Source organism: Pseudomonas putida, from assembly GCF_028682455.1.
Taxonomy (GTDB): Bacteria; Pseudomonadota; Gammaproteobacteria; order Pseudomonadales; family Pseudomonadaceae; genus Aquipseudomonas; species Aquipseudomonas putida_AA.
On the sequence record NZ_JANHLD010000003.1, the window covers coordinates 976,420 to 1,206,399 of the forward strand.

The window sequence follows — 229,980 nt, forward strand, 5'->3', positions numbered from 1 at the left end:
ACGCCCCACCCGGCACGTTTCCTGGACCTTCAGCGCCGACGCCGAAGCGCCCAGCCCAACGCCAACCCAGCCCCCAGCCCTGATGTATTTACTGGCCCTGGCCACGCCGTCGATATGGGTCGCACAGCCCGGGATACGTCCAGGCCCTCCCGCTTTACTCCAGCGATGAACCAGGCTGCGACTGGAGATGCCCAGGGCACTTTTCAGTTTTGGGTGATCGGGGATGCCCACGCCCTTGCGCAGTAGCGGCCCCAGGCTGTCGTCAAGCTGCGACCACAAGCGTGCGCGCTGGGCAAAAAACTCGGGCGTTCGCAAATGGCCGTGTTGTTGGAAGGTGCGCTGGTGCAGCGTCTCGATCTGCGCCAGGGTGCTTTTCAAGTTATCCAGATGATTGGCGAACACCACTTCACCGATGCCAATGGCTCCGGCACCTTGGGTCAGAAACGATTGGATTTCGTCATGATGACGGGCCATGAAGTCGGCATCATCTGGCGTCAGATCCTCAAGCGCAGCATTCACTTGTTGCGCGGCCGCCATCAGGATGGCTTCTTCACGGGTGCATTGCCGGTTGTCGGGATCACTGAGCACGATCATCTGGCCGGCTTTGATCTGGTCCAGATTGGGATTGAGCGCACGGAACTTGGCGATAACGGCGCGGCTGGGGGAAGTAAACAACGCAGCCTCCAGCTTGTCTGCCGTTGTGCTTTTGAGCACCACATAAAACCCTGGTTCGTGTAGTTGAATGGGCTTCGGCAATCGCTCACTGGAGGAAAATCCCAAGCGGTCAACGGCTGGCTGCGCAGGCTCAGCCACTGTCGTGAGCTGCACACTGGGGGGCGACTTGGGGTTCAGGGAACGGACGAAGCGCACCAAGCGCTCAGGGTCTGGCTCGGATTCCGAACGCGGCAGCGATACTTGCGGACCATAAGGGGAGGGTGCGTTTCTGCGGTCCTGGAGCGAAAGGTCGAACGACTGCTTCACCAGGTAGTGCGCTTCGCGCGAAAAAAATTCTATGCCTTGTTCAGGCGATTTAATGCCGAGTGCTACCTGATCGACAATACGCTTCACGAAATAGGCCACCTGCCGATGGAACTCCATACGCTGCATGCCGTCATGAATGTGCCGGGCGCTGACCGTGCACCCTTGCCCAATCAGCCTGTTACCGGCGCTTTGGACATACCAGATGTCGTAATGGCTTGTTGCTGAAGCCGTGAAGGTGCTGCGTGTGCCAGGTGGGTTCGCCATACGAGTATCTCCCTGAATAGACCAGGCGGTATGGCGGACTATGCATACTTCTGTCCTGCATGACTGTAGGGGGTTTCCGAAAGTTGCCCGGTAGAAGCGGGCTTGCCCCGCGATAGCGATCTGTCAGCGCAGGGCAAGTCCGGTATCAGTTGCTCGACAGGCGGTCGCCGCGGGCGAAGCGCCAGGTGCGGATGATTTCCAGGCGGTCGATATCGGCCAGGTCACCCGTGAACGGTGCAAAGGGGGCCGCCAGCCGCACGATGCGCTGGGCGGCCTGGTCCAGCAGGGGCTGGCCGGATGACTCCAGCACCAACACTTCATACAGCGAGCCGTCGCGGTTGATCGAGACCATCAGCCGCAGGCTGCCGTAGATCTGCTGCCGACGGGCCTCGTCGGGGTAGTTCAGGTTGCCGATGCGCTCGACCTTCTTGCGCCATTCGTCCTTGTACCAGGCCCCCTTGTCGCGCATGGTCGAGGCGGCATTGAGGCGGTGGATGCGCGGGCGCTTGGCGTACAGCTGCTGTTCCTGGGAAAGCTCGGCTTCAAGGCTGGCGATCTGGCTGGAGAGCTGCGAGCTGTCGAAATCAGGAGTGACGGCCTTGGGTTTGGGCTGCGGCTTGACCTCTTTGGGCCGGGTTTCGACTTTTTGCGGTTTGGGTGCCTGGGTCGTAACCACAGCCTTGGGTGGGGCAGGTTGCGGTTGCACTTCAGGCTTGGCCGCCGGGGGTGGCGTCACCTTATTGATCTTGCTGTCCTGGAAGGGCGCAATCTCGGTGGTTTTGGGCACCGCTTTCTTCTCGAGGGTGCCGCTGCCTTGCTGGTTGTCCTGGGCCAGATAGTCAGCCTTCTCGGGCGCTTTTTCGCTTTTGAAGGTGGCCAGGGTTATTTCCATGGTCCGGCGGATTTCTTCAGGCTTGGCAAAGGAAAAGCCCAGGCCAAGGATCAGCGCCAGGTGCACCAGCGCGGCCAGGAACAGGGTAAAACCGAGCCGGTCCGCCGGGCGAACGCGGGGCGGGGTGAATTCGGCAGGGATGTCAGCAGGCAGCGTCATCGGGTATCCAGCAGCCGCAAGGCCGGGGGAGAACCGGCAGAGCGAGGCGCTTCAGGTCAAAATCGACCGGCATGATACCCCACTCTGCGCGGTTGCTTCGCGTCGGCGGTCAGCGCGCCTTGAGCTTGCGATCAATGGCGTCCATCAGTTGCACGCCGATGCGGGTGCCAAAGGCATTGTCGATTTCGCGAATGCAGGTCGGGCTGGTGACGTTGATTTCGGTCAGGTGCTCGCCGATCACGTCGAGGCCGACGAACAGCAGGCCTTTCTCGCGCAGGGTCGGGCCGATCTGTTCGGCGATCCAGCGGTCCCGGTCGGTCAGCGGACGGGCTTCGCCACGGCCGCCGGCGGCCAGGTTGCCACGGGTCTCGCCACTGGCCGGGATGCGCGCCAGGCAGTAGGGCACAGGCTCGCCGTCGATCATCAGGATGCGCTTGTCGCCGTCCTTGATGGCCGGCAAGTAGGCTTGCGCCATGATCTGCTGGGTGCCGTGGAGGGTGAGGGTTTCGAGGATCACCGACAGGTTCGGGTCGCCTGGGCGATGACGGAAGATCGAGGCGCCGCCCATGCCGTCCAGCGGCTTGAGGATGACGTCGCCGTGCTGGGCGGCAAACTCGCGCAGGATATCGGCGCGGCGGCTGACCAGGGTGGGCGGTGTGCATTGCGGGAACAGGGTGGCAAACAGCTTCTCGTTGCAGTCGCGCAGGCTCTGCGGGCGGTTCACCACCAGCACCCCGGCGGCCTCGGCCTGCTCCAGCAGGTAGGTGCTGTAGACAAACTCCATGTCGAAGGGGGGATCCTTGCGCATCAGGATCACGTCCAGCTCGCTCAGGGCGCTGTCCTGTTCGTCCGCAAGCTCGAACCAGTGCTCGGGATCGGCGAATACCTTCAGTGGACGCATCCGCGCGCGGGCAGCGCCTTCGCCCTGGTAGAGGTCTTTCTGCTCCATGTAGAACAGTGACCAGCCGCGCTCCTGGGCGGCAAGCAGCATGGCCAGCGAGCTGTCCTTCTTATAGGAAATGCGCGCAATGGGGTCCATGACAATCCCGAGGCGAACGCTCATGGGCTATATCCTCTAAAGCGGCGGAGGTGCCGCGTTGGCTCAAATGAAAAGTGGCGTCAGGGTGGCGCTCGCCGGCCTGGCGGTCAAGGGAAAAACGCATCCCGGGCGGCGCTGCGGCAGGCCGCGGTGCGGGCCGATGGAATGCACCCACAGAGTGTGCTAAAAATGCCTGGCACGTGGCCTGCACGGCCGTCTACGGCTGCAAGCCACAAGCCATGGGCCACAAGTAAAAGCACGCCACGTACGCCAGCTTTTCTTGCCGCTAGAAACTTGAAGCTTGCCGCTTACAGCGAGCAGCGATGGTAGAGCAATTATGGAACAGCCCGGCGCGGCACTGAAGGTGATGGTGATCGATGATTCGAAGACGATTCGCCGCACCGCCCAAATGTTGCTCAGCGAAGCAGGGTGCGAGGTCATCACGGCCACCGACGGGTTCGACGCCCTGGCCAAGATAGTCGACCAGCATCCGCAGATCATTTTCGTCGACGTGCTGATGCCACGCCTGGACGGCTACCAGACCTGCGCCCTGATCAAACACAACAGCGTCTTCAAGGACACGCCGGTGATTCTGCTGTCGTCCCGCGATGGCCTGTTCGACAAGGCCAGGGGCCGCGTGGTCGGGTCCGATCAATTTTTGACCAAGCCTTTCAGCAAGGAAGAACTGCTGGATGCAATCCGCGCGCATGTGCCCGGGTTCGCCGCAGAAGAACAACACGCACCCTGACGTCGCGCCCCGGCAGCGGCGTCCATTCCTTTGATGGGGAACAGCATGGCTCGAGTTCTGATCGTCGACGATTCGCCGACTGAAATGTACAAGCTCACCGGAATGCTTGAAAAACACGGGCATCAGGTGCTCAAGGCCGAAAACGGCGCCGACGGCGTGGCCCTTGCCCGGCAGGAAAAGCCCGATGCGGTGCTGATGGATATCGTCATGCCCGGCATGAACGGGTTCCAGGCCACCCGGCAGTTGAGCAAGGATGCGCAGACCGCGCACATCCCGGTGATCATCGTCACCACCAAGGATCAGGAAACCGACAAGGTCTGGGGCACGCGCCAGGGCGCCAAGGACTACCTGACCAAGCCTGTGGATGAGGACACCCTGATCCAGAAGCTCAACGACGTACTCAAAGGTTGACCACGCAGCCCATGGGCGAGTCGCTGACGGCCTTCGAGCTGCTGCTGGATATCGACCGGCGTTGCCGGCTGCTGGCGGCCGACCTGCCGTTGCAGGAAACCCGTCTGCAAAGCTGGAGCGGTATCGGCTTTCGTATTGCCGAGCAATGGTTCGTCGCGCCGATGGGCGAGGTGGCCGAGGTGCTGCACGAGCCCCATGTGAGCCGCATCCCCGGGGTCAAGCCCTGGGTGAGTGGGGTGGCCAACCTGCGTGGTCGCCTGCTGCCGGTGATGGACCTGTGCGGCTTTTTTGGCCTGGGCCTGTCGGCACCGCGCAAGCAGCGCCGGGTGCTGGTGCTCGATCATGAAGAGCTGTTTGCAGGGCTGCTGGTCGATGAAGTGCTGGGGCTGCAGCACTTTCCCCTGCACAGCCTGGAGCTGTCGCCACCGTCCCCGTTGCTCAGTGGCGCGGCGCCGTTCGTGCAAGGTCATTTCCAGCGCCAGCGGTGCTGGGCCATTTTCAGTCCGTTGGCCTTGGCCCAGGCGCCGGGTTTTCTCGACGTGGCGTTGTAAAGGAATGCCAGATTCGTGACCACTACCAAGTCGGCTACTTCGACCCAAGGCTCGCGCAGCAGCGCCCGGATCGCGGCGCTGTTCGTCGTTTTGATCCTGTCGATCGTCCTGTTGTTCGCCAACTTTGCCTACCTCAACACCCAGGCCAACTACGACAAGCAGTACATCGGCCATGCCGGTGAGCTGCGGGTGCTGTCCCAGCGTATCGCCAAGAACGCCACCGAGGCCGCGGCCGGCAAGTCCCGAGCGTTCCGGCTGCTGAGCGAGGCGCGCAACGATTTCGAGCAGCGCTGGGGCTACTTGAAAAAAGGCGATGCTGCCACCGGGCTGCCGGCCGCGCCGCCTGCGGTGCGCAACGAAATGGACGCGGTGCTGCGCGACTGGGAAGGCCTGCGCAAGAACACCGATACCATCCTGGCCAGCGAGCAGACCGTGCTGTCGTTGCACCAGGTTGCCGCGACCCTGGCCGAGACCGTGCCGCAACTGCAGGTCGAGTACGAAAAGGTGGTGGAGATCCTGCTGCAGAGCGGGGCGCCCGCCAGCCAGGTGGCGGTGGCCCAGCGCCAGTCGCTGCTTGCCGAGCGTATTCTGGGCTCGGTCAACACGGTACTGGCCGGGGATGACACCGCCGTGCAGGCGGCCGACGCCTTCGGTCGCGATGCCAGTCGTTTCGGCCAGGTGCTCGACGGCATGCTCGGCGGCAACCCGACGCTGCAGATCACCCGTGTCCAGGACCCTGACGCCCGGGCGCGGCTGGCTGAAATTGCCGAGCTGTTCCAGTTCGTCGCCGGCTCCGTGGACGAAATCCTGGAAACCTCGCCGGAGTTGTTCCGGGTCCGCGAGGCGGCCGGTAGTATCTTCAACCAGTCGCAGACCCTGCTCGATGAAGCGTCGCGCCTGGCCAACGGTTTCGAGAATCTTGCCAGCGGGCGCACCCTCGATACGGTCGGCGGCTATGTGCTGGGCTTGCTGGCGCTGGCCTCGATCATCCTGATCGGCCTGGTGATGGTTCGCGAAACCCACCGGCAATTGCGCGAAACGGCGGAAAAGAACGAACGCAACCAGCAGGCCATCATGCGCCTGCTCGATGAAATCGAAGACTTGGCCGATGGCGACCTGACCGTGACGGTGTCGGTGACCGAAGACTTCACCGGGGCCATCGCCGACTCGATCAACTATTCCATCGACCAACTGCGCGACCTGGTCGCGACCATCAACCTCAGCGCCGAGGAAGTGGCCGCTGCCGTGCAGGACACCCAGAACACCGCGCACCAACTGGCCAAGGCCTCGGAGCACCAGGCCGAGCAGATCAGCGAGGCATCGGTGGCGGTGGGCGACATGGCCGAGTCCATCGACCGGGTATCTACCCATGCCTATGAGTCGGCCAAGGTGGCCGAGCGTTCGGTGGCCATCGCCAACAAGGGCAACGAGGTGGTGCACAACACCATCCACGGCATGGACAATATTCGCGAGCAGATCCAGGACACGGCCAAGCGGATCAAGCGCCTGGGCGAGTCGTCGCAGGAGATCGGCGATATCGTCAGCCTGATCGACGACATTGCCGACCAGACTAACATCCTGGCCCTCAACGCGGCGATCCAGGCTTCCTTGGCCGGCGAGGCAGGCCGCGGCTTTGCCGTGGTCGCCGACGAAGTGCAGCGCCTGGCCGAACGTTCATCGTCGGCTACCCGCCAGATCGAGGCGCTGGTGCGCACCATCCAGGCCGACACCAACGAGGCGGTGATCTCCATGGAGCAAACCACGGCCGAAGTGGTGCGGGGTGCGCGCCTGGCACAGGATGCCGGCGTGGCCCTGGCGGAGATCGAAGGGGTTTCGCAGACCCTGGCCGAGCTGATCCACAGCATCTCCGATGCCGCCCAGCTGCAGACCTCATCGGCCGGGCAGATCTCGCATACGATGGCAGTCATCCAGCAGATCACCTCACAGACGTCGGCAGGCTCCAGCGCGACCGCCGAAAGCATTGGCGACCTGGCTCGCATGGCCAGCGAAATGCGCCGCTCGGTGTCCGGCTTCACGCTGCCACCGACGCCGCCACGTTGAGCGCGCGCCAGTGAGCATGGCAACGGGAGCAGATATGGCTGAGCTGCACGACACGGTAGCCCTCGTCTGGGTCAAGGGCGCCATCGGTGACTGCCTGGCCCAGGCGCGCCTGGCACTGGAGCAGTTTTCCGCCGAGGCTGGCGACGCAGACGCCCTGGCCGGTTTTATCGACAATCTGCACCAGGTGCGTGGTTGCCTGGTGATGCTCGAACTCAGTGGCGCCGCCCTGCTGGCCGAAGAGCTGGAGCACCTCGGGCGGGCGCTGCAGGATAAGCACGTCAGCCAGCGTGGCGAGGCCCTGGGTGCGCTGTTTCGCGGCCTGGAACAATTGCCGCTGTACCTGGATCGGCTGCGCAGTGCCCGTCGCGACCTGCCGTTGGTGGTGCTGCCGGTGCTCAACCAGTTGCGTGCCGAGCGTGGGGTCGAGCCCCTGGGACAGGGCAGCCTGCTGTCGACGGCGCCGGCGCCGGCCGAAGAGCTGGCCAACCTCGATTCGTCCCTGAGCGCATTGCGCGAGCGTCTGCACGCAGGCTCCGACCGCGATGCCTTGCGCTCGGTGGTGGCTGCGCTGTGTGAAGACCTTATGCGGGTCAAGGAGCGCCTGGACTTGTTCGTGCGCAGCGATCGCCAACGTCTGGATGACCTTCAGCCCTTGCTGTCTCCGTTGCGACAGATCGCCGACACATTGGCTGTGCTGGGGTTTGGCCAGCCTCGGCGGGTAATTATTGATCAGGTGCTGGCACTGCAGAGCCTGGCCCAGGGCCAGCGCGCCCCGGACGACGCCGTGTTGATGGACGTCGCCGGGGCGCTGCTGTATGTCGAGGCGACGCTGGCCGGCATGGTCGGCCCGTTGGAACATCATCCCAGCCAGAGTTCGCTGCCGGGCACGGACCTCGCCGAAATTCGTCAGTTGGTGCTGGAAGAGGCCAACGCAGTGCTGCAACAGGTCAAGGACCAGATCGGCGATTCGCTGGAGGCCGGCTGGCAACCCCATCGCATGCCGCCGTTGCCCGGCTTGCTGCAGCAAGTGCGGGGCGCCCTGGCCATGCTGATGCTGCCGCGACCGGCGGCCTTGATAGGACGCTGTGGTGACTACGCCCAGGCCAACCTGCTGGGCGCCACACCACCGGACGCCACGGCCCTGGCGCATCTGGCCGACGCCCTGAGTGCCTGTGAGTGTTATCTGCAATGGCTGATTGCCGATCCGCAGGCCAACCCCTGGAATTTCCTCGAGGCCGCCCAGGCGAGCCTCGCAGCGTTGGGCTATGCACCCGAGCCTGTGCCGGCAGTTGAAGTCTACGTGCCGGATGTCGAAGAGCCGGTGGTCGATGATGAATTGCGCGAGGTGTTCCTGGAGGAAGCCGCCGAGCTTCTACCGCAACTCAATGTGCAATGGGCCCGTTGGCAGGCCAACCCGACGGACCGCGATGCACTGGTAGAGCTGCGCCGCGGCCTGCACACTCTCAAGGGCAGTGGCCGCATGGTACGGGCGCAGGGGCTGGCCGAGCTGGCCTGGGCCGCCGAGCATTTTCTCAATCGGGTGCTGGAAGGCCGCGTGGAGATTGGCGCGGCGCCCCTGGCCGGCTTGCAACAAGCACTGGATCTGATTCCCGGCCTGATGGCGGCCTTTGCCAATGGCCAGTCGCAGGCCGGCAAAGACATCGAGCAACTGGCGTTGCGCCTGCATGCGCTGGCGATGAATGACGCTCCACCCCAGGCAGATACCGACGAGTCCATCGACCCTCAGTTGCTGGAGATCTTCCGCAACGAGGCCGAGGGGCACCTGGCGAGCCTCGACAGTTTTCTCGAGCGTGCCGAACAGCAGTTGCCGCAGCCGGTCAGCGACGCATTGCAACGCGCCCTGCATACCCTCAAAGGCAGCGCCGCGATGGCCGGTGTCGCGCCTATCGCGGAACTGGCCGGTGCCCTCGATCTGCTGGCGCGGGAGTTCAAGGCTCATCAGCTGGCGTTCGATCTCGAGGAAATCTACCTGCTGGAAAGCGCCGAGCCGCTGTTGCGACGCGGGCTCGAGCAACTGAACCGCGCACCGCTGGCGCCGATTGCCGGCGCATCGACGTTGATCGAGGAAATTCACCAGGTGGTCGAGGCACGCTTGCAGGCACTGCTGCAGGCGCCGAGCCATAGTGTGCGGATCAAGCGCGACCCGCAGCTGATCGCCAGCTTCCTGGCCCAGGGCATGGACATCCTGCTCGATGCCGAGTCGTTGCTGCTGCGTTGGCAGGAGCACCCTGGCGAACGGCAGGAGCTCACCGCACTGCTCGAAGAACTGACCACCCTGGGCCAGAGTGCCCACCTCGCCGACCTGTGGCCGGTGGATGACCTGTGCGAAGCGTTGCTTGACCTGTACGGCGCGGTCGAGGAAAGCAGCCTGGTGGTCAGTGAGCGTTTCTTCGAAGAGGCGCAGCACGCCCACGAGGCGCTGATCGACATGCTCGACCAGATCGCCGCAGGTCAGGAGGTGGACCCGAGGCCGGAGCGCCTGAAGGCCCTGCGGGAGCTGCTTGACGACGCGTTGGCACCCGATGCCACGGGACTGATCAGCACCCGCAATGGCCAGGCGCAAATCGCCGAGCTTGGCGCTGCCACGGCAGCCCTGGACGCGGAGCCTGCCATGGTCGAGCTGTTTCTCGAGGAAGCCTGCGATGTGCTGGAAAGCGCTGACCAGGCGTTGGCCCGTGGCCTTGCCGAGCCGGACCATGCATCGGCCCTGTCGACATTGCAGCGCGATCTGCAGACTCTCAAGGTCGGCGCACAGATGGCCGCCATCGGCAGCGTCGAAGTCCTGGCCCGGGAGCTGGAGCTGCTTTACGAGGGCCTGGTCGATCGTCGTTTCAGCCTGACTCCCGAGCTTGGCGATTTACTCAAGCGCAGCCACGCGCAACTGGCCCAGGTGCTTGCCTCGCTGCAGCAAGGGCAGGCGCCGGCATCGGCTGTGGAGTTGCTGGCGGCGCTCCGTGAGTTTCGTCACGAGGCGCCACCGGCGGTGATTGCGGACAAACCTGCCGACCCGGCCCAGGAGGCGGGCGACAAGGAATTGTTGGAGATCTTCCTCGAAGAGAGTTTCGATATCGTCGAGAGCTCTGGCGCAGCCTTGCTGCGCTGGCAGGCCGAACCGCGCAATGGCGTCGAGGTGGAGAACCTGTTGCGTGACCTGCATACCCTCAAGGGCGGTGCGCGCATGGTCGAGATTGCACCTATAGGCGACCTGGCCCATGAGCTGGAGTTTCTCTATGAACTGCTGGCCGCCGGCCAGTTGCAGCCCAGTGCAGCGCTGTTCAGCCTGCTGCAGAACTGCCATGACCGCCTGGCCCACATGCTCGATGCCGTACGCCTGCACCAGCCGCTGCATGCCGCCACGGCCCTGATCGACTACATCCGCAATTTCAGCAGCGCCGCCCTGGCCGATACCGCCGCCCAGCATTCCAACCCGGATGCGGCACCCGCGGAGTTACCGGTGGCTGCACCTGAGCGCGGGCCGGTGGACATGGTCAAGGTAGCCTCGGAGCTGCTCGATGACCTGGGCAACCTTGCCGGTGAGCATTCGATCATCCGTGGGCGCATCGAGCAGCAGGTCAATGATGCCCAGGTGGCATTGAGCGAGATGGAAACCACCCTGGAGCGCATGCGCGACCAGTTGCGGCGTCTGGACACCGAAACCCAGGGGCGGATTCTCAGCCGCCAGCAGGCGGACGGCGACAGCCATGCCTACGACGATTTCGACCCGCTGGAAATGGACCGCCACTCGCAGTTGCAGCAACTGTCCCGGGCGTTGTTCGAGTCGGCCTCCGACCTGCTCGACCTCAAGGAAACCCTGTCCATACGGGCCCAGGATGCCCACAGCCTGTTGCAGCAACAGGCGCGGGTGAACAGCGAGTTGCAAGAGGGCTTGATGCGTACGCGCATGGTGCCGTTCGAGCGCTTGGTGCCTCGCTTGCAGCGAGTGGTACGGCAGGTGGCCAGCGAACTGGGCAAGCAGGTTGAGCTGGTAGTGGGCAATGCCGAGGGCGAGATGGATCGTAGCGTGCTGGAACGCATGGTGGCGCCGCTCGAGCACATGTTGCGCAACGCCGTCGACCATGGCCTGGAGGCGCGCGATGTACGCCTGGCGGCCGGCAAGCCGGAGCAGGGGTTGATTTCGCTCAACCTGCTGCACGAGGGTGCCGACATCGTCATCGAAATGACCGACGACGGCGCCGGGGTGCCGCTGGACGCGGTGCGACGCAAGGCGATCAAGCGCGGCCTGCTCGACCCTGACGCCGTGCTCAGCGATCACGAGATCATGCAGTTCATTCTTCAGCCGGGTTTCTCCACGGCCGAGAAAATCACCCAGATTTCCGGACGCGGGCTGGGCATGGACGTGGTCCATGAAGAGGTCAAGCAACTGGGCGGTTCGATGGTGATCGAATCCAATCCGGGCAAGGGTGCGCGCTTTTTGATTCGCCTGCCGTTTACCGTCTCGGTCAACCGGGCATTGATGGTGCAGTTTGGTGACGAACAATACGCCGTGCCGCTCAACACCATCGAAGGCATCGTACGGGTGCCGCCTGCGGAGCTCGAAACCTGCTACCGGCTCGAATCACCCCATTACGAATACGCCGGGCATCGCTACGCGCTGCATTACCTGGGTGAGCTGCTGCAAGGGGCGGGGCAACCGCGCCTGCTCGGGCAAAGCCTGCCGCTGCCGGTGTTGCTGGTGCATTCCCATGATCAGCAGTTCGCGATCCAGGTCGATAGCCTGGCCGCCAGTCGCGAGATCGTGGTCAAGAGCCTGGGGCGGCAGTTTGCCGGTGTCCAGGGCTTGTCCGGGGCGACCTTGCTGGGGGATGGCCGGGTGGTGCTGATTCTGGACTTGCTCGGTCAGTTGCGTGGCCTGCAGCTACGCCAGGCGCAAACGGCGGGAAGCAACGCCAGCTTGCGCCGCCAGCAGATCGAGCGGGCGCCGAAGCGGCCGTTGCTGGTGATGGTGGTCGATGACTCGGTGACGGTACGCAAGGTCACCGGGCGTCTGCTGGAGCGCCACGGCATGAACGTGCTGACGGCCAAGGACGGGGTCGATGCCATGGCGCTGCTCCAGGAGCATCGTCCCGACATTCTTCTGCTGGATATCGAGATGCCGCGCATGGACGGCTTCGAGGTCGCCACCCAGATTCGCCATGACCCGGAGCTCAAGGACCTGCCGATCATCATGATCACCTCGCGGACCGGGCAGAAACACCGCGACCGGGCCATGTCCATCGGCGTCAACGACTACCTGGGCAAGCCTTATCAAGAATCGGTGCTGCTGCAGAGTATCGCCCTGTGGAGTCGCCGCCATGCTTGAACAATCGATACGCAACGGTCGCCGCACCAGCCTGACCGGCCTGCTGCTGGCGCTGGGTGATCGCTGCCTGGTGCTGCCCAACGTGGCGGTGGCCGAGTTGATCGGCTACCAGGTTGGCACCCCGGCCGAGCAACAACCGGCGTGGATGCTCGGCTGGATCGACTGGCGCAACCAGCGCTTGCCGCTGCTCAGTTTCGAGGCCGCGTGTGGCGGCTCGGTGAAGGTCGGCGAGCGGGCGCGAATCGTCGTGCTCAATGCCCTGGGCAGCAGCCGGCAACGCTTTATCGCCCTGCTGGTGCAGGGCATTCCTCGCTCCTGCAAGCTGGACAGCCAGCTCAACTATGTCGATGTACCATTGGCGCCGCTGGAGCTGGCGGCGGTGCAGGTCGGCGAGCAGGTTGCCAGGGTGCCGGACTTGCCGGCGCTTGAGCGCTTGCTGGAGGACGCAGGGCTGGTTTGAAACATTTGCCTGTGTAGGATGGGAAGTCAGTCCGTTGTCTGGAGGACCCTGTTGCATGTATCACGGTGAACGTTTCAACGCCTGGACGCATCTGGTCGGCGCGGTGCTGGCCGGTATCGGTGCCATCTGGCTGCTGGTGGTGGCGAGCCTGCAGGGTGACCCCTGGAAAATCGCCAGCCTGGCGGTCTATGGCTTCACGCTGATGCTGCTCTACAGCATCTCCACGGTCTATCACAGCGTGCGCGGCCGGGCCAAAGTGGTGATGCGCAAGCTCGACCATCTATCGATTTATTTGTTGATTGCCGGCAGCTATACGCCGTTCTGCCTGGTCAGCCTGCGCGGCCCCTGGGGCTGGAGCCTGTTCGGCGTGGTCTGGGGGCTGGCGCTGATCGGCATGCTGCAGGAAATCAAGCCGCGCTCCGAAGCCCGGGTGCTGTCGATCATCATCTACGCGGTGATGGGCTGGATCGTGCTGGTGGCGGTCAAGCCACTGCTGGCGAGCCTGGGGGCGGCGGGGTTTGCCTGGCTGGCCGCCGGTGGTGCGTGCTACACCATCGGCATCATCTTCTTCGCCTATGACAGTCGCTTTCGCCACTGGCATGGCATCTGGCACCTGTTCGTGATCGCCGGCAGCCTGCTGCACTTCATTGCCGTGTTCTTCTACGTGCTCTAGAAGTCGCCCCACAGCTGTTGGGCGACCGTCAGGGCCACCACCGGTGCGGTTTCGGTGCGCAGCACTCGCGGGCCGAGGCGGGCGGCATGGAAGCCTGCGGCCTTGGCCTGCTCGACTTCGGCTTCGCTCAGGCCGCCTTCCGGGCCGATCAGGAACGCCAGGCTGTCAGGTTTCTGGTGGCTGACCAGCGGCTCGGCCACGGGGTGCAGCACCAGCTTGAGCTGCTCGTCGCAGGCCTTGAGCCAGTCGGCCAGCAATACCGGCGGGTTGATCTGCGGCACGCTGGAACGGCCGCATTGCTCGCAGGCACTGATTGCCACCTGGCGCCAATGGGCCAGGCGCTTGTCGGCCCGCTCGTCCTTGAGCCGCACTTCGCAGCGCTCGCTGACAATCGGGGTAATGACGTTGGCGCCCAGCTCCGTGGCTTTCTGGATCGCCCAGTCCATGCGCTCGCCCCGGGAAAGGCCCTGGCCCAGGTGAACCTTGAGGGCAGAGTCGGCTTGCCCGGCAAACGCTTCGTGCAGGCTCACCCGTACGGTTTTCTTGCCGACCTCGAGCAGTTGGCCGCGGTATTCCTGGCCGCTGCCGTCGAACAGCTGCACGGCATCGCCTGCGGCCATGCGCAGTACACGGCCGATATAGTGGGCCTGGGCTTCCGGCAGGTCGTGCTCGCCGAGGCTCAGGGGGGCATCAATGAAAAAACGGGACAGTCTCATCTGCAAACTCTGTGTAGGAGCGGGCTTGCCCCGCGTTTACGTCTATTGGTCGTAAGGGTGGGAATCAGCCCGGATCGCGGAAGTCCGGGTGGAAGTCAGCCGGTACTGCCACGCTGACACTGCTGCGGGTGGCGATGTCGATGCCTTCACTGGCCACCTCGGCGAGGAAGTCGATCTGCTCGGGGGTGATCACGTAGGGCGGCAGGAAGTACACCACGCTGCCCAGCGGGCGCAGCAAGGCGCCGCGGGTCAGGGCGTGTTCGAAGACCTTCAGGCCGCGCCGCTCCTGCCAGGGGTAGGCGGTCTTGCTGGCCTTGTCCTGGACCATTTCGATGGCCAGGGCCATGCCGGTCTGGCGCACTTCGGCGACATGGGGGTGATCGACCAGGTGCGCAGTTGCGGTGGCCATGCGTGCCGACAACGCCTTGTTCTGCTCGATGACGTTGTCTTGCTCGAAGATGTCCAGGGTCGCCAGGGCGGCGGCACACGCCAGCGGGTTGCCGGTGTAGCTGTGCGAGTGGAGGAAGGCCCGCAGGGTCGGGTAGTCGTCGTAGAACGCGCTGTACACCTCGTTGGTGGTCAGGCAGGCAGCCAGCGGCAGGTAGCCACCGGTCAGGGCCTTGGACAGGCAGAGAAAGTCGGGGCGGATGCCGGCCTGCTCACAGGCGAACATCGTCCCGGTGCGGCCGAAGCCCACGGCGATTTCGTCATGGATCAGGTGCACGCCGTAACGATCACAGGCCTCGCGCAGCAACTTGAGGTACACCGGGTGGTACATGCGCATGCCGCCGGCGCCCTGGATCAGCGGCTCGACGATCACCGCGGCCACCGTGGCATGGTGTTCGGCCAGGGTCTGCTCCATGACGGCGAACATGTTGCGCGAGTGTTCTTCCCAGCCCATGCCTTCCGGGCGCAGGTAGCAGTCCGGGCTTGGCACCTTGAGAGTGTCGAGCAGCAAGGCCTTGTAGGTTTCGGTGAACAGCGGCACATCGCCGACCGACATCGCGGCGATGGTTTCACCGTGGTAGCTGTTGCTCAGGGTGACGAAGCGCTTTTTCTCTGGCTGGCCTTTGTTCAGCCAGTAGTGAAAACTCATTTTCAGCGCCACTTCGATGCAAGACGAGCCGTTATCGGCGTAGAAACACCGGTCCAGCCCGTCGGGCGTCATCTTCACCAGGCGCTCGGACAGCTCGATCACCGGCTGGTGGCTGAAGCCTGCGAGGATAACGTGCTCAAGCTGATCGACCTGATCCTTGATGCGCTGGTTGATGCGTGGATTGGCGTGGCCGAATACATTGACCCACCAGGAGCTGACCGCGTCCAGGTAACGCTTGCCTTCGAAGTCTTCCAGCCACACGCCTTCGCCGCGCTTGATCGGGATCAGGGGCAGCTGTTCGTGGTCTTTCATCTGGGTGCAGGGGTGCCACAGGACCTTCAGGTCACGTTCCATCCACTGTTGGTTGAGGCCCATTTCGATTCTCCTGGCGACGACGGCGCGAACATGCGGCGCAAGCCTATGCAATGCGCCAGCCGAGAACAACCCGTGGCATGCAATCAGGCTGCTGGCATTGCTGACGGGGACCCTTGGCGTGGCGTATCCTTCGGCTACTCTTTCAGGGGGATTCCCCCCAAATTTCTGCTTTGATCCGGAGTTCGCCAAAATGTCTGCTGGTTGGCTGCGCGCGTGTGCGCTGGTAATGATAGGACTGTTCAGCGGCGCCGCGCTGGCCAAGGACAAAACCCCGACGGCCATCGTCGTCGGTGGTGGTCTGGCCGGCCTGACGGCGGCTTATGAATTGCAGGGTAAGGGCTGGCAGGTGACCCTGCTTGAAGCCAAGTCGGGCATGGGCGGGCGCTCGGGCCTGGCCACCAGCGAATGGATCGGCAATAGCAAGGCCCAGCCGATCCTCAATCAGTACCTGGACAGCTTCAAGATCACCACGCTGCCGGCGCCGGAGTTCGTGCGTACGCCGGGTTACCTGATCGACGGCGAGTATTTCACCGCCACGGATCTTGCCACCAAGCAACCGGCCACGGCCGAAGCGCTCAAGCGCTACGAAAAGACCCTGGATGACCTGGCGCGCTCGATCGACGATCCGCAGAACCCGGCGGCCAACAGCACGCTGTTTGCCCTCGATCAGCTGAACGTGTCGACCTGGCTGGACAAGCTGCAACTGCCGACCACTGCACGCCAGCTGATCAACCAGCAGATCCGCACCCGCTACGACGAGCCTTCGCGCCTTTCGCTGCTGTACTTTGCCCAGCAGACCCGCGTCTACCGCGGCGTCAGCGACCGTGACCTGCGCGCCGCGCGCCTGCCTGGCGGCAGCCCGGTGCTGGCCCAGGCCTTCGTCAAGCAGCTCAAGACCATCAAGACCAGCTCGCCGGTCAGTGCCATCATCCAGGACAAGGACGGCGTCACCGTCAAGGTCGGCAGTGTCGGTTACCAGGCCGACTACGTCGTGCTGGCAGTACCGCTGCGTGCCCTGTCGAAGATCCAGATGACCCCTGGCCTGGACAACCAGCACCTGGCGGCCCTCAAGGGTACCAACTACGGCTGGCGCGACCAGTTGCTGCTCAAGTTCAAGACCCCGGTCTGGGAAAGCCGTGCCCGCATGTCCGGCGAGATCTTCAGTAACGCCGGCCTTGGCATGCTGTGGATCGAGCCTGCACTCAAGGGCGGTGCAAACGTTGTGATCAACCTGTCGGGCGACAATGCCCGCTTGTTGCAAGCCTTTGGCGACAAGCAGATGGTCGATCAGGTGTTGATCCGCCTGCATGCGTTCTACCCACAGGCCCGTGGCTCCTTCAGCGGCTACGAAGTGCGCCGCTACAGCACCGATGCCGGCATGGGGGGCGCTTACCTGGCGTACGGTCCGGGCCAGATCAGCAAGTACTGGCGCTTGTGGGAGCGCCCCGTGCAGCGTGTCGCCTTTGCCGGCGAGCACACCGACGCCCTTTACCCAGGCACCCTGGAAGGTGCTCTGCGCAGCGGCCAACGCGCTGCCAGCCAGGTCCAGGACCTGGCAGCGGGCAAATCCTTCGACCCGGTCAAGGCGGCAACGGTGGCTGGCGCAGCCGGTGCTGGCGCTGCGGCCGCGGCGAGCAAGGGCAACTTCTTTACCAATATGTTTGGCGGCTCGTCGGACAAGCCAGCCAAGGCTGCCGAACCTGCAAAGCAGGAAGAGACCAAGCCAGGGTTGTTCAAGCGTATGTTCGGCGGTGACGAGAAGCCGGTGGAAAAACCTGCTGCAAAGCCGATTGAGCCTGCTGCCGCACCCGCTGTGGCACCGGCCGCGCCGGCCGCGCCTGTAGCCAAGCAGGAGCCGGTCAAGGCGGCTCCGGCCAAGGCCGCTGCAGCCAAGCCTGCTCCGGTGAAAAAACCGGTCGCCAAGGCTGAGCAAGCGAAAAAGACTGCGGCCAAGCCGGTCCCGGTCAAGAAGCCGGTGGCCAATACCCAGGCCAAGGCACAGTAAGGCGTCCATCGCTATCGCGGGGCAAGTTCGCTCCTACAGGTTACGTAGGAGTGGGCTTGCCCCGCGAAATCTTTCTACCTTCCCCCCGCAGTTAATGTTTCCTTAATAGCGTTGTTACACAGTACCAATCGTTTTTCTCGATATTTCGAAGCAAAATTTTCCGCTTTAATTCGATATTTAACGCGTTAGTCTGTGCACAGTTCTTACAGGGAAACACGGCAATGCAACTGCGTAATTCACCTTCTCGTTACGGCTTTGTCAGCATCTTCATGCACTGGGGTGTGGCACTGGCAGTCTTCGGACTGTTCGGGCTGGGCTTGTGGATGATGGGGCTGGACTACTACAGCCCGTGGCGCAAGGACGCCCCCGACCTGCACAAGAGCATCGGCCTGGTGCTGTTGGCCGTGATGCTGCTTCGCGTGCTGTGGCGTTTCATCAGCCCGCCGCCGCCAGCCCTGCCCAATCACGGCAAGCTGACCCGCCTCGCTTCGAAGCTCGGGCATGGTCTGCTCTACCTTGGCCTGTTCGCGGTGATGATCGCCGGCTACATGATCTCGACTGCCGATGGCGTAGGCATACCGGTGTTCGGCCTGTTCGACGTTCCCGCCTTGGTGAGCAACCTGCCTGACCAGGCCGATATCGCCGGTGAGATCCATTTCTACCTGGCCTGGGGACTGGTGATTTTCGCCGGCCTGCATGGCCTGGCAGCCCTCAAACATCACTTTATCGACCGTGACGCGACCCTCAAGCGCATGCTGGGCCGCAAAGCTTGATGTTCAACCTCAACTCCAAAAGGATATAGACGCATGTTGAAAAAGACTTTTGCCGCTCTGGCGCTCGGTACCGCACTGCTCTCGGCTGGCCAGGCCATGGCGGCAGACTACAAGATCGACAAGGAAGGCCAGCATGCCTTCGTTGACTGGAAAATCAGCCACCTGGGCTACAGTTTCATCCATGGTACGTTCCGTGATTTTGACGGTACCTTCAGCTGGGATTCGGCCAAGCCTGCCGACAGCAAGATCGCTGTCGACCTGAAGACCGCCAGCCTGTGGTCCAACCACGCCGAGCGTGACAAGCACATCGCCAGCGCCGACTTCCTCGACGTGAAGAAATACCCGGAAGCCAAGTTCGTTTCCACCAGCGTCAAGCCGACTGGCGACAAGACCGCTGACGTGACCGGCGACCTGACCATGCACGGCGTGACCAAGCCGGTGACCTTCAAGGCTGTGTTCAACGGCGAAGGCAAGGATCCATGGGGCGGCGAGCGCGCTGGTTTCAACGCCAAGACCACCCTCAACCTGAACGATTTCGGCATCAAGGGCCCAGGTGCTACTTCGCAGACCCTGGACCTGGATATCTCGATCGAAGGCGTGAAGCAGAAGTAATCTCGCGCTGCGCACCAACAAAAACGCCGCCCCTAGGGGCGGCGTTCTTGTTTCTGCGTTTGCTGGATCAGCGATTGCGGGTCAGCAGTGCAGGTTTCTCGCCACGTGGGCGGCTTGGCAATTGCTCAAGCTGCTCGGCAGTCGGGAAACGGTCGATCTTCGACTCTTTGTGCATGATCTTCGGCTGCGGCTGGCCTTCACGCGGGTTGCGTACGGCTGGCTCGCCCGAGGAATTGTCGTTGTTCGGACGACGGTTGCGGCCAGCGCCACCGTCACGGCGTTGTTGACCGCCGGTACCGCTGCGTGCGCCACCGCGTTTTTCGCCATTGGCCGAGCCGCCTGTGCCGGCGCCGCTGCGTGGGCCGTTGTTGCGGCCCTGGCCGCCACCGTTGCTGCGCGGCTGACCGGTGCCGGTACCAGCCTGGGCAGGTGCGCCCGGACGACGGTTGCGACCCTGGTTGCCCTTGTTCTGGTAAGGGCTGACGTAGTCGGCGCGGTTACCGAAATTGTCCACTTCATCATCCAGGAACTCTTCCGGATCACGATTGGCCGGCACTGGCGGTACACCAGGCTGTGCCGACTGGGACTGGCGAGGCTTCTTGTCGCGCGGCTTGCGGTCTTGGCGGCCACCGGCGGATTTCTCCGCGGTTTTTTCCTTGTCCTTCTCGCGACCTTTTTCCTTGCCTTGGTCCTTGCCCTTGTCCTTGCGACCGCCGTTGTTGGCATTGCTGCCATCGGCACGCTGGCCACGGCCGCCGCGCGGATTGTTCTGTGGGCGCTCACGCACTTCAGGTTTTTCGGCTTCGACCTTGGAGGCATCGAAGCCCATCAGGTCGCCGTCCTGGATCTTCTGGCGCGTCACGCGCTCGATGCTCTTGAGCAGCTTTTCTTCGTCCGGGGCCACCAGCGAGATCGCCTCGCCGGAGCGACCGGCACGGCCGGTACGGCCGATGCGGTGTACGTAGTCTTCTTCGACGTTGGGCAGCTCGAAGTTGACCACGTGCGGCAGCTGGTCGATGTCCAGGCCACGGGCGGCGATATCAGTGGCGACCATGATGCGCACGGTGCCGGCCTTGAAGTCGGCCAGGGCCTTGGTGCGAGCGTTCTGGCTCTTGTTGCCGTGGATGGCGGCGGCGGTCAGGCCGTGCTTTTCCAGGTACTCGGCCAGGCGGTTGGCGCCATGCTTGGTACGGGTGAACACCAGCACCTGTTCCCAGGCACCCATGGTGATCAAGTGGGCCAGCAAGGCGCGCTTGTGGCTGGCCGGAAGGCGGTACACGCGCTGCTCGATACGCTCGACCGTGGTGTTCGGTGGCGTGACTTCGATGCGCTCGGGGTTGTGCAGCAGCTTGTCGGCGAGGTCGGTGATGTCTTTGGAGAAAGTCGCCGAGAACAGCAGGTTCTGGCGCTTGGCCGGCAACCGTGCGAGGACTTTCTTCACATCGTGGATGAAGCCCATGTCGAGCATGCGGTCGGCTTCGTCCAGGACCAGGATCTCGACGTGGGACAGGTCGACACTACCTTGGCCGGCGAGGTCCAGCAGGCGGCCCGGGCAGGCTACCAGTACGTCGACACCGCGGGCCATGGCCTGAACCTGTGGGTTCATGCCGACACCGCCGAAGATGCAGGCGCTGACGAAGTTCAGGTCGCGGGCATAGACCTTGAAGCTGTCATGCACCTGGGCGGCCAGTTCGCGCGTAGGGGTCAGCACCAGGACTCGCGGCTGGCGCGGACCATGACGCTGGGATTTGTCTGGGTGACCACCTGGAAACAGGCGCTCGAGAATCGGCAAGGCGAAACCACCGGTTTTACCAGTACCTGTCTGGGCGGCGACCATCAGGTCGCGACCTTGCAACACGGCGGGAATGGCCCGCTGTTGCACCGGAGTGGGCTGGGTATAGCCCGCTGCCTCGATGGCGCGGACTAGAGCCTCGGAGAGACCGAGGGAAGCAAAGGACATGAGTAATCCTGTTCTTAGTGGGGGCTAAGCCCGATGGGATAATCTTGCCTGGCGCGACGGGCATCGGGTGATGCTATCGCGTCCGGTCCAGCAGGGTCTTCAATGCGCATCCGGAGTGTGGCGGGCGGGCTCTTGGCCGCGCTGTCCTGCCGGTCGGGATGCCTTTTGCAAGGCCGAGCGTCCGGGCGTAAGCCTGGCGGGAAGGCCCGAGTATAACAGAGCAATCAGGGCGTGCTGTGTTCCTGCTGCTCAACGGCCGTCCGAAAAACGTCTCCGGCTTCGGCGTAGCGGGCATGCAGGGCTGCATAGGCAGGTTCGCGCTTGAAGCGGCGCAGCTCGGCGGCAAAGCGTTGGACCAGAAGATCCATGCCGACATTGCGGCGCACGGCCAGGTACTGACTCTGGCGGCTGATCACCAGTGGCAGCTCGCTGATCTCCTGCTTGAGCCCCATGCTGTTGATCATGTAGCGCCCGACGCGGCGGTCGGTAATCAACAGATCAATGCGCCCACGCTGCAGTTTGCCGAAGTTGGCTTCATGGGTGGGAGCAGGTTCGCGGATGAACAGCGGTGACTCGCTGAAAGCCGAGGCATAGGTGTAGCCAGGGGAGGTGCCCACCGTCAGGCCGCGCAGGTCTTCGAGGTTGTTGATCGAGTGGGGACGGGCGTTGGCGTAGAACAGCACAAACTCGACATCCGACAGGGGCTCGCTGGGGTAAAACAACTGGCTGTCGCGCTGTTCGGTCTGGAAGATATCCAGGACACCGTCGGCCAGGCCTTGCTCGACCATGGCCAGGCAGCGCTTCCAGGGCAGGAACTGCCACTCCACCTCCACTCCAAGGCGCTTGAATACCTCGGCAGTGACCTCGTAGTCGATGCCTTTGGCGTGACCGTTCTCCAGGTACACATAGGGCGCCCAGGGTTCGGTAACGATACGCAGCTTCTCGCCGTGGGCCAGGGCACTCAGGCAAGAGAGGAGCAACGCAGTCAGGAGGCGGGCGAAATCAGGCATGGCTGGAGATTACGACGTGCGCACGTCTATGGCTAGTAGACATGCGTGTTGCTCCCGCCGGTGCGTCAGTGTTGTGATCGCTTTAACAGCGAGTCGCGGACTGTGCCGTGCTTGTGGCCCAGACTCAGGCGCATGCCGGGGCGCTCGAACCACTGGTGTAGCTTGTCGCGGCACAGCGGGTCGGGATGGCGGGCATTGGCGTTTTCCAGGGCCTTGTCCCACCAGGCCGCTGCACAGGCGCGGTCGAACTCATTGGGGTAGTTGTAGCAGCCGTACATCAATTCGCGCAGGAACTGGCGCTGCTCGGACGGCAGGGTCAGGCTCAGGGCCTTGTAGCCCAGGCGCTGCAGGGCGGGCGGCTTGGGCAGCTGGGCGTTGACCTGCGCCACGTCCTGCAAGGCCTGGCAACTGAAGGGTGCATGCTGGTGCTTGGCCAGCCAGGCCTGGACTTTGGCCCGGAACAACTGCTTGCGGCTCCAGTAGTGGTGGATCAGGTCGGTGCACTGGTTGACGTGCATCCGGCGGTAGGCGGCCACCCCCAGGCAGAACTCCTCCAGGGTGTAGGCGCCGTTGGCGTGGGGGTAGTACTCGTCCATCAGGGCGATGGACTGGTCAAGCAGGGCGGCATCTTCTTGCATCAGGCCGATCACGCCGGAATTGAGCAGCGGCATGTTCCGATCGGCCAGCCCGCGTGCTTCAAGCATCGGCGCCAGGCTTTGAAACAACGGGCATTGCGGGTCGTCACCATAGTTGGCGCCAATCGCGTTGCACAGCAGGGTGCCTGGCTGTATGCGGCGAAACAGCTCCATCGGGGACTGATGGAAGAAGGTGTCGGTGTCGATCAGTACGGCCTTGGGATAGCTGGCCAGTACCTGGCGCAGGACTACATGCTTGCTGCGAAAGTGATAGCCGTAGGGTTGGTTCCAGGCTTGGCGGGTAGCCTCATCCAGGATGTGGACGGTGACCGGCAGGTGCTGGTAAAGCTCGGGGTTGTCGCTGTAGACCTGGATGTCGAGGGCTTCATCCGGCGTTTTGCGCAGGTTGGCGAGGGCGCTGACGATGCTGAATTGTGCTTCTTGATGATAGGTTTTCTGCCCGAAGACCAGGTAGACAAGTTGCGGGCGGGCTGTGGCGTGGCCATGAGTCATGAATGCACGTAAATCCGTAGGTCAATAATGCAAGAAAGGCCTTAGCGTAAGCCAAGACCTTTTCAGCAATCTGCAGCAATTGTTACCAACGGTTTACGGCCTGATCAACGGGGCAACTTGAGGTTGTTCCAGATCGCCAGGCTAGGCTCGGCCTGGTTCAGCGTATAGAAGTGCAGGCCCGGTGCGCCGCCTTGCAGCAGTTGCTCGCACATGCGGGTGATCACGTCTTCGCCGAAGGCCTGGATGCTCTTGACGTCATCGCCGTAGGCTTCCAGCTGCTTGCGGATCCAGCGCGGGATCTCGGCGCCACAGGCGTCGGAAAAACGGGCCAGCTTGCTGTAGTTGGTGATCGGCATGATCCCCGGTACCACAGGAATGTTCACGCCCAGTTGCTGCACGCGCTCGACGAAGTAGAAGTAGCTGTCGGCGTTGAAGAAGTACTGGGTGATGGCACTGTCGGCACCGGCATTGGCCTTGCGCACGAAGTTTTTCAGGTCATCTTCGAAATTGCGTGCCTGGGGGTGCATCTCGGGGTAGGCGGCGATTTCGATGTGGAAGTGGTCAGCGCTTTCCTGGCGAATGAACTCGACCAGTTCGTTGGCGTAGCGCAGTTCGCCACTGGCCATGCCCATGCCCGAAGGCAGGTCGCCGCGCAGGGCGACGATGCGCTGGATGCCGGCAGCCTTGTACTGGGTCAGCAGGCTGCGCAGGTCGTCCTTGCTGTCGCCGACGCACGACAGGTGCGGTGCGGCAGGGACTTTCACTTCGCTTTCCAGCTGCAGCACGGTGTTGAGCGTGCGGTCGCGGGTGGAGCCGCCTGCGCCGTAGGTGCAGGAGAAGAAATCGGGGTTGTAGCTGGCCAACTGGCGGGCAGTGGCGAGCAGCTTTTCATGGCCAGCATCGGTCTTGGTCGGGAAGAACTCGAAGCTGTAGCGACGCTCTTGAGACATGGCGAAATCCTGGTAAACCGATCAAGCAGGCCAGCGACGGCTGGCATACAGAAAAAAGCCGGTGACGCTTTGCAGCGACACCGGCTTTGGCCCATCAGTAGCGGTAGGCGTGAGGCTTGAACGGCCCTTCAACGGCAACGCCGATGTACTCGGCTTGTTGAGGCGTCAATTGAGTGACTACGCCACCGAAGCCGCGGACCATTTCCAGGGCCACTTCTTCGTCGAGTTTCTTGGGCAGTACTTCAACGGTCAGGCGCTCGGCTTTCTGAGCGGCCGGCAGGTCGGCGTACTTCTGGCCGAACAGGAAGATCTGCGCCAGGACCTGGTTGGCGAACGAACCATCCATGATGCGGCTTGGGTGGCCAGTGGCGTTGCCCAGGTTCACCAGGCGGCCTTCGGCCAGCAGGATCAGGTAGTCGTCGTTTTGCGGGTCGAAGGTGCCAGCGCCGGTACGGTGGATCTTGTGTACCTGTGGCTTGACCTCTTCCCAGGCCCAGTTCTTGCGCATGAAAGCGGTGTCGATTTCATTGTCGAAGTGGCCGATGTTGCAGACCACGGCGCGCTTTTTCAGGGCCTTGAGCATGTTGGCGTCGCAGACGTTGACGTTACCGGTGGTGGTGACGATCAGGTCGATCTTGCCCAGCAGTGCCTTGTCGATGCTCGCTTCGGTACCGGTGTTGATACCGTCGATGAACGGCGAGACCAGCTCGAAGCCATCCATGCAGGCTTGCATGGCGCAGATCGGATCGACTTCGGAAACCTTGACGATCATGCCTTCCTGACGCAGCGACTGGGCCGAACCCTTGCCCACGTCACCGTAGCCGATGACCAGTGCTTGCTTGCCCGACAGCAGGTGGTCGGTACCACGCTTGATGGCATCGTTCAGGCTGTGACGGCAGCCGTACTTGTTGTCGTTCTTGCTCTTGGTGACCGAGTCGTTGACGTTGATGGCCGGGATTTTCAGCTCGCCCTTGGCCAGCATGTCCAACAGGCGGTGTACGCCGGTGGTGGTTTCTTCGGTAACGCCGTGGACGCGGTCCAGCACGGCCGGGTACTTCTTGTGCAGCAGCTCGGTGAGGTCACCGCCGTCGTCCAGGATCATGTTGGCATCCCATGGCTGGCCATCCTTGAGGATGGTCTGCTCGAGGCACCACTCGTACTCTTCTTCGGTCTCGCCTTTCCAGGCGAATACCGGAATGCCGGCAGCCGCGATGGAGGCAGCGGCCTGGTCCTGGGTGGAGAAGATGTTGCAGGACGACCAGCGAACTTCGGCACCCAGGGCAACCAGGGTCTCGATCAGCACGGCGGTCTGAATGGTCATGTGGATGCAGCCGAGGATCTTGGCGCCCTTGAGCGGTTGCTCTTGCAGGTACTTGCGGCGCAGGCCCATCAGTGCAGGCATTTCCGATTCAGCGATGATGGTTTCGCGACGGCCCCAGGCAGCCAGGGAGATGTCGGCGACTTTGAAATCGGTAAAACCTGCAGGCGTGATTACAGCGCTCATTGAGAGCCTCCATTCGTAGTGTGCGAATGGGCGCCGTTGTGCGTTTAGTGTCGCCAGGCAAGGCCTGGCCAGACAACGCCCCATCCGAGCCTGACAGGGTGAACCTGCTGCAGCGCCCCTCGGACAGGTGGCGGGAACGGTATCAAGTGCAGATGACCGTTTTTGAAGCGAGGGCGATTATAGCTGCGCCAACGAAACTGCCCAAGGTTTTCTGTCGATTAATCGAGACCATAGTCGATGTTAAATGGAGGCATGCGGCCGGCTCTGCCATCATTACCCCCAACGATTGGCAAGACGGTCAGGAGTAGATATGAATTTTCACACCCGTAAATGGGTCAAGCCCGAAGACCTCAACCCCAACGGCACCCTGTTCGGCGGCAGCCTGCTGCGCTGGATCGACGAAGAGGCGGCGATCTACGCGATCGTCCAGCTGGGCAACCAGCGTGTGGTGACCAAGTACATCTCGGAGATCAACTTCGTCAGCGCCTCGCGCCAGGGCGACATCATCGAGCTGGGTATCACTGCCACCGAGTTCGGTCGTACTTCCATCACCCTCAAGTGCGAAGTGCGCAACAAGATCACCCGCAAGAGCATCCTGACGGTTGATCGCATGGTGTTCGTGAACCTGGGTGAGGATGGCTTGCCAGCGGCCCATGGGCGGACCGAGATCAAGTACATCAAGGATCAGTTCGATACGACGGTGGAATGAGATAAACATCGCCGGGCAAGCCCGCTCCTGCTTGTAGGAGCGGGCTTGCCCCGCGAAAAATTCCTCAAGGCTGCTCAGTAACCCCGCGCACCACACGCCCGATCGTCAGGCCCTGCAACAGGATCGACGACAGCACCACGATATAGGTGATGCTCAGCAGCAGGTCCCGCTCGGTACCGCTGGGCAGTGACAGCGCCAACGCCACCGACACCCCGCCACGCAATCCACCCCAGGTCAGTACCCGTACGGTGCCACGCGGTACGGTGCGCCAGCGGCGCAGCATGACTATGGCCGGCGCCACGGTCAGCAACCGGGACAGCAGGATCGCCACGGCCAGCACACCGGCGGCGGCCAGGTGCATCCAGGAAAATGGCAACAGCAACAGCTCAAGGCCGATCAAGGCGAACAGCAGGGCGTTGAGCATGTCGTCGATCAGTTCCCAGAAGCCGTCCATGTAGCGACGGGTCATTTCATTCATCGCCAGGTTGCGTCCCATGTTGCCGATGATCAGGCCCGCCACCACCATCGCGATGGGCGCCGACACATGCAGCTCGTAGGCCATGGCCGAGCCACCGATGACCAGGGCCAGGGTCAGCATCACCTCGACCTGGTACTGCTCGATGCTCTTGATCATGCGGTAGGTGATGTAGCCGACCAGGCCGCCGAACAGCGCTCCGCCGATGGCTTCGCGGGCGAACAGGAGGGCCGTTTCGCTGACGCTTGGCGTCTCACCCAGCTGGGCAATGCCCAGCAGCACGGTGAACACCACCACCGCGGTGCCGTCATTGAACAGCGACTCGCCGACGATAGTGGTTTTCAGCGGCTTGGAGGCGTTGGCGGTACGCAAGGCACCGAGTACCGCGATGGGATCGGTGGGCGAGATCAAGGCACCGAACAGCAGGCAGTAGAGCAGGCTGACGTGCCAGCCGAACAGGGCGAAGATCCAGTGCGCCAGGTAGCCGATCACGACGGTGGCGATCAGCACGCCTACCGTGGCCAGCAAGCCGATCGGCCAGCGGTAGCTGCGCAGGTCGGCGAGATTGACGTGCAGCGCCCCGGCAAACAGCAGGAACGATAGCATCCAGTGCATCAGCAGGTCATTGAAGTCGATCTGGCTCATCAGGCCTTGCACGCGCTCTTCCAGCCCCGGGTATCCAATGACACTCAAGCCTTGCAGGAGCAGGGAAAACAGCAGTGCGGTGACCATGACGCCGATGGTGGGCGGCAGGCCGATGAAGCGGTAGTTCAGGTAGGTGAGGAGGGTGGTCAAGCAGATAAACGCGGCAACGAGCTCAAGCATTCGGGGTCCTGTAGTGGCTTCCAATTCGGCACCCGAGTCCATCGGGCAGTGCTTGGATGGCTTGCCAGAGGCTTGGGGACACAGTTTTTGACTGCATGCGTTGACCGCGCTCGGTGGGTTTCGTTTCCCTGGCAAGCAAATGTGCGCGACGCCAGGCCGGACGAAATGCTTAGATAGCGCCTGGCCATTGATGACCCGACCTGCTCTGCCAAGGACCTACGCGTGTTAGCCACTTCTCTGGTATTGGTTGCCGCCTTGCTGCATGCAACCTGGAACACCCTGATCAAATTCAGCGGCGAACGCCTGCTGGTCATTGCCAGCATGGACGTAGTGGCGTTGCTGTTCGCTGTGGTGATGGTCGGCTTCGTGCAGTTTCCACCGGCTGAGGTGTGGCCCTGGCTATTGGCCTCGGCGTTGTTCGAGCAGCTCTATCGTTTCCTGCTGATCCAGGCCTATCGGGTCGGCGACCTGGGGCTGGTCTATCCGCTGATGCGTGGCCTGTCGCCGCTGGTGGTGCTGGCTCTGACCTTGACCTTCGCCGGTGAAGCGCTGAGCAACCAGCAGATCCTCGGTATCCTGCTGATCCCTTGTGGCATGGCCTGCCTGCTCTGGCAGGGCGGCGGGGGCGATCGCCTGCCCTGGTCGATGCTGCCGGTGGTGGCCCTGATCGGGCTGTGCATTGGCTGCTACACCTGGTTCGACGGCCAGGCGATCCGCCTCTGGTCGCAGCCGCTGGACTATCTTGTGTGGTTGACGCTGCTCAGCGCCTGGCCCTTCCCGCTGCTGGCCGGTGTCGCCCGGCGGGCGCCCTTCGTGCTGTTCTGGCGATTGCAGTGGCGGCTGGGCCTGGCCGTGGGGATCTGTGTACTGCTCAGCTATGCCCTGGTGCTATGGGCCATGCAACTGGGCTCGGTCGCCGAGGCGGCGGCGTTGCGCGAGGTCAGTGTGATACTGGTGGTGCTGTTCGGGATGCGCTACCTCAAAGAACCTTTTGGCGGTCCCAGGCTCTTAGCCTGTGCCCTGGTGCTGATGGGCATGCTGATCATGAAACTCTGATGTTCCAACCGACAAGGATTTAGCCATGACCGTTGCTTTCTGGTGTGTATTGATTGCGTTGTTCCTGCCGATCCTGTGTACCAGCATCGCCAAGCTCGGCAGCGGGCGTTTCAACCTGCGCCAGAACCATGACCCGCGGGCCTTCCAGGAGACGCTCGAAGGCTTGCCGCGTCGCGCTCATGCTGCGCAACTGAACAGTTTCGAAGCATTCCCGGCCTTCGCCGCGGCAGTGATCATCGCCGACATCGTCGGCAATGCCGAGCAGGTGACTCAGGACGTGCTGGCGGTGGTGTATATCACCAGCCGCCTGCTCTACATCATCTGCTACCTGGCCGACTGGGCCGCATTGCGTTCGCTGGTGTGGTTCGCTGGGTTGGCGTTGATCGTGTCGTTTTTCGTAGTCTCGGTTTGAGTTCGCAGGGCAAGCCCGCTCCCGTAGAAGCGGGCTTGCCCTGCGATTGAGTGCTCAAGGTACCTTGGGCACTTCAGGCAACGCTGCTCCCTTGGGCCAGAGCAGCCAGATCTGCCCTTGCTGCTTCATGTTGCCCGCCAACTCACCCGCTTCGGCGCCGGTGCCCCAGAACAGGTCTGCCCGCACTTCACCGGTGATTGCGCCGCCGGTGTCCTGGGCGGCGACCGGGCGAACCACCGGGGCGCCGTCTGGGCGAGTGGTGGAGAGCCACAGCAGGCTGCCCAGTGGGATGATCTTGCGGTCGATGGCCACGCTGTAGCCCGCCGTCAATGGCACGTTGAGCGAACCGCGCGGGCCTTCGTTGCTGTCGGGGCGGGTACTGAAGAACACATAGCTGGGGTTGCTCGCCAGCAGTTCCGGGACACGCGTCGGGTTGGCCTGGGCCCAGTCATGAATGGCGCCCATGCTCACGTCTTCTTTTTTCAATTGGCCCTGTTCGATCAGCCAGCGGCCGATCGGGCGATAGGGGTGGCCATTCTGGTCGGCATAACCGACGCGCAGCTGGCGACCGTTTTCCAGTTGGATTCGTCCGGAGCCCTGGATCTGCAGGAACTGCAGGTCCATGGGGTCGGTCAGCCAGGCCAGTACCGGTGCCGGCACACCTTGCTGGTTGATCACCTCGGCGGTGTCGTAGGGCTTGAGGGTGCGCTCCTCGATGCGGCCTCGCAGGCGCTTGCCCTTGAGCTCGGGATAGACGCTGTCCAGGGCCACCACGATCATGTCGTCGGGCACACCGTAGACCGGCACGTGGGCAGTGTCGGTCTGGGTCAGGCTGCCGGGGTAGACCGGCTCGTAGTAGCCGGTGATCAGGCCATTGGCGCTGTTTTCGCCCGAGCGCATGCTGTAGACATCCAATTGGCCCTGCAGGAAGGTGCGCACCTGGGCGCTGTCGGCGGGCACGGCGGCAGCGGCGGCACAGGTGTTGGCCCAGATGGCATCGCGCTTGAGGCGCTCGCAGGCGCTGCGCCAGGCCTCGAAGCCGGCCAGCAGGTCGCTGTCGCTGACTTGGGGCAGGTCTTTCCAGGTCTGGCTCACATACGTGGCAACGGCGTGAGGCTTGGGTTTTTCCGGGCCGCCGCCGTTGCAGCCGGCGAGCAGGGCCAGTGCCGAAAGCGTCAAGCCCAGATGGCGCAGGTGAAATTTCATGTACAGCGTTCCTTGGCGGATTACCTGGGCTTCAGCGGCCCTGGCAACCCGTAGAGTTAATAAGGGTATTGGTCTTTGCGGGCGAGACGAGGATACTGGCCGCCTTTTTTCCGTGAGCCGAAATTACCATGATGCTCAAGCGACTCTCTGTTGTGCTGCTGGCCTGCCTCACTCTGACCGCGTGTGGCGGTGTCGATCCCAACTCGCCACTGGGTCAGCGCAAGACCATCTTCAAACAAATGCTCAAGACCAGTGAAGACCTGGGCGGCATGCTGCGTGGGCGCCTGGCGTTCGACGGGCAGAAGTTCGCCGACGGCGCGGTCAAGCTCGACGCCCTGAGCCGTGAGCCGTGGAAGCATTTTCCACAGGTTCGCGAAGAAGACGAAACCAGTGCCCGGCCTGAGGTCTGGCAGCAGCAGGCGCGTTTCCAGGACCTGGCCCAGCAGATGGAAGCGAGCACTGCCGAGCTTGTGGCGGTGACCCGTACCCAACCCTTGCAGGCGGCGGAGCTTGCCGCGCCCATGAACAAGGTCGAGGCAGCCTGCAAAGCCTGTCATACCGAGTTTCGCAATCACTGAAAACAGCATCGCGGGGCACGCCCGCTCCTGCCATGGGAGCGGGAGTGCCCCGCGATGACGGCCTTCTTACTTCTCGAGTTCATCCAGCGCTTGCTGCAACTCTTTCTTGGACTCGGCCAGCTTGTCCTTGCGTTTGTTGATCTTCTCGGCGTCACCCTTTTTCATGGCCTTGTCCAGGTCCTTGGTGCGCTGAGTCACTTCATGGCGGGCGTCGAGCACTTTTTGCTCGCGCTCCTTGCGAAGGCCGGCGTCGGTGCAGTGTTCGGTCACTTCGCTCAGGGCTTTCTCCAGGCCGGCCTGCTGGTCTGCGTTGCCATGGGCGCGAGCCTGTTCGATCTGTTCGCTGATGGCCTGACGCTTGGCTGCGCAACCGGTCAACCCTGGTTGTTCTTCGGCAGCCAGCAGCGGTGAGGCGAGCAGACCACAGACAGTGAACAGGGCGAGAGGCGATAGCAGTTTCATAGGGGCTCCGTGTGAGGCGGGACAGCAGAATTCATGATGCTGCCCTGAACTGGAAAATTTAGAAACCCTCGATTGCATGTTGGTGCAATTGTTCGGCCATCATTTGTACGTCGGGTGAGCGAAAAAACGCCAGCAATTGCGCGCTACGACCTTGCCCTACACCGGGCTCCACCAGCCACTGGGCGGCGTCGCGCTGGGCAAGCCCTGCCCAGGGCGCCTCGAGTTCAAGAGCACTGGGGGCCGGAACGCCCAGCGCTCGCAGCCAGCGACCGAAGGGTTGTTGGCGGGCCTGTTGAAATGTAAAAAGAAGTTGCTGGCGACTGCGCTCGGCCAGGCCGGGAACCTGCAGCAGGTCCTCATCCGTGATGTGCAGCCAGTCCGCCAGATTCTCGACCAGGCCGCTGTCGACCAATCGGGCCCAGGTGCCGGGCCCCACGCCTTTCATTGCCAGTCCCTGTTTGCCGCTCAGCCAATCCAGTCGTGCGATGAACTGCCCGCGGCAGGTATCGCTGGGCTGCCAGCAACTGAGTGAGTGGTGCTGGGCGGGGTCCGGCACGTCGATGGCCGGGCGCAGCATGCTGCGGTGTACCACCTGGTCGAGGCGCGGGATGGTCAGCCCGGCCAGGCTGATCGCCACCTGGTCGCCCGGGCGGATGTCCAGGTGCTGCCATTGCTGGAAGGAACCAGCGCTCACCTGGCGGATCCGCCGGTCATCAAGTTGCACCGGCTCGATCTGCAGGACCGGTGTTATGCGGCCGGTCCGGCCGATATTGAACTGCACCGCACGCACCTGGGCCAGGGCCTGGGCAAAGGGATATTTCCAGGCCGCAATCCAATACGGCTCGCGCGCTTGCCATCGCGCGCCATCGGGGCGCTGGCCCTGGCGCAGCACCACGCCATCGCTGGCGAACGGGAGCGGGGTGCGGTACCAGTGCTCCCGCCACTTCGCCGCCTCTTCCACATGCTGGATCGGTTCGCTGTACTGTTCGGTATCGGTGAATCCCAGGGCGCTCAACCCGGCAAGTCGCTCTTGCTGGGTCGCCGGGCCTTGGGGCCAGGCCCAGACGAACAGGCCGATGACAGCGCCTTGCTGCGGGTCGAGCTGTTTGCGTGCGAGTAGCCCGGCGACATTGCCGCGGGCATTGCGGCTACCGGCGTCGGCCTGGACATGGGCGTCCAGGCGCCAATAGAGTTCGCCTTGAAGGACCAGGTCCAGGGGGCGCGGCAGTTGGCGATTGACGCCGCTGAGCATAGGGATATGGCGGCTCCAGTCGTGCCCGTCGCGACCATCGCCGCGGCTGATCAAACCCACCAGTTGGCCTGCCTGATACACCAGGGTGACCGCGACACCGTCGACCTTGGGTTGAATCCACAAGTCGTGCTTGCCCTGCATCCAGGATGCGACGGCCTGCTGGTCAGCCAGCTTGGCCAGGCCTGTGTGGGCAATGGGGTGGGGGAGCGGGCCGTTGGCCGTCTGCAGAGGGTTGTCGGCGGCTGTCCTGGTCGCCGGGAAGCACGAGCGCCAGTGTGCAAGCCGGGCGCGACTCTGGTCGTAGAGCTCGTCGGCGATCGGTGAGACGCCTTGGCGGTGGTAGTGGTCGTCCCAGTCTGTGAGGGTTTGCTGGAGATTGCGGATTTCGGCCTGGGCCTGGGCGACTGGCCATTGAGGGCACGTCTGGGCGTGAGCGCAGGCGAGCCAGGGCAGGAGCAGCAGTGTGCATAGCAGTTTGTGGCGCATGGCGAGCATCCTTGCTCTGAGGGGGAACTCAAAGACTAGGATGGCTTCTGGGGGCTCATGGCCGGATCATTGTCAGGTGATGTGTAGGGGGATTGTTCGCGGGGCAAACCCGCTCCCACAAAAAAGCCCCAGCCGGTTACCCGGCTGGGGCTTTTGGGTAGCGGCTGGTTACAGGCCGGCGGCAGCGCGCAGGGCGTCGACGCGGTCGGTAAGTTCCCAGGTGAAAGTGGTGAAGGTGTCGTCGCCGACAGTCTTCTGCTGTGGGATACGGCCGAAGTGACCGTAGGCAGCGGTTTCCTGGTACATCGGGTGCAGCAGGTCGAGCATGGTGGTGATCGCGTATGGACGCAGGTCGAAGCACTCGCGTACCAGCTGGATGATCTTGTCGTCGGCGATCTTGCCGGTGCCGAAGGTGTTCAGCGAGATGGAGGTAGGCTGAGCCACGCCAATGGCGTAGGACACCTGGATCTCGCAACGCTCGGCAAGGCCGGCTGCAACGATGTTCTTGGCGACATAGCGACCGGCGTAGGCCGCCGAACGGTCGACCTTGGATGGGTCCTTGCCGGAGAACGCGCCACCGCCGTGACGGGCCATGCCACCGTAGCTGTCGACGATGATCTTGCGACCGGTCAGGCCACAGTCGCCCACCGGGCCGCCAATGATGAACTGGCCGGTCGGGTTGATGTGGAACTGGGTGTCCTTGTGCAGCAGTTCGGCCGGCAGGGTGTGCTTGACGATCAGCTCCATGACCGCTTCCTGAAGGTCTTTCTGCGAAACTTCAGGGTTGTGCTGGGTCGACAGGACCACGGCGTCGATGCCGACGACCTTGCCGCCTTCATAGCGGCAGGTAACCTGGGACTTGGCATCCGGGCGCAGCCACGGCAGCAGGCCGGACTTGCGGGCTTCGGCCTGGCGCTCGACCAGGCGATGCGAGAAGCAGATCGGCGCAGGCATCAGCACGTCGGTTTCGTTGCTGGCATAGCCGAACATCAGGCCCTGGTCGCCAGCGCCCTGGTCTTCCGGCTTGCTGCGGTCAACGCCCTGGGCAATGTCTACCGACTGCTTGCCGATGATGTTCATCACGGCGCAGGTGGCGCCGTCAAAGCCGACGTCGGAGCTGTTGTAGCCGATGTCGACGATGACTTTACGTACGATCTCTTCCAGGTCTACCCAGGCCGAGGTGGTCACTTCGCCAGCGATGATCGCCACACCGGTTTTCACCAGGGTTTCGCAGGCCACGCGGGCGAATTTGTCCTGGGTGATGATGGCGTCCAGCACTGCATCCGAAATCTGGTCGGCGATTTTGTCCGGATGCCCTTCAGATACGGACTCGGAGGTGAAAAGGGAGTATTCGCTCATCTCGACGGGTTCCTAAAATTTACCGATGGTGAGTGTTGCCAGCCGGTCGCTGAAAATGGCGGACCTGGATCTGGAAACCATTACGTAAGCCCACATAGAGGCTGTCCCCGGGAGCCAGTCCCGCAGCGCTGGCCCAACGGACCAGGTCGTCCTGCTCGAAGCCCAGCCAGATATCGCCGCAGGCCTCTCTGGCCCAACTCTGGTCGTGGCTGCACAACTCTGTTACCAACAGGCTACCGCCTGGCTTCACACGGTTGGCCAACTGCCGCAGGGCTTCGGCCGGGGCGCTGAAATGGTGCAGGACCATGTTCAGCACTACGCAGTCGGCGTCCACATCCGTTGCACTGAGTGCATCGGCCAACTGCAGGTTCACATTGGCCAGACCTTCTCGTTCACAGACCTGGCGGGCCAGTTCGAGCATGGTCGGGCTGTTGTCCAGGGCGGTGACCCGGGCAAAGCGCCGGGCCAGTTCTGGAAGAAATTCACCATCGCCGGGGCCCACTTCAAGGGCGCCGGCGTCGGCTTCGAAGCTCAAGTTATCGAGCAGCGCCAGCAGGCTTTCGCGGTACTGGGGCAGCCCGGCGATCAGGTCCTGCTGGGCACGGAATTTTTCTTCGACGCGCTGGAAAAAATCCTGGCTGGTGGCCGCGCGCCGTTGCTGAACCTGGCCGATCCGTTCCTGGACATCGTCGGGCAGGGCCAGGCCATCGACTTCTTCAAGCAGGGCCGCATGCAGCTTGCCGCCCAGGCGCAGGGCATCGGGCAGGGCGCGGCGATAGAATATCGCGTTGCCTTCGCGGCGCGTCGCCACCAGTGCAGCCTGGGATAGCACTTTGAGGTGGTGGCTCATCCCCGACTGGCCGATGGCGAAGATCTGCGCCAGTTCCAGTACCCCGAACGAATCGCTGGCCAGCGCGCGCAATACATTCAGGCGCAGCGGGTCGCCACTGGCCTTGCACAGGGCGGCCAGCTCGTCGCTTTGCTCAGGGCGGATTGACGGCAAACGAAGATTCATGGGGCGGCAGTCTAGTCAGGGTGCCCCTACGTCGCAAGCTCAATATCAAAAAGTTTTGATATTGAGCGATGGGCGGGGCAAATCGCCGCAGCAGTCTCGACCGAATCCGCTGTTTGGGCGGGCTATCGCCTGAATCTGTCTTCAATCACAGGAAAATCATGCCGCATCGACCATCCGTCATTGCCCCCGGACACATGCCTGGGCGAAAATAGCCGCCTTTTTTCGTTCCGTAATTTTCAAACCCCCCAGGAGATAAGCGATGCCCAGCCGTCGTGAACGTGCCAACGCCATTCGAGCACTCAGCATGGATGCCGTGCAGAAGGCCAACAGCGGTCACCCAGGTGCCCCCATGGGCATGGCGGATATCGCCGAAGTTCTTTGGCGCGACTACTTGAAGCACAGCCCGAGCAACCCTGACTTTGCCGACCGCGACCGCTTCGTGCTGTCCAACGGCCACGGCTCGATGCTGATCTACTCGCTGCTGCACCTGACCGGCTACGACCTGTCGATCGATGACCTGAAGGCCTTCCGCCAACTGCACAGCCGCACCCCGGGCCACCCGGAGTTCGGTTACACCGCAGGCGTCGAGACCACCACCGGTCCGCTCGGCCAGGGCCTGGCCAACGCCGTGGGCTTCGCCATCGCTGAAAAAGTCCTGGGCGCCCAGTTCAACCGCGAAGGTCACAACGTCGTCGATCACCACACCTATGTGTTCCTGGGTGATGGCTGCATGATGGAAGGTATCTCCCACGAAGTCGCTTCCCTGGCCGGTACCCTGGGCCTGGGCAAGCTGATCGCCTTCTACGATGACAACGGCATTTCCATCGACGGCGAAGTCGAAGGCTGGTTCACCGACGACACGCCAAAGCGTTTCGAAGCCTACAACTGGCAGGTGATCCGCAATGTCGACGGCCACGACGCCGACGAGATCAAGACCGCCATCGAGACCGCTCGCAAGAGCGAGCAGCCGACCCTGATCTGCTGCAAGACCATCATCGGTTTCGGCTCGCCGAACAAGCAGGGCAAGGAAGACTGCCACGGCGCGCCACTGGGCAACGACGAAATCGCCCTGGCCCGCAAAGAGCTGAACTGGAACCACGGTCCGTTCGAAATCCCGGCCGACATCTACGCCGAGTGGGACGCCAAGGAAGCCGGCAAGGCCGTTGAAGCCGAGTGGGAACAGCGCTTCGCTGCCTATGCTGCTGCCTTCCCAGAGCTGGCCAGCGAGCTCAAGCGTCGCCTTAGCGGCGACCTGCCAGCCGACTTCTCCGAGAAGGCTGCTGCCTACATCGCCGAAGTCGCGGCCAAGGGCGAAACCATCGCCAGCCGCAAGGCCAGCCAGAACACCCTGAACGCCTTCGGTCCTCTGCTGCCAGAATTCCTGGGCGGCTCGGCTGACCTGGCCGGTTCCAACCTGACCCTGTGGAAAGGCTGCAAGGGCGTCAGCGCTGAAGACGCCAGCGGCAACTACATGTTCTACGGTGTACGCGAGTTCGGCATGACCGCGATCATGAACGGTATCGCCCTGCACGGCGGCCTGGTGCCTTACGGCGCGACCTTCCTGATGTTCATGGAATACGCTCGCAACGCGGTGCGCATGTCGGCCCTGATGAAGCAGCGCGTGATCCACGTCTACACCCACGACTCCATCGGTCTGGGCGAAGACGGCCCGACTCACCAGCCGATCGAACAACTGACCAGCCTGCGCAGTACTCCGAACCTGGACACCTGGCGTCCAGCCGACGCCGTCGAATCGGCGGTGTCCTGGAAGCACGCACTGGAGCGCAAGGACGGCCCGTCGGCGCTGATCTTCTCGCGTCAGAACCTGCAGCACCAAACCCGTGACGCTGGCCAGATCGCCGATATCAGCCGTGGCGGCTACGTGTTGAAAGACTGCGCAGGCGAGCCTGAGCTGATCCTGATCGCCACCGGTTCCGAAGTGGGCCTGGCTGTACAGGCCTTCGACAAGCTGACCGAGCAGGGCCGCAAGGTTCGCGTGGTCTCGATGCCATGCACCAGCGTCTTCGATGCCCAGGACGCTGCCTACAAGCAGTCGGTCCTGCCGCTGCAGGTCGGTGCGCGTATCGCTATCGAAGCGGCCCATGCCGACTTCTGGTACAAGTACGTCGGCCTCGAAGGCCGCGTGATCGGCATGACCACCTACGGCGAGTCGGCCCCTGCGGCCGCCTTGCTCGAAGAGTTCGGTTTCACCCTGGAAAACATCCTGGGTACTGCTGAAGAGCTGCTGGAAGACTGATCGATAGAGTCGGATTCATCGCGGGGCAAGCCCGCTCCTACAGTCCTGTAGGAGCGGGCTTGCCCCGCGATTGCAGATAACGCTTCTGTTCCGTGAGCATCCCATGCCCCAATCGCGTCCTTACAAAGTTGCACTCAACGGCTACGGCCGTATCGGTCGTTGCGTCTTGCGCGCACTCTTTGAACGGGGGGCGAAGGCGGGCTTCGAGATCGTCGCGCTGAACGACCTGGCCGATCAGGCCAGTATCGAATACCTGACACGCTTCGACTCCACCCACGGGCGATTTCCCGGCGAGGTGAAAGTTGATGGCGATTGTCTGCATATCAATGGCGACTGCGTGAAGGTTCTACGCAGTGCCACCCCGGAAGGGATCGACTGGGCGGCGCTGGATGTCGACCTGGTGCTGGAATGCTCCGGTGCCTACAACACCCGTGCCGATGGCCAGCGTTTCCTTGAAGCCGGCGCGCCGCGGGTACTGTTCTCCCAGCCCATGGCCAGCGAGACGGATGTCGATGCGACGGTCGTCTACGGCATCAACCAGGACTGCCTCGATGGCAGCGAACTGCTGGTGTCCAACGCCTCCTGCACCACCAACTGCGGCGTGCCGCTGCTGCGAGTGCTGGACCAGGCGTTTGGCCTTGAGTACGTGTCGATTACCACGATCCATTCGGCCATGAACGACCAGCCCGTCATTGACGCCTACCACCATGAAGACCTGCGCCGCACCCGTTCGGCGTTCCAGTCGGTGATTCCGGTGTCTACCGGGCTGGCCCGCGGCATCGAACGGCTGCTGCCGGAACTTGCCGGGCGAATTCAGGCCAAAGCCGTACGCGTGCCGACCGTCAACGTGTCGTGCCTGGACATCACCCTGCAGACCGCCCGCGATACCACCGCGGCCGAGGTCAACCGGGTGTTGCGCGATGCTGCCCTGAGCGGCCCGCTCAAGGGACTGCTGGCCTACACCGAGCTGCCGCACGCCAGTTGTGATTTCAACCATGACCCACATTCGGCCATCGTCGATGCCAGCCAGACCCGCGTTTCCGGCCCCCGGCTGGTCAACCTGCTGGCCTGGTTCGACAACGAATGGGGTTTTGCCAACCGTATGCTCGACGTCGCCGAACATTATCTGCACGTCGTCAATCAAACCCGCTCCACTAGCAAACAGCCCTGAAGGACCGCATTCATGACCGTGTTGAAGATGACCGACCTCGATCTGCAAGGTAAGCGCGTACTGATCCGCGAAGACCTCAACGTGCCTGTGAAGGACGGTGTGGTTGCCAGCGATGCGCGCATCCTCGCTTCGCTGCCGACCATCAAGCTGGCCCTGGAGAAGGGCGCGGCCGTGATGGTCTGCTCGCACCTGGGCCGCCCGACCGAAGGCGAGTTCTCGGCCGAGAACAGCCTCAAGCCGGTAGCCGACTACCTGAGCAAGGCCCTGGGCCGTGAAGTACCCCTGGTTGCCGACTATCTGGACGGTGTCCAGGTCAAGGCCGGCGACATCGTGTTGTTCGAGAACGTGCGCTTCAACAAGGGCGAGAAAAAGAACGCCGACGAGCTGGCGCAGAAGTATGCGGCCCTGTGCGACGTGTTCGTGATGGACGCGTTCGGCACTGCTCACCGTGCCGAGGGTTCGACCCACGGCGTGGCCAAGTTCGCCAAGGTTGCCGCTGCTGGCCCGCTGCTGGCTGCCGAGCTGGACGCCCTGGGCAAGGCCCTCAAGGCCCCGGCCAAGCCAATGGCTGCCATCGTTGCCGGCTCCAAGGTGTCGACCAAGCTCGACGTCCTCAACAGCCTGAGCCAGGTCTGCGACCTGCTGATCGTCGGTGGCGGCATCGCCAACACCTTCCTGGCCGCTGCTGGCCACCCGGTAGGCAAGTCGCTGTACGAACCTGACCTGATCGACACCGCCAAGGCCATCGCCGCCAAGGTCAACGTACCGCTGCCGGTGGACGTGGTGGTCGCCAAGGAGTTCGCCGAAAGCGCCGCTGCCACCGTCAAGCTGGTCGCCGACGTTGCCGAAGACGACATGATCCTGGACATCGGCCCGCAGACCGCGGCCAACTTCGCCGAGCTGTTGAAGTCGTCCAGGACCATCCTGTGGAACGGCCCGGTGGGTGTGTTCGAGTTCGACCAGTTCGGTAACGGCACCAAGGTACTGGCCCAGGCCATCGCCGAAAGCGCTGCGTTCTCCATCGCCGGTGGTGGCGATACCCTGGCCGCCATCGACAAATATGGCGTTGCCGAGCAAATCTCCTACATTTCTACCGGTGGCGGCGCATTCCTCGAGTTCGTCGAGGGCAAGGTCCTGCCTGCGGTGGAAGTATTGGAACAACGGGCCAAGGCCTGATTCGCTCAGCGCCTGGCAAAGGGAGCGACCTGATGGTCAAGCGATTGCCTGTGTTTGTCCTGCTCGGATTGCTGGGCGCTTGCTCCAGCACGCCGGAGCCTGGGGCCGATAAGCCCGGTGCGCCGAAAGGTGGCTGCTATCAGTCTGAATGGCAGGCTGAAACCGCTCCTGTGATCAACAAGCGACTCGGCCCGGATGGCCTGGAAAAGTACGACGACGAACACCAGCGCCGAGCCCAGGGTTGCCCTTGATCGGTTGATGGCAACCTACCGGCCTGTTTGTGGTCTGCTAGAGGATATTGGATGAAAGGTGTCTTGGCCCTGATGGCCCTGGCAGTACTCGGTGGATGCGCAAGCTTCACGCCGAAGGAGGCACCCACTGGCAGCTGGACCCGCTGGGTGTGCGACAGCAAGGCCGAAGTGCTCTGGCGCTTTGCCGACAGCAGTCAGCAGAACCTGGACGTGCGTCTGGGTGGTGGTGACCAGGTCTACCGGCTCAAGGCCGAGCCAGGCGCTTCCGGTACGCTGTACAGCGATGGCGTGCTGGCGTTTCACAGCAAGGGTGACGAAGGCCTGGTCTACTGGGCTGCCACCAACGATTTGATAGGGCGGGGCTGCAAGGCGCCGTGACTGGCCGGGCTGCCTGGAGGCAGCCCACACTACTTGAATAGCAACCGCCACTGCGGCAGGCTTGCACGAAAAACGACGCTTGTCGGGAGAGAGATACACAATGGCACTCATTAGCATGCGCCAGATGCTGGACCACGCCGCCGAATTCGGCTACGGCGTTCCGGCTTTCAACGTCAACAACCTCGAGCAGATGCGCGCCATCATGGAAGCTGCCGACAAGACCGACTCTCCGGTGATTGTCCAGGCCTCGGCCGGTGCCCGCAAATACGCCGGTGCCCCGTTCCTGCGCCACCTGATCCTGGCTGCCATCGAAGAGTTCCCGCACATCCCGGTGTGCATGCACCAGGACCACGGTACCAGCCCTGACGTTTGCCAGCGCTCGATCCAGCTGGGCTTCAGCTCGGTCATGATGGATGGTTCGCTCGGCGAAGACGGCAAGACCCCGACCGACTACGAGTACAACGTCCGTGTCACCCAGCAGACCGTTGCCATGGCGCACGCCTGCGGCGTATCGGTTGAAGGCGAGCTGGGCTGCCTGGGTTCGCTGGAAACCGGCATGGCCGGTGAAGAAGACGGCATCGGTGCCGAAGGTGTCCTGGACCACAGCCAGATGCTGACCGACCCTGAAGAAGCCGCCGACTTCGTCAAGAAGACCCAGGTCGATGCCCTGGCTATCGCCATCGGTACCAGCCACGGCGCCTACAAGTTCACCAAGCCACCGACCGGTGACGTCCTGGCGATCGACCGTATCAAGGAAATCCACAAGCGCATCCCTAACACCCACCTGGTGATGCACGGTTCTTCCTCGGTTCCTCAAGAGTGGCTGGCGATCATCAACCAGTATGGCGGCGACATCAAAGAAACCTACGGCGTGCCGGTCGAAGAAATTGTCGAAGGCATCAAGTACGGCGTGCGCAAGGTCAACATCGACACCGACCTGCGTCTGGCTTCCACCGGTGCCATGCGTCGCCTGATGGCGCAGAACCCGAGCGAGTTCGACCCGCGCAAATTCTTCGGTGCCACCGTAACGGCCATGCGCGATGTCTGCATCGCCCGTTACGAAGCCTTCGGCACTGCCGGCAATGCTTCCAAGATCAAGCCGATCTCCCTGGAAGGCATGTTCCAGCGCTACCTCAAGGGCGAGCTGGCGGCCAAGGTCAACTAAGACCCGAGCCCGTGAAAAAACCCGCAGCGATGCGGGTTTTTTTATGCCCGGCGCCAATGCAGAGGCTGGTCTGGCCTGATCGGACAGACCGTTAGTCGGCTAACGAGGGTTTCCGCGGGCAGTGGCAAGGTGATACCTTCAGATTTAAGGCATCGAGGTCTAGAGTTAGGCTCGGATTTCAACCGAAATTCGACCTGTGCCACAAGAGAAGCAGCATGGATTGCGCGCAACCTCCGTCACATGAAAACGGCTCAGTCCTGCTGGTCGTTGACGACTACCCGGAAAACCTGGTCAGCATGCGCGCCTTGCTGTCACGTCAGGACTGGCAGGTACTGACCGCAAGCTCGGGGACCGAAGCCCTGAGTGCGCTGCTCGAGCACGAGGTCGACCTGGTGCTGCTGGATGTGCAGATGCCAGGCATGGATGGATTCGAAGTCGCCCGCCTGATGCGCGGCAGCCAGCGTACGCGACTGACACCGATCATTTTCCTCACCGCCAATGAACAGTCCCAGGCCGCCGTGCTCAAGGGCTATGCCAGTGGTGCGGTGGATTACCTGTTCAAGCCCTTCGACCCGCAGATTCTCAAGCCCAAGGTCCAGGCGTTGCTTGAGCAGCAGCGCAACCGGCGTTCGCTGCAGCGCTTGAGCCGCGACCTGGAAACCGAACGCGCCTTCAATGCCTCGGTGCTGGAGAATGCCGCCGAGGGCATCCTGGTAGTGGCCGATGACGGTCTGATCTGCTACGCCAACCCAGCGATTTCCCGGCTGCTCGATGCGCCGGTTGAACGTCTGCAGGGCACTGGCCTGCTCGATCATGTGCAATCGCCTGGCGCCACCGTGTGGCCCGAATCACCCTTCTATGAAGCCTACCTCGAGCGCCGGATTTTCCGCCTTCACGATGCATTGCTGCGCACCGCTGGCGGGCACCCGCTGCCGGTGGCCTTGTCGTGTGCGCCGCTGCCGGTGGAGCGACGGGCAATGGTGGTGACGGTGCTGGATATGTCGGTGGTGCGCAGCCTGCATCAGCAGCTCGAGTATCAGGCGGTGACCGATCCGTTGACCGGGCTGCTAAATCGGCGCGGCTTCTACCAGGCCGCCGAAAGCGCATTGGTGCGCAACGAACGTTCGGACAAGTCCCAGGCCTTGTTGTACCTCGACCTGGACGGTTTCAAGCGCATCAACGATTCCCTTGGCCACGAAGCCGGTGACCGGGTCTTGCACTGGGTGGCCGAGCAGCTCAAGGACTGCCTGGGCTCCTGCGCCATTCTCGCGCGCATGGGCGGTGACGAGTTCACCGCGTTGCTCGATGCACTGGACTACCCCGAGCAGGCTGCGCGTTTCGCCGAGAGACTGATCGAGCGAATGTCCATCTGCCAGGAGATCGACGGCCTTGAGGTCACGCTGGGGGTCAGCATCGGCATTGCCACTTACCCCGATTGCGGCATCGGCCTGGATGGCTTGTTGCGTGCCGCGGATGCCGCGATGTATGCGGCCAAGCAGTCCGGGCGCCAGCAGTATCGCTACTACGATCACGACCTGAACGGTCGCGCGCGTTCCCGCCTGATGCTCGAAGACAGCGTGCGCGGCGCGATAGAGCATAAGGACTTCAGCCTGGTCTACCAGCCCCAGGTGGCGTTTGACGATGGTCGTTTGCGCGGTTTCGAGGCCTTGCTGCGCTGGCGTCATCCCAGTGTCGGGGATGTACCGCCGGGCTTGTTCATTCCGTTGCTCGAGGAGGCCCGGTTGATCAATCGCCTGGCCAGCTGGATCTACCAGCAGGGCGCGGCGCAACGCCGGTCCTGGAACGAGTGCTACGGGCCGGGAGTGGTGCTGAGCATGAGCCTGAGCAGGGTGCAGTTCGCCATGCCCAATCTGGTCGAGGAGCTGGCGCGGGTGATTGCCAGTCACTCTCTTGCGCCCGCGCAGCTGGAAGTCGAAGTTGCCGAGACATCGCTGATGCACAACAGCGAGGATGCCTGCAAACAGCTGCACAAGTTGCGCGAGTTGGGCGTACGCATCGCGCTGGACGACTTCGGCGCAGGCGACTGCTCGTTGCGGCTGTTGCGCGACCTGCCCATTGATACGCTCAAGTTTGACCGCCACCTGGTGGCGAAACTGCCAGGCTCCACGGCCGACGGCGCCTTGGTCCGCTGCGTGATCGAGCTCTGCCAGCAGTTCGGGATCAACACCGTCGCCGAAGGGGTCGAGACCTACGAGCAGGCGCGCTGGCTACGGGCCAACGGTTGCGGGTTCGCCCAGGGCTTCCTGGTCGCCCACCCCATGACGGCTGCGGATGCGAGCGAGTTCCCGGGCTTTTTTGACTGGCGCCTGCTGTAGTTGGGTACACTGTTTTTTTTTCGCCTGCTTTCGCCTCATGACTGCGCTCAAATACCTGCAAGCCTATCCTCCCGCCCTGCAAGACCAGGTCCGTCAGTTGATCGCCAGCAATAGCCTGGGGGACTACCTGCAGCAGCGTTACCCGCAACGCCACGCCGTGCAGAGCGACAAGGCGCTGTACAGCTACGCCCAGGGCCTCAAGCAGGAATACCTGCGCAATGCCCCCAACCTGGACAAGGTCCTGTTCGACAACCGTCTGGACCTGACCCATCGGGCGTTGGGGCTGCATACGGCGGTGTCCCGGGTGCAAGGTGGCAAGCTAAAGGCAAAGAAGGAAATTCGCATCGCATCGTTGTTCAAGGATGCGGCGCCGCAGTTCCTGAAGATGATCGTCGTGCATGAGCTGGCCCACTTGAAGGAAAGCGACCACAACAAGGCGTTTTACCAGCTCTGTGAACACATGCTGCCGGGCTACCATCAATTGGAGTTCGACCTGCGTGTCTACCTGACCTACCGCGCGCTGCCTGGCAACGGGTAAGCCGTGAGGACCTGCCAATGGAAGTGAGCAAGACCAAGACCAGTTTCTACCGCCGCCTGTACGTCGCCTGGCTGATTGACAGCCAGACGGCCAGCAGCGTGCCTGCCTTGATGGAGGCAACCGGCATGCCCCGGCGCACCGCCCAGGACACCATTGCCGCGCTGGCGGACCTGGATATCGTCTGTGAGTTCGAGCAGCAGGAAGGGGCGCGCAATCATGCCGGGCATTACCGGATTCGTGATTGGGGGGCGATCGACAAGCAGTGGATCATTCAGCACTTGCGGGGGATTCGTGAGGTGTTGGGGTATCCGTGAGCAAATCGCGGGGCAAGCCCGCTCCTACAAATCCTGTAGGAGCGGGCTTGCACCGCGATGCGTTTATCCCCGACGCATGCCGATATGCGGTATGTCGTCTTCCAGAAACGCCTCACCCACCGCCACGAAGCCATAGCGGCCATAGTAGCCCTGCAGGTGCGCCTGGGCCGACAGGTACACCGGCACGCCAGGCCAGAGCTTCTCGGCCTGTTCAAGGGCCTCTTCCATCAGTTCATGCCCCAGCCCCTGGCCGCGCGCCGCGGGCGCGGTGAGCACGCGACCGATCACTACGTCACCACCCTGGGATTGCGGGTCTAGCAGACGCGCGTAGCACTGCAGGCTGTCATTCGCCCAGCCCATGAGGTGACAGGTGTCGCCGTCCAGATCCTGGCCATCGACTTCCTGGTAGGCACATTTCTGCTCTACGACGAAGACCTGGGTGCGTAGCTGCAGAATGGCATAGAGTTGTTCCTTGCCAAGGTCGCTGTGATGTTTGCAGATCCAGTCGATGGACATAGGTAGCTCTCAAGCAGTTGATTGCCTCGATCATGGCAGATGAAAGGCGCAAGGACGAGGCTCAAAGTGCCCACCGCCGTCGCGGTGTGTGACGCAGCTCAAAATAGAGGCATTTTGATATCATTGTCGCTGCGCAGGGTTTCATCTTTGTGTAACCTGCGCACACTTACGGGTACCGGAACCGCTCAAGCAGTTGCTATCAACGGCATTCAACCACATGCCTGCTAAAGGATTTGAGCATGTCTACACTGCTTCGAGCCTTGGGTTTTATTGGATTGTTGCTGGCGCTCAACGCCGCGCAGGCGGAAAAGCTGCGCCTGGTCGCAGACAGTTGGCCACCCTTCACCGATGCCAGCAAACCCGGCGGGGGCCTGGCTACCTTGATCGTCACCACGGCCTTGCAGCGTGCAGGTTACGACAGTGAGTTCGAGCAGGTGCCCTGGGCCCGGGCGCTGCTGGGAATTGGCGACGGGCGTTATGACGTATTGATCAACGCCTGGTTCAATGAAAGCCGCACCTACATCGGGCAGTTCTCCACCAGCTACCTGACCAACCGTATTCGCTTGCTCAAGCAGAAGGGCGATGCGTTCAGCTTCAACGCCTTGAGCGACCTCTACCCTTATCCCATCGCCATTGTCCGCGACTATGCCTACTCGCCCGAGTTCGACGCCGACAGCCAGTTGCAAAAGGTATCGGTACGCAGTTTTACGGTAGCAGTGCGCATGCTGGCCGCGGGCAGGGTGGGATTGACCCTGGAGGACGAGTACGTCGCCCGCTACTTCCTACAGCGCGAATCTCGCTGGGTCCGCGATAGTGTCGAGCTCGTCGACAAGCCGCTCGCCGAGAACAGCCTGCACATCCTGGTAAGCCTCAAGACCCCGGGTCATGACAAGATCGTCGCCGACTTCAACCGTGCCCTCGCCCAGATGAAGGCCGATGGCAGCTATGCACGATTGCTTGAGTATCACGGTTTCTGATCAGGCAGCGGTGTCCTTGATCAGGTGCGCGGCCAAAGTGCGCAAGGGGCCGAGCTGACGACAGATCAGCGCCAGCTGCGTCTGTACCAGGCGCTGGTTTTCTTCCATGTCCTCGGGCATCTGCTCCAGCGCATTGGCCAGGGCTTCCTCGCTATCGCTGTGGATCGCCACCGGCAGCTTGCTGGCCAAACCCTCGGCAATTTCGTCCAGGCTTTTCGCCAGGCTGGCTCCTGCGCCGTCGATCAACTGCTCGTGCACATCGGCCGGCAACGTGGTCTCGCGGTGTGCGCCCAGGCCCGAGAGGTAGCTGAGCAAGGTGTGGGAGAGCACCAGGAAGCGAAAGCCGACATCCGCCTCCTTACGAAAATGTCCCGGCTCCATGAGCATATTGGCGAGGGTGGTCGACAGCGCGGCGTCGGCGTTGTGGGCGTTGCGACGGGCCAGGCGGTAGGCCAGGTCATCGCGCTTGCCCTGGGCGTATTGCTGCATGATCTGGCGCAGGTAGGTGCTGTTGCAGGTCAGGGTGTTGGCCAGCACCTTGTTCAGGCGCCGACCCTGCCAGTCGGGCAGGAACAGGAACACCGCCAGGATCGCGATCAGGCTGCCCACCAGGGTATCGAACAGGCGCGGCAGGAACAGGCCGTAACCGTCACCGATCTGGTTGAAGCAGAACAGCACCATCAGGGTAATTGCCGCAGTGGCCAAGGTATAGCGGGTGGTGCGGTTGACGAAGAACACCACCCCGGCCGCCACGGCGAACAGGGACTGGACGATCGGGCTCGGGAACAGGTCGAACAGCGCCCAGCCGACGGTCAGGCCGATGCCGGTCCCGATGATCCGCTGCACCAGCTTGCGCCGGGTCGCACCGTAGTTGGGCTGGCAGACGAACAGCGTCGTGAGGATGATCCAGTAGCCCTGGGTGGGGTGGATCAAATGCACCATGCCATAGCCGATCGACAACGCCAGGGGCAGGCGCAGGGCATGGCGGAACAGCAAGGAGGTGGGTGTCATCTGTTGGCGCAGGCGATTCCAGACATCGGCCAGACTGTGTGGCGATCGGTCGAGCAGGCTGCTGTCGCTGGCGTCGGCCAGGTTGTCCGGGTTGCTCGCATCGCTGAGCAAGCGATCGAGCGTCGTCAGGTTGGCGGCCAGGGCGCGTAGCGACCGCAGCAGCCCGCGCCAGGCCGGGTTGCTCTGGATACGCAGGTGTTCGAGGGAGGCATTGAGGTCTTCCAGCGCCTGGGCAAAGCCGGTGTCATAGATGAACGGCTGGCGTAGCTGGATCGATTCGGACAACTGCTGACAGGCCACCCCTTGCTGACGCAGCAGGCGCTGGCAGCGGAACAGCACGTCGCTGTGGAAGAAGGCCTCGGTCAGGGCGTTGTAGGGGTAGTGCGAGGAACTGGCGCGTTCGTGGATGTCCTGGGCCAGGAAGTACAGCTTCAGGTAGCGGCTGACCTTGGAACCCGGGCGACCGTTGCCGACCCGATGCAGAATGATCTCCTTGGCGGCGTTGAGTGCTGCCACGACCCGCCCGTTCTGCTGTGCCAGTTCCAGGCGCCGGGCCTCGACGTCCAGTTGGCGGATCGGTTCGAACAGGGTGGCCTTGAGCTTCAGGTAGCGCCCCAGCTCGCGAAACAATCGCGCCAGGCTCTGCTGCACCGGCTGGTTGGAGAACAGCGCCTGCCACAGAACCGACAGCAGTCCGTACCAGGCGGCGCCCGCCACCAGCAGCAGTGGCTCGTGCCAGAAGTCGGTGACTTCGCCACCGCGCTGGTCCACGCCGATCATGGTGTACACCGAAAGAATCAGCGTGGCGGAAGCGATGGCGCCATAACGCTCGCCCAGCGCGCCGAGCATGGTCAGGGCAAAACTGGCCAGGGCCAGGGCACAGACGAAAATGACCGGGTAGGGGAACAGCAGTTCCACCGACAGCGCCGCAATGGTGAAACACACCAGGGTCACGGCCAGGGCATTGAGGCGGCCTTGCCAGCTGTCGTCGGTCTCGGCCAGGGCGCTGGCGATAATGCCCAGGAACAGCGGAATGAGCAGGCTCATCTCGTCCTGGTACCAGCACAGCGCCATGCTGCCGGTCAGGGCGATGAGTACACGGATGGCATAGCTGAATTTGTCCAGGGCCCAGAGGCGGCGCAACGATTGGCTGAGCGAGGAAGATGACATGACGGGTCGGCAGGCCTTGGGCGATGATCGAAATTGAGCCAGTCAGATGGCAGTGGTGTTACCACGGTCACTGACCAGCAAAATTTGTTCCTTGATGCGCTGATTCTACCGCGAAGGTTAGACGAACTGCGCGGCTGCGTACGCCGAGGCCCAGGCCCACTGGAAGTTGAAGCCGCCGAGGTGGCCGCTGACGTCGAGCACTTCGCCGATAAAGTACAGGCCCGGGCTTTTCAGCGATTCCATGGTCTTGGACGACACTTCGCGGGTATCGACGCCGCCCAGGGTCACTTCGGCGGTACGGTAACCCTCGGTGCCGGCCGGTACTACCTGCCAGGCCGCCAGCTTGTCGCTGATCTGCACAAGCTCCGCCGGGGTGTACTGCTTCATCGGCTTGGAGACAAACCAATGCTCGGCCAGGAGGTTGGCCATCTTCTTGGTGAAGAGTTCGCCGAGCAGGGTCTTGAGCTCACTATTGGGGCGCTCGGCTTGTTGTTGCTGCAGCCAGCCCAGGGCGTCGTGCTCGGGCAGCAGGTTGATCTCGACACTGTCCCCGGCTTCCCAGAACGACGATATCTGCAGGATCGCCGGACCGCTCAAGCCGCGGTGCGTGAACAGCAGGTTTTCGCGGAAGTGGGTGCCATTGCAGCTGGCCACGCAATCGACCGAGGTGCCGGACAACTCGGTGCAGATCGCCTTGAGCTGGGGGTCGGTAATTGTGAAGGGCACCAGGCCTGCGCGGGTTGGCAACAGGGTGTGGCCGAACTGGCGAGCCACCTGATAGCCAAAGCCGGTAGCGCCCAGGGTCGGAATCGACAACCCGCCGGTGGCGATCACCAGCGATTGGCACTGGAACTGGCCGGCGCTGGTTTCGAGCAGGTAGCCGCCGTCGACCTTCTCGATCTGGTCGATGCGGGTCTCCATGCGCAGCTCGGCGCCGGCATTGCTGCATTCGGCCAGGAGCATGTCGAGGATGTCGCTGGATTTGTTATCGCAGAACAGTTGGCCGAGCTTTTTCTCGTGATAGGGCACGGCGTGCTTGCCGACCATCTCGATGAAGTCCCACTGGGTGTAGCGGGCCAGGGCCGACTTGCAAAAGTGCGGGTTCTGCGACAGGAAGTTGGCAGGCTCGGTGTACATGTTGGTGAAGTTGCAGCGGCCACCGCCGGACATCAGGATTTTCTTGCCTGGCTTGTTGGCGTGGTCGAGCAGCAGCACCTTGCGGCCGCGTCCGGCTGCGGTCAGGGCACACATCAGGCCGGCGGCGCCGGCGCCAATGATGATCACTTCGGTGGAACGCACTGCAAAATCCTCGAGATTCGGTATGAAGCTTGCGCGGGGTGATGTGGGAGCGGGCTTGCCCCGCGAAGGGTATTAAACGATCCGCACCCGCAACGACCGCCCCTTGATCTTGCCACTGTTGAGTCGCGCCAGCGCCTGCTTGGCCACCGCACGCTCCACCGCCACAAAGGCCTGGAAGTCGAAAATGGCGATCTTGCCGACCTGGGTGCCCGGCAAGCCGGCGTCACCGGTCAGGGCACCGAGGATGTCGCCTGGGCGTAGTTTGTCCTTGCGACCGGCGGCGATGCACAGAGTGCTCATGGTCGGCAGCAGCGGGGCGCCGCCCTGGGCCTTGAGGCTGTCCAGCTGTTCCCAGCGCAGCGGCGCTTTCTGCATTGCTTCGATAGCCTGGGCGCGATGGCCTTCGGCCGGGGCGACCAGGCTCACGGCCAGGCCTTTTTCGCCTGCACGGCCGGTACGGCCGACACGGTGTACGTGGATTTCCGCGTCGCGGGCCAGCTCGACGTTGATGACCATGTCCAGGGCATCGATGTCCAGGCCACGGGCGGCGACGTCAGTGGCTACCAGTACCGACAGGCTGCGGTTGGCGAACAGGGTCAGCACCTGGTCACGGTCGCGTTGTTCCAGGTCGCCATGCAGTGCCTGGGCCGAAATGCCCTTGGCCTGCAGGTGTTCGACCAGCTCCTGGCACTGCTGCTTGGTGAAGCAGAAGGCCACGCAGGATTGGGGACGGAAATGGGCCAGAACTTTGCTGACCGCTTCCATGCGCTGCTCGGGGGCGATTTCGTAGAAACGCTGTTCGATCTGGCTGTCGGCGTGCAGGGCTTCGACCTTCACGGTCTGCGGGTCACGCATGAAGCTCGAGGCCAGCTGCTTGATACCGGATGGGTAGGTTGCCGAGAACAGCAGGGTCTGACGGCGCTTGGGCGTCTGGCCGATGATGTCGGCGATGGCGTCGTAGAAGCCCATGTCGAGCATGCGGTCGGCTTCGTCGAGAATCAGGGTGTTGAGGCCGTCGAGCACCAGGGTGCCCTTGCTCAGGTGCTGCTGTACGCGGCCCGGGGTGCCGACGATGATGTGCGCGCCATGCTCGAGCGAGGCAATCTGCGGGCCAAGGGATACGCCGCCGCACAGGGTCAGGATCTTGATGTTGTCTTCGGCGCGGGCCAGGCGGCGCAGCTCTTTGGCGACCTGGTCGGCCAGCTCGCGCGTGGGGCACAGCACCAGGGCCTGGCAGCCGAAGTAGCGCGGGTTGATCGGGTTGAGCAGGCCGATGCCGAACGCGGCGGTCTTGCCGCTGCCGGTCTTGGCCTGGGCGATCAGGTCCATGCCCTTGAGGATTACCGGCAGGCTCTGGGCCTGGATCGGGGTCATCTGGGCGTAGCCGAGGGCTTCCAGGTTGGCCAGCATGGCGGCGGACAGCGGCAAAGTGGCGAAGGCGGTGGCAATGGTGGTCACGAGGCGGGCCTGCAAAACAAAATGTCGCGCAGTGTACCAGCCTCGTGGCCATTAGCCCTAAGGCTCGATCTCCGGTTCCGGACGAGGGGCACGCCTTCCGTCCGCCTTGGACAGCTGCATGAAGATCGCCGCCGCCAGCATGGCCATCAGGCCAATGGTCAGGAAGGTCAGCTGGAAGGCCCCCAGCGTGCTGTCCACCCCTTCGGCGCTGCCCGCGGCGCTGAAACCGCCCAGCAGGGCCCCGGCACAAGCCACCCCCAGGCTCAGCGACAGCTGCGCCACCACCGACAGCAGGCTGTTGCCGCTGCTGGCGCTGGCATCGTCCAGGTCGATCAGGGTTACGGTGTTCATGGCCGTGAACTGCATGGAGTTCACGGCGCCGAGCAGGCCCAGCTGGAACAGCAGCAATGCGTAGGGCGTCTGCTCGTCCACCAGGCCCAGGCTTGCCAGTAACAGGCCGAGCAGCAGGGTATTGGCGGTGAGGATGTTGCGGTAGCCGAACCGCTCGATCAGCGGGCGGGCGATCGACTTGGCCAGCATCGCCGCCGCTGCCAGGGGGATCATGCTCATGCCGGCCTGGGACGGCGAGTAGCCCAGGGCCACCTGCAGCAGCAACGGCACCAGGAACGGCAGGGCGCCACTGCCCAGGCGGGCAAACAGGTTGCCTAGAATACCCACGGAGAAGGTCCGGGTACGGAACAGCCGGGGTGAGAACAGCGGGCTGTCGATGCTGCCGGCGCGCAGCCAGTAGGCTGCCAGGCACGCCATGCCGGCGAACAGCAGCAGCATCACCCGCAGGTGCGGCAAATGCAGCTCGCCCAGGCCTTCCATAGCGATGGTGATCAGCACCATCGCCGCGCCGAACAGCATGAAGCCCACGCCATCGAAGCGCGTGCGTTCACTGCCGCGCAGGTCGGGGATGAAGCGCCATACCGCATAGCAGCCAACGGCACCCACCGGCAGGTTGAGCAGGAAGATCCAGTGCCAGCTGAGGATTTCCACCAGCCAGCCACCCATGGTCGGGCCCAGCAGCGGGCCGAGCAGGCCGGGAATGGTGATGAAGCTCATGATCCGCACCAGCTCCGAGCGGGGGTAGGCGCGTAACACCACCAGGCGTCCGACCGGCAGCATCAAGGCACCGCCCAGGCCTTGGACCACCCGCGCCGCCACCAGCATGCTCAGTGTTTCGGAGAGGGCGCACAGCAGCGAGCCAAGGCTGAACAGCAGGATCGCACCGAAAAAGATCCGCTTGGTGCCAAAGCGGTCGGCAATCCAGCCCGAGGCCGGGATCAACAGAGCCACGGTGAGCATGTACGCGATGATCACCGACTGCATGCGCAGCGGGTCTTCGGCCAGGTCCCGGGCCATGGCCGGCAGGGCGGTGTTGAGGATCGTGCCGTCCAGCGACTGCATGAAGAAGGCGATGGCCACCACCCAGGGGATCCAGCGAGCGGTGACGGGGTCGAGCGGGGCGCGGTTGGGCATGTCTAATCCTTGAGGGCCATAGCGCGGGGCAAACCCGCTCCTACCGTGGGCGATCAATCACAATGTCAACGTCAGGCGCTTGACCAGAGCTCCCGGCAAATGGCTCGAACTGGTCTGGCGCTGACCATAGGTGCTGGTCGATAGGATCAACTCCCGCTCCCGGGTCAACGCCTCAAGCTGCGAGCCCAGCAAACTGTAGACGCTGTCATCGAAGCGCATGGTGTTCACCGGTGCCTGGATCTGGCCATTCTCGACCCAGAAGGTGGCAAACCGGGTCAGCCCGGTCATGCGTGCGGCCGGCAGGTCGGAGAAGTTCAGGTACCAGAGGTTGCTGATGTACAGCCCGGTGCCCAGGCGTGCGAGGATATCGCGCTGCTCCAGTTCGCCAGGCGCCAGGCTCAGGGCACAAGGCGACTCGTGGCTGTCGGCGCCATTGGCCGCCAGTTCGAATTCGGCGGCGCTGCGGGCGCAGATCAAGCGGTCAAGGCCGCGGCCCTGCTCGATCAGGCGCAGGTCGCTGCGGGGCGTACCTTCATCGGAAAAGCTCGGGCTGAGCGAGCCGCTGACCTGTTCGGCGATGCTGACGATCGGGCTCAGGCGTGCATCGCCATCGTACAAGCGCTGCAGCGGACTGTTCTTGGTGGCCAGTGAATGGGCGGAGAAGCCACCCCAGCACAACATGGCCATGATCTCGTCCATGGCCGCGGGGGCCAGGTAGGCGCGGTATTCGCCGGGTGCCAGGGTTTTCAGCGGGCGCCCCAGGTATTCCAATTGCTCGCGTGCCTGGCGTAGGCGCTCTGCGAAGGCCTCGCCATCCCACTGCTGGCCGGCGTAGTTGGCCTTGACCGCCTGGCCGTTGCGGTGGAACAGGCTCCAGTCGAAGTTGAAGCTGTTGGCCTGGTGCCAGCCAAGGGCTCCGAACGAGCTGGCAAAGCCCCGGCAGATCGGCCCGGCGGCATAGATACCGACCAGGTCCAGCTCCCCGGCCCCCCGTTCGATCTGCGCCAGCACCTGGGCAATATCGGGCAGTGGTTGGTCCTGCACGCTATGGCTCTGCCAGGCGCTGTCGTTGAGTTGCAGGTAGGGGTCGGCGTCGAGCAAGGGCAGGGTCTGGCGCAATTGCTCGATTGCCTGGGCCAGGCGTTGCTGGTCCACGTCGGGGTCGTTGCCCAGGGTGAACTGCAGCTCGCCCTGGCGGCCATCCTTGACCAGCTTCAGTACGCAGCTGGCTTGCTGGACTTCGCCAGCCTGGCGCACCTTGGCATGGTTGAAACGAATGAACCGGGACTGCTCGGCGCTGTAGCTGAGGGTGAAGTGTTCCGGCGCGCGAACCTGTTCTTGCAGGCTCGCCAACAGGCGCTGGAAACTGTGCAGTGGGGTGGCAGCCATCAGGCGTCTCCTCCGAATACGTCGATCTGGCTGAACACGCAGGCGGGAGAGGCATGTCCCACCCGCACGACCTGGTTGGGCTCGCCCTTGCCGCAGTTGGGTGTCCCCAGGACCTGGAAGGTACTGGCGTCGCCCACGGCGCTGAGGTTGCCCCAGAACTGTGCGGAAATGCCCCGGTAGTTCGGGTTCTTGACCACGCCCTTGAGTTCACCGTCCTCGATCAACTGGCCCCATTCGCAGCCGAACTGGAACTTGTTGCGGGCATCATCGATGGACCAGGAGCGGTTGGTGCGCATCAGGATGCCGCGCTCGATGCCGCCGACCAATTGCGCCAGGCTCTTGTCGCCCGGCTCGATGTTGAGGTTGGCCATGCGGTCGATCGGCGCGCGGTTCCAGCCGCAGGCGCGGCTGTTGGCGACACCGTCCAGGCCCGAGCGGAATTGCGAAAGCGCCCCACCCAATGGGCGCAGCAGCAGGCCGTCGCGGATCAGGAATTGTTTATCGGCTGCGCTGCCGTCGTCGTCATGGCTGTAGCTGGCCAGCTCTTCGCCGATGGTCGGGTCAAAGGTCACGTTGAGCAGGCTGGAGCCGTACTGCAGGGTGCCGAAGTCGCTGGCCTTGACGAAGCTGGTACCGGCGTAATTGCGCTCGTCACCGAGGATGCGGTCCATTTCCAGCGGGTGACCGATTGACTCGTGGATCTGCAGCATCATCTGGTCGGGCATCAGCAGCAGGTCGCGTACGCCGTTCGGCGTGTTGGGCGCGAGCAGCAGTTGCAGGGCCTGGTCGGCGACCTTGGCCCCGGCGTTCACCAGGCCGCAGCGCTCGATGACATCCATGCCGCCTTGCTGGCCGAAATTCTCCCGACCCAGGCTGCGGCTCTGGCTGTCCTGGCCGTCGAATGCAGTGGCACTGAAACCCGGGTAGAGGAAGCGCTGGGCCTGACGCTGTTCGGCACCGGCGGTATTGAGGTAGATCTGCTCGACGGTGCTGATGCCCAGGCTTGCCTGCCAGTTCACCAGGCGGCTATCGGCAGGCACGCTGGCCGACTCGCGCGACAGCAGGGCATAGCAGTCCGCCACGCAAGCCACGGGTTGTTCAAGGTTGGGGGAGCAGTAATCGGTGCGCCCGGTGGCGACCGGTTGCTCGCGCAGGTCGAGCAGGGCGCGGCTGGCGATCTGCCGGGCCAGCGCCTCGGCCTGTTCCAGGGCCCGCTGCAGGCCTGATTGCGACAGGTCGGCGGTGGCCGCGTAGGCTTCGACGCCGTTGACCCGGACCGTCAGCATTGCCCCTTCGTCACGGCTGAAGAACGGCGGCTCGGCGACGTTCTTGCGCACCGACAAGTGTTGCTGGGACTGCTGCACGTGCCGCAAGGAAAAGAATTCGGCCGTGCTGCGCAGGGCGGTGAAGCGCTGGCGCAGCAAAGCGGTCAACTCGAACATGAAGAACCTCCGTGGGTACGGTGGCTCCCCCTCAGAACCACTCGTCGTGCATGCCCAGGCACGTATCGTCGCGAGCCTCGAGCAATGCCAGCTCATTATGGCAGCCCGGTACCTCCCAGGTCAGGAAATAACGAGCCGCCTGCAATTTGCCCTTGTAGAAGTCGCGGTCGGCCGCCTCGCCCCGTTCCAGGCCCTGCTCGGCGCGGATCGCCTGCTCCAGCCAGCGCCAACCGATCACACAGTGCCCGAAGGCCTTCAGGTACAGCGCCGAGTTGGCCAGGGCGCTGCTCACCTGGCCTTGGGCCAGATCGCCAAGCAGGCTCAGGGTTACGCTTTGCAGGCGAACCTGCAGTTGTTCGAGGGGCGTGCGCAGGTGATCGAGGCGGGTATACCCCCGCGCCCGCTCGCAGGTGCCGGCAATCAAGCGCACCAACTGCTTGAGACCGGCACCACCGTTCTGCGCCAGCTTGCGCCCGAGCAGGTCCAAGGACTGGATGCCGTGGGTGCCTTCATGGATGGGGTTCAGGCGGTTGTCGCGGTAGTACTGCTCGACCGGGTATTCGCGGGTATAGCCGTGGCCGCCGAGAATCTGGATCGCCAGCTCGTTGGCCCTGAGGCAGAACTCCGATGGCCAGGATTTGACGATCGGGGTCAGCAGGTCGAGCAGTTCGTGGGCCTGCTGGCGCTGGGTTTCGGTCTCGCCGCTCTGGGTGTCATCGAACAGCCGTGCCGCATACAGGCCCAGGTCGAAAGCACCCTCGACGTAGGCCTTCTGGGTCAGCAGCATGCGTTTCACGTCACTGTGGCTGATGATCGGTACGGCGGCGGTGGCCGGGTCCTTGTTGTCCAGTGGCCTGCCCTGTGGGCGTTGGCGGGCGTAGTCAAGCGAGTACAGGTAACCGGCATAGCCGAGCATCACCGCACCCATGCCCACGCCGATACGGGCTTCATTCATCATCTGGAACATGCAGGCCAGGCCCTGATGCGGCTTGCCTACCAGATAGCCTACGCATTCACCGTTGTCGCCAAAATTCAGCGCCGTGGAGGTGGTGCCGCGCCAGCCCATCTTGTGGAACAGCCCGGCCAGCAGTACATCGTTGCGTGGGCCAAGGCTGCCATCTTCGTTGACCAGATACTTGGGCACGATGAACAACGAAATGCCCTTCACCCCGGGCGGAGCGTCCGGCAGCTTGGCCAGCACCATGTGCACGATATTCTCCGACAGTGGGTGGTCGCCACCGGAGATGAAGATCTTGTTGCCGCGCAGCTGGTAGCTGCCGTCGGCGGCGGGTTCAGCGCGGGTGCGGATATCGGCCAGGGAAGAGCCTGCATGAGGCTCGGTCAGGGCCATGGTGCCGAAGTAGCGCCCCTCGATCATCGGTTGCAAAAACAGTCGCTTTTGCTCGTCGCTGCCAAAGCTCTCGATCAGGTTGGCCGCACCCATGGTCAGGAACGGGTAGGCCGTCGTCCCGGCGTTGGCGGCCTGGAAGTGGGCAAAGCAGGCTTGTGAAAGCAGGGTTGGCAGCTGCATGCCACCGGCTTCGAAATCGCGCGTGGCATTGAGAAAACCCGCTTCGAGGAAGGCATCCACGGCTGGCTTGACCTCGGGGATCAGCACCGCTTCGCCATTTTCATAGCGAGGTTCGTTTTCGTCGCCTTTGCGGTTGTGCGGGGCGAAGTACTTCTCGGCAATGGTTCGCGCGGTGCCCAGGGCGGCATCGAAGGTTTCGCGATTGTGCTCGGCAAAGCGCGGGCGTTGGGTGAGGGCCTCGGCATCCAGCACTTCGTAGAGTTCGAAGGCCAGGTTGCGGGCGCTGAGCAGGGTCTCGGACATGGCGGCATTCCTGATCGGGGATGGCCGAGTCTAGGCAGCTGTGCAGGCGCTGCACAGGGAAATAGGTGTGGGTGATGGTGGGCTAGAAGGTGTAGGGGGTGAAGCATCGCGGGGCAAGCCCGCTCCTACAGATTGCCTGTAGGAGTGGGCTTGCCCCGCGAAAACCATCAGCCGATGGTCATCAGGCTCGCGTTACCACCAGCAGCAGCGGTGTTGACGCTCAACGCGCGCTCGATCACCAGGCGCTCCAGGGCAATCGAGGTTTCACCCGACGACAGGCCATGTACGCCAACGATCGCACCGGCACGCTTGGCCACCTGCTCGCACACGGCGCGCAGCTGGTCGGAGTGACCGTGGTGCAGGACGGCGTCGAACACTACATCGTCCTTGGTCCAGTCACCCACCAGTTTGATGCGTGCCTGAACATCCTTCGGCAGGCGGTTGCGCAGGGTCTTGGTCAGCTCACCTTCCGGCCATACCGCCGAGCTGCCCACGGCCAGCACCGCAGCCAGTTGGGTCAGCAGGTCGGCTTCGACCTCGGCCAGGCACAGTACGTGTTCGCGCGGCAGGATGGTGTAGCTGTTGCGCTCGCCGGTCGGGCCGGCCAGCAAGCGGCTGATACCGCTCTGCGACTGCTGGGCGAACTGGTCGCACAGGCTGCCGAGGTCGTTCAACTGGTTGCTGGTCGCCCAGGTCTTGAGCGCTTGCAGCGGTTTGGTCATGGTCTCGCGCAGGCGTGTATCCGGGGTGTTCTCGCCGTCGGTGCGCTTGAACGATTGCTCGATGGCATCGGCTGGGCGGGTCGACAACAGGCGGTACAGGTACAACGGGCCGCCGGCTTTCGGACCGGTGCCGGAGAGGCCTTCACCACCGAACGGCTGTACACCGACCACGGCACCGACGATGTTGCGGTTGACGTAGACGTTACCGGCGTTGACGTTGTCGATGACCTTGGCAATGGTTTCGTCGATCCGGGTGTGTACACCCAGGGTCAGGCCGTAACCGGAAGCGTTGATCTGCTCGATCAGTTGGTCGAGGTTCTTGCGGTTGTAGCGCACCACGTGCAGGACCGGGCCGAAGATCTCGCGCTGTAGCTCATCGAAGCTTTCCAGTTCGATCAGGGTTGGCATCACGAACGTACCGCGCTTGATTTCCTCGCCATCGGCAATGGCGACCTGGTACACGGTGCGACCTTTGTCGCGCATGCCCTGTATGTGCTTCTCGATGCCGGCCTTGGCCTCGGCGTCGATCACCGGGCCAATGTCGACGGCCAGGCGCTCAGGATTGCCCAGGCGACTTTCGGCCATGGCGCCCTTGAGCATTTCGATCACGCGGTCGGCGGAGTCTTCCTGCAGGCACAGCACGCGCAGTGCCGAGCAACGCTGGCCGGCGCTGTCGAAGGCCGAGGACACCACGTCGATGACTACTTGCTCGGTGAGTGCCGAGGAGTCGACGATCATGGCGTTCTGGCCGCCGGTTTCGGCGATCAGCGGAATCGGGCGACCCTGGGCATCCAGGCGACCGGCGATGTTGCGTTGCAGCAGACGGGCCACTTCGGTGGAGCCGGTGAACATCACGCCCTTGACCCGGTCGTCGCCGACCAGGCGGGCACCGACGGTTTCACCGCGCCCTGGCAGCAGTTGCACCACGCCTTCGGGGATGCCGGCTTCGAGCAGCAGGCGCACGGCCTGGGCCGCTACCAGCGGGGTCTGCTCGGCAGGCTTGGCCAGTACCGGGTTGCCTGCGGCCAGCGCAGCAGCCACCTGGCCGCTGAAGATGGCCAGCGGGAAGTTCCACGGGCTGATGCACACCACAGGGCCCAGAGGGCGGTGGGCGTCGTTGCTGAAGTCGTTGCGCGCCTGCACGGCGTAGTAGCGCAGGAAGTCGACAGCCTCGCGGACTTCGGCGATGGCGTTGGCGAAGGTCTTGCCGGCTTCGCGGGCCAGCAGGCCCATCAGCGGCTGGATCTCGGCTTCCATCAGGTCGGCGGCGCGCTCGAGGATGGCGGCGCGCTCGGCGGGTGGGGTGGCCTGCCAGATCGGCGCCGCATTGAGTGCGCACTGGATGGCGTTGTCGACGTCGGCAACCGTGGCTTCCTGTACGTGACCGACCACATCGCGATGGTCGGACGGGTTCAGTACTGCTGCCGCCGGTTCGTCACTGGCGTCGCAGCCGAGCATCGGCGCTGCTTTCCAGTTGTTGTGCGCGGTGGCCAGCAAGGCGCAGGACAGCGACGCCAGGCGGTGTTCGTTGGCCATGTCGATGCCCGCGGAGTTGGCGCGCTCGGCACCATACAGGTCACGCGGCAGCGGAATGCGCGGGTGCGGCAGGCCGAAGCTGCCTTCCTGGGTGGCCATGCGCTCGATGGTCGCGACCGGGTCGGCCACCAGTTCCTGGATCGAGATCGACTGGTCGGCGATGCGGTTGACGAACGAGGTGTTGGCGCCGTTTTCCAGCAGGCGGCGAACCAGGTAGGCCAGCAGGGTTTCGTGGGTGCCGACCGGTGCGTACACACGGCACGGACGGTTCAGCTTGCCGTCGGCTACCTTGCCTACAACCTGCTCGTAAAGCGGCTCGCCCATGCCGTGCAGGCACTGGAACTCGTACTGGCCCGGGTAGTAGTTCTGCCCGGCGATATGGTAGATGGCCGACAAGGTGTGGGCGTTGTGGGTGGCGAACTGAGGGTAGATGACTTCGGGTACCGACAGCAGCTTGCGGGCGCAGGCGATGTAGGACACGTCGGTGTACACCTTGCGGGTGTACACCGGGTAGCCTTCCAGGCCTTCGACCTGGGCACGCTTGATCTCGCTGTCCCAGTAGGCGCCTTTTACCAGGCGGATCATCAGGCGATGACGGCTGCGGCGCGCCAGGTCGATCACGTAGTCGATCACGTACGGGCAACGCTTCTGGTAGGCCTGGATCACAAAGCCGATGCCGTTCCAGCCAGTCAGCTGGGGTTCGAAGCACAGGCGCTCGAGCAGGTCCAGCGACAACTCCAGGCGGTCGGCCTCTTCGGCGTCGATGTTCAGGCCGATGTCGTACTGCTTGGCCAGCAGGGTCAGTGACAGCAGGCGCGGGTACAGCTCGTCCATCACGCGCTCGTACTGGGCGCGACTGTAGCGTGGGTGCAGGGCCGAGAGCTTGATCGAGATGCCCGGGCCTTCATAGATGCCACGGCCGTGGGAGGCCTTGCCGATCGAGTGGATGGCTTGCTCGTAGGAGGCAAGGTACTTCTGTGCGTCGTGCTCGGTCAGTGCCGCCTCGCCGAGCATGTCGTAGGAGTAGCGGAAACCCTTGGCTTCGAACTTGCTGGCGTTGGCCAGGGCTTCGGCGATGGTTTCGCCGGTGACAAACTGCTCGCCCATCAGGCGCATGGCCATGTCGACGCCCTTGCGGATCATCGGCTCGCCGCTCTTGCCGATGATGCGGCTGAGCGAGGAGGTGAGACCGGATTCGTTGTGGGTCGAGACCAGCTTGCCGGTCAGCAACAGGCCCCAGGTCGTGGCGTTGACGAACAGCGACGGGCTGTTGCCCAGGTGCGGCTGCCAGTTTCCGGTGCTGATCTTGTCGCGGATCAGGGCGTCACGGGTGCCTTTGTCGGGGATACGCAGCAGGGCTTCGGCCAGGCACATCAGTGCCACGCCTTCCTGGGACGACAGGGAGAATTCCTGCAGCAGGCCCTGGACGATACCGGCGCGGCCGCCGGCGCTCTTCTGATTGCGCAACTTTTCAGCAATGCCGGCAGCCAGCTTGTTGGTGGCCTCGGCCATGTCTGCCGGCAGGCGTGCCTGCTCCAGGAGCATGGGCACCACTTCCGGTTCCGGGCGGCGATAGGCTGCGGTAATGGCAGAACGCAGGACCGACTGCGGCAAGATGCTTTCGGCGAATTCGAGGAAGCACTGGTGGGCGTGATCGCCCGGGACTTCGCCGGCTTCGTCGCCGCTGCTGCTGGCCTGACCGTTGAGTTCGGTCAGTGTGGCGCCACCCTCGAGCTTTTCCAGGTAGTTGAAGATTGCCTGTTTAATCAACCAATGCGGTGTGCGGTCGATGGACTGCGCAGCTGCTTTGAGTCGCTCGCGGGTCGGGTCGTCGAGTTTGACCCCAAGGGTGGTCGTCGCCATTTCTTATCCTCATTATTGCCACGATGCTGTGGCTTAAGCTGGCGCCAAGATTAGCTGTGCGCGATTTTGGGTGCAACCTAGTGCAACCCAAAATCCGCAGGAAAAAAGTGCAACTCGTCAGGTGGGTAAAACCACACAGCCAAAATGGCTGTTTATGGTGCGTTCTACTTATGAAAAAGAGGTTTTTTGCTTCAAAAAGGAGCAAAAAGGCGCTGTAGCTGAAAATTTCCGACGAGGTGCAACTTGAATTGAAAAATTGGTTGCACCTACTTTGCGTTGTTGCATAGCATTCGCGGCCTGGGTGCAACCTCTTCGAGGCTGTCGCTACATAAAAACAAACGCCAGGGCGCAACAATGAGTGTAAGCAATCCAACCTTGATCACTTTCGTGATCTACATCGCGGCAATGGTGTTGATCGGCTTCATGGCCTATCGCTCCACCAACAACCTTTCCGACTACATCCTCGGTGGCCGCAGCCTCGGTAGCGTCGTGACCGCATTGTCGGCCGGTGCCTCGGACATGAGCGGCTGGCTGCTGATGGGCCTGCCGGGCGCCATCTACATGTCGGGCCTGTCGGAAAGCTGGATCGCCATCGGCCTGATCGTCGGTGCCTACCTTAACTGGCTGTTCGTTGCCGGCCGTCTGCGGGTGCAGACTGAGCACAACGGCGATGCCCTGACACTGCCGGACTACTTCTCCAGCCGCTTCGAAGACCAGAGTGGGATGCTGCGAATCATCTCTGCCGTAGTCATCCTGGTGTTCTTCACCATCTACTGCGCTTCCGGCATCGTTGCCGGTGCCCGCCTGTTCGAAAGCACCTTCGGCATGTCGTACGAGACCGCCTTGTGGGCGGGTGCCGCGGCGACCATTGCCTACACCTTCGTCGGTGGTTTCCTGGCGGTGAGCTGGACCGATACCGTCCAGGCCACGCTGATGATCTTCGCTCTGATCCTGACGCCGGTGATCGTGCTGATCGCCACCGGTGGTTTCGATACCACCTTCGCCGCCATCGAGCTCAAGGATGCGTCGAACTTCGACATGCTCAAGGGTACTACCTTCATCGGCATCATCTCGCTGATGGGCTGGGGCTTGGGTTACTTCGGCCAGCCACACATCCTGGCGCGCTTCATGGCTGCTGACTCGGTCAAATCGATCGCTAAGGCCCGTCGCATCTCTATGACCTGGATGATCCTCTGCCTGGTCGGTACCTGTGCTGTCGGCTTCTTCGGCATCGCTTACTTCTCGGCGCACCCTGACGTTGCAGGTCCTGTGGCCGAGAACCCGGAGCGCGTGTTCATTGAGTTGGCCAAGCTGCTGTTCAACCCATGGATCGCCGGTGTACTGCTGTCTGCCATCCTGGCGGCGGTGATGAGCACCCTGAGCTGCCAGTTGCTGGTGTGCTCCAGCGCCCTGACTGAAGACTTCTACAAGGCGTTCCTGCGCAAGGGCGCTTCGCAGATGGAGCTGGTCTGGGTCGGCCGCGCCATGGTGCTGCTGGTTGCCGTGGTCGCTATCCTGATCGCTTCCAACCCGGAGAACCGTGTACTGGGCCTGGTCAGCTATGCCTGGGCTGGCTTCGGTGCTGCCTTCGGTCCGGTAGTGCTGATATCGGTACTGTGGAAAGGCATGACCCGTAACGGTGCGCTGGCCGGTATCCTGGTGGGTGCCATCACCGTAGTGGTGTGGAAGCACTTCTCCATCTGGGGGCTGTACGAAATCATCCCGGGCTTCATCCTCGGCGCCCTGGCGATCTACTTTGTCAGCAAGGCCGGTAGCCCTTCGGCTTCGATGGTTTCGCGCTTTGAAGCTGCAGACGAGGCGTTCAAGGTCGGTCATTGATCGACGGTTGAATCCCTGCTGGCAACGGCCCGGCCTCCCCAAGAGGCCGGGCCGTTGTCGTTTCGGCCGGGCGCTCCTGACGCCGGCTGAATCACAAGGTAAACTGCGCGGTCTTGCAGGAGTTGCCATGAACTATCGTCACGCCTTCCACGCCGGCAACCACGCCGACGTCTTCAAACACCTCGTATTGACCCGTCTTATTGCGCTGATGGAGCGCAAGGAGCAGCCGTTCGCCTACCTCGATACGCACGCAGGCCTCGGTCTCTACGACCTGCAGGGCGACCAGGCGACGCGTACCGGTGAGTGGATCGAAGGTGTCGGCCGGCTTTGGGGGCGGGACGACCTGCCGGAAGTGACCGCCGATTACCTGCGCATCCTGCGCAAGATGAACCCCGATGGCGAGCTGCGCTACTACCCGGGCTCGCCCGAACTGGCTCGCCGGCTGGCCCGCCAGCAGGATCGCGTGTTGCTCAACGAGAAGCACCCCGAAGATGGGCGCATGCTCAAGGACAACATGAAGAAGGATCCGCGCGTTGCCGTGCACCTGGGCGAGGGTTGGCATGTGCCGCGTGCGCTGTTGCCTGTGCAGGAAAAACGCGCGGTGATGCTTATCGACCCGCCGTTCGAGCAGGCTGACGAGCTCAAGCGTTGCACCCAGGCGATGAAAGAGACCATCGGTCGCATGCGCCAGACTGTCGCGGCGATTTGGTACCCGATCAAGGATCAGCGCCAGTTGGTGCGTTTCTACCAGGACCTGACCAGCACTGGCGCGCCCAAGCTGCTGCGGGTGGAGCTTTATGTGCATCCACAAGACAGCCCTCAGGGCCTGAACGGCTCGGGCCTCGCTATCGCCAACCCGCCATGGGGCCTGGAAGAAGAACTGCGCGAGTTGTTGCCGTGGCTGTCCCAGGTGCTGGCGCAGACCCAGGGCAGTTGGCGGATGGACTGGCTGATCGCCGAATAGCAGCTGTAGGAGCGGGCTTGCCCCGCGATGCGGTGTGACTGACTGTATGCATTCGCGGGGCAAGCCCGCTTCTACGCTTTGCGTTATAATCCCGCTCTTTCGTTGCCGCTCGCCCCACGGGGCCAGGGCGCATTTTTACAGATTGAAGAGGCTAGACCCTTGGCATTGACGATTCTTGGCCTGTCCGGCGCCCTTAGCCATGATCCTTCCGCGGCCCTGTACATCGACGGCAAGCTGATTGCCGCCGCTGAAGAAGAGCGCTTCGTGCGCGACAAACATGCAAAGAACCGCATGCCCTACGAATCGGCGAAGTTCTGCCTGGAACAGGCCGGCATCAAACCTTCCGACGTTGACGTGGTGGCCATCCCGTTCGCCCCGATCAGCCTGTTCGGCGAGGCCCGCTGGCACTATGCCAAGCGTTACTGGTACGCCCCGGATCGCGCCCTCGATGCGATCCTGATGGGCAACCGTCGCTACAAGCGCTACCGCAAGAAGATCGTCTGGTGCCTGGAGCAACTGGGCTTCGACCCCAAGAAGGTCAAGATCGAGCCGGTCGAGCACCACTTGGCCCATGCCTCCAGTGCCTACCACTGCTCGGGCTTCAAGGAAAAAACCGCGATCCTCGGCATCGACGGTAAAGGCGAATACGCCACGACTTTCTTCGGCTACGGCGAAAACGGCAAGATCCACAAGATCAAGGAATTCTTCGATCCCGACTCCCTCGGTGGCCTGTACGGCGCGATCACCGAATTCCTCGGTTTCGAGATGCTCGACGGCGAGTTCAAGGTCATGGGCATGGCGCCGTATGGCGATGCCAGCAAGTACGACTTCTCGCGCCTGGCCTCGTTCGAGAACGGCGAGCTGGTGATCAACACCGACTACGCCAACGTCATCGGCCTGCGTCGCTATAAAGAAAAGGGCAAGGGTTTCTACTTCTCGCCAAAACTCATCGAGTGGCTGGGTCCCAAGCGCGAAGGCGATATCGCCGACGAGCCTTACATCCACTACGCGGCCAGCATGCAGGCACTGTTCGAGAAAATTGCCCTGCAGATGATCGACCACTACCTGGGTGACATCCTCAAGGAAACCGGCAAGCTGGCCTTCGCTGGCGGTTGCGCGCTGAACGTCAAACTCAACCAGAAGATCATTGCCCGTCCCGACCTCAAGGAACTGTTCGTGCAGCCGGCCTCCGGCGACGCCGGTACCGCCGTCGGTGCCGCGGCCTATGTGTCCCACGCCCGTGGTGTACCGGTCGAGAAGATGGAACACGTCTACCTCGGCCCTGCGTATTCCAACGAGGATGTAATCGCTGCCTGTGCCCGTCACCCGAGCCAGCCGAAATGGCGCAAGCTCGAGAACATGCCGGAGCAGATCGCCAAGATCATGGTCGATGGCAATCCGGTGGCCTGGTTCCAGGGTCGCATGGAGTTCGGTCCGCGCGCCCTCGGTGGTCGTTCGATCATCGGTTGCCCAAGCGTTGCCGGCGTTGCCGACCGCATCAACCACCAGATCAAGTTCCGCGAGCGCTGGAGGCCTTTCTGCCCGTCGATGCTCGACACCGTCGCCCCGCAGATGATCAAGATCGATCACCCGGCACCGTTCATGACCTTCACCTTCGAAGTGGCGGAAGAGTGGAAGACCCGCGTGCCGGAAGTCGTCCATGAAGACGGCACTTCGCGGGCCCAGGTGCTCAAGCGCGAGTACAACCCGCGCTACTACGACATGATGAAGGCGCTGGAAGACCTGACCGGTAACGGCGTTTCGCTCAACACGTCGCTCAACCGTCGTGGCGAGCCGATGATCTGCTCGCCGACCGACGCCTTGAACATGTTCTTCGGCTCGGACCTGCAGTACCTGATCATGGAAGACATCCTGGTAGTCAAGGACGGCGCGAACTCTTATGACGTCCAGGGCTGAAAAGCGCGTCCTGCAGTTCTGTCACGGCTATGACGGTCCGTTCCTGGACTGCGCGCGTCAGTACGCCAGCCTGTTCAGCGGCAGCGGCTACAAGGTCACCACGGTGTTCCTGACCGGTGCCGCCGACCCCGAGGTAGCGGCTGGTTGCGCGTCTGACGAAGTGCTGTTCCTGGAGTTCAGTTCCAAGGCCATTCGTGGCCTCAAGCTGGGAGCGATCCGTGCAATGCGCCGGATCGTTGCCTCGCGCAACTTCAGTTTCTGCATCGCCCATCGCTTCAAGCCCATCTACATTGCCCTGCTTGGCAGTCGTCTGCCGGTAATCGGTGTGCATCATGCATTCGGTGATTATCAGCGCAGCAGCCGCCAGCTGTTTGCCAATCTGTTTCGCCAGCGCCTGAGCCTGCTCGGGGTGTCCGATGCGGTACGCGACGATATGCGCAAGTGCCTGGTCAAGTGGCCGGCCGAGCGCATTCAGACGCTCTACAACCGTATCGATATCCAGGCGCTGCAGGCAATCCAGGTGCCAGCCGGCGAGGCGCGCCAGGCCCTGGGCCTGGATCCGCAGGCGTGGATCGTCGGTAACGTCGGCCGCCTGCACCCCGACAAGGACCAGGCGACCCTGCTGCGTGGATTCGCCCAGGCATTGCCTGGCTTGCCGGGCGGTGCGCGCCTGGCGATTCTGGGCAAGGGGCGCCTGGAGCAGTCGCTCAAGGCGCTGGCGGCTGAGCTGGGCATCGCTGCACAGGTGGATTTTCTCGGTCAGGTGCCTGACGCTCGCCGCTACTTCAAGGCGTTCGATGCGTTTGCCCTGAGCTCCGACCACGAGCCGTTCGGCATGGTGCTGCTCGAAGCCATGGTCGCTGGCGTGCCAGTGCTGGCCACCGCGTGTGGCGGTGCCCTGGAAGTGGTCGAGGGGGTCGGTATTCTGTTCCCGCTGGGAGATGCCGAGCGCCTTGGGCAGGGTCTGCAGCACCTGGCCGTGCTCGACCAAGGCCAGCGCCAGGAGTGTGCCGAGCGCATGCTTGGGCGATTGCATGAGCGTTTTTCCGATAGCGCCGTGCGCGATGCGTTCTGGCAACTGCCGCACGTACGCGCGCTGACCGCGGAGGCTTGATGCTTAACCATATTCAAGGCTGGCGCGAACGCGGCTGGTCGGTGATCGATGCGCCTACTTACGCCCAGGCCTGGCAGCGATTCGGTGGCAGCGTCGCCACGCATCCCCTGGTGATTGGACAACTGGCGGACCTGGCGCAGATTCCGGTGCGCTATCTGGGTTGGGAGCATAACGGTGAGCTCAAGGCAGCGATCCCGACCTGGGGTCGCCACCTGGCTCTGTCCAAGGACGTGCTCAAGCGTCACGGCAAGAAAGGCCTGTACGACCTGGGGAATGCCGAGCTGATCCTGCCGGCGGCTGTCGATGCACAGGCGCCGCTGCGCCATGCCGGGCGTTATCTGTCCGAGCTCAATCAGGGGCGCTTTGCCAATCTGAAGCTGCAGGCCGAATCCCTGGCCATGGCACGTACGCCTGAAGACCTGTCGAAGAAGTTCCGCTACAACCAGCGCCGCGAACTGAGGTTGCTGGAAGAGGCGGGCGGCCAGGTACGGCCAGTCACTGACTTCAGTAGCGCTGAACTGGCGGCAATCTACTGTGATCTGTTCCAGCGTCGCTGGGCGTTCCCGGCGACGGGCGCCGAGCGCATGGCCGATGTCATCGAGCGCTTGCGCGAGTTGTTGATCGGCTCGGTGCTGTTTCTCGACGACGCGCCAATTGCCATTCAACTGGTATACCGCGTCGAGGCACCGGAGTGGATCAGCGTCGAATACATCAATGGTGGCGTTGACCCGCAAACCAAGGCCTTCAGCCCTGGCAGCGTATTGAGTTTCCTCAATACCCAGGCGGCCTGGGAAGATGCCCGGGCGCGCAACAAGCCGCTGCGTTTCTCGTTCGGTCGCGCCGATCGTGAGTACAAGGATCGTTGGTGCAATCCCGTGCCGGTATTTCAGGTGTGAGCCGCAAGCAGCAGTTGCTCAAGCAGCACCGGCGCAACAAGCGGCTGGGGCTGCTGGTCGGCCTGGTTCTGCTGATTGCGCTGGGGATCCTTGTACAGTGGTGGTTGCCGCTGTTGCTCCTGCCGTTGCTGTGGATTGCCCACGAAGCCTGGTTCGCCGACCATTTGTTCTACTCGCCTGCCGAAGACTATCACTACGACTTCCCGCCCGAGTGCGTCGCTCATCCGGTCAAGCTGGCCGACGGGACTGTGCAGTTGCCATCGCCCTTGCACCTCGCCGGGGATGAAACCCTGGTGTTGCAGCTGCGCCTGAAAAGCCGTTGGCTGGGACGTTTCCTGGATCCGGCCGTGGTGCTCGGTGCCGACGACCGTCAGGGTTTCGAGCGCGGGGTCATGGGCATGCGCTACCTGAACCTGACCGGCATGGCCGAGTCGCTGGCAAGCGGGGTGTTGCGTCTGCGCGGCCAGCATTGCCGCCTGCCGACTGAGGCGACGCTGTGGGTGGTTCCCGCTCAAGACCTGCGTCAGCAGCGAGTCATGGTTATCGCGCCGCATGCCGATGATGCCGAACTTGCGGCCTACGGCCTGTACAGCCAGGCGCAGGAAGCCTGGGTGGTGACCCTGACCGCCGGTGAAATCGAAGCCGAGCACTACCAGCAGATGGGCCTGCCCAAGGCCGAAGCTGCCAGGCTCAAGGGGCGGCTGCGAGCCTGGGACAGTATTGCCGTTCCGCGCTGGGCCGGTATCCCCGAGGCGCATTGCGTACAGCTGGGGTATTTCTGTCTGCAGTTGCCCGCCATGCAGGCCAACCCTGACCAACCGGTTGCCTCGCGTGAAGCCGAGCTTGCCGATATCCGCCTGTTCCGTCAGTTCAATCCGATGCTGCTGCCAGGCGACCGGGATGGTGCGCCCACCTGGAACAATCTGCTGGCAGACTTGCGCGAGGTGTTGCTCAAGGCGCGTCCGCAGGTGCTGGTAATGCCGCACCCGACGCTCGATCCGCACCCCGACCATATCTGCGCCCAGGCGGCTGTGCTGCAAGCCCTGCAAGGCCTGGAGTGGCAACCTGAAGTGATATTAGGTTATGCCAACCACCTGCATGACAACGATCGCTGGCCCATGGGTGAAAGCGGTGCCGGTATTGCCTTGCCGCCGCACCTTGAAGGCGCGGATGCCGGGGCGCCCTACAGCCTGGTGCTGGACCTGGCGACTCAGCGAGACAAGGCCATGGCCCTGGGGATGATGCATGACCTGCAACCCCCAGCGCCGTTCAAGCGTCGAATCCGGCGCCTGCTTCAACGTTGGCTGGCGGGTCGGCGCGGATCGCCCTATGGCGATAACGAGTTTTTCCGCAAGGCTGTACGTCGACATGAATTGTTCTGGCGACGCGATCTCTGATCGTGGCGCATGACTGTTAGCGGCCGAGCAAAGGCCGCAAGGAAGACAATGAAAGTTCTATTTCTGGTGCAGAAAGAACAACGGGCAATCCTCGATCGTCTCTACGACGGTGTGGCTGCCCATTGCGATTGCGATCTGCGCTGGCTCAGCAGTGCCGATCAGCGCAACCTGCGCAGCTATTTCCGTCGCGAAGTCGACGTCGAAAAGTATGATCGGATCGTGTTTTTTCTGCGTTTCAAGCAAGAAATCCGTCAGGTCGGCTTCATTCGTACGGTGCCCAATCTGGTCATCCTCGAGCACGATGCCTATCAGAACTACATCCCCTGCAAGTACACCGGCAAGTTCAGTGCGCACTATCGCCAATTGCCGTGGGCGCGGGTGATCAGCTCCGGCTACATGGTCAGCGAGCGCTTGCGTCAGGAGGGCTTCGACGCCGAGTTCGTGCCCAAGGGCTACGACCAGCAGTTGCTCGCCGACCAGGGCCGTGAGCGGGATATCGAGCTGGCCTTTGTCGGCAGCACCAACAGCGTGGCCTACAGCGGGCGCAAGGCGCTGCTTGACGAGCTGGCGCAGGTGGAAAACCTGCTGGTGACCCGGACCAAGTCCGGCGAAGAGTATTGCGATACGCTCAACCGCATTCGCTACTTCGTCAGTGCCGATGTGGGCATGGGCGAATACATGATCAAGAATTTCGAGGCAATGGCCTGCGGCTGTGTGCTGCTGGCCTTTGACCAGGGCGAGGCAGAAAATCGCGCCCTGGGTCTGAAAGACATGCACAACGTGGTGCTGTATGGCAGCATCGCGCAGTTGCAAGAGAAGCTCAAAGTGCTACGCGCCGACCCTGCCCTGGCCGAGGAAATCGGTCGCAACGGTCGTGATCTTGCGGTCGCGCAATTCAGCTTCGCTCAAGTGGGTCGTAGCATCGTTGAAAAAATGCAGCCACCTCTGCGTCCCCGTCCAGCCCTGACCGGCTGGCAGCGTTTGCGTTTGAGACTGGGCCTATGAGCCGGCTGTCCTGCGTCAAGGTCTCGAGCAACCAAATACAGTACATGGGGAGGGAATCCGGTGCGATTCAGTGAAGAGAGTGATGTAACCCTGGTGGTTACCAGTTGCGGGCGATTCGACCTGCTCAAGCTTACGCTGGAGAGTTTCGACCGTTTCAATACGGCACCGATACGCGAGGTGTTCATTACCGAAGACTCCGGCGATGACGCGGTGCATGGCGCGGTTCCGGAGCACTGGAAACCCCATACCACGGTGTTCGTCAACCGCCCCAAACTGGGTCAGCTGGCATCGATCGACCTGGCTTACGAGCGAGTCAAGACGCCCTATGTCTTCCACTGCGAAGATGACTGGGAGTTCTACCGGCCGGGGTTCGTCGAGGACTCGCGCAGCATTCTCGAAGTCAGCCCGCAGTTGTTGCAGGTGTGGTTGCGCAGCTATGCCCATGACCTGAAATTGCACAGCCCCTACATCCACTTGGGTGAGCGTCAGATCATCAACGGCGTGCCTTGCTACCCGTTGTTGTCGAGCAAGCCGGAGTGGCAAAGTTTCTCGCTGAACCCGGGTTTGCGTCGACTGAGCGATTATCAACGCTGCGCTCCATTTGCCGCCTATGCTGGTGAAAAGGCACTGTCAAAGCGCTATGCCGAATTGAACCTGACAGGGGTTACCCTGGAAGGCGACGCGGTGTTGCATACCGGGTTCGGCTCCCATGTGAGCCTTCCCGAAGAGCGTCGGCGCAAGGATCGACGCCGTCAGCGCGATCGGTTCAAGCTGGCGGTGATGCTGGTAGTCGGGATTGCACTCGGATTGGGGGTTGGCTTTTTTGCGCATTGATTCGGCCTATATGTTTGTTGTCTATACCGAAGCAGGGGGATTGACCCCGTGAATATCGTCAACATCATGTGGGCTGGCGGCGCGCCGTACGTCTCGGTGCACAAGGTGCACCAGCAAATTCTTTCCCAGGCAGGGCCTGGTGCTGCCATCAGCAGTTGGCTGCTGCAAGGTCACGGCCCGTGCTGCAGTGTCGGCGAGACGCGTGAATGGCAGCTGTCCCAGCGCCTGCTCAAGGGCCGACATTTCTGGAAGCTGCTGCAACCCTGGATGCGTGGGCGCTTTCACGACGCGCTGAAGCAGGCCGGTACCGAGGTGGTGTTGCTCGACGGCCTCGGGGTCTCCCGGTTGGTACTTCCGGTGCTGCGCCAACTGCCTCATGTGCGGGCGGCCGTCGTGTTTCATGGCAAGACGCGGTTGCACCGCGGTGATATCAGCTTGCTGCGCAGCTTCCAGTCTTCCCAGGTGACGCTTGTGGCAGTGTCCCAGACGCTTGCCAATGCGCTAGAGCAAGATCTTGGTATGCCGGTGCAGGTGCTGCGCTCGGCGCTTGAACCGGCCAGCTTTCGTCAGAGATTACTGGACCGGGCCGCCGCCCGACAGGCGCTCGGTTTGCCGCTCGACGGCGGCCCGGTGCTGGGGGCGGTGGGGCGACTGGTCGATAGCAAGGGGTTCGATTATTTGCTTGATGCCTTTGCGCTGGCCCGTCGGCAACAGCCTGATTTGCACCTGGTGATTCTGGGCGATGGCAACGAGCGGTCGCTGCTTGAGTCGCGTATCCAGGCGCTGGACCTTGGGGAGGCGGTTACCCTGCAAGGGCACTGTAATGGCCTGGCCCATCTGTACCGGGCATTCGACTGGGTATTGATACCCTCGCGCTCCGAAGGGCTGGGGCTGGTGCTGCAAGAGGCTGTGATGGCCGATGTGCCGGTCTTGTGCAGCGACCTGTCGGTGTTTCACGAGCAGTTGGGCGACGCGGGTCGCTACGCCCCTGTCGGGGATATCGAGGCCTGGGGGCGGGCGATCATCGAGAGCGTGGCCTGTGATCGTGGCCGGGTGGCCCAGGCCCAATATCAGGCGCTTGCGCCAGAGCAGGTCTGGCAGCGCTTCAGCCAGACCTCCAATGCATTGCTTCGAGCGTCCTGAGCGTCAGCCCAGCAGGGCACGTTCCAGCTCGGCCAGGGGAAACTGGTCTTCAAGCCGTTCCCGGGCGATGTAGCGGGCAAAATGCTGCACGTTGCGTCGGATCATGCGATTGGACAGCGGCGCCCGCATGAAGCGCATGTCCGCGACGTCGATCAGTCCCATCTCCTGGTCAGGGGTGACGACAATGTTGCCCAGGTGCAATGACCGAAAATAGATCCCCGACGTGTGTAGTTTGCGTACCAGTGCCACAAGCTCCGGCAGGCGCTCCTGCCAGCTGAAGCCGTCCTTGCGGGATAATTGGCTCAAGGTTTCACCGGGCAGCGGCTGATACAGCACTGCGGTCATCCCTGGCGCGTCCAGCTTGTAGTACTTCAATACCTTCAGCGTAGGAATCCCCTTTTTCTCCAGCCGCTTCGCGTTGTCGATGAAGCGCAGCGAGTAAGGTCGCAGCAGTGCAGATGAAATTAACCGCTTGCGCCTGAAGAGCTTGAGGATGTTGCCATCGTTTAGCAGGTACACTTTGGCGCCATAGCTGTCGGCCTCGAGCACCTTGGCACCGAGGATGAGCTGGTTGAAGTCGACCTGGGGAAGCCGGGAACATTGCATGAATAGGGCCTTCAACGGGCTAGCGAAAAGACCGGCCATAATGCCGAAAAGTTTACCGATGCACCATGGCGGTGTTGTTCAATTGATGGGGATACACATGATGTACGCAAGGCGCTGGGCGCAGGCCTGGCTGGCGATTGGCTTTCTCTGGTTTCTGGTGGCCATTGCCCTGGCGCCGAGCAACAAGATCTATCAACAGGGGCTGGTGGCCTTCCTCTGGTTGCCGACTCTGGTGCTTTTATGGTCGGCGCGTGGGGTTCTGGTTGAGGTCTGGAATGCTCAGCGTGCGTTGTGTGTCTCAGTGATTCTGCTGGCGAGCTGGTCGGCAATAAGCCTGCTCTGGGGGAGTAGTGAAGAGGTTGGGCGAGAGCTCAAACGGTTATTGTACATAGCGGTTTTTCTGTTGTTTTTCCCATTGCTTGCCAGCGCTGGAGAGAACCATCTGATCAGGCTAATGCAGTGGGGCGGTGTTGGGCTTGGCGTTGCTTCGTTCTACTCAATCATCCAATTCTACGGCGTACAGGGGCAGCCTTGGATTTTCCGGCTGTATGGCATTGGCGAATTGTCTCATCCGATTTTGGGGGCGTATGTAGTTGCTGCGGCAATCGTCTGGATGCTTCATTGGCCTCCACAGGAACGATGGTTTCAAGTGATCTGGGCACTGTCGCTATCGTGCCTCGGCGCATTCCTGGTCTTCTCCCAGAGCCGTGGCGCCGCTTTGGGGTGCTTGATCTCCCTGGTCGCGATGCCTATATGGTGTCGGGATCGCAAGAGCTACCTGATTGCGGCAGCAGCCACGGGGGCCTCTCTGATGGCATTTGCCTTATTGCATGCACTAATCATGGAGCGTGGTTCCTCCTTTCGATTGGAAATTTTCCAAGCCACTTTACAACTGATTTCACAGCATCCATGGGGCGGACTGGGGCTTGGGTCTTCCTACACCGTTTCGGCGGTCGGTCAGCAATTCGATCACGCGCACAATATGTTTACCCATGTTGCCGTTCAACTGGGTGTCACAGGGATGTTGTTGTGGCTGGGACTCTGGCTGTGTGCCTTGCGCGAAATCTGGCGTGCGCGTTCGACTCCTTTTGGCAAGGGCATGATGGGCCTGTGGCTGTTTTCTACCCTGGCCATGCAGTTCGATGCTGCTAGCCTCACTGGAACGCCTCGGGCCGAGTGGTTCATCAGTTGGTTGCCGGTGGGGTTGGCGTTTGCACTAGTGTGGGTGCATGCCCGCCGTCCGGGCTGTGATAAAATTTCCGGTTCAATCTGAACAGCGAGCTCGACGATGGCCGAAACACCGCTAAAGGCGGAGCAGCAGAGCAGCTCCAGCCTGAAAATCTACTTCCGGCTGCTGAGCTATGTGAAACCGTACATCGGCATTTTCATGCTGAGTATCGTCGGTTTCGTGATCTTTGCCTCAACCCAGCCAATGCTGGCCGGGATCCTCAAGTATTTCGTCGACGGCTTGAGCAACCCTCAGGCGGTGTTGTTCCCCACCGTGCCCTACCTCAAGGATCTGCAATTGCTGCAGGCCGTGCCGCTGCTGATCGTGCTGATCGCGGCCTGGCAGGGGCTGGGGTCGTTCCTGGGTAACTACTTCCTGGCCAAGGTTTCGCTGGGCCTGGTCCACGACCTGCGGGTCGAGTTGTTCAACAAGTTGCTGGTGCTGCCCAACCGCTATTTCGACAACCACAACTCCGGTCACCTGATTTCTCGTATCACCTTCAACGTCACCATGGTCACCGGCGCGGCAACCGATGCCATCAAGGTGGTGATCCGCGAAGGCCTGACCGTGGTGTTCCTGTTCATTTACCTGCTGTGGATGAACTGGAAGCTGACCCTGGTGATGCTGGCGATCCTGCCGATCATTGCGGTGATGGTGGGGAGTGCGAGCAAAAAATTCCGCAAGCAGAGCAAAAAGATCCAGGTCGCGATGGGTGATGTCACCCACGTGGCCTCCGAGACTATTCAGGGCTATCGCGTGGTGCGCAGTTTCGGTGGTGAAAGCTATGAGCAGAAGCGTTTTGCCGACGCCAGCCAGAGCAACACCGACAAGCAGCTGCGCATGACCAAGACGGGCGCGGTGTATACCCCTATGCTGCAACTGGTGATCTACACCGCCATGGCTGCGTTGATGTTCCTGGTGTTGTTCCTGCGTGGCGATGCCACCGCGGGTGACCTGGTCGCCTACATCACCGCGGCTGGCCTGCTGCCCAAGCCGATTCGCCAGTTGTCGGAAGTGAGCTCCACCATCCAGAAGGGCCTGGCCGGTGCCGAAAGTATCTTCGAGCAGCTGGACGAGGCGCCTGAAGTCGACAACGGTACGGTAGAGCTGGACCGTGTCGTCGGTCGCCTTGAAGTGCGCAACCTCAGCTTCACCTATCCCGGTACCGAGCGTCAGGTGCTGTCGGATATTTCCTTCACTGCAGAGCCAGGGCAGATGATTGCCCTGGTGGGGCGCTCAGGCAGCGGCAAGTCGACCCTGGCGGGCCTGATCCCGCGCTTCTACCATCATGACCAGGGCCAGATCCTGCTCGACGGTGTCGAGATCGAAAACTATCGCTTGCGCAACCTGCGCCGCCATGTGGCCCAGGTGACCCAGCATGTCACCCTTTTCAACGATACCGTGGCCAATAACATTGCCTATGGCGACCTGGCCGGTGCGCCGCGTGCGGAAATCGAAGCTGCCGCGGCCGATGCCTATGCCAAGGATTTCGTCGAACAGTTGCCACAGGGCTTCGATACCCAGGTCGGCGAGAACGGCGTGCTGTTGTCTGGCGGCCAGCGCCAGCGCCTGGCGATTGCCCGGGCCTTGCTCAAGAACGCGCCGTTATTGATCCTCGACGAAGCCACCTCGGCGCTGGACACCGAGTCCGAGCGCCATATCCAGGCGGCACTCGATCATGTGATGAAGGGCCGAACCACGCTGGTTATCGCCCACCGCCTGTCGACCATCGAGAAGGCGGACATGATCCTGGTCATGGACCAGGGCAAGCTGGTCGAGCGTGGCACCCACGCCGAGTTGCTGGCCGCCAATGGCTATTACGCCAGGTTGCATGCCATGGGCCTGGACGAGCCGGCCAAGGCCGATATCACCTGACCTGTCTACGGGGCCCGTTCTGGGCCCCGTTCGCATACTTGTGGAGAGTCCGCGGGCAAGGCTGTAAACAAGCCTTCGTCTTGCCTGTGCTAATATCCTGCCCCTGTTAATTTTGTATATATGGGTTGCCCATGAAGTTGTCCATGCCGCGTTTCGATCAAGCCCCGGTACTGGTGGTGGGCGATGTCATGCTCGACCGCTACTGGCATGGCGGTACCTCACGGATCTCGCCTGAAGCCCCGGTGCCGGTGGTCAAGGTCGAACAGATCGAGGACCGTCCCGGCGGTGCGGCCAACGTCGCCTTGAACATCGCCGCGCTGGGTGCTCCGGCGTCCCTGGTCGGGGTTACCGGCCAGGATGAAGCTGCCGAGAGCCTGGCCAACAGCCTGCAGGCCGCCGGCGTTCGCTCGATCTTCCAGCGCATCGCGCACCAGCCGACCATCGTCAAGCTGCGGGTCATGAGCCGTCACCAGCAATTGCTGCGTATCGACTTCGAAGAACCCTTTGCCACCGACCCGCTGTCGCTGGGTGCCGAAGTCGACACCCTGCTCGAAGGCGTTAAGGTGCTGGTGTTGTCCGACTACGGCAAAGGCGCCCTGAAAAACCATCAAGCCCTGATCCAGGCGGCGCGGGCCAAGGGCATTCCGGTACTTGCCGATCCCAAGGGCAAGGATTTCTCGATCTATCGTGGTGCCAGCCTGATCACTCCAAACCTCAGCGAGTTCGAAACTATCGTCGGTCGCTGCACCGATGAAGCCGAGCTGGTGGCCAAGGGTGGCCAACTGATGCACGAGCTGGAGCTGGGGGCTTTGCTGGTGACCCGCGGCGAGCACGGCATGACCTTGCTGCGCCCCGAGCATCCGGCGCTGCATTTGCCGGCCCGTGCCCGTGAAGTCTTTGATGTCACCGGTGCCGGCGACACGGTGATCTCGACCCTGGCCGCAGCGATCGCTGCCGGTGAAGACCTGCCACACGCTGTTGGCCTTGCCAATCTGGCAGCTGGCATCGTGGTCGGCAAGCTGGGTACCGCAGCCATCAGCGCGCCAGAGCTGCGTCGTGCCATCCAGCGCGAGGAAGGTTCGGAACGCGGTGTGCTGAGCCTTGACCAACTGTTGCTGGCCATTGACGACGCCCGTGCCCATAACGAAAAGATCGTCTTCACCAACGGTTGCTTCGACATCCTCCATGCCGGTCACGTGACCTATCTGGAGCAGGCGCGCGCCCAGGGTGATCGCCTGATCGTTGCGGTCAACGACGATGCGTCGGTCAGCCGCCTCAAAGGCCCGGGCCGCCCGATCAACAGCGTTGACCGCCGCATGGCGGTATTGGCAGGTCTTGGTGCAGTGGACTGGGTCATCAGCTTCCCGGAAGGTACGCCGGAAAACCTGCTCAGCCAGGTCAAGCCAGACGTGCTGGTCAAGGGTGGTGACTACGGGATCGACCAGGTGGTTGGCGCTGACATCGTCAAGGCCTACGGCGGTACGGTAAAAGTGCTGGGGCTTGTCGAGAACAGCTCGACTACCGCCATCGTCGAGAAGATTCGCAAGCACTGATGTGCGCATCGCGGGGCAAGCCCGCTCCTACAGTTAGGAGCGGGCTTGCCCCGCGATTGGTTTACTTGCGCAACCCGCCCCGCGCCATCTGCAGCAACTCCCGCGCCTTGCCTGTCAGCCGCTGCAATCCGGAATCCGGTCTAGGCGTTGCCAGCCCCTGCTGGCTGACCCAATCCTTCCAGCGAATCCGCTCATCCTTCACCAGCCAGCCTTCCTGCCGGGCAAAGCTTTCGGCCAGGTACAGGCCGCGGGTGCTTGCGGGCACCAGGCGGTCCTTCTTCAAGGTATACAGCTCGGGCCGTGGATGGCCGTCTTCCAGGGGCATCAGGTAAAGGTCGGGGCGACTGCGGTTGAGCCGAGCCACCAACTGATCGCCTTCCAGCCGCTCATCGACATGAAACAGGCTCAGGGATTTGGCCTCACGCGGCACCTGCAGGCGCAGGTCGTAGATCAGCTGAAGTGAAGCGGTGGGCAGGTGAACGTAGGCACGCGGGCGTTCGAGCAGTTGCAGGTTGGCGCAGCGTACCGGCCGTGCGGCACCTGACTGCGGTGTAAGCACAAAGGGCAGGGCTTCGCGGTAGTGCAGGGCGTCGGCGTAGGGCGCTGGCAGCCAGGTATCGTTGAAGCGCCCGCCGAGCCAGCCTTCCGGAGTTTCCAGCAGGCATTCCTCGGCGACTTCCTGGATCGCGGTGTGCAACGGCAGGTTCAGTTCCTGGGCCGGCACATAGCCTGAAATCAGTTTCAACACTACATCGCCGCGGTCCTGGCGGCGCTGGCGGACCAGTACCCAGTAGTCGCGGTTCTGCCAATGCAGGGTCAGGCGCACCGAGACCCCCAGGTTGGCCAGCTCGACGGCGAAGCGCTGGCTGTCGGCCAGGTGGATCTGCTTGCGCCGTTGCTGGGTCTGGGCAAAGTTCAGCGGCATGCCGATGCTCTGGTAGCACAGCCCTTCGGGGCTGGCTTCGACATGCAGGGGTAGGGTCTTGAAGTTGCTCGGGTTCTTGCGGATCAGCGTTCGCGGCATGTCGGCTCCTTCTTGCGTTGGGGTCGGCCGCGACGGCGGCGCAGGCGTCAGCTACTCAGTATGGCGGCAACGGTGGCCACGTTGTGTGCCAGGTGTACAGGATTGATGGTGCCGACGATAGCACTGCTCACGCCGGGGTGGGCAAACAGCAATTCGAAGCTGGCGCGTACCGGGTCGACACCAGGGCTCAGGCAGACATGCCCGCTGGCCAGGGCTTTTTTTACCAGGATCGCTTTGCCGTGTTCGGCGGCATAGTCGAGTACCGGGCGTTCTGCCTGCTCGTTCAGATTGTAGGTGACCATGGCGCAATCGCCGCGCTCGAGTGCCTTCAATCCACCTGCCAGCGTTTTGCCCGAAAGTCCGAAGCCGCCGATCTTGCCTTCCTGTTTCAGAGTTTCGAGGGTCTGGTAGACCTCTTCGTGCTCGAGGATGTGCAGGTCATTGCCATCTGAATGCACCAGCACCAGGTCGATATGGTCGGTCTCCAGGCGCTGGAGACTGCGCTCGATGGAGAAGCGCGTGTGAGCGGCGCTGAAGTCGAAACGAGACTGGCCGTCGTCGAATTCTTCGCCCACCTTGCTGACTATCACCCAGTGTTCGCGCTGGCCGCGCAGCAACGGGCCGAGGCGCTCTTCGCTTCGGCCGTAGGCGGGTGCAGTGTCGATCAGGTTGATGCCCAGCTCGCGAGCCTGGGCCAGCAGCAGCCGCGCCTGGTCGTCGTCAGGGATGGTGAAGCCGTTGGGGTATTTGACCCCCTGGTCGCGGCCCAACTTGACCGTGCCCAGGCCCAGCGGAGAAACCCGCAGGCCGGTACTGCCCAGGGGGCGGTGAAAAGGGTGAAGAGTCGGCAGGCTCATGGCAGCAGTTGCTCCCAGACCGGTACCGCCATCGGAGGCTTGGGCAAGTCAGGCAAGGCTGCGCTATTGGTGGGCTTGACGCCGTCACGCTCAAGGTTGGCCAGCACCCGGTCGGCGAAGTCCGGCGCCAGCGCCAGCTTGGTCGGCCAGCCCACCAGCAGGCGATCCTGCTCGGCGAGAAAAGCGTTGTCGGGACGCACCAGACCAGACTGTGCAGGTTCGGCGCGGTCGATGCGCACGGTCGCCCAGCGCACCTGGCTCAGGTCGATCCAGGGCAGCAGGCTGGCGACTTCTTTTTTCGCCGCAGCGATCTGCGCGTCAGGTTCGCGGGCGACCCCGTCGGCCTCGGCCAGGTCGCCACCCAGGTACCAGACCCACTGGCCATCAGCGGCCGGATGGCTGGTAACGGTAATGCGCGGTTTGGGTCCGCCGCCCAGGCAGTGGGCATATAGCGGCTTGAGGCTGGCACCCTTGGCCATGACCATGTGCAACGGACGGCGTTGCATGGCCGGTTGCTTCAGGCCCAGGGTTTCCAGCAGGGCGGCATTGCCCGCGCCGGCGCTGAGCACGATACGCTTGGCGCGGACTTCGCGGCCATCGACACGCAGGCCGACCAGTTCGCCAGCTTCTTGCAGGGGTTCGATCTGTTGGCCTGCCAGAAGGCTGTCGCCGGCCAGTTCTGCCAGTCGGGTCAGCAGGCTTGGCACATCAATGACCAGTTCAGCCAGGCGATAGACCTTGCCCTTGAAGGCGCGATCCTGCAGGGCCGGGGGCAATTGCTCGCCCTTGACCTGGTCGACCCGGCCGCGCACGGCCTTGCTGGCGAAAAAGCTGGTGAGGTTGCCGGCCAGGGTGCCTGGCGACCACAGGTAATGAGCTTCAGACAGCAGGCGGACGCCGGACAGGTCCAGCTCGCCATTGCCAGCCAGGGCCTCGCGCCAGCGCCGCGGCATGTCGGCGATCGCTTCGGAGGCGCCGGTCAGGGCGCCATGCAGGGCGTACTTGGCGCCGCCGTGAATGATGCCTTGGGATTTGAGGGTCTGCTCGCCACCGAGGCTGGCGCGTTCCACCACCACCGTCGAGTAACCCAGGCGACGCAGGCGAGCATTGAGCCAGAGGCCTGCGACCCCTGCGCCGACGATCAGGACGTCGGTGGAAATAACGGATGGCATGCATGTACCTCACAAGCTTGGACAGACGCCCAGTATACAGCCTGTGAAGCGGATCAATGCCCGGCGGTTTTCGAGAACAGCTGGATCACCACCACGCCGCCGACGATCATGGCCATGCCCAGCATGGCCGGGAGGTCCAGCTTCTGCCCGTAGATCACCAATGCCGCGATGCTGATCAGGACGATGCCCAACCCTGACCAGATGGCGTAGGCAATACCCACCGGAATACTGCGCACCACCAGGGTCAGCATCCAGAACGCCACGGCATAGCCGCAGACCATCAGCAGCAGGGGCAGGGGTGTGCTCAGGCCCTTCACGGCCTTCATCGAGGCGGTGGCGATGACTTCGGCGCAGATGGCAATGGCCAGGTAGGTATAGGCATTCATGGGGGCAGTCCTCTGTTCTGGCTGGGCATTCTAGAGCAAGGTTGGATGGGGTAAAGTCATTACCTATCTTTTGTGGAGATAGGTACATGGCCGAACAGTGGAACCTCGAGCAACTGCGGCTGTTCGTGGGCGTGGCCGAGCAACGCTCTTTTTCTGCGGTTGCCCGTTCACAGCGCAAGGCCCAATCGGCGGTGAGCAATGCGATTGCACTGCTGGAAGCGGATCTTGGCATTACGCTGTTCGAGCGCAGCAGCGGCCGTCAGCCGCGCCTGACGGAAGCAGGGGCCGCCTTGCTGGAGGATGCCCGCGAACTGTTGCGTCAGTGCGAGCGCCTGGACGGCAGGGCGCTGGCGCTGATGCGCGGCCAGGAAGCGCAGCTGCGAGTGGCCCAGGACGAAGCCATGCCCTATCAGCCGGTGATCGACAGCCTCGATGAACTGGCCCAGCACTTCCCCTTGCTTGAGGTGCAGTTGGCCAGCGGGGCCCAGGGCGACGTGGCGCGCAAACTGGTGGAGCGCCGTGCGGACCTCGGCTTGTTGTTCCACCATGAGCGCATGCCGCCGGCGCTTGAGCGACAGGCCCTGGGGCAAGTTGAGATGGTCACGGTATGCGCTGTGAACCACCCCTTGGCGCGGTTGCCTCGCGTCAATCGCCAGCAATTGGCCAGGCATCGGCAGTTATTGATCACCCCTCAAGAGAGCGGTTACCCAGGGGGCGAGCCGATCAGCCCGCAGATCTGGCGGGCCGACAGCTTCTACGCGATAGCCGAGCTGTTGATGCGCGGCCTGGGTTGGGCCTGGTTGCCCCGGCATGTGGTGCAGTATCCGACTTACCATGCGCAGATGGTCGAGCTGAGCAGTGAGTGGACGCCACCGCCGCTGGTGGTCGAGCTGGTCTGGCGACGCGATGAGCCCCTCGGGCCTGCTGCACAGTGGTTGGCCGAGCGCTTCGCAGTGCACTTGCGCGCCATTGGCTAGTACACTTTGGCGCCATGAACAGAACTCTATATTCCCTGCTGTTTCACCTGGGCCTGCCGCTGGTTGCGCTGCGCCTGTTCTTGCGCTCACGCAAGGCTCCTGCCTATGCACAACGCATCGGCGAGCGCTTTGCCCTCAACCTGCCGAGTATGGCCAAGGGCGGGATCTGGGTGCATGCCGTGTCGGTGGGCGAAAGCATTGCCGCCGCGCCGATGATTCGCGCGCTGCTCAAGGCTCATCCACAGCTGCCGATCACCATCACTTGCATGACCCCGACCGGCTCCGAGCGCGTGCGGGCGATGTTCGCCGACGAACCGCGGATTCAGCATTGCTACCTGCCCTACGACCTGCCCTGGGCAGCCGGGCGCTTCCTCGACCATATCCAGCCCCGGCTTGCAGTGATCATGGAAACCGAGTTGTGGCCCAACCACATTCATCAATGTGCCAAGCGCGGCATCCCGGTGGCCCTGGCCAATGCGCGCTTGTCCGAGCGCTCGGCCCGCGGCTATGCACGCTTTGCCGGGCTGACCCGGCCGATGCTGGGCGAGATGAGCTTTATAGCCGTGCAGACAGAAGTCGAGGCCGAGCGCTTCCGCCAACTGGGCGCTCGCCCGGAATGTGTGCAAGTGACCGGCTCGATCAAGTTCGATTTGCGCATCGACGAACAACTGCTGCCCCGTGCACGGGATCTGCGGGCGCAGTGGCAGGCCAGCCAGCGTCCGGTATGGATCGCCGCCAGCACCCATGAAGGCGAAGATGAAGTTATTCTCGCCGCCCACCGCCAGTTGCTCGCCCAGCATGCCGATGCATTGCTGATCCTGGTACCGCGCCACCCGGAACGTTTCAACGCGGTATTCGAATTGTGCTGTGCACAGTTCCCGACCTGCCGCCGTTCCAGTGGCGAGCCGGTGAGCGAAGAAACGGCGGTGCTGTTGGGCGACACGATGGGTGAGTTGCTGTTCCTGTATGCCCTGGCCGATATCGCTTTTGTCGGCGGCAGCCTGGTGCCCAATGGCGGGCACAACCTGCTGGAGCCGGCGGCGCTGTCATTGCCGGTGCTCAGTGGCCCGCACCTGTTCAATTTCCTGGAGATCGCAGCGATGTTGCGCGAAGCCGGGGCGCTGCAGGAAGTGGAGGATGCCCAGGGATTGAAGGCGCAGGTGCAGCGCTTGATCGAGCTGCCGCAGGATGCGCTGCGCATGGGCGAAGCGGGGCGGGCGGTAATGCAGGCCAACCAGGGCGCCTTGCAGCGGTTGCTGGAGGGGTTGGGGCGCTTGATTCGCTAGCGTAATGCCGGCTCCCACTCCAATGCTGTAGGAGCCGGCATTGCCTGCGATGGGTTCAGGGCCTGGCGTCGAAATTCGCCTTGGCCGCGGCAGCCAGGTCAGGCGGCAGGAAGTCCTTGTCCGGGTTGTAGTCCGGTTTCAGGTACCGGGCCAGGTCCGACAGGTCCTGCGGGCTCAAGGTGCCCGCCGCCTGCTTCAGGCGCAGGTTGTCGAGGATGTAGTCGTAGCGGGTGTTGTTGTAGTCGCGCACCGAGGTGTACAGCTGGCGCTGGGCATCGAGCACGTCGACGATATTGCGGGTACCGACCTGGTAACCGATTTCAGTGGCTTCCAGTGCGCTCTGGTTGGAGATGATCGACTGCTTGCGCGCCTGTACCTGCTCGACGTCGGTGTTGACCGCGCGGTGCAGGTTGCGGGTGTTCTCCACCACCTGGCGGCGCAGGCTTTCGCGCTGTTGTTCGGTCTGGCTCAAGCGCTGGTATGCCTCGCGCACCTGGGAACTGGTCAGGCCGCCACTGTAGATCGGGATATTCAGTTGCAGGCCAATACTGGTCTGCTCGACATCACCGCTGAAGTCGGGTGCTCCGAAAGCCGGGTTGGGGTTGGTGAAGCCCAGGCTGTCGTTGTCGCCTTTCTGGTAACGCGCTACCGCATCGACTGTTGGCGCATGCCCGGCCTTGCGCTGGCGCAGGGTTTCTTCGGCCGCGTCGACCGCATAGTTGGTCGCCAACAGGTTGAGGTTCTGCTTGCCGGCGGTTTCGACCCAGGCCTTGGCATCGTTCGGGATCGGTACCTGCACCGGCAGGGTGTGGACGATGCCCTGTACCGAGTTGTAGTAGCGGTTGGTAAGGGTGATCAGCGCCTCGAAGGCGTCGTCCACCTGGCGCTGGGCGACGATGCGGTTGGCCCGCGCCGTGTCGTAGCTGGCCTGGGACTGCAGCACGTCGGTCTTGTCGGACAGGCCCACGTCGAAACGCTCATTGGATTGGTCGAGCTGGCGCTTGAAAGCCGCTTCCTCGGCCTTGGTCGAGGCCAGGGTGTCCTGGGCGCGCAGCACGGCGAAGTAGTTTTCCGCGGTTTGCAGAATCAGGTTCTGCTCGGTGGCCGACAGCTCCAGCGCTGCCTGTTCGTTGACCGCCTCGGCGGCTTGCAACTGGAACCAGCGATCGGCACGGAACACCGGCTGCGCCAGCGTGGCCTGCCACGAGTTGCCGCTGCGGCTGGCGGTTGCCGAGGGAGTGTCGATCTTGGTGCGGGTGTTCATCATATCGGCACCGGCCGAGAGGTTCGGCAGCAGGCCGGCTCGGGCCTGGGGTACCACTTCCTTGCGGGCGCCATAGTCGGCGCGGGCAGCGGCGAGGTCGGCGTTGTTGTTCACAGCTTCCTGGTAGACGCTGACCAGGTCGGTCTTTGCCGACAAGGGCACATCTGCTGCCCAGGCCATTCCGTTGGTAGCACAAGACACGGCAAGGGCCAGTGAAAGTTTGCGCAGCATAGGGCGATCCTTGAACAATTGAGTGTTTCTGAACCGGTGAGTGTAGATGCGCGGACACTTTGCAACAATCTGCCATTTGCGCCATTTATCGTGGCCGTGCTTGTACTGTTGGCTTTGCAGGCGACTCCAGTCTAGACTGGGCGCGTTCTTGTCGGGGTGCCTTGCGTTGAGGCTGAGATCGGATAATCCGGATCCCGTTGAACCTGATCAGGTTAGCGCCTGCGTAGGGAACAAGATTTCTCGCTTTCCCGGCGAGTCTCTTGTGCCAGGTCCGGGAATGTCGAGTCAGCCGTTGCAGCTGCAGGCATCACCGCGCATTTGGCACAGCACCGTCCTTGGTGCGTCCGTGCCTTTCAGGTTCTCCCCGACATTCCACTGCTAGGAAGCCGTCTGGAGAGCCTGTGATGAGTAAACAAGAAAAATACGCCAATCTGAGTGAGTCGGCCCAGGTCGATCAACAGTCCGTACAGCCGTTCACCCGCTCGCGCAAAATCTATGTCGAAGGCTCGCGCCCGGATATCCGCGTACCCATGCGCGAAATCAGCCTGGATGACACCCCCACCGACTTCGGCGGCGAGCCCAATGCCCCGGTGCTGGTCTACGACACCTCCGGCCCCTACACCGATCCTGATGTCGTCATCGATGTGCGCAAGGGCCTGGGCGATGTCCGCTCGGCCTGGATCGATGCCCGTGGTGACACCGAGCGCCTGGAAGGCCTGTCGTCGAACTTCGGCCAACAACGCCTGGCCGATGCCGAGCTGACCAAGCTGCGCTTTGCCCACGTGCGCAACCCGCGCCGGGCCAAGGCCGGCGCCAACGTCAGCCAGATGCACTACGCGCGCCAAGGCATCATCACCGCCGAGATGGAATACGTCGCCATCCGCGAGAACATGAAGCTGCAGGAGGCCCGCGCCGCTGGCCTGTTGACGCAGCAGCACGCCGGGCACAGCTTCGGCGCCAGCATCCCGAAAGAAATCACCGCCGAATTCGTCCGCGAGGAAATCGCCCGCGGTCGCGCGATCATTCCGGCCAACATCAACCACGTGGAGCTGGAGCCGATGATCATCGGCCGCAACTTCCTGGTGAAGATCAACGGCAACATCGGCAACAGCGCCCTGGGCTCGTCGATCGAAGAAGAAGTGGCCAAGCTCACCTGGGGCATTCGCTGGGGCTCGGACACCGTCATGGATCTGTCCACCGGCAAGCACATCCATGAAACCCGCGAGTGGATCATCCGCAACTCGCCAGTGCCGATCGGCACCGTGCCGATCTACCAGGCGCTGGAGAAAGTCAACGGTGTGGCCGAAGACCTGACCTGGGAGCTGTTCCGCGACACCTTGATCGAGCAGGCCGAGCAGGGCGTGGACTACTTCACCATCCACGCTGGCGTACTGCTGCGCTATGTGCCGCTCACGGCCAAGCGTGTCACCGGTATCGTCAGCCGCGGTGGTTCGATCATGGCCAAGTGGTGCCTGGCGCATCACAAAGAGAACTTCCTCTACACCCACTTCGACGAAATCTGCGAAATCATGAAGGCCTATGACGTCAGCTTCTCGCTGGGCGATGGCCTGCGCCCGGGCTCGATCGCCGACGCCAACGATGCCGCGCAATTCGGCGAGCTGGAAACCCTCGGCGAGCTGACCAAGATCGCCTGGAAGCATGACGTGCAGTGCATGATCGAAGGCCCGGGCCATGTGCCGATGCAGTTGATCAAGGAGAACATGGACAAGCAGCTGGAATGCTGCGACGAAGCGCCGTTCTACACCCTTGGCCCGCTGACCACCGACATTGCCCCGGGCTACGATCACATCACCTCCGGTATCGGTGCGGCGATGATCGGCTGGTTCGGTTGCGCCATGCTCTGCTACGTCACGCCCAAGGAACACCTGGGCTTGCCGAACAAGGATGACGTCAAGACCGGCATCATCACCTACAAGATCGCGGCCCATGCCGCCGACCTTGCCAAGGGCCATCCGGGGGCGCAGATCCGCGATAACGCCTTGTCCAAGGCGCGGTTCGAGTTCCGCTGGGAAGACCAGTTCAACCTGGGCCTGGATCCGGACACGGCGCGCTCGTTCCATGACGAGACGCTACCCAAGGACTCGGCCAAGGTCGCCCACTTCTGCTCGATGTGCGGGCCAAAGTTCTGTTCGATGAAAATCACCCAGGAAGTGCGTGAGTACGCCGCCAACCAGCGCATCGACGCGGTGGATGTGGCCGTCGAGGACGGCATGCGCGAGCAGGCCGAGCGGTTCCGCCAGGAAGGCAGCCAGTTGTACAAGAAGGTTTAAAACTGCATCGCGGGGCAAGCCCGCTCCAGTGGGAGCGGACTTGCCCCGCGACAGGGCCCTAAAAAACAACAAACCTCTCCCTGTCGAGATCCCTTTTGTGAGCACTCCCAGCCAATTCTCCCCCGACTTTCCCGTCACCACCCAACAACGCGTCCTCAGTGGTCGCGATCTGTGTTCCCTGTGGTTTTCCCTCGGTATCGGCCTGATGGTCCTGCAGACCGGTGCCTTGCTCGGCCCCGGCCTTGGCCTGGCCAACGCGATACTGGCAATTATCCTCGGCACCAGCGTGGGGGTTCTGCTGCTGGCAGCCGTCGGCGTCATCGGCAGCGACACGGGCCTTTCGTCCATGGCTGCCTTGCGCCGTAGCCTGGGGCGTGACGGCGCGCGCCTGCCGGCACTGCTCAACCTGTTGCAACTGATCGGTTGGGGTTCGTTCGAAATCATTGTCATGCGAGATGCCGCGAGCCTCCTGGGCGCCCGCGCATTCGGCGAGGACAGTGCGCTGACCAACCCACTGCTCTGGACCTTGTGCTTTGGTGCCCTGGCCACCCTGCTAGCCGTCAGCGGTCCGCTGACCTTCGTGCGCAAGATCCTGCGCAAGTGGGGTATCTGGCTGTTGCTCGGCGCCTGCCTGTGGCTGACCTGGAACCTGTTTGCCAAGGCGGATCTTGCCGCCCTCTGGGCGCGTGCCGGCGATGGTTCGATGTCGTTGGCCGTGGGTATCGATATCGCCATCGCCATGCCGCTGTCGTGGCTGCCGCTGATTGCCGACTATTCACGGTTCAGCCGCCATGCCAGTCGGGTTTTCATCGGCACGGCGCTGGGCTATTTCGTGGGCAACGTATGGATGATGAGCCTCGGCGTGGCGTACACCCTGGCCTTTGCCCCGGCGGGGGAGGTCAACACCTTGTTGCTGGCGCTGGCCGGTGCCGGCCTTGGGATTCCGCTGCTGCTGATCCTGCTCGATGAGTCGGAAAAAGCGTTCGCCGACATCCACTCGGCGGCGGTTTCCACTGGCCTGCTGGTTCGCCTCAAGGTCGAGCACCTGGCCCTGGCCATCGGCGTGCTGTGCACCCTGATCGCCTGTTTCGCGCCGCTGGCGCAGTACCAGAACTTCCTGTTGCTGATAGGTTCGGTGTTCGCCCCGTTGTTCGGTGTGGTGCTGGTCGATCACTTCATCGTGCGTCGCCGCCGCAGTGATGCCAGCCCGATCCACAGCCTGCACTGGCGGGCGCTGGTCGCCTGGGGTTGTGGGGTCGCCACTTATCACCTGCTGGCCCACTACGCCGCGGATGTCGGCTCGACCCTGCCGGCCTTGCTGCTGGCAGGGTGTGTGTACTGGATGGCGGCGCCGTCCGTCAGCCGCGACCGGGAAACAACTCCGGCTTGATGATGCCGTTCAGGCGCGGGTAAGGGATCTTGAGTTCGATGTGGCCCATGGAATACGGGGCGATGGCATACACTTCGTACTTGAGGACCACCGCGCCGTAGGTCAGGGCGATGTGCGGGGTCTGGCGGAACGGCCAGGTCTTGACGAACTCGGCGTCCTTGTCCATGCCTGTGCTGATCAGCCAGCCCTTGTGGGCTTCTTCGGCGGTCTTCCAGAACGTCGCTTCCTGGCCCGGTACCAGCATGTCCTGCAGGGTCAGGACCTTGTCCTGCTGGCGCGAATAGTTGATGAAGCCACGCCCCGGCATACCGTGGGCGCCGCCGGTGTCCAGGTAGCTGGACAGCTCGATGATCACCAGTCCGTCATGCTGCTCGCGTACCTTGGCTTGCAGGTAGCTGCTGTGTCGGCTTTCGGCGCTGGCCATGAATTTGTCTTCATAGGCCTTGAGCGAAGTCGGCAGGGCGTCGCGCTCGTTATCCTGGGTCATCTGCAGCAGACGTTTCTCGACGATCGCGTCCAGTTTTGGATTGGCCGGGAAGTGAATGGTGTCGATATTGACCAGCGGGCAATCGGCCGTATTGCAACCGGGCTTAATGTGCTCCCAGCGGTCGCGCTTGACCTCCAGTGGCGTGCGCATATTGGGCTGGAACAAGCTTTGACAGGCGCCCAGGGCCAGGGCCAGCACGGCCACGGTAGTCAGTTTCACAAGCGTCATGATGATCCTTGTAAGGCAAAGGTAATCGGGCTTGGACCGTCGGCATGGCCTTCAGTTCGCCACTAAGCTCAATACATCAGCAGGCTGTCTATCCTCGCAGCCAGGGCGCTATCTTTAAAGGGGTGAAACACGACGGTGCGCAGGTTAGGATGGCGCGATGCGGTACACGAGGTTATGAGGATTCCCATGTCAGATACGCTGAACACTGTGCCCAAGGACGTCGAGATCGTCGAGCGGCTGAACTGCTTCAAGGGCTTCTACCAGCTCGACCGGGTACGCCTGCGCCATGAACTGTTCGCCGGTGGCATGGGCCGGGAGATCAGCCGCGAATTGTTCGTGCGCCACGATGCCGTGTGTGTGTTGCCCTACGACGCCCAGCGTGACGAAGTCGTGCTGATCGAGCAGTTCCGCGTCGGCGCGCTGGGCAAGGTTGCCAACCCTTGGCTGATCGAACTGGTCGCTGGTCTGATCGATAAAGAGGAAGTGCCAGAAGAAGTTGCACACCGCGAGGCGCAGGAGGAAGCTGGGCTGAAGCTTCATACACTGTGGCCGATGACGCGGTATTTCCCGTCCCCAGGCGGCAGTGATGAATACGTGCACTTGTATCTTGGGCGTTGCGACAGCGCTGGGGCGGGCGGTCTGCATGGCCTGGAGGAAGAGGGCGAAGATATTCGCGTGAAGGTCTGGGCGTTCGAGGATGCGCTGCAGGCAGTGCGCGATGGGCTGATCGCCAATGCGGCAACCATCATTGCCTTGCAGTGGCTGGCCTTGAACCGGGATGAAGTCAGGGGGCTATGGTCGTGAATCTGTTGCGCGAACGCTACCGGGTCGATCTGGTCGGCTTGCAAGCGGCCTGCGAGGCCAACTATGCGCGCTTGATGCGTTTGTTGCCTGATATGCGCAGCGCGCAAAGCTCGCGTCGCATCGGCATGACCCAAGGTGACCAGATGCTGGGCGTGCTGGTCCTGGATGTGGTGCTCGCCTGTCCTTATACCACCACCCTGCGTGTTCGCCAGGAGCACAGCCTGCCGTGGCTGCCGGTGCCGCAACTGGAAGTGCAGGTGTATCACGATGCGCGCATGGCCGAGGTGGTCAGCGCCGAACATGCCCGGCGTTTTCGCAGCATCTACCCCTATCCCAATGCGGCGATGCACCAGCCCGATGAAAAGGCCCAGCTCAATCTGTTCCTCGGCGAATGGCTGAGCCACTGCCTGGCGTGCGGTCATGAGCTTGCCGTCGTTCGCTGAAATGTGACGCGGGTTGTTTTCGAGTATTTGCTCAAGCCCTGCCAGCCGCCATAATCGCGCTGAATCCGCCCAAGGAGTCGGCCCTTGCCGCAACAATCTTCCCCTCATGACGACGCGCCGGTGTACCTGGTGCAACTCACCGACAGCCACCTGTTTGCCGACGCGAACCGTACATTGCTGGGCATGAATACCCGCGAAAGCCTGCAACGGGTCATCGAGCGCGTGAGCGCCGAGCAACCGCGCATCGACTTGCTGCTGGCCACGGGCGACCTGTCACAGGATGGCACGCAAGCGTCCTATGCCAGTTTTCGCGAACTGACGGCGAGCCTCAAGGCGCCGGCGCGCTGGCTCGCCGGCAACCACGACGAGCCCGTGCCGATGGAGCAGGCAGCGCAGGGCACGCAGTTCCTGGACCCTTTGGTGGATATCGGCAACTGGCGCGTGCTGATGCTCAATTCGGCGATACCCGGCGCAGTGCCTGGGGTGCTTGACGAGGGCCAACTCGGATTGCTCGATCAGGCCTTGAGGGAAGCGCCAGGGCGTCACCACTTGATCTGCTTTCATCACCAGCCGGTCAGCATCGGTTGCGCCTGGATGGCACCGATCGGCTTGCGCAACGCTGACGCCCTGTTTGCCGTGCTGGACCGCTACCCGCAGGTGCGTGCCGTGCTGTGGGGGCATGTTCATCAGGAATGGGACCAGCTGCGTAACGGTGTCCGGCTGCTGGCTTCGCCCTCTACCTGTATCCAGTTCGAGCCGGGCAGTGAAGATTTCAAGGTCGGTGAGCAGGCGCCAGGGTACCGTTGGCTCCACCTGAATCCGGACGGCTCGATCGACACCGGTGTATCGCGGGTGGTCGATTTCGAGTTCACCATTGATTACGACGACGGTTATTAAGTGTTGCCAATTGGTTGAATCCATTCACTCCGTCGCCGATCAGGCTAAAATGCGCGATTTTCAGCCTGGCACGCAAGGCCAGGCAGTTGCATCGGGGGCGGTATGTCGGGATCGATTCTTTATATTCACGGGTTCAACAGCGCGCCCTCTTCGAAGAAGGCCTGCCAACTGGTCGCAGTGATGCAGCAGATCGGCCTGGGCGAGCAATTGCGCGTGCCGGCCCTGCATCATCACCCTCGCCAGGCCATGGCCCAGCTCGAAGCCGACATCGCTGAGCTCGAATCGCCATTACTGGTCGGCAGCTCGCTCGGGGGCTACTATGCCACCCACCTGGCCGAGCGCCACGGACTCAAGGCGCTGCTGATCAACCCCGCAGTCAACCCGCACCGTCTGTTCGATGGGTACCTGGGTCCTCAGAAAAACCATTACACCGGTGAAACCTGGGAACTGACCCACGACCACGTGCAGGCCCTGGCCGAACTCGAGGTCGCCGCGCCCACCGATGCCGCGCGCTATCAAGTCTGGCTGCAGACCGCCGATGAGACTCTGGACTATCGCCGGGCCGAGCAGTTCTACCGCGCCTGCGCCCTGCGTATCCAGGCCGGCGGCGATCACAGTTTCCAGGGATTTGCCGAGCGGCTGCCGGCCTTGCTGAGCTTTGCCGGCATCGACCCGCAGCAGTACCAATCGCTCGATTTTTCTGTATTTTGATGACTTATTTTCACCCACGACTGACGACGAGAACCCATGGCCATTCCCAGCGCTAGTGCCTATAACGCAGACGCCATCGAAGTCCTCTCGGGCCTTGACCCGGTGCGCAAGCGCCCGGGCATGTACACCGATACCAGCCGGCCCAACCACCTGGCCCAGGAAGTCATCGACAACAGCGTCGACGAAGCCCTGGCCGGGCACGCCAAGTCGGTGCAGGTGATCCTTCACGCCGACCACTCGCTGGAAGTGTCCGACGACGGACGCGGAATGCCGGTAGACATCCACCCTGAAGAGGGTGTGTCGGGGGTCGAGCTGATCCTCACCAAGCTGCATGCCGGCGGCAAATTCTCCAACAAGAACTACCAGTTCTCCGGCGGTCTGCACGGGGTGGGTATTTCTGTGGTCAACGCCTTGTCCAGCCAGGTGCGGGTCAAGGTCAAGCGCGACGGCAACGAATACCAGATGACCTTCGCCGATGGCTACAAAGCCACCGAGCTGGAAGTGGTCGGCACGGTCGGCAAGCGCAATACTGGCACCAGCGTATACTTCGCGCCGGATCCCAAGTACTTCGACTCCCCCAAATTCTCCATCAGCCGCCTCAAGCATGTGCTCAAGGCCAAGGCTGTGCTGTGCCCGGGGCTGCTGGTCAGCTTCGAAGACAAGGCCAGTGGCGAGAAGGTCGAGTGGCACTACGAAGACGGCCTGCGCTCCTACCTGGTCGATTCGGTCAGCGAGTTCCTGCGCCTGCCCGACGAACCGTTCTGCGGCAGCCTGGCCGGTAACAAGGAGGCCGTAGACTGGGCCCTGCTGTGGTTGCCAGAAGGTGGCGACAGCGTCCAGGAAAGCTACGTCAACCTGATCCCTACCGCTCAGGGCGGTACTCACGTCAACGGCTTGCGCCAGGGCCTGCTCGATGCCATGCGCGAGTTCTGCGAGTTCCGCAACCTGTTGCCGCGCGGGGTCAAGCTGGCCCCAGAGGACGTCTGGGAGCGCATCACCTTCGTGCTCTCGATGAAAATGCAGGAGCCGCAATTCTCCGGGCAGACCAAAGAGCGCCTGTCGTCCCGCGAGGCGGCCGCGTTTGTTTCCGGCGTGGTCAAGGATGCCTTCAGCCTGTGGCTCAACGCTCATCCCGAGCTGGGCATGCAGCTGGCAGAACTGGCCATCAACAACGCCGGTCGTCGCCTCAAGGCCAGCAAGAAAGTCGAACGCAAGCGCGTCACCCAGGGGCCGGCTCTGCCGGGCAAGCTGGCCGATTGCGCCGGGCAAGACCCGATGCGTGCCGAATTGTTCCTGGTCGAGGGTGACTCGGCCGGTGGCTCGGCCAAGCAGGCGCGCGACAAGGAATTCCAGGCGATCCTGCCGCTACGCGGCAAGATCCTCAACACCTGGGAAGTCGATGGGGGGGAAGTCCTGGCCAGCCAGGAAGTGCACAACATTGCCGTGGCCATCGGCGTCGACCCGGGCGCGGCGGACATGAGCCAGCTGCGCTACGGCAAGATCTGCATTCTCGCCGACGCCGACTCCGACGGCCTGCACATCGCCACGCTGCTGTGCGCGCTGTTCGTCCAACATTTTCGCCCGCTGGTCGAAGCCGGCCACGTGTATGTGGCCATGCCGCCGCTCTACCGTATCGACCTGGGCAAGGAGATCTACTACGCCCTGGACGAAGCCGAGCGAGATGGCATTCTCGATCGCCTGGTCGCCGAGAAAAAACGCGGCAAGCCACAGGTCACCCGATTCAAGGGCCTGGGTGAAATGAACCCGCCACAGCTGCGGGAAACCACCATGGACCCGAACACCCGTCGCCTGGTGCAACTGACCCTGGATGACCTGGACGGCACCCGCGAGATCATGGACATGCTGCTTGCCAAGAAGCGTGCCGGTGATCGCAAGACCTGGCTGGAATCCAAGGGCAACCTGGCTGAGGTCCTGGCTTGATTCGTCTGCTCCTGGCAGCGGTACTTGGTGTATTTGCCCTGTCATCGCAGGCAGCGCCATGGCCTGAGCTCAGGCTGGTCAGCGAGCACCCGGTCGACGGCATGCGCGGTGGCAACCTGTCGGGCCTGGCCTTGTGCAAGGGCGAGCTGTGGGCAGTTTCGGACCGCGACGACGACTTGTTGTACCGGATGAATATCCAGGCACCGGTGTGGCAGGCCGAATCCATACCACTGGCGGCGCCACCGGTTCCGGAAAGCGGCTTGCCCTGGGGCTTGCGTTCGCGTAGCTGGGCGGCCGGCAAGGTGCGCGGTGGCGACCTGGACTTCGAGGGCATCACCTGTGATACCGCCGGCAATCGCTATGTGGTCAGCGAGGCCCATGCGGCCGTGCTGCAGGTGCCGGTCGACGGAGAGCCCAACTGGCTGAAGATCGACCCGAGCCTGGTTCGCCAGGCGCGCGCCAGCGGCATGCTGCTGCATTTCAATGCCTTGTTCGAAGGCTTGGCCGTGAGCCCGGCCGGTGATCGCCTCTGGCTGGCGGCCGAGCGTGAGCGTCGTGGCCTGCTGTTGATCAATCGTCAGCAAACGGTGTGGAGCTGTGACGGTGGCTGTGTGTTGCTGAGCGAGGCAGGCGTGGAGATGCAACCCGTGCAGATGCCCGATGCCCGTGCATTGCCACGCGACTTTGCCGACCTTGCGCTGTTCAACAACTCGCTGTTCACCCTGGAGCGCAATGCCCACCGGATATGCCGTCGCGATGCAGCCACCGCGAAAATCGAGCGTTGCTGGTCGTTCGCCGCCGATGCGCTGGCCGAGACACGGCAGTACACCCAGCCTTTCGGCCTGGCCGAAGCCCTGGTGATCGATGCCAAGGGCGCCTGGATCGGCGTGGACAACAATGGTGCAACGCGCAACGACGGCGAGTCGCGGCCCGTGGTCTGGCGATTCGCTGCCCCTGAGGGCGGCTGGAGCGCCAAGCCATGAGCCAGCCACCGGGAAAGCGTGCTGGCAGGGTATTGCTGGTGCTCGCATGGGCGGCCGGCCTGTTCCTGGCCACACGTTTTTTCGGTGAATGGGAGCAGCGTCAGGCCAACCCCAACACCCAGATCAGTTCGCAGCATGGCGAAGGTTTTATCGAAGTGCAGTTGGCGGGTAACGGCCAAGGGCATTTCGTCGCCGATGGCCAGATCAATGGCCAAGCGGTACATTTTCTGCTCGATACCGGCGCCACCGACGTGGCGATTCCCGAAAGGCTGGCCGGCAAGCTTGATCTTGAGCGCGGTGCTCCGGTGACGCTGAGTACCGCCAATGGACGCACCCAGGGCTATCGCACGCGCCTGGACTCGCTACAGCTGGGCGATATCCAGTTGCGCGAAGTACGCGCCCTGGTGGTGCCGGGGCTGGATGGCGACCAGGTCTTGCTGGGCATGAGCGCCCTGAAACAACTCGAATTTACCCAGCGTGGTGGCACCTTGCTGCTGCGCCAGAACCTGAAATGATGAGGCCCGCATGAGCGACTCCCTTGATCTCAGCCTCGATGGCGTAGAGCGCCGGTCACTGGCTGACTTCACCGAACAGGCCTACCTCAACTACTCCATGTACGTGATCATGGACCGCGCCTTGCCGCATATCGGCGACGGCCTGAAGCCGGTGCAGCGACGCATCGTCTATGCCATGAGCGAACTGGGCCTGGACGCCGATTCCAAGCACAAGAAATCGGCGCGTACCGTCGGTGACGTGCTCGGCAAGTTCCACCCTCACGGCGACTCGGCCTGTTACGAAGCCATGGTGTTGATGGCGCAGCCCTTCAGCTACCGCTACACCCTGGTCGATGGCCAGGGCAACTGGGGTGCGCCGGACGATCCGAAGTCGTTCGCCGCCATGCGTTACACCGAGGCGCGCCTGTCGCGCTATTCCGAAGTGCTGCTCAGCGAACTGGGCCAGGGTACTGCCGACTGGGTTCCCAACTTCGACGGTACCCTGGACGAGCCGGCGGTATTGCCGGCGCGCCTGCCTAACATCCTGCTCAACGGCACCACCGGTATCGCCGTGGGCATGGCCACCGACGTGCCGCCACACAACCTGCGTGAAGTTGCCAGCGCCTGTGTGCGTTTGCTGGACGAGCCCAAGGCTACCGTCGAGCAGCTGTGCGAGCACATCCAGGGGCCGGACTATCCGACCGAAGCCGAAATCATCACGCCGCGCTCCGAATTGCTGAAGATCTACGAAAGCGGCCGGGGTTCGGTACGCATGCGTGCGGTCTACCGTATCGAGGATGGCGATATCGTGGTCACCGCCTTGCCGCACCAGGTGTCCGGGGCCAAGGTACTGGAACAGATCGCGGCACAGATGCAGGCCAAGAAGCTGCCGATGGTCGCTGACCTGCGCGATGAATCCGACCACGAGAACCCCTGCCGGATCGTGATCATCGCCCGCTCCAATCGGGTCGACCTCGACGAACTGATGCAGCACCTGTTCGCCACCACCGACCTTGAATCCAGTTACCGGGTCAACGTCAACATCATCGGCCTCGATGGCCGCCCGCAGCTTAAAAACCTGCGCGCGTTGCTGGTCGAGTGGCTGGAGTTCCGCGTGCAGACGGTGCGTCGCCGCCTCAAGTTCCGCCTGGACAAGGTCGAGCGCCGCCTGCACCTGCTCGAAGGCCTGCTGGTTGCCTTCCTCAACCTGGATGAAGTGATCCACATCATTCGTACCGAGGAGCAGCCCAAGGCCGCGCTGATTGCCCGCTTCGACCTGACCGAAACCCAGGCCGAGTACATCCTCGAAACCCGCCTGCGCCAGTTGGCGCGGCTCGAAGAGATGAAGATCCGCAACGAACAGGACGAGCTGGCCAAGGAGCAAGCCAAGCTGGCCGCCCTGCTTGGTAGTGAAAGCAAGCTGCGCAAGCTGGTCCGTGCCGAGCTGATCAAGGACGCCGAAACCTACGGTGATGACCGTCGCTCGCCAATTGTCGAGCGTGCTGAAGCCAAGGCCTTGTCGGAAAACGAGCTGATGCCGACCGAGCCGGTCACCGTGGTGCTGTCCGAGAAGGGTTGGGTGCGTTGCGCCAAGGGCCATGACATTGACGCCACGGGCCTGTCCTACAAGGCTGGGGATGGTTTCAAGACCGCCGCGGCAGGCCGTTCCAATCAGTTCGCCGTGTTTATCGACTCCACTGGACGCAGCTACTCGGTCGCCGCCCATACGTTGCCATCGGCCCGTGGGCAGGGCGAACCGCTGACGGGACGTCTGACGCCACCCCCTGGCGCAGGGTTTGAATGCGTTTTGCTGCCTGAAGACGATGCCTTGTATGTCATTGCCTCCGACGCCGGCTACGGCTTCGTGGTCAAGGGTGAAGACCTGCAGGCCAAGAACAAGGCCGGCAAGGCCCTGCTCAGTTTGCCGAATGGCGCCAAGGTCATCGCCCCGCGTGCAGTAGCCGACCGTGAGCAGAACTGGCTGGCCGCGGTGACGACCGAAGGTCGCCTGCTGATTTTCAAAATCAGCGACCTGCCACAGCTTGGTAAAGGAAAGGGCAATAAAATCATTGGTATTCCGGGTGACCGGGTAGCCAGTCGTGAAGAATATGTCACTGATTTGGCGGTGATTCCCGACGGTGCGACCCTTGTGTTGCAGGCTGGTAAGCGTACCCTGTCGCTAAAGGCGGACGACCTGGAACACTACAAGGGCGAGCGCGGCCGTCGGGGCAACAAGCTGCCGCGTGGCTTCCAGCGGGTAGACGCTTTGTTGGTCGAGAACGTCGGGTAAAGCCCGGTCATCAGCCCCGAATGGGTAATTTCGCGCCCGTTCGGGGTTGAAACACTGGAGTCGAACCGCTATTTCGCGGATGATAGGCCCCTTGTGGCATCAGCGTGGCTGTGTGCCCGAACGAATCTATATGAGTATCACTGCGGTTTGCCTTGTGGCGGCCGCCTGGATGGGATGATGAAATTTCTGCGCCTTCCGTTTGTTCTGCTGATCAGTGGCGTACTCGGACTGGCCGGTTGCAGCATGCACCAGCCGGTATCCCTGTATCAGCTCGACAGTGGCGAGCCTGGCCAACCCAAGCAAAGTGCGGGCATGGCCGTCGTGCTCGGCCCGGTATCGGTTGCCGACTACCTGCAGCGTGAAACCCTGCTTCAGCGCCAAGCCGATGGTAGCCTGACCGCGGCCACCGATGGTCGTTGGGCGGGCAGCCTGTCGGCAGACATCGACCAGTTGCTGGTGCGCCAGTTGGCCTGGCGCCTGGACAGCCAGCGCGTAGTGCTGGCGCCGGGCAACACGGGCTTCACGCCGGACGTACAGGTCTTGCTGTCGATCACTCGACTGGATTCCGGTGCCAACCAGCCTGCGGTGCTCGATGCCCAGTGGCGCTTGCTCGACCGTCGCGGCCAGGTGCGTGACAACCGCATTGTCCACCTGGAGCAGCAGCACCAGGGCAGCGCTGCGGCGCAGGTGCAGGCCCAGGGCCAGCTGCTGCAGAAGCTGGCCGAACAACTGAGCATTGCCCTCAAGCCGCTGGCCAACCAGCCGCCAATCGCTGAAGAGCAACCGAAGAAAGCCGCGCCGGTGCAAGTGCGCAAGGAGCCGGAGAAGCCGAAGATTCCACTGGCTACGCCGATTCGCACCGACATGGAAGTGTTCCGCTTCTAAGCCGAGCAGATACAAAAAAGCCCGCAGCGATGCGGGCTTTTTTGTGGTTGCGATTGCGACCCCGGCGAACCGGGATCAGCTCTTGACCCGGCGCTCGTGCATCCGCGCCAGTTGGCGCTCCAGCATCGACGGGTAGGGCTCCATCAGGCGCTCCACGCAGCAGGCACCCTCGGGGCTGGCAATCGGGCGGATGCGGGCACGCTGGCGGATCAGGGCGTCGTCGCTGATCTTGCGCTCTACCAGCAGCAGGTTGCGGCTGTGTTGCGACAGTGCCAGGGCATCCTGGGCCTTCTCGGTCAGTAGCAGGTCGATCTGGCTCATGCCATCCAGGCCTTCGCCCAGGGCCAGGCCCAGCTGCAGTTGCAAGGTGATTCCGCTGTCGGCTACCTCGATCTGCAGGGCGTGCCCGAGGGCGCGCAGCAACTCGCCGCAGCAGATGGCATTGGTGAGGTAGTCCTCGCCGCTGTCCTGCTTGTGGAACAGCATCAGGGTGCTGCCGTCATTGAGGGTATGCACTTCGCTTTCATACAGGGACGCGGCCTGGTCGAGGCAATCGCGATAGCGTTCCAGCAGCTCGGTCAGGCGAGCCCGTGGCAAGCGGCGAAGTTGTTCCTGGGACCCCAGTTGCACCGCCAGGACGGCGCTGGCCTGTGGCTCGCGCTTGGCTGCAGGGGTGGCAGGTTGCGTGGGGCTCTCGGGTTCTTCGTCGAGCAGGTCGGCAAACGCGTCGTCGCTTTCATCGTCGTCAACGGCAGGCTTGCTTGCCCTGTTGACCGCGGGCGCTTCGTCGAAGCTTGGATCTCGCAGGTTGCGGACCTTGAACTCGGGCTCTTCGTCTTCGAAATGCTCTTCTTCGACGTCTTCTTCCGGCTCGATTTCCCGTGGCGGTGGTGCCAGGCGTGCGTGCAGCTGGCGCGCCAGGTCGCCGATCTCGTCCTGGCGCTCGATGGCCGGGGTGAATTCGTTGATGTCACGCAGCCAGACCCGCAGTTGCAGCAAGGGCGTGGAGATGAAGCGCCCCAGGCGCAGGCTCATGGCCAGCGCCAGGGCCAACAGGATACCGGCGAGAATGCCCATGCTCTGCAGGCTGATGGTCAGCGGCTGCTGGAACTGGCTCATGTCCAGGCTGATGCGCAGTTGGCCAGCGGTCACGTCCTGGAAAGTGATCTTGGTCTGGTACAGGCCTTCTGCCTCGCCCAGCAGGCCGTTTTTCGGGCGTTGGCCGGCTTCGGCAAGAATCCGGTTGTCGACGCTGTAGATGGCGGCATGGGCGACCAGCGGGTTTTTCACCAGATTGCCCAGCAGCACATTGAGGCTGAGGATGTCGTTGGACACCAGCAGCTCAGTAGCCGAGGTTGCGGTCTGCGTGGTCAGGCTCTGCCCAAGGGCATCGGCTTGTTCATGCATGGCCTGCTTGAATTGCAAACCCATCACGCAGGCATAGATCACCAGAGCCAGTGCCACCAGGAACACGTTATGGCAGGCGATCCGCAGCGCAAGCGGCACACGGCGTTGGCGCAGAGCATGAAAAATCAGCAGGAAGAAGTTGTCAGTCTTAACGGGCGTGGGCCGGTTCACAGAGCGCGGCTCTTTATGTCGGAGAAGTTGCTGCGCAGTATAGCGAGCGCTCAAGGGGCGGCAAAGTATCGGCTGCGCCCGATGGTCTGTGAAAATCGGTAGAATGCGCTTTTTTTCTACGAGTCGGAGCCCGTCTTGCGCGAAATCGTTCTGATTAACATCACCGGTGAGGACCGCCCCGGTCTCACTGCGGCCATCACCGGCGTCCTGGCCCAGGGTGGTGTGAACATCCTCGACATCGGTCAGGCGGTGATTCACGACACCCTGTCCTTTGGCATCCTGGTGGAAATCCCGGATACCGAGAAGGCTTCTTCGGTACTGAAAAACATTCTGTTTGCGGGCTACGAACTCGATCAACAGGTGCGCTTCACGCCTGTTTCCGAAGCCGACTACCAGAGCTGGGTCGAAGGCCAGGGCAAGGCCCGCCATATCGTGACCCTGCTGACCCGCAAGGTGACTGCCGAGCAGTTGCAGCGTGTCAGCTCGATCACCGCCAAGTACGGCTTGAACATCGACCACATCGACCGGCTGTCCGGGCGTGTGGCGCTGGACACACCGATTGACCAGGGCAAAGGCTGCATCGAGTTCTCGGTGCGAGGCGAGCCCGCGGACCCGCAGGCCCTGCGCGCTGAGTTCCTGAGCGTGGCCCAGGAGCTGAACGTCGATATCGCCTTCCAGCAGGACTCGCTGTTCCGTCGCAACCGTCGCCTGGCGGTGTTCGACATGGACTCGACGTTGATCGAGGCAGAGGTGATCGACGAACTGGCCAAGGCTGCCGGCGTCGGTGAACAGGTTTCGGAAATCACCGAGCGAGCCATGCGCGGCGAACTGGACTTCCGCGCAAGCTTCAAGGAGCGCCTGGCTTTGCTCAAGGGGCTGGATGTGGGTGTGCTGGACGAAATCGGTGCCTCGCTGCGCCTGACCGAAGGCGCCGAAACCCTGTTCGCCGAACTCAAGCGCCTGGGCTACAAGACGGCAATCCTGTCCGGCGGCTTCACTTACTTTGCCAAGCAACTGCAGGCCAAGCTGGGCATCGACTACGTCTTTGCCAACGAGCTGGAAGTGGTTGACGGCAAGGTGACCGGTGTCGCGGTCGAGCCGATTGTCGACGCCCAGCGCAAGGCCGACCTGCTCGGTGAGCTGGCGCGCAAGGAAGGTTTGCAGATGGAACAGACCATTGCCGTGGGGGATGGCGCAAACGACCTGCCGATGCTGGCCATTGCCGGTCTGGGTGTCGCGTTCCGTGCCAAGCCGCTGGTCAAGCAGTCGGCCAAGCAGGCGATTTCGACCTTGGGGCTGGACGGTGTGCTGTATCTGTTGGGATTGCGCGACCGCGACGGCCGCGCCTGATCCTTCAATCGCGGGGCAAGCCCGCTCCTACCGAGATTGTAGGAGCGGGCTTGCCCCGCGATTTCGTTCTCAAGCCTGGGCAGGCATTGCCAGGCACTGGCCCATGCTCACCGCAGACCCTGCGCCGAGCGCCTCAGCCCACTTGACCTGATCCGGCCCGAACAGCACGACGGCGGTCGAGCCCAGTTTGAAGCGGCCCAGTTCCGCACCTTTTTCCAGGTGGATCGGCGCACGGCTGGCTTCGTCGTAGCGGAATGTCTTGAGCTCACGCTTGGGTGGTGTCACCAGGCCTGCCCAGACGGTTTCGATCGAGGCGACGATCATTGCGCCGACGAGCACGACGGCCATTGGCCCGCGCTCGGTATCGAACAGGCAAACCACGCGTTCGTTGCGGGCAAACAGCTCCGGCACGTTTTCGGCCGTGGTCTGGTTGACCGAGAACAGGCGGCCCGGCACGTAGATCATTTCGCGCAGGGTGCCGGCCAGCGGCATGTGCACGCGGTGGTAGTCCTTGGGTGACAGGTAGATGGTGGCGAATTCGCCGCCCATGAACGGCGCGGCGTTGGCCGGATCGCCGCCCAGCAGCTCCAGGGCGCTGAAGCTGTGGCCCTTGGCCTGGAAAATTCGACCGTGCTCGATAGGGCCGAGCTGGCTGACAGCGCCGTCGGCCGGGCAGAGAATGGCCCCCGGGGTTTCATCCAGCGGGCGGGCGCCAGGTTTCAGGGCGCGGGTGAAAAAAGCATTGAAGTGCTCATAGGCAGTGACGTCTTCGACCAGGGCCTGGGACATGTCGACCTGGTAGCGCTTGGCGAACCAGCTGGTGAAGGCGTTCTTGAACCAGCGCACGCGGCACTCGGCAATGCAGCCGGCCAGGCGCGACAGCAGGTGGTGCGGCAGCAGGTACTGGCTGATGATAAACAAGCGGGATTTCATTGGGTTTCCTTGATTCTTCAATGTTCTACAGGCGTATCCGGGTGATTGCCCCATTCGCCCCAAGAGCCGGCATAGGCCTTGACCCGCGGGTAGCCCAGGGCCTTGGCTACCAGGTAGGTAAAGCCGGAACGGTGGTGAGTCTGGCAGTGGGTAACCACTTCCTTGTCTTTGCTGATGCCCAGCCGTTCGAGGATTTCGGGCATGTCCTTGCGAATGCGCAAGTGATCGTTCAGGTCCATGCCGGCAGTCCACTCGAAGTTGACCGCGCCAGGGATGTGTCCGCCTTTGGCAGCCAGCACTTTGTCCCCGCGATACTCGGCAGGGCTGCGGGCATCCCAGATGGCAAGGTCATCGGCGCCGAGGCGGCTTTGCAGGTACTCGCGAGTAGCGGTGGGGGCTTCGTGAAGGGTCAGGCTGACCGGGCCCCCAGCACTTGCGGGTACGTCGATGCTGAGATTGTTCGCCGGCCACGCCTGGGCGCCGCCATTGAGGTAGTGGTAGCGGGTGTGGCCGATCACGTCGAGCAGCCAGATGAAACGACCGGCCCAACCGCCGCCTTCGTCGTCGTACACCACGTACACCGCATTGGCGTTGTGCCCCAGCTCACCGAACAGTTTTTCGAGGTCAGCCTTGGCCGGCAGCAAGCCCGGCGCGGGTGGCTGACCCAGTTGGGTGCGCTTGGGATCGATGAAGCGTGCCCCGGGGATATGGCCGCTGCCATAGCGATTGGCGCTGGTCAGGTCGACCAGGATCAACTCTGGCGCATCAAGCCGGGCTTGCAGGTCTACCGGCTCAATTACCAGGGGCAAGCCAGAAAAATCAGTCATCCAGAGTCTCCATGTCAGGGCAGAGGGGGCGATTGTAGCGCATGGGTCAGGCGCTGCGGTGGCTGAAGGTGGTCAGGGCCCTTTCGATGCACTGCGCGGTTTTGCCGAAGGCCTGCACGCTGACATCTGCCAGCGGTTTACCCCCCTGGTCGGCTACCAGCAGCATCACGGCCCGGCCATTGCTGGAGAGTGAACGTAGCAACAGGTGTTCGCTGCGAAACAGTGCGCGCAGGCCAGGCGGTAGCAGGGGCGTGAATTGTGCCTGGTTCTCGGGGGTCAGGCGCAGTTGCGCCGATTTGCTCATCAGGCGCTGCAGCAGTTTGTTGTGCTCGATGGGCAGCACAAGGCTGGCCGCGTCGTCTGGCAGTCCGGCCAGTTGATGGACCCGCAACAGGCTCTGTTGCTTGTCGGTCATCATCAGTACCATCCGTTGCATGCCGCAAGCTGTCAGAGCGTCACGGGCCTGGCTGGTCAAGTGCAGGGCATTGGTGAACGGGCTGGGTTCGACCAGCAGTTGCGCGCAGAGTTTGCGCCAGGTCCCCAGGGCCTGGGCAGAGGGAGGCGGCGGCGCCACCTGGCCGGGGTGCAGGCGCTGTTGATCCCAGGGCCAGAGCAATGCTTCGGCGGGGTGGAACAGCCCGGTGCAGGGGTGCTTGCGGGCGCTGATGGCCGCCTGTTGGTGCACCAGTTGCTGGACGTCGTCCAGCGAGGTCTGCAGGTACAGGCTGCAGAGCATCTGCCAGCGCATGACGTGGCCAGTGGTCCAGCCCACCTGTGCGGCGAGGGCCAGGCCATTGGCCAACAGCACCGTGTTGGAAGGCTGGTTGAACCAGCGGCGCAAGGCCGGGTTTTCGTCCAGGCGCTGCTGCTGGTGCAGGCTGTTCTGGTCGCGGGCGATGTGCAGGGCCTGCGCCAGCAGGCGGCGTTCGTCCTGGAGCAGGTGGTAGCCGCGGGTAACCCAGTCCGGCAGGCGCCAGTGCTCGGCCAGGGCCTTGCACAGGCTCAATATCCGCACGCCAAACAGTTCATGCTCCACCCGCTGCGCCGACTCGCCCTTGTGTACCACCCGCAGTTCCCAGTCTTCGAGCAGTTTGGGGTAGGTCAGGGCCAGGGGCCACAGTGGCGACAGGAACAGCAGGCTGCCCCAGTGAATTTCTTGCCAGAGCCGCGCCAGGCGACTGGCGAACAGGCCGTTGGCCTGCTGGCTGGCGTGCTGGCTGACCAGTTGCAACTGGCGCAGTGTCGGCGGGATCTCTTGGTCGGGAACCACAGGCAGGCGCTCCAGCAGCGCCGTCGTGCGCGCCAGCCCCAGTCGATTGAGGGCAATCTCCAGGCTTTCGGCCGGTTCGCCCAGGCTGGTGTTGGTGTGGTGGTTGGCCTCGCGCATCACGCTGAGCACCAGGGCCGGGCTTCCCTGCATCAACTCGGCGATGTCGCGCAGCGAGCGGCGGCTATCGGCCATCGCCGCATTCACCCGTTCGTAGCTGGCCTGGGGAATCGGCAGGCGCACGCTGTCGAGCAGTTTGATCCAGGCATCGAGCGATTGTGGTGTTTGACTTGGCACGGTGGTTTCAATAGGCATGCTGGAGGGGGCCGAACTGGCTTTTCGCCTTGACTGACTATAGTCTGGCGCAGATCTGCCGATAAGTAGAAGAAGAGTTTTATTAACTTCCGCTCACGACCCTGACCACGACTGTAAGTGCTTTCTACCTATGGCTAAAATTATCGGCATCATCGTCGTATTCGCGAGTGTGCTCGGCGGATATGTTCTCTCTCACGGCAAGATTGCAGCACTGATCCAGCCTTTTGAAGTGCTGATCATTGGCGGTGCGGCCTTTGGTGCGTTCCTTCAGGCCAACCCGGGTTACATGACCATGCATGTAATCAAGAAGTCCCTGAAGATGTTCGGTACGCGCTTTACCCACACGTTCTATATAGAAGTGCTGGGGCTGGTCTACGAGATTCTCAACAAGAGCCGGCGCGAAGGCATGATGGCGATCGAAGCCGATATCGAAGACGCCGCGGCCAGTCCGATTTTTGCCAAGTACCCGGCTGTGCTCGGCGATGAGCGCATGACGGCGTACATCTGCGACTACCTGCGCATCATGTCCACCGGCAACATGGCACCCCACGAGCTCGAAGGCCTGTTCGACATGGAGCTGTTGAGTATGAAGGAAGAGCTCGAGCATCCCTCCCATGCTGTGACCGGCATTGCCGACGGCATGCCAGGCTTCGGTATCGTCGCGGCGGTACTGGGTATCGTGGTGACCATGGCTTCGCTGGGCGATGGCGATCAACAGTCGATCGGCTTGCACGTGGGGGCGGCGTTGGTCGGTACCTTCTTCGGTATTCTTGCCGCGTACGGTTTCTTCGGCCCCCTGGCGACCGCGCTGCGCCAGGATGCCAAGGAAGAGCTCAATGTCTACGAAGCGATCAAGGCGTCGCTGGTGGCCTCGGCCTCCGGCATGCCGCCGTCGCTTGCCGTAGAGTTCGGGCGCAAGGTGCTGTACCCGGCCCACCGTCCAAGCTTTTCCGAGCTGGAACAAGCGGTTCGCGGACGCTGAGTCATGGAGAACAATCAGCCTATTATCGTCAAGCGCATAAAGCGCTATGGCGACGGCCATCACGGTGGCGCCTGGAAGATCGCCTTTGCTGACTTCGCCACGGCGATGATGGCGTTCTTTCTGGTGCTCTGGTTGCTGTCCACGGCCACGCCGGAACAGAAGATCGCCATTGCCGGCTACTTCAAGGATCCGATCGGCTTTTCCGAAAGCGGCACGCCCTACGTGATTGACCTGGGCGGTTCTCCCAAGCTCGCCCCGGAAAAAACCATAAACCCGGAAGAAAAGTCCGAGCATACCCCCGACACCAGTATCCAGCTGGACAAGGAGCAGGTTGAAAGCATGGCCGAGCAGGTCGAGCGGGAGCGACTCGAGCTGTTGCTGCAGGAGTTGCAGAACAAGGTCGAGGAAAACCCGCAACTGCAGAAATTCAAGGACCAGATTCTCTTCGAGATTACCCAGGACGGCCTGCGAATCCAAATCATGGATGCCGAAAACCGGCCGATGTTCGATCTGGGCAGCGCACATTTGCAGCCTTATTTCGAAGACATCCTGCTGGCCATGGCCGATACCATCAAGGCGGTACCCAACAAGATCAGCATCAGCGGCCATACCGATGCCAAGCCCTACGCCGGTACCGGCGAGTACGGCAACTGGGAGCTGTCGGCCAACCGGGCCAACGCGGCGCGTCGTGCGCTGGTCGCCGGTGGCTACCCCGATACCCAGGTGGCCCGTGTTGTCGGCTATGCCTCGTCGTCGCTGTTTGACCGGGCGAACCCGCTCAATCCGGTCAACCGGCGCATCGATATCATCGTGCTGACCAAAAAGGCCCAGCGCACCATCGAAGGCGAACAGCCCCAACCGCCAGCGCCTGAAACCAGCCCGCCAGCCCCGACCACCCCCGCGCCAGCGCCTGCGGCACCATCGGAAGCGGTGCCCGAGGGCGAGCCGATGCAGCCGCGCGAGTTGCGCCAGAAGCTGAACATTTTCGAGGACGGTGTATTGAAGATGGATCAGAGCAAGGAGTGACCCTGGACACTGATCGCAAAAACGCCCGTGTGCAGCCATGCCCACGGGCGTTTTGCTTTCACGGGGACGGGTCAGAAGCCGCGACGGATCTTGGCCTTGAGATCGGCGTGGAAAAAGTCTGCATTGGCGCGGTTGCTGGCCTGGGCGTCAGGGTCTTCACGGGTGATCGAGCGCTTGAAGGTCTGTTCATCGTGATAGGCATGAACAAACAGGTCGATATGCTCGCGTGCGGTCATGATCGGCCATTTCTCCAGATAACCCGATGGCGCGCTGCCGGCGTACTGGTACAACGAAATACGCCTGTTGGTCAGGGTGCCAGCCCCCAGTTGGAAGGGCAGCCACCAGGCGTGGGGTGCATCCTGGGAGAGCACCACGATCAGGTGGGTGCAGGCGCTGACATGACGCGTGATGAGGCCGCAGATGGCGTCGGTGGTCTGCTGGTCGTCGTTGTCGAACAGATCTAGCTGCGTGGTGATGCCTTCGAGTTTGAGGCGTTCGTTGATGGTGAAGGCGTCAAGCCGATCGTTGTGGCGGTAGCTGATGAAAACGGGCATCAGAAGGACCCTCCGGCCGAGGAGGGGAGACCGCGCAGGGGCAAGATTTGGGTTGTCATAGTTGATTCCTTTCATGCCCAGGGCATGGGGTGGCTCGCTTGGTGATGGCGAATCTGAAAGGTGACAATCTGCGAAAGTATTTCTGGCAGCAAGGGACCACTGCGAATAAGGAATTGTCCTGCTTTGGCAGGTAATTTTCCCTACGAAACGAGCATGTAATTGTGGGGGTGAGGCTCGTTGCGAGCCTCACAGAGTGCAAGAAGTTGTCAGTATGTGTCTTGAGGCAGGCTGGCGATGATCGAGCGGTAGCTGTTCATGCGCTGTTGCTGCACGCGACCGTCTTCCAGGGCCTTGAGCAGTGCGCAGCCAGGTTCGCGATCGTGCTTGCAATCGCGAAAGCGACACGTGCCGATCAGGTCGTTGAACTCGATGAACCCGGCCTCGACATCGGCCCGGCTGACGTGGCCCAGGCCAAATTCGCGTATGCCGGGTGAGTCGATCAGCTCGCCGCCGCCAGGGAAGTGGTACAAGCGCGCAGTGGTGGTGGTGTGGGTGCCCTGGCCGGACCACTCGGACAAATCGCCTACCCGGGTCTGTACCTCGGGCAGCAGGCTGTTGACCAGCGAGGACTTGCCGACCCCGGACTGGCCGACGAACACGCTGATGTGGCCGTCAAGGCGTGCCTGTAGCTGCTGCATACCGTCGCCGTGGTGGGCCGAAACCTCCAGGATCGGGTAGCCCAGCTGCCGATACACCGCCAGTAGCGCGTTGAGCGCCGGGGCGTTCTCTTCGTTGATCAGGTCGGCCTTGTTCAGCAGCAGCAACGGATGAATACCGGCGTGCTCGGCAGCCACCAGGTAGCGGTCGATCAGGTTGGCATGCGGTTCGGGGGCCGGGGCAAAGACAATCACGATCAAGTCGACATTGGCTGCCACCGGCTTGAGCTGGCCGCGGCTGTCGGGACGGCACAGCTCGGTGTTGCGCGGCATTTGCGCAACGATCACGCCGATGCCCTGGTTGCCTGCGCGCCAGACGACACGGTCGCCGGTAACCAGCGCTGGCAGGTTGGCCCGCAAGTAGCAGCGGAACACCTGGCCGGCACCTTCGCCGTCCTGGGCCTCGACCTCGACCTGTACGCCAAAGTGGGCGATGACCAGGCCGAGTTGTTCCGGCCCCAGGTCACCGCCTTCGAGCTCCTTCAGGGTCTGTTGTTCGCGTTTGGCGGCGCGGGCAGCGCGTTCACCCTGGATTTTTTCGATCCGCCAGTTTTGGCGGCGATTGAGCTGGCGTTTGGCCATGAAGGTTCCGTGTTCGGCATGCATTATTAAACGGCGAGGAGTTTAGCACGCTCCACTAGGCTAAACTGCGCACCTACCGAGGAGCAGAATCATGCAGAACCCACAAAACCTGATCTGGATCGATCTGGAAATGACTGGCCTGGATCCGGACCAGGACGTCATCATCGAGATGGCCACCATTGTCACCGACAGCGACCTGAACACCCTGGCCGAAGGTCCGGTGATCGCCATTCACCACAGTGATGAAGTGCTGGCGCGCATGGACGACTGGAATACCCGCACCCACGGTGCCTCGGGCCTGACTCAGCGGGTCAAGGACAGCAAGGTCAGCATGGCAGAAGCCGAAGCCCAGACCATTGCCTTCCTCGAGCAGTGGGCGCCCAAGGGCAAGTCGCCGATCTGCGGTAACAGCATCTGCCAGGATCGACGCTTCCTGTATCGCCATATGCGCAACCTGGAAAACTACTTCCACTACCGCAACCTCGATGTCTCCACCCTCAAGGAGCTGGCTGCACGCTGGGCGCCAGAAGTTCGCGACAGTTTCAAGAAGGGCGGCACGCACCTGGCGCTCGACGACATTCGCGAATCGATCAACGAATTGCGCCACTACCGCGAGCACTTCATCAAGTTCTGACGGTGTCGAAGCTGGGTTGTACAGACAATCCGCGCGGCGCCCCCTTTTGGTGCCTGAGGCAACTGGTTAGACTGCGCGCCCCCTTGCACGGATCTGCGCCATGTTGTTGATGCTCTACCTGATTGCAATCACCGCCGAAGCCATGACTGGCGCGCTGTCTGCGGGACGACGCGGCATGGACTGGTTCGGCGTGGTACTGATCGCCTGTATCACGGCCCTGGGCGGTGGCTCGGTGCGCGACGTGTTGCTGGGGCACTATCCGTTGACGTGGGTAAAGCATCCGGAATACCTGGTGCTGACCAGTTTTGCCGCGCTGATGACTATCTTCATTGCACCGCTGATGCGCCATTTGCGCTCATTGTTCCTGGTGCTCGATGCGCTGGGGCTGGTGGCCTTTACCCTGATTGGCTGCATGACCGCGCTGAAAATGGGCCAGGGCATGCTGGTGGCCTCGATCAGTGGGGTGATCACTGGAGTGTTCGGCGGCATTCTTCGGGATATTTTCTGTAACGATATCCCGCTGATCTTCCGCCGCGAGCTGTACGCCAGCGTTTCCTTCGCGGCTGCCTGGTTCTATCTGGGGTGCGTCTATTTCAAGGTGCCGGGCGAACAAGCCATTCTGTTGACCTTGTTCGGGGGCTTTTTGCTGCGGTTGCTGGCGATCCGCTTTCACTGGGAAATGCCGAAGTTTCACTACAACGACGAGCATTGATGATCGCGGGGCCTGAAAATCAGCTGATGGGCTAGGCCCGCGATGCGTGCTGCCTGAGCGCCCACTCCACATGCTCACGCACCAGCTCCGACGGGTGATCCTGTCGCGCCTTGAGCGCTTCCAGCACCGGAATGGTCGACGGCGCATTCCCCAACCCCACCGCCAGGTTGCGTAACCAGCGTTCATAGCCGGCGCGGCGCAAGGGCGACCCTTCCGTGTTGTTGAGGAACGTAGCCTCATCCCACAGGAACAGTTCTGCCAGCCCCGCGTTATCCAGGTTGTGTCGAGGTTTGAAGTCGCTCTCGGCGGTCGGGCGGGCGAAGCGGTTCCAGGGGCAGACGATCTGGCAGTCATCGCAACCGAACACGCGGTTGCCGATCAAGGCGCGCAGCTCTTCGGGAATGGCGCTTTTCAGCTCGATGGTCAGGTACGAGATGCAGCGCCGCGCGTCCAGTACATAAGGGCCGACAAACGCCTGGGTTGGGCAGATGTCCAGGCAGGCAGTGCAGCGGCCGCAGTGCTCGCTGGCCTGGGGCGGGTCGACAGGGAGCGGCAAATCGACGAACAGCTCGCTGAGGAAGAAGTAGCTGCCGGCCTTGCGGTTGAGCAGCAGGGTGTTTTTGCCGATCCAGCCCAGGCCGGCCTGTTCGGCAATGGCTTTTTCCAGCACCGGGGCACTGTCGACGAATGCACGAAAGCCGAAGGGGCCGATTTCCTTCTGGATGCGCTCGGCCAGGTGTTGCACCCGCTTGCGGATCAGCTTGTGGTAATCGCGACCCAGGGCGTAACGGGAAATGTAGGCTTTTTCGGGGTGGGCCAGCTGCTGGGCCATCCGGGTATCGCCGGGCAGATAATCCATGCGCAGCGACACCACGCGCAGCGTGCCCGGCACCAACTGGTCGGGGTGCGAACGCTTGCTGCCATGGGCGCCCATGTAGTCCATCTCGCCGTGATAGCCGGCTTGTAGCCAGCGCTCAAGATGCTGCTCATGCTCGGCCAGGTCCACCCCGGCGATGCCGACATGGGCAAAGCCGAGTTCTTTGCCCCAATCCTTGATCGATTGGGCCAGTGCGGGAAGATCGGGGGTGGCAGCAGACATGGGAAATAAGGCAACGCAGACTCAGGTGCGTATAATTCTGCCAGACATCGGAGCCTTTGACCCATGCCTCAGACCAAACACCCCCATCCCCAGCCAAACCCGTTGACCAGTATTGGCCTTGCGCCGCTGCCACCGCGCGCGCTGGCGGCCCAGAAAGGTGACTTCGGCCACGTGCTGGTGGTAGGCGGTGATCGCGGCACTGGCGGCGCGGTGCTGCTCAGTGCCGAAGCTGCATTGCGCTGCGGTGCCGGGCTGGTTTCGCTGGCCACCCGTAGCGAGCAGGTGCCCGCAGCCCTGGCGCGGTTGCCGGAGGTGATGACCCTGGGGGTTCATTCCGCCAACCAGCTGATGACACCCCTGGAGCGCGCCTCGGTGCTGGTGGTCGGGCCGGGGCTAGGGCAAGCAGCCTGGGGGCGCAGCCTGTTGTCGGCGGTGGTCAATGCCAAGGTGCCGCAAGTATGGGATGCCGATGCCTTGAACCTGCTGAGCCGGGCGCCACTGCCGCTACCCTCGGGATCAATGATCACGCCACACCCGGGGGAGGCGGCACGGTTGCTGGGAATCTCCACCGAGGCCGTCCAGGCGGATCGCGCGGGGGCTGCGCGCAAACTGGCGCGCAAATATGCGGTCATCTGTGTGCTCAAGGGCGCAGGTACCCTGGTGGCAGACCCAGCCGGGCAACTGGCGTTGTGCGAACGTGGGCATCCGGCGATGGCCGGGGCGGGCCTGGGGGATGTCTTGAGCGGGGTGCTGGGTGCCCTGCTGGCCCAGAAGATGTCGAGCTGGGACGCCGCCTGCCTGGGTGTCTGGTTACATGCCTGTGCCGGCGAAAGGCTCGGTGCGCAGGGCCGTGGGCTGGCGGCCAGTGATCTGGTCCCGGTCATTCGTCATTTATTGGAGGAGCATTCAGCGTGTCAGGTGTAACCCTGTTTTTAGCCGACGAAGAGGCCATGGTCCGCTTCGGCGCCCGCATTGCCGAAGTGACCAAAGGTCACGGCGTGATATTTCTTGAAGGTGACCTGGGGGCGGGCAAGACCACCCTGTCGCGGGGCATAATCCGTGGCCTTGGGCACACTGGTGCGGTGAAAAGCCCGACCTTCACCGTAGTAGAACCCTACGAAATCGGCGAGGTGCGAGCCTTCCATTTCGACCTCTACCGCCTGGTCGATCCGGAGGAGCTGGAGTTCATGGGGATCCGTGACTATTTCGAAGGCGATGCCCTGTGCCTGTTCGAATGGCCCCAAAACGGGGCCGGTGTTTTGCCAAAGCCCGACCTGACCATTACCATAAGCCCCCAGGCGAGCGGTCGTTCGCTCAACCTGTCGCCGCAGGGGGCACGTGGCGAAGCCTGGTGTGCCGCTCTGGCCTTGGAATTCAAATAGAAAATGGGGATAGGTATGCGCATTCGCGCACTGGTTGCGGTCGTAGGATTGCTGCTTACGGCGGTAACTGTTGATGCACTGGCCGTCACGCAAGTCAAAAGTATGCGGTTGTGGCGAGCGCCGGATAACACACGGCTGGTGTTCGACCTCTCCGGGCCTGTGCAGCACAGCGTATTTACGCTGACAGCACCCGATCGCCTGGTCATCGACATCAATGGTGCGACCCTGGCGGCCCCGTTGTCGGTCTCGACCTCCAACACCCCGATTACCAGCGTGCGCTCTGCCCAGCGCACGCCTACCGATCTGCGCGTGGTGATCGACCTGAACAAGTCGGTCACCCCCAAGAGTTTTACCCTCGCACCCAACGCCCAATATGGCAATCGCCTGGTCGTCGACCTGTTCGACCAGGCGGCCGACGCCGTTTCGCCGCCGCCGACACCTCCGGTCGCCACCACCCCGGCCGTGCCTGTGACGCCTACGCAACCCGCGATCAAGTTGACCCCTGTGCCCAATGGCAAGCGTGACATCGTCATCGCCATCGACGCCGGCCACGGCGGTGAAGACCCGGGGGCTTCAGGCTCCAGGGGCCAGCATGAGAAAGACATCGTGCTGTCGATTGCCAAGGAGCTGCAGCGCCAGATCAACGGCGAGAAAGGTTATCGCGCCGAGCTGACCCGTACGGGCGATTATTTCATCCCGCTACGCAAGCGCACCGAGATTGCCCGCAAGAAGGGCGCCGACCTGTTCATCTCGATCCACGCCGACGCTGCGCCCTCCAAGGCCGCTTTCGGTGCCTCGGTGTTTGCCCTGTCTGATCGTGGTGCTACCTCGGAAACAGCGCGGTGGCTGGCTGACAGCGAAAACCGCTCGGACCTGATCGGTGGTGCCGGCAACGTCAGCCTCGACGACAAGGACCGCATGCTCGCCGGGGTGCTTCTCGACCTGTCGATGACGGCCTCGTTGAGCTCGAGCCTGAACGTCGGGCAGAAAGTGCTGGGCAACATGGGCCGGGTCACGCCATTGCACAAGCGCCGGGTCGAGCAGGCAGGCTTTATGGTGCTCAAGTCCCCGGACATCCCGTCGATCCTGGTCGAAACCGGTTTTATCTCCAACGCCAACGAGGCGGCCAAGCTGGCCACCCCGAGCCACCAACAGTCGCTGGCCCGCTCGATCCACAGCGGCGTGCGGCAGTTCTTCCAGCAGAACCCGCCACCTGGCACCTACATCGCCTTCTTGCGTGACAGCGGCAAGATCGCCCAGGGACCGCGTGAACACAGCGTTCGCCCAGGCGAGACCCTGGCCATGATTGCCGTGCGCTACCAGGTCAGCGTGGCCAGCCTGCGCAGCGCCAACAATCTCAAGAGCGATGAACTCAAGGTCGGGCAAGCCCTGAACATTCCGACCACTGCCCTGGCGGCGCAGCAATGACCGACAGCGCCCGGATCGAACTGCTCAGCCCGCGGCTGGCGAACCAGATCGCCGCCGGCGAGGTAGTCGAGCGCCCTGCATCGGTGATCAAGGAGTTGCTGGAGAACAGTCTGGACTCCGGCGCCCGGCGCATCGACGTGGAAGTGGAGCAAGGCGGCGTCAAGCTGCTGCGGGTTCGCGATGACGGCAGCGGTATTGCTGCCGATGACCTGCCCCTGGCCCTGGCCCGTCACGCCACCAGCAAAATTCGCGATCTTGAAGATCTCGAACGGGTCATGAGCCTGGGGTTTCGCGGTGAAGCCCTGGCCTCGATCAGCTCGGTGGCGCGCCTGACCCTCACTTCGCGCACGCGCGATGCCGAGCAGGCCTGGCAGGTGGAAACCGAAGGCCGCGACATGGCCCCGCGGGTACAGCCTGCGGCCCACCCGGTGGGGACTTCGGTAGAAGTACGCGACCTGTTCTTCAATACCCCGGCCCGGCGCAAGTTTCTCAAGACCGAAAAAACCGAATTCGATCACCTGCAGGAAGTGATCCGTCGCCTGGCGCTGGCGCGTTTCGATGTCGGGTTTCACCTGCGTCACAACGGCAAGAGCATCCTCAGCCTTCACGAAGCCCATGACGATACGGCCCGTGCCCGGCGCGTGGCGGCCATCTGCGGTCCGGGTTTCCTCGAACAGGCCTTGCCCATCGAAGTCGAGCGCAATGGCTTGCACCTCTGGGGCTGGGTCGGGTTGCCGACCTTCTCGCGCAGCCAGGCCGACCTGCAGTACTTCTTCGTCAATGGCCGTGCTGTGCGCGACAAGCTGGTTGCCCATGCGGTGCGCCAGGCTTATCGCGACGTGTTGTTCAACGGGCGGCATCCCACCTTTGTGCTGTTCTTCGAGGTCGACCCCACCGGCGTCGACGTCAACGTGCACCCCACCAAGCACGAAGTCCGCTTTCGTGACGGACGCATGGTCCATGACTTTCTCTATGGCACCCTGCACCGTGCCCTGGCGGATGTGCGCCCTGAAGACCAGTTGGCAGCACCGGCGGCGACCAGCGAGATCATTCGCCCCAGCGGCATCCAGGCGGGTGAGTTCGGTCCCCAGGGCGAAATGCGCCTGGCAGCCAACCTGCTCGAGCAGCCAGCGGGCGAGCCCGGCATGCGCCCGATGGGGGGCAACAGCGGCGGTGGGTCGGGCGCAGGCTATCAATACCAGTACACGCCGCGCCCGACCCAAGCCGTACCGGCTGCCGAAGCGCAGAGTGTCTATCGTGAGTTCTTTGCCCCGCTCAATGATGCGGCGCCTGCGGCCTTGCCTGAAGGGCAGGGTGATATTCCGCCGCTGGGTTATGCCCTGGCCCAACTCAAGGGCATCTACATCCTTGCCGAAAATGCCGTGGGCCTGGTGCTGGTGGACATGCACGCGGCCCACGAGCGCATCATGTATGAGCGCCTGAAGGTGGCCATGGCCAGTGAAGGCCTCAGTGGCCAGCCGCTGCTGGTGCCCGAGTCCCTGGCCTTGAGCCAGCGCGAGGCCGATTGCGCCGAAGAGCACGCCGAATGGTTCCAGCGCCTGGGCTTCGAGCTGCAGCGGCTGGGCCCGGAAAGCCTGGCGATCCGACAGATCCCCGCACTGCTCAAGCAGGCCGAGGCCAATCGCCTGGTTCAGGATGTCTTGGCCGACCTGATGGAGTACGGCACCAGTGACCGAATCCAGGCCCACTTGAACGAGCTGCTCGGCACCATGGCCTGCCACGGCGCCATTCGCGCCAACCGGCGTCTGGCCGTGGCCGAAATGAATGGGCTGCTGCGCGACATGGAAAACACCGAGCGCAGCGGTCAATGCAACCACGGTCGACCGACCTGGACCCAACTGGGCCTGGACGATCTGGACAAACTGTTCCTGCGCGGTCGATAAGATGAGTGGTAAACCTCCCGCAATATTCTTGATGGGCCCGACTGCGGCGGGCAAGACCGATCTGGCGATCGAGCTGACCAAAGTGCTGCCATGCGAATTGATCAGTGTCGACTCGGCGCTGGTCTATCGCGGCATGGATATCGGTACGGCCAAACCCTCCAAAGAGGTGTTGGCCGCTCACCCGCATCGCCTGATCGACATTCTCGATCCTGCCCAGAGCTATTGCGCTGCCGACTTTCGTCGTGACGCCCTCGAGGCCATGGCAGACATCACTGCACGCGGCAAGATTCCGCTGCTGGTCGGCGGCACCATGCTCTATTACAAGGCGCTGCTCGAAGGTCTGGCCGATATGCCGGCGGCGGATCCACACGTGCGTGCGGAACTTGAAGAAGAGGCTGCGCGCCTTGGATTGCAGGCTTTGCACCAGCAATTGGCGGCTGTCGACCCCGAATCGGCCGCCAGGATTCATCCCAATGACCCTCAGCGCCTGATACGCGCGCTGGAAGTCTATCGGGTCAGTGGCATGACGATGACGTCACATCGCCAGCGTCAATCCGCGGAAAGTAGCGCAGCAGGCGCTTCGGGGGCGGGACATTTGCCCTATACTGTCGCCAGCCTGGCCATTGCGCCAAACGATCGTCATGTGTTGCACGAGCGGATTGCGTTACGATTCGGGCAAATGCTGGAACAGGGCTTCGTTGACGAGGTCCGATTGCTGCGAGCCAGAAGTGACTTGCACGCGGGGCTGCCGTCTATACGGGCGGTTGGTTATCGCCAGGTCTGGGATCACCTTGATGGCAAGTTGACATCGGTGGAGATGAAGGAGCGCGGCATTATTGCTACTCGCCAATTGGCGAAACGGCAATTCACCTGGTTGCGTAGTTGGGCTGACCTGCATTGGTTGGATAGCCTGGCTTGCGACAATCTGTCTCGCACCTTGAAATACCTTGGATCGGTCTCCATATTGAGCTGAGTCTTTGTAATTGCCGTCTATCCTTGGGGGTGGGGCGGCTTGAGCCATCAGTTTTTCTTTGATTTTTTTACTATTGATCCTTACAGGAGTGCGGCATATGTCAAAAGGGCATTCGCTACAAGACCCTTACTTGAATACTTTGAGAAAAGAAAAAGTTGGGGTTTCGATTTATCTGGTCAACGGCATCAAGCTGCAAGGCACGATCGAATCGTTCGACCAGTTCGTAATCCTGCTGAAAAATACCGTCAGCCAGATGGTTTACAAGCACGCCATCTCGACAGTTGTTCCTGTGCGTCCGATCCGTCTGCCAAGTGCATCCGAATCCGAGCATGGCGACGCTGAGCCAGGTAACGCCTGATAGGAGTCTGCTTTGTTCTTTGAGCGCCACGGTGGTGGTGAACGAGCGGTCCTCGTTCACTTGGAAGGTCAGAACCCTGAGGCGCGCGAAGATCCGCAGGAGTTTCAGGAGCTGGCACTGTCGGCTGGGGCCGATATTGTCGCGTTCGCCAATGTGGCGCGACATCAGCCCACCGCCAAATACCTGATTGGCAGCGGCAAGGTCGAGGAATTGCGCGATCTGGTCAACGCCGAGCAGGTGGATTTGGTGATTTTCAATCACACCCTCACACCCAGTCAGGAGCGTAACCTCGAACGAATCTTCGAGTGTCGCGTGCTTGATCGCACCGGTCTGATTCTCGATATCTTCGCCCAGCGGGCGCGCACTCATGAAGGCAAGCTGCAGGTCGAACTGGCCCAGCTCGAGCACATGAGCACGCGGCTGGTTCGCGGCTGGACGCACCTTGAGCGGCAGAAGGGCGGTATCGGCCTGCGCGGCCCGGGTGAAACCCAGCTGGAAACCGACCGGCGTCTGCTGCGGGTTCGCCTGCGTCAGATCAAGGCACGCCTTGAAAAGGTCCGCAGCCAGCGCGAACAGGCACGACGGGGACGCAAGCGAGCAGATATTCCTTCGGTCTCACTGGTCGGCTATACCAACGCCGGCAAGTCGACCCTGTTCAACGCCCTGACCCAATCGGAGGTCTATGCGGCCGACCAGCTGTTCGCCACCCTCGACCCGACCCTGCGCCGGCTCGAGATCGACGACGTCGGGCCGATCGTATTGGCCGATACCGTAGGTTTCATTCGCCACCTGCCGCACAAGCTCGTCGAGGCTTTTCGGGCTACGCTCGAAGAGTCGAGCAACTCGGACCTGCTGCTGCACGTGATCGATGCCCATGAGCCTGAGCGCATGGAGCAGATCGAGCAGGTGATGGCTGTGTTGGGGGAGATTGGTGCAGAAGGCTTGCCGATCCTCGAGGTCTATAACAAACTCGACCTGCTTGAGGGTGTCGAGCCGCAGATTCAGCGCGATGCCGACGGCAAGCCGCAGCGGGTCTGGGTTTCAGCGCGTGATGGACGCGGCCTGGAGTTGGTGGGGCAGGCGGTTGCCGAGTTGCTGGGGGATGACCTGTTTATCGGAACCTTGCGCCTTGAACAGCGTTTTGCGCGGTTGCGTGCGCAGTTCTTCGAACTGGGCGCGGTGCAGAGCGAGGAGCATGACGATGAAGGCAGTAGCTTGTTGGCCGTGCGCTTGTCCCGGGTCGAACTCAATCGCCTGGTCAGTCGCGCAGGGTTGAAGCCGCTGGAATTCATCGAGCAACACACTTTGCAATAAAAGCCCGGCGACGTGGTCGGGCAGCCGTGACAGGCATTCTGTAGCATTGGACGGCGCGCCGTGGGTGCGTCTTTGCTTTATCAGATGGAGAGCGCTATGGCTTGGAATGAGCCGGGTGGCAACTCGAATAATCAGGATCCTTGGGGTGGGCGCCGTGGTGGCGGCGACAAGAAAGGGCCACCGGATCTCGACGAGGCCTTCCGCAAGCTGCAGGACAGCCTGAACGGCATGTTCGGCAGTGGCAAGAAACGCGGTGGTGACGGCGGCATCGGCAAGGGCGGTGGCTTCGGCCTGCTCGGCGTCGGCCTGGCCGTGCTGGCAGCTATCTGGCTGTACAGCGCCGTGTACGTGGTCGATGAACAGGAGCAGGCAGTGGTGCTGCGCTTCGGCAAATACTACGAAACCGTAGGGCCGGGCCTGAACATCTACTTCCCGCCGATCGACCGCAAGTACATGGAGAACGTCACGCGTGAGCGTGCCTATACCAAGCAGGGACAGATGCTGACCGAAGACGAGAACATCGTCGAAGTACCGCTGACCGTGCAGTACAAGATCACCAACCTGCAGGATTTCGTGCTGAACGTCGATCAGCCTGAAGTCAGCCTGCAGCACGCGACCGACAGTGCATTGCGCCACGTGGTGGGCTCCACCGCCATGGACAAGGTGCTGACCGAGGGTCGTGAGCAGATGGCCGTTGAAATCAAGGAGCGCCTGCAGCGTTTCCTCGATACCTACCGTACCGGTATCACCGTCACCCAGGTCAACGTACAGAGCGCGGCAGCCCCGCGTGAAGTGCAGGAAGCCTTCGACGACGTGATCCGTGCCCGTGAAGACGAGCAGCGTGCCCGCAACCAGGCTGAATCCTACGCCAACGGCGTGGTTCCGGAAGCCCGTGGTCAGGCCCAGCGGATCATCGAGGATGCCAACGGTTATCGCGACGAAGTCGTCTCCCGCGCCAAGGGTGAGGCCGATCGCTTCACCAAGCTGGTGGCCGAGTACCGCAAGGCACCTGAAGTGACCCGTCAGCGCCTGTACCTGGACACCATGCAGGAAGTCTACAGCAACACCAGCAAGGTCCTGGTTTCCGGCAAGGATGGCCAGAGCAATCTGCTTTACCTGCCGCTGGACAAGATGGTCGAAGGTAGCCGCGCCAGCAGCACCCCGGTCAGCAGCGCGCCGGTATCGGCCAACGATGCGGCTAACCGTGCGGCGGCGGAGCTGCAACAGCAGCAACAGCAGTTGCGTTCTAGGGAGAGCCGCTGATGAGCAATAAATCGCTGATCGCCCTGATCGTTGGCGTCGTGCTGGCGATCGTGGCCTGGAACAGCTTCTATATCGTGGCCCAGACAGAGCGTGCGGTACTGCTGCAATTCGGTCGTGTGGTCCAGGCCGATGTCCAGCCTGGCCTGCATGTGAAGGTTCCCTACGTCAACCAGGTGCGCAAGTTCGACGCCCGCCTGATGACGCTGGATGCCCCGACCCAGCGCTTCCTGACCCTGGAAAAGAAAGCGGTCATGGTCGATGCCTACGCCAAATGGCGGGTCAAGGACGCCGAGCGTTTCTATACCGCGACCTCGGGCCTCAAGCAGATTGCCGACGAACGTCTGTCGCGTCGTCTGGAAAGCGGCCTGCGTGACCAGTTTGGTAAGCGCACCCTGCACGAAGTGGTTTCCGGTGAACGTGACGCGCTGATGGCTGACATCACTGCATCGCTGAACCGCATGGCCAGCAAGGAGCTGGGTATCGAAGTGGTCGACGTTCGCGTCAAGGCCATCGACCTGCCCAAGGAAGTCAACCGCAGCGTGTTCGAGCGGATGAGCACCGAGCGTGAGCGTGAAGCTCGCGAGCACCGCGCCAAGGGTAACGAGTTGGCCGAAGGTATTCGTGCCGACGCCGACCGTCAGCGTCGTGTGCTGCTGGCTGAAGCCTATCGTGAGTCGGAAGAGACCCGCGGTGATGGCGATGCGCAGGCGGCGGCGATCTACGCCAAGGCCTACGGCCAGGACCAGGAGTTCTACGCGTTCTACCGTAGCCTCAAGGCCTACCGTGAGAGCTTCGCCAACAAGAGCGATGTACTGGTGCTCGACCCGAGCAGCGAGTTCTTCCGCTTCATGGGCAAGCCAAAGCCGTAAGGTTGCAAACCCCGCCGGGCGGCTAAAATGCCTGGCGGGGTGATCCCGCGAGAAAACGGGTGTATGATGCGGCAGCCGGGAAATTCCCGGCTTTTTTGCGTCTGCAAGATCGAACGGCGGCAAGCCGCTGCCGGTCTACAGAGCAGCCCAAGGTATTCGAGGGTATTGGCACGGCGGTCGCGCTGGAATCAGTGCTGCGCGCTATTGTTTGCCGATACCTGCTCCACTCAAGGCTCGCCCGTGGGCAGGCCGCCCGGACCATAGGGGAAATGGCGTAATGGCAACGGTAGACCGCTGGCTGCTGCCAGATGGCATCGAAGAAGTACTGCCACCTGAGGCGGCGCGCATCGAGATCGCGCGTCGTCAGGTGTTGGATCTGTTCCAGAGCTGGGGTTACGAGTTCGTCGTGACCCCGCATATCGAGTACCTGGAATCGCTGCTCACCGGTGCCGGCCAGGACCTGGATCTGCGCACCTTCAAGGTCATCGATCCGCAGTCGGGTCGGCTGATGGGCTTTCGAGCCGACATCACCCCGCAGGTCGCGCGTATCGATGCGCACACCCTGCGCCGTGAAGGGCCGAGCCGTCTGTGCTACGCCGGCAGCGTACTGCATGCCTTGCCACGAGCGCTGTCGACCTCGCGCAGCCCGATCCAGCTCGGTGCCGAGCTGTACGGCGACGCCAGCCCGGTCAGCGATGTCGAGGTAATCAGCCTGATGCTGGCCATGCTGCAATTGGCCGATGTGCCGGATGTGCACATGGACCTGGGGCATGTCGGCATCTACCGTGGCCTGGCCCGTGCAGCCGGTTTGTCTGGCGCCGTCGAGCAGCAACTTTTCGATGCCCTGCAGCGCAAGGCCATCGATGAAGTGGTCGAGCTGACCGCCAACCTGCCAGCCGACCTCGCCGCCATGCTGCGCTCGTTGACCGAGCTGTGCGGCGGTCGCGAAGTCCTGGCCGAGGCGCGTGTACGTCTTGGTCGTGCGCCAGCAGCGGTCCTGGCTGCGCTGGACGACCTGATGGCCATCGCCGAGCGGCTGGCGGCGCGTTATCCGGAGCTTCCACTGTATTTCGACCTGGGCGAACTGCGCGGCTACCACTACCACACCGGTGTGGTGTTTGCCGTGTTCGTGCCGGGCGTCGGTCAATCGATCGCCCAGGGCGGTCGTTATGACGATATCGGAGCGGACTTTGGCCGGGCGCGCCCGGCCACGGGTTTCTCCACGGATTTGAAGACCCTGGTCACACTGGGGCGAGCCGAGGTGGTATTGCCGTCTGGCGGGATCTGGATGCCCGACAGCAGCGATAAGGCACTTTGGCAGTTGGTCTGCCAATTGCGCAGTGAAGGTCAGCGGGTGGTTCAGGCCTTGCCTGGGCAGCCACTGACTGCCGCCGTCGAGGCGGATTGCGATCGGCAATTGATTCAGCAAAACGGGCTTTGGCAGGTTCTGCCGCTGGCCATTTGAGTTTTCCCGCCGGTACGAGCCGGCGCCAAGTTTGCGCGAATGAGGACAAGTGTTATGGGTAAGAATGTCGTAGTCCTGGGCACCCAATGGGGTGATGAGGGCAAAGGCAAGATCGTTGATCTGCTGACCGAACATGCTGCCGCCGTAGTGCGCTACCAAGGTGGCCACAACGCGGGCCACACCCTGGTGATCGACGGTGAAAAGACCGTGCTGCACCTAATCCCTTCGGGCGTTCTGCGCGAAGGCGTGCAGTGCCTGATCGGCAACGGCGTGGTGGTTGCACCGGACGCCCTGCTGCGTGAGATCAACAAGCTGGAAGAGAAGGGTGTACCGGTGCGCGAGCGCCTGCGTATCAGCCCGTCCTGCCCGCTGATCCTGTCCTACCACGTGGCCCTGGACCAGGCTCGCGAAAAAGCCCGTGGCGAGCAGAAGATTGGTACCACCGGTCGCGGTATCGGCCCGGCCTACGAAGACAAAGTAGCGCGTCGTGGCCTGCGCATCGGTGACCTGTTCCACCGTGAGCGTTTCGCCGCCAAGCTCGGCGAGCTGCTGGACTACCACAACTTCGTGCTGGTCAACTACTACAAAGAGCCTGCAATCGACTTCCAGAAGACCCTGGACGAATGCATGGAGTACGCCGAGCTGCTCAAGCCGATGATGCTCGACGTCACCGCCGAACTGCACAACCTGCGTCGCGCCGGCAAGGACATCATGTTCGAAGGTGCCCAGGGGTCGCTGCTGGACATCGACCACGGTACCTACCCGTACGTGACCAGTTCGAACACCACCGCAGGCGGCATCGCCACCGGTTCTGGCGTTGGCCCTATGTACCTGGACTACATCCTGGGTATCACCAAGGCCTACACCACCCGCGTAGGTTCGGGCCCGTTCCCGACCGAGCTGTTCGATGACGTCGGTGCCTTCCTGGCCAAGCGTGGCCATGAGTTCGGAGCCACCACCGGCCGTGCTCGTCGTTGCGGCTGGTTCGACGCCGTCATCCTGCGTCGCGCTATCGACGTCAACAGCATCTCGGGCCTGTGCCTGACCAAGCTGGACGTGCTCGACGGCCTGGAAACCATCCGTATCTGCGTTGGCTACAAAAACGAGAACGGTGCCGTTATCGATGCCCCGACCGACGCCGACAGCTACATCGGCCTGGAGCCGGTGTACGAAGAAATGCCGGGCTGGACCGAGTCGACCCTGGGTGCCAAGACCCTGGAAGAGCTGCCGGCGAACGCCCGTGCCTACATCAAGCGCGTGGAAGAGCTGGTCGGTGCGCCGATCGACATCATTTCCACCGGCCCGGATCGCAACGAGACCATCGTTCTGCGTCACCCGTTCGCCTGATCTGCGATTGATGTGAACACAAAGGCCCCTTCATAGGGGCCTTTGTCGTTTCTGGTTGCTGTTCGGCACAACCTTTGCTGTAAGAATCGCTCCAGGGTAGCCATCATTTTAATGGCCCCAGAAGTAGAGGGTTCTTTTGTGTCTGCCGTTCTCTCACTGTTACGAAGCCGCCTGTTGCGGCCTGTTTTTGTTGCCCTTGGTATCGCTCTTTTGGTGCAGGTGCTGGTCGCGGTCGCGCTGACACGGAGCACCGTCACCACGCTCGAGGCGGATCTGGGCAAGCGCCTGGGTGTCGACAGCCAGAAGTTGTCCGCCGAGCTCGAGCAGGCCGGGCAAGAGCTCAGCTCGGGGCTGGAAAGCCTCTCCGCCAGTACTCGCCAGCGATTGACCGCCGGGCTCTCGACTCGCCTGCAGGGCGAGCAGGCCCAGATGCGGGAAGCCCTGGAGAAAAATCTCAAGGACTCGGCCAACGACATGGCGCAATTGCTGGCCTCGGTCGCGCCGCGGGCGATGTGGGACAACGACGTGCCCACGTTGTCCGAGTTCTCCCGGCGTGCCCAGCGCAATCCCAACGTGCTGTTCGTGGTCTACGACGATGCCCAGGGCCAGCACCTGACCCGTTACCTGAACCGGCAGAACCCGATCAACCAGGCGCTGCTGGAAAAGGGCCAGGGTGAGCGGGCGCTGGACAAGGTGCTCGATGCCGCGCGCAACGACCCGTCGGTGTACTTCATCGAGGCGCCGATCAGCCCCAATGGCGTGGAGATAGGCAAGGTACTGATGGGGGTTTCCACCGCTTCGGTGGATGCCGAGCTGGTTGCCCTCGACAAGCGTTTCTCGGCGCTGATCGCCAGTGGCGATCAGCTGGTAGGCGACAGCCTGGTTGGCGCCGCTGCCGACAGCAACAAGGCCTTGCGTGCCCGCCTGGAGGCAGCGCAGGCCAGTGCCGCAGGCATGCAGGCTGGTACCTCGCAGAGCGTCCGGGAGGCTGCGACGACCTTGCGTTGGAACATAGGCCTGGGCCTGGCCCTGGTCGGCCTTGGTGTGCTGCTGGTGGTGGCCGTGGTGCTGGGGCGTCGGGTGGTCAGCAAGCTGCGCCTGTTGATCGCGGCGCTGAACGATCTGGCGGCGGGTGAGGGTGACCTGACCAAGCGCGTGCCCATCGACAGCCGTGACGAGATTGGCGACATGGCAGCGGCGGTCAACCGGTTTGTCGACAAGCTTCAGCCGATCGTGCGTGAGGCTGGCGAGGTGGCGCAGCGTACCGGGATCGAGATCGGTGTCATGGCGCAGCGCAATGCCGGCGCTGACGCCGCTGCCGAGCTGCAGCGTGACGAAGTGGCCGCTAGCCTGCGTGATCTTTCGACCATGGCCGACGAGGCGCAGGCCGAGAGCCAGGCCATGCAATCGGCCTTGCAGCAGGTGGTGGATATTCGCCAGGCCACCGATGAAAACACGCGCACCTCGACGCAAGTGGCCAAGTTGATCGAGGACCTGGCCGGGCAGGTGGAGACCGGCTCGAAGGTGATCGAGCGCCTGGCCCAGCAGAGCGAGCAGATCGAGGTAGTGTTGACCGTGATTCACGGTATTGCAGAGCAAACCAACCTGCTGGCGCTCAACGCGGCCATCGAGGCGGCGCGAGCGGGTGAAACCGGGCGTGGCTTCGCCGTGGTCGCCGACGAGGTGCGGGCCCTGGCCAGCAAGACCCAGAGCTCGACGGGCGATATCCAGGCGCACATCGGTGCATTGCAGCAGGGGGCGAAGGAGGCGGTCGCGGCGATTAGCCAGGCGGGGCGTCAAGCCAGTGAAGGTTTGCTGGTGTTGCGTGATAGCGCACGCTTGCAGCAGTCGGTTCAGGCGTCGGTGGAGCAGGTGCATGCGGCCATTGGCTTGGCGACGCGTGCGGCCGAGCAGCAGGCCCAGGGCGCCCAGGCGGTGCGTGGGCGCGTGCAAACCATCCATGCCCAGGCCGAGCGGGCGGCTGAAGTGGTCATGCAGACCACGGCCAGCAGCAAGGTGCTCGATAACCTGGCCGACCAGCTCAAGGCGAGCCTGGGGCAGTTCAGGGCCTGAGTGCATGCGCAGGGCGAGCCCGCTCCTGCGCGCGTTGCCTCTGCAGCCTCAGGCGCGGTTCAAATACATCCGCGTGGTCAGCAGGTACACCGGCAACCCCGACACCACAATCAACAGCGCCGCATAGGGCGCTGCGGCAGCGAATTCGACGTTGGCGGTGTGTGCCCAGACCTCGGTCGCCAGGGTGGTCATACCGGTCGGGCTGAGGAGCAGGGTCGCCGTCAGCTCCTTCATGGCATCGAGAAACACCAGGGCAAAGGCTGCCGCCAGGGCGGGGAAGATGATCGGCAGCGTCACCCGGCAAAATGCCTTGAACGGTGTCGCGCCCAGGGTACGAGCTGCTTCTTCGAGCTGCGGTGCGGCCTTGTTCAGCGCTGTGCGCACGGGGGCTTGAGCCAGCGGCAGAAACAGCAGGGCATACGCCAGCAGCAACAAACCGGTGGTCTGGTACAGCGCCGGCACGTAGTGCAGGGCGAAGTACACCAGTGTCAGGGCAATCACCAGGCCGGGCAGGGCGTGCAGCAGATACGGCAGGCGCTCGGCCCAGATCGCCAGTTGGCCCTTGTAGCGCACCACCAGAAAGCTCACCGGCAAGGCCAGCAACAGGCTTAGCCCCGCACCGCCCAGTGAAAGCGAAAGCGACGAGAACAGTGCGCGGCTGATGTCCGCTACCGGGAAGGCGGCCGACGACCCCACGCTCAGCCAGTAGCCAAGCATCCCCAGTGGAATACCGCTGCCCAGCAATGCGAGCGCCAGGCAGAACGCCTGGCCCAGGGGCATCCAGCCGCGCAGGCGAATTGGCGCTGCGCGCCGTGCCACGCCCTGGCCGATACGGATATGGCGGGCCTTGCCGCGCACGCGCAGTTCCAGCCAGAGCATCAACAGGCACATGAACAGCAGCACTGCCGACAGCATCGCCGCGTTGGCATTGCTGAACTCCAGTTCGAACTGTTGGTAGATCGCCGTGGTGAAGGTCTGCAGGCCCAGGATCGACAGGGCGCCGAACTCCACCAGCATGTGCAGCGCTATCAGCAGGCTGCCGCCGAGGATCGAGGGCCAGAGCAGCGGCAGGGTAATCCTGAAGAACACTCCCCAGCGGTTCTGCCCCAGTGTGCGTGCCGACTCCTCCAGGGAGGTATCGAGATTGCGCAGGGTGGCAGCCACCGGCAGGAACACCAGGGGGTACTTGGACAGGCTCATCACCAGGATCGCGCCGCCCAGGCCTTCGAAGCGCGGGCTCAGGGATACCCAGGTAAAGCCGCTGACAAATGCCGGTACGGCGAATGGCAGGCAAAGGATCACGCCCCACAGGCGCCGCCCGGGCAAATCACTGCGCTCCAGTAGCCACGCCAGGGCCAGGCCGAGCACGGCGCAGACCAGGGTGACGCCTACCATCAGCATCAGGGTATTGCGCATCAGGCCCCAGACGAAGGGGCGCCAGAGCAGGCGAAAGGCCTCATGCCAACCGGCTTGCCAGGCCTTGAGGCCGACATACGCCAACGGCAACAGGCTCAGGCCCACCAGCAGCAGCACGGGCAGCACCACCCAGATCGACGGGCGCTTGCGCCGCGGTACATAGCGGCTGATCAGCGGTTCAGGCAGGGCGGCACTCATCAGAGCAGGCCGACTTCGCGTTCAAGCTCCAGGGCTTCCTCGGCATTCCCCAGGTCAGCCGGGGTGATCTTCGGTGGACGCAGGTCCTCGAACGGCTTCAGGCCCTGGTCAGAGACCATTCCTTTGTGCAGCGGGTATTCGGCGGTGGTCTGGGTGATCACTCGCTGGCCTTCTTCGCTGGCCATCCAGGCGAGCAGGGCCTGGGCCTCTTTCGGGTGTTTGCTGGCCTTGACCGCCGCGGCGCTGGAAATGGTCACCAGGCCGCCGGCGTCACCATCGGCCAGGTAGTAGAGTTTCGAGTCGAGTTGGCCGCGCTCCTTTTTCAGGGCATACCAGTAATAGTTGTTCACCAGCACGGCAGCCACCTCACCGTTTTCCACGGCTTTGAGGGCAACCATGTTGTTGGTGTAGGTCTTGCCGAATGCCTTCAGGCCGGTCAGCCACTCCTCGGCAGCATCACGCCCGTGCAGCTTGAGAATGGCCACGGCCTGTTCCTGGAAGGCGCCGCTGGTGGGCACGAAGCCGACCTTGCCTTCCCACTCCGGATTGGCGAAGTCCATGACCGACGGCGGCAGGTCTTTCTCGTCAATGACCTTGGGGTTGAACGCCACCACTCGGGTGCGTGCGGTCACGCCCATCCAGGTGCCATTGGCGGCAACGTATTCCTTGGGCAGCACCTGCAAGGTGGAATCGTCGATCTTCGCCAGCAGGCCCAGTTCACCCAGGTTGTTCAGGGGGGGCGATTCTTCGGTGTAGATGACGTCGGCAGGCGAGCGGTCGCCCTCCTCGATGATCTGGCTGGCCAGCTGGTTGCTGCTACCCTTGCGGATATTGATGTGAATGCCGGTCTTGGCCTCGTAGGCCTTGGCGATGGCTTCGCCGATTTCCTTGTGCTGGCCGTTGTACAGGGTCAGTGACACCGGATCGGCTGCCAGGGCGGCGGGTGTGCCCAGCACCATGGCAAAAAAGGAGACGGCCAGGCCGCGCAACAGGGGGTTATTGCGGAACGTCATGCGGGTACTTCCTCGCTTGCGGCTACATATCTGGAAACAATGATAATCGATATCGCTTCTCAAATGCCCGGGTGAAGGGAAATTCATGAGCTGCCTATCTGTTTGTAGGCGCGAGTTGCGCAGAGGCTGTGCAGGTTGGAGGTTGTCGCGGGGTAGTTCGCTCCCACAGAGTGTGGGATACAAGAGGGGTGCAGAAACGAAAAAACCCGCTTTCGCGGGTTTGATCTGAAATATGGTGCCCAGAAGAAGACTCGAACTTCCACGACCGTAAGGTCACCAGCACCTGAAGCTGGCGTGTCTACCAATTTCACCATCTGGGCAAAATGAAGCGGTGTAGCTTGTAACGAAATCAGTGTAGCGTGTTGCAATAAATCTCAGAAGCGCGGGGCAGTTCTAAGATTTGAAATTGGTGCCCAGAAGAAGACTCGAACTTCCACGACCGTAAGGTCACCAGCACCTGAAGCTGGCGTGTCTACCAATTTCACCATCTGGGCATTTCGCTGAGGTCACATGATGCTTCACATCGCGTTGCATCTCAACTATAACGACGCTGTCCGTCGTTGTGGTGCGCACTATACGGATGCCTCTGAGAGCTGTAAAGCCCCGTTCAGAAAAAATCTTAAAAAATTCAAGTCGTTGTTCCTTATGATGGTTTTGGCGCTATCGAGGGGGCTCTGACAGGGCTGTCCAAGCCTGAAATTTCCGGTTTCAATACGCCTATGCCAAACTAACCCTTATATAGACAAGGTGAACCCCTCCTAATGGCCGATTGGCAGACCCTCGATCCCGAGGCCGCTCGTGAAGCGGAAAAATACGAAAACCCTATTCCTAGCCGTGAGCTGATCCTGCAGCGCCTGGACGAGCGTGGCTCGCCGGCTGCGCGCGAGCAGTTGGTCGAAGAGTTCGGCCTGACCACCGAAGACCAGATCGAAGCCCTGCGCCGCCGCCTGCGCGCGATGGAACGTGATGGCCAGCTGATCTATACCCGGCGCGGCACCTATGCCCCGGTAGACAAACTGGACCTGATCCTGGGCCGCATTTCCGGTCACCGCGATGGTTTCGGCTTCCTGATTCCCGACGATGGCAGCGATGACCTGTTCCTGAGCCCGGCCCAGATGCGCCTGGTGTTCGATGGCGACCGTGCGCTGGCTCGCGTATCGGGCCTGGACCGCCGCGGTCGACGCGAAGGCGTGATCGTGGAAGTCATTTCCCGTGCCCACGAAAGCATCGTTGGCCGCTATTTCGAAGAAGGCGGTATCGGCTTCGTTACCCCAGACAACCCCAAGGTCCAGCAGGAAGTGCTGGTGACTCCGGGGCGTAATGGCGGTGCCAAGATCGGTCAATTCGTCGAGGTGAAGATCACCCACTGGCCGACCCCGCGCTTCCAGCCCCAGGGCGATGTCACCGAAGTGATCGGTAACTACATGGCGCCGGGCATGGAAATCGACGTTGCTCTGCGCAGCTACGACATTCCTCATGTCTGGCCAGAGGCCGTGATCAAGGAAGCCCGCAAGCTCAAGCCGGAAGTCGAAGACAAAGATAAAGAACACCGCATCGACCTGCGTCACCTGCCGTTCGTGACTATCGACGGTGAAGATGCGCGCGACTTCGACGACGCGGTGTACTGCGAGAGCCTGGGCAAGTTGCGCCTGTTCTCCGGTGGCTGGCGCCTGTATGTGGCGATCGCCGACGTTTCCAGCTACGTGCGCCTTGGCTCTGCCCTGGATACCGAAGCCCAGGTCCGCGGCAACTCGGTGTACTTCCCCGAGCGCGTCGTACCGATGCTGCCTGAAGAGCTGTCCAACGGCCTGTGCTCGCTGAACCCGCACGTCGACCGCTTGGCGATGGTCTGTGAAATGACCATCAACAAGTCCGGGCAGATGGTCGACTACCAGTTCTACGAAGCAGTGATTCACTCCCACGCCCGCCTGACCTACAACAAGGTCAGCAGCATGCTCGAACACGCTCGTACCCGCGAAGGCAAGGCCCTGCGCGAGCAGTACAGCGACGTGGTGCCAGACCTCAAGCAGCTCTACGCCCTGTACAAGGTGTTGCTGGCCGCTCGTCACACTCGTGGCGCGATCGACTTCGAAACCCAGGAAACCCGAATCATCTTCGGTTCCGAGCGCAAGATCGCCGAAATCCGGCCGACCGTGCGTAACGACGCCCACAAGCTGATCGAAGAGTGCATGCTGGCGGCCAACGTGGCCACGGCCGAATTCCTCAAGAAGCACGAGATCCCGGCCTTGTACCGGGTTCACGATGGTCCGCCGCCCGAGCGCCTGGAAAAACTGCGCGCCTTCCTCGGCGAGCTGGGTCTGTCGCTGCACAAGGGCAAGGACGGTCCGTCGCCCAAGGACTACCAGGCCCTGTTGGCGAGCATCGCCGACCGTCCCGACTTCCACCTGATCCAGACCGTGATGCTGCGCTCGCTGAGCCAGGCGGTGTACAGCGCCGACAACAACGGCCACTTCGGCCTGAACTACGAGGCGTACACCCACTTCACCTCGCCGATCCGTCGCTACCCGGACCTGCTGACCCATCGGGCCATCCGCAGTGTGATCCGTTCGAAGCAGGAAACACCGCACGTCAAGCGTGCAGGTGCGATGAGCATTCCCAAGGCGCGCATCTATCCGTACGACGAAGCGACCCTGGAGCAGCTTGGCGAACAGTGCTCGATGAGCGAGCGTCGTGCCGACGAGGCCACTCGCGACGTGGTCAACTGGCTCAAGTGCGAGTACATGAAGGATCGCGTGGGCGAGAGCTTCCCGGGTGTGATCACCGCGGTGACCGGGTTTGGCCTGTTCGTCGAGCTGACCGACATCTACGTAGAAGGCATGGTGCACGTCAGCGCCTTGCCGGGTGACTACTACCACTTCGACCCTGTTCACCACCGTCTGGCCGGCGAGCGTACCGGTCGCAGCTTCCGCCTGGGCGACACGGTCGAAGTACGCGTGATGCGCGTCGACCTGGAGCAGCGCAAGATCGACTTCGAGATGGCCGAGAACACCCTGAAGGCGCCGATTGGTCGCAAGCAGCGTTCCGAGGGCGTGCGTCCGCAGGACGGCAAGCCGGTGCCGGTGCTCGACAAAGCCGAAACGACCAAGGCCGAGCCTGCGCGTCGAAGCAAGAAGAACGAAACCGCCGAAGCGTACTTCCCGTCCCACGCAGCGGCGAAAAACGCCGAAGTGCGCAAGAGCCGGGAAATGAAAAAGGCGCTGATGTCCGATGCCAAGCACTCCAGCGGCAAGTCTGCGTCCAAGGCGGGCAAGTCGTCGGAGAAACCGAGCAAGCATCGCAAGGGCCCGCCAAAAGCGAGTTCTGGATCACGTAAACCCAAGGCCAAGTCATGAGTCAGTTGGAAAAAATCTACGGCGTCCACGCCGTAGAAGCCCTGTTGCGTCATCACCCCAAGCGGGTCAAGCAGATCTGGTTGTCCGAAGGCCGTAGTGAGCCTCGGCTGCAGCCTCTGCTCGAGTTGGCCGCGCAGAATCGTGTGGCGGTCGGTCAGGCCGAGCGTCGCGAGATGGATGCCTGGGTCGAGGGTGTGCACCAGGGCGTCGTGGCTGAAGTCAGTCCGAGCCAGGTGTGGGGCGAAGCGATGCTCGAAGAGCTGCTCGATCGCACCGAGGGTGCGCCGCTGATCCTGGTGCTCGACGGCGTGACCGACCCGCACAACCTGGGCGCCTGCCTGCGTACCGCCGATGCTGCTGGTGCGCTGGCGGTTGTCGTGCCCAAGGACAAGTCGGCAACCTTGACGCCGGCGGTCCGCAAGGTTGCCTGCGGCGCTGCCGAGGTGATCCCGCTGGTGGCCGTGACCAACCTGGCGCGTACCCTGGAGAAGCTCCAGCAACGCGGCCTGTGGGTGGTCGGCACGGCTGGCGAGGCCGAGCAGGAGCTGTACCAGCAGGACCTGACCGGGCCGACCATCCTGATCATGGGCGCCGAAGGCAAGGGCATGCGTCGCCTGACCCGCGAGCACTGCGACTTCCTGGTCAAGCTGCCGATGGCGGGCAGCGTGAGCAGCCTGAACGTATCGGTGGCGACCGGCGTGTGCCTGTTCGAGGCGGTTCGTCAGCGTAACGCCAAGCACAAGGCTTGAGATCTATCGCGGGGCAAGCCCGCTCCCACATGGAGCGGGTTCGCCCCGCGACGCTTTGCAGCTGTTCAATTATTCGCCAATTCCCTTGCTTGTCCCCCGGCGCTTCACTACAATTGCGCCCCTTGCCATGTTGGCAGGCGCTCACGCGCCTTTTCCCAGGGCAAGACTTATAAGTGTCATTCACTCCTTGTCTGACCACTCTGGTGGCAGACTACAACCCGTAAGGAGCATTCATGCGTCATTACGAAATCATCTTTCTGGTCCACCCTGACCAGAGCGAGCAAGTCGGCGGCATGGTTGAGCGTTACACCAAGCTGATCGAAGAAGACGGCGGCAAGATCCACCGTCTGGAAGACTGGGGCCGTCGTCAACTGGCCTACGCAATCAACAATGTTCACAAGGCTCACTACGTGATGCTGAACGTTGAGTGCACCGGCAAGGCCCTGGCCGAGCTGGAAGACAACTTCCGCTACAACGATGCCGTGATCCGTAACCTGGTCATCCGTCGCGACGAAGCCGTAACTGGTCAGTCCGAGATGCTCAAGGCTGAAGAAAACCGCAGTGAGCGCCGTGAGCGTCGCGACCGTCCTGAGCATGCTGACAACGCCGAAGGCGATGACAGCAATGACAGCGACAACAGCGATAACGCTGACGAGTAATCCACGGACCTTTTGAGGAGCCTATTACATGGCACGTTTCTTCCGTCGTCGTAAATTCTGCCGCTTCACTGCTGAAGACGTGAAAGAGATCGATTACAAAGATCTCAACACCCTGAAAGCTTACGTATCCGAAACCGGCAAGATCGTTCCAAGCCGTATCACCGGTACCAAAGCTCGTTATCAGCGTCAGCTGGCTACCGCTATCAAGCGCGCCCGCTTCCTGGCCCTGCTGCCCTACACCGACAGCCACGGCCGCTGAGACCGGGTCGTCGACAAGTAGCAAAGGATAGATCGCATGCGCGCCTTGGCTGATTTCATCATGCGCGGTCGCGTGCAAGCCACCCTCGTGGTGGTGGGTTGTGCGGCAATGCCGCTGTTGTTCTGGTTGAGTGCCGCCGCCGGGAGCCTGGTGTTCCTGCGGCGTGGTTTCAAGGACGCCTCCGGGATCCTCGCCTGGGCATTATTGCCGGCGCTGGCCTGGTGGTTCTTCGGCGAGCCGCGCACCTTGATGGTGTTGCTGGGTACGTTGGGGCTGGCTGCGCTGTTGCGCGCCGGACAATCCTGGAACCGGGTGCTGTTGTTCAGCATCGCCATGGGCCTGGTGTATGGCGTGGTCCTGGGTTCGGTGTTCCGCGAACCGATCGAAGCTCTGGCTGGAGCGCTTGAAAAAGCCCTGCCGCAGATGCTCGACGGTCTCTACCAGCAGTTGTCGGTAGAGGAGCGGGCCCGCCTGGGCAGCCTGATTGCACCGGTGCTCAACGGCCTGATAGCGGCCTTGTTGCAAGCCGTCAGTTTGCTGGCCCTGATGTTGGGTCGTTACTGGCAGGCAGTGTTGTATAACCCGGGTGGTTTTGGTCGCGAGTTTCAAGCGGTCAGGCTTCCCCTGGTGCCGGCGCTGGTGCTGTTGGTGCTCATGCTGGTGGGGCCGAATTTCGGTCCTGAACTGGCGATGTTGACGCCACTGTGCAGCGTACCGCTGATGTTTGCAGGGCTTGCCCTCATGCATGGGTTGGTGGCGCAAGGACGACTGGGCAAGTTCTGGTTGGTCGGGATGTACGTGACACTGCTGCTGTTCATGCAGCTGACTTATCCGTTGCTCGTGGTTTTGGCCATTGTCGACAGCCTGATTGATTTTCGCGGTCGCAAGGCGCCTAACGGTGCCGATAACGACTCCGCGAACGGTGAAGGTTAAAAGTTAAGAGGTTATTACCAAATGGAACTGATCCTGCTGGAAAAAATCGCCAACCTGGGCAACCTGGGCGATAAGGTAAATGTTAAGGCTGGTTACGGCCGTAACTACCTGCTGCCATTCGGCAAGGCCACCGCTGCTACCGCCGCCAACCTGGCTGCGTTCGAAGAGCGTCGTGCCGAGCTGGAAAAACTGGCTGCAGAGAAAAAAGCTTCGGCTGAAACCCGCGCTGCCCAACTGGCCGAGCTGGAAGTGACTATCACTGCCACCGCTGGTGACGAAGGCAAGCTGTTCGGTTCGATCGGCACCCACGACATCGCTGACGCCCTGACCGCCTCCGGCGTTGAAGTGGCCAAGGCTGAAGTTCGTCTGCCGAACGGCACCATCCGTAACGTCGGCGAATACGACGTTGCCGTGCACCTGCACAGCGACGTTGAAGCCACCGTTCGCGTGGTTGTTGTCGCAGCCTAAGCTGTACCGATCGGCTGGCACCTTGGGTGTCAGCCGGTTAACATCGGGCACGATCCTGCTTTGCAGGTCGTGCCCTTTGTCTTTTTCAACACCCTGATTCCTGCGTGGCCATGAACGAGATAACCGCCCCCGAGCAATACGACCTGCAAACCGCTGCCCTGAAGGTGCCGCCGCATTCCATCGAGGCCGAACAGGCTGTGCTCGGTGGCTTGATGCTGGACAACAACGCCTGGGAGCGAGTGCTGGATCAAGTCTCCGATGGCGATTTCTACCGTCATGACCACCGCCTGATCTTCCGCGCGATCCACAAACTGGCCGACCAGAACGCCCCGTTCGACGTGGTGACCCTGCACGAACAGCTGGACAAGGAAGGCCTGAGCTCGCAAGTCGGCGGCCTGGGGTACCTGGGTGAGCTGGCCAAGAACACCCCGTCGGTAGCCAACATCAAGGCCTACGCCGGGATCATCCGCGAGCGGGCGACCCTGCGCCAGCTGATCAGCATCAGCAACGAGATCGCCGACAGCGCGTTCAACCCCCAGGGCCGCAACGCCGCAGAGATCCTCGACGAGGCCGAGCGGCAGATCTTCCAGATCGCCGAAGCGCGTCCCAAGACCGGTGGGCCGGTGGGCGTAAACGAGCTGCTGACCAAAGCCATCGACCGTATCGACACGCTGTTCAACACCGACAGCGCGATCACCGGCCTGTCTACTGGCTACACCGACCTCGACGAGAAGACCAGCGGCCTGCAACCGGCCGACCTGATCATCGTCGCTGGCCGTCCGTCGATGGGTAAGACGACCTTCGCCATGAACCTGGTGGAGAACGCCGTACTGCGCAGCGACAAGGCCGTGCTGGTGTACTCCCTGGAGATGCCAGGCGAATCGCTGATCATGCGTATGCTGTCGTCCCTGGGTCGTATCGACCAGACCAAGGTGCGTTCCGGCCAGTTGGAAGACGACGACTGGCCGCGCCTGACCTCGGCGGTCAACCTGCTCAACGACCGCAAGCTGTTCATCGACGATACCGCCGGCATCAGCCCGTCGGAAATGCGTGCCCGTACCCGTCGCCTGGTGCGTGAGCACGGCGACATCGCCCTGATCATGATCGACTACCTGCAGCTGATGCAGATCCCGGGTTCCAGCGGCGACAACCGTACCAACGAGATTTCCGAGATCTCCCGCTCCCTAAAGGCACTGGCCAAGGAATTCAACTGCCCGGTGGTGGCCCTGTCGCAGCTCAACCGCTCCCTCGAACAGCGTCCGAACAAGCGCCCGGTGAACTCCGACTTGCGTGAATCGGGTGCGATCGAGCAGGACGCCGACGTGATCATGTTCGTCTACCGAGACGAGGTCTATCACCCCGAGACCGAGCACAAAGGCATTGCCGAGATCATCATCGGCAAACAGCGGAACGGTCCGATCGGTTTTATCCGCCTGGCCTTCATCGGCAAATACACGCGTTTCGAGAACCTCGCGCCGGGCAGCTACAACTTCGACGACGACGAGTAAAGGTGTCGCCGGGCGGGGCGCGCTACCGCACCATGGAAGGCTTATCTCGCTGCGGCGTGGTTGAGTAAATAAATGGGTAGGGGGGTAACATCTTGTAACGAACTTCGGGGCGCTCGCGTCTCTTTTCTCGTCCCTTGGCACACCTTCATCGTCGGGGCGCAATCAACCAGGCAGTTTGTCCCTCAGCGCCAGTGCCGCAGCCAAAATCCGACCATTACCGTCGGATTGTGATCAAAATTTGTGCTATATTCCGCGCCCGCGATTTTTCATCGATTAGCCACCGGTCACTGACATGCAAGCAGCCAAACCACTTTTCGACTATCCCAAGTACTGGGCCGAATGCTTCGGGCCAGCACCGTTCCTGCCAATGAGCAGGGAGGAGATGGATCAGCTCGGCTGGGATTCCTGCGACATCATCATCGTGACCGGTGATGCCTACGTCGACCATCCGTCGTTCGGCATGGCGATCATCGGTCGTCTGCTCGAAGCCCAGGGCTTCCGGGTGGGCATCATTGCCCAGCCGAACTGGCAGTCCAAGGACGACTTCATGAAGCTGGGCGAGCCGAACCTGTTCTTCGGCGTCGCGGCTGGCAACATGGACTCGATGATCAACCGCTACACCGCCGACAAGAAGATCCGCTCGGACGACGCCTATACCCCGGGCGGTCTGGCCGGCAAGCGTCCCGACCGTGCCAGCCTGGTCTACAGCCAGCGCTGCAAGGAAGCCTACAAGCACGTGCCGATCGTGCTTGGCGGTATCGAGGCGTCCCTGCGCCGGATCGCGCACTACGACTACTGGCAGGACAAGGTCCGCCATTCGATCCTGATCGACGCCTGCGCCGATATCCTGCTGTACGGCAACGCCGAGCGGGCCATCGTCGAAGTGGCCCAGCGCCTGGCGTTTGGTGAAAAGATCGAGAACATCACCGATATCCGCGGCACGGCTTTCATTCGCCGCGATACGCCGCAAGGCTGGTACGAAGTCGATTCCACGCGTATCGACCGTCCGGGCAAGATCGACAAGATCATCAACCCGTACGTGAACACCCAGGACACCCAGGCTTGTGCCATCGAGCAGGAAAAGGGCCCGGTCGAAGACCCGAACGAAGCCAAGGTCGTGCAGATCCTGGCCAGCCCGCGCATGACCCGCGACAAGACGGTCATTCGCCTGCCATCGTTCGAAAAGGTCCGCGGCGATGCCGTGCTCTACGCTCACGCCAACCGTGTGCTGCACCTGGAGACCAACCCGGGTAACGCGCGGGCCCTGGTGCAAAAGCACGGAGAAGTGGACGTATGGTTCAACCCGCCGCCCATTCCGATGACCACCGAAGAAATGGACTACGTGTTCGGCATGCCCTATGCGCGCATTCCGCACCCGGCGTACGGCAAGGAGAAAATCCCGGCCTACGACATGATCCGTTTCTCGGTGAACATCATGCGTGGCTGCTTTGGCGGCTGCACCTTCTGCTCGATCACCGAGCACGAGGGGCGCATCATCCAGAACCGCTCCCACGATTCGATCATTCGCGAGATCGAAGAGATTCGCGACAAGGTGCCAGGTTTTACCGGTGTCATCTCTGACCTCGGCGGCCCGACCGCGAACATGTACCGCATTGCCTGCAAGAGCCCCGAGATCGAATCGGCGTGCCGCAAGCCGTCGTGCGTATTCCCCGGTATCTGTCCGAACCTGAACACCGACCACTCGTCGCTGATCAAGCTGTACCGCAGTGCCCGCGCGCTGCCGGGCGTGAAGAAGATCCTCATCGCCTCGGGCCTGCGCTACGATCTGGCGGTAGAGTCGCCGGAGTATGTCAAGGAGCTGGTGACCCACCACGTGGGCGGCTATCTGAAAATCGCGCCGGAGCACACCGAGGAAGGCCCGCTCAACCAGATGATGAAGCCGGGCATCGGTAGCTACGACCGCTTCAAGCGCATGTTCGAGAAGTACTCGAAAGAGGCGGGCAAGGAGCAGTACCTGATCCCGTACTTCATCGCCGCGCACCCCGGGACCACCGACGAAGACATGATGAACCTGGCGCTGTGGCTCAAGGGCAACGGCTTCCGTGCCGACCAGGTACAGGCCTTCTATCCCTCGCCGATGGCGTCGGCCACGGCCATGTACCACTCGGGCAAGAACCCGCTGCGCAAGGTCACCTACAAGAGCGACCCGGTGACCATCGTCAAGAGCGAGCAGCAGCGTCGCCTGCACAAGGCCTTCCTGCGCTACCATGATCCGAAGGGCTGGCCGATGCTGCGCGAAGCCCTGGAGCGCATGGGCCGTGCCGACCTGATCGGCCCAGGCAAGCACCAGTTGATCCCGTTGCATCAGCCGGCCACCGACACCTACCAGAGCGCCCGACGCAAGAACTCGACTCCGGCAGGCAGCCACAAGGTGGGCAAGGAGCAGAAGATCCTCACCCAGCACTCCGGCTTGCCACCTCGCGCCAGCGACGGTTCCAAACCGTGGGACAAGCGCGAGGAGGCCAAGGCCGCGGCGTTCGCCCGCAACCAGGAAGCGGCCAAGGCGCGCAAGGATGCCGCCAAGGGCGGCAAGGGCAAGAAAAAGCCCGCCCGCCAGCCGGTCATACCGCGCTAATCAAAACGCCAGCCTTCGGGCTGGCGTTTTCATTTCTGCCGGGAGGGGCGGGCGTGCCCCGCGTGGCGATACGGCCAGGCACACCGCTATCGCGGGGCAAGCCCGATCCTACTGGCAAAGCCTCAAATCTGTGCAAGGCTTGCACGGCAGCTTCATCGCGGTGCGCTCTGGGTGCATTTGCATGAGCTGAACACAGGGAGTCGCTGGCCTGGCCGCATGGCACAAGTCTTGCGCGGTTCCGCTACCGTCCAGGCTCGCAGGAGGCCCGCCGTGTCGATCCATGTCGCGTTGCACCATGTCACCGAATACCGTTATGACCGTGCCATCGAACTGGGTCCGCAAATTGTGCGCCTGCGTCCGGCTGCCCATAGCCGTACGCGGATTCTCTCCTATGCCTTGAAGGTGCAACCGGCCGGGCATTTCATCAACTGGCAGCAGGATCCCCAGGGCAATTACCTGGCGCGCCTGGTGTTCCCGGAAAAAACCGACAACCTGCGGGTGGAGGTGGACCTGGTCGCCGAAATGGCGGTGTTCAACCCCTTCGACTTTTTCCTTGAGCCCTACGCCGAACAGATTCCCTTCAACTATGGCCGCGATGAGCGTCATGAACTGATGCCCTACCTCGAGCAACTGCCCCTGACGCCGTTGTTTGCCAGCTACCTGGCCGGCATCGAGCGCACGCCGCAGGCCAGTGTGGATTTCCTGGTCGCCCTGAACCAGCGCCTGAGCCAGGACATCCGCTATCTGATCCGCCTGGAGTCCGGAGTGCAAACGCCGGAGCAAACACTGCAGGGCCGCTCGGGCTCCTGCCGGGACTCGGCCTGGCTGCTGGTGCAGATTCTGCGTCACCTGGGATTGGCGGCCCGGTTTGTCTCCGGCTACCTGATTCAACTCAAGGCAGACGTCAAGGCGCTGGACGGGCCGTCAGGCAGCGAAGAGGACTTCACCGACCTGCACGCCTGGTGCGAGGTCTACCTGCCCGGCGCCGGCTGGATCGGGCTGGATGCCACCTCGGGGCTGTTTGCCGGCGAAGGGCATATCCCGTTGGCCTGCAGCCCCGATCCAACGTCAGCGGCGCCGATCAGCGGCCTGGTCGAGCCGTGCGAGTGCGACTTCTCCCATGAGATGAGCGTGGAGCGGCTGTGGGAGTCGCCACGGGTGACGCTGCCCTACAGCGATGAGCAGTGGCAGGCAATCGTTGCCCTGGGGCGTCAGGTCGACAGGGAACTCAATGCGGCCGATGTTCGCCTGACCATGGGCGGTGAGCCCACCTTCGTGGCCATCGATGATCCCGATGGTGCCGAGTGGAACACCGCGGCCCTCGGCCCGAACAAGCGGCGCCGGGCTACCGAGCTGTTCCAGCGCCTGTACAAGCACTATGCGCCCAAGGGGCTGGTGCATTTCGGCCAGGGCAAGTGGTACCCGGGCGAGCAGTTGCCGCGCTGGTCGCTGAACTGCTTCTGGCGTCGCGATGGCGAGCCGGTGTGGAACAACCCGGCGCTGATTGCCGACGAGACGCAGGATCATGGCGCCGACAGCCACCTGGCCGGGCGTTTTCTGGCCAGTATTGCCGAGCGGCTCAAGGTGCCGACCCGGTATGTATTTCCTGCCTGCGAAGACGCCCTGTACTACCTGTGGCGAGAAGGTGGGCTGCCCTCCAATGTACGTGTCGACGACGCGCGCCTGGGCGATGAAATGGAGCGCGCACGCTTGCGCAAGGTGTTCGAGCAGGGGCTGGACCAGGTCGTCGGTCAGGTACTGCCGCTGGCACGTAGCGCCGATGAGCAGCGCTGGCAGAGCGGGCGCTGGTTCCTGCGTGACCAGCATTGCCGGCTGGTGCCGGGCGACTCACCGCTGGGGTACCGCCTGCCGCTGGCGGCGCAGCCCTGGGTGAGCGCGGCAGAATATCCGTACGTACACCCCACCGACCCCAACCAGCCGCTGGCCGACCTGCCTGATCGCGATTCGCTGGCCAGCGCCAGTGCGGGCCATGCGTTGGATGAACAAGAGCAGTCGGCCCCCAAGGTCGACGAATCGGCCGACTGGCTGACCCGCACGGCCTTGTGTGCCGAGCCCCGGGAGGGCCGGCTCTACCTGTTCATGCCACCGCTGTCGCGGCTGGAGGATTACCTGGAGCTGGTTGCAGTCATCGAGGCAACCGCCGAGGAACTGCATTGCCCGGTCTTGCTCGAGGGGTATGAGCCACCTGCCGATCCGCGGCTGGTCAACTTCAAGGTGACTCCCGACCCGGGCGTCATCGAAGTCAATGTGCAGCCTGCGGCCGGCTGGGACGAGTTGGTCGAGCGCACCGAGTTTCTCTACGAGCAGGCACGCCAGACGCGATTGATCAGCGAAAAGTTCATGGTCGACGGGCGCCACACCGGCACCGGCGGTGGCAACCACTTTGTGCTCGGTGGCGCCACGCCTGCCGACTCGCCGTTCTTGCGCCGGCCTGACCTTTTGCGCAGCCTGATCAGCTACTGGCACAACCACCCGTCACTGTCGTACCTGTTCTCTGGCCTGTTCATTGGCCCGACCTCCCAGGCGCCCCGTGTCGATGAGGCGCGCAACGATTCACTCTATGAGCTGGAAATCGCCTTCTCGCAGATGCCGGCGCCGGGCGAGGAGTGCGCGCCGTGGCGGGTGGACCGACTGCTGCGCAACCTGTTGATCGACGTGACCGGCAATACCCATCGCGCCGAATTCTGCATCGACAAACTCTACTCGCCCGACGGCCCCGCCGGGCGCCTCGGGCTACTGGAACTGCGTGCCTTTGAAATGCCGCCCCATGCGCGCATGAGCCTGGTCCAGCAACTGTTGTTGCGCGCGCTGGTGGCGCGCTTCTGGCGCGAGCCCTATGCGCCACGACGCCTGACACGCTGGGGCACCGAACTGCACGACCGCTTCATGCTCGCGCATTTCATCGAGCAGGACTTTGCCGACGTGCTTGTCGAGCTCAATGCCGCGGGCTTTGCACTGCGCTCCGAATGGTTTGCCGCGCACCTGGAGTTTCGCTTTCCCAAGGTGGGCGACTATGCCGTCAATGGCATCGAGCTGGAGCTGCGCCAGGCCCTGGAGCCCTGGCATGTACTGGGCGAGGAGGGCAGTGGCGCAGGCAGCGTGCGCTATGTGGACTCGTCGCTGGAGCGCTTGCAGGTCAAGGTCAGTGGCATGAGTGCCGATCGCTACCGGCTGACCTGCAACGGTGTCGCCGTGCCGCTGCAGCCCACCGGGCGGATTGGCGAGTATGTGGCGGCGGTGCGCTATCGCGCCTGGCAACCGGCCAACTGCCTGCAGCCGACCATCCCGGTACATGCGCCACTGGTGTTCGACCTGCTCGATACCTGGATGGGGCGATCACTGGGGGGCTGCCAGTACCATGTGGCGCACCCTGGCGGGCGCAACTACGACAGCTTTCCGGTCAATGCCAACGAAGCCCAGAGCCGGCGCCAGGCGCGGTTCTTCCGCCTGGGCCACAGCCCGGGCGCGTTGCCGGTGCCTGATGTACGAATCGATCCCGAGCTGCCCTTTACCCTGGATCTGCGCCGCTACTGAGCGCTACTCTGAAATCACCCGTGGTCCTCGAGCACTGCCATGCCTGATCTGTTTGATGCCTACCCGCTGAGTGCGGGGGCTTACCACGAAATGCTCGAGGCCCACGGCACGGTGCGCGGGCATTGGCAGCCGCTGTGCGACTACCTGCAACGCAGCGGGCCGGATCAGTTAGCGCAACGTCAGGCATCCCTGACCCGGCAACTGCAGGAAAACGGTGTCACGCACAACATTTATGCCGACCCCAAGGGGGCTGATCGCCCGTGGGAGCTGGACCTGCTGCCCAACCTGCTGCCGGCAGACGAGTGGCAGCAACTGGCGGAGGGCGTTGCCCAGCGTGCGCGCTTGCTCAATGCCGTGCTGGCGGACATCTACGGCCCGCAGCAGCTGATACGCGATGGCTTGCTGCCGGCCGAGCTGGTGTATGGGCACAACAATTTTCTCTGGCCCTGCCAAGGCATCCGTCCACCCGACGGGACCTTCCTGCATGTGTATGCCGTGGACCTGGCGCGGGCGCCGGATGGCCGCTGGTGGGTTACCGCCGACCGCACCCAGGCGCCCTCCGGCGCCGGCTACGCCCTGGAAAACCGCATCATCGTCTCCCGCGCCTTGCCCGAGCTGTACCGCGATTTGAAGGTGCAGCACCTGGCCGGCTTTTTCCGTACCTTGCAGCAAACCCTTATCCGCCTTGCGCCCAGCGACAACGAGGCGCCCCTGGTGGTCTTGCTGACGCCGGGACGCTTCAACGAGAGCTACTTCGAACACTTGTACCTGGCACGCCAGCTGGGCTATCCACTGGTGGAAGGAAGCGACCTGACCGTGCGCGATGCCACGGTGTACCTCAAGACCCTCAGTGGCCTGCGCCGGGTGCACGCGATCATGCGTCGCCTGGACGACGACTTCTGCGATCCACTGGAGCTGCGCACCGATTCGGCCCTGGGGGTGCCGGGATTGCTCGACGCGGTGCGTCAGGGACGGGTGCTGGTGGCCAATGCGCTGGGGAGCGGGGTGCTGGAATCGCCTGGGCTGCTGGGCTTTTTACCTGCGATCAACCGGCACCTGTTTGGCGAGGAACTGGGCCTGCCGTCGATTGCCACCTGGTGGTGTGGCGAACCACCGGTCATGGCCCGAGCGCTGGAGCAACTGCCGCAGTTGCTGGTCAAGCCGGCGTTCCCCTCCCAGAGTTTCAGCCCGGTGTTCGGCCGGGACCTGGATGCCGCCCAGCGTCAGGCCCTGGCGGCGCGGATTCAGGCCCGGCCTTACGCGTATGTCGCCCAGGCGCTGGCGCAGTTGTCCCAGGCACCGGTGTGGCAGCTTGAGCACGGCCAGCTGCAATCAAGGGCCGTGGGCATGCGGGTATATGCCGTCGCGTCGCAAGACGGCTACCGGATACTGCCCGGCGGCCTGACCCGGGTCGCAGCGCAAGCCGACGCCGAGGTGGTGTCGATGCAGCGCGGGGGCGCCAGTAAAGACACCTGGGTATTGGGCGAAGTCGCGCCCCTTGGCGATCAATGGCGGGCCAGCCGTACGCTGGGCGTGGCCGACCTGATCCGTCAGGACCCGTACCTGCCCTCGCGGGTGGTGGAGAACCTGTTCTGGTTCGGTCGCTACTGCGAGCGTTGCGATGCCAGTGCACGGCTGCTGCGGATTATCCTCACCCGCTACCTGGACGGCGACGACCCGCTGGCCCTGCAAGCGGCAGTGACGCTGGCCGCTGAGCTTTCACTGTTGCCGGAAGAAGGCACCTTGCCCGAGCGTTTGCGTGCGGCCCTGGCCGATGACGACTGGGCCTTCAGCCTGCGTGCCAACCTGCAGCGTTTGCAGTGGGCGGCCTCCCAGGTGCGCGGCAAGCTCTCGCGGGAAAACTGGCAGGCGCTGGTCGAGCTGCAGCGCGAGGGGCGAAGCCTTGACGATGAAACCGCGGATTTTGGCGAGCGAGTGGATTTTCTCAACCGCCTGGTCATGTCCCTGGCAGCGCTCTCGGGCTTTGCCCTGGACGACATGACCCGTGACGAGGGTTGGCGCTTCTTGATGATCGGCCGGCGGATCGAGCGCTTGCAGTCGTTGTGCAGCAGCCTGGCGGCCTTTCTGCGTGGCCCGGCAGTGTTCGATCAGGCCGGGCTGGAGTGGTTGCTGGAGCTGGGCAACAGCAGCATCACCTACCGTTCGCGATACCTGGCCGTGGCGCAGTTGATTCCCGTGCTGGACCTGCTGCTGCTCGATGAGCAGAACCCCCATGCAGTATTGTTTCAACTCAAGTTGCTGGTGCGTGCCTATGAGCGCCTGTGCGACGAGTTCGGCAGCGTCCGCGACCCTGGCCTTGCCCTGCTGGCAGCACAGCTCAAGCATTTTGATTTGCGCAGCCTGGAGGGCTCACTGTTCGGCAGCACCAGTGTGCATGCAGTGCTCACTGGGCTTGCCGACCTGCTGCAGGCGATCGCCCAGGCCAGTGCCGAGATGTCCGAGCGACTGGCCTTGCGTCATTTCGCCCATGTCGATGATGTCAGCCAGCAAACGGTATCGGTCTGATGAGCGCGCATTACCAGGTTATCCACGACACCCATTATCTCTACGACAGCCCGGTGTCCCTGGCCCAGCAGCTGGCGCATTTGTGGCCGCGTCCCTGCGCCTGGCAGCGTTGCAGCGCGCAGGTGCTGCAGGTCAGTCCCGAGCCCTCCCAGCGCCGTGATGAATGGGATGTGTTCGGCAACCCGCTCACTCGCCTGGCCTTCGAGCGTCAGCATGAGCAACTGCGGGTGGTGGCGCGCTTGCAGGTTGCAGTGATGGCTCGTGCCGAAGCGGATTTCAACGCTTCGCCGGGCTGGGAGCAGGTGCGCGATGCCTTGTCGTATGCCAGCCAGCCACTTTCGGCCGACTGCCTGGAGGCCTGCCGCTATCGGTTCGAGTCGCCGTATGTGCGCTTGAAACAACGCTTCGTGGCGTTCAGTGAGTCGTGCTTTGCGCCGGGTCAGCCGCTGTTGCTGGGTGCGCAGCGGCTGATGGAGAAAATCTTCACCGAGTTTACCTTCGATGCCGAGGCTACCCAGGTTGCCACGCCCTTGGTGGAGGTGCTGGAACGCCGCCGGGGCGTCTGCCAGGACTTTGCCCACCTGATGCTTGCCTGCTTGCGTTCGCGGGGGCTGGCGGCCCGCTACGTCAGTGGTTACCTGCTGACCCGGCCGCCGCCCGGGCAGCCGCGCCTGGTCGGTGCGGATGCTTCCCATGCCTGGGTCTCGGTGTTCTGTCCGTGGCAAGGCTGGGTCGACTTCGACCCCACCAACAACCTGCGTCCCGCGCTGGAGCACATCACCCTGGCCTGGGGCCGGGACTTTTCCGATGTGTCGCCATTGCGCGGGGTAATTCTGGGAGGGGGGAGCCATGACCCGGAGGTCCAGGTCACGGTCATGCCGCTGGATTCAAGCCCGTTCCCACCTTAGCCGGGGTTTTTATCCACCCACTTGGGTAGCACGGGCGCTTCGAAATCTTCCATGGCGTCCAGCAGGTCGTCAGGGGTTACGGCCAGCTGGAGCATGGCGCGGTGCTGCGGGCGCACGAAGCCTTCTTCCACCACATGGTCGAGAAAGCTGCCCAGCTTGGTGTAGAAGCCGTTGACGTCCAGCAGGCCGAGGGGCTTGGCGTGGTAGCCCAGTTGGCCCCAGGTCCAGACTTCGAACAGTTCTTCCAGCGTACCCAGGCCACCCGGCAGGGCGACGAAGGCATCGCTCAGTTCTGCCATGCGCGCCTTGCGCGCATGCATGCCATCGACCACTTCCAGGCGAGTCAGGCCGGTATGGCCGATCTCGGCGTTCTTGAGCGCCTCGGGGATGATCCCGATGACTTCACCGCCAGCTGCCATGGCAGCGTCGGCCACGATACCCATCAGGCCGACCGCACCGCCGCCATACACCAGCCGCAGGCCGCGCCGGGCAATGGCCTGGCCAAGGGCGATGGCCGCCTCCCGGTAGGCCGGGTTGACGCCAGTGCTGGCGCCACAGAACACACAAACGGAACGTATAGGCATCTTTCATCTCCGGTTACAAACGCACACAGAGTAAGGGTGAAGCCGGTAGCTTCCAAGTCGGCAATGTGGCATCAATAGTGGCCGTTTGAGCTCACTCGGGTCGTGCGAATTCGCATGAAGCACCGCTGGCGCCGCAGGCATAGGCGGCCAGTAGACTGTGCATAAGACTATTGAGGGACATGATGATTACGCCTAAATGAGAGGTTGTCTCATCGTCGCGCAAAGGTGCATGATGGGCACTTAGATTTCGTGTATACAATCCATAGAACAAATTCACTGCCTGGCTAACGGCCAGCGCTTGACCCACATCATGGGCCCGCCTTGCGGTTTCAGGCAGTCTTCAAACTGATAAAAACCCCTGCCATGGAGATTCACGATGTTTGCCAAAGTTGTTGCAGTATCCTTGCTGACCCTCGCCAGCACTCAGGTATTCGCCGCTGAGTGCAAGGTCACGGTCGACTCTACCGACCAGATGTCCTTCAACACCAAGGCCATCGAAATCGACAAGAGCTGCAAAACCTTTACCGTTGAACTGACCCACTCCGGTGCCTTGCCGAAGAACGTCATGGGCCACAACCTGGTGATCAGCAAAGAAGCTGACATGCAGGCGATCGCCACCGACGGCCTGAGCGCCGGCATCGACAAGAACTACCTGAAGGATGGCGACGAGCGCGTTATCGCCCACACCAAGGTGATCGGCGCCAAGGAAACCGACTCGGTAACCTTCGATGTCTCCAAGCTGAAGGCTGACGAGAAGTACGGCTTCTTCTGCTCGTTCCCAGGCCACATCTCGATGATGAAAGGCACTGTTACGCTGAAGTAATCCGGGTGATCCGTCGCGGGGCAAGCCCGCTCCTGCAGGAGCGGGCTTGCCCCGCGATGCGTTTTACGGCGCGAAAGGCATCTCGCGCTTGTGCTGGGTCTTCTGATACGTCCCCTTGATGATCTCGAACGCCTCCTCGCTCACCGGCTCGCCGTGCAGGAAGGCATCGATCTGCGCGTAGGTCACGCCATGGGACGCTTCGTCCGGCTTGCCTGGGGCCAGATCTTCCAGGTCCGCAGTCGGCACTTTCTCCACCAATGACTCAGGCGCGCCAAAGCTGCGTGCGATCGCTCGTACCTGGTTTTTCACCAGCCCGCTCAAGGGCGCCAGGTCGCAGGACCCATCACCGAACTTGGTAAAGAAGCCCATCACCGCTTCGGCGGCGTGGTCGGTACCGATCACCAGGCCCTGGCGGGCGCCAGCGATGGTGTACTGGGCGACCATGCGCATGCGTGCCTTGGTGTTGCCCACCACGAAGTCGACCATCGCCGGCGCGCCGTTCTCCAGTGCCTTGACCTCGGCCGCCAGGGCGCGCACGGCCGGGGCGATGTCCACGGTATGGACCTCATCGGCCTTGATTACATCCAGGCAGGCCTGGGCATCATGCTCGTCATGCTGGACCTGGTAGGGCAGGCGCACGGCGATGAAGCGGTAGTCCGGGTTGCCGGTTTCGCTGCGCAGCTCGTTGATCGCCCGCTGCGCCATCAGCGCTGCGGTCAGCGAGTCGACGCCACCACTGATGCCGAGCACCAGGGTCTTGAGCCGGGCGTTGTTCAGGCACTGCTTGATGAACGCCACACGACGGGCCACGTCGGCATCGAGCGCGGCGCGGTCGGCGAAGGGCGGCTGGACCTTGAGCGCTTGCGCAATCTCTCGCTGGACGGCTTGCATGAATTACTCCTTGGGCACTTTGAACACGTGGCGCAGGTAGGCGACGAAGTTTTCGTCGCGGCATTGGGTCTTGGCCGCCTCGTCGGAAATCTTGGCGACGGGCTGGCCGTTGCAGTCGGTCATTTTAAGCACGATGCTCATCGGCGCCACCCCGGGAATGTCGCAGGTCAGGTTGGTACCGATGCCGAAGCTGACGTTGATCCGGCCGCGCAGGGCACGGAAGATCTCCAGCGACTTGGTCAGGTTCAGGCCATCGGAAAACACCAGGGTCTTGGTCATCGGATCGATCCCCAGCTTCTGGTAATGGGCAATGGCCTTCTCGGCCCATTGCACCGGATCGCCCGAGTCGTGGCGCAGGCCGTCGAACAGCTTGGCGAAGTACAGGTCGAAATCGCCCAGAAAAGCATCCATGGTGATGCAGTCAGTCAGGGCGATACCGAGCAGGCCGCGGTACTCGCGAACCCAGCAATCGAGGGCGGCGATCTGGCTGTCGATCAGGCGCGGGCCCAGTTGCTGGTGGGCCATGATCCACTCATGGGCCATGGTGCCCAGCGGCTTGATATCCAGTTTCCGTGCCAGGTGTACGTTGCTGGTGCCGACAAAACGCGCCGGGAAGTCTTCCTTGAGTACCCGTACCACTTCTTCCTGGACCTTGTAGGAAAAGCGTCGACGGGTACCGAAGTCGGCCACCTGCAACTCCGCCAGTTCGTCGGCGCTGGCGTGGGCCTTGAGCCAGTCGAACTTGCGGTAGAGCTGGTCGCGGGCGTCGCTTAGCTTGGCCTGTGGATAACGATGGCGGTTGCGCACTTCGCTGATGATGGCCAGCAAGGGCACTTCGAAGAGGATCACATGCAGCCAGGGGCCGCGCAGGCGCAAGTACAGCTGGTCGTTCTCGATACCCAGCTGCAGGTAGCGCAGATTGAAGCGGAACAGCCCGAGAAACCGCAGAAAGTCGGGCTTGAGGAAGCTGATCTGTTCCAGGAACCCCAGTTGGCCATTACCTAGGTTAAGTTCGCACAACTGCTCGATCTGTTCGCGGATCTGCTCCAGATAGGGGCGAAGGTCTTCGCCATTGCGGCAGCGGAACTCCCATTCGACGTCGACGTTGGGGTAGTTGTGCAGCACCGCCTGCATCATGGTCAGCTTGTAGAAGTCGGTGTCGAGCAGGTTCTGCACGATGCGATCAGCGAAGGCGCTCTCGCTCATAAGGGGCTCCGTAGGGGGCGCGCGCCATCAATTGCCAGCAACGACGCACAGACCCTGCCATTGTGCCAGCCTTTTTATGCAGGTGGGCGGCCCGCCGCGGGTACATCGGTAGCAGGCTACAAGTCCCGGCAGTTTCCCGTCTCAGCGTCTAGCCTGTAATGGTGCCCGCTGTAGCAGTCGCGCACCAAGGATGTGCAGTTCGGTTACGCATCTTGTTACAGGCTGGTTGCACGTAAACACTTGCCGGGGTTGCAATGATGGCACATGGCGGTTGCTCTTTTGCTTTGGTCGCGGTGGCGCTCGGCGTGAGGCAGAGGGTTGCACAGCCAATAAAAAAAGGACGCGGTCCAGGCTCCGGCAACTTCTCAACGAGTTTTCCCAGAATAAAAAACCGATGGCACGGCCCTTGCTCAGAGCAATTGCTGAAAGTTGTAGTGCCAACCAAAAAAAACTCCAGGAGCACCACCTCATGTCGCAGACGTTTTACAAGAAAGGCTTTCTTGCCCTTGCCGTAGCTACGGCGCTGGGTGTTTCTTCGTATGTTCAGGCCGACATCAAGATCGGTGTAGCAGGCCCGATGACTGGTGCCAACGCAGCGTTTGGCGAGCAATACATGAAAGGTGCCCAGGCGGCGGCCGATGCCGTCAACGCCGCGGGTGGGGTCAATGGCGAGAAGATCGTCCTGGTCAAGGGCGACGATGCGTGCGAGCCCAAGCAGGCCGTTGCCGTGGCCAACCGCCTGGTTGACCAGGACAAGGTGGCCGGCGTGGTCGGGCACTTCTGCTCCTCCAACACCATCCCTGCTTCGGAGGTGTACGACGAAGCCGGCGTGATCGCCATCACCCCGGGTTCGACCAACCCACAGGTGACCGAGCGCGGCCTGACCGCCATGTTCCGTATGTGCGGGCGTGACGACCAGCAGGGCATCGTTGCCGGCGACTACATCGTCGACGTGCTCAAGGGCAAGAAGGTGGTCGTGCTGCACGACAAGGACACCTATGGCCAGGGCCTGGCCGATGCCACCAAGGCTCAGTTGGCCAAGCGTGGCGTGACCCCGGTGCTGTACGAGGGCCTGACCCGTGGCGAGAAGGACTTCAGCGCCGTGGTCACCAAGATCCGCGCTGCGGGCGCCGACGTCGTCTACTTCGGCGGCCTGCACCCGGAAGCCGGCCCGCTGGTACGCCAGATGCGCGAGCAGGGCCTGAAGGACGTCAAGTTCATGTCCGACGACGGCGTGGTGACCGACGAGCTGGTGACCACCGCCGGTGGCGCGCAGTACGTCGATGGCGTGTACATGACCTTCGGCGCCGACCCACGCCTGCTGCCAGAGAGCAAGGCGGTGGTGGATGCCTTCCGCAAGGCCGGCACCGAGCCTGAAGGCTACACCTTGTATGCCTATGCGTCGGTCCAGGCCCTGGCCGCGGCCTTCAACGGCGCCAAGTCCAACAAGGGCGAAGACGCTGCCAAGTGGCTCAAGGCCAACCCGGTGAAAACCGTGATGGGCGAGAAGAAGTGGGATTCCAAGGGCGACCTGACCGTTTCCGACTACGTGGTCTACCAGTGGGACAAAGACGGCAAGTATCACCAACTGGAAAAACAAAAATAACAACGGTACCCGACCCGGGCCTGTGCCCGGGTCGCTACCCGGTTCTGCGCCGTACCTGTCTTTTCTCGTAGATCTGCACAACCCTGCGCTGCGAGGGCCGCTTCATCCGGGGCTCACCGTAGTCGGCGCTTGTGCAATCTCAAATACGTGAGATTGCGTTATGGATGGTATTTTTCTGCAGCAACTGATCAATGGGCTGACCCTGGGCTCTGTCTATGGTCTGATCGCCATCGGCTACACAATGGTCTATGGCATTATCGGCATGATCAACTTCGCGCACGGCGAGGTGTATATGATCTCCGCTTACCTGGCGGCGATCAGTCTGGCATTGCTGGCGTACTTCGGTATCGAATCCTTCCCGTTGCTGATGCTCGGGACGCTGATCTTCACCATCGTGGTCACGGGCGTCTATGGCTGGACCATCGAGCGCATCGCCTACAAACCCCTGCGCAACTCCACTCGCCTGGCACCGCTGATCAGTGCCATCGGTATTTCCCTGATCCTGCAAAACTATGCACAAATCAGCCAGGGCGCTCGCCAGCAAGGCGTACCGACCCTGCTCGAAGGCGCCTGGCGCCTGGAAGTGGGCAGCGGCTTCGTGCAACTGACCTACACCAAGATCTTCATCCTGGTCGCCGCGTTCGTCGGCATGGCCGCCCTGACCTACATCATCAAGTTCACCAAGCTGGGCCGCATGTGCCGTGCGACACAGCAAGATCGCAAGATGGCGTCGATCCTCGGTATCAACACCGACCGTGTGATCTCCTACGTGTTCGTCATCGGTGCCGTGATGGCCGCCCTGGCAGGCGTGCTGATCACCATGAACTACGGCACCTTCGACTTCTATGCAGGCTTCATCATCGGCATCAAGGCCTTCACCGCAGCGGTACTGGGCGGCATCGGCTCGCTACCGGGCGCCATGCTCGGGGGGATCATCCTCGGTATATCCGAGTCGCTGTTCTCCGGGTTGATCAACTCCGACTACAAAGACGTGTTCAGTTTCTCGCTGCTGGTGCTGATTCTGATATTCCGTCCCCAAGGCCTGCTGGGTCGCCCACTCGTGGCGAAGGTGTAAGTATGTCTGCTGCCAAATCCACTTCTATCGATATCAAGCGCAGTCTGATCGATGCGATTCTCGCCGGGCTGATTTCCCTGATCGTGTTCGGGCCCATCGTCGGCGTGGTGCTCGACGGCTACAGCTTCAACATGGAACCCACCCGTGTCGCCTGGCTGGTGGCCGGTGTGATGGTCGGGCGCTTTGTGCTGAGCCTGTTCCTGCAGACCCCCAAGGGCCAGTCGATCCTGCAGGGCTTCGAGGGCAGCGGCTCGGGCGTGCATGTGCTGGCGCCAGACTACAAGTCGCGGCTGCGCTGGATCATTCCGGCACTGATCGTGATCGCCATCGTGTTCCCGTTCTTCGCCAACAAGTACCTGCTGACCGTGGTGATCCTCGGCCTGATCTATGTACTGCTGGGCCTTGGGCTGAACATCGTGGTGGGCCTGGCCGGCCTGCTCGACCTGGGCTACGTGGCGTTCTACGCCATCGGTGCCTATGGCCTGGCGCTGGGCTACCAGTACCTGGGCCTGGGTTTCTGGACCGTACTGCCGCTGGCGGCGATTGCCGCGGCGCTGGCCGGATGCATATTGGGCTTTCCGGTGTTGAGGATGCACGGGGACTACCTGGCCATCGTGACCCTGGGCTTCGGTGAAATCATCCGCCTGGTGCTCAACAACTGGCTGTCGTTCACTGGCGGGCCGAACGGCATGCCGGTGCCATCGCCGACCTTCATGGGCCTGGAGTTCGGGCGCCGGGCCAAGGACGGTGGGGTGCCGTTCCATGAGTTTTTCGGTATCGACTACAACCCCAACGTGAAATTCCTTTTCATCTACATCGTCCTGTTCCTGGTGGTGCTGGCGGTGCTGTACATCAAGCATCGGCTCACCCGGATGCCCGTCGGCCGTGCCTGGGAAGCACTGCGCGAAGACGAGATCGCCTGCCGCTCCATGGGGCTGAACCATGTGCTGGTCAAGCTCTCGGCGTTCACCCTGGGGGCCTCCACCGCGGGCCTTGCCGGAGTCTTCTTCGCCAGTTACCAAGGCTTCGTCAATCCGTCTTCGTTCACCTTCTTCGAATCGGCACTGATCCTGGCGATCGTGGTGCTCGGGGGGATGGGTTCGACGGTCGGCGTGGTGATCGCCGCCTTCGTGTTGACCGTGGCGCCGGAGTTGCTGCGCAGCTTCTCCGAGTACCGGGTGCTGCTGTTCGGGGTGCTGATGGTGTTGATGATGATCTGGAGACCGCGAGGCCTGATTCGCATCAGCCGTACCGGTGTAGTCCCGCGTAAAGGAGTGGCGCCATGAGCGATGACGTGATTCTCTCGGTCGAAAACCTGATGATGCATTTTGGTGGCATCAAGGCGCTCAGCGATGTCAGCCTCAAGGTCAAGCGCAACCAGATCTTCGCCCTGATCGGCCCCAACGGTGCCGGCAAGACCACCGTGTTCAACTGCCTGACCGGGTTCTACAAGGCCAGTGGCGGCAAGATCGAACTGAACTTGCGCGGCACGCGCACCAACGTGATTCAACTGCTGGGCGAGCGCTTCCAGCTGGGGGATTTCGTTTCGCCCAAGCGCTTCATCAACCGCCTGCACTACAAGATGTTCGGCGGTACCCACCTGGTCAACCGCGCAGGGCTTGCGCGAACCTTCCAGAACATTCGCCTGTTCAAGGAAATGTCGGTGGTGGAGAACTTGCTGGTGGCGCAGCACATGTGGGTAAACCGCAGCCTGCTGGCGGGTGTGCTCAACACCAAGGGCTATCGCAAGGCAGAAAGCGATGCCCTGGACCACGCCTTCTACTGGCTGGAGGTGGTCGACCTGGTCGACTGCGCCAACCGCCTGGCCGGTGAGCTGTCGTATGGTCAGCAGCGTCGCCTGGAGATCGCCCGGGCCATGTGCACTCGCCCGCAGATCATCTGCCTGGACGAACCGGCCGCGGGCCTCAACCCGCAGGAAACCGAGGCCCTGAGCAAGATGATCCGGGTACTGCGCGATGAGCACGACCTGACCGTTGTGCTCATCGAGCACGACATGGGCATGGTCATGAGCATCTCCGACCATATCGTGGTACTGGACCACGGCAACGTGATCGCCGAGGGCGCGCCCCAGGACATCCGCAACAACCCGACCGTGATCGCTGCCTACCTGGGTGCCGACGAAGAGGAGCTGGTATGACTGCACCCATTCTCGAACTCAAGGAGCTGGACGTGTTCTACGGGCCGATCCAGGCCCTGAAGAAAGTCTCGATGCATATCGATGAAGGTGAGACGGTCAGCCTGATTGGCTCGAACGGAGCCGGCAAGTCGACCCTGCTGATGTCGATCTTTGGCCAGCCGCGAGCGGCGGGCGGGCAGATCATCTACCGCGGTACCGACATCACCCACAAGTCGTCCCACTACATCGCCTCCAACGGTATCGCCCAGTCGCCGGAGGGGCGTCGGGTGTTCCCCGACATGTCGGTGGAAGAGAACCTGATGATGGGCACCATCCCCATTGGTGACAAATTCGCCAGCGAAGACATGCAGCGCATGTTCGAGCTGTTTCCGCGCCTCAAGGAGCGGCGCAACCAGCGGGCGATGACCATGTCCGGTGGCGAGCAGCAGATGCTCGCCATTGCCCGGGCGTTGATGAGCCGGCCCAAGTTGTTGCTGCTCGACGAGCCTTCGTTGGGGTTGGCACCGATTGTGGTCAAGCAGATCTTTGCCACCCTGCGCGAACTGGCGAAGACCGGCATGACCATCTTTCTGGTGGAGCAGAACGCCAACCACGCGCTCAAACTCTCGGACCGTGCCTATGTGATGGTCAACGGGCAGATCCGCCTGACCGGCACCGGGCAAGAGCTGTTGGTCAACGAAGAGGTGCGTAACGCCTACCTGGGCGGGCACTGATTCTGTGGGTATGAAAACGCCCTGCCATGCAGGGCGTTTTTTTGTGTGCGCCAGGCATGGCGCGTTGCGCGTAAGCGCAACCCGCTTGGCTGTGGTGGCCAAGCGGGTGACTTGGAGGTGAAAGTCCTCTACACACCCGGCAAGGGGAAGTGTTAGCCGGAGGCAAGGGTGTCGCGGGTGACCGCGAATCTGAAGGAAGCCCGAGGCAAAATGCTGGCCTGACGAACAGGAAGCGGATAGAGGCGGCACAGCGGGGTGAGGTGGCACAAATCGCCAAAGCCCAATACTTGCACGGAACGCTGTGACGTAGATCCGACAGGCATAAGCAGGAAGGTCGCGCGAATTACCCTGGGAGATCTGTACGTTTGCCATTGTGCTACCGCGCGTCGAAAGGCGACGGGATGAGCGTGCAGAAGTCAGCCGAAGCCGTAGTAAGTGGCGGTTAACCGCGCCACCAAGGGCCGAACAGGTTATGCCGCCAGTAGGCGTCGCCGTCTCGTTGGTAACCGTAATGCAGAAATTTCCCACAGCGGAAACTGTCATCCCGAGCTCCGGCCAGAAGCCGAGGGTGACGCCTGACAGTGCAAAGGTATCGACGGCGTCCGTGACGTGGACGAACGCGGAGCCGGACACGCTGATGGAGCGGGTGCTTGCACCGGCCAACCTCAGACGTGCGTATCAACGCGTGGTCAGCAACAAGGGAGCACCGGGTGCCGATGGCATGACGGTTGCTGACTTGGCGGGCTACGTGAGACAGTATTGGCCAACCCTCAAGGCCAGGTTACTGGCCGGTGAATACCAGCCCCAAGCAGTGCGAGCGGTTGAAATTCCCAAGCCGCAGGGCGGCACACGGCAACTGGGAATCCCCAGCGTCGTGGATCGCCTGATCCAGCAAGCACTGCAGCAGCAGCTCACACCTATCTTCGACCCACTGTTCTCGGACTACAGCTATGGTTTTCGTCCGGGCAGAAGTACGCATCAAGCCATCGAGATGGCTCGTGCTCATGTGACAGCGGGACACCGCTGGTGCGTGGAACTCGATCTGGAGAAGTTTTTCGATCGGGTCAATCACGACATCCTCATGGCCTGCATCGAACGTCGGATCAAAGACAAGTGCGTACTCAGGCTTATCCGCCGCTACCTTGAAGCCGGGATCATGTCGGGCGGTGTCGTCAGCCCACGGCAGGAGGGGACGCCGCAAGGCGGCCCGCTTTCGCCGTTGCTGTCGAACATCCTGCTCGACGAACTCGACCGCGAGCTGGAGCGACGGGGCCATCGCTTCGTACGTTATGCCGATGATGCGAACATCTATGTACGCAGTCCCCGGGCCGGCGAACGGGTGTTGGTCAGCGTCGAGCGCTTCCTGAGAGAACGTCTGAAGCTGACGGTGAACAGGAAGAAAAGCCAAGTGGCAAGGGCGTGGAAGTGCGACTACCTAGGCTATGGGATAAGCTGGCACCAGCAGCCAAGGCTGCGCGTGGCAAGGATGAGCCTAGACCGCTTACGCGACCGGCTCAGAATGCTGCTGCGCAGCGTACGGGCTCGCAAAATGGCGACTGTCATCGAGCGGATCAACCCCGTCCTGAGAGGCTGGGCTAGCTACTTCAAGCTCAGCCAGAGCAAGCGGCCGCTTGAGGAACTGGATGGTTGGGTCAGGCACAAACTCCGCTGCGTCATCTGGCGTCAATGGAAGCAGCCTCCCACGAGGCTGAGAAACTTGATGCGCCTGGGGTTGAGCGAGGAGCGTGCCAACAAGTCAGCCTTCAATGGCCGAGGTCCATGGTGGAATTCGGGAGCGCAACATATGAACTACGCGCTGCCAAAGAAACTGTGGGACCGGCTCGGGCTGGTCTCGATACTGGATACGATTAACCGGCTTAGCCGCGTAACCTGAACCGCCGTGTACGGAACCGTACGCACGGTGGTGTGAGAGGACGGCGGGTGTGAATCCGCCTCCTACTCGATCCACAGATTTGTGGACAACCTTACGGGCACTTTCTTTTGGCCGCGACACAAAGTCGCTGCAAGCGGCTGTTTTTTGTGGGTTTTGAGTTGTCCACCATTGGTGTGGAAGCGGCTGTGGGTAACTTGGTAGCACCTTGCTGAAACCCTTGTAATACAAGGGCTTCAGGCATGTGGTTGTTTTTTGATCAAGTTTTTCCTGGCGGTTTCCTGACGCAAATGTCAAGACTTTTATACCTGGTGAAACCGACCATAAAACCAGCCTTCAGCCTGTGGATAAGTCTGTGGGCAAGCCTTGGAAAGAACGCTGCAAGTAGCGCCTGCACGGGCCTTGGGCCATTACGGAAATTGCCCCGTGGGCAGGCTAGGGGCCGCTGAGGTCAATTCAGTGCCGTGCGGTCAAGGAAAATACTTGTCGCACGCGCTGTTGCAGGCGAATCATGGGGCCTGCAGTTGCCCCCGGATTTTGTGCAAGAGCCTGTGGATAAGGTGAGCAAAGCTTGCTCCAGGCCTTATGAATCAAGGCATTGGCGGTCCTGGTTGTTTTTTGTACAGGGGCGCTGTGCTTGCTGACGGCATTGCCTGCGGGCATGCTGCTGACCCGTGATCCCGACTATGCAAGGAGTTAAGCATGACCTCTACCGTATTCATCACTGGCGCAACCTCGGGCTTCGGCGAAGCCTGCGCCCGTCGGTTTGCCGAGGCTGGCTGGTCGCTGGTGCTGACCGGTCGCCGTCAGGAGCGCCTGGATGCGCTGTGCGAAGAGCTGTCGAAGAAGACAGAAGTACACGGGCTGGTGCTGGATGTGCGCGACCGCAAGGCGATGGAAGCGGCGATCGAAAGCCTGCCGCCCACCTTCGCCAAGCTGCGCGGCCTGATCAACAACGCTGGCCTGGCCTTGGGCGCCGACCCTGCACCCAAGTGCGACCTGGATGACTGGGACACCATGGTCGACACCAACATCAAGGGCCTGATGTACAGCACCCGCCTGCTGCTGCCTCGCCTGATCGCCCACGGTCGTGGCGCAACCATTCTCAACGTCGGCTCGGTGGCGGGTAACTACCCGTATCCCGGCAGCCATGTGTATGGCGGCACCAAGGCCTTTGTCGGCCAGTTCTCCCTGAGCCTGCGCTGCGACCTGCAAGGTACCGGCGTACGGGTCAGCAACATCGAGCCTGGCTTGTGCGAGAGCGAGTTTTCCCTGGTGCGCTTCGGCGGTGACCAGGCGCGCTACGACGCCACCTATGCGGGCGCCGAGGCCATCCAGCCGCAGGACATCGCCGAGACCATTTTCTGGATTCTCAACCAGCCGGCGCACATCAACATCAACAGCCTCGAGCTGATGCCGGTGAGCCAGGCGTGGGCCGGGTTTTCGATCGATCGTTCCGGGAAGGCTTGAAGGGCTCTCGCGGGGCAGGCCCGCTCCTACAATGTGGGAGGCTTGCCCCGTGATTGCTGAAGGCCTTGCAGGCAGGTCGCCAGGTGATAGGGCGTGGTCGACGGCATGTCGCTGCGGCTGACCGCGCCACTTGCGTCACGGCACTCGTACCATCCTTCGGCATGCAGGAAGCTTTGCTGCAGTGCCTTCAACTGCCCGGCAACCTTGGTGCCAGCGTCGGCACGCAGTGCCAGGGCGCGCAGGTATTCAGCTTGTGCCCAGATGCGCTGGGTGGCGTCGCGAACGCAACCGTCAGGCTCAAGCATGGCCAGCACGGCCGTGCCCTGGACTCCATGCTGCTCGGCATAGGCGAAGGCTTTGTCCAGCGAGGCATGCAGGGGGCTACCGCGCAGCAGCGGTGACGTATCGAGCAGGAAGAACCATTCGAACTGGTGACCGGGCTCGAACCAGTTATCCACAGCCCCGCGCGGCTTCTCCAGCATTACCCCATGGGCATCATCGACAAAGTGCTGCTGCATGGCCTCGGTCAGGGCCAGCAGGGCCGCTTGCACCTGGGCGTCGTCGCGCACGGCGAGGGTGCCCAGGAAGGCTTCGGCCAGGTGCATCAGCGGGTTCTGCAAGGGGCCGCTGCCAAGGTCCGACCAGTCTTCATCGAGGCTGGCCGCATACAGGCCGTCATCGCGGGAAAATCGTTCGGCTACCACGCTCAGCGCAGCGTTGAGCGTGGATTCGACCAACTGCTCGCGCACCTGCCCCCAGTAGTGGGCGCAGGCGAAGATGATGAAGGCATGGGTGTAGAGGTCTTTGCGGCGGTCCAGTGGCTTGCCCTGGGCGTCGATGCTGTAGAACCAGCCACCATGCTCGGCGTCGTGGAAGTGACGTTGCAGTGAGCGGAACAGCGCCGCCGCCCGCTCACGGGCACCCGGTTGCTCGATGCGGCTGCTGAAAAGGTACAACTGGCGGGCGCAGGCCATGGCCCGGTAGCGCTGTACCGGCAACGACCGGGCGTGGGCATCCAGGGCTTCATAAGGCAAGGCCATCTCGGCATTCCAGCCCGGGCCCAGCCAGAGCGGCACGATGCGCTGATCGAAGTGCGCCTGGACCTGGTCGAGCAGGGCAGGCAGTTCAGGCTGGGCGGTATGAAGGTCGGGCATGGAAAAGAGTCGTCACGATCGCTGCGTTTGCGCGCATGTTAGCAGGAAACCCTGGTAGGAGCGGGTCCGCTCCTACAAAGTACTCAGGCCCTGCCAGTGCTTGGCGCCAACGAAAATGAAGCGCAGCTGCTGGGTGATCTTTTCCTGGGCGCTCAGCGGCTGGGCGGCGCCGTCGATGGGTTCGTCGATCAGTTCCGGCAGGGTGGCGAATACGGTTTTCACCACAAGGTCCGCTATGACGGCCAGGGCGGCGCTGTCCAGGTGCTGCCAGCGCGGCATGCGCTCAAGGTCGGTGGCAAGATCGGAGCTGATGCCCTGGCGCAGGGTGGCGATGGCCTGGCGCACCGGTTGCGAGCCGCCGTATTGCTCACGGGCCAGGAACAGGAACTGCTGGCGATTGGCGGCGACCACGTCGAGGAAGATCCGCACCGACGCATCGGTGATGCCGCCCAGTTCGAACTCATTCTGCCGCACAAGGCGAATGGTATGGCGGAAGGTCTCGCCCACCTCACTGACCAGGGCCAGGCCCAGTTGGTCCATGTCGGAGAAATGGCGATAGAAGCCGGTCGGTACGATGCCGGCGCTTTTACTCACTTCACGCAGGCTGATGCTGCCGAAGCCTCGACCACTTTCCATCAGGTGGCGGGCGGCATCCAGCAGGGCTTGACGGGTCTGTTGCTTTTGTTCGGCGCGCGGCAGCATGGCGAATATCGGCTGTCAGTGAAACAGCCCTGCACTCTAATAGCCTGCGCGAGGAAAAACAAAGCCCGGTCAATGGACCGGGCTGGGAGGGGAGCTGCTACAGCGCTGGGTGTTCTTGTCGTCTTGCATTGGCATCAGCTCACCCGTTGGTTTTTTTCGATCAGGCGATCGGAGCCACCTTCGGCGACGCGGTTGCGTTCCAGCAGACGGTCGGAGCCACCTTCGGCGACGCGGTTGCGTTCCAGCAGACGGTCGGAGCCACCCTCGGCAACGCGGTTGCGTTCCAGCAGACGGTCGGAGCCACCTTCGGCAACACGGTTGCGTTCCAGCAGGCGATCCGAACCACCTTCGGCCAGTGGGTTCAGGGGCTGCGAAATTTCGGTGGAGCTGCGCGATTCGGCGGTCAGGCTTTGTTCGCTGGCCGGAATGGCGAAGGCGTTGGCGGCCAGGATGGACAGGGACAGGCTCAGCAGTAATTGGCGTTTCATGGTTCGTTGCTCCTCGGCGGGGCTGGAAAGTGGGTACGAAGCCAATGCTACGCTTGGGAGCGGGAGATAAAAGTTCATAAGGCTAATGGTGACAATCGACGCGATTGATGTATTGCGCCGAGGCCTCTAGTACAGGGGTTACAGCGACAAGTCCGGACCGGTTTGGCGAGCCGGGGGCCAGCAGAATCCCGGTATCATGCCTGCCTGGTTAAACCACTGGGGCTTTCATCAGTCCGATGATTAAGTGCCATCAATACGCCCACGCTTGCCCTGTGGTCGCAAGGAGAATCATGCAATGACGCGCCCCGCCAGAATCCTCACCTGGACCCTCGCCAGCCTGCTGCTGGTTCTGACGCTACTGATCATCATCATCGCCACCTTTGACTGGAACCGGGTCAAGCCGACCCTCAATGCCAAAGTCTCCGAAGCCCTGCATCGGCCCTTCGCCATCAATGGCAACCTCGAAGTGCAGTGGCAGCGCGAGCCGGCGCAGGGCGGCTGGCGTGCCTGGGTGCCCTGGCCGCATTTCATCGCCGAAGACCTCATTCTGGGCAATCCGGACTGGCTCAAGGAACCACAGATGGTTGGCCTCAAGCGCGTCGAGTTTCGCCTTGCCCCCCTGCCGCTGATGTTCCAGCAGATCGTCATTCCCCGTATCGACCTCGTCCAGCCCACTGCCAATCTCAAGCGCCTGGCCGATGGACGGGCCAACTGGACGTTCGACTTCGGTACCAAGGATGAACAGAGCGAGCCGTCGAACTGGACGCTCGACATCGGCGCCATCGGCTTCGACAAGGGCCAGGTCGCAGTCGACGACCAGACTCTGAAAACCACCCTGAACGTGCAGATCGACCCCTTGGGAAAACCGATCCCTTTCGGTGACATCGTCGGCAAGGCCTCGGCGCAGAAAACCGGCGGCGCCCAGGACTACGCCTTCGCCCTGAAGGTAAAAGGCCGCTACAAGGGCCAGGCGCTTTCTGGCGACGGCAAGATCGGTGGCTTGCTGGCGCTGCAGGATGCCAGCCGGCCATTCCCGTTGCAGGCCGACGTGAAGATCGCCGACACCCGCATTGCCCTGGCCGGCACCCTGACCGACCCGCGTAACCTGGGCGCCCTGGACCTGCGCCTGCGCTTGTCGGGCGCAAGCCTTGGGAACCTCTAACCGCTGACCGGGGTAACCTTGCCGGATTCGCCGCCCTACGCCACCGACGGGCGCCTGGTGGCCAAGCTGCATGAGCCCGGTGGTGCGCTGTTTCGTTATGAGGGCTTCAACGGCAAGATCGGCAACAGCGACATTCATGGTGACCTCACCTTCGTTTCCAGCCAGCCGCGGCCCAAGCTCAGCGGTAACCTGGTATCCAATCAGCTGCTGTTCAAAGACCTCGCCCCGCTGATCGGCGCCGACTCCAATGCCGAGCAAAAGGCCCGGGGCGGTGCCAGCAAACAACCGGCCGGCAAGGTGCTGCCGGTGGAGGAGTTTCGCACCGAGCGCTGGCGCACCATGGACGCTGACGTGACCTTCAGCGGCAAGCGCATCGTGCACAGCGAGCAATTGCCGTTCAACGATCTTTCCAGCCACTTCGTCCTCGACGACGGCGTACTGCGCCTGGAGCCGCTGCGCTTTGGTGTGGCAGGTGGCAAGCTCGATGCCCAGGTCCGCCTCGACGGACGCACCGTGCCGTTGCAAGGCCAGGCCCAGTTGAGTGCGCGAGGGTTCAAGCTCAAGCAACTGTTCCCGACCTTCGAACCGATGAAAACCAGCTTCGGCCAGCTCAATGGCGATGCGGACCTGAGCGGGCGGGGCAACTCGGTTGCCGCCTTGCTGGCAACGGCCAATGGCGACTTGAAGATGCTGATCAACGATGGCGCCATCAGCCGCGGCTTGATGGAAATCGCCGGGCTCAACGTGGGCAACTACGTGGTAGGTCAGCTGTTCGGCGACAAGGAGGTGAAGATCAACTGCGCCGCTGCCGACTTCGGCATCAAGGACGGGCTGGCGACCACCCGGTTGTTTGTGTTCGATACCGAGAACGCCATCATCTACATCAACGGCACTGCCAACTTTGCCACCGAGCAGCTGGACCTGAAAATCAACCCTGAGTCCAAGGGGCTGCGGTTGTTCTCACTGCGCTCACCGTTGTATGTGCGTGGGCCGTTCGCCAAGCCCAGTGCGGGTGTGCAGGCCGTGCCCCTGGCGTTGCGTGGGGCGGGGATGGTGGCGCTGGGCGTGGTGATCGGCCCGGCGGCGGGGCTGTTGGCACTGGTAGCGCCGGGTGGGGATGTGCCTAATCAGTGCACACCGTTGCTGGAACAGATGAAGGCCGGGAAGGCGCCGCGGACAGTCAAGGCAGGTTGAACGTATCGCGGGGCAAGCCCGCTCCCACAATGTTCGCTGTGTGGGAGCGGGCCTGCCCCGCGATTTGGCTCAAAGTCCCTTCAGCAGGTCGGCCATGTCATCGGCATGCTCTTCTTCCTGGGCCAGGATGTCTTCGAAGATGCGCCGGGTGGTCGGGTCGCTCTCACCGATGTACTGGATGATCTCGCGGTAGCTGTCGATGGCGATCCGTTCGGCGACCAGGTCTTCGAGCACCATTTCCTTGAGGTTCTTGCCGGCGACGTACTGGGCGTGGGAGTTCTTGCTCAGGTTGTCCGGGTTGAGGTCCGGTTCGCCGCCCAGTTGTACGATGCGCTCGGCCAGTTTGTCGGCGTGCTCCAGCTCCTGGGTGGCATGTTCGAGGAACTCCTCGGCGGCAACGCTGGCCTTGATGCCGCTGGCCATGTAGTAGTGGCGTTTGTAGCGCAGGGCGCACACCCACTCGGTGGCCAGTGATTCGTTGAGCAGGCGCAGGATTTTTTCCCGGTCGGCGTTGTAGCCTTCGGTCACGGCGCCATGCTCGACATGCTGGCGGGCGCGTTCGCGCAGGGTTTTCACATCGGTCAGTTCAACGGTGCTCATTGTCATCTCCAGGCTGATCACGGGGTGTTTCCGGGTCTAGGCGCCGGCCTTGGCTTTTTCGACGGCGGCATCGTCTTCCTGGCGTTGCTCACAGGTCTTGAAGCCCTTGTCGTCGACATGGCCGGTGGCGTCGAAGCGCACGTAGTAGGTCTGCTGGTGGCCATCTCGGTTGAGGATGTAGTTGTTGCAGGTTCCACCATGGGGCAGGTCGATGGCGGTGGACGGGTTGCCGCCGATGGCGATGACCCGTTGCATGGTCATGCCGTTCTCTACTTGCTTGACCAGGGGTTCGTCGCGGTAGGTGACGTAGTCCACCGGATTCTCCGGACGGCTGCCGCAGGCGGCCAGGGCGGTGGTGGTCAGGAGGATTGCCAGGGTCTGCTTGTACATGGTCCAGCTCCTTGCTGAGGGTCTACAGGGTTGGAACCGCAGCGCGCGTCGGGAGTTCGATTGCGATTGCAATCGTAGTGCCTGTAGGGTGGCCCGACTGTCCACGGAATGGGGAATGCAGCCATGGCCCAAGCGCTTGCCACACGTTATCCACTGGTGTTGGTGCCGGGCATGCTCGGCTTCGTCCGCCTGCTGCTCTATCCCTACTGGTTCGGCATCGTTTCGGCCCTGCGCCGGGGCGGCGCCCGGGTATTTGCCATTCAGGTGTCGCCGATCCACTCCAGCGAGGTGCGTGGCGAGCAATTGCTGCGGATCATCGAGGACATTCGCCAACGCCACGGCGTCGACAAGGTCAACCTGCTGGGCCATAGCCAGGGCGCGCTGACGGCCCGCTATGCCGCTGCAAAACGCCCGGAGTGGGTCGCCTCGGTGACGTCCATCGCCGGGCCCAACCACGGCTCGGAATTGGCGGACTACCTGCATGAAAAGTATCCCGCCGACTCTGTCGGTGGGCGATTGATCAAGGCTGTGCTGCATGGCCTGGGGGTGTTGATGGGGTGGCTGGAAACCGGCTGGCGCGGGCCGAAGCTGCCTATCGATGTGCATGCCTCGCACCATTCGCTGACCCGTGCCGGCGTTGCGCTGTTCAACCAGGCTCATCCACAGGGCCTGCCCACCACCTGGGGCGGCGAAGGGCCGGCCGAGGTCAACGGCGTGCGCTACTACTCCTGGTCAGGCACCCTGCAGCCGGGGCTGACGGACAGCGGGCTCAATCGCCTGGACGGCAGCAACCGCTTTTGCCGCCTGTTCGCCCGCACCTTCGTCCATGAGGCGGGGCAGTGCGACGGTATGGTCGGGCGCTACAGTTCGCACCTGGGGCAGGTGATCGGCGATGACTACCCGCTCGACCACCTGGACATCGTCAATCAGTCTCTGGGCGCGGTGGGCAAGGGCGCTGATCCGGTGCGCCTGTTCACCGAGCACGCCGAGCGGCTCAAGGCTGCGGGGCTGTAGCACGGACGCGGCGTACCGGGGTTTTCCAGCGTTCGGCGAGGATCACCCCGGCCAGGGTCAGCAGGCCGCCGAACAGGTGGTACAAGGCCAGCTGTTCACCGAGTACAACCGCGGCGATTACCGCGGTAACCGCAGGTAGCAGGTTGAAGAACAGCGTGGTGCGGCTGGGCCCCAGGCGGCTGACTGCCTGCATCCACACCAGCGGCGCGACCATCGAGGCGAGCACGCAGGCGTACAGCACCAGGCCGATGTTGCCCGTGCCCAGGCCGGTCTTCTCCGAGAACAGGAACAGCGGGAACAGCACGATGATCGCCACCAGTACCTGCAGGTAAAGCAGCAGCAGGGGCGCCAGGCGCAGCTGCCATTTCTTCAGCAGCGTGCTGTACAGCGCATAGGCCAGGGTCGCGATCAGCATCAGCGCATCGCCACCGTTGAGGCCGTGTTGCAGCAGCACGCCCAGGTCGCCCGCCGACACCACCACCAGCACGCCGACAAACGACACCAGCGCACCGAGCAACGCACCGAACGTCAGGCGCTGGCCCAGGCTGATGATGGCCATGGCCAGCGACATCAACGGCATCAGCGAGAGGATGATGCCCATGTTGGTGGCGCTGGTGATCGCCGCGGCGAAGTACGCCAGGCTCTGGTACACCGCCATGCCCAGCACGCCGAGGATGAAGATCTTGCCCAGGTGGGGGCGGATCTGCGCCCAGTTGCGCAGCATCGGCCGCAGCAGGAACGGGGTGAACAGCAACCCGGCCAGCAGCCAGCGATAGAAGCCGATCTCGGCCGGAAAGATCGCGCCGGCCGACATCTTGGTGACAACGGTGTTGCCAGCCCAGATCAGAATGGCCAGCAGTGGAAACGCATAATTCATGAAGCAGGAACTCTTGAGGGTACAGGGGGTTATTATCCGCCTGTCTGTCTTGTTGCTTATACTTGCATCCAGACAACCGGCCCATCGATCCAGACACCATGGCACGTAAATACGTCAACATCCCGCAATTCGACGCCTTGCCGGCGTCGGTGTACTTTCGCTACGACGAGTTCGGTGCCGACACCCACAGCGCCGCCCATCGTCATGCCTGGGGCCAGCTCAACTATGCCGCCCACGGCATCATGCACCTGGAGATCGACGGGCAGCGCTTCATCTCCCCGCCGCACTATGCGGTGTGGGTGCCGCCGGACACCGAGCACAGCTGCTACAACCCCCAGGCCATCGTCTACCGCTCGGTGTATCTGGACCGCCCGCTGTGCCAAACGCTCCCGGCGCAGCCCTGCACCCTGGTGATCAGCGAAATCCTCAAGGCGATTCTGGGCGACTTTGCCCGCCGCGACGTGAACATCCCCGAAAGCGAAGCCGACTGCCGACTGGCCCAGGTACTGGTGGATCAACTGCGCCAGGCGCCCACCCAGACATGCTTTTTGCCCTATGCCCGCAGCGCCGGCCTGCACGCTGTGCTCCAGGCCTTGCATGCCGAACCTGGCGACAATCGTCCGTTGGCCCACTGGGCCGCCAGCGTGCATGTCAGTGAGCGCACCCTGGCGCGGCAGTTCTTGCGCGAGTTGGGCATGAGCTTCGGTGAATGGCGCCTGCGCCTACGGTTCCTGCGCGCCATCGAGGCACTGGAGCAGAACCTGCCGATCCAGCAGATCGCCTTTGACCTGGGCTACAGCAGCCCATCGGCTTTTATCGCCATGTTCCAGCGCCACGCCCACTGCACGCCCGAGCAGTACCGGCGCCAGGCCCGTGCCGGCGGGATGTAGGAATATTTGTCTACACTCACGGCGAGGCGGCGCGACGGGCGCTGCGACGAGGAGAAACACTATGAAGTGGGTGCGTGTACCGCTGCTGCTGTTGGGCGTGTTGATGTGTTCGCAGGGCTTCGCCGCCACGGCTCAACAGGAAAAGATGAAAACCTGCAACGCCGACGCCACCGCCAAGGCACTCAAGGGCGATGAGCGCAAAGCCTTCATGAGTGACTGCCTCAAGGCCAAGCCCGCCACCCAGCAGGAAAAGATGAAAACCTGCAACGCCGACGCCACTACCAAGGCGCTCAAGGGCGATGAGCGCAAGGCGTTCATGAGTGATTGCCTGAAGAAAAAATGAGCCGCCGAACCTGACCTGGACCAGCCGCTGCCAATGCAGCGGCCGTGGCACTATGCCTGCCCGGCGAAGGCTGGCAGACTGCGCCTTTTCCTGCAGTTGCCCTTGAGGTTGTATGACCTTCACTCCGCGCCAGATCAAACTGGCCAGTTGGATCATTGTGTTCGCCGGGCTGTTGCTGGCGCTGCCGCTCAAGCTGTTGCCGAGCCTGCTGGCCGGCTTGCTGGTGTTCGAACTGGTCAACATGCTGACCCCCAAGCTGCAGCACCTGATCGCCGGGGAGCGGGCGCGTTGGCTGGCGGTGGCCTTGCTCGGCACACTGGTGGTCAGCACCCTGACCCTGGTGTTTGCCGGGGCCATCAGCTTTCTGTTGCACGAAGCCGAGAACCCAGGCGCGTCGCTGGACAAGTTCATGTTGCTGGTCGACCAGGCCCGAGGCCAGTTGCCGCCTTTCGTCGACGCCTATTTGCCGGCCAGTGCGGCCGAGTTCAAGGTGGCCATCGGCGAGTGGCTCAAGACGCACCTGGGCGAGTTGCAACTGGTAGGCAAGGGCGCGGCGCACATGTTCGTCACCCTGCTGATCGGCATGATCCTGGGGGCTATCGTCGCCCTGCAGCGAATCCCCGATATCTCCCGGCGCAAGCCTTTGGCGGCGGCGCTGTTCAATCGCCTGGCGCTGCTGGTGCAGGCGTTTCGCAACATCGTCTTCGCCCAGATCAAGATCTCCCTGCTCAACACGTTCTTTACCGGGATCTTCCTGGCGGTGGTACTGCCGATGTTCGGCGTGCACCTGCCGTTGACCAAGACCCTGATCGTGCTGACCTTCCTGCTCGGGCTGTTGCCGGTCATTGGCAACCTGATGTCGAACACCTTGATCACCATCGTCGGCCTGTCGCTGTCGATCTGGGTGGCCATGGCGGCACTGGGCTATCTGATAGTTATCCACAAGGTCGAGTACTTCCTCAACGCGCGGATTGTCGGTGGGCAGATCAGTGCCAAGTCGTGGGAACTGCTGCTGGCGATGCTGGTGTGCGAGGCGGCGTTCGGCTTGCCGGGCGTGGTGGCGGGGCCGATTTACTACGCGTACCTGAAGAGTGAGCTGAGGCAGGCTGAGCTGGTTTGAACGCATCGCGGGGCAAGCCCGCTCCTACAGGCAGGAGCGGGCTTGCCCCGCGATCAGATTTCAGCCGTAGCGCTTGCGCGCCTCGATCGCCAACCCGCTACCAATGCTGCCAAAGATATTGCCCTCGACGTGCCGCGCCTTGGGCAGCATGGCCGCCACGCTCTGGCGCAACGCCGGGATGCCGCTCGAACCCCCGGTGAAGAACACCGTGTCCACCTGCTCGACACTCACTCCGGCCTTGGCCAGCAGTTCGTTGACGCTGCCGCGCACGCGCTCGAGCAAGTTGTCGATGGAGGCTTCGAACAACGCGCGGGTCAGTTCCACGCTCAGGCCCGGCTCGACGCGCTTGAGGTCGACCAGGCGGCTGTCGGCATGGGTCAGCTCGATCTTGGTCTCTTCCACTTCCATGGCCAGCCAGTGTCCGGCGCGCTGTTCGATCAGCTTGAACAGGCGGTCGATGCCATTGGTGTCCTCGATGTCATAGCGCATGCTGCCCAGGGCCAGCTGGGACTTTTGCGAGTACACCGAGTTGATGGTGTGCCATGTCGCGAGGTTCATGTGGTGGCTGGTGGGCATGAAAGCGCCGCTTTTCATCCGGCTGCCATAGCCGAACATCGGCATCACGCCCTGCAGGCTCAGCTGCTTGTCGAAGTCGGTACCGCCGATGTGCACACCACCGGTGGCGAGGATGTCCTCATGGCGGTCGTCGAGCATGTGCCGCTCGGGCGCCAGGCGCACCAGGGAGAAGTCCGAGGTACCCCCGCCGATGTCGACGATCAGCACCAGTTCCTCGCCCTGGATGTTCGACTCGTAGTCGAAGGCGGCGGCAATGGGCTCGTACTGGAAGGAGACTTCCTTGAAACCGATCTTCTTCGCCACGTCTGCCAGGGTGTCTTCGGCTTCCTGGTCGGCAGCCTGGTCGTCATCGACAAAGTGCACCGGGCGACCCAGCACCACTTCATCGAACGCTCGGCCGGCGTTGGCTTCGGCGCGCTTTTTCAGTTCGCCGATAAACATGCCCAGCAGGTCCTTGAACGGCAGGGCGGTGCCCAGCACGCTGGTGTCGTGCTTGATCAGCTTGGAGCCCAGCAGGCTCTTGAGCGAGCGCATCAGCCGGCCTTCATAGCCTTCCAGGTATTCGTGCAGGGCGAGGCGGCCATACACCGGGCGGCGCTCCTCGATGTTGAAGAACACCACCGACGGCAGGGTGATCTTGCCGTCTTCCAGGGCGATCAACGACTCGACGCCAGGGCGATGCCAGCCGACGGTGGAGTTGGAGGTGCCGAAGTCGATGCCGCAGGCACGGGCCGGGGATGCGTCACTCATGGGATGTACTGTCCGGGGGAAAAACGGCCGCGCAGTTTATGCCAGCTGTCAGCAGAATCAAGACCGATTATCTGCTTTGCATCAAACCCACGGATGCCTTGTAAAGGCTATGCTTGACCCCCATCTACAGCAGCATCAAATTTACCGATGGTGGTTCCTTAGATGGACTTCAAAGACTACTACAAGATACTTGGCGTAGAGCCCACGGCGGATGACAAGGCGATCAAGACCGCCTACCGCAAGCTTGCGCGCAAGTATCACCCCGACGTCAGCAAAGAGCGTGACGCCGAAGAAAAATTCAAGGAGGCCAACGAGGCCTACGAGGCCTTGAGCAGCCCGGAAAAACGCGCCGAGTACGACGAACTGCGCAAATACGGCCAGCACGGCCGGCCCTTCCAGGGCCCACCGGGCTGGGAAAGCCGTAGCAGTGGCGGTTTCGAGGGCGGTGACTTTTCCGACTTCTTCAGCTCGATCTTTGGCGCGCGCGGCGAGGGCAATCCCTTTGGCCGCGGCCAGCAACGCAGCACCGGTCGGCGAGGACAGGACGTGGAAATGGAACTGGCGATTTTCCTTGAGGAAACCCTGTCCACCGAGTCTAAGCAGATCAGCTTCCAGGTGCCGCAGTACAACGGCAGTGGCCAGCGTACCGGCTACACCACCAAGACCCTGAACGTGAAGATTCCGGCCGGTGTCACTGACGGCGAGAAGATCCGCCTCAAGGGGCAGGGTGCACCGGGTATTGGCGGCGGCGCTAACGGCGACCTGTTCCTGACCATTCGCATGGCACCGCACCCGCTGTTCGATGTCGAAGGTCATGACCTGATCATCACCGTACCCCTGGCGCCGTGGGAAGCGGCCCTGGGTACCAAGGTGGCGGTACCGACCCTCACCGGCAAGATCAACCTGACCATTCGCCCGGACAGCCAGAGCGGTCAACGCCTGCGGGTCAAGGGCATGGGCCTGGCCAACAAGCAGGGCCAGCGTGGTGACCTGTATGCGCAGCTGAAGGTGGTCATGCCGAGCCAGAGCGACGACGCGACGCGCGAGTTGTGGAGCAAGCTGGCGGAAAAGGCGGCGTTCAATCCGAGGACACAATGGAGTAGCTGATCATGAACAGTACCCTGGTCGTTCAACTGGACATGCAGACCCTTTGCCGGGAAGCCGATCTACCGGCGGCCTACGTGATCGAAATCGTCGAACACGGCATTGTCGAACCTTCTGGCCGAACGCCGGATGAGTGGCTGTTTGACGATCAGGCCGCGGTGCTGGCCAAGCGTGCCGCCAGGCTGCAGCGTGAACTTGAGCTGGAGTGGGAAGGAGTGGCGCTGGCGCTGGAGCTGCTGGAGGAAGTGCAGCAACTGCGTAGCGAGAACTCCATGCTCAAGCAGCGCCTGGGAAGGTTCTTGCAGGGTTGAGGTTGATCAGCCTGCTCGGTGGGAGCGGGCTTGTCCCGCGGTGCTAAATCACCTTGAAATACAAGGCCGTCGCCCGATACAGGCCATCCGGCCCACAGGCATACTGCGGAATCTCCCCGGCCTTGCTGTAGCCCTGCGACCGATAAAACCCCTCGGCCCCTGACCCCGCCTCGGTATCCAGGTACAACAACCCCCGCCGCTGCTGGCGCGCCGCAAGCTCCAGGGCCTGCATCAATTGCTGTCCCAGCCCGTCCCGGCGCGCCTCGCTATGCACCAGCAGCTTCTGCACCTCGGCCCGGTTCAAGCCATTGGGCTTCTTGCACAACCCCAGTTGCACGCTGCCCAGCACTTCCTTGTCCTTGCTCACCACCCACAGCATCAATTCGCCACTGGCTACGCGCTGCTTGACCTCGTCGAAGTAGCTGTTGGCCTGCTGCGCATCGATATCTTCCACAAAGCCGACCGAAGCACCATGGCGCACGGCATCGATCAACAGGGCGACCAGGCCGTCGCGGTAGTGGGCAAAGCTTTCGTGGGTCACGCGGTTGAGCTGCGCAGCATTCATCGGGCTTCACTCCATCGGGCGTGGGGGCATACCGGGGTCGAGGACCAACTGCATGAAGGTCAGGTCCAGCCAGCGACCGAATTTCACGCCGACCTGGGGCATCTGGCCATTGAGGGTGAAGCCCAGGCGTTCGTGCAGGCGGATCGAGGCGGCGTTGCCGCTCTCGATGGCGGCGACCATGACATGCTTGTCGCAGGCACGGGCGCGCTCGATCAGGGCCTGCATCAGCATAGGCCCCAGGCCGTTGCCGCGCTGGTCGCTGCGGATGTACACCGAGTGCTCGACGGTATGGCGAAAGCCTTCAAACGGCCGCCAGTCGCCGAAGGAGGCATAGCCCAGCACCTCACCGCCATCGTTCACCGCCACCAGGATCGGATAGCGCTGGGCCTGGCGGGCGTCGAACCAGGCCTGGCGGTTGGCCAGGTCCACGGGTTGTTCATTCCAGATCGCCGTGGTGTTGAGCACGGCATCGTTGTAAATGTCGCGAATGCCCGGCAGGTCGGCAGTAACGGCATCACGCAGCAGGTAGGTCATGGCAGCTTCTCGAACAGGTACGCAGTGGCGCTCAGGTTAAATGGTTACCAGGCCGCGCACACCGTCGGCCTCCATATTTTCGCCGCGTCCGGCCTGCACGATCTCGCCCCGGGACATCACCAGGTACTGGTCGGCCAGCTCGGCGGCAAAGTCATAGAACTGCTCCACCAGCAGGATCGCCATGTCGCCGCGGGCGGCCAGCTTGGTAATCACGGCGCCGATTTCCTTGATCACCGACGGCTGGATGCCCTCGGTCGGCTCATCGAGGATCAGCAGGCGTGGCTGGCTTGCCAGGGCGCGGCCGATGGCCAGCTGCTGTTGCTGGCCGCCCGACAGGTCGCCACCGCGACGCTGCTTCATTTGCAGCAGCACCGGGAAGAGCTCGTAGATGAACGGCGGCACGCACTTGGCCTGGCTGGCGCTGAAGCGGGAAAGGCCCATTAGCAGGTTTTCCTCGACGCTCAGGCGCGGGAAAATTTCCCGGCCCTGAGGCACGTAGGCGATCCCGGCCTGTACCCGTTGGTGCGGCTTGAGCGCGGTGATCGGCTGGCCTTCCCAGTGCACGCTGCCCTCGCGGGTGGGCAGCAGGCCCATCAGGCAGCGCAGCAGGGTGGTCTTGCCCACGCCGTTGCGGCCGAGCAGGCAGGTGACTTCGCCGACCTTGGCCTCGAAGGATAGGCCCCGCAGGATGTGGCTGCCGCCGTAGTACTGGTGCAGGGAGTCGATTTTCAGCATGTTGTTGTCCTTTTGCCCCGCGATGCTTCTGAAGTCACCGCCCAAGATAAACCTCGATTACCCGATCATAGGCCTGCACCTGCTCAAGCGACCCCTCGGCCAGCACGCTGCCCTGGTGCAGTACGGTGACGTGGTCGGCGATGCTGCCGACAAAACCCATGTCGTGTTCCACCACCATCAGCGAATGCTTGCCGGCCAGCCCTTTGAACAGTTCGGCGGTGAACTCGGTCTCCGCGTCGGTCATGCCCGCCACTGGCTCGTCCAGCAGTAGCAGCTGCGGGTCCTGCATCAACAGCATGCCGATCTCCAGGAACTGCTTCTGGCCATGGGACAACAATCCGGCCGGGCGCAAGGCCGAGCCTGACAGGCGGATGGTGTGCAGCACTTCATCAATACGGTCGCGCTGTTCGCCGTTGAGCCGCGCGACCAGGCTGGCCAGCACCGACTTGTCGGCCTTCTGCGCAAGCTCCAGGTTCTCGAAGACGCTCAGCGCCTCGAACACGGTGGGCTTCTGGAATTTTCGACCGATGCCGGCCTGGGCGATCTGCACTTCGCTCATGCGGGTCAGGTCCAGGGTGTCGCCAAACCAGGCCTTGCCGGTGGTGGGGCGGGTCTTGCCGGTGATCACGTCCATCAGGGTGGTCTTGCCGGCGCCGTTGGGGCCGATGATGCAGCGCAGCTCGCCGACACCGATGTACAGGTTCAGGGCATTCAGGGCCTTGAATCCGTCGAAGCTCACGCTGATGTCTTCAAGGGTCAGCACCGTGCCGTGGCGCACATCCAGCCCTTGGCCGCGGGCCTGGCCCAGGCCGATGGCGTCCCGACCGCTGCCGCTGTCGAGGATCGGTTCGAGCATGAATTCCGGATGTACCGGAGGCAGTGGTATGGCTCTCATTGTTCGCCCCTTTTTTTCAACAGGCCGACCACGCCCTTGGGCAGGTACAGGGTAACCAGGATGAACAGCGCCCCCAGGCAGAACAGCCAGTATTCGGGGAAGGCCACGGTGAACCAGCTCTTCATGCCATTGACCAGGCCTGCGCCGAGCAGCGGACCGATCAGGGTGCCGCGTCCACCCAGGGCGACCCACACCGCGGCCTCGATGGAGTTGGTCGGCGACATTTCGCTGGGGTTGATGATGCCCACCTGTGGCACATACAACGCCCCTGCCAGGCCGCACAGCACGGCGCTGAGCACCCAGACGAACAGCTTGAAGCCGCGTGGGTCGTAGCCGCAGAACATCAGGCGGTTCTCGGCATCGCGCAGGGCGGTCAGCACCCGGCCGAACTTGCTGCGGGCCAGGCGCCAGCCCAGGTACAGGCTTGCCACCAGCAATGCCACGGTGAGCAGGAACAACACGGCGCGGGTACTCTGCGCGGTGATCTCGAAACCCAGGATGCTGCGAAAGTTGGTGAAGCCGTTGTTGCCGCCAAAGCCGGTTTCATTGCGAAAGAACAGCAGCATGCCGGCGAAGGTCAGGGCCTGGGTCATGATCGAGAAGTACACGCCCTTGATCCGCGAGCGGAAGGCAAAAAAACCGAACACCAGCGCCAGCAGGCCCGGCGCCAGCACCACCAGGCACAGGGCCCAGGCAAAATGCTGGGTGCCGGCCCAGTACCAGGGCAGCTCGCTCCACGACAGGAATGTCATGAATGCAGGCAAGCCGTCGCCAGCCGCTTCACGCATCAGGTACATGCCCATGGCATAGCCGCCGAGCGCGAAGAACAGGCCATGCCCCAGCGATAGCAGCCCGGCATAGCCCCACACCAGGTCCAGGGCCAGGGCGACGATGGCGTAGCAGAGGATCTTGCCGACCAGGGTCAGGGTGTAGGCCGAGACATGCAGGCTGTGCCCGTCGGGCAGCAGCGACAGCAGTGGCAGGGCCAGCAGCACCAGCAGCGCCACCGCGCCGACGGCCAGCGTCCAGCGCGGGCCGACCTTGCGGGTGGCGGTAACAAGCAGAGGCTGGTTCATCAGTCGATTACCCGTCCCTTGAGCGCGAAGAGGCCTTGCGGACGTTTCTGGATGAACAGAATGATCAGCGCAAGGATGAGGATCTTGCCGAGCACCGCACCGATCTGCGGCTCCAGCAGTTTGTTGGCGATACCCAGGCCGAAGGCTGCCCAGAGGCTTCCTGCGAGCTGCCCGACACCGCCGAGCACCACTACCAGGAACGAGTCGATGATGTAGCTCTGGCCAAGGTCCGGGCCGACGTTGCCGATCTGGCTCAGGGCCACGCCCCCCAGGCCGGCGATGCCCGACCCCAGGCCAAAGGCGAGCATGTCCACGCGACCGGTGGGCACGCCGCAGCAGGCGGCCATGTTGCGGTTCTGGGTGACGGCGCGCACGTTCAGGCCCAGGCGGGTGCGGTTGAGCAGCAGCCAGGTGAGCAGAACCACGAACAGGGCAAAGGCGATGATGACGATCCGGCTGTAGGGCAGCACCAGGTTGGGCAGCACCTGGATGCCGCCGGAGAGCCAGGCCGGGTTGGCTACTTCGACGTTCTGGGCACCGAACAGCAGGCGGATGGCCTGGATCAGGATCAGGCTGATGCCCCAGGTGGCCAGCAGGGTTTCCAGGGGGCGGCCATACAAGTGGCGGATCACCGTGCGCTCCAGCAGCATGCCGACCCCGGCGCTGACCGCGAAGGCCACCGGTAGAGCAACCAGGGGATAGAGCTCGATGGCCCCGGGCGCGTAGCGCTGCATGAGAATCTGCACCACGTAGGTGGCATAGGCACCGAGCATCAGCATCTCGCCATGGGCCATGTTGATGACCCCCAGCAGGCCGAAGGTGATCGCCAGCCCCAGGGCGGCGAGCAGCAGGATCGAGCCCAGGGACAGGCCGCTGAAGGCCTGGCCGAGCAACTCGCCGATCAGCAGCTTGCGCTTGACCTGTGCCAGGCTGGTCTGGGCGGCGGTGCGGACGTTGGCGTTGGCTTCCACCCCGGGTTCGAGCAGGGCCTGGAGGCGGGTGCGGGCCATGGGGTCGCCGGTTTCACCCAAAAGCCGCACCGCCGCCAGGCGTACAGCAGGATCTTCTGCAACCAGCTGCAGGTTGGCCAGGGCCAGGCCCAGGGCTGCATGCACGGCAGCGTCGGGTTCGGAGGCGTAGCGCCGGTCGAGGAAGGCGACCTGTGCCGGTTGCGCGCTTTTCTGCAGTTGCTGGGCGGCTGCCAGGCGCACCTGGGCGTCGTTGCTGAGCAGTTGATGGCTGGCCAGGGCGTTGTCCACCAGGCCGCGCAGGCGGTTGTTCAGGCGCAGCTTGCGGGTGTCGCCGGGGGCGATGCGGCCTTGCTGCAGGGCGCCCAGCAGTTCGAGACGGGCCGGGTCGGGTTGCGCCGCCCAGTCCTGGAGCAGGCGCGCCTGCTCGTTGGCCTTGGCGGCGATGAAGTAGTCGGCGTCGCTTGCCAGTGCGCTCAGGGGCAGCAGCAAAAGCAGGCCGAGGAGGAGGCGGTGGAGAGCCTTGGGCATAGCGGGATCCGTCGCGGTTGGGGAGTGTGTCGTTGGCAAGGGCGTCATCGCGGGGCAAGCCTGCTCCTACAGCGGGAGCGGGCTTGCCCCGCGATGGCTTCAGTTGCCCTTCACCGCATAGTCAGGCCGTTTGTCGTTGCCCGGAATGAACGGGCTCCAGGGCTGCGCGCGCAACGGCTGTTCAGTCTCCCAGACCACGTTGAACTGCCCGTCATCCTGGATCTCGCCGATCATCACCGGCTTGTGCAGATGGTGGTTGGTCTTGTCCATGGTCAGGGTGAAGCCAGATGGCGCCTTGAAGCTCTGCCCGGCCAGGGCTTCGCGGACCTTGTCGACGTCGGTGGACTTGGCTTTTTCCACCGCCTGGGCCCACAGGTGGATGCCCACGTAGGTGGCTTCCATCGGATCGTTGGTCACGGCCTTGTCGGCGCCTGGCAGGTTCTTGGCCTTGGCGTAGGCCTTCCAGTCGGCGACGAATTGGCTATTGACCGGGTTCTCCACCGATTCGAAGTAGTTCCACGCCGCCAGGTGCCCTACCAGTGGCTTGGTGTCGATGCCACGCAGTTCTTCTTCACCCACCGAGAAGGCCACCACCGGTACGTCGGTGGCCTTCAGGCCCTGGTTGGCCAGCTCTTTGTAGAAGGGCACGTTGGAGTCGCCGTTGACCGTGGAGATCACCGCCGTCTTGCCGCCGGCAGAGAATTTCTTGATGTTGGCGACAATGGTCTGGTAGTCGCTGTGGCCGAACGGCGTGTACACCTCTTCGATGTCCTTGTCGGCCACGCCCTTGCTGTGCAGGAAGGCGCGCAGGATCTTGTTGGTGGTGCGCGGGTAGACGTAGTCGGTGCCGAGCAGGAAGTAGCGCTTGGCTGCGCCGCCTTCTTCGCTCATCAGGTATTCCACCGCCGGAATGGCCTGCTGGTTTGGCGCGGCGCCGGTGTAGAAGACGCTGGGCGACATTTCTTCACCCTCGTACTGCACCGGGTAGAACAGCAAGCCGTTGAGTTCTTCGAACACCGGCAATACCGACTTGCGCGACACCGAGGTCCAGCAGCCGAACACCACGGCGACCTTGTCCTGGGTCAGCAACTGGCGGCCCTTCTCGGCGAACAGCGGCCAGTTGGAGGCCGGGTCGACTACCACAGGTTCGAGCAGCTTGCCGTTGACCCCACCCTTGGCGTTGATCTGTTCGATGGTCATCAAGGCCATGTCCTTGAGCGATGTCTCGGAAATCGCCATGGTCCCGGACAGCGAATGCAGGATGCCGACCTTGATGGTCTCGGCGGCCTGGAGGGTCCAGCTCAGGCCCATCGCCGCGATGGATGCGCTGAGGGTAAAGGCCTTGATCAGACTGCGACGCTTCATAGTGCTCTCTCCGTTGAGTTCGAATGTGCGGGTAAGGCAGATGGCGACTTCGGGAGAGAGCTTTAGCAAGGGCTGTGCCGAATCAGCGCAAGGCTCTGGCACGGGCTTTCGGGCGAATAAATCGGGAGGGTTGCACCGGCCTGGGGCCTGGCCTGACAGGCGGTGCAGCCGGTTGCGCCGTACTGGTGCGCAACCGGCCGGGGCTCAATTGTGCTGCGAGGCCAGTTGTTGGCGATTGCGGCGCACAAACTGATAGGTCACTGTCAGCAGCACGAACCACAGTGGCGTGACGATCAGCGCCTGGCGCGTGTCGCTCTCAAGGCTGAGCAGCACCAGGATGAAGGCGAAGAACACCAGGCACACCACCGACATGAAGCGTCCGCCGGGCATCTTGTACTTCGAAGCCTGGTGCAGTGCTGCGCGGCGCTTGCGGTAGCTCAGGTACGACAGCAGGATCAGGGTCCAGACGAACATGAACAGGATCGCCGACACCGTGGTCACCAGGGTGAAGGCCTCGATCAGGTCCGGGACCACGTACATCAGCGCTGCGCCGAGCAACAGGCAGGTGCAGGAGAAGTACAAGCCATTGGCCGGCACCTTGCGGCTCGAGAGGTGTTCGAAGCTGCGGGGTGCATCACCCTGCTGGGCCAGGCCGAAGAGCATGCGGCTGGTGGAGAACACCCCGCTATTGGCCGACGAGGCTGCCGAGGTCAGCACCACGAAGTTGATGATGCTCGCCGCTGCTGGCAGGCCGGCCAGCACGAACAGCTCGACGAACGGGCTCTTGCCCGGCACCACGTCACGCCACGGCGTCACCACCATGATGGTGATCAGGGCCAGTACATAGAAGATGATGATCCGTACTGGAATCGAGTTGATCGCCCGGGGCAGGGTGCGCTCGGGGTTCTTGGCCTCGGCGGCGGTGGTGCCCACCAGTTCGATACCGACAAAGGCGAACACGGCAATCTGGAAGCCGGCGAAGAAGCCCATCAGGCCATGGGGGAACATGCCGCCGTCGTTCCACAGGTTGGCCAGGTCCGCGGTACGGCCGGTGGGCGACTGGAAGCCGACCAGCACCATGTACAGGCCGGTGCCGACCAGGGCGAGGATGGCGACGATCTTGATCATGGCGAACCAGAATTCAATCTCTCCGAACATCTTCACCGTGATCAGGTTAAGTGACAGCAGCACGCCGACACAGGCCAGTGCCGGCGCCCACTGGGGCAGGTCCGGGAACCAGAACTGTGAGTAGGCCGATATCGCGATCACGTCGGCAATCCCGGTGATGATCCAGCAGAACCAGTAGGTCCAGCCGGTGAAGTAACCGGCCCAGGGGCCGAGCAGGTCGGCGGAAAAGTCGATGAACGACTTGTACTCGAGGTTCGACAACAGCAGTTCGCCCATGGCGCGCATGACGAAGAACAGCATGAAGCCGATGATCATGTAGACGAAGATGATCGAGGGGCCAGCCAGGCTGATGGTCTTGCCCGAGCCCATGAACAGCCCGGTGCCGATGGCGCCACCGATGGCGATCAACTGAATGTGGCGGTTGGACAGGCTGCGTTGCAGGTGTTCGTGTTCGTCGGGCGAGGGGTGCTGCGGGGACAGGTTCGCGGTCATGGGCTGGAGCTTTCCGTTCAGAGCAATTTCTTGTGCGCGCTAGGCTAACACGCGCATTCCGGGCGTAACCGCGACAATACGTCTCAAGACCAATGGGTGCTTGACGGTAATTATCGCTTGCGCATCAGGCCGATAAAAAACAGACCGCCGATGGCGGCAGTGGCGATGCCGATGGGCAGATCTTCAGGAGAAATCAGGGTACGGGCGGCCACATCGACCCAAATCAGGAACAGGCTGCCCAGCAGCAGACACACCGGCAGCAAGCGGGTGTGTTCGGCACCCACCAGGCGCCGGGCGATGTGCGGCACCATCAGGCCGACGAAACCGATCGAGCCACTGATGGCCACCAGTACCCCGGTCAGCAACGAGCAGATCAGGAACGCCGCCAGGCGTACGGAGCGGGCGTTCAAACCCAGCGTCACGGCGGTTTGTTCACCGGCCATCAGGGCGTTGAGCGCACGGGCCATGCCCAGCAACAGGGTCAGCCCCAGCAGCACGCTGATGGCCGGGATCGGCAGCAGTTCCCAGCGTGCCAGGCCCAGCCCGCCGAGCATCCAGAACATCACCGCCGAGCTTGCCCGGTGATCGCCCATGAACAGCAGCAGGTTGGCCGCCGCCATCATCACGAAGGCCACCGCCACGCCGCACAGCAGCAGGCGGTCGCTGTCCAGCCGGCCATGGCGGCTGGCGATGGCCAGCACCAGCAGCATGCTGCACAGGGCGCCGATGAACGCTGCCAGCGGCAAGGTCAGCACGCCGAGCAATTCACCGATGTGCAGCACCACCAGCACCGCGCCCAGAGTGGCGCCAGAGGTAACGCCGAGCAGGTGCGGGTCGGCCAGCGGGTTGCGGGTAACGGCCTGCAGCACCGCGCCGATCATCGCCAGGCCACCGCCTACCAGGGCAGCCAGCAGCATGCGCGGCACGCGGATCAGCCAGACGATGTGCTCCTGGCCAGTGGTCCAGGCGGGTGTTTGCGGGGCGATGCCGAACAGCTTGAACAGCAGGACCCGCCACACCAACTCGACCGGTACCGGCGCCGCGCCAAATCCCAGCGAGACCACGCAGGACACCAGCAACAGGCCGATCAGGCCGAGCAACAGCAGGCGATAACGACTCATGCGCCGTGCAGGCCCGCAGCGATGGCTTCGATGGCCTCGACGTTTTCAAGGCTGGGCGTGGCGGCCACGTAGGGGATCACCACAAAGCGTTTTTCGCGAATCGCCGGCACCGACTGCAGGGCCGGGTGCTGTTCGAGGAAGGCTTGCTTCTGGGCGGCGCTGACTTCGCCGTAGTCGACGATGACGATCACCTCGGGGTTGCGCTCCACCACGCTTTCCCAGTTCACCCGTGTCCAGCTGGCCTCGATGTCGTCGAGTACGTTGCGCCCGCCGGCGGCCTCGATCAGCGCCTGGGGCATGCCCAGCCGGCCCGAGGTCATGGCGCGGTCCTCGCCGCTGTCGTACAGGAATACCCGTGGACGTTGCGCGGGCAGATCCTGCTGCACCGCGGCGACCCGCTGTTGCATCTGGCTGATCAGTTGCTCGGCGCGCTCCTGCACATCGAAGATGCGGCCCAGGTTGCGCAGGTCGGTGTAGGTGTCCTCCAGGCTCGCGGCCGGGCGCTTCATCACGAAGGCACAGGACTCGGTCAGCTCGTACACGGCAATGCCCAGCGGCGCCAGGCTTTGCGGTGTCAGGTCGCCGCCTACGCGCATGCCGTAGTCCCAGCCGGCGAAGAAGAAATCGACGTTGGCGTCGAGCAGGGTTTCCACCGACGGGTACTTGCTGGCCAGCTCCGGCAGGCCGTCGAGTTCCCGGCGCAGCTGCGGGGTAACGGCCTTCCAGCCGCTCACGCCGCTGTAGCCGACCATGCGTGAACGCAGGCCCAGGGCGAGCATCATCTGGGTCATGTTGATGTCGTGGCTCAGGGCGTGCTCGGGCGCCTTGTTGAAGGTCACCTGGCGATTGCAGCTCTGCACGCTCAAGGGGTACTGAGTGGCCTGGGCCTGGGCCAGGGCGCTGGTGCTGGCGAGCAGGCCAAGCACAAACAGCAGGGTGGTTCGAATCATCGCTGGGTTATCCAGGTAAGACGTGGGTGGTCGGCCAGGGGATGGCGATCGATGAGCGCATGGACGCCGAAGACATCGTGCAGCAGCTCGCGGGTCAGCACTTGGTCGGGCGTACCACTGGCAACGATACGGCCGTGGTCGAGCACATAAAGGCGATCACAGAAGGCGGCGGCCAGGTTCAGGTCGTGAATGCTCGCCAGGGTGCCGATGCCCAGGCGGCGCACCTGTGCCAGCAATTCCAGCTGATAGCGCGGGTCGAGGTGGTTGGTCGGTTCGTCGAGAATCAGCACCCGGGGCTGCTGGACCAGGGCCCGGGCGAGGATCACCCGTTGCTTTTCGCCGCCCGACAGGCTGGCGAATTCATGATCGTCGAAACCCACCAGGCCCACGGCCTGCAATGCGTCCCTGATCCGCTGGCGGTCGTCATCGCTGTGGCCATCGAACAGGCCCTTGTGAGGCGTGCGACCCATGGCGACCACCTCTTCGACATTCAGGCCGAAGGCATCGGGAAACTCCTGCAGCACCACGGCGATGCGCTGGGCGCACCAGCGTGGCGACTGGCGCCACAGGTCGTGCTCATCCAGGCGAACCTGGCCGCGCTCGGGCTTGTTGAAGCGGTAGGCGCAGCGCAGCAGGCTGGTCTTGCCGCTGCCGTTGGGGCCGATCAGCCCGACGAACTCGCCCGGCTTGACCTGCAGGTTGACCTCGCGCAGCTGGAACTGATGATGACAATGGCCGTGGCCCAGGGGCGACCAGGAGAGGTCGCTGATACTCAGGGTGCTCATGTCAGTCCTGCTGGAAACGGGCCGCTATGTTAGCGGATTTGCACGACAGGTGTAGGCGCGGGCTTGCCCCGCGATTGGTCCGTCAGTTGTCCGGGATCGCGGGGCATGTCGAACCACCGCTCCTACAGGCCCTGTCGGCCAGCCACACCAGCACCATCGAGCCACCCACCAGCGGGAAAGCGATCCCCAGTACCAGCATGATCACCGTCGCGGTCTTCCAGCGCGGCAGGTCATGACGCAACGGTGGTACGCCGAGGCCGCCCTCGGGGCGCCGCTTCCACCACATCACCAGGCCACTGACCGACCCCAGCAGGATCATCAGGCACACCAGCAGAATGATGAGCTGGTTCAGCGGGCCGAACATCTTGCCTTCATGCAGCATCACACCCAGTTCGGTGGCGCGGGCGACACTGTTGTAGTCCTGCCAGCGCACATCCACCAGGACCTTGCCGGTGTACTGGTCGATATGCAGGGTGGCGTCGTTGCGCGGGTCGTCGGCGAACACGGCGATGGTGTACACGCCTTCTGCGCTGGTGGGCAGGGTAATGCTGTAGCCAGGCGCGACCGCACGGGTGCTGGCCAGGTCCTGCACCTGTTGCAGGCCGATCTGCGGCATGGCCGGTGCGCTCGAGCCCATGCTGTGCCCGCCATGTTCGGCGTGGGCGCCGGATTGCGGCATGGGTGTGTTTTCCATGGCCCAGGGTACGGTCTGGCGGGTGGCCGTGTTGAGTTCACGGGCCTGTTGATCGGAGGTGGGCACATCGTTCCACATCGCCGCCGGAAAGCGGTTCCACACATCGGCGTACTGCTTGCCCCAGAAACCGGTCCAGGTCATGCCGCTGAGCAGCATCAGCAGCAGCAAGGCCGAACCCCAGAAGCCGGTGACCGCGTGCAGGTCACGCCACAGCAGGCGCCCGCGTGCGTTCAGGCGTGGCCAGAGTACGCCACCGGTACGCTTGCCGCGTGGCCACCAGAGGTACAGGCCGGACACCACCAGCACCACGCCCCAACCTGCCGCCAGCTCCACCAGCCGGTCACCCACGGTGCCGACCATCAACTCGCCGTGCAGGGCGCGGGCAATGGCCTGGAGGTTGTCTTTGGCATCCTGCTCGCCGAGCACGTGGCCATCGTAGGGGTTGATGAACACATTCAACTCGCGGCCGGCGTCCTGCACCACGAACTGCGCGCTGCGCTCGCTGCCAGTTGCCGGCAGGTACTGGGTGACCCGGCCTTCGGGGTAGGCCCCGCGCACCTGTTGCAGCAGATTGTCGGCACTTTGCGCGTGGTGCCCGGCCTCGACCACCATCAGGTCGCGGTAGAGCAAGGGGTCGAGCTGGGGCTTGAACAGGTAGATGATCCCGGTGATCGCCAGCAGGATCATGAAGGGCGCAACGAACAGCCCGGCATAGAAGTGCCAGCGCCAGGCCAGGTTGTAGAAAGAGGGGGTCGGTTTGCTCATGGAGCGCTCCCGTATGTTGCCTGGGGTGAGGCGCGGTCGAGGACCGCGCCCTTGTCGGGGTATCAGAAACTCAGGTCGACCTTGGTCCAGAGCGTACGCCCCGGCTCGTCGATCGCCTGTGGATCACTGGCGGGGTAGCCGAAGCCTGCGTTACCCGCCAGGTTCAGGTGTTCGGCGTAGGCCTTGTCGAACAGGTTGTCGACGCCCGCACTGAGCTTCAGGTGCTTGCTGAGTTTGTAGCTGCCATTGAGCGAAAACACCCCGAAGCCCGCACTCTTTTCATAGTCCTTGCCCACCACATTGCCGTAGTCCTCGGCGATGCGGTTCTGTGCCGCCACCACTCGCCACAGGGCACCGGCACTCCAGTCGTCGCGGCTGTAGGTCAGGCCCAGGCGGCTCTCCAGCGGAGGCATCTGTGGAAGCGCCTTGCCATCACTGCTGTTCTTGCCCCAAGCGTAGGCCAGGGTGGCGTCGGCTTTCCAGTTGGAAGTCAACATATAGGCTGCGCCCAGTTCGCCGCCCATGATCCGTGCGTCGATGTTCTCGGCACGGGAGCTTGGCATGCCCATCATGGCTGAGTGGTAGTCGAACAGAATGTAGTCGCGGATCTGCCCGATATAGCCCGATGCCCAGGCTTGCAGGTCGTCGGTCTGGTACTGGATGCCGACGTCGAGCTGGGTGGTTTTCTCCGGCTTGATGCTGTCGAAGGCGTTGATCGAGCCTGCCGGGCCCGACTTGGGCGAGAACAGCTCCCAGTAGTCGGGGAAGCGCTGGGCATGGCCGAGACCAATGTAGGTGGTGGCGGGCAAGTCGAGCAGATCGTGCTCGTAGCGAACAAAGCCGCTGGGCAGGGTATCGGCGCGGGTATCGCCGTTGGTGGCGCTGGTGGCGCGGTAGTCCTTGGCCGAGGCGCGGTCCAGGCGGGCGCCGGTGATCAGGCGGTCCTGGTCGGCGGCGTACCAGGTCAGCTCGCCGAATGCCCCGTAGTTGTGGAAGTCGGCGTCCTTGGTCCACGGCATGCCCTTGTGGACATCGATGCCCATACCGCCACGCTGGCGGTGTTCGTTGGTCTGCGCATCGACCCCCGCGATCAGTTGCAGGTCGCTCCAGCGCCAGGTGCCCTTGAGCCGGCCGCCGAGGGTGCGTCGGTCCACATTGCTGACCATCGGCATGCCCATCATGCCGGTGCCCGATGGCGTGCGCAGGCTGTAGTTGTCCATCACGTGGTCGGCGTAGTTGTAGTAGACCTGGGCTTCGAGCTTGTCGAACACATCGCCGATGTTTGACTTCTCGACGCGCAGGCCAACGCTTTCGCGCTTGAACTGCGAACCATCCATGCCGCGCCCGGCGTAACGGGCCTCACCGTCGCCCTTGCCGGCGGTGAGCTCCACCAGGGTGTCGGCGTCCGGTGTCCAGCCGAGGGCCACGTCACCGTTCCACTTGTCCCAGCGCGATGGCACGGTATCGCCATTGCCGTCTTCGTAGTCGTCGGAGTGCGACTGGTTGCCGACGAAGCGGACGTAGCCGAGCCGGTTGCCGGCGGCGGTGTCCAGGACCTTGTCGAAGCGGCCGTTGGAACCTGCCAGCAAGCTGGCGTTGACGCGGCTGCCCAGCTCGCCGAACTGCTCCGGCTCACGATCGAAGAGGATGGTCCCGGCGGAGGCCCCCGGCCCCCAGATCACGCTCTGCGGGCCTTTGATCACCGTCAGGCGGTCATAGGTTTCAGGCGAGATGTACGAAGTGGGGGCGTCCATGCGATTAGGGCAGGCGCCGAGCATCACACCGCCATTGGTGAGGATGTTCAGGCGCGAGCCAAACATGCCGCGCAGCACCGGATCGCCGTTGGTACCGCCGGCGCGAATCGCCGAGAACCCGGGGATGGTCTTCAGGTAGTCGGCGCCGTCACTGGCCGGCACTGGTTGGCGTGGGTCCTTGGGGTTGGTGACGATGGTCAGGGGTGAGCTTGGTGCGACAGCGGTAATGACCGTCGGGCTCAGTTCGTTGTGCTCGTGCACAGGCTCGTCGTCCTGTGGGCTCGCGGCCAGGGCGAACGGGGTGAGCAGGCTACCGCAGATCACGGCGATGGTCCCTCGCAGGGACAAATTGAAGACAGCAGTGCAGCTGGACATAGTGATTCCAACATCGATCAGTCATGAGGGTGCGCAAGGTCGGCGGCCAGGGGCCGGACCTTTGAAACGCAACAGTGGATTCAGACGTCGATGAGGGCAGGTGGCGCGCGGCTGAGGGCGCCGGGGAACACCGTGTGCCGGGCATGGCCCTGGTGCGGCTGGACGATCAGCGTGCTGCTGGCCGGCGTGGCGTCGGTGGTGAGCAGGCTCAGGGCCTGGGGCAGGGCGGGGCAGTGGAAGAACAGGCTGCAATAGCCACACTTCTCCCAGATCACATGCAGTGAAGCATCACTGCCCGGGTGATCGCCGGCGTGGCAATCGGCAGCGCTGTCCATGGGCATGCTCATGCCCATGTTTTGCGCCATGGCACGGTGATCCATCGGCATCGACTGGGAAACCAGTGGGCCGATGAAGATCATCAACATGGCGAACAGGCTCAGCCAGCTGCCGCGTGCCTGCTTGGTATCAGGGCCAGCGGTGCGGGTGAGTCTGCGGCGCACGGTGCTCATGGCGAGCAGCGTCCAGCGATCAGTGCGTGTGGGCGGTGCCTTGCGGTGCTTGCTTCTGCACCGCGACCTCGACGGTGATGTCGCCAGCGTTCTTGAAGTGCAGGGTCAGCGGGAAGCGCTTGCCGTCGCTGAGCAGGCTGCGGTCCTTGGGCTGCATCAGCATCACGTGATAGGCGCCGGGGGCGAATACCAGGTCGTTGCCGGCCGGCACTTCGACCTCTTGCACCTGCTGCATTTTCATCAGTCCGTCCTTGTGTACATGCTCGTGCAACTGCGCGTCGTCGCTGATCGGGCTGTCGACGCCCAGCAGGGTGTCGGCGCTCGTACCGTTGTTGTGGACGACGAAATAGGCCGCCACGTTAGGGGCGTTGGGCGGCAGCTCCTGTGACCACGGGTGGGCGATATGCAGGTCGCCCTTGGTGTATTCGTGGGCGTTGGCGAAGGTTGCCGGCAGCATCAGTGCGGCCAGCAGCAGGGCGTTCTTGAACATGGTGATTCTCCAGTCGATTCAGGTTCGCAGCAGGTAGTGCAGTGAAGTCAGACCAGGGGAGAAGCACGAGGGTTGAGCGAGGGCCAGAGCTGACGCGGGGTGGGCTGGTACATCGCGAGCAGTGGTTCGCGTGCCGAGGACAACGCCCGTAGATGGGCAAGCTGCGGTGCGTGCCCTGGTAGCGCCAGCAACGGCGCGGTCCCGGAACAGCACCAGCAATGCTGCATGCTGGCGTCGGCATTGCCTTGCTCGCCAAGGTCGAGCTTGCCCAGGGCCAATACTTGCGGCGTGGGCTTGCTACCGACACTGGAGCAGAAGGCCCCCCACAGCAGTTGTTCGGCCGGGCCCCTGGGAGCGGCGGACGCCAACGGCATGGCCAGCAGATTGAACAGCACTGCAAAGCAGGCAATCCAGGCGATGGCGGGCCGATGTGAGGGCATGGAGGGATCCGGTCAGGAATCAGGTGACGGCTATTGTAACGCTCAGTATAGGAAAAATTGCCGGGGGTGCGGTGAAGTGCCGCACGCCCGGCTGGCAGTGGTCAGGCTGACTTGTTGCGCCCCATCAAGCCGCGCACGGTTTCCTGCAGGTCGGCGGGCAGTACCACGACCTTGGCGTTGCTGCTGCGGGCAAGGTTTTCCATGGCGCCGATGTAGCGCTCACCCAACAGGTACATGGCCGGGGTGACCTCGGTGCCCACGGCGTCCTTGACCAGGGTGATCGAGCGGGCCGAGGCCTCGGCGAGGTTGATCTGTGCCTCGGCGTCGAGCTTGGCCGCCTGCTGGCGAGCCTCGGCTTCGAGAATCGCTGCCTGCTTGGCGCCTTCGGCGCGGGTCACGTCGGCTTTGCGTTCACGCTCGGCGGCAGCCTGGCGCTCCATGGCGGCTTGCATGTTCTCCGACGGCTTGATGTCCTGGATTTCAACCGAGCGTACAGTCACGCCCCAGTCCTCGGTCTGCTCGGACATGGCCTCGCGCAGGCGGGCCTTGATCTGCTCGCGGCTGGACAGCGCTTCGTCCAGGTCCATGGCACCGACAATGGCGCGCAGGGAGGTCATGGTCAGGCTGGTCACGGCGAACGAGAAGTCCTGCACCCCATAGGCAGCCTTTTGCGGGTCGACGACCTTGGCGAAGCACAGGGCGTTGGCAACGATCACCGCGTTGTCGCGAGTGATGATTTCCTGCTGCTGCACATCGAGGATGATGTCCTTGGTTGGCAGGCGGTAGGCAACCACGTCCACATAGGGAATGACGATGTTCAGGCCGGGCTTGAGGGTGCTGTGGTAGCGACCCAGGCGCTCGACGATCCACTCTTCGCCCTGGGGCACGATGCGCACCCCTTTGAACAGGGTGACGAACAGGAATGCGGCGAGGGTGACGACGACGATGAGGCTGGTCATTGACAGGATTTCCTTTTGGTCAGGCTCGGGTAACCCGGGCGGTATTGCCTTCGATGGCAGTGATGCGTACGCGCTCGCCGGGGAGAATCTCGGTATCGGCGACGCAGACCCACTCTTCATTGCCCAGGATCGGCTTCTGGAAGCGAACGCGGCCTTTGTGGAACTCGGAGACGGTGGCGGTGAGCAGGCCGACCTCGCCGATGACGCTGTCAGCGGTCCAGCGGTTGTCCGGTTTCTTGCGCAACACCTTGAACCACAGGACCGTGGTCAGGGTAGAGAAGACCACCCAGAGCAGAACCTGCATGTCGAGTTGCAGGGCTGGAACGAGGAGGGCGATCAGCGACACCAGCACGGCGCCGATGCCGAACCAGAGGATGAAGAACGTCGGCAGCATGAGTTCGAGCACGACCAACGCGAAGCCGAACACCAGCCAGATCCACCATTGCATTTCCATATGGGCGAATTCTTTTGCGGGAGAAAGGGTGCAGTGTAGGGCAGGGAGAAGGTGGAGGGCTATGCGGGAAGGTCTTAGAAGTATGTAGGAGCGGGCTTGCCCCGCGATCGGTAATGCAGGCTGTACTGGCTTTATCGCGGGGCAAACCCGCTCCTACAGGTTTGCAACGCTGCAAGCAGTTGTTCGGGGCTGAAGAACTGCCTGTCGACGTCCGGCAATGGCGGTCGCTTCACGATCAGCACCGGCAGCCCGCGCTCGCGGGCAACTTCCAGCTTGGGCTCGGTTGCCCCACTCCCGCTGTTCTTGCTGATCAGCACATCGATGTGTCTGCGCTCGAACAGCTCGCGCTCATCCTCAAGGTAAAAAGGCCCGCGCGCACCGATCACTTCGCAGCGCTCGTTGCCAGGGCAGGCCTCCAGTGCGCGCAAGGTCCAGAATTGTTCGGGGGGGATTTCATCCAGGTGTTGCAGCGGCTCCCGGCCCAGGGTGAACAGTGGCCGCTTGAACGGCTTCAGGGCCTGGATCAGTTCGGCCCAGTCGCTCACCTCGCGCCAGTCGTCACCGGCTTGCGGTTGCCAGGACGGACGACGCAGGGCCCAGCAGGGAATGCCTGCGAGGTGTGCTGCCTGGGCTGCGTTGCCGCTGATCTGCGCCGCATAGGGGTGGGTGGCGTCGATCAGCAGGTCGATGGATTCACCGAGCAGGTAAGCCGCCAGGCCCTGCGCACCGCCAAAGCCGCCGACCCGTACCTGGCAGGCCAGGTCGCCCGGCACCCGGCCGATGCCGGCCAGACTGTAGACATGCTCGGGCCCCAGGGTGCGCGCGATGGCCAGGGCTTCGGTGACACCACCCAACAACAGCAGACGTTTCATGCAAAAGCCCCCGCGTGGCCGACGATGCCGCCCTGGCGGTCGATGGCGAAGACTTCCACCTGTACCTGGGCCGGCACGACACTGCGGGTGAAGGCCAGGGCGTGGGTACACACGGCATCACCCAGGGCAATGCCGGCGGCACTGGCAAGCGCCAGGGCCTGCTGGCTGGTGTTGGCCTGGCGGATGGCATCCTGCAGGTGATTGTCGGCGCCGATGGCTGCGGCCCACTCGGCCAGTTGCGGCAGGTCGATGCTGGAATGGCGGCTGTGCAGGTCCATATGTCCGGCGGCCAGTTTGCTGATTTTGCCGAAGCCGCCGCACAAGCTGAGTTTATCCACAGGGACCTTGCGCAGGTGCTTGAGCACGGCGCCGACGAAGTCACCCATTTCGATCAGGGCGATTTCCGGCAGGTTGTAGACCCGGCGCATGGTGTCTTCGCTGGCGTTGCCGGTACAGGCGGCGATATGTCGATAGCCGTTGGTCTTGGCCACGTCGATGCCCTGGTGGATCGAGGCGATGTAAGCCGAGCAGGAGAAGGGCCGGACGATACCGCTGGTGCCGAGAATCGACAGGCCGCCAAGAATACCCAGACGCGGATTCATGGTTTTCAGCGCCAGGCTCTCGCCGTCCTGCACATTCACGGTGACTTCGAAACCGCCGCCGTAGCCGCACTCGGCGGCCAGTTGCTGCAGGTGCTCGGTCATCATCCGCCGTGGCACCGGATTGATCGCAGGCTCGCCCACGGCCAGCACCAGGCCGGGACGGGTCACGGTGCCGACACCGTTGCCCGCCACAAAGCGCACACCGGGCTCGGCCTGCAGGCGTACGCGGCTGTAGAGCAGGGCACCGTGGGTGACATCCGGGTCGTCGCCGGCATCCTTGAGGGTGCCGGCCTCGGCGCCGTCCACGAGCAGGCGGCAGAACTCCAGGCGCATCTGCACCTGCTTGCCCTTGGGCAGGGTGATGTGCACCGCGTCGTCCTGCCGGCCGCTCAGCAACAGCCGCGCGGCCGCAAGGCTGGTGGCAGTGGCGCAGCTGCCAGTGGTCAGGCCGCTGCGCAGTGGGGCAGGTTGTTCCTGGGTCTCGTCACGCATCGAGGGGCTTGATCGCTTCTAGCAAGGTGATCGGCAGGGCCTGGCGCCAGGTGTCGAATTCACCCAGCGGTTGGGCCTGGGCGATGTGGATGCGGGTCAGTTCGCCGCCATGCTGCTCGCGCCAGTTGACCAGGGCCAGTTCGCTTTGCAGGGTCACGGCATTGGCCACCAGCCGCCCGCCGGGGCGTAGTTGCGCCCAACAGTGCTGCAGCACGCCTTCGCGGGTGACACCGCCACCGATGAAGATCGCGTCCGGGCGCTCCAGGCCTTCGAGCGCCTGTGGTGCGCGGCCGCGAATCAGCTGCAGGCCGGGTACGCCGAGGGCATCGCGGTTGTGTTCGATCAATTGCTGGCGGCCGTCATCGGACTCGATGGCCAGCGCCCGGCAACTGGGGTGCGCGCGCATCCACTCGATGCCGATCGAACCGCTGCCGGCACCGACATCCCACAACAGTTCGCCCGGCTGGGGAGCCAGGCGGGCGAGGGTAATGGCGCGCACGTCGCGCTTGGTGATTTGACCATCGTGCCGGAAGGCGTTGTCTGGCAGGCCGGCCAAGGGAGACAGGCGCAGTGCATCGGGCGCGGCGCGGCACTCGATGGCGACCAGGTTCAAGGCGGCCACCTGCGGGGCTTGCCACTGCTCGGCCGTGCCCTCAAGGCAACGCTCGGCGCTGCCCCCCAGGTGTTCGAACACGTGCATCCGGCTCGGCCCGAAAGCGCGTTCGCGCAACAGTGCGGCGATGGCGCCAGGGCTGCTGCCATCGTTGCTCAGCACCAGCAGGCGCACGCCGCTGTACAGGTGGGCATTGAGGGCGCTGAGGGGGCGGGCCACGACGGACAGCGTCGTTACCTCCTGCAGCGGCCAGCCCAGGCGGGCGGCGGCAAGGGCACAGGAGGACGGCATCGGCAGCACGCTCATCTCATCGGCATCGAGCTGGCGGGCAAGGCTGGCACCCACGCCATAGAACATCGGGTCGCCGCTGGCCAGCACACACACCGGCTCGCCGCGCAGTGCCAGCAAGGGGTTCAGGGAAAACGGGCTGGGCCACGGCAGGCGTTCGCCACGGATGCAGCGTGGCAGCAGATCCAGCTGGCGCTGGCCACCGAATACCTTCGATGCACCGAGCAGCGCGCGCCGGGCATTCTTGCCCAGGCCACTGAAACCGTCTTCACCGATGCCTACTACCGTCAGCCAGGGCGACATGCATTTTCCTCATTACCAGCAATCCGACCGGCAGGCTTTTCATGCCTTCGGACAAAGCAGGCATAATACCGCGCCTTCTACACTGAAGTGCCTTTTCACGATTGTCGGGTGACCCTTTGAACGAGCCTTTGCCGGCCCGCCAGCCCCACGTTGCACTCCGCCCCTCGGCTTGCCCGGGGTTGCTGCGTATCGTCCAGGCGCTGGATGGCGGCATCTGCCGGATCAAACTGGCCGGCGGTGCGCTGACAGCCGATCAGGCCGATGCAGTGGCCACGGCGGCCGAGCGCTACGCCAGTGGCGTCATCGAGGCTACCAACCGCGGCAACCTGCAGATTCGCGGCATCCAGGCTGAACGGGCGGGGATGATCGAGCTTTTGTTGGCGGCCGGGCTGGGACCGCGTGATGCGGCCGGTGACGATGTCCGCAACCTGATGCTCAGCCCCGGGGCCGGGGTGGACCGACACATGCTGTTCGACGCCCGGCCATTGGCCGCCCGCGTGCTGCAGGCGCTGGAAACCACGCCACGCTTTCATCAGTTGTCGGCCAAGTTCGCGTTGCAACTGGATGCCGGCGAAGGCCTGGCTATGCTTGAGCATCCCCATGACCTGTGGCTGTCGGCCCTGATGCTGGATGCCCAGCCCTGGCTTGCATTCGGCCTGGCAGGCAGCCCCGCCCTGGATTCGCCGCTCGGTGCGGTGCCGGCGGATCAAGGGTTTGAACTGGTGGTTGCGGTCCTCGATCGCTTTCTTGATCTGGCGGGCCCTGAACAGTCACGCATGCGCCACCTGCTGTGCGATGTCACGCCGCAGGCATTCATCGATGGCCTGGAATTGCCGGTCCGTCGTGATCCGGCAGTGTTGCAATGGCGTCGGCCGACGACTGAGTGCAGCCACCTGGGGATTTATCCACAGCACCAGGGCGGGCTCAGCGCATTCGGCGGCGCGCCGCCCCTGGGGCGTCTGACCTCGACGATGCTGCGTGGCGCCGCGCAGTTGGCCAGGGAGCACGGCGATGGCAGCTTGCGCATGACGCCCTGGCAAAGCCTGCTACTGCCCAATGTTGCCCAGTCGCAGTTGGCAAGTGTTGCTGCCGGTTGCGCCCGGTTGGGCTTGCTGTGTTCAGCGGCCGAGCCGTTGGCGCGGGTGGTCGCCTGCACCGGTTCGGCGGGCTGCGCCAAGGGGTTGGCCGACACCAAGGCCGATGCCGTGCACCTGTCGAGCTTGCTGGCCCCGGGCGTCCCGGCCAGCGTGCACCTGAGCGGCTGTAGCCGTTCCTGCGCCGTGGCCCACGTTGCCCCGGCGACCCTGCTGGCCCGTACCCCGGGCCGCTACGATCTTTATTTGCGCGACGCCCGTCAGGCGGGCTTCGGTGCCCTGCGCGCGCGCGACCTAACACTAGAAGAAGCGGGCGCACTGCTTGATGCCCGCTCACGGAGCACCCTTGATGATTGATTACATCCGCGATGGTCAGGAGATCTATCGCAATTCCTTCGCGATCATTCGTGAGGAAGCGCGGCTTGATCGTATTCCTGCCGACCTTGAAAAACTCGCGGTACGGGTGATTCATGCCTGCGGCATGGTCGATGCCATCGACGGCCTGCAGTTTTCCGAAGGCGCCGGCACGATCGGCCGCCAGGCCCTGGCCAAGGGCGCGCCGATCCTCTGCGATGCGCGGATGGTGGCCGAAGGCATCACCCGTGCCCGCCTGCCTGCCAACAACCAGGTGATCTGCACCCTGCGCGACGAGCAGGTGCCAGACCTGGCCCGCGAGCTTGGCAACACTCGCTCGGCCGTCGCGCTGGAGCTGTGGCGACCGTACCTGGAAGGCAGCGTGGTGGTGATCGGCAATGCGCCGACGGCACTGTTCTATCTGCTGGAGATGATCGATGCCGGCGCTCCCAAGCCTGCGTTGATCCTGGGCTTCCCGGTGGGCTTTGTCGGGGCTGCCGAATCCAAGGCGATGCTCGCGGCCGACAGCCGCGGCGTGCCATTCGTGATCATGCAGGGCCGCCTGGGCGGCAGCGCCATGGCGGCCGCTGCGGTCAATGCACTGGCCACGGAGGTCGAATGATGCAGGCTCGTGGACGTTTGCTTGGCCTGGGCGTCGGCCCCGGCGACCCGGAGCTGATCACGGTCAAGGCATTGCGCCTGCTGCGTGAATCGCCGGTGGTTGCCTATTTCGTGGCCAAGGGTAAGCGCGGCAACGCCTTCGGCATCATCGAAAGCCACCTGCAGGAGGCACAGACCTTGCTGCCGCTGGTGTACCCGGTGACCACCGAAGCGTTGCCGGCACCGCTCTCCTATGAACAAGTGATCAGCGACTTCTACGACGAAGCGAGCCTGGAAGTCGCCGCGCACCTGGATGCCGGGCGCGATGTAGCGGTGATCTGCGAAGGCGACCCGTTCTTCTACGGCTCCTACATGTACCTGCACGATCGCCTGGCCGAGCGTTACCAGGCCGAGGTCATTCCGGGCGTCTGTTCGATGCTCGGCGGCGCCTCGGTATTGGGTGCGCCCTTGGTTTATCGCAACCAGAGCCTGTCGGTACTCTCGGGCGTGCTGCCTGCCGATGAGCTCAAGCGCCGCCTGGCCGATGCCGACGCGGCAGTGATCATGAAGCTTGGCCGCAACTTCCCCAAGGTGCGCCAGGTGCTGGGCGAGCTGGGGCTTGCCGAGCGTGCGCTGTATGTGGAGCGCGCGACCATGGCCAACCAGAAGATCGTCGCCCTGGACGATGTCGACCCGCAGTCTTCTCCGTACTTCTCGCTGATCATTGTTCCCGGTGAAAGGTGGCAAGGCTGATGACTCGTAAAGCACCGGCCATTGTCATCCTCGGCAAAGGCAGCCTGGCCACTGCCCGCAAGATCCAGCAGTTGTACCCCGACGCGTTGATCCATGGCCTGGCGGGCCGGGTCGACGACGTCGACTCACGTTATGCGGAGTTTGGCGCGACCCTGCGCCAGCTGTATCAGCAGGACACCCCGATCATCGCCCTGTGTGCGGCCGGGATCGTCATACGCACCCTCGCCAGCGTGCTTCTGGAGAAGGGCGTTGAACCGCCGGTACTGGCGGTGGCCGAGGACGGCAGTGCCGTGGTGCCCCTGTTGGGTGGCCTGGGCGGAGTCAATGTCATGGCCCGGGAGATTGCCGCGGGCCTGGGGGTGGCAGCGGCCATCACCACCAGTGGCGAACTGCGCTTCGGCACTTGCCTGCTCAACCCGCCCAGTGGCTATGCCCTGGCCGATCTGGAGCTGGGCAAGCGCTTTGTCAGCGACCTGCTGGCCGGGGAGACGGTACGCATCGACGGCGAGGCGCCCTGGCTGGCACAAGCCCAGTTGCCGCAGAGCGAGCAGGCGCAGTTGGCCATTCATGTCGGCTGCGACGCACGCGCAGTCTCTGACAACGAGCTGGTGATCTACCCGCGTTGCGTCATGGTGGCGATCACGGCCATGCCGGCCCAGGTGTCGAGCGCGGTGCGGGAAGCCCTGGCCGCCGCGCAGATCGCCGAGCCTGCCCTGGCATGCCTGCTGGCGTGCGAATCGTTGATGGCTGAGCCGGCGTTGCATGCGGCAGCCTCCGAGCTGGGCGTTGCATTGCGGTTTGCGGCGCACGCCGAAAATGCCAGCGCCCTGGCGGCACAGGCCATGGCGCAGCTGTTGCCGCCGCAAGCGGTCAGCGAACACCTGGCCATCGTGGTGTCCAGCCAACCGATCGACCCCTTGCAGGTCGGCCGTGCCCGCGGTCGCCTGGCGGTGATCGGCCTGGGGCCGGGCGCGGCCGAATTCATGGTGCCCGCGGTCAAGGCCGAGCTTGCCCGGGCCAACGATATCCTGGGCTATGAAACCTACGTGCGCATGGCCGGGCCTTTCCGTGCCGACCAGGTCATGCACTGCACCGACAACCGCGAAGAAATGCAGCGTGCCCGCCATGCCTTCGAACTTGCCGCCCAAGGGCGTTCGGTGGTGGTGGTGTCGTCTGGCGATCCTGGCGTATTCGCCATGGCCGCTGCCGTACTCGAGGCCTTGCACGCGTCGACCGACCCGCGCTGGCATGCCGTTGACCTGCAGATGCTTCCCGGTGTCTCGGCGTCGCTGGCCACCGCTGCCCAGGCCGGTGCGCCACTGGGGCATGACTTCTGTGTGTTGTCGCTGTCGGACAACCTCAAGCCCTGGTCGATCATCGAGAAGCGCCTTGACCTTGCCTGCCAGGCGGACCTGGCACTGGCCTTCTACAACCCGATCTCGCGTTCACGCCCGTGGCAATTGGGGCGGGCACTGGAAATCGTTCGCCAGCACCGTACCGCGCAAACCCCTGTAGTTCTTGGCCGCGACATTGGTAGGCCAGGGCAGACGCTGAGAGTGGTCAGCCTTGGCGACCTGCAACCTGAAATGGTCGATATGCGTACGATGGTACTGGTGGGCTCGTCCACCACTTGCCAGTTTGCGCGGGCAAACGCCGAGCCTTGGGTGTACACCCCACGCTGGTACCCGGCACAGGACTGATCTGCCCGGGGAAAGCCTTCGATCCTGATTCAGCCAAGCCTCTCGAATAGTGTGAAGCCCCCCGTCGATGACGAGCGGGGCTTTCACGAAAGGATATTCGAGATGACTGATACCACGGAAATTCTGAGCGGCAACACCGCGTCTATCGTCGATCAATCGCTGATGGCGTTCGGTGCTGGCATGTCGTTGCAAAGCCGTTGCGACGTAAAAAACGCCTATCACTTTGCGTCGTTGGTAGCGAGCAAGCGCTTTGACCAGGAGGGGCAGGGTGAGGAGTGGTTCAAGGCGTTCCTCAAGGTCATGCACGATTGCGGCTGGGTGACTGCGCGCCGCTGTTATGAGCAGGTCAATCAAGGTTCGCAGTCGCTCAAGGTCGGCGCTATTGCCGCCAAGGCGGTGAGCAGCATCGGCCAGGCGTTTCTTGGTGGCCCGGTGGGAGCGGCCCTGAACAAGCTGGCCGAGAATGCCCTTGAAAAGCTCGGCCTGGTTGACGAGGCGCAACAACTGCTCAAGCGCAACATCAAGGACAAGGCCAACGCCTCCGTCGGCCTGGCCTCCTGCATCGAGACCCAGACCGGCGAAGTGGTCCTGGTCATGAGTGCGGTGCAAGTCGCCGCCGCGACCCACGACCTCGACCTGGCGGTGTTCGAGTGGAACAGCAGCACCTTGACTTCCTATACAGGCTCCGCGGCGTTGTCGTTCAACAAGTCCTTGTACGAGCATGTGCGCTCAACCATCGAGCGTAAGTTGGGCGAGCGCATTGTCAGCAACGTCCTGGACTACGACATCTGAGAGTGCGGGATGGCTCGTTCCTCGAGCCATCCCGCAGTTTTTTTGGGCGAGTCATGAGCGCAATAGGCACGTTACCAGGAGGCTCCCATGAGCACGTCACAGGCAGCAGTGGTCGGGGCGGGGCTGATGTCGTTCTCGCCGGGCCTGACAGCGGACCAGCAAGCATCTGTGAAGCTGGCGGCGCTGATCGCAGAACGAGACACGCGCGATGCCCTGGAGAACAAGTTGATCCAGGACTGGTACAGCTACTACAAGCGCAAGCTGATGTTCTACGGGTGGGATGCACTGCCGGCCAGTGAGGTGCATTGGCCGGGTCGGGAGCGGCCGGACATTGTCGATGGCGCCCTGCGTACGATCTCGGCAACCGCCGGTAGTGAGTACGCGACCTCCATGGGGCTGGCCATGGATCGGCTCAGGTTCGAGCGTGCGGCGCTGGCGCATTTCGAGCAGCGAACCAGAGCGTCAGGGGTGTTCCAGTTGCTCCCCTGCGTGGCTGCCCGCAACGGCTGCATCGACATGGTGCTTTACCATGAGTCGATGGAGCGTTCGCAGATGACTGCCGGCTTTTTGTATCGTCAGCGCCGCCAGCGTACCGTCAAGGCCGAGCTGGTGCGCTTCAACACGCGCCTGTTCGATCAGGAATTTCGCCAGCGGGTCGAGGCGAACTTGCAGGCCGTGGCCTTGCGCGAGATTCATGACCTGGTGCTCTAGGGCACCAGGTACCCCTTGATCCCGGTCAAGATGATCTGCGCGGCCAGTGCGCAGACGAACAACCCCATCAAGCGACTGACGATCTGCAGGCCCTGGTCGCCAAGAATCCGCTCGATACGGTGGGAGAGGTAAAGCACCAGGCCCACCGTGAAGCTGGCCAGGGTGATACTGACGATGGCCAGCAACTTGTCGTCCCAATGTGGCTGGCCTACGCCCATCACCAGCAGGGCACCGATGGTGCCGGGGCCGACGGTCAGGGGGATGGTCAGCGGCACGATGGTGACGTCCTGCTGGACGTTGTCGGTCTGCACTGCCGACTTGCCCTGCGCCATGCCCAGCGCCGAGATGAACAGCACGCTGCCGGCGCCAATGCGAAAGGCGTCGGCGGTGATGCCGAACACGCCGAAGATAACCCGCCCGAACAGGTACAACATCACGCTGGAGATCAGCACGGCGATCGCCACTTTCCACGCCAGGTGCTTGCGCTCCTTGCTGGAGTAGCCGCGGGTCAGGCTGATGAAGCAGGAAAGCACGAAGAACGGGCTGTAGAGCACGAGCATTTTCAGGTAGACGCTGAACAACTCATGGAGCATGGTCGGGCTCGCGAGGGTAGGGGAACGTGAAGGAAGTGTATCAGGCGTGCGCAGGTTTACGGGGTCGGTACCTGGGTGGCCTCGGCCTCGCGACGGGCGACCCAGTGTTCGATCAACTCACGCAGTTGTGACAACTCGACCGGCTTGGCCATGTGCCCGTCCATGCCGGCCAGGCGCGCCCGCTCCTTGTGCTCGGCCAGGATGTGCGCGGTCAGGGCGACGACCGGAGTGCGCTTGCGCTGGTTGGCGACTTCCCAGGTACGCAGTTGCTGGGTTGCCGAAAAGCCATCGAGTACCGGCATTTCACAGTCCATCAGCACCAGGTCGTAGTGGTGGGTCTTCATCGCCTGCAGAGCTTCTTCGCCGTTGCTGGCGGTATCCGGTTCCAGGCTGAGCTTGCCGAGCATGCCGCGGATGACCTTGGTGGAAATGCTGTTGTCTTCGGCCACCAGGATGCGGAAGTCGCCGGGCAGGTTCAGCGGCGTGGCCAGGCTTGCCGGTGCCGGCATGACCGGTTGGCCCTTGCTGCGTTGGGCCAGCTCTTCGGCCAGGGTAGTCTTGAGGGTATACCCGGCCACCGGCTTGGCCAGGATCCGCTTGACCCCGGCATTGCGCGCGATGACTTTGCTGGGCGCATTGCTGATGCCGGTGAGCATGATCAGCAGGATGTCATGGTTGAGGCTTGGGTCTTCCTTGATCTTGGCCGCCAGTTGCATGCCGGTCATGCCGGGCATGTTCTGGTCCAGCAGCACCGCATCGAAATAATCGCGCAGGTGTGCCTTGGTGCGCAGAAGGGCCAACGCCTCCTTGCCCGAAGGCACGGCACTGACGTTCATGCCCCAGGCACTGCATTGCTGCACCAGCACCTTGCGGCAGGTGTCGTTGTCATCCACCACCAGCACCCGGGCGCCACGCAGCGGGCCATCGAGGTCGGTCGGCGGTTGCTCCAGGCGTTGCGGGTCCAGGGGCAGGGTCAACCACAGGGTGTTGCCCATGCCGTGGCTGGTCTTGATACCGAACTCACCCTGCATCAGGCTGATCAGCTGCTTAGCGATGACCAGGCCCAGGTGACCGCCCAGCTTGTTGCTGGAGAGGAAGTGCTTGCTGTGCAGCTCGGCCTGCAGCAGGGCTTCGCGCTCACCCGGGGAAATGGCCTCGCCGCTGTCCTGCACGGCGATGCGCAGGCGTGGAGCGCTGCCACGCTGATCGACCGCCACCACCAGCAGAATCTCCCCCTGCTCGGTGTTTTTCAGGGCGTTTTCCAGCAGGCTCAGCAGTGCCTGGCGCAGGCGCGTCGGGTCGCCACTGATCACCCGCGGGACCTGGGGCTGGGTGAAGCTGATGAGCTCGATGTTCTGTTGTTCGGCCTTGGCGCGGAAAATACTCAGGCAATCTTCGATCAGGGCATTGAGGTCGAACTGCACATCGTCCAATTCGATCTGCCCGGACTCGAGCTTGGAGATGTCGAGAATCTCGTTGATCAGGGTCAGCAGCTCGTTGCCCGCACTGTGGATGGTCTGCACATAGTCGCGCTGCTTGACCGACAGTGGAGTGCCGAGCAAGAGCTCGGTCATGCCCAGCACGCCATTCATGGGGGTGCGGATCTCGTGGCTGATCTTGGCCAGGAACTCGGCCTTGGCGTTGATTTCGGCATTGCTGGCGGCCAGTTCGCGGCTGGCGCTGAAGCGCTCCTCGCTGATCCGGCGCAGGCGTTCGCTGACCGACAGGTTGAGCAGCAGGCCGCTGAAACTGGCCATGCCCAGCAAGATGAACAACAGCCATTGGGTGGGCGTGCGGGTCAGCCCGAGCAGGGCCGGTAACACCACCAGGCAGCCGATATTGAACGCCAGCATCGACAGCGCGAACAAGCGCGCCGGCTCATAGCCCTTGTACCAGTGGTAGCTGGAAATCAGCAGCATGGTCAGGCTGCCGATGGCGAACAGCGCGTAGGTCATCAGGTTGAGCGGCAGGGTGTCGACGAACAGCAACAACAGACCGCACAGCCCGACCAGGATCATTTCCACCATCAGCAGGCGGTTGAGCCGGGGTTGGCCGCAAGGGCTGAAGAAACGCAGGGTGAAGGTCAGGCCCGCCAGGCTGGCAAGCAGCGCGGTCAGGTAGGCCGCAGGTGTTTGCGCCGAGTGCCACAGGCTCCACCAGGGGCCACTGAGGTTGAGCAGGATCAGGGCACTGAGCAGCATCAGCCCGTGATAGGCCGCCAGGCTCAGGCTGGTGGTCGAGCGTGAATAGGCAAAGCGGATCAGGTTGTGCAGCATGAGCATCAGCAGGCAACCGAACAGCAGGCCGAACAACAGCGCCTGGCGCTGGTCGGCGGCAACGTTGACCGCCGGCTCCAGGCTGATGGCCGGGCGCAACTGATGCTCGGACACCAGGCGCAGGTAGATGTCCAGGGTATGTGCGCTGTTGGGCAGGGCCAGGATGTGATCGCTGCTGCGCACGCTCGGGTCGCCGTTTTCGGAGGGGCGGCCGTTGTGCATCTGTTTGATCAGCTGGTCGCCATCGAGGGCGTAGAGATCCAGGCGAGAAAGATCCGGGGCGAAGATCCGCAGCAGTTGTTCGTGCTGCCCGGGTTCCAGACGGTAATGCAGCCACAGCGCCTGGTCTGGCGTTGCAGCATTGAGTTGGTCCAGTTCGAGGGGGCTGAACTGGTTGCGGTAGCGTTCGGAACGTATGTCGCTAAGCTGCAGGTTGGCCTGCTCGTCGAGCAAAACCGCCCAGCCACTGCCATGTTCGGCGGAAACCGGGAACAAGCAGAGCAGGGTCAGCAGGCTGACGGTGAAGCCAATGGCGATCCTGAGCCAACGCACGACGAGATCCCTTCTTAGCAAAGTGCCGAATGATAACTATGCGCGGCGCGCCAAGTCGAAGGCAAGGCCCACGAGGGGCCCTGTCGACGAGCCGGAGGCAGGACGCCGATGGCGTCGCTGCCTGCAGGCGCTTTTTTACTCGTGATGCTCGCCACGTTCACGGGCAATGGCGCGATAGCCGATGTCCGTGCGGTAGAAGCTGCCTTCCCAGTTGATTTCGGCCGCCAGGCGGTACGCCTGCTGTTGGGCGGCCTCGACGGTTTCACCCAGGGCGGTGGCGCAGAGCACGCGGCCGCCGGTGGCAACCACTTGGCCGTCCTTGAGGGCGGTACCGGCATGGAAGACCTTGCCGGTCAGCTTGGCTGCAGCATCCAGGCCGTTGATGACCGCACCCTTGGTGTAGTCGCCAGGGTAGCCGCCAGCCGCCAGGACCACGCCCAGGCTTGGTTGCGGGTTCCACTGCGCTTCGACCTTGTCCAGGGCCTTGGCGAAGGCTGCTTCGATCAGCAGGACCAGGCTCGACTCCAGGCGCAGCATGACCGGCTGGGTTTCCGGGTCGCCGAAGCGGCAATTGAACTCGATCACTTTCGGGTTGCCGGCCTTGTCGATCATCAGGCCTGCGTACAGGAAGCCGGTGTAGACGTTGCCTTCTTCGGCCATGCCGCGCACGGTCGGCCAGATCACCAGGTCCATGACGCGCTGGTGCACTTGGGCGGTGACCACCGGTGCCGGGGAGTAGGCGCCCATGCCGCCGGTGTTCGGGCCGGTATCGCCGTCGCCGACGCGCTTGTGGTCCTGGCTGGTGGCCATTGGCAGCACGTTCTGGCCGTCGACCATGACGATGAAGCTGGCTTCTTCGCCGTCGAGGAACTCTTCGATGACCACGCGCGAACCGGCCTCGCCGAAGGCATTGCCGGCGAGCATGTCGCGTACGGCGTCTTCGGCTTCAGCCAGGGTCATGGCAACGATGACGCCCTTGCCCGCGGCCAGGCCGTCGGCCTTGATCACGATTGGAGCGCCTTTTTCGCGCAGGTAGGCCAGGGCTGGCTCGATCTCGGTGAAGTTCTGGTAGTCGGCCGTCGGGATCTTGTGGCGAGCCAGGAAATCCTTGGTGAAGGCCTTGGAGCCTTCCAGCTGGGCTGCGCCCTTGGTCGGACCGAAGCAATCCAGGCCGCGGCTGCGGAACAGGTCGACGACACCGGCAACCAGCGGGCCTTCAGGGCCGACGATGGTCAGGGCAACGTTTTTCTCGGCGAAGTCAGCCAGTTGCTCCAGGGCAGTGACGTCGATGTCGACGTTCTCGCACTTGGCTTCGGTGGCAGTGCCGGCGTTGCCCGGGGCAACGAAGACTTTCTCGACCCGTGGGTCCTGAGCGACTTTCCAGGCCAGGGCGTGTTCACGACCGCCGCTACCGATAATCAAAACTTTCATGTCAAAACCTCGATGACGCTAATTCGGATGGAGCGGCTCTTAGTAGGAGCGGGCTTGCCCCGCGATTGCGCGATGTGAGCGCATCGCGGAGCAAGCCCGCTTCTGTATCAAGCCCGCACGTATCAGTGACGGAAGTGGCGCATGCCGGTGAAGACCATGGCGATGCCAGCTTCGTCGGCGGCGGCGATCACTTCTGCGTCCCGCATCGAGCCGCCTGGCTGGATCACGGCAGTGATACCCACTTTAGCGGCGTTGTCGATACCGTCACGGAACGGGAAGAATGCGTCCGACGCCATGACCGCCCCCTGTACCTGCAGGCCAGCATGCTCGGCCTTGATTGCAGCAATACGAGCGGAGTTCACGCGGCTCATCTGACCGGCACCGACACCGATGGTCTGGCGGTTCTTGGCATAGACGATGGCGTTGGACTTGACGTACTTGGCCACTTTCCAGGCGAAGATCAGGTCGTGGATCTCTTGCTCGGTCGGCGCACGCTTGGTGACGACCTTCAGGTCGGCCTCGGTGATCATGCCGATATCGCGGCTCTGTACCAGCAGGCCGCCGGTGACACGCTTGTAGTCCCAGGCAGCGGCACGTTCGGCCGACCACTGGCCGCAGGCCAGCAGGCGTACGTTGGCCTTGGCGGCAACCACGGCGCGGGCTTCTTCGCTGACGCTCGGGGCGATGATCACTTCGACGAACTGACGCTCGACGATGGCCTTGGCGGTTTCGGCATCCAGCTCGCGGTTGAAGGCGATGATGCCGCCGAAGGCCGACTCGGTGTCGGTGGCGTAGGCCAGCTCGTAGGCCTGGCGGATACCGCCTTCGGCATCCGGGCTGACGGCCACGCCGCACGGGTTGGCGTGCTTGACGATCACGCAGGCCGGCTTGACGAAGCTTTTCACGCACTCGAGTGCAGCGTCGGTGTCGGCCACGTTGTTGTACGACAGCTCTTTGCCCTGCAGCTGGACCGCGGTGGCGATGCCGGCTTCGGCAGGCTTGGCCTCGACATAGAACGCCGCGCTCTGGTGCGGGTTTTCGCCGTAGCGCATTTCCTGGGTCTTGACGAACTGGCTGTTGAAGGTGCGCGGGAACTCGCTGCGGCCTTCGGTGCTCAGGGTCTCGGCCACCTGGTTCACGGTGCCCATGTAGTTGGCGATCATGCCGTCGTAGGCCGCGGTGTGCTCGAACGCCTTGAGCATCAGGTCGAAGCGCTGGGCGTAGGTCAGGCCACCGGCCTTCAGGCTTTCCAGCACCTGGCCGTAGTCGCTGGCGTTGACCACGATCGCCACATCCTTGTGGTTCTTGGCAGCCGAACGGACCATGGTCGGGCCGCCGATGTCGATGTTCTCGATGGCGGTCGGCAGGTCGCAGCCTGGCTTGGAGATGGTCGCTTCGAAGGGGTACAGGTTGACGGCTACCAGGTCGATCGGCTTGATACCGTGCTCGGCCATGATGGCGTCGTCAGTACCGCGGCGGCCGAGGATGCCACCGTGGATCTTCGGGTGCAGGGTCTTGACCCGGCCGTCCATCATTTCGGCGAAGCCGGTGTAGTCGGCAACTTCCACCGCGGCAACGCCATTGTCCTGGAGCAACTTGAAGGTGCCGCCGGTGGACAGGATCTCGACGCCGAGCTGTTGCAGCTCACGGGCGAATTCAAGGATCCCGGTCTTGTCGGAGACGCTGATCAAGGCGCGGCGGATCGGCAGGCGGGTAGTCTGGTCGGTCATTTCAGATTCCATAACGCGGTGGAGTCAGCAAAAAAGGCGACCTCATCGAATGGGAGCCGCCTTTTCTGGTTTGGATGCTTGCTTACAACAAATCGTACTGCTTGAGTTTCTTGCGCAAGGTGCCGCGGTTGAGCCCGAGCAGCTCGCTGGCCTTGGTCTGGTTGCCCTTGACGTAGTTCATCACGCTTTCGAGCAACGGCGCTTCGACTTCCGAGAGCACCAGGTTATACACGTCCGTGACGGCCGCGCCCTCCAGATGGGCGAAATAGTTGTGCAGCGCCTTTTCCACACTGCCGCGAAGGGTCTGACCTTCTTCGCTCGGTGTATTCAGGTGCTGTTTCAGGTTGACGTTGTCGCTCACGGGCGTTGTTCCACTCACTAAAGTCTCGGTCATCATCGTCATGCGGCCACCCCTTGTCCGTCCTCTGTCTCAAGGCTCTGTTCACGTTCGCGGAAAAAACCACGAACGTTGGCGCACTGCGCTTGCGTATCTTCCAAACGATTGAACTGGGCGCGAAATTCCCTGGCGCCCGGAAGCGTTGCCAAGTACCAGCCGACATGCTTGCGGGCAATGCGTACACCCATCACATCGCCATAGAAGGCGTGCAGGGCGGCCAGGTGCTCAAGCAGAATGCGTTCCACTTCTTCCAGCTGTGGCACCGGCAATTGCTCGCCGGTGCGCAGGTAATGCTCGATCTCGCGAAAGATCCAGGGCCGCCCCTGGGCAGCCCGGCCGACCAGCAGGCCGTCGGCGCCCGTTGCCTGAAGCACGGCCCGGGCCTTTTCGGGCGACGTGATATCGCCGTTGGCAAAGACCGGGATCGACACCGCCTGCTTGATCGCAGCGATGGTGTCGTACTCGGCTTCGCCGGTGTACAGGTCGGCGCGGGTTCGTCCATGGACCGCCAGTGCCTGGATGCCAGCCTGTTCGGCAATCTTCGCCACCGTCAGGCCGTTCTTGTTCGCCCTGTCCCAACCCGTGCGGATCTTCAGCGTGACCGGTACGTCCACGGCGGCAACTACCGCGTGGAGGATCTCGCTGACCAAGGCTTCATCTTTCAATAAAGCAGAGCCTGCAGCCTTGTTGCAGACTTTTTTTGCCGGGCAACCCATGTTGATGTCGATGATCTGGGCGCCCGCCTCGACATTGGCCCGGGCCGCCGCTGCGAGCATCTGCGCGTCACCACCGGCGATCTGGACCGAGCGCGGCTCGGGATCACCTTCGTGAATCATGCGCAGGCGCGACTTGCGGCTGTTCCACAGGCTCATGTCGCTGCTGACCATCTCCGACACCACCAGGCCTGCGCCCATTCGTCGGCAGAGCTGACGAAATGGCTGGTCCGTTACCCCGGCCATCGGCGCGAGGATCAGGTTGTTCTGCAGTGTGTATGGGCCGATGCGTACCGCCGACATAGGAGTTCCCTGTTGTGGGGCCGGATCATTAGAGTTCGAAAAAGGGTTGGCATGATACCCGCTCTCGGTGACCGGATAAAGATGGATTTGGATAAAATCTGAACAGCTGCGGCGTTATGCCCGCCAGTTTGGTGAGGCGGGCATGCGTGCGCAGGGCTATTCGGGGGAGCGGAAGCTGAGGCTGTAATTGACGGCCTTGGGGCCCGGGTCGAGGATGTCCAGGGCGATATGGATCGGCACCTGGCTGGGCATCTCGCCCTTGCCGGCCAGCTCGCCGCTCAGGTATTCGGCGGGTTTGAAGCGCCGGCTGGCGATCAACTGGCCGTTGAGGTCGGCAAAGCGCAGTTCCAGCAGCGGGAACGGCTGGGTGAACGGTGCCCGGTTGTAGATGATCGCGTCGACGATCAAGGCGCCATTGAAGTCCGGATGGCTGCGTACCACCAGGTTGCTGCTTTTGATCCGGTCGATGTCGACCCGCGAAGGCACCTTGCAGCCCACTTGCGGGCAGAGTTGCTGGAACCACGGGCGGTACTGGTCCTGGCGGGCGAGCTCGTCGAAGTGGTACCAGATGTACTGGCCGGCCAGGGCGGCAGCGGCCAGCAGGATCAGCAGGATCCACAGCAGGCGCTTGCCCCAGTGGGCCTTGGGCTTCTGCCAATCCAGTTGCAGCGGATCGTCGACCAGGTCGAGCAGCGGTTCCTTGCGCGCAGGGCGGCTGGAGGCCGGGCCCAGGCCGGGCTCGCGGCGCTCGTCGTCAGCTTCCGGGGCGTCGAAGTCGTCTTCCGGCTCCTTGGCCGACAGGCGTTCGACCGGCGGTTCATCGAGCTCGGCGGCCAGCGGGCGAGTGGGTTGGGCAGGGGGATCGAGGTCGTCGTCCAGTGCTTCCAGCGACAGCGAGGGCTCGGTGCGCTCGCCTGGGGCAGGGGCAAGATCCAGCGGCTCCTGCTCGACCAGTGGTGGCAAGGGCTCGTCAAGTGCCTCGGCTGGCGCTTCGCGCTCGTTTGCCGGGGTGCTGAACAGGCTGTCGGGCCAATGCGGATCGTCGGTTTCCGGCTCGTCGCGGTGCGCGCTGAGGTTTTCCTCGCGCGCGGGGCCTGCCTTGAACTCGGTGGTTGGCTGGATTTCGCGCTGCTCCAGCCGCGCCAGTTCCTGGTCCAGGTCGAGCTGGTCGAGGTCAAGCTCGGCGGCGCTCCACTCGCGCGGGCTGATCGGTGTTGGCGGCGCAGGGGGCGCCGGCTCCACGACTGCAGGCTCGCTCGCGGGGTTCTGCGCCGCACTCTGCTCCAACAGCTGTTTGGCAGCGTTGAAAACCTGAAGGCAAGCGCCACAACGGACCACGCCACGGGCCACGCTCAACTGATTGTGGTTGACGCGAAAGCTGGTCTGGCAATGCGGGCACTGGGTGACGAAACTGTCGGTCATGCGGCGATCCGGGTTGTGCAGAAGGTTATTCTAGGCCCACTTAACGGCGGCGACCACTGATGCGTACCCAGCCGTCACGGACGCTGATCGGGTCGAGGTCGAAGTCCTTGGCATAGGCCGCGGCCACTTCATCGCCCTGTTCGGCGAGGATGCCCGACAGGGCCAGCAAACCGCCCGGGCGAACCAGGGTGGACAGCTGCGGGGCGAGGGATACCAGCGGGCCGGCGAGGATATTGGCTACCAGCACATCGGCCTGCATTGCCGGCATGTGCTCGGGCAGGTACAGGGCAAAGCGCTCGTCGGCGATGCCATTGCGTCCGGCGTTGTCGCGGGAGGCTTCCAGTGCCTGCACGTCGATGTCGGTACCCACCGCTTCGCGGGCACCCAGCAGCAGGGCCGCAATCGCCAGGATGCCCGAGCCGCACCCGAAATCGAGCACCTGGGCGCCGTTCAGGTCCTGGCCGTCCAGCCATTCGAGGCACAGGGCGGTGGTGGGGTGGGTGCCGGTGCCGAAGGCCAGGCCCGGGTCGAGCAGCAGGTTGACCGCCTCGGGCTCGGGCGCGGCGTGCCAGCTCGGTACGATCCACAGGCGCTGGCCGAAGCGCATTGGCTGGAAGTTGTCCATCCAGCTGCGTTCCCAGTCCTGGTCTTCGATGACTTCGGCCTGGTGCTCCGGCAGCGTGGCGCCGGTCAGCAGTTGCAGGTGGGCGAACACGGCATCGGCATCGGTGTCGGCTTCGAACAATGCCAGCAGGTGGGTGTGCGACCACAGCGGGGTGGTGTTGAGGTCCGGTTCGAAAATCGGTTGGTCTTCGGCGTCCATGAAGGTGACCGAAACCGCGCCGACTTCGAGCAGGGCGTCTTCATAGGTTTCGGCTTGATCCGGGCTGATGGCCAGACGTACTTGCAGCCAAGGCATGGCGGGCACCTTTGGAAAAATCTACAGGGGCAGCGCAGGGCTGCGAGAAGCCCGCCAGTTTACTTGAGTGCGAGGGATTTGTGGGAATGCTTCGCGGGGCAAGCCTGCGTCTGCAGGCGCACAAAAAAAGACCCCGGCCAATGGCCGGGGTCTTTTCACATCACTGTGGAATCACTCCTGGTTGGCCAGTTTGTGTTCCAGATAGTGAATGTTGACGCCACCTTTGCAGAAACCTTCATCACGCACCAGGTCGCGGTGCAGCGGGATGTTGGTCTTGATACCGTCGACGACGATTTCGTCCAGGGCATTGCGCATGCGTGCCATGGCTTCGTCACGGTCTTTGCCGTAGGTGATCAGCTTGCCGATCAGCGAGTCGTAGTTCGGTGGAACCGCGTAACCGCTGTACAGGTGCGAGTCGACGCGAACGCCGTTGCCGCCTGGGGCATGGAAGTGCTTGACCGTGCCTGGGCTCGGGATGAACTTCTTCGGGTCTTCGGCGTTGATCCGGCACTCCAGGGAGTGGCCACGGATCACGACGTCATCCTGGGTGAACGACAGCTTGTTGCCAGCGGCGATGCTGAGCATCTCCTTGACGATGTCGATACCGGTGACCATCTCCGAAACCGGGTGCTCCACCTGAACACGAGTGTTCATTTCGATGAAGTAGAACGCGCCGTTCTCGTAGAGGAACTCGAAGGTGCCGGCACCACGGTAGCCGATCTCGATGCAGGCATCGACACAGCGCTTGAAGACTTCCTGGCGGGCTTTTTCATCGATGCCCGGGGCAGGCGCTTCTTCCAGGACTTTCTGGTGGCGGCGCTGCAGCGAGCAGTCGCGGTCACCCAGGTGAACGGCGTTGCCCTGGCCATCGGAGAGTACCTGGACTTCCACGTGGCGTGGGTTGGTCAGGAACTTCTCGAGGTAGACCATCGGGTTGCCGAACGCAGCACCGGCTTCGGTACGGGTCAGCTTGGCCGAGGCGATCAGGTCTTCTTCCTTGTGCACCACGCGCATGCCGCGACCACCACCGCCACCGGCGGCCTTGATGATCACCGGGTAGCCGACTTCACGGCCGATGCGCAGGGCTTCTTCTTCGTCTTCCGGCAACGGGCCGTCGGAGCCCGGTACGGTTGGAACGCCCGATTTGATCATTGCGTCCTTGGCCGAAACCTTGTCGCCCATCAGGCGAATGGTGTCGGCTTTCGGGCCGATGAAGGCAAAACCGGAGTTCTCCACCTGTTCGGCGAAGTCGGCGTTTTCAGCGAGGAAGCCATAGCCTGGGTGAATGGCGGTAGCGCCGGTCACTTCGGCAGCGGCGATGATCGCTGGAATGTGCAGGTAGGACTGGCTGGCCGAAGCAGGACCGATGCAGACCGACTCGTCTGCCAGGCCCAGGTGCATCAGTTCGCGGTCAGCCGTGGAGTGTACGGCGACGGTCTTGATGCCCAGCTCTTTGCAGGCACGCAGGATCCGCAGGGCAATTTCCCCACGGTTGGCGATCAGGACTTTTTCCAGCTTCGCAGACATCGTTGGCTCTCCGCGGTTCAAACGATGGTGAACAGCGGCTGGTCGAACTCAACCGGCTGACCGTCTTCTACCAGGATGGATTCGATCACACCGCTGGTTTCAGCTTCGATGTGGTTCATCATCTTCATGGCTTCGACGATGCACAGGGTGTCGCCTTTCTTCACGGTCTGGCCGACTTCAACGAAGGCTGGCGAGGTTGGCGAGGCCTTGCGGTAGAAGGTACCGACCATTGGCGAACGAGCAACGGTGCCGTTCAGCTTCGGTGCGGCGGCTTCGGCAGCAGGTGCGGCTGCAGCGGCAACGGGAGCCGGGGCTGCAACAGGAGCGGCGACTGGAGCCGGAGCGTAGTACTGCTGGGCTGGAGTCTTGCTGTGACGGCTGATCCGTACGGATTCCTCGCCTTCCTTGATCTCCAGCTCGTCGATGCCAGACTCTTCCAGCAGTTCGATCAGTTTCTTGACTTTACGGATATCCATTAATCATCAACTCCCAAGGTTCGGTCAGGGGCGTAAATATAAAAACGTGTTTTCTAACGTTTCTTGTGAGCCCCGGCCACAGGCCAGGTGCTCGGTATCAGGGTTTGGCGTTGGCAGCCAGGTGTTCCAGGGCAGAGTCCAGGGCCAGGCGGTAGCCGGTGGCACCCAGGCCGCAAATCACTCCTACGGCGACATCGGAAAAGTAGGAGTGATGGCGAAACGGCTCACGCTTGTGCACGTTCGACAGGTGCACTTCGATGAATGGGATGCTCACTGCCAGCAATGCGTCACGTAATGCGACGGATGTGTGTGTGAAAGCAGCCGGATTGATCAGGATGAAGTCGACGCCTTCGCTGCGCGCGGCGTGGATACGGTCGATCAATTCGTACTCGGCGTTGCTTTGCAGGTACTGCAGGTGATGGCCGGCGGCGCGGGCGCGCTGCTCCAGGTCCTGGTTGATCTGGGCCAGGGTGACGGCGCCATAGACGCCCGGTTCGCGGGTACCGAGCAGGTTCAGGTTGGGGCCGTGCAGCACCAGTAGCGTTGCCATCTGTGGTTCCTTTTATCGTTAGGCACAAACGTTGCGCGGCGACTATGCCGTAAACCGGCGGGCAGTGTCCAGTTGCCGACAATAGCCAGCACGATGACCGAGATTCACGCCAAGTATGTGACTAATTTATTAATTTTGGTCATCGATAATGGCTTCTTGGCGGGCAGAAGAAGTTATAGACCCAGATCGCTGCGAATGCGCGCCAGATGCTCGGCAAATTCCCCGGCGTTTGTCTCGCCAACCACCCGGGCGCTGGTTTTTTCGCTGCCGTTCGCGGCAAAGAACAAGAGCGCGGGCGGGCCGAAAAGCTGATAGCGATCGAGCAGGGCGCGCTGCTCGGCGTTGCTTTGGGTGATGTCGAAACGCAGCAGCTTGAAGCCGATGAGCTGGTTTTTGACCGCAGGCGCGGCCAGCACTTCATGTTCGATGACCTTGCAGCTGATGCACCAGTCGGCATACCAGTCCAGCACCACCGGTTGCCCGTCGGCCTTGGCTTGGGCCAGGGCGCTGTCGAGGGCGGCGGGGGTGGTGATGGTTTGCCAGTCGTTCTGGGCGGTGCTTTGGGCGGGCGCATGGGCGCCAGCCGTCGGCGGTGGCAGGGGGCGCAGCGGGTCGGTCTGGCCGCTCAAGGCGCCGTACCAGCAGGCCAGGGCATAGACCAGCAGCGCCAGGCCCAGCAATTGCCCCAGGCGCTGCAGCGTGGACTTCGCGGTGAACTCCAGGGTGCCGAGGAACAGCGCCACGCCTGCGCTGAGCAATCCGACCAACAGCAGGGTGACCTGCCCCGGCAGCACTCGGCTGAGCAGGGCGATGGCCAGGCCCAGCAACAGCACGCCAATGGCATTCTTGACCGTGACCAGCCATGGGCCGCTCTTGGGCAGCCAGGCCGCGCCGCCGGTGGCGACCAGCAGCAACGGGGCACCCATGCCCAGGCCCAGGGCGAACAGCTTCAAGGCGCCGCCCACGGCATCGCCGCTGGCACTGATGTACAGCAGTGCACCGGCCAGTGGTGCCGACACGCAAGGTGACACCAGAAGGCTGGAAAACACTCCCAGGATCGCCGCGCCAATCAGCGAGCCGCCTTTGGTCCGACCGACCAGGCGTTCCAGGCGATGGCTGATGGCGTGGGGCAATTTCAGTTCGAACAGGCCGAACATGGCCAGGGCGAAGATCACGAAGAACAGCGAGAACGGTACCAGTACCCAGGCCGACTGCAGCCGTGCCTGCAGGTTCATGCCGGCACCGAACAGGCCCATCAGTGCACCCAGCAGGGCGAAACAGGCAGCCATCGGCAGGACGTAGGCCAGCGACAGGGCAAAGCCGCGCAGGCCGCCGACCTGGCCGCGCAGCACCACGCCGGAGAGGATCGGCAGCATCGGCAGTACGCAGGGTGTGAAGGTCAGGCCGACACCCGCGAGGAAGAACAACAGCATTTCTTTCCAGGTCCAGGCCCTGGTGGTCGTGGCGGGCGCACTGGCATCCGACGCCACCCCAGTGCCGTCGATGCTCAAGCGTAGGGTTTCCGGCGGGTAGCACAGGCCCTTGTCGGCGCAGCCCTGATAGCCCACCACCAGGGTAAAGGCGCGCCCGTCGCTGGCCGCTCGCGGAATGTCGATATCGACGATGCCGTGATAGACCTCGACATCGCCGAAGAACTCATCGTGCTTGGCTTCGCCCGGGGGGATCTGCGCGCTGCCCAGGGCGATATCGGCAGGTTCGGTGCGGAAATTGAAACGATGGCGATACAGGTAGTAGCCGTCGGTGGCGACGAAACGCAGCTTGAGGAGCTGGGCGTCGCTTTGCACCAGGCTGAGCTTGAAGGCCTCGTGCACGGGCAGGAAGTCTGCGCTGTTGTTCAGCGACGGCGCACCGAGGGTGGCGCTTGGGCGGTTGTCGAGCAGGCCGGCGCCCACGGCGGGCAAGGCCAGAAGCAGGAAAAGGAGGCAAAGCAGGCGGCGCATGGCGGTCTCGCAGTACAGATGTGGCTGCATGATAGCGGACTTTATGGCCATCGCGGGGCAAGCCCGCGCCTACGGCCTGCAGCCGTGGGCTTGCCCCGCGATGGAATTCAAACCCGAAAGGCCCGCACCGCGGTGTTCAGCTCGCCTCCCAGCCTGAGCAACTGCTCGCCCTGTTCGCGGCCTTCGCCGATGCGCTGAAGATTGTCCTCGCCCAGGTCATGAATTCGCTCGCTGTGATCGCGAATCTCGCTCACCGCGCCACTCTGTTGGGCCGTGACATCGGCAATGCGCACGGCGGTGGCCGAAATGGTCTGGATCGCCGCGACGATCTCATCCAGCGCACCATCGGCTGCCTGCGCCTGGTCGGCGGTGGCTTCGGCATGTTCGAGCTGGGTGCGCATGCCTTCGACCGATTCGCGCGCGGCCTGCTGAAGGCGCCCGATCAGGGTCTGGATCTCACCGGTGGCGCCGGTGGTGCGCTGGGCCAGGGAGCGGACTTCTTCGGCGACCACGGCGAACCCGCGGCCCATTTCGCCGGCGCGGGCCGCCTCGATAGCGGCATTGAGGGCCAGCAGGTTGGTCTGTTCGGCAATCGAGCGAATGACCGTGAGTACGCCGCCGATGGTGGCCGACTCTTCGGCCAGTTGCTCGATCATCTGGGCATTGCCCTGGACTTCATCGACCAGCGCGCGCAGGCCGGTCAGGCTCTGGCCAATTACCGCCTGGCCCTGTTCCACCGCCCGACCGGCATCGCGGCTGGCGTCGGCGGCCTGGCTGGCGTCGCCGGCCACTTGCAGGATGGTGGCTTCCAGTTCGCCCAGGGCATCGCGGATCTGCGCGGTATCGCCTGCCTGGCGCTCGGCGCCATCGTGCAGGGCACTGCTCATGCCGGCCAGGGCATGGCTGCTGCCTGCCACCTGCTCGGCATTGCCGCGGATGGTCCCGACCAGTTCCACCAGGTACCGGCGCAGGCGGTTCAGCGACTCTTGAATGTCGTGCATCTCGCGGTTGCTCTTGCCCAGCGAGATCGCCTCGGCGAAGTCGCCCTCGGCCCAGCGCGACAAGGCCGGTGCCAGGTTGGTCAGCACTCGGGCCAGGCGGCGCTGCAAGGTGTCGATGAGCAGGGCGATCAGCAGGATCAGGACGATCATCAGGCCCTGGATCATCCGCACCTCTCCCTGGATCGTGGCGTGCTGGCTGCGTACCGCAGGTTCCAGCGCGGCGATGGCCTGTTGTACGGCGTCGATCTGTCGGTGGGTGCTCTCGACCAGTTCGCTGCGACGCTGGATCTGTTCACGGGTGCGTTGCAATTCGGCGGGGTAGCGGTTGAGCAGGCTGTTGAGCTCTCGCTTGAGGGCAATCCCGCTGTCCTCGACCTCCTGGCTGGCTTGTGTCTCCAGGCCCATGAGGGCGGCAAAGTCGTCGGCACTGGATTCGCGGGCAGCCGTTACGCCGAGCAAGGGCAGGTCATCGAGTGCCTTGGCCTGGGCGACGATCAGTTGCAGTTCGCGCGCCACCTCGTCGGCCAGTTCGCTGCGGCCGCTGCTGACCAGCTTGTCGCGGGCCAGGGACACCCGCGACAGGTGCAGCGCCGCCTTGAACAGCACGGCTGCATAGCGCCCGGCCTCCGGGTTGTTGCTGGCCTGGGCGTAGCTGGCCAGTTGGTCCAGGCTCGCGCCCAACTCGCGTTCGGCCTGCAGCAACAAGGCCTGCGGGTCGCCGGCCAGCTTGCCGGCCGCCAGCAGTTCATCACCGGCAAAGCGCTGCAGGTTGTCCAGGCTCGGGCGCAGGGGCGCGGCCAGCTCGTCGGGTAGTTGCTGGAGAGAGGCCTGCAATTGCGCTGTTGCATGGACCGCCGTGGCATGGCGCAGGGCATCGCCATTGCCGAGGTAGTCGCCGATGTTGCGTGCGACCTCATTCTGGAACTGCTGCGACAGCGACAAGTAGCGCTCCATCATTTGATAGGGACGCTCCAGCGCGCGCTGCGACCACCACAGGGTGGTCCCCAGGGCGATGCAGACGGTTACCAGCAACAGGGTATTGAAATTGGTCAGCAGCTTCAGGCGCATGTGCAGGGTCAACCAACGGCCGAATGGTAAGCACCTGAAGTTATTGCGTTTTTATGACCGGGTTATGACGATGTCGACCGTTCGGTTAAAAAAGTGGCACTTTGCCTTGATCAGTCGGCGCGCAGCACGCAGTTACGCCCGGCCCCCTTGGCCTGGTACAGCGCCGTGTCCGCAGCAGTGGCCATGCTCAGGGCGTCGAGCCCGTCCTTGAGTTGCACCACGCCGGCACTGAAGGTGCAGAACAGGTCTCGTGGCTGGGCGGGGTAGTGGATCTCGGCGAAGCGGCGGCGGATCTCATCCAGCACTTTTTGAGCGGCGGTGAGGTCAGTGTTGGGCATGACGATGGCGAACTCTTCTCCACCGTAGCGACCGATGAAGTCGGTCTTGCGCAGGCGTTGCTTGAGGAACAGGGCCAGGCTCTTGATCACCCGGTCGCCCATGGGGTGGCCATGGCTGTCGTTGACCTTCTTGAAGTGGTCGATGTCGAGCATGGCGAAACTCAGCGGCTGCTCTTCGCGCCGTGCGCGAAAACTGCAGTCCTCGAGCAGTTGCAGGATGTGAGTGTGGTTGTACAGCCCGGTCAGACTGTCGCGCACCATCCGTGCCTTGAGATTGCGGGCACGGGCCGCGCGGTTGCGCACGGTGGTGATCAGGTGTCGCGAGCGGATCGGCTTGGTCAGGAAGTCATCGCCGCCTTCGCTCATGGCGTCGAGCTGCTTGTCGAGGTCGTCTTCGGCCGACAGGTAGATGATTGGCACGCTGACGTAGCGATCATTGTGGCGGATGACCTTGGCAAGCTCGGTGCCGGTGCAGTCAGGCATGTACATGTCGAGGATGATCAGGTCGGGCTGAAAGTCCGCAAGCTCGGCCATGGTGCGGATCGGGTCGGTCAAGGTCCGGGTGACGATGCCGGCGCTGTTGAGCAGGCGCTCGGTGTGCATGGCCTGGGCCCGGGAATCATCGATGATCAGCACTTTGAACGGTTCGTACTGGGTGACGCTGGTCAGCAGTTCGACCTTCTCCAGCAGGCTGGAGGCTTCCAGGGTGCCGGTGAGGAACTCCTGGCCGCCGGCACGCACGGCGGCCAGGCGCGTTGGCGTGTCGGTTTCATCAAGGCTGAAGAACAACAGCGGCACGCGATGCTCCAGGCCTGCCTGGGCCTGCGCCGCCAGTTGCAGGCCAATTCCGGTGCCGGTGAAGTCGACATCCATGACGATGGCCGAGGGCAGCCGCTCACTCATCGAGGCGCGAAAGGCGTCAGCGCTGTACAAGGCTTGTACACCCAGGCCGAAGAACTCCAGTTGCTGGGCCAGACGCTCGGCCCGATCGTGATCCTGGAGCATGATGTAGACCGGCTTGCGCAGCGGCGGCAACGGTACCTGCTCGAGCTGGTCGCCCTGGCGCAGGCCAGTGCGTGACAAGCGCTGCATCAGGCGATTGAGCTCGCTGATCAGCGGGCTGCTCAGGCGCGCGCTGTTGGCCTCGATCGCCGCCAGGGTCTGGGCGATGGCTTCAGCCAGCTGGCTGTGTTCGGGTTGATCGAAACGCTCGGCATAGCGCTGCAGGCGCAGGTTCGCCTCGCACAGCTCACCCAGGTCACTCGTCGACCACTCGCTGCGCTGCAGGCGTTGCCAGATTTCGAGTATCTGCCGAGCCTGATGAATGACCCGCTGGGCAAAGTGTTGCTTGAGGCGCTCACGATTGGGGTCTTCTGGCTCGGTCATGTCCTGACTACTTATAAGAGGGTGAGGCAGTTCGAGTGATGGCTCTATGCTAGCACCACTTGCTGGGCAAACGAGTGCCTTGTATCAATTTACTGTACAAGTCTGTTTATTCAGTTGCCGACCCGATAGTCGCTTATGCGAACCGACGCGCTTGATTTATAGTGCTGCGATACTTGCCCACCCCGGCAGGCGGCGCGCAGCACAAAGCTCGCATAGCGCTGGCACGAAGCCCGGGGGTTGCGGTCGAACCCCTTGAACCGACGTGACATAAAGGACAACGCCATGCTGGACTGGAAAAACCGTACAGGCAAAGCCGAGGCGCGCGAGCGGGTCGAACCCCGCGGTGCCGCCACCCGTAGCTACTTTGGCGGATTGTTCTTCAGCCGCGCCCTGGGCTCGCTGATCGGGATCTACCTGCTGGTGTGCGTGGCCCTGGGCTGGTACTGGAGCGCCGAGCCTGACCTGTTCCCGGTCCAGCAGAACGCCCAGATTGCCGCCGAGCAGACCGGCAAGCAGATGGTGGTGGGCTACACCACCGTCGAAACCCTCAAGACCGTTGCCGGTACCCTGCTGCACAAGCCGGGCGGCTACATCTCCAACGACCGCTTCCCGCCAGGCCTGTGGATGGACAACATGCCGAGCTGGGAATATGGCGTGCTGGTCCAGGTACGCGACCTGAGCCGAGCCATGCGCAAGGACTTCGCCCGTTCGCAGTCGCAGTCCACTGAAGATGCGGACCTGGCCAAGGCCGAGCCGCGCTTCAACTTCGACAACAAGAGCTGGATCCTGCCGTCGAGCGAGTCCGAGTTCCAGGAAGGCATCAACTCCCTGACCCGCTACCAGAACCGCCTGGCAGCGCCGGATCAGCCCGGTGCGCTGTTCTACACGCGTGCCGACAACCTCAACAACTGGCTGGGCGATGTCGCCACGCGCCTGGGCTCGTTGTCGCAGCGGCTGTCGGCCAGTGTCGGCCGGGTCAAGCTCAACAGCACCCTGAAGACCGAAGTCGTGGTTGCAGGCCAGGCGCCGCAACTGGACGAGGAAGTGGTCGAGACGCCATGGCTGCAGATCGACAACGTGTTCTATGAAGCCCGCGGCCAGGCCTGGGCGCTGTCGCATTTGCTGCGCGCCATCGAAGTGGACTTCGCCGATGTACTGGCCAAGAAGAACGCCACCGTGAGCGTGCGCCAGATCATCCGTGAACTGGAAGCTTCCCAGGAACCGCTGTGGAGCCCGATGGTGCTCAATGGCAGCGGCTTCGGCATGTGGGCCAACCACTCGCTGGTCATGGCCAACTACATCTCCCGTGCCAACGCTGCAGTGATCGACCTGCGCCAGTTGCTGTCCCAGGGCTGATCGATGGCCATCTCCAAGCAAGAGGCGGCGCATCGCGCTGCCTCCGACGCCGAACTGATCGCCTGGGTAGACGAACACGACCAGCCGCTGGGGGCCTTGCCCCGTGTCGAGTTGCGCGAGAAGGGCCTGATCGGTCGCGGTACCTACATCCTGTTGTTCAACTCGGCCGGTGAACTGTGCGTGCACCGACGCACGCAAAGCAAAGCCATCTATCCGGGCTACTGGGATGTCGCCGCCGGCGGCATGGTGCAGGCCGACGAGAGTTTTGCCGAGTCGGCTGCCCGCGAGCTGGAAGAGGAACTGGGCGTGGCCGGAGTCGAACTGATCTTCCACGAGCGGTTTTTCTTCGACCAGCCTGGCAACCGGCTCTGGTGCGCCGTGTTCTCGGCTGTCTGGGACGGGCCTTTGCGCCTGCAGCCGGAGGAGGTCAGCGAAGCGCGCTTTCTGCCCCTCGAACAGGCCCTGGCCGACAGCCGGCAGCAGCCGTACTGCCCCGATTCGCTGGCTGCCCTGCAGCGCTATATCGACCGTCAAGCCTGACGTCGCTAAACCTGTGCAAAATGGCGCAGTTTTGTACTTAGCAATCGCGGCATTTATCGTTACACTGCGCGGCCTTTTAAGGCTGCCGCACCCTGGTGTGGCAGTTGCGCTGCCCCTGCCAGAGTGGGGCTTCGCGGTCGGTACCCTGCCCGGGGCGTCGACCAGTTTTTGTCCTCACCTTACGAGGATCAAAAGTGGCCAAGAAAGCCGCATCATTCGCCGCCCTCGGTGGCCTGGTGTTCTCCACTGATGCAGGCCGGCATTGTCCGGACTGCAGCAAACCCATAGATGCCTGCATCTGCAAACAGACGCTCATCCCCGAAGGCGATGGCATTGCTCGCGTGCGCCGCGAAAGCAAAGGCCGTGGCGGCAAGACGGTGACGACCATCAGCGGTGTACCGCTGCCCCTGGAACAGCTCAAGGACCTGGCCAGCACGCTCAAGCGTCGCTGCGGAACCGGCGGCGCGTTGAAAGACGGGGTCATCGAGATCCAGGGCGATCACGTCGAGCTGTTGTTGGCAGAGCTGATCAAACAAGGCTTCAAAGCGAAAAAGTCCGGCGGCTGAAGACTGCATCGCGATTTTTTGCAATTCGCTTTCTAAACTCGTTCCCGTAGGAAGGGTCTATCCCTGAACACGGAAAATCGTCATTTCCAGGTTTTACACTGCGCCCGCCGACTGCTGGCCAGTGTTTTTCGACTTTTTATATAGGGGACTTCAATGTCCGTACGACGCACACGCAAAGACGATGGCAGCCAATGGACAGTTGCGGACAGCCGCAGTGTTTACGGGATTCGCCATTGGGGGGCCGGTTACTTCGCAATCAACGAGGCCGGCCGCGTCGAAGTTCGCCCCAACGGGCCAGGCAGTGCCCCGATCGACCTGTTCGAACAGGTCGACGAGCTGCGCAAGAGCGGCCTGTCGCTGCCGCTGCTGGTGCGTTTCCCGGACATCCTGCAAGACCGCGTGCGCCAGCTGACCGGCGCCTTCGATGCCAACATCGCGCGCCTTGAGTACCAGAGCCAGTACACCGCGCTGTACCCGATCAAGGTCAACCAGCAAGAGGCGGTGGTGGAAAACATCATCGCCACCCAGAACGTGTCGATCGGCCTCGAGGCCGGCTCCAAGCCTGAGCTGCTGGCCGTGCTGGCCCTGGCACCCAAGGGCGGCACCATCGTCTGCAACGGCTACAAGGACCGTGAGTTCATTCGCCTGGCGCTGATGGGCCAGAAGCTGGGCCACAACGTATTCATCGTCATCGAGAAAGAGTCCGAAGTGGCGCTGGTGATCGAAGAAGCGGCCGACCTCAAGGTCAAGCCGCAGGTCGGTCTGCGCGTGCGCCTGTCGTCGTTGGCGTCGAGCAAGTGGGCCGACACCGGTGGCGAGAAGTCCAAGTTCGGCCTGTCGGCTGCACAGCTGATCTCGGTGGTCCAGCGATTCCGCGATGCCGGCCTGGACCAGGGCATTCGCCTGCTGCACTTCCACATGGGGTCGCAGATCGCCAACCTCGCCGACTACCAGCATGGCTTCAAGGAAGCGATCCGTTACTACGGTGAACTGCGCGCCCTGAACCTGCCGGTCGACCACATCGACGTCGGCGGTGGCCTGGGTGTCGACTACGACGGTACCCACTCGCGCAATGCAAGCTCCATCAACTACGACATGGACGACTACGCCGGTGTCGTGGTCGGCATGCTCAAGGAGTTCTGCGATGCCCAGGGCCTGCCGCATCCGCACATCTTCTCGGAAAGCGGCCGTGCGCTGACCGCCCACCACGCCATGCTGGTGGTCCAGGTAACCGACGTCGAGAAGCACAACGACGAAGTGCCGGTGATCGAGAACGCCGAAAGCCTGCCGGAAACCGTGCAGTGGCTGGCGGCCCTGCTGGGCCCGACCGACATCGAGATGGTCACCGAGACCTACTGGCGCGCTACCCACTACATGAGCGACGTGGCCGCCCAGTACGCCGACGGCAAGATCTCCCTGGCCGAAAAAGCCCTGGCCGAGCAGTGCTACTTCGCCGTCTGCCGTCGCCTGCACAACTCGCTCAAGGCCCGTCAGCGCTCGCACCGCCAGGTGCTGGACGAGCTCAACGACAAGCTGGCCGACAAGTACATCTGCAACTTCTCGGTGTTCCAGAGCCTGCCCGATACCTGGGCCATCGGCCAGGTGTTGCCGATCCTGCCGCTGCACCGGCTGGACGAAGAGCCGATGCGCCGCGCGGTGCTGCAAGACCTGACCTGCGACTCCGACGGCAAGATCAACCAGTACGTCGACGAGCAGAGCATCGAGACCAGCCTGCCGGTGCACGGGATCAACGAGGGCGAGGACTACCTGCTGGGCATTTTCCTGGTGGGCGCCTACCAGGAAATTCTGGGTGACATGCACAACCTGTTCGGTGATACCGACTCGGTGAACATCTACCAGAACCCGAACGGCAGTGTGTATCACGCCGGCATCGAGACCCACGACACCATCGAGGACATGCTGCGCTATGTGCACCTGTCGCCGGAGGAGTTGATGACGCACTACCGTGACAAGTGCGCCAGCGCCAAGATCACGGCGCGTGAACGTACCCAGTTCCTGGATGCGTTGCGCCTCGGGCTGACCCGCTCGTCCTACCTGTCGAGCTGATGTGATTGCGGGGTCGGTTGGCATATCCATTCTTTATGGTGATGCCGCTGGCCCCGCGATGCGTTTCAGCGCTGCGCGAACCACCCATCCTTGCGGTGCAACCGCCACCCCATCAGCGCCAGTGTCACTGCCCGCAGCGCCATGAACAGCAAGAACGCCATCCACAGTCCATGGTTGCCCAACCCCGTGGCCAGCCAGGCGAACGGCAAGGCGATGATCACGCTGACCAGCATGGCATTGCGCATCTCCCGCGCCCGCGTCGCGCCAATGAACAACCCGTCGAGCAAGTAACTCCACACCGCCACCAGCGGCAGCAGTGCCAGGTACGGCAAGTATTGGTACGCCGTTTCGCGCACGCTGGCGATGTCGGTCTGCAGGTTGATGAACAGGTGCCCACCTAACAGGAACAGCACGGCAAAGCCGCTGCTGGCCAGCAGCGACCAGCCGCAGGCCACGGTCAGCGAGCGGCGCAGTGCCTGGCGATCACCGGCGCCAATAGCATGTCCACACAAGGCTTCGACTGCATGGGCCAGGCCGTCGAGGGCGTAGGCGGTGAGTAGCAGGCCATTGAGCAACAGGGCATTGGCGGCAACCGTGGATTCACCCAGCCGGGCACCTTGCACGGTGATCAAAAAGAACACCGCCTGCAGGGCCAGGCTACGAATGAAGATGTCGCGGTTGACCGCCAGCAGCGGTCGCCAGCTTTGCCAGCGGGCCAGCAGGGCCCAGGCGATTCGGCCGGGGTAGGCGCGCAGCGCCGGGCGGGTGAGTGCCAGGCCCAGCAGGGCAGCGCTCCACTCGGCGATCACCGAGGCGCGGGCCGAGCCCAGCACACCCCATTCCAGGCCCAGCACGAACCACAGGTTCAGGGCGATATTGAGCAGGTTGGTGGTCAGCAGGATGGCCAGGGGCGCGCGGGCGTTCTGGGTGCCGAGGAACCAGCCGACCAGGGCAAAACTGGCGAGCGCCGCGGGCAAGCCCAGCAGACGGGTCTGGAAGAAGTCATGGGTCGATTGCTCCAGCGCCGCCGACGGCTGCATCAATTGCAGCGCCAGGTGGCTGAAGGGCACGGCCAGCAAGCCCAGCAACAGGGCGAACAGCATCGCCAGGATCAGGCCTTGCACCAGCACCTGGCGCAAGCCGGCGCCATCGGCTCGCCCGGCCGCCTGGGCGGCGAAGCCGGTGGAGCCCATGCGCAAGAAGCCCATCACCCAGGCCAGGAAGGTGTACAGGCTGGCGCCCACGGCTACGGCCCCCAGCTGGTGGGCGTGGGGCAGGTGGCCGATGACGGCGCTGTCGACCAACGCCACCAGCGGTACGGAAATATTCGAGAGAATCATCGGCGCGGCCAGGGCCCACACCTTGGTGTGGGTGGGGCGGTCGCGCCAGTCGGTCAGCAATCGGGACATGTCGGCTCCAGGCAAGCCGGACATTGTAGCTGCTGCGGGCACCAAATCCCTCAAGTGCGGTCTGAGCTGGGCGTCGCCGCGCTCGCATTGCGTGGGTGATATATAGTTCTTTCTTCAGAACCCGCTGCCAAAGAGTTACTTCCATGCTCAACAAAGGATTGTTGCTGGCCTGCGCGCTGGCCTTGCTCAGTGCCTGCGACTCGTCTGCCCCAGACAAGCCCGTCACCGCGTCAACGCCCGCCGCGACCGAGGAGGCCGCCCCGGCGCCCAAGCCTGCGCGCGAAAGCGCCGAAACCCTGGCCCAGCGTTATGCCGGTCGCGAGTTGAGCGTGGTGGATGTGTCCGAAGTCCAGGTCGATGGCGCCAGTGCGTTGTCCCTGACGTTCTCGGTGCCGTTGGACACCGAGCAGAACTTTGCCGACCGAGTGCACTTGGTCGATACCGTCAAAGGCAAGGTCGACGGTGCCTGGGAGCTCGCCGACAACGGCATGGAGCTACGCCTGCGCCACCTGGAACCCCAGCGCAAGCTGGTGCTGACGGTCGATGCCGGCCTGCAGGCGGTGAATGGCAAGCGCCTTGCAACCGAGTCGGTGAGCCGCCTGGAAACCCGTGACATGCAGGCCACCATCGGTTTTGCCAGCCGGGGTTCGCTGCTGCCGACCCGCCTGGCCGAAGGCCTGCCGGTGATCGCCCTGAACGTCGACAAGGTCGATGTCGAGTTCTTCCGCATCAAGCCAGAATCCCTCGCCACCTTCCTCAGTGCCTGGGGCCGCAACAGCAGCCTGTACTACTACCAGTCCAAGGAAACCCTGGACATGGCCGAACTGGTCTACAGTGGCCGCTTCGACCTCAACCCCGCACGCAATACCCGTGAAACCGTGCTGCTGCCCATCGCCGGCATCAAGCCGTTGCAGGAGCCGGGGGTATACCTGGCCGTGATGCGCGCCTCCGGTACCTATGACTACTCGCAGCCGGCGACCCTGTTCACCTTGAGTGACATCGGCGTGTCGGCCCACCGCTACCAGAACCGTATGGACGTCTTCACCCAGGGCCTGGAAGGCGGCAAGGCCCTGAGCGGCGTCAGCCTCGAACTGCTCGATGCCGAGGGCCGCGTGCTCGGCCAGGGCAAGACCGACAGCGACGGCCATGCGCAGTTGCCGATGCCACCCAAGGCCGAAGTGCTGCTGGCCCACCAGGGCGTGCACACCACCCTGCTGCGTCTGAACAACGCGGCACTGGACCTGGCCGAATTCGACATTACCGGCCCCCAGGCCAACCCCCTGCAGTTCTTTGTATTCGGCCCGCGCGACCTGTACCGCCCAGGTGAAACCGTGCTGCTCAACGGTTTGCTGCGCGATCAGGATGGTCGCCCGCTCAAGCCGCAGCCGGTAACCGTGGAAGTGCGCCGTCCCGACGAGCAGATCAGCCGCAAGTTCGTCTGGGAGCCAGGCAGCAACGGCCTGTACCAGTATCAGCTGCAACTGGCTGGCGAAGCCCCGACGGGCCGCTGGCAGCTGCTCTTCGATCTGGGTGGTGGCAAGAAGCAGATCTATGAATTTCTCGTCGAGGACTTTTTGCCCGAGCGCCTGGCCCTCGAGCTCAAGGGCAGCGATGCGCCCCTGAGCCCGGAGCAAACCGCCGAAATCGAGGTGCAGGGCCGTTATCTTTATGGCGCCCCGGCCTCGGGCAACCGCTTGAGCGGCCAGGCCTATGTGCGTCCGCTGCGTGAGGCGGTGCCGGCACTGCCGGGTTATCAGTTCGGCTCGATCACCGAGCAGGAGCTTACCCAGGACCTGGAGCTGGACGAGGTCAACCTGGATGCCAGCGGCAAGACCACCCTGAGCATCGAGAGTAAATGGGCCGAGGCCCGTTCGCCGCTGCAATTGACCGTGCAGGCCAGCTTGCAGGAGTCGGGTGGCCGTCCGATCACCCGGCGCCTGGAGCAGCCGATCTGGCCTGCCGAGCGCCTGCCGGGGCTGCGTGGGCTGTTCGACGGAGAAGAAACCGACAGCGATGGCCCCGTGGAATTCGAAGTGCTGGTGGCCGACCGCGAGGGCAACAAGCTGGCCGCCGACAACCTCAAGGTACGCCTGGTACGCGAGCGCCGTGACTACTACTGGAACTACTCCCAGAGCGACGGCTGGAGTTACAACTTCAACGAAAAATTCCTGACCCAGAGCGAGGAGACCGTCAGCGTCAAGGCGGGCGGCACCGCGCGGCTCAACTTCCAGGTGGAGTGGGGCCCTTACCGTGTCGAGGTCGAGGACCCGCAGACGGGCCTGGTGTCCAGCGCCCGCTTCTGGGCGGGCTACCGCGCCCAGGACAACGCCGACGGCGGTGCGGTGCGGCCGGACCAGGTCAAGCTGGCCCTGGACAAACCGTCCTATGCCGATGGCGCAACCGCCAATATCACCGTGACCCCGCCTGCGGCCGGTACCGGCTACCTGATGGTCGAATCCAGCGACGGGCCGTTGTGGTGGCAGGAAATCGATGTACCGGCCGAGGGCAAGACGTTCGCCGTCAAGCTTGACCCCAAGTGGGCCCGCCACGACTTGTATGTCAGTGCGCTGGTTATTCGCCCCGGCGAACGCAAGGTCAACGCCACGCCAAAACGTGCGATCGGTGTGTTGCACCTGGCTCTGGACCGCGCCGAGCGCAAGCTGGCCGTGACCCTTTCGGCACCGGAAAAGATGCGCCCCAAACAGCCGCTGACCGTCAAGGTGCAGGCGCGCAATGCCGACGGCAGCGTACCCAAGCAGGTGCACGTGCTGCTGGCGGCGGTGGACGTGGGCATCCTCAACATCACCGACTACTCGACCCCGGACCCGTTCACCGGCCTGTTCGGGCGCAAGGCCTATGGCGCCGACCAGCTGGATATCTATGGCCAGTTGATCGAGGCCGGGCAGGGGCGCCTGGCCAGCCTGGCGTTTGGTGGCGACGCGGCCATGGCCAAGGGCGGCAAGCGCCCCGCGACCAGCGTCACCATCGTCGCCCAGCAGAGTGCGCCGGTGACGCTCAACGAACAGGGTGAAGGTGAAGCCACCGTCGATATCCCTGACTTCAACGGCGAGCTGCGCCTGATGGCCCAGACCTGGACCGACGAGCGCTATGGCGTGGCCGAAGGCAAGACGGTGGTTGCCGCCCCCCTGATTGCCGAGCTTTCGGCGCCGCGTTTCCTGGCCGGTGGTGACCGCACCACATTGGCGCTGGACCTGTCGAACCTGTCGGGGCAGGCGCAAAAACTTAACGTGCGCCTGAGCACCGAAGGTCAATTGAGCCTGCTTGGCGCCGCCGAGCAGAGCCTGGACCTGACCCAGGGCAAGCGTGTCACCTTGCTGGTGCCCGTGCAGGCCAATGGCGGCCTGGGGCAGGGCAAGGTCAAGGTCGAGGTGCTGGGGCTGCAGTTGCCGGGTGAACCGGCGGCGGCCTTCACCCGAGACTGGACCCTGGGTATCCGCCCGGCATATCCGGCCATGCTCAAGCACTACCGGGTAGCGCTCAAGGATCAGCCCTGGAGCTTGCCGGAGGGCGATCTGGCGGCGTTCGAGCCCGAGGGCCTCGAGGCCACCTTGGCATTGTCCAGTCGGCCGCCATTGAACCTCGCCGAGCAGATCCGCGCCCTGGAAGCCTACCCGTATGGCTGCCTGGAGCAGACGGCCAGCGGCCTGTACCCCTCGCTCTACGCCGATGCCGCAACGCTCAAGCGCCTGGGTATCACCGGCGAGCCCGCCGAGGTACGCAAGCGCAAGGTCGAGATGGGTATCGAGCACCTGCTCGGCATGCAGCGCTACAACGGCAGTTTCGGCCTGTGGAGTGCGGATGACGAGGAGGAGTACTGGCTGACCGCCTATGTCACCGACTTTCTGTTGCGTGCCCGCGAACAGGGGTATGCGGTACCGGCCGAAGCCCTGAAAAAGGCCAGTGAACGCCTGCTGCGCTACCTGCAGGAGCGCAACCTGATCGAAGTCAGCTACAGCAAGAACGCCGAGCACAGCCGCTTTGCCGTACAGGCCTATGCCGCACTGGTGCTGGCGCGTACGCAACAGGCGCCACTGGGTGCGCTGCGCAGCCTGTTCGAGCGGCGCAGCGATGCCCGTTCCGGTTTACCGCTGGTGCAACTGGCCATCGCCCTGGACAAGATGGGCGACAAGCCACGGGCCGATCAAGCCTTGCAGGCCGGCCTTGCGGTCAGCCGCAGTAGCGACGACTGGCTGGGTGACTATGGCAGCCCGGTGCGCGACCAGGCGCTGATCCTGGCCTTGCTTGAAGAGAACAACCTGGCCAGCAACACCCTCGATGCGCGGCTGTTCGAGCTGTCGGATCAATTGGCGGCCAATCGCTGGTTGTCGACCCAGGAGCGCAATGCGCTGTTCCTCGCCGGCCGTGGCCTGCTGGGCAAGCCCGAAGGCAAATGGACGGCACGCCTGGACAGCGCCGGGGAAGTGCGTGAGCTGGATGCGGCGCAGTCGGGGCTGAAGCTGGAAGGCCCGCTGCTCGCCTCGCCACTGACCGTGCAGAACCAGGGCAGCGACACGCTGTTCCAGCAACTTACGGTATCTGGCTACCCGCGCCAGGCACCGGCGGCCAGCAGCAATGGCATGACCATCCGCCGCGACTACCTGGGCATGAATGGCCAGGCGCTGGACTTGCGGACGCTCAAAAGCGGTGACCTGGTACTGGTGCACCTGGCGCTGACCTCGTCATCGCGGGTGCCGGATGCCCTGGTGGTCGATTTGCTGCCTGCCGGTCTTGAGCTCGAAAACCAGAACCTGGCGCAAAGCGCGGCGAGCCTCGAGAACGCCAGTAGCGCCGTGAAGCAGTGGCGCGAGTCGATGCAGAACGCCAACGTGGTGCACCAGGAGTTTCGTGATGATCGCTACGTGGCGGCGCTGAACCTGGAAGGCTATGGCACCACCCACCTGCTGTATCTGGCGCGTGCCGTCACTCCGGGTACCTACCGGGTGCCGCCGCCGCAAGTGGAGTCGATGTACCGGCCCAATCTTCAGGCGGTGGGCGAGACAACCGCCGAACTGGTAGTGAAGGCCCGGTAAGCGCTGGGCAAGCCCGCTCCTACAGGTACCGGTAGGAGCGGGCTTGCCCGCGATAGCTCAGTGAATGATCCAGCTCAGCACCCACAGGCCCAGCACCAGCCAGATGATGCCGAGGATGATCGAGGCGCGCATGAAGGCACGGATGGCCGAGTACAGCAGCATCAGGCCAATGATCAGGGCGATGATGCTGACCAGCGAGGTGTCCATGCCCAAGGTGCGCGCCAGGCCATCGATGAAGTTGCCACCGGCATTGGCCAAAAGGTTGAACAGCCCGCTCAGGCCGTCGACCACAAAGCGGATCAACGCCCCCAGTGCCTGACCAAGCCACTCGAAAAAACCTTCTACATGCATAGTTGCTTCCTGATGATCGAATCGGCGAGTCTGCCGTTGCCAAGGCTTTGGCCATTAACCGGCCAGGTCGGTTCCCTGCTCTCTACCCGCGACAAGGTTGCCCGATGCTCATCTTAGCTCGCCCGCGCAGTCCAATGGCGAAACGGCTGAGCGCCACCGCAGGCGCCGTGGTGCTGCTGTGCGCCGTGTTGTGGGGCGCCGATCGGCTGTGGCCATTGCCGCTGCCCGCCGATGACCTGGCGCGGGTGGTGCTGGCCGAAGACGGCACCCCCCTCTGGCGATTTGCCGATGCCGAAGGTGTGTGGCGTTATCCGGTCGGCAGCGACCAGGTTTCGCCGTTCTACTTGCAGGCGCTGCTGGCTTACGAGGACCGCTGGTTCTATCACCACCCCGGTATCAACCCACTGGCCCTGGGTCGGGCCGCCTGGCAAAACCTGCGCGGTGGCCGGGTGGTGTCGGGGGGCAGCACGCTGTCGATGCAGGTGGCGCGCCTGCTCGATCCACACCCGCGTACCTTGCCCGGCAAGTTGCGTCAGTTGTGGCGCACCGCGCAGCTGGAATGGCACCTGTCGAAGGCGCAGATTCTGGAGATCTACCTCAATCGCGCGCCCTTTGGTGGCACCTTGCAGGGTGTGGCTGCCGCCAGCTGGGCCTACCTGGGCAAGTCACCACTGCACCTGACGCCCGCCGAGGCGGCGTTGCTGGCTGTGCTGCCCCAGGCGCCGAGCCGCTTGCGTCCCGATCGCCATCCGGCGCGCGCGCAGGTGGCCCGCGACAAGGTGCTGCAGCGCCTGCTCGACTACCAGGTATGGCCGCGGCAACGGGTGGCCGAGGCCCTGGAAGAGCCGCTGCTGCTGGCGCCCAGGCAGGAGCCGGCGCTCGCACCCTTGCTGGCCCGGCGCCTGAACAGGCCGCACAGCCCACCGTTGATTCGCACCACCCTCGATGCCTCGATGCAGCGCCGCCTGGAAGACCTGTTGCTGGGCTGGCGGGCGCGCCTGCCCGAGCGCACGTCGGCGGCGATCCTGGTGGTCGAAGCGCAGAACATGGCGGTGCGCGCCTACCTGGGGTCGGTAGACCTGAACGACGAGCGCCGTTTTGGCCATGTCGACATGATCACTGCGTTGCGCTCCCCGGGCTCGACCCTCAAGCCCTTCCTTTATGGCATGGCCATGGATGATGGCCTGATCCATTCCGAATCCCTTTTGCAGGATGTGCCCAGGCGATATGGCGACTACCGGCCAGGCAATTTTTCCATGGGCTTCAGTGGCCCGGTGGCGGCCAGCTCCGCCCTGGCGCTGTCGTTGAACCTGCCGGCGGTGCAATTGCTTGAAGCCTATGGGCCCAAGCGCTTCGCCGCGCAGATGCGCAGCGGCGGCGTGCCGTTGACCTTGCCGCCCCTGGCCGAGCCGAACCTGTCGCTGATTCTGGGCGGTGCCGGCAGTCGCCTCGAAGAATTGGTAGCCGGCTACGGCGCGTTGTCCCGGGGAGGCTTGAGTGCGCCGATCCGTTTGCAGCCGGACGCGCCCCTGGCCGAACGCAGGTTGTTGTCGGCCGGCAGTGCCTGGATCATCCGGCGCATTCTCAGTGGCCAGGCACGCCCGGATCGCGATCCCCATGCCGAGTTGGTGCAGCGTCCGCTGCTGGCCTGGAAGACCGGCACCAGTTATGGCTTCAGGGATGCCTGGTCGATAGGCGTCGGGCCGCGTTACCTGATCGGTATCTGGATCGGCCGGCCCGACGGCACGCCGGTGCCCGGGCAGTTCGGCCTGGCTTCGGCGGCGCCGCTG

At 63.0% G+C, this 229,980-nt stretch carries 191 protein-coding genes, 2 tRNA genes, 1 pseudogene and 2 riboswitches (2 of these 196 cut by a window edge); of the genes and pseudogenes, 104 read left to right on the forward strand and 90 right to left on the reverse strand.

The window, feature by feature from the left end:
* From NPS58_RS21605 to gshB, 3 genes are all read right to left on the reverse strand, one after another.
* On the reverse strand, window positions 1-1,245 hold the 5' portion of the coding sequence (locus tag NPS58_RS21605; protein WP_274117303.1) for a hypothetical protein. It extends 258 nt beyond the left edge of the window; the window shows 1,245 of its 1,503 coding nt (coding positions 1-1,245); its start codon is at window positions 1,243-1,245; its stop codon lies off the left edge, out of view.
* Between the two features lie 145 nt (window positions 1,246-1,390).
* Complete coding sequence (locus tag NPS58_RS21610; protein ID WP_274117304.1) at window positions 1,391-2,296, reverse strand: energy transducer TonB; 906 nt, start codon at window positions 2,294-2,296, stop codon at window positions 1,391-1,393.
* A 109-nt stretch (window positions 2,297-2,405) separates the two neighbouring features.
* Window positions 2,406-3,359, reverse strand: a complete 954-nt coding sequence (gene gshB / locus NPS58_RS21615; RefSeq protein WP_274117305.1) for a glutathione synthase — start codon at window positions 3,357-3,359, stop codon at window positions 2,406-2,408.
* 313 nt (window positions 3,360-3,672) lie between these two features.
* Here gshB and pilG point away from each other — a divergent pair, with 313 nt between their 5' ends.
* From pilG to trhA, 7 genes are read left to right on the forward strand one after another with little or no spacing between them, the layout of a single operon-like run.
* On the forward strand, window positions 3,673-4,083 hold the full coding sequence (gene pilG / locus NPS58_RS21620; protein WP_133211362.1) for a twitching motility response regulator PilG: 411 nt from the start codon (window positions 3,673-3,675) through the stop codon (window positions 4,081-4,083).
* Between the two features lie 45 nt (window positions 4,084-4,128).
* Window positions 4,129-4,494, forward strand: a complete 366-nt coding sequence (gene pilH / locus NPS58_RS21625; protein ID WP_274117306.1) for a twitching motility response regulator PilH — start codon at window positions 4,129-4,131, stop codon at window positions 4,492-4,494.
* On the forward strand, window positions 4,491-5,045 hold the full coding sequence (locus tag NPS58_RS21630) for a chemotaxis protein CheW (protein WP_274117307.1): 555 nt from the start codon (window positions 4,491-4,493) through the stop codon (window positions 5,043-5,045). Before pilH ends, NPS58_RS21630 begins: the two co-directional genes overlap by 4 nt.
* Before the next feature lie 15 nt (window positions 5,046-5,060).
* Window positions 5,061-7,106, forward strand: coding sequence for a methyl-accepting chemotaxis protein (locus NPS58_RS21635; protein WP_274117308.1), 2,046 nt, complete (start codon window positions 5,061-5,063; stop codon window positions 7,104-7,106).
* Window positions 7,107-7,140: 34 nt separating this feature from the next.
* Complete coding sequence (locus NPS58_RS21640; RefSeq protein WP_274117309.1) at window positions 7,141-12,447, forward strand: Hpt domain-containing protein; 5,307 nt, start codon at window positions 7,141-7,143, stop codon at window positions 12,445-12,447.
* Entirely contained in the window at window positions 12,440-12,907 is a 468-nt protein-coding gene (locus NPS58_RS21645; RefSeq protein ID WP_274117310.1) for a chemotaxis protein CheW, read from the forward strand. The genes NPS58_RS21640 and NPS58_RS21645 overlap by 8 nt, the downstream gene beginning before the upstream one ends.
* Before the next feature lie 55 nt (window positions 12,908-12,962).
* Entirely contained in the window at window positions 12,963-13,580 is a 618-nt protein-coding gene (trhA, locus tag NPS58_RS21650) for a PAQR family membrane homeostasis protein TrhA (RefSeq protein WP_274117311.1), read from the forward strand.
* Here trhA and NPS58_RS21655 read toward each other — a convergent pair.
* Together NPS58_RS21655 and NPS58_RS21660 are read right to left on the reverse strand one after the other, a co-directional pair.
* Complete coding sequence (locus NPS58_RS21655) at window positions 13,577-14,296, reverse strand: 16S rRNA (uracil(1498)-N(3))-methyltransferase (protein ID WP_274117312.1); 720 nt, start codon at window positions 14,294-14,296, stop codon at window positions 13,577-13,579. The two genes, trhA and NPS58_RS21655, sit on opposite strands and share 4 nt — an antisense overlap.
* Window positions 14,297-14,360: 64 nt before the next feature.
* Window positions 14,361-15,767 (reverse strand): adenosylmethionine--8-amino-7-oxononanoate transaminase, encoded by a 1,407-nt coding sequence (locus tag NPS58_RS21660; protein ID WP_274117313.1) that lies wholly within the window; start codon window positions 15,765-15,767, stop codon window positions 14,361-14,363.
* Window positions 15,768-15,957: 190 nt separating this feature from the next.
* Here NPS58_RS21660 and NPS58_RS21665 point away from each other — a divergent pair, with 190 nt between their 5' ends.
* The 3 genes from NPS58_RS21665 to NPS58_RS21675 all read left to right on the forward strand — a co-directional run bounded on the left by NPS58_RS21665 (window position 15,958) and on the right by NPS58_RS21675 (window position 19,157).
* Window positions 15,958-17,772, forward strand: coding sequence for a flavin monoamine oxidase family protein (locus NPS58_RS21665; RefSeq protein WP_274117314.1), 1,815 nt, complete (start codon window positions 15,958-15,960; stop codon window positions 17,770-17,772).
* A gap of 221 nt (window positions 17,773-17,993) precedes the next feature.
* Window positions 17,994-18,545: a cytochrome b gene (locus tag NPS58_RS21670; RefSeq protein ID WP_274117315.1), complete on the forward strand. Its 552-nt coding sequence runs from the start codon at window positions 17,994-17,996 to the stop codon at window positions 18,543-18,545.
* 33 nt (window positions 18,546-18,578) lie between these two features.
* Window positions 18,579-19,157: a YceI family protein gene (locus NPS58_RS21675; protein WP_274117316.1), complete on the forward strand. Its 579-nt coding sequence runs from the start codon at window positions 18,579-18,581 to the stop codon at window positions 19,155-19,157.
* Between the two features lie 67 nt (window positions 19,158-19,224).
* Here the strand turns inward: NPS58_RS21675 and NPS58_RS21680 are convergent, their stop codons facing one another.
* From NPS58_RS21680 to ahcY, 5 genes are all read right to left on the reverse strand, one after another.
* Window positions 19,225-21,117, reverse strand: coding sequence for a DEAD/DEAH box helicase (locus NPS58_RS21680; protein WP_274117317.1), 1,893 nt, complete (start codon window positions 21,115-21,117; stop codon window positions 19,225-19,227).
* A gap of 224 nt (window positions 21,118-21,341) precedes the next feature.
* Complete coding sequence (locus tag NPS58_RS21685) at window positions 21,342-22,127, reverse strand: substrate-binding periplasmic protein (protein ID WP_274117318.1); 786 nt, start codon at window positions 22,125-22,127, stop codon at window positions 21,342-21,344.
* A gap of 65 nt (window positions 22,128-22,192) precedes the next feature.
* Window positions 22,193-23,275, reverse strand: a complete 1,083-nt coding sequence (locus NPS58_RS21690) for a hypothetical protein (RefSeq protein WP_274117319.1) — start codon at window positions 23,273-23,275, stop codon at window positions 22,193-22,195.
* A 104-nt stretch (window positions 23,276-23,379) separates the two neighbouring features.
* Window positions 23,380-24,225, reverse strand: a complete 846-nt coding sequence (metF, locus tag NPS58_RS21695) for a methylenetetrahydrofolate reductase [NAD(P)H] (RefSeq protein ID WP_274117320.1) — start codon at window positions 24,223-24,225, stop codon at window positions 23,380-23,382.
* A gap of 94 nt (window positions 24,226-24,319) precedes the next feature.
* Window positions 24,320-25,729, reverse strand: coding sequence for an adenosylhomocysteinase (gene ahcY / locus NPS58_RS21700; RefSeq protein WP_274117321.1), 1,410 nt, complete (start codon window positions 25,727-25,729; stop codon window positions 24,320-24,322).
* A 21-nt stretch (window positions 25,730-25,750) separates the two neighbouring features.
* Window positions 25,751-25,856, reverse strand: a riboswitch (S-adenosyl-L-homocysteine riboswitch).
* 183 nt (window positions 25,857-26,039) lie between these two features.
* Between ahcY and NPS58_RS21705 the strand changes: the two genes are divergently transcribed.
* Complete coding sequence (locus NPS58_RS21705) at window positions 26,040-26,438, forward strand: acyl-CoA thioesterase (protein ID WP_274117322.1); 399 nt, start codon at window positions 26,040-26,042, stop codon at window positions 26,436-26,438.
* A gap of 64 nt (window positions 26,439-26,502) precedes the next feature.
* Here NPS58_RS21705 and NPS58_RS21710 read toward each other — a convergent pair whose 3' ends face one another.
* Window positions 26,503-27,738, reverse strand: coding sequence for a cation:proton antiporter (locus NPS58_RS21710; protein ID WP_274117323.1), 1,236 nt, complete (start codon window positions 27,736-27,738; stop codon window positions 26,503-26,505).
* A 222-nt stretch (window positions 27,739-27,960) separates the two neighbouring features.
* Here NPS58_RS21710 and NPS58_RS21715 point away from each other — a divergent pair, with 222 nt between their 5' ends.
* A complete protein-coding gene (locus tag NPS58_RS21715) occupies window positions 27,961-28,794 on the forward strand; it encodes an EamA family transporter (protein WP_274117324.1) in 834 nt (277 codons plus the stop codon).
* Between the two features lie 25 nt (window positions 28,795-28,819).
* Complete coding sequence (locus NPS58_RS21720) at window positions 28,820-29,206, forward strand: MAPEG family protein (protein WP_274117325.1); 387 nt, start codon at window positions 28,820-28,822, stop codon at window positions 29,204-29,206.
* Window positions 29,207-29,260: 54 nt separating this feature from the next.
* Here the strand turns inward: NPS58_RS21720 and mltA are convergent, their stop codons facing one another.
* Entirely contained in the window at window positions 29,261-30,412 is a 1,152-nt protein-coding gene (gene mltA, locus NPS58_RS21725) for a murein transglycosylase A (RefSeq protein ID WP_274117326.1), read from the reverse strand.
* Window positions 30,413-30,540: 128 nt separating this feature from the next.
* Here mltA and NPS58_RS21730 point away from each other — a divergent pair, with 128 nt between their 5' ends.
* Entirely contained in the window at window positions 30,541-30,990 is a 450-nt protein-coding gene (locus NPS58_RS21730; RefSeq protein WP_274117327.1) for a c-type cytochrome, read from the forward strand.
* A 66-nt stretch (window positions 30,991-31,056) separates the two neighbouring features.
* On the opposite strand, the gene NPS58_RS21735 is transcribed toward NPS58_RS21730, so the two are convergent.
* The 4 genes from NPS58_RS21735 to NPS58_RS21750 form a co-directional block, all read right to left on the reverse strand.
* The gene (locus tag NPS58_RS21735; protein WP_274117328.1) at window positions 31,057-31,452 is read right to left on the reverse strand and encodes a DUF1090 domain-containing protein; all 396 of its coding nucleotides are present in this window, start codon (window positions 31,450-31,452) and stop codon (window positions 31,057-31,059) included.
* Between the two features lie 58 nt (window positions 31,453-31,510).
* Entirely contained in the window at window positions 31,511-33,190 is a 1,680-nt protein-coding gene (ligB, locus tag NPS58_RS21740) for an NAD-dependent DNA ligase LigB (protein WP_274117329.1), read from the reverse strand.
* Window positions 33,191-33,358: 168 nt separating this feature from the next.
* On the reverse strand, window positions 33,359-34,549 hold the full coding sequence (gene metK, locus NPS58_RS21745) for a methionine adenosyltransferase (RefSeq protein ID WP_274117330.1): 1,191 nt from the start codon (window positions 34,547-34,549) through the stop codon (window positions 33,359-33,361).
* Between the two features lie 19 nt (window positions 34,550-34,568).
* A complete protein-coding gene (locus NPS58_RS21750; RefSeq protein WP_274117331.1) occupies window positions 34,569-35,564 on the reverse strand; it encodes an ArsR/SmtB family transcription factor in 996 nt (331 codons plus the stop codon).
* A 259-nt stretch (window positions 35,565-35,823) separates the two neighbouring features.
* On the opposite strand from NPS58_RS21750, the gene tkt reads away from it, so the two are divergent.
* The 9 genes from tkt (at window position 35,824) to NPS58_RS21795 (ending at window position 45,150) form a co-directional block, all read left to right on the forward strand.
* Entirely contained in the window at window positions 35,824-37,821 is a 1,998-nt protein-coding gene (gene tkt / locus NPS58_RS21755; RefSeq protein ID WP_274117332.1) for a transketolase, read from the forward strand.
* Between the two features lie 103 nt (window positions 37,822-37,924).
* Window positions 37,925-38,992: an erythrose-4-phosphate dehydrogenase gene (epd, locus tag NPS58_RS21760; RefSeq protein ID WP_274117333.1), complete on the forward strand. Its 1,068-nt coding sequence runs from the start codon at window positions 37,925-37,927 to the stop codon at window positions 38,990-38,992.
* Between the two features lie 12 nt (window positions 38,993-39,004).
* Window positions 39,005-40,168: a phosphoglycerate kinase gene (locus tag NPS58_RS21765; protein WP_274117334.1), complete on the forward strand. Its 1,164-nt coding sequence runs from the start codon at window positions 39,005-39,007 to the stop codon at window positions 40,166-40,168.
* 32 nt (window positions 40,169-40,200) lie between these two features.
* Window positions 40,201-40,419: a hypothetical protein gene (locus NPS58_RS21770; RefSeq protein WP_274117335.1), complete on the forward strand. Its 219-nt coding sequence runs from the start codon at window positions 40,201-40,203 to the stop codon at window positions 40,417-40,419.
* Window positions 40,420-40,470: 51 nt separating this feature from the next.
* On the forward strand, window positions 40,471-40,797 hold the full coding sequence (locus tag NPS58_RS21775) for an MliC family protein (protein WP_274117336.1): 327 nt from the start codon (window positions 40,471-40,473) through the stop codon (window positions 40,795-40,797).
* 100 nt (window positions 40,798-40,897) lie between these two features.
* Complete coding sequence (fba, locus tag NPS58_RS21780; protein ID WP_128321610.1) at window positions 40,898-41,962, forward strand: class II fructose-bisphosphate aldolase; 1,065 nt, start codon at window positions 40,898-40,900, stop codon at window positions 41,960-41,962.
* A gap of 215 nt (window positions 41,963-42,177) precedes the next feature.
* A complete protein-coding gene (locus NPS58_RS21785) occupies window positions 42,178-44,298 on the forward strand; it encodes a putative bifunctional diguanylate cyclase/phosphodiesterase (protein WP_274117337.1) in 2,121 nt (706 codons plus the stop codon).
* A 37-nt stretch (window positions 44,299-44,335) separates the two neighbouring features.
* Window positions 44,336-44,836 (forward strand): M48 family metallopeptidase, encoded by a 501-nt coding sequence (locus NPS58_RS21790; protein ID WP_274117338.1) that lies wholly within the window; start codon window positions 44,336-44,338, stop codon window positions 44,834-44,836.
* A gap of 17 nt (window positions 44,837-44,853) precedes the next feature.
* A complete protein-coding gene (locus tag NPS58_RS21795) occupies window positions 44,854-45,150 on the forward strand; it encodes a winged helix-turn-helix domain-containing protein (RefSeq protein WP_274117339.1) in 297 nt (98 codons plus the stop codon).
* A 63-nt stretch (window positions 45,151-45,213) separates the two neighbouring features.
* On the opposite strand, the gene NPS58_RS21800 is transcribed toward NPS58_RS21795, so the two are convergent.
* Complete coding sequence (locus NPS58_RS21800) at window positions 45,214-45,666, reverse strand: GNAT family N-acetyltransferase (protein WP_274117340.1); 453 nt, start codon at window positions 45,664-45,666, stop codon at window positions 45,214-45,216.
* Between the two features lie 239 nt (window positions 45,667-45,905).
* Between NPS58_RS21800 and NPS58_RS21805 the strand changes: the two genes are divergently transcribed.
* Complete coding sequence (locus NPS58_RS21805) at window positions 45,906-46,643, forward strand: substrate-binding periplasmic protein (RefSeq protein ID WP_274117341.1); 738 nt, start codon at window positions 45,906-45,908, stop codon at window positions 46,641-46,643.
* On the opposite strand, the gene yccS is transcribed toward NPS58_RS21805, so the two are convergent.
* From yccS to putA, 8 genes are all read right to left on the reverse strand, one after another.
* The gene (gene yccS / locus NPS58_RS21810; RefSeq protein ID WP_274117342.1) at window positions 46,644-48,824 is read right to left on the reverse strand and encodes a YccS family putative transporter; all 2,181 of its coding nucleotides are present in this window, start codon (window positions 48,822-48,824) and stop codon (window positions 46,644-46,646) included. It abuts the gene before it with no gap.
* 117 nt (window positions 48,825-48,941) lie between these two features.
* On the reverse strand, window positions 48,942-50,123 hold the full coding sequence (locus NPS58_RS21815) for an NAD(P)/FAD-dependent oxidoreductase (protein WP_274117343.1): 1,182 nt from the start codon (window positions 50,121-50,123) through the stop codon (window positions 48,942-48,944).
* A gap of 72 nt (window positions 50,124-50,195) precedes the next feature.
* The gene (dbpA, locus tag NPS58_RS21820; RefSeq protein WP_274117590.1) at window positions 50,196-51,533 is read right to left on the reverse strand and encodes an ATP-dependent RNA helicase DbpA; all 1,338 of its coding nucleotides are present in this window, start codon (window positions 51,531-51,533) and stop codon (window positions 50,196-50,198) included.
* Between the two features lie 105 nt (window positions 51,534-51,638).
* Window positions 51,639-53,066 (reverse strand): multidrug transporter subunit MdtD, encoded by a 1,428-nt coding sequence (mdtD, locus tag NPS58_RS21825; RefSeq protein ID WP_274117344.1) that lies wholly within the window; start codon window positions 53,064-53,066, stop codon window positions 51,639-51,641.
* Window positions 53,067-53,123: 57 nt separating this feature from the next.
* Window positions 53,124-54,455: a TldD/PmbA family protein gene (locus tag NPS58_RS21830; protein WP_274117345.1), complete on the reverse strand. Its 1,332-nt coding sequence runs from the start codon at window positions 54,453-54,455 to the stop codon at window positions 53,124-53,126.
* Window positions 54,455-55,897 carry a TldD/PmbA family protein gene (locus NPS58_RS21835; protein ID WP_274117346.1) on the reverse strand — a complete coding sequence of 481 codons (1,443 nt, stop codon included), beginning with the start codon at window positions 55,895-55,897 and terminating at the stop codon, window positions 54,455-54,457. The genes NPS58_RS21830 and NPS58_RS21835 overlap by 1 nt, the downstream gene beginning before the upstream one ends.
* A 31-nt stretch (window positions 55,898-55,928) precedes the next feature.
* Window positions 55,929-57,731, reverse strand: coding sequence for an acyl-CoA dehydrogenase (locus tag NPS58_RS21840; RefSeq protein WP_274117347.1), 1,803 nt, complete (start codon window positions 57,729-57,731; stop codon window positions 55,929-55,931).
* A gap of 167 nt (window positions 57,732-57,898) precedes the next feature.
* A complete protein-coding gene (gene putA / locus NPS58_RS21845) occupies window positions 57,899-61,852 on the reverse strand; it encodes a trifunctional transcriptional regulator/proline dehydrogenase/L-glutamate gamma-semialdehyde dehydrogenase (protein WP_274117348.1) in 3,954 nt (1,317 codons plus the stop codon).
* Between the two features lie 354 nt (window positions 61,853-62,206).
* Here putA and putP point away from each other — a divergent pair, with 354 nt between their 5' ends.
* From putP to NPS58_RS21890, 9 genes are all read left to right on the forward strand, one after another.
* Window positions 62,207-63,691 carry a sodium/proline symporter PutP gene (gene putP, locus NPS58_RS21850; RefSeq protein WP_274117349.1) on the forward strand — a complete coding sequence of 495 codons (1,485 nt, stop codon included), beginning with the start codon at window positions 62,207-62,209 and terminating at the stop codon, window positions 63,689-63,691.
* 127 nt (window positions 63,692-63,818) lie between these two features.
* Complete coding sequence (locus NPS58_RS21855; RefSeq protein ID WP_274117350.1) at window positions 63,819-64,655, forward strand: 23S rRNA (adenine(2030)-N(6))-methyltransferase RlmJ; 837 nt, start codon at window positions 63,819-63,821, stop codon at window positions 64,653-64,655.
* A 159-nt stretch (window positions 64,656-64,814) separates the two neighbouring features.
* Window positions 64,815-66,572: a carbamoyltransferase family protein gene (locus NPS58_RS21860; RefSeq protein WP_274117351.1), complete on the forward strand. Its 1,758-nt coding sequence runs from the start codon at window positions 64,815-64,817 to the stop codon at window positions 66,570-66,572.
* Window positions 66,556-67,686, forward strand: coding sequence for a glycosyltransferase (locus NPS58_RS21865; RefSeq protein WP_274117352.1), 1,131 nt, complete (start codon window positions 66,556-66,558; stop codon window positions 67,684-67,686). The genes NPS58_RS21860 and NPS58_RS21865 overlap by 17 nt, the downstream gene beginning before the upstream one ends.
* Window positions 67,686-68,582, forward strand: coding sequence for an antimicrobial resistance protein Mig-14 (locus tag NPS58_RS21870; protein WP_274117353.1), 897 nt, complete (start codon window positions 67,686-67,688; stop codon window positions 68,580-68,582). Before NPS58_RS21865 ends, NPS58_RS21870 begins: the two co-directional genes overlap by 1 nt.
* A complete protein-coding gene (locus NPS58_RS21875; protein WP_274117591.1) occupies window positions 68,579-69,979 on the forward strand; it encodes a PIG-L deacetylase family protein in 1,401 nt (466 codons plus the stop codon). The genes NPS58_RS21870 and NPS58_RS21875 overlap by 4 nt, the downstream gene beginning before the upstream one ends.
* A 48-nt stretch (window positions 69,980-70,027) precedes the next feature.
* The gene (locus NPS58_RS21880; protein WP_274117354.1) at window positions 70,028-70,984 is read left to right on the forward strand and encodes a glycosyltransferase family protein; all 957 of its coding nucleotides are present in this window, start codon (window positions 70,028-70,030) and stop codon (window positions 70,982-70,984) included.
* 60 nt (window positions 70,985-71,044) lie between these two features.
* A complete protein-coding gene (locus tag NPS58_RS21885) occupies window positions 71,045-71,818 on the forward strand; it encodes a glycosyltransferase family 2 protein (RefSeq protein ID WP_274117355.1) in 774 nt (257 codons plus the stop codon).
* 48 nt (window positions 71,819-71,866) lie between these two features.
* Window positions 71,867-72,961 (forward strand): glycosyltransferase, encoded by a 1,095-nt coding sequence (locus NPS58_RS21890; protein ID WP_274117356.1) that lies wholly within the window; start codon window positions 71,867-71,869, stop codon window positions 72,959-72,961.
* A gap of 3 nt (window positions 72,962-72,964) precedes the next feature.
* Here the strand turns inward: NPS58_RS21890 and NPS58_RS21895 are convergent, their stop codons facing one another.
* On the reverse strand, window positions 72,965-73,567 hold the full coding sequence (locus NPS58_RS21895; RefSeq protein ID WP_274117357.1) for a toluene tolerance protein: 603 nt from the start codon (window positions 73,565-73,567) through the stop codon (window positions 72,965-72,967).
* A 97-nt stretch (window positions 73,568-73,664) separates the two neighbouring features.
* Between NPS58_RS21895 and NPS58_RS21900 the strand changes: the two genes are divergently transcribed.
* The 3 genes from NPS58_RS21900 to hldE all read left to right on the forward strand — a co-directional run bounded on the left by NPS58_RS21900 (window position 73,665) and on the right by hldE (window position 78,223).
* Entirely contained in the window at window positions 73,665-74,840 is a 1,176-nt protein-coding gene (locus NPS58_RS21900) for an O-antigen ligase family protein (protein ID WP_274117592.1), read from the forward strand.
* Window positions 74,841-74,855: 15 nt separating this feature from the next.
* Window positions 74,856-76,670 (forward strand): lipid A export permease/ATP-binding protein MsbA, encoded by a 1,815-nt coding sequence (gene msbA, locus NPS58_RS21905; protein ID WP_028945638.1) that lies wholly within the window; start codon window positions 74,856-74,858, stop codon window positions 76,668-76,670.
* Window positions 76,671-76,801: 131 nt separating this feature from the next.
* Window positions 76,802-78,223: a bifunctional D-glycero-beta-D-manno-heptose-7-phosphate kinase/D-glycero-beta-D-manno-heptose 1-phosphate adenylyltransferase HldE gene (hldE, locus tag NPS58_RS21910; RefSeq protein ID WP_274117358.1), complete on the forward strand. Its 1,422-nt coding sequence runs from the start codon at window positions 76,802-76,804 to the stop codon at window positions 78,221-78,223.
* Window positions 78,224-78,284: 61 nt separating this feature from the next.
* Here hldE and NPS58_RS21915 read toward each other — a convergent pair whose 3' ends face one another.
* The 4 genes from NPS58_RS21915 to NPS58_RS21930 are packed head-to-tail and all read right to left on the reverse strand — an operon-like array spanning window position 78,285 to window position 81,662.
* Window positions 78,285-79,247 (reverse strand): metal ABC transporter ATPase, encoded by a 963-nt coding sequence (locus NPS58_RS21915; protein ID WP_274117359.1) that lies wholly within the window; start codon window positions 79,245-79,247, stop codon window positions 78,285-78,287.
* Window positions 79,248-79,294: 47 nt separating this feature from the next.
* Window positions 79,295-80,104: an aldo/keto reductase gene (locus NPS58_RS21920; protein ID WP_274117360.1), complete on the reverse strand. Its 810-nt coding sequence runs from the start codon at window positions 80,102-80,104 to the stop codon at window positions 79,295-79,297.
* The gene (locus NPS58_RS21925) at window positions 80,101-81,276 is read right to left on the reverse strand and encodes an NAD(P)/FAD-dependent oxidoreductase (protein WP_274117361.1); all 1,176 of its coding nucleotides are present in this window, start codon (window positions 81,274-81,276) and stop codon (window positions 80,101-80,103) included. Before NPS58_RS21925 ends, NPS58_RS21920 begins: the two co-directional genes overlap by 4 nt.
* Before the next feature lie 53 nt (window positions 81,277-81,329).
* A complete protein-coding gene (locus tag NPS58_RS21930; RefSeq protein WP_274117362.1) occupies window positions 81,330-81,662 on the reverse strand; it encodes a DMT family transporter in 333 nt (110 codons plus the stop codon).
* 86 nt (window positions 81,663-81,748) lie between these two features.
* Between NPS58_RS21930 and NPS58_RS21935 the strand changes: the two genes are divergently transcribed.
* A complete protein-coding gene (locus NPS58_RS21935; RefSeq protein ID WP_274117363.1) occupies window positions 81,749-82,639 on the forward strand; it encodes a LysR family transcriptional regulator in 891 nt (296 codons plus the stop codon).
* 14 nt (window positions 82,640-82,653) lie between these two features.
* Window positions 82,654-83,925 carry a lipid IV(A) 3-deoxy-D-manno-octulosonic acid transferase gene (gene waaA, locus NPS58_RS21940; RefSeq protein ID WP_274117364.1) on the forward strand — a complete coding sequence of 424 codons (1,272 nt, stop codon included), beginning with the start codon at window positions 82,654-82,656 and terminating at the stop codon, window positions 83,923-83,925.
* 55 nt (window positions 83,926-83,980) lie between these two features.
* On the opposite strand, the gene NPS58_RS21945 is transcribed toward waaA, so the two are convergent.
* Window positions 83,981-85,420: a TolC family outer membrane protein gene (locus NPS58_RS21945; RefSeq protein WP_274117365.1), complete on the reverse strand. Its 1,440-nt coding sequence runs from the start codon at window positions 85,418-85,420 to the stop codon at window positions 83,981-83,983.
* A gap of 142 nt (window positions 85,421-85,562) precedes the next feature.
* A riboswitch (TPP riboswitch) is annotated at window positions 85,563-85,667 on the forward strand.
* A 157-nt stretch (window positions 85,668-85,824) separates the two neighbouring features.
* Between NPS58_RS21945 and thiC the strand changes: the two genes are divergently transcribed.
* Together thiC and cytX are read left to right on the forward strand one after the other, a co-directional pair.
* Window positions 85,825-87,711 (forward strand): phosphomethylpyrimidine synthase ThiC, encoded by a 1,887-nt coding sequence (gene thiC, locus NPS58_RS21950; protein ID WP_274117366.1) that lies wholly within the window; start codon window positions 85,825-85,827, stop codon window positions 87,709-87,711.
* A gap of 97 nt (window positions 87,712-87,808) precedes the next feature.
* On the forward strand, window positions 87,809-89,101 hold the full coding sequence (cytX, locus tag NPS58_RS21955; RefSeq protein ID WP_274117367.1) for a putative hydroxymethylpyrimidine transporter CytX: 1,293 nt from the start codon (window positions 87,809-87,811) through the stop codon (window positions 89,099-89,101).
* Here cytX and NPS58_RS21960 read toward each other — a convergent pair.
* Window positions 89,070-89,816, reverse strand: a complete 747-nt coding sequence (locus NPS58_RS21960; protein ID WP_274117368.1) for an RsiV family protein — start codon at window positions 89,814-89,816, stop codon at window positions 89,070-89,072. The two genes, cytX and NPS58_RS21960, sit on opposite strands and share 32 nt — an antisense overlap.
* A 186-nt stretch (window positions 89,817-90,002) precedes the next feature.
* Here NPS58_RS21960 and NPS58_RS21965 point away from each other — a divergent pair, with 186 nt between their 5' ends.
* The 9 genes from NPS58_RS21965 (at window position 90,003) to NPS58_RS22005 (ending at window position 99,264) form a co-directional block, all read left to right on the forward strand.
* Window positions 90,003-90,620 carry an NUDIX domain-containing protein gene (locus NPS58_RS21965; RefSeq protein ID WP_274117369.1) on the forward strand — a complete coding sequence of 206 codons (618 nt, stop codon included), beginning with the start codon at window positions 90,003-90,005 and terminating at the stop codon, window positions 90,618-90,620.
* Window positions 90,611-91,063 carry a DUF1249 domain-containing protein gene (locus NPS58_RS21970; RefSeq protein ID WP_028945651.1) on the forward strand — a complete coding sequence of 151 codons (453 nt, stop codon included), beginning with the start codon at window positions 90,611-90,613 and terminating at the stop codon, window positions 91,061-91,063. Before NPS58_RS21965 ends, NPS58_RS21970 begins: the two co-directional genes overlap by 10 nt.
* Before the next feature lie 84 nt (window positions 91,064-91,147).
* The gene (gene cpdA / locus NPS58_RS21975) at window positions 91,148-91,960 is read left to right on the forward strand and encodes a 3',5'-cyclic-AMP phosphodiesterase (protein ID WP_274117370.1); all 813 of its coding nucleotides are present in this window, start codon (window positions 91,148-91,150) and stop codon (window positions 91,958-91,960) included.
* Between the two features lie 102 nt (window positions 91,961-92,062).
* Entirely contained in the window at window positions 92,063-92,671 is a 609-nt protein-coding gene (locus NPS58_RS21980; RefSeq protein ID WP_274117371.1) for a YqiA/YcfP family alpha/beta fold hydrolase, read from the forward strand.
* Window positions 92,672-92,707: 36 nt separating this feature from the next.
* Window positions 92,708-94,612 carry a DNA topoisomerase IV subunit B gene (gene parE / locus NPS58_RS21985; RefSeq protein ID WP_274117372.1) on the forward strand — a complete coding sequence of 635 codons (1,905 nt, stop codon included), beginning with the start codon at window positions 92,708-92,710 and terminating at the stop codon, window positions 94,610-94,612.
* On the forward strand, window positions 94,609-95,595 hold the full coding sequence (locus tag NPS58_RS21990; protein WP_274117373.1) for an esterase-like activity of phytase family protein: 987 nt from the start codon (window positions 94,609-94,611) through the stop codon (window positions 95,593-95,595). Before parE ends, NPS58_RS21990 begins: the two co-directional genes overlap by 4 nt.
* Window positions 95,592-96,110 carry a retropepsin-like aspartic protease family protein gene (locus NPS58_RS21995; RefSeq protein ID WP_274117374.1) on the forward strand — a complete coding sequence of 173 codons (519 nt, stop codon included), beginning with the start codon at window positions 95,592-95,594 and terminating at the stop codon, window positions 96,108-96,110. Before NPS58_RS21990 ends, NPS58_RS21995 begins: the two co-directional genes overlap by 4 nt.
* 10 nt (window positions 96,111-96,120) lie before the next feature.
* Entirely contained in the window at window positions 96,121-98,379 is a 2,259-nt protein-coding gene (gene parC, locus NPS58_RS22000; RefSeq protein WP_274117375.1) for a DNA topoisomerase IV subunit A, read from the forward strand.
* A 177-nt stretch (window positions 98,380-98,556) separates the two neighbouring features.
* Window positions 98,557-99,264, forward strand: a complete 708-nt coding sequence (locus tag NPS58_RS22005) for a PqiC family protein (RefSeq protein ID WP_274117376.1) — start codon at window positions 98,557-98,559, stop codon at window positions 99,262-99,264.
* 75 nt (window positions 99,265-99,339) lie between these two features.
* On the opposite strand, the gene NPS58_RS22010 is transcribed toward NPS58_RS22005, so the two are convergent.
* Window positions 99,340-100,842 carry a histidine kinase gene (locus NPS58_RS22010; protein ID WP_274117377.1) on the reverse strand — a complete coding sequence of 501 codons (1,503 nt, stop codon included), beginning with the start codon at window positions 100,840-100,842 and terminating at the stop codon, window positions 99,340-99,342.
* 135 nt (window positions 100,843-100,977) lie between these two features.
* Between NPS58_RS22010 and serB the strand changes: the two genes are divergently transcribed.
* Window positions 100,978-102,192: a phosphoserine phosphatase SerB gene (gene serB, locus NPS58_RS22015; protein ID WP_274117378.1), complete on the forward strand. Its 1,215-nt coding sequence runs from the start codon at window positions 100,978-100,980 to the stop codon at window positions 102,190-102,192.
* A 69-nt stretch (window positions 102,193-102,261) separates the two neighbouring features.
* Here the strand turns inward: serB and asd are convergent, their stop codons facing one another.
* The 3 genes from asd to NPS58_RS22030 are packed head-to-tail and all read right to left on the reverse strand — an operon-like array spanning window position 102,262 to window position 105,534.
* Window positions 102,262-103,125, reverse strand: coding sequence for an archaetidylserine decarboxylase (gene asd, locus NPS58_RS22020; protein WP_274117379.1), 864 nt, complete (start codon window positions 103,123-103,125; stop codon window positions 102,262-102,264).
* A 17-nt stretch (window positions 103,126-103,142) separates the two neighbouring features.
* A complete protein-coding gene (locus NPS58_RS22025) occupies window positions 103,143-103,952 on the reverse strand; it encodes a rhodanese-like domain-containing protein (RefSeq protein WP_274117380.1) in 810 nt (269 codons plus the stop codon).
* 46 nt (window positions 103,953-103,998) lie between these two features.
* Entirely contained in the window at window positions 103,999-105,534 is a 1,536-nt protein-coding gene (locus NPS58_RS22030; protein ID WP_274117381.1) for an HDOD domain-containing protein, read from the reverse strand.
* A gap of 130 nt (window positions 105,535-105,664) precedes the next feature.
* On the opposite strand from NPS58_RS22030, the gene motA reads away from it, so the two are divergent.
* Together motA and motB are read left to right on the forward strand one after the other, a co-directional pair.
* Window positions 105,665-106,516 carry a flagellar motor stator protein MotA gene (gene motA, locus NPS58_RS22035; RefSeq protein WP_274117382.1) on the forward strand — a complete coding sequence of 284 codons (852 nt, stop codon included), beginning with the start codon at window positions 105,665-105,667 and terminating at the stop codon, window positions 106,514-106,516.
* 3 nt (window positions 106,517-106,519) lie between these two features.
* Complete coding sequence (gene motB / locus NPS58_RS22040) at window positions 106,520-107,542, forward strand: flagellar motor protein MotB (protein WP_274117383.1); 1,023 nt, start codon at window positions 106,520-106,522, stop codon at window positions 107,540-107,542.
* A 71-nt stretch (window positions 107,543-107,613) separates the two neighbouring features.
* On the opposite strand, the gene NPS58_RS22045 is transcribed toward motB, so the two are convergent.
* Both NPS58_RS22045 and rsgA read right to left on the reverse strand, forming a co-directional pair.
* Complete coding sequence (locus tag NPS58_RS22045; protein WP_274117384.1) at window positions 107,614-108,096, reverse strand: molecular chaperone Tir; 483 nt, start codon at window positions 108,094-108,096, stop codon at window positions 107,614-107,616.
* Window positions 108,097-108,362: 266 nt separating this feature from the next.
* Window positions 108,363-109,394 carry a small ribosomal subunit biogenesis GTPase RsgA gene (gene rsgA / locus NPS58_RS22050; protein WP_274117385.1) on the reverse strand — a complete coding sequence of 344 codons (1,032 nt, stop codon included), beginning with the start codon at window positions 109,392-109,394 and terminating at the stop codon, window positions 108,363-108,365.
* A gap of 91 nt (window positions 109,395-109,485) precedes the next feature.
* Between rsgA and orn the strand changes: the two genes are divergently transcribed.
* Together orn and NPS58_RS22060 are read left to right on the forward strand one after the other, a co-directional pair.
* The gene (gene orn / locus NPS58_RS22055; RefSeq protein ID WP_274117386.1) at window positions 109,486-110,028 is read left to right on the forward strand and encodes an oligoribonuclease; all 543 of its coding nucleotides are present in this window, start codon (window positions 109,486-109,488) and stop codon (window positions 110,026-110,028) included.
* 100 nt (window positions 110,029-110,128) lie between these two features.
* On the forward strand, window positions 110,129-110,740 hold the full coding sequence (locus tag NPS58_RS22060; RefSeq protein ID WP_274117387.1) for a trimeric intracellular cation channel family protein: 612 nt from the start codon (window positions 110,129-110,131) through the stop codon (window positions 110,738-110,740).
* 31 nt (window positions 110,741-110,771) lie between these two features.
* Here the strand turns inward: NPS58_RS22060 and queG are convergent, their stop codons facing one another.
* Window positions 110,772-111,839: a tRNA epoxyqueuosine(34) reductase QueG gene (queG, locus tag NPS58_RS22065; protein WP_274117388.1), complete on the reverse strand. Its 1,068-nt coding sequence runs from the start codon at window positions 111,837-111,839 to the stop codon at window positions 110,772-110,774.
* Between the two features lie 63 nt (window positions 111,840-111,902).
* On the opposite strand from queG, the gene NPS58_RS22070 reads away from it, so the two are divergent.
* From NPS58_RS22070 to NPS58_RS22125, 12 genes are all read left to right on the forward strand, one after another.
* A complete protein-coding gene (locus tag NPS58_RS22070; RefSeq protein WP_274117389.1) occupies window positions 111,903-112,763 on the forward strand; it encodes an NAD(P)H-hydrate dehydratase in 861 nt (286 codons plus the stop codon).
* The gene (tsaE, locus tag NPS58_RS22075; RefSeq protein ID WP_274117390.1) at window positions 112,751-113,221 is read left to right on the forward strand and encodes a tRNA (adenosine(37)-N6)-threonylcarbamoyltransferase complex ATPase subunit type 1 TsaE; all 471 of its coding nucleotides are present in this window, start codon (window positions 112,751-112,753) and stop codon (window positions 113,219-113,221) included. Before NPS58_RS22070 ends, tsaE begins: the two co-directional genes overlap by 13 nt.
* A gap of 3 nt (window positions 113,222-113,224) precedes the next feature.
* Window positions 113,225-114,649 (forward strand): N-acetylmuramoyl-L-alanine amidase, encoded by a 1,425-nt coding sequence (locus NPS58_RS22080; RefSeq protein ID WP_274117391.1) that lies wholly within the window; start codon window positions 113,225-113,227, stop codon window positions 114,647-114,649.
* On the forward strand, window positions 114,646-116,553 hold the full coding sequence (gene mutL, locus NPS58_RS22085; protein WP_274117392.1) for a DNA mismatch repair endonuclease MutL: 1,908 nt from the start codon (window positions 114,646-114,648) through the stop codon (window positions 116,551-116,553). The genes NPS58_RS22080 and mutL overlap by 4 nt, the downstream gene beginning before the upstream one ends.
* 1 nt (window position 116,554) lies before the next feature.
* Complete coding sequence (gene miaA / locus NPS58_RS22090; protein WP_274117393.1) at window positions 116,555-117,526, forward strand: tRNA (adenosine(37)-N6)-dimethylallyltransferase MiaA; 972 nt, start codon at window positions 116,555-116,557, stop codon at window positions 117,524-117,526.
* A 97-nt stretch (window positions 117,527-117,623) separates the two neighbouring features.
* Complete coding sequence (gene hfq / locus NPS58_RS22095) at window positions 117,624-117,884, forward strand: RNA chaperone Hfq (protein WP_028945676.1); 261 nt, start codon at window positions 117,624-117,626, stop codon at window positions 117,882-117,884.
* A 12-nt stretch (window positions 117,885-117,896) separates the two neighbouring features.
* On the forward strand, window positions 117,897-119,198 hold the full coding sequence (gene hflX, locus NPS58_RS22100) for a ribosome rescue GTPase HflX (RefSeq protein ID WP_274117394.1): 1,302 nt from the start codon (window positions 117,897-117,899) through the stop codon (window positions 119,196-119,198).
* A 96-nt stretch (window positions 119,199-119,294) separates the two neighbouring features.
* Window positions 119,295-120,461, forward strand: coding sequence for an FtsH protease activity modulator HflK (gene hflK, locus NPS58_RS22105; protein WP_274117395.1), 1,167 nt, complete (start codon window positions 119,295-119,297; stop codon window positions 120,459-120,461).
* Window positions 120,461-121,330 (forward strand): protease modulator HflC, encoded by an 870-nt coding sequence (gene hflC / locus NPS58_RS22110; protein WP_274117396.1) that lies wholly within the window; start codon window positions 120,461-120,463, stop codon window positions 121,328-121,330. Before hflK ends, hflC begins: the two co-directional genes overlap by 1 nt.
* 277 nt (window positions 121,331-121,607) lie before the next feature.
* On the forward strand, window positions 121,608-122,795 hold the full coding sequence (locus NPS58_RS22115; RefSeq protein WP_274117397.1) for an ATP phosphoribosyltransferase regulatory subunit: 1,188 nt from the start codon (window positions 121,608-121,610) through the stop codon (window positions 122,793-122,795).
* 54 nt (window positions 122,796-122,849) lie between these two features.
* Entirely contained in the window at window positions 122,850-124,142 is a 1,293-nt protein-coding gene (locus NPS58_RS22120) for an adenylosuccinate synthase (protein ID WP_028945681.1), read from the forward strand.
* A gap of 138 nt (window positions 124,143-124,280) precedes the next feature.
* The gene (locus NPS58_RS22125) at window positions 124,281-126,215 is read left to right on the forward strand and encodes a methyl-accepting chemotaxis protein (protein WP_274117398.1); all 1,935 of its coding nucleotides are present in this window, start codon (window positions 124,281-124,283) and stop codon (window positions 126,213-126,215) included.
* A 48-nt stretch (window positions 126,216-126,263) separates the two neighbouring features.
* On the opposite strand, the gene NPS58_RS22130 is transcribed toward NPS58_RS22125, so the two are convergent.
* From NPS58_RS22130 to NPS58_RS22145, 4 genes are all read right to left on the reverse strand, one after another.
* The gene (locus NPS58_RS22130) at window positions 126,264-127,829 is read right to left on the reverse strand and encodes an ABC transporter permease (RefSeq protein WP_274117399.1); all 1,566 of its coding nucleotides are present in this window, start codon (window positions 127,827-127,829) and stop codon (window positions 126,264-126,266) included.
* Window positions 127,829-128,842, reverse strand: a complete 1,014-nt coding sequence (locus tag NPS58_RS22135) for an extracellular solute-binding protein (RefSeq protein ID WP_274117400.1) — start codon at window positions 128,840-128,842, stop codon at window positions 127,829-127,831. Before NPS58_RS22135 ends, NPS58_RS22130 begins: the two co-directional genes overlap by 1 nt.
* Before the next feature lie 233 nt (window positions 128,843-129,075).
* A tRNA-Leu gene (locus NPS58_RS22140) sits at window positions 129,076-129,162 on the reverse strand.
* Between the two features lie 87 nt (window positions 129,163-129,249).
* Window positions 129,250-129,336: transfer RNA gene (locus NPS58_RS22145), tRNA-Leu, on the reverse strand.
* A gap of 267 nt (window positions 129,337-129,603) precedes the next feature.
* On the opposite strand from NPS58_RS22145, the gene rnr reads away from it, so the two are divergent.
* From rnr to NPS58_RS22200, 11 genes are all read left to right on the forward strand, one after another.
* A complete protein-coding gene (gene rnr / locus NPS58_RS22150; protein WP_274117401.1) occupies window positions 129,604-132,195 on the forward strand; it encodes a ribonuclease R in 2,592 nt (863 codons plus the stop codon).
* Window positions 132,192-132,944, forward strand: a complete 753-nt coding sequence (gene rlmB / locus NPS58_RS22155; protein WP_274117402.1) for a 23S rRNA (guanosine(2251)-2'-O)-methyltransferase RlmB — start codon at window positions 132,192-132,194, stop codon at window positions 132,942-132,944. Before rnr ends, rlmB begins: the two co-directional genes overlap by 4 nt.
* Window positions 132,945-133,177: 233 nt before the next feature.
* Complete coding sequence (gene rpsF, locus NPS58_RS22160; protein WP_028945687.1) at window positions 133,178-133,603, forward strand: 30S ribosomal protein S6; 426 nt, start codon at window positions 133,178-133,180, stop codon at window positions 133,601-133,603.
* A gap of 28 nt (window positions 133,604-133,631) precedes the next feature.
* Entirely contained in the window at window positions 133,632-133,862 is a 231-nt protein-coding gene (rpsR, locus tag NPS58_RS22165) for a 30S ribosomal protein S18 (protein ID WP_009403887.1), read from the forward strand.
* A 36-nt stretch (window positions 133,863-133,898) separates the two neighbouring features.
* A complete protein-coding gene (locus NPS58_RS22170) occupies window positions 133,899-134,795 on the forward strand; it encodes a hypothetical protein (RefSeq protein ID WP_274117403.1) in 897 nt (298 codons plus the stop codon).
* Window positions 134,796-134,816: 21 nt separating this feature from the next.
* The gene (gene rplI / locus NPS58_RS22175; protein ID WP_128321538.1) at window positions 134,817-135,263 is read left to right on the forward strand and encodes a 50S ribosomal protein L9; all 447 of its coding nucleotides are present in this window, start codon (window positions 134,817-134,819) and stop codon (window positions 135,261-135,263) included.
* 110 nt (window positions 135,264-135,373) lie between these two features.
* A complete protein-coding gene (gene dnaB / locus NPS58_RS22180) occupies window positions 135,374-136,771 on the forward strand; it encodes a replicative DNA helicase (protein ID WP_274117404.1) in 1,398 nt (465 codons plus the stop codon).
* Window positions 136,772-137,063: 292 nt separating this feature from the next.
* Window positions 137,064-139,367 (forward strand): YgiQ family radical SAM protein, encoded by a 2,304-nt coding sequence (locus NPS58_RS22185; protein ID WP_274117405.1) that lies wholly within the window; start codon window positions 137,064-137,066, stop codon window positions 139,365-139,367.
* A 270-nt stretch (window positions 139,368-139,637) separates the two neighbouring features.
* Window positions 139,638-142,922 (forward strand): DUF2126 domain-containing protein, encoded by a 3,285-nt coding sequence (locus NPS58_RS22190; RefSeq protein ID WP_274117406.1) that lies wholly within the window; start codon window positions 139,638-139,640, stop codon window positions 142,920-142,922.
* 39 nt (window positions 142,923-142,961) lie between these two features.
* Window positions 142,962-145,448 carry a circularly permuted type 2 ATP-grasp protein gene (locus NPS58_RS22195; protein WP_274117407.1) on the forward strand — a complete coding sequence of 829 codons (2,487 nt, stop codon included), beginning with the start codon at window positions 142,962-142,964 and terminating at the stop codon, window positions 145,446-145,448.
* Window positions 145,448-146,356: a transglutaminase family protein gene (locus NPS58_RS22200; protein WP_274117408.1), complete on the forward strand. Its 909-nt coding sequence runs from the start codon at window positions 145,448-145,450 to the stop codon at window positions 146,354-146,356. The genes NPS58_RS22195 and NPS58_RS22200 overlap by 1 nt, the downstream gene beginning before the upstream one ends.
* Here the strand turns inward: NPS58_RS22200 and NPS58_RS22205 are convergent.
* Complete coding sequence (locus NPS58_RS22205) at window positions 146,353-146,940, reverse strand: TIGR00730 family Rossman fold protein (RefSeq protein ID WP_274117409.1); 588 nt, start codon at window positions 146,938-146,940, stop codon at window positions 146,353-146,355. The genes NPS58_RS22200 and NPS58_RS22205 overlap by 4 nt on opposite strands.
* Before the next feature lie 376 nt (window positions 146,941-147,316).
* Between NPS58_RS22205 and azu the strand changes: the two genes are divergently transcribed.
* Entirely contained in the window at window positions 147,317-147,763 is a 447-nt protein-coding gene (gene azu, locus NPS58_RS22210) for an azurin (RefSeq protein WP_274117410.1), read from the forward strand.
* A 63-nt stretch (window positions 147,764-147,826) separates the two neighbouring features.
* Here the strand turns inward: azu and nadE are convergent, their stop codons facing one another.
* Complete coding sequence (nadE, locus tag NPS58_RS22215) at window positions 147,827-148,654, reverse strand: ammonia-dependent NAD(+) synthetase (protein ID WP_274117411.1); 828 nt, start codon at window positions 148,652-148,654, stop codon at window positions 147,827-147,829.
* 3 nt (window positions 148,655-148,657) lie between these two features.
* On the reverse strand, window positions 148,658-149,860 hold the full coding sequence (gene pncB / locus NPS58_RS22220) for a nicotinate phosphoribosyltransferase (RefSeq protein ID WP_274117412.1): 1,203 nt from the start codon (window positions 149,858-149,860) through the stop codon (window positions 148,658-148,660).
* 469 nt (window positions 149,861-150,329) lie between these two features.
* Between pncB and NPS58_RS22225 the strand changes: the two genes are divergently transcribed.
* The 7 genes from NPS58_RS22225 to NPS58_RS22255 all read left to right on the forward strand — a co-directional run bounded on the left by NPS58_RS22225 (window position 150,330) and on the right by NPS58_RS22255 (window position 158,773).
* Window positions 150,330-151,466: an ABC transporter substrate-binding protein gene (locus NPS58_RS22225; protein WP_274117413.1), complete on the forward strand. Its 1,137-nt coding sequence runs from the start codon at window positions 150,330-150,332 to the stop codon at window positions 151,464-151,466.
* Between the two features lie 160 nt (window positions 151,467-151,626).
* On the forward strand, window positions 151,627-152,541 hold the full coding sequence (locus tag NPS58_RS22230) for an ABC transporter permease subunit (RefSeq protein ID WP_274117414.1): 915 nt from the start codon (window positions 151,627-151,629) through the stop codon (window positions 152,539-152,541).
* Between the two features lie 2 nt (window positions 152,542-152,543).
* The gene (gene livM / locus NPS58_RS22235; RefSeq protein ID WP_274117415.1) at window positions 152,544-153,827 is read left to right on the forward strand and encodes a high-affinity branched-chain amino acid ABC transporter permease LivM; all 1,284 of its coding nucleotides are present in this window, start codon (window positions 152,544-152,546) and stop codon (window positions 153,825-153,827) included.
* On the forward strand, window positions 153,824-154,699 hold the full coding sequence (locus NPS58_RS22240) for an ABC transporter ATP-binding protein (RefSeq protein WP_274117416.1): 876 nt from the start codon (window positions 153,824-153,826) through the stop codon (window positions 154,697-154,699). Before livM ends, NPS58_RS22240 begins: the two co-directional genes overlap by 4 nt.
* Window positions 154,696-155,412, forward strand: a complete 717-nt coding sequence (locus tag NPS58_RS22245; protein WP_028945703.1) for an ABC transporter ATP-binding protein — start codon at window positions 154,696-154,698, stop codon at window positions 155,410-155,412. The genes NPS58_RS22240 and NPS58_RS22245 overlap by 4 nt, the downstream gene beginning before the upstream one ends.
* Before the next feature lie 472 nt (window positions 155,413-155,884).
* Window positions 155,885-157,306, forward strand: a complete 1,422-nt coding sequence (gene ltrA, locus NPS58_RS22250; protein WP_003253430.1) for a group II intron reverse transcriptase/maturase — start codon at window positions 155,885-155,887, stop codon at window positions 157,304-157,306.
* A 699-nt stretch (window positions 157,307-158,005) separates the two neighbouring features.
* On the forward strand, window positions 158,006-158,773 hold the full coding sequence (locus NPS58_RS22255; protein ID WP_274117417.1) for an SDR family oxidoreductase: 768 nt from the start codon (window positions 158,006-158,008) through the stop codon (window positions 158,771-158,773).
* A gap of 26 nt (window positions 158,774-158,799) precedes the next feature.
* Here the strand turns inward: NPS58_RS22255 and NPS58_RS22260 are convergent, their stop codons facing one another.
* The 3 genes from NPS58_RS22260 to NPS58_RS22270 form a co-directional block, all read right to left on the reverse strand.
* Window positions 158,800-159,927 (reverse strand): AGE family epimerase/isomerase, encoded by a 1,128-nt coding sequence (locus NPS58_RS22260; protein ID WP_274117418.1) that lies wholly within the window; start codon window positions 159,925-159,927, stop codon window positions 158,800-158,802.
* 72 nt (window positions 159,928-159,999) lie between these two features.
* Window positions 160,000-160,629 carry a TetR family transcriptional regulator gene (locus NPS58_RS22265; protein WP_274117419.1) on the reverse strand — a complete coding sequence of 210 codons (630 nt, stop codon included), beginning with the start codon at window positions 160,627-160,629 and terminating at the stop codon, window positions 160,000-160,002.
* A 134-nt stretch (window positions 160,630-160,763) separates the two neighbouring features.
* Window positions 160,764-161,117 carry a hypothetical protein gene (locus NPS58_RS22270; RefSeq protein ID WP_274117420.1) on the reverse strand — a complete coding sequence of 118 codons (354 nt, stop codon included), beginning with the start codon at window positions 161,115-161,117 and terminating at the stop codon, window positions 160,764-160,766.
* A gap of 295 nt (window positions 161,118-161,412) precedes the next feature.
* Between NPS58_RS22270 and NPS58_RS22275 the strand changes: the two are divergent.
* Window positions 161,413-163,473 (forward strand): annotated as a pseudogene (locus NPS58_RS22275) (AsmA family protein).
* Between the two features lie 69 nt (window positions 163,474-163,542).
* On the opposite strand, the gene NPS58_RS22280 reads toward NPS58_RS22275, so the two are convergent.
* Entirely contained in the window at window positions 163,543-164,073 is a 531-nt protein-coding gene (locus NPS58_RS22280; protein ID WP_274117421.1) for a ferritin-like domain-containing protein, read from the reverse strand.
* A 36-nt stretch (window positions 164,074-164,109) separates the two neighbouring features.
* On the reverse strand, window positions 164,110-164,463 hold the full coding sequence (osmE, locus tag NPS58_RS22285) for an osmotically-inducible lipoprotein OsmE (RefSeq protein WP_274117422.1): 354 nt from the start codon (window positions 164,461-164,463) through the stop codon (window positions 164,110-164,112).
* A gap of 123 nt (window positions 164,464-164,586) precedes the next feature.
* On the opposite strand from osmE, the gene NPS58_RS22290 reads away from it, so the two are divergent.
* Window positions 164,587-165,477, forward strand: coding sequence for a lipase family alpha/beta hydrolase (locus NPS58_RS22290; protein ID WP_274117423.1), 891 nt, complete (start codon window positions 164,587-164,589; stop codon window positions 165,475-165,477).
* On the opposite strand, the gene NPS58_RS22295 is transcribed toward NPS58_RS22290, so the two are convergent.
* Window positions 165,458-166,354, reverse strand: a complete 897-nt coding sequence (locus NPS58_RS22295; protein WP_274117424.1) for a DMT family transporter — start codon at window positions 166,352-166,354, stop codon at window positions 165,458-165,460. The genes NPS58_RS22290 and NPS58_RS22295 overlap by 20 nt on opposite strands.
* 98 nt (window positions 166,355-166,452) lie before the next feature.
* Between NPS58_RS22295 and NPS58_RS22300 the strand changes: the two genes are divergently transcribed.
* The 3 genes from NPS58_RS22300 to NPS58_RS22310 all read left to right on the forward strand — a co-directional run bounded on the left by NPS58_RS22300 (window position 166,453) and on the right by NPS58_RS22310 (window position 168,707).
* Window positions 166,453-167,244 (forward strand): AraC family transcriptional regulator, encoded by a 792-nt coding sequence (locus NPS58_RS22300; protein WP_274117425.1) that lies wholly within the window; start codon window positions 166,453-166,455, stop codon window positions 167,242-167,244.
* Window positions 167,245-167,305: 61 nt separating this feature from the next.
* Window positions 167,306-167,587, forward strand: coding sequence for a PsiF family protein (locus tag NPS58_RS22305; protein WP_274117426.1), 282 nt, complete (start codon window positions 167,306-167,308; stop codon window positions 167,585-167,587).
* A gap of 112 nt (window positions 167,588-167,699) precedes the next feature.
* On the forward strand, window positions 167,700-168,707 hold the full coding sequence (locus NPS58_RS22310; protein ID WP_274117427.1) for an AI-2E family transporter: 1,008 nt from the start codon (window positions 167,700-167,702) through the stop codon (window positions 168,705-168,707).
* A 60-nt stretch (window positions 168,708-168,767) separates the two neighbouring features.
* Here the strand turns inward: NPS58_RS22310 and NPS58_RS22315 are convergent, their stop codons facing one another.
* Window positions 168,768-170,033, reverse strand: a complete 1,266-nt coding sequence (locus NPS58_RS22315) for an Hsp70 family protein (protein WP_274117428.1) — start codon at window positions 170,031-170,033, stop codon at window positions 168,768-168,770.
* Window positions 170,034-170,195: 162 nt separating this feature from the next.
* On the opposite strand from NPS58_RS22315, the gene cbpA reads away from it, so the two are divergent.
* Both cbpA and NPS58_RS22325 read left to right on the forward strand, forming a co-directional pair.
* The gene (gene cbpA, locus NPS58_RS22320) at window positions 170,196-171,140 is read left to right on the forward strand and encodes a curved DNA-binding protein (RefSeq protein ID WP_274117429.1); all 945 of its coding nucleotides are present in this window, start codon (window positions 170,196-170,198) and stop codon (window positions 171,138-171,140) included.
* Between the two features lie 2 nt (window positions 171,141-171,142).
* Window positions 171,143-171,448: a chaperone modulator CbpM gene (locus tag NPS58_RS22325; protein ID WP_274117430.1), complete on the forward strand. Its 306-nt coding sequence runs from the start codon at window positions 171,143-171,145 to the stop codon at window positions 171,446-171,448.
* Between the two features lie 43 nt (window positions 171,449-171,491).
* Here NPS58_RS22325 and NPS58_RS22330 read toward each other — a convergent pair whose 3' ends face one another.
* The 21 genes from NPS58_RS22330 to cbiE form a co-directional block, all read right to left on the reverse strand.
* Window positions 171,492-172,013, reverse strand: a complete 522-nt coding sequence (locus tag NPS58_RS22330) for a GNAT family N-acetyltransferase (protein WP_274117431.1) — start codon at window positions 172,011-172,013, stop codon at window positions 171,492-171,494.
* Window positions 172,014-172,019: 6 nt separating this feature from the next.
* Window positions 172,020-172,547, reverse strand: coding sequence for a GNAT family N-acetyltransferase (locus NPS58_RS22335; RefSeq protein WP_274117432.1), 528 nt, complete (start codon window positions 172,545-172,547; stop codon window positions 172,020-172,022).
* Between the two features lie 36 nt (window positions 172,548-172,583).
* Window positions 172,584-173,282, reverse strand: a complete 699-nt coding sequence (gene urtE / locus NPS58_RS22340) for an urea ABC transporter ATP-binding subunit UrtE (protein WP_274117433.1) — start codon at window positions 173,280-173,282, stop codon at window positions 172,584-172,586.
* A gap of 34 nt (window positions 173,283-173,316) precedes the next feature.
* Window positions 173,317-174,138, reverse strand: a complete 822-nt coding sequence (gene urtD, locus NPS58_RS22345) for an urea ABC transporter ATP-binding protein UrtD (protein ID WP_274117593.1) — start codon at window positions 174,136-174,138, stop codon at window positions 173,317-173,319.
* Between the two features lie 35 nt (window positions 174,139-174,173).
* Window positions 174,174-175,253, reverse strand: coding sequence for an urea ABC transporter permease subunit UrtC (gene urtC, locus NPS58_RS22350; RefSeq protein WP_274117434.1), 1,080 nt, complete (start codon window positions 175,251-175,253; stop codon window positions 174,174-174,176).
* The gene (urtB, locus tag NPS58_RS22355) at window positions 175,253-176,752 is read right to left on the reverse strand and encodes an urea ABC transporter permease subunit UrtB (RefSeq protein ID WP_274117435.1); all 1,500 of its coding nucleotides are present in this window, start codon (window positions 176,750-176,752) and stop codon (window positions 175,253-175,255) included. Before urtB ends, urtC begins: the two co-directional genes overlap by 1 nt.
* A 99-nt stretch (window positions 176,753-176,851) precedes the next feature.
* On the reverse strand, window positions 176,852-178,117 hold the full coding sequence (gene urtA / locus NPS58_RS22360) for an urea ABC transporter substrate-binding protein (protein ID WP_274117436.1): 1,266 nt from the start codon (window positions 178,115-178,117) through the stop codon (window positions 176,852-176,854).
* 204 nt (window positions 178,118-178,321) lie between these two features.
* Entirely contained in the window at window positions 178,322-179,737 is a 1,416-nt protein-coding gene (cycA, locus tag NPS58_RS22365) for a D-serine/D-alanine/glycine transporter (protein WP_274117437.1), read from the reverse strand.
* A 110-nt stretch (window positions 179,738-179,847) separates the two neighbouring features.
* A complete protein-coding gene (locus NPS58_RS22370; protein WP_274117438.1) occupies window positions 179,848-180,858 on the reverse strand; it encodes a FecCD family ABC transporter permease in 1,011 nt (336 codons plus the stop codon).
* Window positions 180,855-181,808 carry an ABC transporter substrate-binding protein gene (locus NPS58_RS22375; protein ID WP_274117439.1) on the reverse strand — a complete coding sequence of 318 codons (954 nt, stop codon included), beginning with the start codon at window positions 181,806-181,808 and terminating at the stop codon, window positions 180,855-180,857. The genes NPS58_RS22370 and NPS58_RS22375 overlap by 4 nt, the downstream gene beginning before the upstream one ends.
* Entirely contained in the window at window positions 181,805-182,593 is a 789-nt protein-coding gene (locus tag NPS58_RS22380; protein WP_274117440.1) for an ABC transporter ATP-binding protein, read from the reverse strand. Before NPS58_RS22380 ends, NPS58_RS22375 begins: the two co-directional genes overlap by 4 nt.
* Window positions 182,594-182,675: 82 nt before the next feature.
* Window positions 182,676-184,052: a PepSY-associated TM helix domain-containing protein gene (locus NPS58_RS22385; RefSeq protein WP_274117441.1), complete on the reverse strand. Its 1,377-nt coding sequence runs from the start codon at window positions 184,050-184,052 to the stop codon at window positions 182,676-182,678.
* Window positions 184,053-184,114: 62 nt separating this feature from the next.
* Window positions 184,115-186,181: a TonB-dependent copper receptor gene (locus tag NPS58_RS22390; protein WP_274117442.1), complete on the reverse strand. Its 2,067-nt coding sequence runs from the start codon at window positions 186,179-186,181 to the stop codon at window positions 184,115-184,117.
* A gap of 80 nt (window positions 186,182-186,261) precedes the next feature.
* Window positions 186,262-186,690 (reverse strand): DUF2946 domain-containing protein, encoded by a 429-nt coding sequence (locus NPS58_RS22395; protein ID WP_274117443.1) that lies wholly within the window; start codon window positions 186,688-186,690, stop codon window positions 186,262-186,264.
* A gap of 19 nt (window positions 186,691-186,709) precedes the next feature.
* Window positions 186,710-187,180, reverse strand: a complete 471-nt coding sequence (locus NPS58_RS22400) for a copper chaperone PCu(A)C (RefSeq protein ID WP_274117444.1) — start codon at window positions 187,178-187,180, stop codon at window positions 186,710-186,712.
* A gap of 47 nt (window positions 187,181-187,227) precedes the next feature.
* A complete protein-coding gene (locus tag NPS58_RS22405; protein ID WP_274117445.1) occupies window positions 187,228-187,620 on the reverse strand; it encodes a DUF2946 domain-containing protein in 393 nt (130 codons plus the stop codon).
* Between the two features lie 101 nt (window positions 187,621-187,721).
* Complete coding sequence (locus tag NPS58_RS22410) at window positions 187,722-188,579, reverse strand: SPFH domain-containing protein (RefSeq protein WP_274117446.1); 858 nt, start codon at window positions 188,577-188,579, stop codon at window positions 187,722-187,724.
* Between the two features lie 19 nt (window positions 188,580-188,598).
* Entirely contained in the window at window positions 188,599-189,033 is a 435-nt protein-coding gene (locus tag NPS58_RS22415) for an NfeD family protein (RefSeq protein WP_274117447.1), read from the reverse strand.
* Window positions 189,034-189,164: 131 nt separating this feature from the next.
* The gene (locus NPS58_RS22420) at window positions 189,165-189,905 is read right to left on the reverse strand and encodes a cobalt-precorrin-6A reductase (protein ID WP_274117448.1); all 741 of its coding nucleotides are present in this window, start codon (window positions 189,903-189,905) and stop codon (window positions 189,165-189,167) included.
* Window positions 189,902-190,999: a cobalt-precorrin-5B (C(1))-methyltransferase gene (locus NPS58_RS22425; RefSeq protein WP_274117449.1), complete on the reverse strand. Its 1,098-nt coding sequence runs from the start codon at window positions 190,997-190,999 to the stop codon at window positions 189,902-189,904. Before NPS58_RS22425 ends, NPS58_RS22420 begins: the two co-directional genes overlap by 4 nt.
* Window positions 190,992-192,203 carry a precorrin-6y C5,15-methyltransferase (decarboxylating) subunit CbiE gene (gene cbiE / locus NPS58_RS22430; protein ID WP_274117450.1) on the reverse strand — a complete coding sequence of 404 codons (1,212 nt, stop codon included), beginning with the start codon at window positions 192,201-192,203 and terminating at the stop codon, window positions 190,992-190,994. The genes NPS58_RS22425 and cbiE overlap by 8 nt, the downstream gene beginning before the upstream one ends.
* Window positions 192,204-192,319: 116 nt before the next feature.
* Here cbiE and cobG point away from each other — a divergent pair, with 116 nt between their 5' ends.
* From cobG to NPS58_RS22460, 6 genes are all read left to right on the forward strand, one after another.
* Window positions 192,320-193,654, forward strand: a complete 1,335-nt coding sequence (gene cobG / locus NPS58_RS22435) for a precorrin-3B synthase (RefSeq protein ID WP_274117451.1) — start codon at window positions 192,320-192,322, stop codon at window positions 193,652-193,654.
* Window positions 193,647-194,273, forward strand: a complete 627-nt coding sequence (locus NPS58_RS22440; RefSeq protein ID WP_274117452.1) for a precorrin-8X methylmutase — start codon at window positions 193,647-193,649, stop codon at window positions 194,271-194,273. Before cobG ends, NPS58_RS22440 begins: the two co-directional genes overlap by 8 nt.
* Window positions 194,270-195,004 (forward strand): precorrin-2 C(20)-methyltransferase, encoded by a 735-nt coding sequence (locus NPS58_RS22445; RefSeq protein WP_425313091.1) that lies wholly within the window; start codon window positions 194,270-194,272, stop codon window positions 195,002-195,004. The genes NPS58_RS22440 and NPS58_RS22445 overlap by 4 nt, the downstream gene beginning before the upstream one ends.
* Window positions 195,004-196,704 (forward strand): precorrin-3B C(17)-methyltransferase, encoded by a 1,701-nt coding sequence (gene cobJ, locus NPS58_RS22450; protein ID WP_274117453.1) that lies wholly within the window; start codon window positions 195,004-195,006, stop codon window positions 196,702-196,704. Before NPS58_RS22445 ends, cobJ begins: the two co-directional genes overlap by 1 nt.
* Window positions 196,705-196,806: 102 nt before the next feature.
* Window positions 196,807-197,496: a hypothetical protein gene (locus NPS58_RS22455; RefSeq protein WP_274117454.1), complete on the forward strand. Its 690-nt coding sequence runs from the start codon at window positions 196,807-196,809 to the stop codon at window positions 197,494-197,496.
* 87 nt (window positions 197,497-197,583) lie between these two features.
* Window positions 197,584-198,207, forward strand: a complete 624-nt coding sequence (locus tag NPS58_RS22460; RefSeq protein WP_274117455.1) for a hypothetical protein — start codon at window positions 197,584-197,586, stop codon at window positions 198,205-198,207.
* Here NPS58_RS22460 and NPS58_RS22465 read toward each other — a convergent pair.
* The 14 genes from NPS58_RS22465 to NPS58_RS22530 form a co-directional block, all read right to left on the reverse strand.
* Window positions 198,204-198,800 (reverse strand): MarC family protein, encoded by a 597-nt coding sequence (locus NPS58_RS22465; RefSeq protein WP_274117456.1) that lies wholly within the window; start codon window positions 198,798-198,800, stop codon window positions 198,204-198,206. The two genes, NPS58_RS22460 and NPS58_RS22465, sit on opposite strands and share 4 nt — an antisense overlap.
* A gap of 56 nt (window positions 198,801-198,856) precedes the next feature.
* On the reverse strand, window positions 198,857-201,628 hold the full coding sequence (locus NPS58_RS22470; protein ID WP_274117457.1) for a hybrid sensor histidine kinase/response regulator: 2,772 nt from the start codon (window positions 201,626-201,628) through the stop codon (window positions 198,857-198,859).
* Window positions 201,629-201,763: 135 nt separating this feature from the next.
* Entirely contained in the window at window positions 201,764-203,059 is a 1,296-nt protein-coding gene (purD, locus tag NPS58_RS22475; protein ID WP_274117458.1) for a phosphoribosylamine--glycine ligase, read from the reverse strand.
* Between the two features lie 122 nt (window positions 203,060-203,181).
* Complete coding sequence (gene purH, locus NPS58_RS22480) at window positions 203,182-204,789, reverse strand: bifunctional phosphoribosylaminoimidazolecarboxamide formyltransferase/IMP cyclohydrolase (RefSeq protein ID WP_274117459.1); 1,608 nt, start codon at window positions 204,787-204,789, stop codon at window positions 203,182-203,184.
* A gap of 82 nt (window positions 204,790-204,871) precedes the next feature.
* A complete protein-coding gene (gene fis / locus NPS58_RS22485) occupies window positions 204,872-205,192 on the reverse strand; it encodes a DNA-binding transcriptional regulator Fis (RefSeq protein WP_003186237.1) in 321 nt (106 codons plus the stop codon).
* The gene (gene dusB / locus NPS58_RS22490; RefSeq protein WP_028945750.1) at window positions 205,189-206,202 is read right to left on the reverse strand and encodes a tRNA dihydrouridine synthase DusB; all 1,014 of its coding nucleotides are present in this window, start codon (window positions 206,200-206,202) and stop codon (window positions 205,189-205,191) included. The genes fis and dusB overlap by 4 nt, the downstream gene beginning before the upstream one ends.
* Before the next feature lie 156 nt (window positions 206,203-206,358).
* Window positions 206,359-207,624 (reverse strand): DUF3426 domain-containing protein, encoded by a 1,266-nt coding sequence (locus NPS58_RS22495; RefSeq protein WP_274117460.1) that lies wholly within the window; start codon window positions 207,622-207,624, stop codon window positions 206,359-206,361.
* Between the two features lie 40 nt (window positions 207,625-207,664).
* A complete protein-coding gene (prmA, locus tag NPS58_RS22500; RefSeq protein ID WP_274117461.1) occupies window positions 207,665-208,543 on the reverse strand; it encodes a 50S ribosomal protein L11 methyltransferase in 879 nt (292 codons plus the stop codon).
* 171 nt (window positions 208,544-208,714) lie between these two features.
* Window positions 208,715-210,070 (reverse strand): acetyl-CoA carboxylase biotin carboxylase subunit, encoded by a 1,356-nt coding sequence (accC, locus tag NPS58_RS22505; RefSeq protein WP_274117462.1) that lies wholly within the window; start codon window positions 210,068-210,070, stop codon window positions 208,715-208,717.
* Between the two features lie 17 nt (window positions 210,071-210,087).
* Window positions 210,088-210,546 (reverse strand): acetyl-CoA carboxylase biotin carboxyl carrier protein, encoded by a 459-nt coding sequence (accB, locus tag NPS58_RS22510; RefSeq protein ID WP_274117463.1) that lies wholly within the window; start codon window positions 210,544-210,546, stop codon window positions 210,088-210,090.
* Window positions 210,547-210,643: 97 nt separating this feature from the next.
* Window positions 210,644-211,096 (reverse strand): type II 3-dehydroquinate dehydratase, encoded by a 453-nt coding sequence (gene aroQ, locus NPS58_RS22515; RefSeq protein ID WP_274117464.1) that lies wholly within the window; start codon window positions 211,094-211,096, stop codon window positions 210,644-210,646.
* A gap of 173 nt (window positions 211,097-211,269) precedes the next feature.
* On the reverse strand, window positions 211,270-213,057 hold the full coding sequence (locus NPS58_RS22520) for a protein-disulfide reductase DsbD (RefSeq protein WP_274117595.1): 1,788 nt from the start codon (window positions 213,055-213,057) through the stop codon (window positions 211,270-211,272).
* Between the two features lie 107 nt (window positions 213,058-213,164).
* A complete protein-coding gene (locus NPS58_RS22525) occupies window positions 213,165-215,126 on the reverse strand; it encodes a methyl-accepting chemotaxis protein (RefSeq protein ID WP_274117465.1) in 1,962 nt (653 codons plus the stop codon).
* A 110-nt stretch (window positions 215,127-215,236) separates the two neighbouring features.
* A complete protein-coding gene (locus NPS58_RS22530; protein WP_274117466.1) occupies window positions 215,237-216,850 on the reverse strand; it encodes a response regulator in 1,614 nt (537 codons plus the stop codon).
* A gap of 282 nt (window positions 216,851-217,132) precedes the next feature.
* On the opposite strand from NPS58_RS22530, the gene NPS58_RS22535 reads away from it, so the two are divergent.
* The 4 genes from NPS58_RS22535 to speA all read left to right on the forward strand — a co-directional run bounded on the left by NPS58_RS22535 (window position 217,133) and on the right by speA (window position 221,379).
* Window positions 217,133-218,206: a DUF2333 family protein gene (locus NPS58_RS22535; protein WP_274117467.1), complete on the forward strand. Its 1,074-nt coding sequence runs from the start codon at window positions 217,133-217,135 to the stop codon at window positions 218,204-218,206.
* Between the two features lie 3 nt (window positions 218,207-218,209).
* The gene (locus NPS58_RS22540) at window positions 218,210-218,746 is read left to right on the forward strand and encodes an NUDIX hydrolase (RefSeq protein ID WP_274117468.1); all 537 of its coding nucleotides are present in this window, start codon (window positions 218,210-218,212) and stop codon (window positions 218,744-218,746) included.
* Window positions 218,747-218,940: 194 nt separating this feature from the next.
* Window positions 218,941-219,312: a translation initiation factor Sui1 gene (locus tag NPS58_RS22545; protein ID WP_010221702.1), complete on the forward strand. Its 372-nt coding sequence runs from the start codon at window positions 218,941-218,943 to the stop codon at window positions 219,310-219,312.
* Between the two features lie 153 nt (window positions 219,313-219,465).
* Window positions 219,466-221,379 carry an arginine decarboxylase gene (speA, locus tag NPS58_RS22550; protein ID WP_274117469.1) on the forward strand — a complete coding sequence of 638 codons (1,914 nt, stop codon included), beginning with the start codon at window positions 219,466-219,468 and terminating at the stop codon, window positions 221,377-221,379.
* Between the two features lie 65 nt (window positions 221,380-221,444).
* Here speA and NPS58_RS22555 read toward each other — a convergent pair whose 3' ends face one another.
* On the reverse strand, window positions 221,445-222,788 hold the full coding sequence (locus tag NPS58_RS22555; protein ID WP_274117470.1) for an MATE family efflux transporter: 1,344 nt from the start codon (window positions 222,786-222,788) through the stop codon (window positions 221,445-221,447).
* 143 nt (window positions 222,789-222,931) lie between these two features.
* On the opposite strand from NPS58_RS22555, the gene NPS58_RS22560 reads away from it, so the two are divergent.
* Window positions 222,932-227,839 (forward strand): alpha-2-macroglobulin family protein, encoded by a 4,908-nt coding sequence (locus NPS58_RS22560; RefSeq protein ID WP_274117471.1) that lies wholly within the window; start codon window positions 222,932-222,934, stop codon window positions 227,837-227,839.
* A 57-nt stretch (window positions 227,840-227,896) separates the two neighbouring features.
* Here the strand turns inward: NPS58_RS22560 and NPS58_RS22565 are convergent, their stop codons facing one another.
* Complete coding sequence (locus tag NPS58_RS22565; RefSeq protein WP_133216558.1) at window positions 227,897-228,190, reverse strand: hypothetical protein; 294 nt, start codon at window positions 228,188-228,190, stop codon at window positions 227,897-227,899.
* Between the two features lie 134 nt (window positions 228,191-228,324).
* On the opposite strand from NPS58_RS22565, the gene pbpC reads away from it, so the two are divergent.
* A protein-coding gene (pbpC, locus tag NPS58_RS22570) for a peptidoglycan glycosyltransferase PbpC (protein WP_425313111.1) crosses the window boundary here: on the forward strand, window positions 228,325-229,980 show its 5' portion. Its footprint extends 669 nt past the window's final position; the window shows 1,656 of its 2,325 coding nt (coding positions 1-1,656); the start codon lies at window positions 228,325-228,327; its stop codon lies beyond the right edge, outside the window.

Bases quoted from the DNA above. Each gene is read 5' to 3' on its own strand.
- NPS58_RS21610 (WP_274117304.1), bottom strand. From the start codon at position 2,296: ATGACGCTGCCTGCTGACATCCCTGCCGAATTCACCCCGCCCCGCGTT.
- gshB (WP_274117305.1), bottom strand. From the start codon at position 3,359: ATGAGCGTTCGCCTCGGGATTGTCATGGACCCCATTGCGCGCATTTCC.
- pilG (WP_133211362.1), top strand. From the start codon at position 3,673: ATGGAACAGCCCGGCGCGGCACTGAAGGTGATGGTGATCGATGATTCG.
- pilH (WP_274117306.1), top strand. From the start codon at position 4,129: ATGGCTCGAGTTCTGATCGTCGACGATTCGCCGACTGAAATGTACAAG.
- NPS58_RS21640 (WP_274117309.1), top strand. From the start codon at position 7,141: ATGGCTGAGCTGCACGACACGGTAGCCCTCGTCTGGGTCAAGGGCGCC.
- NPS58_RS21645 (WP_274117310.1), top strand. From the start codon at position 12,440: ATGCTTGAACAATCGATACGCAACGGTCGCCGCACCAGCCTGACCGGC.
- trhA (WP_274117311.1), top strand. From the start codon at position 12,963: ATGTATCACGGTGAACGTTTCAACGCCTGGACGCATCTGGTCGGCGCG.
- NPS58_RS21655 (WP_274117312.1), bottom strand. From the start codon at position 14,296: ATGAGACTGTCCCGTTTTTTCATTGATGCCCCCCTGAGCCTCGGCGAG.
- NPS58_RS21660 (WP_274117313.1), bottom strand. From the start codon at position 15,767: ATGGGCCTCAACCAACAGTGGATGGAACGTGACCTGAAGGTCCTGTGG.
- NPS58_RS21665 (WP_274117314.1), top strand. From the start codon at position 15,958: ATGTCTGCTGGTTGGCTGCGCGCGTGTGCGCTGGTAATGATAGGACTG.
- NPS58_RS21670 (WP_274117315.1), top strand. From the start codon at position 17,994: ATGCAACTGCGTAATTCACCTTCTCGTTACGGCTTTGTCAGCATCTTC.
- NPS58_RS21675 (WP_274117316.1), top strand. From the start codon at position 18,579: ATGTTGAAAAAGACTTTTGCCGCTCTGGCGCTCGGTACCGCACTGCTC.
- NPS58_RS21680 (WP_274117317.1), bottom strand. From the start codon at position 21,117: ATGTCCTTTGCTTCCCTCGGTCTCTCCGAGGCTCTAGTCCGCGCCATC.
- NPS58_RS21685 (WP_274117318.1), bottom strand. From the start codon at position 22,127: ATGCCTGATTTCGCCCGCCTCCTGACTGCGTTGCTCCTCTCTTGCCTG.
- NPS58_RS21690 (WP_274117319.1), bottom strand. From the start codon at position 23,275: ATGACTCATGGCCACGCCACAGCCCGCCCGCAACTTGTCTACCTGGTC.
- metF (WP_274117320.1), bottom strand. From the start codon at position 24,225: ATGTCTCAAGAGCGTCGCTACAGCTTCGAGTTCTTCCCGACCAAGACC.
- ahcY (WP_274117321.1), bottom strand. From the start codon at position 25,729: ATGAGCGCTGTAATCACGCCTGCAGGTTTTACCGATTTCAAAGTCGCC.
- NPS58_RS21705 (WP_274117322.1), top strand. From the start codon at position 26,040: ATGAATTTTCACACCCGTAAATGGGTCAAGCCCGAAGACCTCAACCCC.
- NPS58_RS21710 (WP_274117323.1), bottom strand. From the start codon at position 27,738: ATGCTTGAGCTCGTTGCCGCGTTTATCTGCTTGACCACCCTCCTCACC.
- NPS58_RS21720 (WP_274117325.1), top strand. From the start codon at position 28,820: ATGACCGTTGCTTTCTGGTGTGTATTGATTGCGTTGTTCCTGCCGATC.
- mltA (WP_274117326.1), bottom strand. From the start codon at position 30,412: ATGAAATTTCACCTGCGCCATCTGGGCTTGACGCTTTCGGCACTGGCC.
- NPS58_RS21730 (WP_274117327.1), top strand. From the start codon at position 30,541: ATGATGCTCAAGCGACTCTCTGTTGTGCTGCTGGCCTGCCTCACTCTG.
- NPS58_RS21735 (WP_274117328.1), bottom strand. From the start codon at position 31,452: ATGAAACTGCTATCGCCTCTCGCCCTGTTCACTGTCTGTGGTCTGCTC.
- ligB (WP_274117329.1), bottom strand. From the start codon at position 33,190: ATGCGCCACAAACTGCTATGCACACTGCTGCTCCTGCCCTGGCTCGCC.
- metK (WP_274117330.1), bottom strand. From the start codon at position 34,549: ATGAGCGAATACTCCCTTTTCACCTCCGAGTCCGTATCTGAAGGGCAT.
- NPS58_RS21750 (WP_274117331.1), bottom strand. From the start codon at position 35,564: ATGAATCTTCGTTTGCCGTCAATCCGCCCTGAGCAAAGCGACGAGCTG.
- tkt (WP_274117332.1), top strand. From the start codon at position 35,824: ATGCCCAGCCGTCGTGAACGTGCCAACGCCATTCGAGCACTCAGCATG.
- epd (WP_274117333.1), top strand. From the start codon at position 37,925: ATGCCCCAATCGCGTCCTTACAAAGTTGCACTCAACGGCTACGGCCGT.
- NPS58_RS21765 (WP_274117334.1), top strand. From the start codon at position 39,005: ATGACCGTGTTGAAGATGACCGACCTCGATCTGCAAGGTAAGCGCGTA.
- NPS58_RS21770 (WP_274117335.1), top strand. From the start codon at position 40,201: ATGGTCAAGCGATTGCCTGTGTTTGTCCTGCTCGGATTGCTGGGCGCT.
- NPS58_RS21775 (WP_274117336.1), top strand. From the start codon at position 40,471: ATGAAAGGTGTCTTGGCCCTGATGGCCCTGGCAGTACTCGGTGGATGC.
- fba (WP_128321610.1), top strand. From the start codon at position 40,898: ATGGCACTCATTAGCATGCGCCAGATGCTGGACCACGCCGCCGAATTC.
- NPS58_RS21785 (WP_274117337.1), top strand. From the start codon at position 42,178: ATGGATTGCGCGCAACCTCCGTCACATGAAAACGGCTCAGTCCTGCTG.
- NPS58_RS21790 (WP_274117338.1), top strand. From the start codon at position 44,336: ATGACTGCGCTCAAATACCTGCAAGCCTATCCTCCCGCCCTGCAAGAC.
- NPS58_RS21795 (WP_274117339.1), top strand. From the start codon at position 44,854: ATGGAAGTGAGCAAGACCAAGACCAGTTTCTACCGCCGCCTGTACGTC.
- NPS58_RS21800 (WP_274117340.1), bottom strand. From the start codon at position 45,666: ATGTCCATCGACTGGATCTGCAAACATCACAGCGACCTTGGCAAGGAA.
- NPS58_RS21805 (WP_274117341.1), top strand. From the start codon at position 45,906: ATGTCTACACTGCTTCGAGCCTTGGGTTTTATTGGATTGTTGCTGGCG.
- yccS (WP_274117342.1), bottom strand. From the start codon at position 48,824: ATGTCATCTTCCTCGCTCAGCCAATCGTTGCGCCGCCTCTGGGCCCTG.
- dbpA (WP_274117590.1), bottom strand. From the start codon at position 51,533: ATGCTGGCCAACCTGGAAGCCCTCGGCTACGCCCAGATGACCCCGATC.
- mdtD (WP_274117344.1), bottom strand. From the start codon at position 53,066: ATGCCCAACCGCGCCCCGCTCGACCCCGTCACCGCTCGCTGGATCCCC.
- NPS58_RS21830 (WP_274117345.1), bottom strand. From the start codon at position 54,455: ATGGCTGCCACCCCACTGCACAGTTTCCAGCGCCTGTTGGCGAGCCTG.
- NPS58_RS21835 (WP_274117346.1), bottom strand. From the start codon at position 55,897: ATGTTCGAGTTGACCGCTTTGCTGCGCCAGCGCTTCACCGCCCTGCGC.
- NPS58_RS21840 (WP_274117347.1), bottom strand. From the start codon at position 57,731: ATGTCCGAGACCCTGCTCAGCGCCCGCAACCTGGCCTTCGAACTCTAC.
- putA (WP_274117348.1), bottom strand. From the start codon at position 61,852: ATGGCGACGACCACCCTTGGGGTCAAACTCGACGACCCGACCCGCGAG.
- putP (WP_274117349.1), top strand. From the start codon at position 62,207: ATGAGTGTAAGCAATCCAACCTTGATCACTTTCGTGATCTACATCGCG.
- NPS58_RS21855 (WP_274117350.1), top strand. From the start codon at position 63,819: ATGAACTATCGTCACGCCTTCCACGCCGGCAACCACGCCGACGTCTTC.
- NPS58_RS21865 (WP_274117352.1), top strand. From the start codon at position 66,556: ATGACGTCCAGGGCTGAAAAGCGCGTCCTGCAGTTCTGTCACGGCTAT.
- NPS58_RS21870 (WP_274117353.1), top strand. From the start codon at position 67,686: ATGCTTAACCATATTCAAGGCTGGCGCGAACGCGGCTGGTCGGTGATC.
- NPS58_RS21880 (WP_274117354.1), top strand. From the start codon at position 70,028: ATGAAAGTTCTATTTCTGGTGCAGAAAGAACAACGGGCAATCCTCGAT.
- NPS58_RS21895 (WP_274117357.1), bottom strand. From the start codon at position 73,567: ATGCAATGTTCCCGGCTTCCCCAGGTCGACTTCAACCAGCTCATCCTC.
- NPS58_RS21900 (WP_274117592.1), top strand. From the start codon at position 73,665: ATGATGTACGCAAGGCGCTGGGCGCAGGCCTGGCTGGCGATTGGCTTT.
- msbA (WP_028945638.1), top strand. From the start codon at position 74,856: ATGGCCGAAACACCGCTAAAGGCGGAGCAGCAGAGCAGCTCCAGCCTG.
- hldE (WP_274117358.1), top strand. From the start codon at position 76,802: ATGAAGTTGTCCATGCCGCGTTTCGATCAAGCCCCGGTACTGGTGGTG.
- NPS58_RS21915 (WP_274117359.1), bottom strand. From the start codon at position 79,247: ATGCCGCGAACGCTGATCCGCAAGAACCCGAGCAACTTCAAGACCCTA.
- NPS58_RS21920 (WP_274117360.1), bottom strand. From the start codon at position 80,104: ATGAGCCTGCCGACTCTTCACCCTTTTCACCGCCCCCTGGGCAGTACC.
- NPS58_RS21925 (WP_274117361.1), bottom strand. From the start codon at position 81,276: ATGCCATCCGTTATTTCCACCGACGTCCTGATCGTCGGCGCAGGGGTC.
- NPS58_RS21930 (WP_274117362.1), bottom strand. From the start codon at position 81,662: ATGAATGCCTATACCTACCTGGCCATTGCCATCTGCGCCGAAGTCATC.
- NPS58_RS21935 (WP_274117363.1), top strand. From the start codon at position 81,749: ATGGCCGAACAGTGGAACCTCGAGCAACTGCGGCTGTTCGTGGGCGTG.
- waaA (WP_274117364.1), top strand. From the start codon at position 82,654: ATGAACAGAACTCTATATTCCCTGCTGTTTCACCTGGGCCTGCCGCTG.
- NPS58_RS21945 (WP_274117365.1), bottom strand. From the start codon at position 85,420: ATGCTGCGCAAACTTTCACTGGCCCTTGCCGTGTCTTGTGCTACCAAC.
- thiC (WP_274117366.1), top strand. From the start codon at position 85,825: ATGAGTAAACAAGAAAAATACGCCAATCTGAGTGAGTCGGCCCAGGTC.
- NPS58_RS21960 (WP_274117368.1), bottom strand. From the start codon at position 89,816: ATGACGCTTGTGAAACTGACTACCGTGGCCGTGCTGGCCCTGGCCCTG.
- NPS58_RS21965 (WP_274117369.1), top strand. From the start codon at position 90,003: ATGTCAGATACGCTGAACACTGTGCCCAAGGACGTCGAGATCGTCGAG.
- NPS58_RS21970 (WP_028945651.1), top strand. From the start codon at position 90,611: ATGGTCGTGAATCTGTTGCGCGAACGCTACCGGGTCGATCTGGTCGGC.
- NPS58_RS21980 (WP_274117371.1), top strand. From the start codon at position 92,063: ATGTCGGGATCGATTCTTTATATTCACGGGTTCAACAGCGCGCCCTCT.
- parE (WP_274117372.1), top strand. From the start codon at position 92,708: ATGGCCATTCCCAGCGCTAGTGCCTATAACGCAGACGCCATCGAAGTC.
- NPS58_RS21995 (WP_274117374.1), top strand. From the start codon at position 95,592: ATGAGCCAGCCACCGGGAAAGCGTGCTGGCAGGGTATTGCTGGTGCTC.
- parC (WP_274117375.1), top strand. From the start codon at position 96,121: ATGAGCGACTCCCTTGATCTCAGCCTCGATGGCGTAGAGCGCCGGTCA.
- NPS58_RS22005 (WP_274117376.1), top strand. From the start codon at position 98,557: ATGAAATTTCTGCGCCTTCCGTTTGTTCTGCTGATCAGTGGCGTACTC.
- asd (WP_274117379.1), bottom strand. From the start codon at position 103,125: ATGAAATCCCGCTTGTTTATCATCAGCCAGTACCTGCTGCCGCACCAC.
- NPS58_RS22025 (WP_274117380.1), bottom strand. From the start codon at position 103,952: ATGACTGATTTTTCTGGCTTGCCCCTGGTAATTGAGCCGGTAGACCTG.
- NPS58_RS22030 (WP_274117381.1), bottom strand. From the start codon at position 105,534: ATGCCTATTGAAACCACCGTGCCAAGTCAAACACCACAATCGCTCGAT.
- motA (WP_274117382.1), top strand. From the start codon at position 105,665: ATGGCTAAAATTATCGGCATCATCGTCGTATTCGCGAGTGTGCTCGGC.
- motB (WP_274117383.1), top strand. From the start codon at position 106,520: ATGGAGAACAATCAGCCTATTATCGTCAAGCGCATAAAGCGCTATGGC.
- NPS58_RS22045 (WP_274117384.1), bottom strand. From the start codon at position 108,096: ATGCCCGTTTTCATCAGCTACCGCCACAACGATCGGCTTGACGCCTTC.
- rsgA (WP_274117385.1), bottom strand. From the start codon at position 109,394: ATGGCCAAACGCCAGCTCAATCGCCGCCAAAACTGGCGGATCGAAAAA.
- orn (WP_274117386.1), top strand. From the start codon at position 109,486: ATGCAGAACCCACAAAACCTGATCTGGATCGATCTGGAAATGACTGGC.
- NPS58_RS22060 (WP_274117387.1), top strand. From the start codon at position 110,129: ATGTTGTTGATGCTCTACCTGATTGCAATCACCGCCGAAGCCATGACT.
- queG (WP_274117388.1), bottom strand. From the start codon at position 111,839: ATGTCTGCTGCCACCCCCGATCTTCCCGCACTGGCCCAATCGATCAAG.
- NPS58_RS22070 (WP_274117389.1), top strand. From the start codon at position 111,903: ATGCCTCAGACCAAACACCCCCATCCCCAGCCAAACCCGTTGACCAGT.
- NPS58_RS22080 (WP_274117391.1), top strand. From the start codon at position 113,225: ATGGGGATAGGTATGCGCATTCGCGCACTGGTTGCGGTCGTAGGATTG.
- mutL (WP_274117392.1), top strand. From the start codon at position 114,646: ATGACCGACAGCGCCCGGATCGAACTGCTCAGCCCGCGGCTGGCGAAC.
- miaA (WP_274117393.1), top strand. From the start codon at position 116,555: ATGAGTGGTAAACCTCCCGCAATATTCTTGATGGGCCCGACTGCGGCG.
- hfq (WP_028945676.1), top strand. From the start codon at position 117,624: ATGTCAAAAGGGCATTCGCTACAAGACCCTTACTTGAATACTTTGAGA.
- hflK (WP_274117395.1), top strand. From the start codon at position 119,295: ATGGCTTGGAATGAGCCGGGTGGCAACTCGAATAATCAGGATCCTTGG.
- hflC (WP_274117396.1), top strand. From the start codon at position 120,461: ATGAGCAATAAATCGCTGATCGCCCTGATCGTTGGCGTCGTGCTGGCG.
- NPS58_RS22115 (WP_274117397.1), top strand. From the start codon at position 121,608: ATGGCAACGGTAGACCGCTGGCTGCTGCCAGATGGCATCGAAGAAGTA.
- NPS58_RS22120 (WP_028945681.1), top strand. From the start codon at position 122,850: ATGGGTAAGAATGTCGTAGTCCTGGGCACCCAATGGGGTGATGAGGGC.
- NPS58_RS22130 (WP_274117399.1), bottom strand. From the start codon at position 127,829: ATGAGTGCCGCCCTGCCTGAACCGCTGATCAGCCGCTATGTACCGCGG.
- NPS58_RS22135 (WP_274117400.1), bottom strand. From the start codon at position 128,842: ATGACGTTCCGCAATAACCCCCTGTTGCGCGGCCTGGCCGTCTCCTTT.
- rnr (WP_274117401.1), top strand. From the start codon at position 129,604: ATGGCCGATTGGCAGACCCTCGATCCCGAGGCCGCTCGTGAAGCGGAA.
- rlmB (WP_274117402.1), top strand. From the start codon at position 132,192: ATGAGTCAGTTGGAAAAAATCTACGGCGTCCACGCCGTAGAAGCCCTG.
- rpsF (WP_028945687.1), top strand. From the start codon at position 133,178: ATGCGTCATTACGAAATCATCTTTCTGGTCCACCCTGACCAGAGCGAG.
- rpsR (WP_009403887.1), top strand. From the start codon at position 133,632: ATGGCACGTTTCTTCCGTCGTCGTAAATTCTGCCGCTTCACTGCTGAA.
- NPS58_RS22170 (WP_274117403.1), top strand. From the start codon at position 133,899: ATGCGCGCCTTGGCTGATTTCATCATGCGCGGTCGCGTGCAAGCCACC.
- rplI (WP_128321538.1), top strand. From the start codon at position 134,817: ATGGAACTGATCCTGCTGGAAAAAATCGCCAACCTGGGCAACCTGGGC.
- dnaB (WP_274117404.1), top strand. From the start codon at position 135,374: ATGAACGAGATAACCGCCCCCGAGCAATACGACCTGCAAACCGCTGCC.
- NPS58_RS22185 (WP_274117405.1), top strand. From the start codon at position 137,064: ATGCAAGCAGCCAAACCACTTTTCGACTATCCCAAGTACTGGGCCGAA.
- NPS58_RS22195 (WP_274117407.1), top strand. From the start codon at position 142,962: ATGCCTGATCTGTTTGATGCCTACCCGCTGAGTGCGGGGGCTTACCAC.
- NPS58_RS22200 (WP_274117408.1), top strand. From the start codon at position 145,448: ATGAGCGCGCATTACCAGGTTATCCACGACACCCATTATCTCTACGAC.
- NPS58_RS22205 (WP_274117409.1), bottom strand. From the start codon at position 146,940: ATGCCTATACGTTCCGTTTGTGTGTTCTGTGGCGCCAGCACTGGCGTC.
- azu (WP_274117410.1), top strand. From the start codon at position 147,317: ATGTTTGCCAAAGTTGTTGCAGTATCCTTGCTGACCCTCGCCAGCACT.
- nadE (WP_274117411.1), bottom strand. From the start codon at position 148,654: ATGCAAGCCGTCCAGCGAGAGATTGCGCAAGCGCTCAAGGTCCAGCCG.
- pncB (WP_274117412.1), bottom strand. From the start codon at position 149,860: ATGAGCGAGAGCGCCTTCGCTGATCGCATCGTGCAGAACCTGCTCGAC.
- NPS58_RS22225 (WP_274117413.1), top strand. From the start codon at position 150,330: ATGTCGCAGACGTTTTACAAGAAAGGCTTTCTTGCCCTTGCCGTAGCT.
- NPS58_RS22230 (WP_274117414.1), top strand. From the start codon at position 151,627: ATGGATGGTATTTTTCTGCAGCAACTGATCAATGGGCTGACCCTGGGC.
- livM (WP_274117415.1), top strand. From the start codon at position 152,544: ATGTCTGCTGCCAAATCCACTTCTATCGATATCAAGCGCAGTCTGATC.
- NPS58_RS22240 (WP_274117416.1), top strand. From the start codon at position 153,824: ATGAGCGATGACGTGATTCTCTCGGTCGAAAACCTGATGATGCATTTT.
- NPS58_RS22245 (WP_028945703.1), top strand. From the start codon at position 154,696: ATGACTGCACCCATTCTCGAACTCAAGGAGCTGGACGTGTTCTACGGG.
- ltrA (WP_003253430.1), top strand. From the start codon at position 155,885: ATGCCGCCAGTAGGCGTCGCCGTCTCGTTGGTAACCGTAATGCAGAAA.
- NPS58_RS22255 (WP_274117417.1), top strand. From the start codon at position 158,006: ATGACCTCTACCGTATTCATCACTGGCGCAACCTCGGGCTTCGGCGAA.
- NPS58_RS22260 (WP_274117418.1), bottom strand. From the start codon at position 159,927: ATGCCCGACCTTCATACCGCCCAGCCTGAACTGCCTGCCCTGCTCGAC.
- NPS58_RS22265 (WP_274117419.1), bottom strand. From the start codon at position 160,629: ATGCTGCCGCGCGCCGAACAAAAGCAACAGACCCGTCAAGCCCTGCTG.
- NPS58_RS22270 (WP_274117420.1), bottom strand. From the start codon at position 161,117: ATGAAACGCCAATTACTGCTGAGCCTGTCCCTGTCCATCCTGGCCGCC.
- NPS58_RS22280 (WP_274117421.1), bottom strand. From the start codon at position 164,073: ATGAGCACCGTTGAACTGACCGATGTGAAAACCCTGCGCGAACGCGCC.
- osmE (WP_274117422.1), bottom strand. From the start codon at position 164,463: ATGTACAAGCAGACCCTGGCAATCCTCCTGACCACCACCGCCCTGGCC.
- NPS58_RS22290 (WP_274117423.1), top strand. From the start codon at position 164,587: ATGGCCCAAGCGCTTGCCACACGTTATCCACTGGTGTTGGTGCCGGGC.
- NPS58_RS22295 (WP_274117424.1), bottom strand. From the start codon at position 166,354: ATGAATTATGCGTTTCCACTGCTGGCCATTCTGATCTGGGCTGGCAAC.
- NPS58_RS22300 (WP_274117425.1), top strand. From the start codon at position 166,453: ATGGCACGTAAATACGTCAACATCCCGCAATTCGACGCCTTGCCGGCG.
- NPS58_RS22305 (WP_274117426.1), top strand. From the start codon at position 167,306: ATGAAGTGGGTGCGTGTACCGCTGCTGCTGTTGGGCGTGTTGATGTGT.
- NPS58_RS22310 (WP_274117427.1), top strand. From the start codon at position 167,700: ATGACCTTCACTCCGCGCCAGATCAAACTGGCCAGTTGGATCATTGTG.
- NPS58_RS22315 (WP_274117428.1), bottom strand. From the start codon at position 170,033: ATGAGTGACGCATCCCCGGCCCGTGCCTGCGGCATCGACTTCGGCACC.
- cbpA (WP_274117429.1), top strand. From the start codon at position 170,196: ATGGACTTCAAAGACTACTACAAGATACTTGGCGTAGAGCCCACGGCG.
- NPS58_RS22325 (WP_274117430.1), top strand. From the start codon at position 171,143: ATGAACAGTACCCTGGTCGTTCAACTGGACATGCAGACCCTTTGCCGG.
- NPS58_RS22330 (WP_274117431.1), bottom strand. From the start codon at position 172,013: ATGAATGCTGCGCAGCTCAACCGCGTGACCCACGAAAGCTTTGCCCAC.
- NPS58_RS22335 (WP_274117432.1), bottom strand. From the start codon at position 172,547: ATGACCTACCTGCTGCGTGATGCCGTTACTGCCGACCTGCCGGGCATT.
- urtE (WP_274117433.1), bottom strand. From the start codon at position 173,282: ATGCTGAAAATCGACTCCCTGCACCAGTACTACGGCGGCAGCCACATC.
- urtD (WP_274117593.1), bottom strand. From the start codon at position 174,138: ATGCTCGAACCGATCCTCGACAGCGGCAGCGGTCGGGACGCCATCGGC.
- urtC (WP_274117434.1), bottom strand. From the start codon at position 175,253: ATGAACCAGCCTCTGCTTGTTACCGCCACCCGCAAGGTCGGCCCGCGC.
- urtB (WP_274117435.1), bottom strand. From the start codon at position 176,752: ATGCCCAAGGCTCTCCACCGCCTCCTCCTCGGCCTGCTTTTGCTGCTG.
- urtA (WP_274117436.1), bottom strand. From the start codon at position 178,117: ATGAAGCGTCGCAGTCTGATCAAGGCCTTTACCCTCAGCGCATCCATC.
- cycA (WP_274117437.1), bottom strand. From the start codon at position 179,737: ATGACCGCGAACCTGTCCCCGCAGCACCCCTCGCCCGACGAACACGAA.
- NPS58_RS22370 (WP_274117438.1), bottom strand. From the start codon at position 180,858: ATGAGTCGTTATCGCCTGCTGTTGCTCGGCCTGATCGGCCTGTTGCTG.
- NPS58_RS22375 (WP_274117439.1), bottom strand. From the start codon at position 181,808: ATGATTCGAACCACCCTGCTGTTTGTGCTTGGCCTGCTCGCCAGCACC.
- NPS58_RS22380 (WP_274117440.1), bottom strand. From the start codon at position 182,593: ATGAGCACCCTGAGTATCAGCGACCTCTCCTGGTCGCCCCTGGGCCAC.
- NPS58_RS22385 (WP_274117441.1), bottom strand. From the start codon at position 184,052: ATGAGCAAACCGACCCCCTCTTTCTACAACCTGGCCTGGCGCTGGCAC.
- NPS58_RS22390 (WP_274117442.1), bottom strand. From the start codon at position 186,181: ATGTCCAGCTGCACTGCTGTCTTCAATTTGTCCCTGCGAGGGACCATC.
- NPS58_RS22395 (WP_274117443.1), bottom strand. From the start codon at position 186,690: ATGAGCACCGTGCGCCGCAGACTCACCCGCACCGCTGGCCCTGATACC.
- NPS58_RS22400 (WP_274117444.1), bottom strand. From the start codon at position 187,180: ATGTTCAAGAACGCCCTGCTGCTGGCCGCACTGATGCTGCCGGCAACC.
- NPS58_RS22405 (WP_274117445.1), bottom strand. From the start codon at position 187,620: ATGCCCTCACATCGGCCCGCCATCGCCTGGATTGCCTGCTTTGCAGTG.
- NPS58_RS22410 (WP_274117446.1), bottom strand. From the start codon at position 188,579: ATGACCAGCCTCATCGTCGTCGTCACCCTCGCCGCATTCCTGTTCGTC.
- NPS58_RS22415 (WP_274117447.1), bottom strand. From the start codon at position 189,033: ATGGAAATGCAATGGTGGATCTGGCTGGTGTTCGGCTTCGCGTTGGTC.
- NPS58_RS22420 (WP_274117448.1), bottom strand. From the start codon at position 189,905: ATGAAACGTCTGCTGTTGTTGGGTGGTGTCACCGAAGCCCTGGCCATC.
- NPS58_RS22425 (WP_274117449.1), bottom strand. From the start codon at position 190,999: ATGCGTGACGAGACCCAGGAACAACCTGCCCCACTGCGCAGCGGCCTG.
- cbiE (WP_274117450.1), bottom strand. From the start codon at position 192,203: ATGTCGCCCTGGCTGACGGTAGTAGGCATCGGTGAAGACGGTTTCAGT.
- NPS58_RS22440 (WP_274117452.1), top strand. From the start codon at position 193,647: ATGATTGATTACATCCGCGATGGTCAGGAGATCTATCGCAATTCCTTC.
- NPS58_RS22445 (WP_425313091.1), top strand. From the start codon at position 194,270: ATGATGCAGGCTCGTGGACGTTTGCTTGGCCTGGGCGTCGGCCCCGGC.
- cobJ (WP_274117453.1), top strand. From the start codon at position 195,004: ATGACTCGTAAAGCACCGGCCATTGTCATCCTCGGCAAAGGCAGCCTG.
- NPS58_RS22455 (WP_274117454.1), top strand. From the start codon at position 196,807: ATGACTGATACCACGGAAATTCTGAGCGGCAACACCGCGTCTATCGTC.
- NPS58_RS22460 (WP_274117455.1), top strand. From the start codon at position 197,584: ATGAGCACGTCACAGGCAGCAGTGGTCGGGGCGGGGCTGATGTCGTTC.
- NPS58_RS22465 (WP_274117456.1), bottom strand. From the start codon at position 198,800: ATGCTCCATGAGTTGTTCAGCGTCTACCTGAAAATGCTCGTGCTCTAC.
- purD (WP_274117458.1), bottom strand. From the start codon at position 203,059: ATGAAAGTTTTGATTATCGGTAGCGGCGGTCGTGAACACGCCCTGGCC.
- purH (WP_274117459.1), bottom strand. From the start codon at position 204,789: ATGACCGACCAGACTACCCGCCTGCCGATCCGCCGCGCCTTGATCAGC.
- fis (WP_003186237.1), bottom strand. From the start codon at position 205,192: ATGACGATGATGACCGAGACTTTAGTGAGTGGAACAACGCCCGTGAGC.
- dusB (WP_028945750.1), bottom strand. From the start codon at position 206,202: ATGTCGGCGGTACGCATCGGCCCATACACACTGCAGAACAACCTGATC.
- NPS58_RS22495 (WP_274117460.1), bottom strand. From the start codon at position 207,624: ATGACCGACAGTTTCGTCACCCAGTGCCCGCATTGCCAGACCAGCTTT.
- prmA (WP_274117461.1), bottom strand. From the start codon at position 208,543: ATGCCTTGGCTGCAAGTACGTCTGGCCATCAGCCCGGATCAAGCCGAA.
- accC (WP_274117462.1), bottom strand. From the start codon at position 210,070: ATGTCTGCGAAGCTGGAAAAAGTCCTGATCGCCAACCGTGGGGAAATT.
- accB (WP_274117463.1), bottom strand. From the start codon at position 210,546: ATGGATATCCGTAAAGTCAAGAAACTGATCGAACTGCTGGAAGAGTCT.
- aroQ (WP_274117464.1), bottom strand. From the start codon at position 211,096: ATGGCAACGCTACTGGTGCTGCACGGCCCCAACCTGAACCTGCTCGGT.
- NPS58_RS22520 (WP_274117595.1), bottom strand. From the start codon at position 213,057: ATGCGCCGCCTGCTTTGCCTCCTTTTCCTGCTTCTGGCCTTGCCCGCC.
- NPS58_RS22525 (WP_274117465.1), bottom strand. From the start codon at position 215,126: ATGCGCCTGAAGCTGCTGACCAATTTCAATACCCTGTTGCTGGTAACC.
- NPS58_RS22530 (WP_274117466.1), bottom strand. From the start codon at position 216,850: ATGACCGAGCCAGAAGACCCCAATCGTGAGCGCCTCAAGCAACACTTT.
- NPS58_RS22535 (WP_274117467.1), top strand. From the start codon at position 217,133: ATGCTGGACTGGAAAAACCGTACAGGCAAAGCCGAGGCGCGCGAGCGG.
- NPS58_RS22540 (WP_274117468.1), top strand. From the start codon at position 218,210: ATGGCCATCTCCAAGCAAGAGGCGGCGCATCGCGCTGCCTCCGACGCC.
- speA (WP_274117469.1), top strand. From the start codon at position 219,466: ATGTCCGTACGACGCACACGCAAAGACGATGGCAGCCAATGGACAGTT.
- NPS58_RS22555 (WP_274117470.1), bottom strand. From the start codon at position 222,788: ATGTCCCGATTGCTGACCGACTGGCGCGACCGCCCCACCCACACCAAG.
- NPS58_RS22560 (WP_274117471.1), top strand. From the start codon at position 222,932: ATGCTCAACAAAGGATTGTTGCTGGCCTGCGCGCTGGCCTTGCTCAGT.
- NPS58_RS22565 (WP_133216558.1), bottom strand. From the start codon at position 228,190: ATGCATGTAGAAGGTTTTTTCGAGTGGCTTGGTCAGGCACTGGGGGCG.